Source organism: Rhodococcus sp. MSC1_016 (assembly GCF_023667485.2).
GTDB lineage: Bacteria > Actinomycetota > Actinomycetes > Mycobacteriales > Mycobacteriaceae > Rhodococcus_F > Rhodococcus_F oxybenzonivorans.
This window is the reverse complement of the sequence record NZ_JAMOZI020000001.1, coordinates 2,007,297-2,237,982: the sequence shown is the minus strand read 5'-3', so window position 1 is coordinate 2,237,982 and position 230,686 is coordinate 2,007,297. Positions and strand designations below refer to the sequence as shown.

Below are 230,686 nucleotides of genomic sequence, written 5' to 3'. Positions count from 1 at the left end.
TGTTCTACTTACCGGGGACGGTGTCTTCCCCAATCCGGACCGCCGCACGGTGTCGTTTCTACGCTCGTATCCCAACCGACTGCCACTCTCGGCCGCCGTGGTCAGGAGGATCGCCGACCAGCTGTCCCAGCTCGAATTCGACCGCATCATCGGCAATTTCGACAATTCCATCGACACCGATGGTCGGGCGGCGCTCGAGTACTCGGCCACCCGCCACTGTGCCTGGGTGAATGGCGAGTTCGACGACCTAACGTGACCGCCCCTCATGACGTCGGAGGTAATGGCCGCGACCACCCCGCCACCCTAGGCTGGCCTGCATGACGACCCTGGACGATCGGCATACTTCGCACGTCGGCATCCACTTGCGAACCTGGCGGGAACGCCGCCGGTTGAGTCAGCTGGAGCTGGCGAATCGGGCAGAGGTCTCGGCGCGGCACGTCAGCTTCATGGAGACCGGGCGATCCAAGCCGACGCGGGTGATGCTGCTGCGGCTGAGTGAGCATCTGGACATTCCCCTGCGCGAGCGGAACGAACTGCTGCTCGCGGGCGGATTCGCTCCGGAGTTCCCCGAGCACCGCCTGTCGGATGTGTCGATGGCGTCGATTGCGGACGCGATCGAGAAGATTCTCACCGCGCATTCGCCGTATCCGGCGGTGGTCGTGGACCGGCACTGGAACATGGTCGACGCCAATGACGCGGCGGCGATCTTGACGGACGGCTGTGCGTCGTCGTTGCTGGAACCGCCGGTCAACGTGCTGCGTCTCAGTCTCCATCCGGGCGGGATGGCGCCGCGCATCGTGGATCTAGCCCAGTGGCGCGGGCATCTTCTGCATCGGCTCGCACACCAGATCGCGGTGACCGGTGACGACCGGCTCCGGGACCTGCTCGACGAGTTGAGGGGCTACCCCGGCGGTATATCGGACGCCAATGACCCAGCCGGTTCCCTCGTCGTACCGCTCCGTATACGCCACCGCGGCGCCGAGCTGACCTTCCTCAGCACAACGACGATGTTCGGCACCCCACTCGACGTGACCGTGGCGGAACTCGCCATCGAATCGTTCTTTCCCGCTGACGCCACGACAGCGGCTACCCTGCGCAGTAGCGTGAGCAGCGACTGAGGAGGTACGTCCAATGGACTGGGCAGCAATAGGTGTGGGATTCGGTTACGTGGTGGTCGTGCTGACCATTCTCGTGGTGGTCGTGGGCGTCATCGCACTGTTCGTCTACTCGATCAAGTCGGATTACATCGTGCCGACCGACGAGAAAACGCGGTCGACGCGGCGGATCGAGCGAGCGCGGTAGTTGCGTCAACGGCACAGGCGGGTGGTTCCCTCGGCGAGGGAACCACCCGCCTGTCGCTGTTCGCGGGCACCGGCCGGTTCTCTGGATCGATTCCGTCCGAAGCAAGCCTTACTGAGACGCCCGTGGGCAAGACGACTACCGTTACACACGTCGCCTAGATTCGAGGAGCACGGAATGAGTATCCAGTCGGTTGAGTCACGCCGCCATCGCGTCGTGGTCATTGGATCCGGCTTCGGTGGTCTGTTCGGCACGCAGGCCCTCAAGAAGGCCGACGTCGACATCACCATGATTGCGCGCACCACTCACCACCTGTTCCAGCCCTTGCTGTACCAGGTGGCCACCGGCATTCTCTCCGTCGGCGACATCGCGCCCGCCACCCGGCTCGTGCTGCGTAAGCAGAAGAACGCTCGGGTGTTGCTCGGCGATGTCGAGTCGATCGACTTGGAAACGAAGACCATCACGTCCCGCTTCCTGGACCGGACCACCATCACTCCGTACGACAGCCTGATCGTGGCGGCGGGGGCAGGCCAGTCCTACTTCGGTAACGACCATTTCTCCGAGTTCGCGCCCGGAATGAAAACGATCGATGACGCGCTCGAGTTGCGCGGTCGCATCCTGGGCGCCTTCGAACAGGCGGAGCTGTCCCACGATCCGGAAGAACGCGCCCGGCTGCTCACGTTCGTGGTGGTGGGTGCGGGCCCGACGGGTGTCGAGTTGGCGGGGCAGATCGCCGAATTGTCACGCCGCACTCTGTCCGGCGCTTTCCGGAACATCGACCCGCGCGAGGCCCGAGTGATTCTCCTCGACGGCGCCGGGGACGTGCTGCCGGTGTATGGCGGCAAGTTGAGCCGCAAGGCAGCTGAGCAGCTCGAGAGGCTCGGCATCGAGATTCAGCTGGGCGCAATGGTCACGGACGTCGACGTCGACGGACTCGTGGTGAAGGACAAGGACGGAACCCAGCGGCGCATCGAGTCCCAGTGCAAGGTGTGGTCTGCCGGTGTGCAGGCAAGCCCGCTGGGCAAGCAGATCGCCGACCAGTCCGAGGCCGAGGTCGACCGGGCAGGCCGGTTGCTCGTGAACCCCGACCTGTCGGTGCCGGGTCACCCCGAGGTCTTCGTCATCGGCGACATGATGTCGCTGGACAAGCTGCCGGGGCTGGCACAGGTCGCCATGCAGGGCGGTAAGTACGCGGCCAAGCAGATCATCGCCGGCTTACACGGTCACAAGCCCGAGGATCGTCCGCCGTTCAAGTATTTCGACAAGGGCAGCATGGCCACGATCTCCCGGTTCAGCGCCGTCGCGAAGGTGGGCAAGCTCGAAATCAGCGGCTTCATCGGCTGGGTGGCCTGGCTGGCGATCCACCTGATGTATCTGGTCGGCTTCCGCAGCCGGTTGTCCACCCTGCTGTCGTGGACGGTGACGTTCCTCGGTCGTGGACGCGCACAGATGGCGTCCACCGAACAGTGGGTGTTCGCCCGCAATGCCATGGAACAGCTGGAACGCCACGAGCGCGAGAAGCAGGCTTCGATCGAACCGTCGACCGCTACAGGGCAGCGCAAGGCCGCGGGCTAGTTCCCGACCACAGCGAACACAGGCGGAGGGCACCGGGCTACTGGGTGCCCTCCGCCCGTTCGTGTCACTGAATAGTCCGCTGGTTCATCCACGGTGATGGTCTGGCCGAGCCGCCAGCTTCGGATGTCGTTCTGACTTCGGGCAGGATCGCCTCGAGCGCCGGGTAGCCGGTGATCCCGCGCGGAAGTGTCGACCCACTCCGCTGTACCGGATTAGACTCGCGGGTTGGAAGGTCATTTCTTCGGCATCCCACAGCACCCGGAGAGCGCCAGTATCGGGCTGGCGGACTAGTAGGCGCGCATGAATGACGCGAGAGTACTGGCACATCGGTACCGCTTGGACGCGGTGCTCGGCATCGGTGGAATGGGTCGCGTGTACCGCGCGTGGGACTCTGTTCTGGACCGTCCGGTGGCGGTCAAGGTGCTACGAACCGAACTTCTCGAAGAGGATCCCACGGGGAATTGCCTGGAGCGATTTCGTCGGGAAGCGCGAATTGTTGCCAGCTTCGACCACCCAGCGATCGTCCATGTGTACGACCTGGGTGAGGATATGCTCGGCGGCGAGCGAGCGCATTTCCTCGTCATGCAACTCGTTTCGGGGACGACCTTGCAGCAGCGTCACCGCACGGATGGCCCGCTTGCGCTGCCTCTCCTCGTCCACGTCATGGGTGACGTGCTGAGTGCGCTGCAGCACGCTCACGAACGTGGAGTTGTTCACCGAGATGTGAAGCCGGCGAACGTTATGCTCACTGATTCCGGAGCGGTGAAGGTGATGGACTTCGGGATTGCGCACCTGAGGGGTTGCAGTAACCTGCTGACGGGAACCGGCAACATTATCGGCACCGTCGCCTATCTGGCACCTGAGCAGGCTCGCGACAGCCGACTCGTCGATGCGCGCTCCGACGTGTACTCCGTCGGATGTATGTTGTATCACCTCCTCACCGACCGGCTGCCCTTCCCTGGTGATAACCCGTGGCAGATCCTCGCCTCGCAGCTGGAGCGTCGTTACGTTCCGGCTTCTGAGGTGAGACCGATGCTCGGCACCGTCTTCGACGACGTGCTGAAGCGGGCCCTTGCCCTCGAGCCAGACCATCGCTATTCCAGTGCCGCCGAAATGTGTGTGGAGCTGCTCGCCCTGAAACCCAGCCTCTCGGCCGAACCGGGCCAGTTCGCGTCCGACCGCACCTCGGCCACCGCATCCGCATCCGTGACGATGTTGTCGGGACCGGACGACACCGAAACGCAGGTTGCGAACCTGCCCAGCGAATTCCACTCCAGAGCGCCGGCTTCGGGACCCGTAGGTTTGCAGACCGGATCGTCGCCGGAAGTGCGCCATCCGTCCTTCGACAGCCTGGGGCCGCCACCGCTCACACCGGCATCTCCGCCGACGGATCAACCGTTGGTCGGCAGAACCGGGCCGAGCCGCCGGGAAGTCCTGGCCGGTTTGGGTGCAGGGGCAGTGCTTGTGGCCGGTGGGGCCGCGATCTGGTTGTTCACGTCCTCCTCGGACGGGCAGTCCTCTTCTCCCACGCTTTCCGGTCGACCCGGAGCGGTGCTGTGGACTGCTTCGGCTGGCACCGTGATCATCTTCTCGGCGCCGACCCTGGGTGCCGGCCTCGTCTACATAGGCGGCTACGACAACAACGTGTACGCGTTGGACGCAGCGACCGGGGTGGAGCGCTGGACAGCTGCCACCGGGGACCGGGTCAGGCCGTCGCCGGTCTTCGCCGACGGACTGGTCTATGTCGCGAGCTGGGACGGGAACGTCTACGCACTCGAGGCGAAGACGGGAGAAGAGCGCTGGAAGACCGCACCCGGCAACCCGGGCGACACGTTCCCGGTTTCACCGGTGGTGTCCGACGGGACGGTGTACTTCGGTGCTACCGACTGGTACGTCTACGGGCTCGACTCGGCCACCGGTGCGATGCGCTGGAAGACCCGCACCAACGGTGCCGCCGCCGCGGCCCCAGCGGTCGCCGATAGTGTGGTGTACCTCGGAACCGAGGGGTACGTGTACGCGCTGGATGCCCACACCGGCACGGCGCACTGGGCAAGCCAAGTGGGGGGCCAGGTCTGGTCGTCGCCGGCCGTTGGGGACGGACGCGTCTACCTCGGCAACGAGGACTTCGCGGTGTATGCGCTCGACGCCGGCTCCGGCGAAGTCCGCTGGAGGACCCTTACCGGCGGTCAGGTTCATTCGTCGCCGGCGGCAGCGGGGGGCCTGGTTTACGTCGGCAGCTACGACAAGAACGTGTATGCGCTCGACGCCGGCTCCGGCGAAGTCCGCTGGAAGACCCTTACCGGCGGTCAGGTTCATTCGTCACCGGCCGTGGCAGACGGCGTGGTGTACGTCGCCAGCTGGGACGGCTACCTCTATGCCCTTGGCGCGCAGGACGGCGCGGTACGGTGGAAAACTCCTATGGGCGGGCAGGTCTGGTCCTCGCCGACCGTCTCCGACAATCTGGTCTACCTCGGCAATGACAACGGGAAGGTATACGCCGTCGAGAGATGACCGCGGTTACCTCGGTACGTACTCCTCATGCCAAACGATCTCGCGGGTGGCGTAACTGACGTTGCCGAGCAGCGGCAGGTAACGTTCGTACCGCGTGCGATCGGCGAAGACCGCTGCGGGATTCGCGTTGTCCGCTATGTAAGTGTCTACGCTGCCTGGCGAATCGAGCACGATCGGTTTTGCCACGATAACCCGCGGGATCTGCTTGCCCTCGATCCAGTCGGCGGCGAATTGTCCCAGACCGTATCCCATCAGGTGCCACGGGAACGCAATGCTGGCGCGGTAGGGTCCGTCGTTCTTGACGAGTGCCAGCGCCTCCTTGTCGCCGTCGACACCGGAGAAGTACATGTCGTCGGCGAGCTTGCCGGACTGGTCCAATGCCCTGTAGGCGCCCACCACCAGGGTGTCACCACCGAGGATGATCCTGATGTCGGGCTGCTCCGCGATGACGGTGCTCATGATCGCGGCACCATTGGCGGTCGAGATGTCGGGCGCATCCACATCGCTGACCACGCTCAAGCCACTGCCTGCGCTCCGCAGGCCGTCCAGTACGCCGGCGTGCCTCAGCTGCAGCTGCGGTGAGGCGGAGTCCAGGTTGAAGTAGTGCACTTTCGCGTTCCCTTGGAGGCGCGCGGTCGCGAAATCCGCCGCGGCCTTGCCCTGCGTGAAACCGATGTCGTACTGGTTGGCGGCGACCTGGAGCGTGCTCGGCTGAGTGATGATGCCTTGCACGCAGACGCCTTGCCGCAAGGCGGCATCGAGGATGGGCCGTTGAATTACCGCGTTGAGCGGTTGGAATGCCAGTGCGCCGACGCCACGGGCAAGGAACGTTTCGAGCTGGCGGAGATTTTTCGTCGGGTCGTCGCCAGAGAAGGCGGTGAGGTATTGCAATCCCCGTTCCCCCGACGCGGCTTCCACTCCGGCGCCGAGGGCGAGGAAGAATTCTGCGGCCGCGGTGCTGGCCCAAGCGGCGCGCCGGGGTAGTCCAGTGGGCGGTCCGCTTGGCAACGAGGGATCGAATTGGCCGAGTTCCTCAGGCGGCGCAGGCGATGTTGGGCGGCCGGTCTCCGAATTGCCGTTCGTCGACGCACACGCCGCCGAGAGCGCGGCGCCGGCCATGCCAGACCCCGCCAGCGCCCCTAGTCTGAGCAGGTCACGGCGGCTCAGTCCGGGCAGGTGCCGCTTCGCGAACGGCATGGCTCGACGATAGCAAGCGAATCAGTTCGTGGCGATCGAGATGGCGTTGCCCGGTTGGCGGATGCGCGAGTTGTCGGCGGACCCCACCCGCACCGAGCCGACTAGTCGAGCTCGGTCACTTGCCCAGCGAGGCGGTGTCCGTGATGTTCGCCAATCGGACCTGACCCTTCGAGACCAGCCGATCGCTCTCATCGGTGATCCGGACCTCCCACAATTGCTGGGTGCGGCCGCGGTGGATCGGGCTGGCCTCGGCGGTCAGCGTGCCGTCGCGTGTGGCGCGGAGAAAGTCGGTGTTGTTGTTGACCCCCACCACGTGTCCCCGACCGCCCAGCCACATCATTCCGGCCGTGCTTGCCACCGATTCGACGACCGCGCAGTACACGCCGCCGTGCTGAATTCCGGCGGGCTGTTGCAGGTCCGGGGTGACCGTCCACTGGGCGCACACGCGATCCGGACCGAGTTCGGTGTACTCGAGACCGATCACGCCATCGAATCCCTTGCCCAATCGCTGAAGCATCGCGTCGGTGCCGATCTGACCGTCGCCGTTCGTGGCCTGCCGTTCGGGGGAACCCACCATCACACACTCCATTGGATCACTGGGCGCTGTCGCAGCGCATTCGTTTCTCCTGCCTACACGACGTCGGTGTGGGAGCGGGAAGCAGGTGGGCCGAAAACAGATCGGCGGGCCCCACACCCTTCGGTGTGAGGCCCGCCATGAGTGGACCGGGAGTCGCTGCAGCCCTCAGGACTCCGGTACGGTCCGGCAGTTCGGTTCGAAATGTTCGTGCTTGCCGACGTGGCCCCTTGACTATAGGCAAGGCTGCCCTAATTTCGCAACCGCTTCAGTGGATCCGTGTCAGCCGGGTCTTCCACCGGACCGGCGCACCGGCGGCCACGAAGGCGTCCAATATGCCCTGACCGCGGCGCTGAGCGGCCGACTCCCCCTCGCCTGCGAGGATCGGCACGTATGTCGAGGCGCCGAGTACTGCTTCCCCGACCAGACCCCAGAAGCGGGAGGCGTCGATCGGCGTGCACCGCGCGATCGCGTCGAAAATCGCGTGTAGCGATGTGAGGCACCGGTGAACGGTCCAGACCAGGAGTGCTCGTTCGCACGGCACTGTCACCGTGCCCCGCGTGCCGGCCCACGGATCGTCGGGTAGAACCCGCATCGTGTCGTCGGCGAGCCCCGCCCAATCGATGCCGCCGTCGCTGTCCATGTGAATCCACAGATTCTCGAGGCCCGGGTCCCAGGCGCGCCCTTCGAGGACGACGAGCGCGGTGACTCGCCCGACCACGGCGTGGATGAGCGAGGTGGCGACCTGCATCGCGGCGACGTCGGGGTCCGGAACGTCTTCGAGGGAGCGGGCCCACATACGCGGAACGCGGTCACCGTCCAGATCGTCTGCGAGCGACCACCACCGCCGTTTTCCCTCGTCGGCCATCGATGCGACGGCATACATGCGCGGATAGTCGGGATTCAGTGAGCGAAGGCGCGCGCAGGACGCGTCCAGAGCGGTCGCGGGGGCAGACAGGGTAGAAGTCACCGTGCACTCCAATCGGTCGGGGTGGAACCCTTCTCAACATAGGTGAGCCTAACCAAATTACAAGAGTTGCTTTCCTGTGATGTAGAGCACCCACTGCAGCGCGCCGGAAGTGGACATACCGCCCGGAGGAACATCAGAGATAGGGTTCCGTAACCTAAGTAGTTGAATCGGTGCAGATTCGGTTCCGGTGCACACACGTCAGGAGCTTTTCCCGCAGTGACGACGACGCGACAGTTCGGCAGCGACTTCCCGCACCTGCCGACCGACGAGGAGTACGGGAAGCGCGACATTCCGCGCGGTCCGGCTCCCCTGCCCCTGCGGGCACTCGCAGGATTCCTGGATGCGGTCGTGGTAGCCATTCCCCTGGTTCTCGGCTGGTACCTCGTCGATGCGCTCAGTGACAGCAACGGCGGCGGTCAGGCAGACCGGGTCGTCTTCGGTGGTGCAACCGTCGCAATTGCCGTCGGACTAGCGGTCTGGAACAAAGGGTTTCGGGAGGGCAACACCGGGCAGAGCTCGGGCAAGGGGTGGGTCGGTCTCGTGACCCGGGATGCGACGAGCCTCGGCGCGATCGGCCCGAAGCGCTCGTTGCGGCGCCTGGTTCAGCGGTCCGGTACCGAGGTGGTCCGCGACCGTACAGCGGACGACGAGGGATTCGTGGCCCGCGAGAAGGACGGGTCCGTCGCCGCGATCCGCCGCCGCCGGCTGATCGGACTGGGCGTCCTCGTGGTCTTGCTCGGGCTCGTGCTGCTCGCCAGCATCGCGGTCGGGGCGCGCCCCCTCTCGTTCACGGAGATCTTTTCCGCGCTGTTCGACGCGGACGGGTCCCAGGCAGACATCATCGTCCGTACGTTGCGTGGCCCCCGCACGATCCTCGGCCTCGTCGTCGGAATGGCACTGGGGGTTGCGGGTGCGCTGATCCAGGGTCACACCCGTAATCCCCTCGCGGACGCGGGCCTTCTCGGCCTCAACGCGGGCGCCGCGTTCCTGGTCGTCCTCTCGATGTACCTGTTCGGATTCAGCGCCCCGAGTGAGTACCTCTGGTTCGCCTTCGCCGGATCGTTCCTCGCGAGCGTGGTGGTGTTCGGCCTGTCATCGATCGGCAACGGAGCCGCCAGCCCGTTGAGCCTCGCCCTGGCCGGGGCCGCGGTCGCCTTCTTCCTGCAGGCGATGACCAACGCGATCATCATCGTCGACCAGGCCAGCCTCGACTCCTACCGGTTCTGGGTGGTCGGTTCCGTGGCCGGACGCGGATTCGATGTGCTCTGGCAGGTGCTGCCGTTCCTCGTGATCGGTCTGCTGCTGGCCCTCGCCAGCACCCCGGGCCTCAATGTGTTGAGCCTCGGCGAAGACGTGGCCCGCTCCCTCGGCACCAACATCGGCGCGAGCCGCGCCCTCGGCATCGTGGCGATCACCCTGCTGACCGGGGCAGCGACCGCCGCCTGCGGTCCGATCGCTTTCATCGGGCTCGTCGTTCCGCACGTGGCACGCGCGATCACCGGCCCCGACTACCGCTGGCTGGTGCCCTACGCGGGACTCCTCGGCGGCGTGATGCTGGTGACCGCGGACGTCATCGGACGTGTTGTCGTGCGCCCCGGCGAACTCCAGGTCGGGATCGTCCTGGCTGTCTTCGGAGCCCCATTCTTCATTGCGTTGGTGCGGCGCAGAAAGCTGGCAAGCCTGTGACCGTCGACGACCAGACCCGCCCCGATCCGGTCGCGCCGGCGAAGTCCCGGGTCCCGGCACGACCGCCTTTCCGGCTCGGTCCGCTTTCCCTCGTCCTGCGTCCCCTCGGCATCGCGGTGAACGTTGCGCTCCTCGCGACGCTGTTCCTCGTGCTGTGCCTGAACATCGGCCGCGGTGACTACCCGCTGTCCATTCCCGAGGTCACCACGGTGCTCTTCGGCGGCGGCACCAAGGCGCAGAGCTTCATCGTCATGGATTTACGACTGCCGCGGTCGCTGACCGGGGTGTTCATCGGCATGGCCCTCGGACTCGCCGGCGCGCTGACCCAGTCGATCGCCCGCAACGCGCTGGCCAGCCCCGACATTCTCGGGATCACCTCGGGTGCGAGTGCGGCCGCCGTCGCCCTCATCGTCCTCGGCGGAGGCGGCAGCTTCGTCGGGCTCCTCGCCACCCTCGGAATCCCTCTGGCCGCGTTGTGCGGTGCACTCCTGACCGCGCTGACCATCTATCTCCTGGCGTGGCGCGGCGGGGTCGAGGGCTACCGGCTGATCCTCATCGGAATCGGCATCAACGCCATGCTCATCGCCGTCACCGGGTGGCTTCTCATCTCCGCGGACATCAACGACGCCTCCCGCGCCCAGGTGTGGCTCAACGGGTCACTGAACGGTGCGTCGTGGAGTCAGGTGTGGCCGGTGATGGTCGCGGTCGTCCTCGTCGGCGGTTATGCGATCGGATCCTCGTTCACGATGGGTGCGCTGCGCCTCGGCGACGACAATGCCGTGTCGCTGGGCGTGCGACTGCAGTGGTCGCAGGCCCGGTTACTGCTCATGGCGGTGGCCCTCGCCGGAATCGCGACAGCGGCGGCAGGCCCGGTCGGGTTCGTCGCACTCGCCGCCCCGCAGGTGGCGCTGCGGTTGGTGCGGTCGGCCGGGCCACCCCTCATCGCGTCCGCGTTGACGGGTGCGGTGCTCGTGGTCGGCAGCGATGTGATCGCGCGGACGATCCTGCCGGTCGAGTTGCCGGTCGGTATCGTCACCTCGGCCCTCGGTGGGCCGTTCCTGCTCTACCTGTTGGTTCGCAACAATCGGAAGGTTTCGGCATGACCGTGCAGACCGACTCTCGGCTGAGTGCCGAGGACCTGAGCCTGGGATACGGCGACCGCATCATCGTCGAGAACCTGAATCTCGAGGTGAAGACCGGGGTGATCACCACCGTGATCGGCCCCAACGGGTGCGGAAAGTCCACCTTGCTGCGGGCGCTCGGCCGGCTCCTGAAACCTCGGTCCGGTTCGGTGGTCCTCGACGGCAAGGCGATCGGTTCGCTCCGCACCAAGGATGTCGCCCGCATCCTCGGGATGCTCCCCCAGGCGCCGATTGCGCCGGAGGGGCTCACCGTCGCCGACCTCGTGGCCCGCGGACGGCATCCGCATCAGTCGTGGATTCGGCAGTGGTCGTCCGACGACGAAGGCGAGGTCGCGGAGGCGCTTGCGTTGACCGGAGTCTCCGAACTGGCCGACCGCCCCGTCGACCAGCTGTCCGGTGGGCAACGCCAACGCGCCTGGATTTCCATGGCGTTGGCGCAGGGCACCGACATTCTGCTGCTCGACGAGCCCACCACCTACCTGGATCTGGCGCATTCGATCGAGGTGCTCGACTTGGTGGACCGGATGCACGAGGAGATGGGCCGCACCGTCGTAATGGTGCTGCACGACCTCAACCTGGCGATCCGCTACAGCGACCAGCTGATCGTGATGCGTGACGGCAAGGTCGTCGCCGCCGGCGCACCGAAGGACATCATCTCTGCCGAACTCCTCCTCGAGGTGTTCGGGCTCGAAGCGGCGGTGATCGGCGACCCCGTGTCCGACCGTCCGCTGGTGGTGCCGATCGGCACCCGCCACGTGTACGGCGCGGTGGGCGGCCCGGAGCGGGCGTAGTCAGCGCCCGGGTCGGCGACCACCGATCATGGTGCGCACCAAACGCACGCCCTGCCCCAGAGACACGGTGGGCAGGTATGCCCGTCCGACGGCGTTTCCGATGCTCGGCAAGGCGGCCGGGTCCGCGAAGGTCATGTGCATGGCCACGTAGCGGGGCTGGAACTTCGACTTGAATGCCAGAAGCGATCGGAACCCGTACACCGGTTCGAGGGTGCGCCCGAGGAGATCGAGCACGCTGTCCATGACGGTGGACAGACTCGACGATTCGGCCTGTTCCGCGGCGTCCGCGTCGCGGTCGGGTTGTTCGACCTTCGCGAGTGGCGCGCCGGACAGGCTGAGGAATTCGGCTCCTTCCACTTCGAGTTTCAGCGCGGCAGACGCGATGAGGAACTCCATTGCCGGCCGGAATCCCTCGGAGCGGCGGCGCATGAAGTCGAGGGTCCAGCCCACCACCTTCCCCTCCCGGTACACCGGCAGCCACGAGGTGACCCCGTGCACGGTGCGGTCGCTGTCGACGGCGATCAGGCAGCGCACCTCGGGGTCGTCGACCTCGTCGAGGCCGCCGAGGGTGAATCCCATTTCGGGCATCCCCTTGTCGGCCACCCATTCTTCGGATATCGCCGTGATTTGATCGGTGATCGACAACGGGGCGCTGGGGAAGCTGACCCATTCGGCGGTGATGCCCGACTTTTTCGCCTTGTTCAGGGCGGTGCGGATGTCCTGGAAGCGTTTGCCCGTGAAGGCGATGGTGCCGAGGTCGAGCACCGTCTCCTCCGCGACTTGGATGCCACTCCAGCCGAGGTCGTCGGTGACGGCGCGCACGGCGGAGGTCACCGAGTAGAAGCAGGGAATCCACCCGTTGGCGGAGGCGAATTCGGCGAACCCGGTGACGGTGTCCCGTAGCCGTTCCGGGGGGCCGACCGGATCCCCCGTGGTCAATGCGACCCCGGCGATGACGCGGTACGCGACGTAGCTGGTGTCGTCGGGGGCGAACCAGTAGTTGTTTCCCCGCCACGTGGTCATCCAGGACAACGGACTGCCGCTCCCCGACTTCAGCAGGGCCCGCGCGCGGGCGGCGGCGTCCGAGTCCGCACCGAGCGCCGGGCGCAGGAAGGTGGCCGCCACCAGTCCGCACGCCGTCAGCCAGAACACCACCCCGGTCCATTCGTACAGCAGGGTCGCGGGAACGTTGACCGGTAGCAGGCGGGGGTCGAGCCACTGCAGATAGACGGGTGGAATCAGGCGCTCCGGGAAATTGGCGAGCAGGGTGGTGGCGGAGGGCCGATGATCGAAACCGTTCCGGGCCCACAGGCCGCCGACGACGTAGAGGACGGCGAGCCCGACCGTCACCGCCGCCAGCGTGACAGCGAGGCGGCGGTAGGTTCCGGCGGGGGCGGTGACGTCGAAGAATCGCCGGGTGGCGAGGAGGACGATCAGGATCACCAACGGGGTCAGGAACGGCACCAGCGTTCGATACAGGTTGGGGTCCGCCAGCCCGTAGAACAGCGATTCCTCCTCGAACGAGCCGATGAACCGGACCGCGAAGTTGAGCAGGGACAGCACCAGCAGGACCACCTGCGCGACCACCGCCCCGACCCAGGCGAAGCGTCGGCCGCGCCGCAGTCCGTCGCTGAGGGTGAGCAAAAACAGCGACGGCATGAGACTGAGCAGTGTCGGCCCGACCCCGGACAGTCGCAGTTCCAGTAACCCGCGGCGGCATTCGGGGTCGGCGGCGTTCACCTCGCAGAGGTCGCGAACCTCGGTGGCGGTGTACGGAATTCCCCGGAACAGATCTCGCAGCACGGCCAGGGGTCCGACCGCTTCCGCCGAGAGCGCTGCGATCATCGGTCCGACGGCGCTGGCGGCCACCACGATGGCAACCAGGACCCGGCCCTCTCGCTGGGTGCCGGCGATCCGCTCGCCCCGCGCCGAGCGGCCGACGATCCAGGGTCCGGCGACCAGGCCCACGACAGCGGCGGCGAGCCGGACCACGTCCTGCAGGGATCCGCTGAACAGGGCCAACGTGATGGTGAAGGCGAGCACGCCGACCCGGATTCGACGGCGCCACAGGGTGCCCATGTCGGAACTCGCCACCATGGCCGCACCGATGATCCAGGTGCTGGGCCCGACCGCCATACCTACATGGAGCCGGAAACCCCAGTCCGCGTCCACAACCTTCGCGACGGCGGCGACCGCCAGCGCGAGCAGCCCACCGACCACTTGTGTCACCACGGCCGCCAGGGCGAACCGCGCCGAACCCATCCGGCGCTCCAATGGCGCCGCGGCCAGGAAGACGAGAACGGTGGTGGTCAGATACGCGAGGATGTCGTCGCCCCACAGCCCCGCCGACAGCAGAGTCCAGACCCATCCGTGCTCGAACGCCCGGATGCCGAGGGCCACGTGCTGCGACAACGCGTGGGAGGGTCCGCCGATCACACTCGAGGTCGCGAACGCCACCAGCCAGATCGCAACCAGGAGGGCGATGCTGACCGGTGCGCCGGCCACGCCGAAGCGCACCCATTCCGCTACCCGACCCGGTGCCCCGCTGACCTTCGCCGCCGCACTGTCCCCAGTGACTGCATTGCCGTCGATACTCATCCGCCAGGTCCCCACTCTCCCGCGATGTCGAGAACGAAAGCCCGCCCCGCGACACAGCCGCCGAAGTCGACGGCCGGTGGCCGTCCACCGACCGTAAACCACCTGTTCGCGCTATGACCATTACCACACGACTTCGCGCGGTTTTACTACTACTAGTAGTACGCATCCGCGTCGTTGTATCCGTAGAATCGGACCATGGCTGGACTCGGCGAACTCGAACGCGCAGTGATGGATCACCTGTGGTCCACTTCGGAACCGCAGACGGTGCGGCAGGTGCACGAAGCTCTGGCAGAGCGTCGCGAACTCGCCTACACCACCGTCATGACCGTGCTGCAGCGACTGGCGAAGAAACACCTCGTCATCCAGCAGCGCGATGATCGCGCCCACCGGTACCTGCCCGTGCATCAGCGCGAAGAACTGGTCGCCAGCCTCATGGTCGACGCCCTGCAGCAGGCCGACAAGTCCGGCAGCCGGGCCGCAGCCCTCGTGCACTTCGTCGGCCAGGTCGGTGCGGACGAGGCGGACGCTCTCCGGGAGGCACTGGCTGCGCTCGAAGCCAAGGAACGCTCCGGCGACGGCAACGAGACGGGAACCGTTCGCGCCGTCTGACGTTCGTCATGCATGATGAGTGGGACATGGACGCCACCACCGCGCTGGTATTCGGCATACTCGCCCTTCTTCTCGCAGGACCGGTTCCTGCGTTGCTCAGCCGTGCCCGGTGGCCGCACCGGGCTCCGCGGGCAGCGCTCGTGCTGTGGCAGGCGATCGCCCTCGCCGCCGTCCTGTCCGCCTTCAGTTCCGGCCTCGCGATAGCCAGCCAGCTCCTCGTGCCCGGTCCGGACGGACGGCCCACCACCGCGCCGGTGGAAGAGATCGACGCGCTCGGCCTTCCCCTCTGGCTGCTGTACGTGGTGGTGTTCGCCCTCACCCTGCTGGTCGGCGCCAAGCTGATGTTCGCGGTGGTTCAGGTGGGGTTCCGCACCCGGCGCCGACGTGCCCGGCACCGCATGCTCGTCGATCTGCTGGACCGATGTGACTCGACGTCCCCGCTGGCCCGTACACCTGACCTGAGAATCCTCGACGTCACCGAACCCATCGCGTACTGCCTGCCCGGCCTGCGTCAGCGGGTCGTGTTGAGCCAGGGCACGTTCGCCAATCTCGACGACGCCGAGATCACCGCGATCCTCACCCACGAACGTTCGCATCTGCGCGCCCGCCACGACCTGGTCCTCGAAGCGTTCACCGCGGTCAACGCCGCGTTTCCCACCGTGGTCCGCAGCAAGTCCGCCCTCGGCTCCGTGCAGTTGCTCGTCGAGATGCTCGCCGATGATTCGGCGGTGCGTGCCACCGGGCCGACAGCCCTCGCTCGTGCGCTCGTCGCCTGCTCCGGCTCCACGGCGCCGAAGGGCGCGATGGCTGCGGGCGGTCCGAGCACGCTGCTGAGGGTGCAGCGACTCGCCTCCTCCGAATCGGCCGTGCCGGTCGCCATCGCCGCCTACACGGCGTCGGTGGCCATCCTGGTGGTTCCGACGGTCGCGGTGGCCGTTCCCTGGCTCACCGAACTGGGCCGCCTGTTCTCGGCGGCGTAGTCACTCACGTCACAACTCCGCCGGTTCGGTATCCGGGCGCCCGTCCCGTACACTGGTTCACGGTCGCCACTGCGGCCCATCAACACTGAAACGGCACACAGCCCAATTCCCCGCACTTCCGCGAATGGATTGACCAGGTGACATGTGCCCTGGCTCGTCCCTTTGTGCGTGCTGCATGACAGCCCCGCTCCGCGACGCGCCCTAATGCCCGGAGAGGTATCCCGCGTGACCAACGCTGTGCAAATGACCGCTGTCCCAGTGACTGCTGTCCCCATGACGTCTGCAGAAGACGTCAGCTCTGTTTCCGAGGAGAACACCACCGAGACGGTGACGTTCGCCGAGATCGGCCTTCCCGAATCCCTGGTGCAGGCTCTCCTCCGGAATTCCATCGCCACCCCGTCGCCCATTCAGGCCCTGGCCGTTCCGGACGCGCTGGCAGGCAAGAACGTTCTCGGCCGTGCACAGACCGGATCGGGTAAGACGCTGGCCTTCGGCCTGCCCATGCTCACCCGTCTCGCCCGCCACGAAGACCGGCCGGCGCCCAAGCGTCCCCGCGCCCTGGTTCTCGTTCCCACCCGCGAACTCGCCTTTCAGGTCGTGGATTCCCTCAACTCGTACGCGGGTGCGCTCGGTCTGACCGTGCGCCCGGCGGTCGGCGGCACCCCGTTCACCAAGCAGGTCGACCAGCTGCGCCGTGGCGTCGACATCCTCGTCGCCACCCCCGGGCGCCTCGGTGATCACATGCGTCAGGGCACCTGCGTCCTCGACTCCATCGAGATCACCGCGCTCGACGAGGCCGACCAGATGGCGGACATGGGCTTCCTGCCCGAGGTGCGTTCCATCCTCGGTGAGACCCCGGCCGACGGTCAGCGGCTGCTGTTCTCGGCCACCCTCGACCGTGAGGTGCAGTCGCTGGTCCGGCAGTTCCTGCCCGACCACGTGCAGCACTCCACCGAGGACGGGCGCGCCAGCGTCGACACGATGGCGCACTACGTCCTCCTGGTGGACCGCGGTCAGAAAGACAATGTTCTGGCGGAAATCGGTGCGCGCGAAGGCCGCACCATCATGTTCGCCCGCACGAAGCTCGGCTGCGAGGGCATCACCGACCGGTTGCGTGCGGTCGGGATCGCCGCGGAGTCGCTGCACGGCGGCAAGGCGCAGAACCAGCGGACCCGCGTCCTCGAGCGTTTCAAGAACGGCCGCACCCCTGTGCTCGTCGCGACGGACGTTGCGGCGCGCGGTATCCACGTCGACGGTATCGACCTGGTTGTCCACGTCGATCCGCCTGCCGATCACAAGGATTACCTGCACCGTGCCGGGCGCACGGCCCGCGCCGGTGAGAAGGGCACGGTCGTCGCGATCGTGCTTCCGAATCAGAAGCGCACCTTCCGGAAGCTGACGGGGATGGCCGGGGTCGACGCCACGGCAGTGCCCGTCGCGCCCGGATCCGAGGTCCTCACCACCATCACCGGCGCGAAGGTCCCTACCGGGCAACCGGTGAAGGATCCCGCCTTCCGCAGTGACCGTGGTGGCGACCGCCGCTTCGGCGACCGCGGACCCCGCCGTGAAAGTGGGTTCGGCGGCCGAGACGGTGGCTACCGCGGAAACCGCAGCTCCTCCGAGGGACGCGGTGACCGCCCGTCCGGCGGCCGCAGCTTCGGTGACCGCCCGTCCGGTGGCCGCAGCTTCGACGACCGCGGACCCCGCCGGGACCAGTCGGACACCCGCTCCGGTGGTTACCGGGGCGACCGCCCCCAGCGCGACGGCGACAACCGTGGTGGCGACAACCGGAGCAGCGGCTACCGCGGTGACCGGGACAACCGCACGTTCGGCGACCGGGCCCCGCGCAGGGACTTCGGGGACAGTGCGCCGCGCCGCGAGTTCGGCGGCAGCAGCAGTGGCGCACCGCGCCGCGACTACGGCGACCGCGGCGAGAGCCATCGCGGCACCGGTGAGCGGAGCTTCGACCGCAGCGCACCCCGCCGCGACTTCGCGGACCGCGACAGCCGTGGTGGTGGATTCCGCCGGGACGATCGCCGTCCCGCGGCCTCACCGGACCGGCGTCCCGCCGCAACCGGTGGTGGTTTCCGTAGCCGCACCGACCGCCGCTCGTACGACGGTTTCGACGGACCCCGGCGCGAACAGCGCAGCTGAGCGGTGCGTGCAGGAGACAACTGAACATCGATATCGTTGACACGAGGCCGGCCCGCGCGAATGCGCGGGCCGGCCTTCGTATGTGTGTCTGGGACGGCTCATTCGTCATACGCCGATTTCACAACCGCCGAGCGAGAGGGAATGCTGTATTCATGACTATCACCAACGAGGGCGCCCGCGCCCAGATCGGCGTGACGGGACTGGCCGTCATGGGCTCGAACATCGCCCGCAACCTCGCCCGGCACGGGCACACCGTGGCTCTGCACAACCGCAGCATCGCCAAGACCGATGCGCTCATCGCGGAGCACGGCGGCGACGGCGACTTCGTCCGCACCGAAACGGTCGAGGAATTCGTGGCGGCGCTGCAGAAGCCGCGCCGCGTGCTGATCATGGTCAAGGCCGGCGACCCCACCGACGCGGTCATCGAGGAGCTCGCTGCGGCGATGGAGCCGGGTGACATCATCATCGACGGTGGCAACGCCCTGTACACGGACACCATTCGGCGGGAGGCGTCGCTGCGCGAGCGCGGCCTGCATTTCGTCGGCGCCGGCATCTCCGGCGGTGAAGAGGGGGCGCTGAACGGCCCGTCGATCATGCCGGGCGGCCCCAAGGAGTCGTACGAGGCTCTGGGACCGCTGCTCGAATCGATTGCCGCGCAGGTCGACGGGACCCCGTGCTGCACCCACATCGGCCCCGACGGCTCCGGGCACTTCGTGAAGATGGTCCACAACGGCATCGAGTACGCCGACATGCAGCTGATCGGTGAGGCGTACAACCTTTTCCGTGACGCACTCGGGTACGACGCCGACAAGATCGCCGAGGTGTTCACCGAGTGGAACTCCGGCGATCTCGAAAGCTATCTGGTCGAGATCACCGCCGAGGTGTTGAAGCAGAAGGACGCGAAGACGGGCAAGGCCCTCGTCGACGTGATCGTCGACGCCGCCGAGCAGAAGGGCACCGGCCGCTGGACCGTCAAGTCCGCTCTCGACCTCGGTGTGCCCGTCACCGGGATCGCCGAGGCCGTGTTCGCGCGCGCCTTGTCCGGCTCCCGGGAGCAGCGCAAGGCCGCCGTCGGTCTGGCGTCCGGTCAGCTCGCCGACAAGCCCGCCGATGCCGCTCAGTTCACCGAGGACATCCGCCAGGCGCTGTACGCGTCGAAGGTGGTGGCCTACGCGCAGGGCTTCGACCAGATCGCTGCGGGCAGCGCCGAATACGACTGGGACCTGCACCCCGCCGATCTGGCCACCATCTGGCGCGGCGGCTGCATCATCCGGGCACGTTTCCTCAACCGCATCAAGGACGCGTACGACGAGAACCCGGCGCTGCCCAGCCTGATCCTCGCGCCCTATTTCCGGGACGCCATCGAGACCGCCATCGACAGCTGGCGTCGGGTGGTGTCCACCGCGACCCTGCTCGGTATCCCGGTCCCGGCGTTCGCCTCGTCGCTGTCCTATTACGACGCCCTGCGCGCGGAGCGGTTGCCCGCGGCGCTGACGCAGGGGCAGCGTGACTTCTTCGGTGCCCACACCTACGAGCGGACCGACGCCGAAGGTAAGTTCCACACGCTGTGGAGCGGTGACCGCAGCGAAGTGCAGGCCTGACATTCCTCCGCCTCGGCCGTGACGCAGTGCGCTGACGTCCCGGTCGAGGCGTCGGGCGGGTCTTCTCGCAGGCGGTAGCCTTCTGGGCATGCCCGAACACGAGAACACCTCTGCACCGGTGGGTGAGACGTTCCTCGGGCTCGGTGTGCCCGCGGTCATGACCCATGCCCTCGACCGCAGCGGCATTCGCGCGCCGTTCCCCATCCAGGCTGCCACCATTCCCGACGCCCTCGCCGGCAAGGATGTGCTGGGCCGCGCCCCCACCGGGTCCGGCAAAACGCTCGCGTTCGGGTTGCCCATGCTGGTGCGCCTCGCGGGTGCGGCCAGTCGCCGCGGATTTCCCCGCGGGATCGTCCTCGTTCCCACCCGGGAACTGGCATTGCAGATCGAACGGGCGCTCGACGAACCGGCACTGTCGATGGGACTGCGGGTGGCAACGGTGGTCGGCGGCATCCCGATCAAGCGCCAGGTGGAGGTGTTGTCGCGGGGAGTCGATCTTCTGGTCGCGACACCCGGGCGCCTCGCCGACCATCTCGGTCAGGGTTCGGTCTCCCTCGACGACGTTGCCGTGGTGACGGTCGACGAGGCCGACCACATGGCCGAGATGGGTTTCCTCCCCCAGGTCGTGCGGATCCTGGACGAAACACCTCCGGGAGGGCAGCGACTTCTGTTCTCCGCCACCCTCGACGGTGAGGTGGACAGCCTCGTCCGGCGCTATCTGCGCGACCCGGTCACCCATTCGACGGCGCCCGCCTCGGCCGCGGTGACGACGATGGTCCATCACCTTCTCTACGTCGACCGGGACGACAAATATTCGGTGGTCGCACATATCGGTGCGCGGTCGGGGCGCACTCTGATGTTCGTGCGCACCAAGCACGGGGTGGACCGGGTGGCGAAGGAATTGCATGCCGCCGGCATCTCGGCGGGCGCCTTGCACGGCGGCAAGACCCAGAACCACCGCACCCACACCCTCGCATCGTTCGCGGACGGAACGACCCCGGTGCTGGTGGCCACGGATGTCGCGGCCCGCGGCATCCACGTCGACGACATCTCCCTGGTGGTCCACGTCGACCCGCCCGCCGAACCGAAGGCCTACCTGCACCGCGCCGGGCGGACCGCGCGGGCCGGTGAGGCCGGGGTGGTGGTCACCCTCGTGACGGAGGACGAACGCGCCGCCGTCGAGCAGATGACGCGCACGGCGGGGATCGACGTGGCGGGGGTGCAGGTGCGCCCCGGCGACCGGCTGTTGACCGAACTCACCGGCGCCCGCCGCCCCAGCGGTAAACCGGTGCCCGCACCGGACACTCGGGCACCCGCCCAGGACACCCCGAAGAAGGGTCGCCGGGCCGCCGATACCGGCGATCGCCCGTCCCGGCGCGGCCGCGTCGGTGAGGTGCCGGCCCGAGCCGGAAGTCGGCGTGGGCGCAATCCCGGACATGGCTCAACTCCGCACGGACACCGCAGTCGCGGAGCACACTGAGAGGCATGTCCCTGCCGCTCGCGTCGGTCCTGTGCGCATTGGTCGCGGCCCTGCTCTTCGCGTGTGCCTCGGTCGCGCAGCAGAGCGCCGCGTCCGCGGTCCCCGAGGATGCGGGCCTGATGACGTCGCTGGTGCGCAGCCCCCGGTGGTGGGCCGGTGTCGCCGGTGACGGTGGCGGCTACATCATGCAGGCCGTCGCCTTGGCGCTCGGGTCGGTGCTCGTCGTGCAACCTCTCCTCGTCACCGCCCTGCTGTTCGCGCTCCCCCTGTCGGCGAAATTCTCGGGCTACCGGCTCAACCGGACCACCTGGGTTCTGGCCGTCGCCCTGGCCGCCGCTCTCGCACTGTTTCTCGTCGTCGGTAATCCCACCGAGGGAAACATCGACGCCCCGTTCCGGGAATGGGTCATTCCCCTGGCGATCGTCGTGTCGGTGGTGGCCGTCGCCGCGGTCGCCGGGATGACGAAGATCGACCCGGGGTGGCGGGCCCTCCTCCTCGGCGCCGCCAGCGGCATCCTCTACGGTGTCGCGGTCGCGTTCACCAAGTATGTGGTGGAACTCGTTCCCCGCGGACTGTGGACGGTCCTGAGCAGCTGGCAGACGTGGTCACTGGTCGCCGCCGGACTCGTAGGGGTGTACCTGCAGCAACGCGCGTTCCAGGTGGGCCCGCTGTCGGCGTCCCTGCCGGCGCTGACCATCGCCGAACCCCTCGCGGCCGTCTTCCTCGGCATGACGGTCCTCGACGAACGCCTGCACGTCGACGGGCCCGGACTGATCGTGGTCGGGTGCGCGGTCGCGGTGATGCTGATCGCCACCATCGGGCTGTCCCGGTCGCAGGCGCAGCGCACGGCAGGCACCGCCGCAACTTCCCCGGTATCGTCGTGAGACGTGCAGTTTCTCGACGGGCAACGCCCTCCCTATGACCTGACGTACGACGACGTGTTCCTGGTGCCCAGCCGCACCGAGGTCACCTCCCGGTTCGACGTCGACCTGTCCACCTCGGACGGCACCGGGACCACCATTCCGATCGTCGTGGCCAACATGACCGCCGTCTCCGGCCGCCGCATGGCCGAAACGGTGGCGCGCCGGGGCGGTCTCGTCGTACTTCCGCAGGACCTTCCGATCCCGGCGGTCGCGGAAACCGTGTCGTTCGTGAAGAGCCGGCATCTGGTGGCGGACACCCCCGTCACCCTCGGTCCGGATGCCGCCGTGTCCGACGCCCTCGCGCTGCTTCCCAAACGGGCCCACGGCGCGGTCGTCGTCGTCGACACCAACCGGCCCGTCGGCGTGGTCACCGAGGCAGCCTGCTCGGACGTCGACCGATTCGCCCGACTGCGGTCCGTGGCGCTCACCGACTTCGTCACGGCCCCGGTCACCGCCACCCCGCGCGAGGTGTTCGAACTGCTCGAGGGCCGGCACGATTCGCTCGCCGTGATCGTCAACCCCGACGGCACCCTGGCCGGGGTCCTCACCCGCACCGGCACGATCCGGGCCGGCATCTACCAGCCCGCGGTCGACGAGGCCGGGCAGCTGCGCATCGCCGCCGCCGTCGGCGTCAACGGAGACGTCGCCGCGAAGGCCCGCGCGCTCGTCGACGCCGGCGCCGACCTCCTCGTCGTCGACACGGCGCACGGTCACCAGCAGAAAATGATCGACGCGCTCGGCGCCCTGAAGAAGGCCGACCTCGGTGTGCCGCTCGTGGCGGGCAACGTCGTCTCCGCGGCCGGAACCCGTGATCTGATCGACGCGGGCGCGGACATCGTCAAGGTCGGTGTCGGACCGGGCGCCATGTGCACCACCCGGATGATGACCGGGGTGGGCCGCCCCCAGTTCTCGGCCGTCGCGGAATGCGCCGCCCAGGCCCGGGCGCTGGGTGCACACGTCTGGGCGGACGGAGGCGTCCGTCACCCCCGTGACGTGGCGCTTGCGCTCGCCGCGGGCGCGTCGAACGTCATGATCGGGTCCTGGTTCGCCGGCACCTACGAGTCCCCCGGCGACCTGCACGTCGACCAGGCCGGCAACGCGTACAAGGAAAGCTTCGGGATGGCATCCAAGCGTGCTGTCGCCGCGCGCACCGCCACCGACACCGCCTTCGACCGCGCCCGGAAAGGACTGTTCGAGGAGGGTATCTCCAGTTCCCGGATGCGGTTGGACCCGGAACGCCCCGGAGTCGAGGACCTGATCGACCACATCTGCTCCGGGGTGCGCAGCACCTGCACCTACGCCGGCGCCCGCACCCTCGAGGAACTGCACGCCCAGGCGGTGCTCGGGGTGCAGTCGGCGGCCGGATTCGCCGAGGGCCGCCCCCTTCCGGCCGGTTGGTGACCGCAGCGACGTGAGGTGCCGGTGGATGTCCTGTTCCACGGAACCGGACATCCACCGGTATCATGGGTCGCTGAACCACACCAGTTCTCGGTGCCGGACTTCTCCGGACGCCGAGGCCGAACGGAAGGACTCCGGTGCCCGCGGCACCCACACACGCAGCAAGCGCTCCACCTGTCATTGCCTCAGCAGAATCAGATTCTGATTCCGCCGGTTCGGAGGGCTCCTCTAGCGAGCCGGGCGACAAACCCGGCGGCCTCCCCTCGCTTCCCTGGTGGCGATGACAGATGGACATCGCACTCAGCATTCTCGCGCTGCTCGGCTTCCTCGCCTTGACCGCAGGCACCGCACTGTTCGTCGCAGCGGAATTCTCCCTCACCGCACTCGAACGCAGCACCGTCGATTCGCAGGCCCGCGACGGTGACCGGCGTTCGAAGCAGGTCCAGCACGCCCACCGCACGCTGTCGTTCCAGTTGTCGGGCGCGCAGCTCGGCATCACGATCACCACACTCGTCACCGGCTACCTGTCGGAACCGGTCCTGGCCCGGTTCATCACCCCGGTGCTGTCCGCGGTCGGGTTCAGCGAATCCGCCGCCGCGGCAACGTCGTTGGTGATCGCCCTGGTCCTCGCCACCTCGTTCTCCATGGTGTTCGGGGAACTGGTCCCCAAGAACCTGGCCATCGCCCATCCCCTGCCCACGGCACGTGCGACGGCAGGCATGCAAGCGGCGTTTTCCCTGATCTTCAAGTGGGCGATCAACGGGCTCAACGGAACGGCCAACTGGCTGGTCCGGCGCCTCGGCATCGAGCCTGCAGAGGAATTGCGGTCGGCGCGGTCACCGCAGGAACTCGGTTCTCTGGTCCGCACCTCCGCCCAGCGCGGCGCCATCGACAAGGGAACAGCGTTGCTGGTCAACCGCTCCCTGCGATTCGGTGAACGCACCGCCGAGGAATTGATGACACCGCGGGTGAAAATCGAGTCGCTGGCCACCACCGACACTGTGGCCGATCTGATCGACACCGCCGCCCGCACCGGGTTCTCCCGATTCCCCGTCGTCGACGGCGACCTCGACGACTCCGTCGGGATCGTGCACATCAAGCATGCGTTCGCGGTGCCTGCCGGTCGTCGCCGCACCACCCGCCTCAACACCCTCGCGCAGAAGGTCCCGGTGGTGCCGTCGAGCCTCGACGGTGACGCCCTCATGGAGCGGATTCGTTCCGACGGAATGCAGGTGGCGCTGGTGGTCGACGAGTACGGCGGCACCGCGGGCATGGTCACCATGGAGGACCTGATCGAGGAAATCGTCGGTGACGTCCGCGACGAGCACGACGAACCGGAGATCGACGTCCAGCGCATCGGTGACGGCTGGTCGTGCTCCGGTCTGCTGCGTATCGACGAGGTGTCCGAGACCACCGGCTACACGGCACCGGAGGGCGAGTACGAAACCCTCGGCGGCCTGGTCCTCACCCATCTGGGCCGGATTCCGGTAGACGGCGACAAGGTGGAACTGCCCGTACCCGACACGGCGCTGTACCCCGATGGCCGGTGGATCGCGACGGTGACCCACATGGACGGACGGCGTATCGACCGGGTGCTGCTCACACCGGTTCCCGTGGAGACGGACGAGGAGGAGGCCGACGATGAGTGATCTTTTCGGGATGCTGCTCACCTTCGTGCTGCTCGCCGGCAACGCGTTTTTCGTCGGCGCCGAATTCGCCCTCATTTCCGCCCGCCGTGACCGCCTCGAGGCGCTCGAAGCGCAAGGAAAGAAACGTGCCCGGACGGTGATCCTGGCCGGCGAGAACCTGTCGCTGATGCTGGCGGCCGCCCAGCTCGGTATCACGATCTGCTCCATCCTGCTCGGCAAGGTCGCCGAACCGGCGATCGCGCACCTGCTCGAAGTGCCGCTCCATGCCGTCGGCCTGCCCGACGGATTGCTGCATCCGGTGGCGTTCACCGTCGCCCTCGCACTCGTCGTGGTGCTGCACATCCTGCTCGGGGAGATGGTGCCGAAGAACATCGCTCTCGCGGGACCTGAACGGTCCGCGATGCTGCTGGTGCCCGTGCATTTGATGTTCATCACTTTGGCCCGGCCGCTGATTTCCTTCTACAACCTGTGCGCCAACGCCACGCTGAGGTTGATGCGCGTCGAACCCAAGGACGAACTCGACGTCACCGTCTCGGCCGTGGAGTTGTCGGAAATGATCGGCGAGTCCCGCTCGGAGGGACTGATCGACGCGGAGGAGCACCGCCGGCTCACCCAGGCGCTCGAAACGACCGACCGCACGGTCAGCGAGGTGATGATTCCTCTCGACAAGGTCCGCACAGTGCCGCTGTCGGCGGGCGGCACCCGCCTCGGCGCCATCGAGGAAGCGGTGATCGAAACCGGGTACTCCCGCTACCCGGTCCGCGCCGACGACGGTTCCCTGTTCGGGTATTTGCACCTCAAGGACGTCCTCGACGACATCCTCGACGAGGACGCCGGCCCGGACACCGTGATCCCCCGCTCCGATATTCGTCCGCTGCCGCGCATGGCGACCACCACACCGCTCGCCGAGGCACTCGCGGGTCTGCGCCGGGCCAGTTCCCACCTCGGTGCGGCCGCGGACCCGTCGGGCCGGATCGTCGGGATCGTCGCACTCGAAGACCTCGTCGAGGAGTACGTGGGCACCGTGCGTGACGGCACCCACCGGGTGAACGGGATGAACCCGGGGCAGCGGACGAGTTGACCGTGCGGCCCCCCGACAACACGGTCACCGGAGGCCCGCTCGCGGTGCTGGCGTCCGGTGACTGGACGGCTCGACGGACCCGCCACCGCGATCGGGTGGCACGAATCGTCGAGCCGTATCAGGAACGCAAGGCGGCCGGAATCAGCCATCCGGTGCACGACTTCCTCTTCACTTACTACAGCTTGCGCCCCAACCAGCTGCGTCGATGGCACCCGGGTTACGGGACGGCGCTCACCGGTCCCGGGTCCGACGACTACCTCCGCTACACCGGCTACCGGTCGCAAACCGTCGACGGAGATTCTGTTGTCACCGTCGACCCCGCGGTGCTCGAGCATCGCCGAAGCACCGTCGAATTCGTGGCCGGTCTTCTCGAGGCCACGCAAGCCCGGACTCCACGCCTGAACTGCTTCGGCCTGCACGAATGGGCGATGGTGTACCGGGGCGGCGCCGAGGCGATCCGCCACCAGAGGGTGCCGCTGCGCCTCGGGTTCGACGGCACCGACGCGGTGGTCGAATCGATGCCTTTGCGCTGCACTCACTACGACGCGTTCCGGTTCTTCACCCCTGCGGCGGCGCCCCGCAACGAGTCCGCACTCGACCGGGACGGCCAGATCCGCCGCGAACAACCCGGCTGCCTGCACGCGGGCATGGATCTGTACAAGTGGGCGTACAAACTTGGGCCGCTCGTCGACTCGGACCTGGTGATGGACTGTTTCGAGCATGCACTCGCCGCACGCGAACTCGACATGCAGGCCAGCCCGTACGACTTGTCCGAGTACGGATACGCCCCTGTGCCCATCGAGACTCCCTCCGGGCGTGCAGAATACGTGCGACGGCAGCAGCACCTCGCGCAACGGGCCGCCCCGCTGCGCGCCGGCCTGCTCGAGCGGTGCCGTCAACTGCTGTCGTAGAGTTCGCCGTTCGAGGCTGAGGGGGTTCGGTGACGGGGTTTCGACGACTGCTGGCCGAGTACGAGCGCAATGTCGGCGTGCAGCCCGCCTCCCACCGCATCGAGTGCCCCGACTCGGGCGCCTTCCTCGCCGCTCGGCTTCCCGTCTTCGATTTGGCGGCGGGGTCGCTCGCGGCGGTCGCCACCGCCGTCGACAGGTTCCGGGTGTCCTGCGGGTGGGGTCCGCGGTCGTGGCGGCTCGACCCCGAGCGGATCGCAGCAGCATTCTCCAGCGACCGGCTGTTGCGGGTGGCGGGGGCACCGGTGTCCGGGTTCGCTGAGCTGTCCGGCTTCTTTGCTGTCTCCGACGGTTGGGTGCGTACCCACGCCAACTATCCGCACCACCGCCGCCGGCTTCTCGGGGCGATCGACCTCGCCGAGGATGCCGGCCGGGAGGCGGTGGCCGGCCGGCTCCGCGAATTCACCCCGGCCGAGGTCGAGGAACGGGCGTTCGCCGCGCAGGCCGTGGCGTCGGCCGTCCGCACGCAGGAAGAGTGGGCGGCCACCCCGCAGGGCGCGGCCGCGGCAGCGGGAGACCTGGTCCCCACCGTCGTTCATCCCGGTCATTCGCCGGGGTCGCGGCGGTCCGGGCAGGCCTCCGCGACGACACCCTTGAGCGGGATCACGGTTCTCGATCTGACCCGGGTAATCGCCGGCCCCGTCGCCACTCGCACGCTGGCGCTCCTGGGCGCCGAAGTCCTGCGCATCGACCCGCCGTTTCTCCCCGAAATCGCCGTACAGCATCTCGACACCGGGCAGGGTAAACGGTCGACGCTGCTCGATGTGACGTCGGTGGCGGGTCGCAGGCGGTGGGAGGAGCTTCTGGCCGACGCAGATGTGGTTGTCACCGGCTACCGTCCGGGCGCCCTCGACACCCTCCTCGATCGCGCACCCGCACGGGTGGTGCGGGGCAGGGTGAGTGCGTGGGGCCGCACCGGACCCTGGGCGGGTAGGCGGGGCTTCGACAGCATCGTCCAGGCCGCATCGGGTATCTCGCTCGTCGAGGGTGGGCACGCCCCCGGCGCGCTGCCCGCGCAGGCTCTCGATCACGCCAGCGGATACCTGCTCGCCGCCGGCATCGTCGACGCGCTGACCGCGCACCGATCCGACGGCTGCGGCCGGACCGTCGACGTCTCCCTCGCGCGCACTGGTGCGTGGTTGCTGAGTGCACCCGGCCGGTCCGCCGACCCGCCGGCCGCCGCCGTTCCCGGACCGAACTGCGTAGTGTCCCACGGAACTTCGGTTACCAGCCGCCCGGCACTGGCCGAGTACGACGACTACCCTTTCCCTGCCCGCCCGTGGGGCGAGGATCCAGCGGTGTGGGCAGCAACCACCTGACCGGTCCCGTGGAGACAGACCACGGTCCACGCGCACGGTCCTCGCCGTGCACTATGGACGCGTGAAGACACATCACTACTCCCTGGCTGTCACCTGGACGGGCAACCACCGCCCCACCGTCCGCGTCGCCGGATGAGCGGCCCCACGCAGCGCCTGATCGTCGACGTCGACACCGGCATCGACGATTCGCTGGCCCTTCTGTATCTGCTGGCCAGCCCGGAAGCGGAGATCCTCGGGATCGCCAGCACCGCCGGGAACGTGCCCGTCGAGCAGGTCGCAGCCAACAATCTGAACTGGCTCGGGCTGTGCCGGGCACCCGACATCGAGGTGGCCCTCGGTGCGCGGGTGCCGCTCGACTGCGCGTTGCGGACCACCGAGGACACGCACGGGCCGCAGGGCATCGGGTACGCCGTCCTCCCCGACTCCGGCCGGTCCCTGTCGGAGCGGGACGCGACCACGATGTGGGTCGAACTCGTCCGCGAGCATCCCGGTGAGGTCACCGGACTCGTCACCGGACCGCTGACCAATCTGGCGCTGGCGATCCGCGCGGAACCCGAACTTCCCCGACTGCTGCACCGACTGGTGGTGATGGGCGGCGCCTACAACCATCCGGGCAACACCACCCCCACCACCGAATGGAACGTCTCCGTCGACCCCGAGGCCGCCAAGGAGGTGTTCGACGCGTTCTCCGGGCTCCCGGAGGGACGGCGTCCCATCCTCTGCGGGCTCGACATCACCGAGACCATCGAAATGACACCGGACCATGTTCGCCGTCTCGCCGAAGCGGCGGGAAGTGTTCCCGCCGAAGTGATCTCACCGGAGGATGCACCGCACATTCGGTCACGCACCAGCAACCAGGTGATCCGTCATTTGTCGGACGCCATCCGGTTCTACATGGATTTTCACCGCAGCCACAACCAGGGCTTCATCGCACACATGCACGACCCGTTCGCTGCGGCGGTGGCGTTGAACCCGGATCTCGCCCGGACACGTCCGGCCACCGTCGACGTCGAACTCCAAGGAACGCTCACCAGGGGCACCACCGTCGCCGACTGGGTCGGCCACTGGAACCGGGAACCCAACGCCGACATCGCGGTGAGCACCGACCCCGCCACGTTCTTCGACGACCTCGTCGACCGGGTCGGCCGCTACGCGAAATCGGTCGGCTGACACCGACGGCCGCGTCTTCCCGACTCGCGACATCTCTGCCGCCAGAAAAGGGGGTGCGCGCCGGCCCGCGGGCGCGCAGACTGGTAACAGGAGGTCATCATGCGCTTACTCAATGGCCTGCTCGGCGTGGTGACGGGGATTCTCACGGCCCTGCTCGGCACAGTACTGGGAATCCTCGCGGCCGTAGTGTGGCTCGTCGGTGGGGTGCTCTGTGTGACGGTCATTCTGTTGCCGCTCGGAATCCCCGTTCTGAAGCTCGGCCGTCGACTGTTCACTCTTGCCGGGCAGCTGATGCATCTTCCCTGAGCGACCGCCGCCGCGACGCGGTGATTCTGCGACCGATGACGCCCTGACGAGGCGCGAAAAGGTACGCCAGGGCGAACGCTGCACCCTGGGACAGCACGACCATGCCGCCGCTGGCAGTGTCGAGGTGATAGCTCAGGTACAGCCCTGTGACGGCGCAGACCGCCGAGATCGCGGGTGCGATGATCAGCATGCGGTGAAAGCTGTCGGTGAGCAGGTAGGCCGTGGATCCGGGGATGATGAGCATGGCCACCACCAGAATCACACCCACCGCTTGCAGGGCCACCACAGCGGTGAGCGCGAGTAATCCCAGGAGCGCGGCCCCCAGCAGCCGGGGATTGAGACCGATGGCGTGGGCGTGGGTGCGGTCGAAGGCGTAGAGCGTGAAGTCGCGGCGTTTGACGATCAGAGCGATGAAGACGACGGCCCCGAGGATCGCGATCTGGATGAGATCGGAGCGGCTGACGCCCAGCAGGTTGCCGAAGATGATGTGGTTGAGGTCGGTTTGGCTCGGAGTTACCGAAACCAGGACCAGGCCGAGGGCGAACAAGGTGGAGAACACGATTCCGATCGCGGCGTCTTCCTTGACACGACTGGTGTCGCGGACCACCCCAATCAGTGCCACGGCAAGGAATCCGAAGATCACTGCGCCGAGGGCGAAGGGGGCGCCGACGATGTAGGCGAGGACGACGCCGGGCAGGACGGCGTGCGAGACGGCATCGCCCATCAGCGACCACCCGATCAGCACCAGCCAGCACGACAACACCGCGCACACCACCGACGCGATCAGGGTGGTGATCAGTGCGCGGACCATGAAGTCGTAACGCAGTGGGTCGACGAAGAAGTCGATCACGTTCATGGGGTGTCAGGTCCTTGTCATCACGTCGAGGCCGAAGGCCGACGCCAGGTTCGCCGGTTGCAGGACGAGCGTCGGGTCGCCGTGCGCGAGCACCGTGCGCATCAGCAGGATCGCCTCGTCCGCCAGCGCCGGCAGCGCGTGTAGGTCATGGGTGGAGACGAGGATGGCCGCACCTGCACCGGCGAGTTCCCGCAGCAACGTGGTGATGGTGGCTTCGGAGCGTTTGTCGACCCCGGCGAACGGTTCGTCCAACAGCAGGATCGTTGCCTCTTGGGCGATTCCCCGGGCCACGAAAGTGCGTTTCTTCTGGCCGCCGGACAATTGCCCGATCTGCCGGTCCGCCAAGTCGGTGAGTTCCACGCGTTCGAGGGCGTGGTCGACGGCCGAACGATCAGCCTTCCCGGGCCGCCGGGTCAGGCCCATGCGACCGTAGCGGCCGGTCATCACCACGTCTCGCACGGACAGTGGAAAGGCCCAGTCCACCTCCTCGCTCTGCGGAACATACCCCAGGACACCGGTTTTGCGCGCGGTGGCCGGGGCCTGGCCGTTGATGCGGACCGTGCCGGTATCGGGTTTGACCGTTCCCATGATCGTTTTGAACAGTGTGGATTTGCCGGAGCCGTTCATCCCGACCAGCCCGCACACCCGTCCTGCCTGCAGGGAGAGGGAGACCCGGTCGAGGGCGAGAACGTCACCGTAGTGGACGGTGACGTCCTGCACCTCGACGGCCGGCTGGGGAGTCACGGCCGTTGTCCGTTCAAAGCGGACGTGAGGGTCTCGGCGTCGTGCCGGATCAAATCAAGGTAGGTCGGCACGGGTCCGTCCTGCTCCGACAGCGAATCGACGTAGAGGGTTCCGCCGAAAGCGGCGTCGGTGGCTTCCACCACGCGTTGCATCGGCGCATCCGACACCGTCGACTCACAGAACACCGCGGGTACCCGGTTCTGCTTGACGAACTCGATCGTCGACGCGATCTGCTGGGGGGTGGCCTGCTGTTCGGCATTGACCGGCCAGATGTACTTCTCGGTCAACCCCGCATCCCGCGCAAGATACGAGAACGCTCCTTCGCACGTGACCAGCGCCCGTTCATTGACCGGCAACGCGCTCAACTCGGCGACCAATTCGTCCTGCACCTGCTGCAGTCGGGCCTTGTAGGCATCACCGTTGGTGCGATAGTCGCTCGCGTGTTCGGGATCGAGGTCGCTGAACGCGGTGACCATGTTGTCGACGTAGATCTGCACATTCAGGGGTGACATCCACGCGTGCGGATTCGGTTTGCCCGCGTAGGCATCTTCGCCGATGCCGATCGGCTCGACCCCGTCGCTGACGACCACATGCTCGACCTCCAGTCCCTCGACGAATTGGGCGAACCAGGCCTCCAGATTCATCCCGTTGTCGAGGATCAGGTCGGCCTCGGCCGCCTTCCTGATATCGCCCGGTGTCGGCTCGTAACCGTGAATTTCCGTGCCCGCTTTGGTGAGCGACTCCACCGTCAGGTGCTCCCCGCCGACGTTCTCCGCGATGTCGGCGAGAACAGTGAAGGTGGTCAGCACCACCGGTTTGCCGTCGGCGGGCCCGGCCGCACCCTCGGCGCACCCGGACAGCATCAGCGTCGCGGCGAGAGCTGTCAGTATCGCCGCGACCGTGGTTGCCCGTCGCCGCCTGCCCACCCCGAGGTCCGTTGTTTTCACAGTCGAATCATAATGTTCGGTCTTCCGAAACTACAAGTGTGGGTCATCCCGCCGCGGTAGGTACGCGGCTGAGCGCCGATCGTCACTGCGCCGAGCCGCGCACCGTGAGCGGTCCCGAGGTGTTGCACCTGACGTAGCGTGAGGTTCTACGGTGGCCTGCATGACCGCGAACGACCCGGAAACATCAGCTATCACGCAGGAACAGATCATTGCGGTGGCTCTCGAACTGCCTGGGGTCACGGTGGTGACGGCCAGTGAAGAGGGCGGCGCTCCGCCGAGTTCCTGGGGAGACACCTTCCTCTCATACAACCCTGATGGCGACCCGCCGGCGGAGCAGCGTTTCCCGTTCGCCACCATCGTGACGAACGACGTCGAGGGGTGGGACACCTCCTCGAACGTGAGCCGGCAGGGCGTATTTCGTCTCAATGTCTCGGTCGGCCGGGACCGCTTCCGCGAACTACTCGGCTTCTCACCGGCCGAACAGGCGCAGCGCAGCAGCGGCATCAACTACAGCGCACTGGACCGACTGCTCCCCCACCCGAACTACGCAGCCCAATCGTGGGTATCGATCCTGAACCCGGGAGTGGCGACGGCGCACTCCGTGCCGGGGTTACTTGCCCTCGCGCACGGACGAGCGAGGGCGCGACACTTCCGGCGAAGCGCACGATGAACGCCGTCTTCCCTCCGAGTTCGCGCACGCCCCGCTGCGACGGTGCATGATCGCGAGATGGACGGGTACACAGTCGGGCAACTGGCGGCGCTGTCGGGCATTTCCGTCCGTACCCTCCATCATTACGACAGCATCGGCCTGCTGAAGCCGCACGGGCGCAGTGCGGCCAACCACCGCGTGTACTCCCCCGACGACGTGCAGCGTTTGCGGCACATACTCTTCTATCGAGAGCTGGAGTTCGGGCTCGACGAGATCGCCGACATGCTGGCCGAGCCCTACGCCCGCGTCGACGATCACCTCCGCCGACAGCACCGCCTCCTGCGGCAGCGTCAGGCACGCACGGACGAATTGCTCGACGCCATCGAGAAGGAAATGCGCGCTCGCCACATGGGGGTGGCACTGTCCCCGGAAGAGCAGCTCGCCATTTTCAGCACCGACAGTTTCGGTGAACGACTACGCGAGGCCGAGCAGCGGTGGGCCGAGTCGAATCAGAACCAGGACCTACCGCGGCGAACCGCCGCCTATACCAAGGACGACTGGGTGGCGATCAAGGCAGACGCCGATGCCAACATCCAGGAATTCGTCGACGCGATAGCCGCGGGTGAGCCGGCCACCGGCGCAGTCGCGATGCAGGCGGCCGAAAACCACCGTGCCCACATCGCACGGTGGTTCTTCGACTGCACCCACCGACAGCACCGGGACGTGGCTGCTCTCTACCTCGCCGACCCGGCGGCGGCCGCGCACTGGAACGAGATGGCACCCGGGTTCGCGCAATACGTTCACGACGCGATAGTGGCGAACGCCGACCGCGCCGGCTGACGACCCGACGACCACAGGACTTCTCGGTTGCTCAGGAACCGTTGACCAGTAGGTCGAGGATCCACACCAACCACGGAATCCCACCTTCGATCGGCAACTCCCACATCGTCGACACCCCCTGCTCGCATCCACTGTCCGGACGTCGCCATTGTGCACGACTACGCGACATGTGCCCGCCAAAGCGCTCACAACCCGACTCGAACCGGCGTGTCGACGCACCGGAGGAGTTCGGCGGTCAGCCGGCGGCAGCGCCGAACCACTGGGGCAACTGACTGAGCAGCTCCTGCTGATCATCACCTACCCATGCCACGTGGCCGTCCGGCCGCAGCAGCACGGCGGGCACGTCGAGTTCCTCGCTGACATCGACGACGTGGTCGACCCGGTCGGCCCAGTCGGCCACCGAGAGCCGGCCCGTCTGGTCGAGCAGGAGTCCGCGGCCACCATGCATGAGCGCGTAGAGGCGCCCCCGCGTCAGCTGAATGTCCCGCAACCGCCGGCCGAGCAGTGGGTGCCCCTCCCCGAAGTCGTAGCGAACCCCGATCGCAGTGACCTTCTCGGTCAGGTACCGGTTCACGTCGTCGATGTCCATCAGTTCCGACAGCAACCGGCGCACGGCCCGCGGACCCGGCTCGGTGGACATCAGTTCCGACTGCACGCGGGTGTTGTTCAGCACGTCGGCGGCTACCGGGTGCCGTTCGCTGTGGTAGCTGTCCAGCAGCCCCTGCGGGGCCCAGCCGCCCACCTCGGCGGCCAGCTTCCAGCCCAGATTGAACGCGTCCTGGACGCCGAGGTTGAGACCCTGCCCGCCCAGCGGCGGGTGGACGTGCGCCGCGTCGCCGGCCAGCAGTACCCGGCCGACCCGATAGCGGTCGGCCAGCCGGGTGGCATCACCGAAGCGGGACAGCCACCGCGGTGAATGCACACCGAAGTCGGTGCCGGCGAACACGCGGAGCTGTTGCTTGAATTCCTCGAGGGTCGGCGGGACCGACCGGTCTTCGGCCACACCCGCGGCGGGCACGACGACGCGGTACACCCCGTCCCCGGTGGGACCGGCGCCGAAATTCTTGTGGGTCTTGCGGACCTCGCTGATCACGGCGTCCAGTGTCTCGGGCGGAGCGGTCACCTCCATTTCGCCCAGCAGCGACTCGACCCTCGTAGGTTCGCCGGGGAAGCCGACCCCGAGCAGCTTGCGCACCGTGCTGCGGCCGCCGTCGCAGCCGACGAGGTAGCGCGAGCGCAGCTGCGTGCCGTCGGCCAGCTCGATGGTCACCCCGTGGTCGTCCTGGCTCAACCTGACCAGTTCGCTGCCGCGGCGGATCGGGGTGCCGAGTTCCGTGGCGTGCTCGGTCAGCAGGCGTTCGGTGACGGGCTGCGGAATGCCCAGGACATACGGATGTGCGGTGTCGAGCCGGTCGGGTTGCGGCTTGGTGATGCCGGCGAAAAAGCCGCTGAGCGGATACTGCTTGCCGTGCGCGAGAAACCGTTCCAGCAGACCGCGCTGATCCATCACCTCGATGCTGCGCACGTGCAGGCCGAGCGACCGAACATGCCTGGTCGGCTCCTCGTCCTTCTCCAGCACGAGCGCGTGTACGCCCTGCAGCCGTAACTCGCAGGCCAGCATCAACCCGGTCGGTCCGCCCCCGGCAATGATGACGTCGAACATGACACTCCCCCCATTTCGCCACAGTGGTTTTCGAAGCCGGCCGCTCCGCTCGCGCACACGAGAGCGCACTTCGCAATTTCCGCAGGTTGCGGCTTCCGCAGGTTGCGGCTTCGACCGGAGATTCTGCAGCACTACCCGGGTCTTGCCGCAAGGCCCCCTGTGCGTTATATGTTGGAAGTGGCAAGGAGTGAACGACTCCTTGCCGTTCTCATGTGTACAGCCGGTGCGGATGCCGGACGTCGAGTCAGGTCATACGTCGGCGAGAAGCATGGTCACGAAACTGCGGGTGCTCGCCGTCTGGGGTCGTCCGGCGACCTGGACGAGTGAAATGGTGCGTTCGACCGTCGGCTGGAGCGGTATGTGGACGAGACCGGCGAACGAGATCATGGGAAGCACGAGTTCGGGTACCGCAGTGACACCGAGCCCGGCCGCCGCCAATCCCGCTACCGCGCCGATGTTCTGCGCCTGCATGACAGGTCCGAGTTCGATGCGTGCGTCCTCGACGGCCCGGCGGACGGGCGCCGCGATGCTGCTCTCGGGTCCGAACGCGATGAACGGCTGTCCGGCGAGATCCGACCACCGGAGTACTTGCCGATCGGCGAACGGATGTGTCGGCGCGACGGCGCAATAGAAGGAGTCGCTCGTCAGAACGTCCTGTTGCAGGCCGGGCAGAATTCCCGAGGTGGTGACCAGGGCGAGGTCGACCGTGCCCGAGTACACGGCGTCGAGAACCTCCTGACGTAGTCCGTCCCGGATCTGGAGGCGCACGTCGGGGTGCTGCTCGCGGAAGCTCACCACGTACGGAGGAAGGAACGTGGCCGCGAGCGAGGGCAGGCATGCCACCGTCACGATTCCGCGGTCACCGGTGACGAATCGTTCGATCTGCGTGAGCCCGTCGTCGAAGTCGTGGAGCATCCGCCGGGCGTGTTCGATGATCTCGTGCCCGTGCGTGGTCAGCTCGACACGGCGCGTGGTGCGTTCGAACAGTGTGATGTCGAGCCTGCGCTCGGCTTCGGCGACCGAGCGGCTCAGCGAGGACTGAGACACGTCGAGTGCGGAGGCCGCCGAGGTGAAGCTCGCGTAGTCGGCGATGGCGACGATGCTCCTCAGGTGAGAAATCCCGAGATTGATGCTCATGCGCATCAGTATGGCCGGTATTCAGGGCCTATTCATGATTTCCACTCATCAATAGATCAGGTATTGATATTTGACGCGCAAATGTGAGGGGCGCGACACTGAGACTCCATTTCGAAGGAGGTCACATGGTTGCCGCGCTCGGGTTCGCCACGATCGCTTGTTTCCTGGCGCTGGCGTTCAGCCGCCGGGTCTCGGTGCTGGTCGCACTGATCCTCGTTCCCGTCGCGTTCGCGATCGTGGGCGGATGGGCGCCCGACCTCGGGGAGATGGTGGGCGACGGTCTGCTGAAGGTCGCGCCCCTCGCCATCATGATCGCCTTCGCGGTCCTGTATTTCAGTCTGATGGTCGACGTGGGACTGTTCGACCCGGCGATCCGCCGGATCGTCCGCTGGGCGGGTGGCAATCCCACCAAGATCGCCGTCGGAACCGCGGTGCTGACCCTGCTCGTCGCGCTCGACGGCGACGGAACCTCGACCTTCCTGATCACCATCTCGGCGTTGCTGCCCATCTACCAGAAACTCGGCATGCGCCCGGTCGTCCTTACCGGCATCGTCTGCCTGGCTGCGGGACTGATGAACATGATTCCGTGGGGCGGCCCGACCGTCCGTGCGATGGCCGCACTCGACCTGACCAGCGCCGACATTTTCACGCCGGTCCTGCCCGCGATGGGCGCCGGGATTCTGTGGGTCCTGTTCGCCGCCTACATGATCGGCCGCACGGAACGTAAACGGCTCGGTGTCACCGAACTGGCGTTTCCCGGTGGCGGTGGTCCCGGCACGCCGCATATCGCCGATGCGCCGGTCCGTACCGGGCGCCAACGGGCGGTGATGGCGTTCAATACCGTGCTCACCCTCGTGCTGATAGTGATCCTGCTGTTCCAGCTCGTGCCGCTGGAGGTGGCATTCGCCATCGCATTCGCACTCGCGCTCGCCGTCAACCGCCCGAAGTGGGACGACCAGCAGGCCCTGTTCGCCAAGCACGGCGGCAACGTCACCATGGTGGTGGCGATGATCCTCGCGGCAGGCGTGCTCACCGGAATCCTCAACGGGACCGGGATGATCACCGCGATGGCGCAGACCTTCGTCTCCTGGATTCCGCAGTCCGCCGGTTCCCTGATCCCCGTCATCACCGCCGTCACGTCGATGCCGCTCAGCCTGGTCTTCACCCCGGACGCCTACTACTTCGGTGTCGTGCCGGTGCTCGCGGAAACCACCGCATCATTTGGAGGCGACCCCGCGGAGATCGGCCGCGCCGCCATCCTCGGCCAGATGACCACCGGATTCCCGCTTAGCCCGTTGACCGCCGCGACGTTCATCCTGATCGGACTGAGCAAGGTGGACCTCGGCAAGCACCAGCGGTTCATCTTCGGCTGGGCCTTCGGGACCACGATCGTGATGACCGTTGTAGCGCTACTCACCGGCGCCATCTCGCTGTAATCGTCCGCGCCGCCACACACCACACGTCGAACAAGCAAAAGGATTTTGAGACCGTGACACCATCGAGCACCCGCGGCAGCGCCTCGCGGAGCGTGCGACTCGGCGCCGGATCCGGGTTCTCCGGGGATCGCATCGACCCCGCCGAGAAACTCGCCCGGCACGCCGACCTCGACTACCTGATCTTCGAATGCCTCGGCGAACGCACCGTCGCCGCCGGAAACGCCCGCCGACTCGAGAACCCGGACGAAGGATACGATCCGCTCCTCGCCGCACGCATGCGCGCGGTTCTCCCGCACACGCTCGCGTCCGGAACCACGGTGATCACCAATGCCGGTGCCGCGAACCCTCTCGCCGCGGCCGAATTGGTCTCCGGCATCGCGTCCCGGTCCACCGACCGGCAGGTGCGCGTTGCTGCCATCACGGGCGACGCGGTGCTCGAGCAAGTGCTGCGCCACGACCCCGTCGTGTGGGAAACCGGGAAACGCCTGTCGGAGCACGACGAGGAACTCGTCTCCGCGAACGCGTACATCGGCGCGGAGGCCGTGATCCCCGCGCTCGAACTGGACGCCGACGTCGTCGTCACCGGGCGTCTGGCCGACCCCTCCCTCTACGTCGCCCCACTCGCCCACCACTTCGGATGGGACCTGGCCGACCACGAAACCATCGGCGCCGCAACCGCGATCGGGCATCTGCTCGAATGCGCCGGACAACTCACGGGCGGATACTACGCGGACCCCGTCACCAAACCGGTGAAGGGAATGGCCGATCTCGGCTTCCCGTTTGCCGACGTCCTCGCCGACGGATCGGCCACATTCGGCAAACTCGACGGATCCGGCGGGATACTCACCGAACGAACCTGCGCCGAGCAACTCCTGTACGAGGTGGGAGATCCCACGTCGTACCTCACCCCGGACGTCACCGCGGACTTCGGCAACGTGTCGTTCACCAGCGTCGGACCCGACCGGGTCGCCATCACCGGTGCAACGGGGCGCCCCCGCCCACAGCAGCTGAAGGTCACCCTCGGATTCCGTGGCGGCTGGCTCGGTGAGGGGCAGATCAGTTACGCGGGACCACGCGCCTACCCCCGTGCCCAGCTCGCCGCGGACATCGTCACCGAACGTCTCGTCGAGGTACACGGTTTCGCCGAGGGCGCCGTCTCCGTCGAATACATCGGCGCCGGTGCCGCTTTCCGCGGACTCGACACGGACACCGCTGCCCACGAAGTGCGCGTGCGGGTCGCCGCCCGCGCACGCACCCGGGACGAAGCCGACCTCGTCGGCTGGGAGGTGGAAAGCCTGTACACCAACGGACCGGCCGGCGGAGGCGGTGCGCGGCGCTCGTCGACCGAGGTGCTCGCGATCCGCTCGTGCACCCTCCCCCGCGACCTCGTGTCCACCCGGGTGCATCTCACGGAGGTTTCGACATGACCACGCCCGCAACTGTTCAGAAGATCGACACCCTCGCAGACGTCCGCGCCGGCGACAAGGGAGACACGCTCATCCTCGCCGTGCTGGCCAGGGACCGGGCCGCCTATCAGCTTCTCACGCAGAGACTGACGGAGGACGTCGTCGCCGCCCACTACGGTGAGCTGGTCACTGGACCGGCCCGGCGCACCTGCCAGCCGAACCTGATGGCGATGGTGTTCGAGTTGCCCGGCGTCCTCGGCGGCGGGGTCACGGGCTCACCCGCACTCGACGGACACGGCAAGACGCTGGGCTACCACCTGCTGAGCCTCGAAATCTGACGGGCTACACGGGATTCCGGTCCCGCGACGCCGACAGGGTGACGGCGAGCGCCCGCCGATCGAGTTTGCCGCGCGGGGTGCGCGGCAAGCTGTCGACCGCGAGTACCTGAACCGGCATGCTCGGGCTGGGTAACGTGGCGCGCAGATGCCGCCAGATCTCGCTGGAACTCGGCCCGCGGCCGTCGACCACGATCGCGGCGGCCGGTGCCTCGCCCATCCGGCTGTCGGGCACTCCGATGCACGCAGCCTCCGAGATCCCGGGAAGCGCGGTCAACGCCGCCTCGATCGCCGCGGGTTCCACATTGAGTCCCGCCCGGATCACCGTGTCGCTGTCGCGGCCGAACAACTGCAGGCTGTTGCCTGTCACGCGGCCGCGGTCCCCCACGGTCATCCACCCGTCGGCGGGGCCGTTCAGCACGCCGTCCTCGGTGAGGTAGCCGTCGAACAGCATGTCGCTGCGCACGTGAACGAGGCCCTCGCGAATTTCGGCGTCGACGCCGTCGAACAGTTCGCCTGCCGCATGCTCGTCGGCGGCGCCGAGACCCCGGTCGAAGGATACGAAGCTCAGTTCGGAGGCGCCGTAGAAGTGCACGAGCGATGCGTTGGGCAGCACCTCCTGCAATGCCTGACGCCCGGTGCGCGGCCACCGGGCCGCCGAGGACAGCACCTCGCGGACGCTGCCGACCGGACCGATCCCCGACCGCACCACATCCCACGCGATGGTGGGTACCGAGTACAGATGTGTCGCCGCGTCGCGCAGCGAGTGCGTGACCGGGCGCAGATCCACCGTCGCCCCGCGGGTGAGGCCGTGCAGCGCGCCGTACAGGAAATGGGTGTGGTCGAGGACTCCGGGCACCGCCACACGATCCCCGCGACCGATGTCGAAGGTCGCGTCCGAGCGGTCGAGGGTGGTGGCCCACGATCGCTGGTTGCGCACGAACAGTTTCGGCTCACCGGTGGTGCCGGACGTGATGCCGACCAGCAGTTCGGTGTCGGGACGCGCCCGGTCCGCGGCGCCGTCGGATTCGAGGCTCTCCGCCGTCTCGACGGTCCCGTCGAATCCCAGTCTCCGCAACCTGGCGTGCTGCTGCGACGCGGCCACCACGGCACCGGGTTTCGCGAGCTCGAGCACCCGCGTCAACTGCGCGGGCAGGAGGTGGCGGTGCAGCAGCACGACGCTGACTCCCGCGTGCATCGCCGCCGTCACCGCGACCAGCGACCCCACATCCGACGTCGGCAGCACCGCCACCCGGTTCATGCCGTCGAGCCCGGCGGCGGTGCGCGTGACCCGCGACCAGAACCGGCCGTAGTCGACGATCTCGCGTGCGGACACGACCGCTGTCGTCTCCGGGTTCTCGGCGGCCCGTCGAGCGACACGCTCGGCGAGCAGTTCAGTCATCGTCCACTCCCCGTGCGACGAGGGCGTCGCCCATCGCATCCGCGGTCCGGAGTGCACGCACCAGAACCGGTGTGGCCAGCGCCGTCATCGACCATTGCAACCCGCGTGCCTTCCGCGCCTGCGCCACCTCCTGCACGATCCCCGTCAGCAGCGGGATACACCGGATTGCCAACGCGAGCAGAAGCCCGATCCGGTCCGGGTCGACCCCGAACCTCCGCAACGGCCCGAGTGCGCGCGACACCGTGTCGAGCATGTCGGTGACCCGGGTGGTGAGCGTGACCAACGCGGCGAGCGCCACCGAGATCAACAGCACCCCGCACACGACGACCGCCCGCGCGGGCGACGTGATCAGCACCTGAAAGATGGCGATGATCACCAACATCCACACCACCGGACGCAACTGCGCCACGGCGACCCGCCACGGAATGGAGGCCACCGCGAACAGCAGGCCCACCACCAGGACGACGACACCGACCTCGAGCGGGGTGCGCACGAACACGGTGGCCGCGACGATCGACGCGATCAACAGCAGCAGTTTCAGCCCTGCGGGCATCTTGTGCAGGAGTGAGTCGCCCGGGCGGTACAGGCCGATCATTCGACCAACTGCCGGTACGCGGGAACGGCGTCGTCCGGACTGCCGTCGAACGCGACGAGACCGTCGTCGATGACGATGACGCGTTCGAAGCTCTCCAGCAACGCCAGTTGGTGGGTCACGACGATCACCTGCTGGTCCATCGAATCGAGTGCTTCGGAGACGACGCGCGCGTTCCGCAGATCCAGCAGCGTCGTCGGCTCGTCGGCGATGACCACCTCGGGCCTGCGGATGAGGACGGCACCGATGGCGAGCAGCTGCTTCTGGCCCCCGGACAGCAGGTGCGCCGGGTGGTCGGCGTGCTGGTCGAGCCGGAACCGCACCAGGATCTCCTCGACACGACCGGCGATCTCCTGTTTGCTCAGACCGGAGCGGCGCAGCGAGAACGCCAGGTCCTCGGACACCGTGGGCATGACGATCTGGGTGTCGGGGTCGGTGAACACGAACCCGACCTTGCGTCGCACCTGCGCGCCCTTTCTGGCGGCGTCGACACCGTCGACCGTGACGGTGCCGGAGGTGGGCTTCAGCAATCCGTTGATCATCCGCGCCAGCGTCGACTTGCCGGAACCGTTGGATCCGATGATGCCGACCCGGCGCTCGGAGAAACGCAGGTCGACGCCGCGTAGCACCGGACGGTCCCCGAAGGCGTGGGTCACCGAATCGAAGACGATCTCACTCACGACACACGCTCCACGAGCATCGCGATGCCCTGTCCGCCGCCGATGGCGCAGGCCGCGAGCCCGAGCGCGGGTCCGCCCTCGCGCAGCATCTGACTTGCCAAGCGCACCAACAAGATCGCACCCGACGCGCCCCACGGATGTCCCATGGCGATGGCGCCGCCCTGAGGGCAGATCACCGACTCGTCCAGGCCGAGTTCGTCCGACACCGCCAGCACCACCGACGCGAAGGCTTCGGTGATCTCGACGACGCCCAGATCCGCCACGTCGTATCCGGTTCTCTTCAGGAGTTTGCGGATCGCGGGAACCGGTCCGAGGCCGGGGAGCGCCGGGTCCGATCCCGCGACGGCGGAGCCGAGGATTCGCAGCGCAGGCAGTCCGGCGGCCAGCGACTCCGTCGTCACCGCCAGCACGGCGGCACCGTCCGAGATGCCGCAGGAGTTGCCCGCCGTGGCCGTTCCGCCGGCACCGAAACTGGGGCGCAGCCGCGCGAGCCTGGTCTCGGTCATGCCTGCGCGAATGCGCTGGTCCCGCACGATGTCACCGATCGGCACGATTTCCGACGAGAAGTCGGCGGCGGCCGCGAGCGTGTGCGACCGCGCCGCGTACGCGTCCTGCCGTTCACGGCTGATGCCGCGCACCCGCGCGAGATCGTCGGCGGCCGCTCCCATGTCGGGGTCGGGAAAGCCTTGCGGCGCAAAGGGAGCGCGGGTGTACCGCACCGGATCGGCGCCCACCACCGGCGGCCAGAACCGCCACGGCGCCGTGCTTGCCGATTCGACTCCTCCCGCCAGGATCAGCTCGTCGGCGCCGCTGCGCACACGGAGCGCTGCCTGCATCACCGCGTCGAGGCCGGAACCGCACTGCCGGTCGACGGTAACTCCGGGAACTTCCACACCCATCCCCGCCTGCAGCGCCGCGACCCGCGCCGGGTCACCGCCCGGTCCGAGGCAGTTGCCGAGGACGACATCGTCGGCCTCGGCATCGATGCCCGACTCCCGTAGCGATGTCAGAACCTCGCGCAGCACGGGGGCGGCCAGATCAGTGGTGGTCAGATCGGCGAACCCGTGCCCGGCATTGCCGATCGGCGTCCGACGCGGCGCCACCAGAACAGGGTCAGAGCTCATGCCAGCCAGTCTCTCACTCGGCCTCGGGCGACTTTGCCACTGGCGGTCCTCGGCATCGACTCGATCGGCACCCAGCGGCGGGGCAGCGCTTCCTTCGTCAGCGTGCGGCGCGCGCGGGAACGGATCTCCCCGATCTCCGCAGTGCCGTCGAGTTCTACCACGGCGGTGACGGTCTCGCCGAGCACCGAATGCGGCGATCCAACGACGGCGGCCGCGGCGACACCGTCGAGCGTCTCGAGGATGCGCTCGACATCCTCGGCGACCACCGTGGTGCCGCCGACGTTGATCGCGGATTCTCCCCGGCCGCGCACTGTCAGCTCACCGTTGTCGCCGAGTTCGGCCAGGTCACCGACGCCGAACCACTCCGGGACTCCGATCACGCTGTACGGCGACCGGATGTAGAGCAGACCGTCGCGGATGTCGGCGTCGACGCCGTCCAGCAGCCGGAGCGGTTCGGGCACCCGGCGCGCCGCAACAAGGGACAGTTCCGCGGCGCCGTAGTACTCGACGATGTCGATGCCGTCCGCCACCGCGCGGGCGCCGTCGTCCAGGGCGGTGCCGGCGACGATCGCCGTGCGGAGTTTGGGCGCCTTCCCGACCACGTCCCGCAGGACGGCGGGAACGGCGTGCACCACCGTCGCCCGGGATGGGTCGTCGGTGACGCACGCACCTCGCCAGAGTGCGTGCACTGCGCCGAACAGGTGCATCGTGGCGTGCAACGGGCCGGTGATCAGCACATGGTCGGTCGCGTCGATGCCGGTGATCGCCGTGAATGCCGGGAAGCTGTCGAACCAGGAGGCCGCGGTGCGCGCGAGCGGACGCGGCCTGCCGGTGGAGCCGGACGTCGCGACCAGCAGAAAAGCGGACGGTGGAATCACCAAGCGGTCCGGACGCGCCGTGGGGTCCTCGACGATCACCGCACTCCCCTGCCGCGCCGCCGCGCACACGCAAATCAGCGCATCCGGGACCGGGAGCGTCGACGCGTCATAGGCAGGCGTACCCGGGCCGTGCTCGAGGATCCATCGGTCGATGGCACGGTCGAGTTCGGCGTAGGTGTAGGTGCGGTCTTCGAAGTCGAGAGCTGGCTGATCGCCGGAGCCGCCGAGCTCGAAACTCACGTACGGATGAGGCCGGGGTACGCGCGATGCACGCTCTTGGCGACCACGGTCGCGACGACGACCTTGAGCAGGTCACCGGGGATGAACGCGAAGTTCGTGGTAATCGCGGCGCCGACACCCAGATCGGTGCGGAGCAGAAGTCCGACGGTGCCGAAGACGTAGATGACGACGATCCCACCGAGAGCATTGATTAGAAGGCCGAGCGCGATCGGATACTTCGGGAGGATCCGGGCGGTGAGCAGGCCGATGACCAGCGTCGCGGGAATCCAGCCGACGAGGTATCCGGCGCTGGGGCCCGCGAGTGCGGTCAGTCCGGTGCGGCCACCGGACAGCAGGGGCAGACCGATCAGGGTCAGTGCGATGAAGACCGCGACCGCGGCTGTGCCCTTGCGCGCGCCGAGCACCGCGCCGGCGAGGATGACACCGAGTGTCTGCAGTGTGATCGGCACTCCGCTGAAGCCGACCGTGATGGCGCCGGGCAGTCCCAGTGCCGCGATCAGCGCGGCGAACACCGCGATCTGCGCCATGTCGCGCGCTGAAATACCCACCCTCGACACCCGAGTACTTCCGACATCCGTCATGACGACTCCTCCAGCTGAACTTGAACGACGTTCAAGGTAGCAGGTCGACGCGGAGAACGATGCGGCCGGCTCCCCCGACCCGGATGCGGCGTCGCCCGGCGCATGCGTCGTCCACCGTCATCACAGACATGCGGCGCTGCCGGCTACCGCTTGGCGTAATCGGCGACGCCGGTCCAGTCGATGAACACGCAGGGCTCATCGCCGAGAATCCACGCGTCGTGACCTGGCGGGCAGACCATGAGATCGCCGGGGCCGAACTCCATGTCCTCGCCGTCGTCCATGACGATCTTCATGCGACCCGAGATGACGTAACCCATGTGAGCCGCTTGACAGCTGTCTGTCTTTGCTATCGGTTTGACGTGCTTGGACCACTGCCAGCCGGGCTGGAAGGTGGCCCTACCCACAGCGCCGGAAGGGACGTTGACGAGTTCGAGTTTGCCCTTGTCATCCTCGAAGGGGCGGGTTTCCTCGGGTGAATCGAGACTCTTACGGATGAGACCGGACATCATTGTCCTCCCACGTCGTTGTGGCGGCACCCGCGATGCGGCGGACCTTCGCCCTGGCAAACGCAGGGAACCATAGGTGAAGCGGATTCCTGGCACTTTCAATTCTGAGCGGCGATCCGGGTTCACCGCAATATCGAGCGACCGCGTCCGCCCGGATCAGCCCTCTCGCCTCCGCCTTCTCGCCTCGCCCAGGATGGGTGTCAGGGGGTCAACGGTACCGAGGTCTCGGCATCCGGTTCGCTCTCGTCGGTGGGAGTGGGTTCCGGTGTTTCCGGTGCTGCGGTCGGGTCGGGTTCGGGCTGTTGCGTGGTCGGATCGGGGGTGACCGGCGGCTCTGGATGCGCCGGCTTCGGGCCGAACGATGATGTTGGACCCGGCGGTGCCGCCGTGGTGCTGGTCGTGCTGTCGGAGTCATCTCGGTGGGCATCTGCAGGGGCAGCAAGGGCGGCGGGCACTACCGCGACCGGTGCGCGGACGATGACCGGGACGACCGCCGCGAATCCGTTCCGGCAGCACGGATTTCTCCACTGCGGCAGGAGGGGTTGATGCGTCGCGGGTCATGCGCCGGGGCGCCACGTGCGGTCGTGCGCTCGGGTGCGGCGCAACGCGGCCGGGCCACCGAGCGCCTCTTCAGCTAAGACGGTGGTCAGCCATTCCACCGTGGCCTGGTGTGCGGTGATCAGTCGGAACGCGAGATTTTCGATGTGTCTTTCCTGCCGGCGGCGGTGGCGAGGGCTTTGATGTAGCGGGCGCGGTCGAGGAGCTGGTGTTCGAGGGCCAGGTCACCGAGTAGCGCTTCGTCGAACGGTTGGGCCTGCTCGACCACCGTCTTCACCGCGGCGGCGGCACGTCCCAGGAACGGCCCGATCAGCTCGGGGATTCCGCCGAGGTCGCGGATCGCGGCGTCGATGGCCTCGGCCCGGCCGCGGGCGTTCTCGGCGTTCTCGAGAAGTTCCCGCCGGACTGCTTCGATTCTGGCCTGGGCGACCCGGGTCTCGGCGACCTGGATCTCGGTGTTAGTCAGATCCAGGATGGTGCGCAGCTGCGTCAGCAGTGTGGCGGTGTCGGATGTGCTCATACGTATTTACTCCTTCGACATGGACGGCATCGGTTCGGCGCAGGTGCACCGCCCCGTGACTACCCCGCCCTACCCTCCGGCAACCCGTCGCGCGTGTCGGATCGTTCGGCGCTGGTGCGGGTCAAGCCCGGAAACACGAGTGCGAAGCTACCGGCGCCTGTGACCGGTAGCCGTGGGTGCGACGGTAGCGGTGGGTGCGGGTGCTGGTCCGCTGTCGTGGGGCACGAGTGGTCCCCCGTGTACCGATGGGCCATCGCCCTCGGCGACGGACGCCTGGCCTTCGCCGACCCCGAGGACCTCACCCTCGATCCCGGCACACCGGCACACCGGCACACCGGCACACCGTAATCCGGGCCGCGTGCGACGTGCCGCTGACCAGCTGGCCACAGGCTATGCATCACTCTGGAGGGGAACGCCCGTCTTCGCATCGAGCGAGGGTGTCAACCAGACGGTGTCACTTCACGGTTTCTATCCCGATGAAGAAGAACGGCGTCTTGGTGGTCGCGTCTGGGCGGTTGTTACTGCGTGCCGCGGTAGGCCTCGGTGTGGCGAAAGCGGGTTCTGTGGGTGGTCGAGAGTCCTAACCCACGATCAGCAGCATCCCGACGGCCGCGACCACGAGAACAGAGCCAGTGATACAGACCGCAAACGCCCGTACCGCGACTCGGTGCCAGTCCCGAACACGGTCAACCACCTCGATGGTCAGCAGCGGGGGCTTCGAGTCTGAGGCCGCAACCTCGACCCCGTCCGGTCCGTGCCTGCGTCGAGAGATCGCATCCGCGGTGACCGCCGCAGCAAGAGACACAGCGACCACGAACAGCGTGGCCTCGAGGACCGCGATCACCCAAAACATGTTCATACCGAACTCGACCTTCCTCGTATTCGGGCACCCGTCACAGTCGGCGATTTCGCAGCCCCATCGGTCGGCCCACCATTCTTGCGGTTTGTTCCGTTTACCTGAGATATCGCTCGAGCAATGGAGTACCAGTATCCATCGACGGGAGGGTCTGAGGCCGACGGTCGACGACTTTGGGTTGCTTCGTTAAATTGATCAGTTGTCCAAATTCATTCCGCTCTTGCCCCCATTGATTTGGGCGTTTGTTCAGTACGCGGCTATTCCAATCCTCGGGCGACGCGCGCAATGTCTGGTGCACACGAGTTTCGGCGCCCCGGAACTCCGGGGGGCGCCGAAACGCTCGGGTACGCTCGATATCCCTGGTCAGCCCACGCCGATGTCGATCCCGAGCGCGATGCTCAGGAACTTGAGGAACGCGTCGATAGCCACACTGAAGTCGATTCCTGCAGAACCCATATTGGGTCACCTCTTTCTGTTGAACGTTGTTCTCTGTGGATCCCCAACCTATTGCGTCTATCGCCATCAGCAGTCCCGGACGTTTCACCTTTCGGCGAATACATTCGAAGTAATTTTCTTGAACACTCGCCCAAATTTACTGGACGTCCGACAAGCTGACGGCGAGCAAATACGCGGTTTCGGAAACAGTGAAGATGTGTTTTATCTCGTTTTTAGAGGGAAAGTCGAAATTGTCATGCGAGCGCGTGGGAACGTCCCGAGATGGAAACCTCGGGGTCGTTACTCGCTCGCCCCGGAGTCGGGGATGTGCGAGCCGAGGTGGGCACGATGAGGAAGATGGCAGTGCGGACGGCCGTGGCGTCGGCCGTGATTGCTCCGGTGATGGCATTCGGGGTGGTACCGCTACGGCGGTACCGACCCTAGGTGTGGGCGCGGCCGGTGAAGTGTCGGTGGTGGTGCCGGCCGGCGAGAGTTGGACCTGTTTCGGATTCGACTCGGCCTTCAATTTCAAGACCGGTGCGTTCGGAGCGGAAGGAGGGAAGCTCAGCGGTTTCGCGAGGGGCAATGCCACCGTGTTCTGTTTCGGTAATGCGGCGCCGTTCTTCTTCACCGGGAGCGTGATGGTCACGTAACCAGACCGCACTGTGCCGCACGTAGATGGCCGGCTTGGCGATTCCGGCCATCAACGAGATGAGTCCGGGCCAGCACCGACGAGGCAGTCTGCTCGATCTCTCCCCCTTGCGCGTGCCGTCGTCGAGGTGTCGTGCCCACGAGGTTCCTCGAGTAGGGTGCAGATACTGGTCATCATCACCCCGCCCAGTTGATGTCACGACGGTGCGAGGTCGCACAGGAGGCCGTCATGATCGAGGTTGAGGACAGCATCGTTATCGCGCGTCCGATCGACGAAGTGTTCACCTTTGTAGCGGACCAGACCAACGCACCCCGATGGCAAGAGGGCCTGTCGGAGGTCCGCCGAGTTACAGAAGGACCGCCGGGGGTGGGAACAAAACATGTTGTTGTCCGCAAATTCATGGGGCGGAAGCTCGAGCTGACGAACGAGTACGTCCACTATGAACCGAACACGAAGATCACCTTCACTGGGGCTTCGGGACCGAGTCGTTTCGAGGCGGAGTATCGGGTCGAGGCAACTGCCGAGGGAACCCGATTGACGTGTCACATGCAGATGGAGCAGAAAGGCCTCTTCAAACTCGGTGACCCGCTGGTCGCGGCCAGCCTCCGCCGAGAATTCGCCGCGAACCTCCACAAGCTCAGGGTCCTTCTCGAAACCACGGCAGATTAGCGCGCGAATGCCCGGACCCGCACGACAGACGCGATGATGCCCGCTCAGCGTTTGGCAAAAACGAATCACGAAGGAAGAGAGGGGCGTACGGCAGGATTGCTCAGCTCAGCTCGGCTCGTCAGCTGAGCGGTGGTGAACGACGACAGCCGAAAGCGCCCGTGTCCGGCCCGGGTGTCGAGGACATCGACCAAAGGCTGTCGCGGTCACGCTCAGTTGATCAACGAGCCGACTGAGCCGGTGGTCTTACCTGCGGCGGCGTTCCGTAGAACCCGTAAGTGGTCTGGTATGTGGTACCGAGCAGCTTGTTTGATGCGTCGTACACCTTGCAGGATTCTTCCCGGTTGTTGCCGACCTTCTTGGTAGCGTGAACGCCGAGCACCGCCCCACTGGCATATGCCCCGGGATGGGCGACGCATGTTTCCTGGAATGTTGCTGCCTGGGCGGCGGGCGCGTTCACGGCCATCGAGCCGACTGTCGCGGCGCTGGCGATCAGGGCGCTCGCCGCGACTCGACGCCAACGTGAGGAGGAGGGGTTGGCGGCGGTACGGACGGTGATGTTGGGGATCATGTGGTGGCTCCGTAGGTTCGGCGGCCATGTGGTCGCTGCAGCAAGCATGCGGCACACTCGGTAGCTGCGACAGGTACCCGAGGGTGACCGTCGCGCACCCTACGAAAAGCGTAGGAATGTCACCGCTGCGCCTGCTCGACTGTGGGCATTCACGCGAGCTCACGTAGGCGGGAGGCCGCCCAGTGATGGATCGGCGACATCGGCGTCGGCCCAGAACTCATACTGCCGTGCGGCCGGATCTATGGGACCAGGGAGTCGGCCGACACCTGACGGACCCGATCATGGGCCGATTCGAGGCGTGGAATACCCGTCATGTCGACCTCTTCACATGAGGGCGCATCGTTCGACGAGTTGTATGCCGTTGTCACAGTTAGTGTTTGCTCGTCACCGCCTGGGACGTCTTTCCGGGTGTGCCGTTGTCCGCGGGCGGCGGAAAGGCGGCGGCGAGTTGGTCTGCGTCATATAGGCGGCGTCGGCGACCACGAAGGATTTCCCACAGTTTGTCGACGAAGCGTGACGTCGACATGCCGAAGTGGTGGAATGTCTCGTCGGCGGGGGCTCCACCGTATGGCGCCCAGATTCGGGCGAAGCGGAGGATCTCTTCAACCTCCCGATCGAGCGGTGGTGGTGACGCTGAGCTGATCGGCCATCGACGATGGCTGCGCGTGCTGCGATTATGGCGATTGTCGGCCACCGTGTCGTGTGGCTGGTTGGGTGATGGGTGTGGTCGGGGGTGTGGGTTCACTGCGGTTCCTTCCTGGTCCGGTTTCGGGCTGTCTCTGCCCGACACGTTCTTCGGTGGTGTAGCCGCGTCACCGCCCTATCGGTGTGTGCGCAGCCAGACGGCGGTGTCCGGTGGCAGATAGCCGACATCGGCCAGGTCGGCGGAGGCGAGCAGGACGGTGGTGTCCGGATCGATTGCAAGCGGTTGTCGAGACAGGTTCACGACGCACCGAAACGACGGCCCGCGGTCGAAGGCGAGGACATCGGTGGGCATCGGTCGCCAGGCGAAGCAGTCGCCGCGTAGGGCGGGCAGTGTGCGTCGGAAGTGAAGTGCGGTGCGGTAGAGGGTGAGCATCGAGTCGGGGTCGTTGGATTCGGCGGCCACGGTCTTCGATTTCCAGATGTCGGGCTGCGGAAGCCACGGTTGGGTCCCGCTGTTGCAAAATCCGAAGGGTGGGAGGTCACCGTCCCACGGCAGCGGGACCCGGCATCCGTCGCGGCCGCGGATGGTGTGCCCGGAGCGTTCCCAGGTGGGGTCCTGCAGCAGCCCTTCGGGGAGATCGGTTACTTCCTCGAGGCCGAGTTCTTCGCCCTGGTAGAGGTAGGCGCCGCCGGGCAGGGAGAGCATGAGAAGTGCTGCGGCGCGGGCGCGTCGGGTGCCGAGAACGAGGTCGGAGTCGGTGCCGGCGATCAGGGTCATGGGCAAGGTGCTGGTGTCGGCGCGTCCGAATCGGGTGAGGTGGCGGGTCTCGTCGTGGCTCGACAGCACCCAGGTGGCGGGCGCGCCGACCTCGCGGAGCGCGTTGCGGCTGCGGTCGATGGCCTCGCGCAGCGCTGCCGGGTTCCAGCCCGCTCGGGGAAAGTCGAAGTTGAAGGCGGTGTGCAGTTCGTCCGGGCGCACGTAGCGGGCGAGGCGCTCGGGGCTGCGGACGATCGCTTCGGCGACGAACATGCGGTCGGGCCCGTATGTGTCGGCGATGATGCGGAATTCGCGCAGGATGCTGTGAAGTTCGTCGACGTCCCAGTGTGGGTTGTCGACCCATGTGCTGGATTCGAATCGGGCTCCGGGCGGGTGGCCCGCGTCCGGGAGTCCGGGGACCTTGGCCATGGCCGATACGGCGTCGATGCGCATGCCGTCGACGCCGCGGTCGAACCAGAACCGCAGGATGTCGGTGAATTCGGAGCGAACCTCAGGATTGGTCCAGTCGAGGTCGGGTTGTTGGGGTGCGAACAGGTGTAGATACCACTGGCCAGGTTGTCCGTTGGGTCTGGTGGTGCGGGTCCATGCCGGTCCGCCGAAGGCGCTGATCCAGTCGTTCGGAGGAAGTTCGCCCTCGTTGCCGCGCCCGTCGCGGAAGAAGTACCGGGCGCGCTCTCGGGAATAGGGAGCGGTGTGCAGGGCGTCCTGGAACCAGGGGTGCATGTCGGACGTGTGGTTGGCGGGAAGGTCGATGATGACGCGGAGTCCGGCGGCGTGGGCGGCGGCTACCAGGGTGTCGGCATCGTCGAGGGTGCCGAAGAGCGGGTCGATGTCGCGGAAGTCGGCGATGTCGTAGCCGCCGTCCGCCATCGGTGATCGGTACCAGGGGGTGATCCATACGGCGTCGACGCCGAGGTCGACGAGATAGGGCAAGCGGTTCTGGAGGCCTTTGATGTCTCCGATCCCGTCTCCGTTGGCGTCGGCGAAGCTGCGCAGGTACACCTGGTAGATGACGGCGTCGTGCCACCACTGACGTGCTGTGGGCATGGTTTCCCCTGAAGGTGTTTGTGGGAGTGGGCCTTCGAAATCCGGAGGTGGTCAGCCCTTCACGGCGCCGGCGATCATCGCCTTGACGAAGTGGCGCTGAAACAGCAGGAACACCACGACAGTTGGTGCCATGATCAGTAGCGATCCAGCGTTGAGGAGGACGACGTCGGTGGAGTATTGGCCGACGAAATTCTGCAGTGCGCCCGCCATGGTGCGTTTGCTGGGGTCGTCGATGAGGACGATGGCCTGGAGGAAGGTGTTCCAGGTCCACAGGAACAGCAGTAGGCACAGTGAGGCCAGCGCCGGGACGGCGAGCGGAATTTGGATGTGCCGGAAGGCCTGCCAGGGGCCCGCCCCGTCGAGGTCTGCGGCCTCGGTGAGCTCTTTCGGCATCGACAGGAAATGGGCACGCATCCAGAAGACGGCGAACGGCATGAACGTGCCGATCAGCACCAGGATGAGTCCGAGTCGGGTATTGAGCAGGTTCATCTCGCGCAGCTGGTAGTAGAGGGGAACGATCGTTGCTTCCTTCGGGAGGGTCAACCCGAGCAGCAGGAGCAGAAAGACGACGGTGCCGCCGGGGATCTTCAGCTGGCCGAGCGCGTAACCGGCCATGGCGGCGAACAGAGCTGCGACCGGGACCACGCCGGCGACGAGGATGATGCTCGAGACCAGAAGGGGGGTCACCTCGGCGACGCGCCAGGCGTCGAGGAAGTTGTGCCATTGCGGGTTGGCCGGCCACGACAGCCCGAGTGGGACGGTGCCCTGGGGCTGCAGTGCCGCCGTCAGCATGCTGAGCAGCGGCAGGATCGAGAAGATCATGGTGCCGAACAGCAGGACGAGTCCGGGTATGCGTTCACGAACGGAGGTTTTCATGATCATTTCTCTCTGAAGAATCGCTGGATCGGCAGGATCACCAGCAGAATCAGTCCGGTAAGGACGACGGCGAGTGCACTGGCGAGGCCGACCCGGGATTCGGTGAAACCGAGTTGGTAGACGAGGACACCGGGAACGGTGGTCGCGTAACCGGGTCCGCCCTGGGTGGACATGAACACGATGTCGAAGCTGGCGAGAGCGGCGATGATGGTGACGGTGACGCAGACGCCGATTTCGGCCCGGAGGGCGGGAACAGTGACGTATCGGAAGGTGCTGAAGAAGCCGGCGCCATCGATCCGGGCGGCTTCGTAGATCGAGATGTCGATTTTGCCGATGCCCGCCATGAGCAGGATGGTGCAGAAGCCGAGTCCCAGCCAGGTGCCGATGATCCCGACGGCGGGCAGTGCCCAGTCGAAGTCGCCGAGCCAGGAGCGGGTGAGTCCGCCCAGACCGACGGCGGAGAGCAGTTGGTTCACGGTGCCGTTGCTCGAGAACATCCACACCCAGGCAACGGCCGCGGCCGCGCCGGGGATGATCTGCGGCAGGAAAAGCATGGTGCGGGTGAGGGTTCCGAGGCCGCGGATGCGGATTTCCTGGAGCAGGGCGGCGACGAGAAGGCCGCCGATCACCGGGAGAACGGTGAAGAATGCGATAAGGAAGAACGCGTGCCCGATCGAGGACAGCAGTTGCGGGTCGGTGAGTACGCGGCGGTAGTTGCCCAGCCCTACCCAGCTGCCGACAGATATCCCATCCCAGTTGTAGAGGGAGTACCAGATGGTGGTCAGCAGCGGGCGGAGCACGAAGACGGTGTACACCGACGCGGCGGGCAGGACGAACAACCATCCGGTCAGTGCCCGTTTGGCGTGGGAGCTCCGCCTTGCCCGGGTTGCTGCACGGTGCGGGAACGCCCTGGCAGGGGCTGCCTGGGCGGTATGTGCTGTGGAGGTCATCTCAGGAGGTCCTGCTCGTAGGCGGATTGGACGGCGGCCATCATCTCGTCGGGCGTCGTTCGTCCGGCGACGAGCATCTGGACCTGCGGTAACCAGGTGCCAGACATGCCGTTGGTCGCGTTCTGGACGAACTGCACCTGACCGCCGGAGGCGACCAACCTGCTGAAGGCCACCTGGATCTGGGAACCCAGCGAGCCGGGTGCGGTGGCCGGGACGTCGCCGGTGCCGGACGGGGCGAAGCCGGCGTCGACCGCGACCTGCCGGCCGGCGTCGGAGCGGAGGAAGTTCAGGAAGGCCGCTGCGGCATTCTTGTCGTCCGACCCCGCGGGAATCGCGAAGTTCGACACCGGGTCGGACATGGCAAGGACGGGTGCCCCGGCAGGCGCGGGTGGGAGAGTGAAGCCAACGTTCTCGCCCATCTTCGTCTGCAGGGTCGCGGCATCCCAGTTCCCGGAGACGTAGAACAGTGCTTCGCCGGCGGCGAACCGTCCCGCGGCGGTGGTGGCGTCGGTGCCGTTGGTGTCGCTGGGGAAGTAGCCCTTCGCCGCCCAATCGGCCACGACCGCAGCCGCGTCCACCCCGGCGGGGGTGTCGAGGGTGGCGCCGGGAGCATTGAAGACCCAGTCGTTGACCGTGTCCTGACCGAGGGCGCTGTTCAGCATCATCTGCACCAGGAATGTGACCTGCGCGCTCTTGTTGCCGGCCATGACAGGGATCAGTCCGGCAGTCTTCGCCGACGCCAGAGCCTGCTCGAATTGCTCGACGGTGATCGGCGGTGAGGTCATTCCGATGCGGGTCGCGAGGTCCTTGTTGTAGTAGAGCCCCGTCAGAGTGAACCCGCTGGCCATCGTGTACTGCGGGCCGGTGCCGCGCACACCGTTCGCGCCGACGCGGTACATGGCCATCTGCTCCTCCGGTAGCTCGTTCCAGCCGTAGGCGTCGGCCCACGGATCGAGTTCGGTGAGCTGGTGGTTGGCCACCGCGGCGGGCAGCGCGATGATCCGCGCGATGTCCGGCGGATTCTCCGACGCGAGCACCCGCGGGGCGTTGACGGCCTGAACCTCGTCTGGGTCGTAGCGCGCCGTGATGGTCACGTTCGGATGGCGTTCGGTGAACGCCGCGATCATCGCATCATCGATCTTTTTCAAGCCTGCCCCGTCGTACAAGGTCAACTCGATCGGGTCGGTGCCGAGATCGATATTCACCGGTATCGGGTCGGTCGGTGCGGTCACGGTGTTGCCGCTGCCCGGCGGCGCGCACGCCACCACAGTCGGCAGTATCGCAGCGCCCGCGAGGGCGACGAACCTGCGCGCCCACCGGGGCCGGGTCGAGTGGTGTGAGTCCATAACTCCTCCGCATTGAGACGCGCATCACATTTCGGAAGCGCTTCCGCAGCATATGTCGGAAGCGCTTCCGAAATCAAGGTTGTTCGCGCTACCATCAGCCTTGTGTCCGAACGACCTGCACCTTTGAGCCTCAGTGACGTCGCCCGCGAAGCCGGGGTCTCGCTGACCACAGCCTCACGCGCCCTCAACGACTCCTATGGCGTCTCCGCGGCCACGAAGGCGAAAGTTCTCGCCACCGCCCGCCGCCTCGACTACGTCATCTCCCCGGACGCGGTGCGCCTGGCCGGTGGCCCGACGCGGCGGGTGGCGTTGGTCGTTCCCCATATCGAGCGCTGGTTTTTCGGCGAGATGGTCAATGGAATCGAGAGTGTGCTCGCATCAGCAAACTTCGACCTGCTGCTGTACCAGGTCGGCGGACCCGAGGATCGCCAGGACTTCTTCACCCGGTTGCCCGCTCGGCGGAAGGTCGACGCAGTAGTGGTGGTCGCGTTTCCAGTCGACCAACGCGAACGCGAACGGCTCGCACTGATGGGCGTCGGTATCGTCGCCGCCGGCGGCCAGAACGCCGACTACCCCTACGTCTGCATCGACGACAACCACGCCGGGCGGCTCGCCGTCGACCACCTCCTGGAGTTGGGCCACCGGCGGATCGCCATGATCGCCGCCCATGATCCCGATCAGCCTGGGTGGCCGGCACGTTCGGGTCGATCGGAGGCGTATGTCGACGCACTGACCGCCGCGGGCATCGCTGTGGACCACGCGCTCGTCCGCGACGTCGACTGGGGCGGCATCAACGCCGCAGAGGCGATGGCCGACATCCTCGAGGCCGCCCCGGAAGATCCCCCGACCGCCGTGTTCGCGCACAGCGACGAACTCGCCCTCGGAGCGATCCGAACGCTGCGCCGCCGGGGCCTGCGGATTCCCGAGGACGTCTCAGTCGTCGGAATCGATGACCATCCGCTCGCCGCACTCACCGACCTCACCACCGTGCACCAATCCGTCCGCGAACAGGGCGAGATCGCCGCCCGACTCGTCCTCGACACACTCGCTCCTACCCCAGACGGTGACGCCCCCACCGCCGTCACCGCACCGACCACACTCGTCGTCCGCGGCAGCACCGGACCCGCACCGGATCACGCTCGGTCACTCGCGGCTTCTTCCGACGACCCACACCCCGAACGTTCCGGTCGCCGCCCCGCGGTTCCCGCGCACCCCAAGGAGACATGATGCGACTCGCCCTTCCCGATCACTGGGTCTGGGACAGTTGGATGACCGACGACGGCACCGATTACCACCTGTTCTTTCTCCGCGCCTCACGCGCCCTCCAGGACCGCGAACGCCGCCACTACCGCGCGACCATCGGTCACGCGACGTCTCCGGACGGCGAGGCATGGACCCTCACCGCCGACGCGCTGGTGCCCTCCGATGCCCCGGCCTTCGATGACCTTGCCACCTGGACCGGCTCCGTCGTCCGCGGCGCGGACGGGCACTGGAGCATGTTCTACACCGGGGTGAGCCGGGCCGAGAACGGCCTCAAACAACGCATCGGCCGGGCGACCTCCACCGACCTGCTGAGCTGGACCAAGGACCCCGACCTCGTCCTCGAGGCCGACAGCCGCTGGTACGAACTCCTCGGCGAGGGCACCTGGCCGGACGAAGCGTGGCGCGATCCGTATGTCTTCGAACATGCCGGTCAGTGGCACATGCTGATCACCGCCCGGGCCGGTGTCGGCGATCCCGAGGGCCGCGCCGTCGTGGGCCACGCGACCAGCGACGACCTGAGCCACTGGCGCATCGAACCCCCACTCTCGACTCCAGCCGGGTTCGGCGAGATGGAAGTCCTGCAGGCGCACACCGTCAACGGGAAGCCGATCCTGCTGTTTTCCTGCGCACCCAAGAACACCAGCCTTCACGCGGGGCACGATGCGGGGACCTGGATCGCCGAGGGACAGTCCCTGCTCGGACCGTGGAAAGTCACCGACGCGACGAATGTCGATACCGCGGACCTGTACGCGGTGCAGATGCGGCGGACACGAAACGGCAACTGGATGACCTGGGGATTCGACAACACCGACGGGCCGCAATTCGGCACCATCACGTCCTCGCGCTACTCGCCGCACACCGACACAGAAAGCCCGACACCGGCGACCTGACACCACCCATACCCCACGCGCTACAGGCGCACCAACCCACCCCACTCACTCGGATCGTCCGGCACGTTCCTGCCGGTGGAGGGATTCATTTCTCATGGCAACAATTACCTATGACCGCGCGACCAGACTCTTCCCCGGGTCCGACGTCCCCGCGGTCGACCAACTCGACCTGCATATCGAGGACGGCGAGTTCCTTGTTCTCGTCGGCCCGTCCGGCTGCGGCAAGTCCACATCGCTGCGGATGCTCGCCGGCCTCGAGGAGGTCGACGGCGGCCGGATCCTGATCGGCGGCCGCGACGTCACGAATTCCGAACCCAAGGATCGCGACATCGCGATGGTCTTCCAGAACTACGCGCTCTACCCGCACATGAGCGTGGCGGAGAACATGGGTTTCGCCCTCAAACTCGCCGGCACAGACAAGTCCGAAATCCGCAGGCGCGTCGGGGAAGCCGCCGACATGCTCGACCTCCGCGACTATCTGGACCGCAAACCCAAGGCGCTGTCGGGTGGGCAGCGGCAGCGAGTTGCCATGGGGCGAGCCATCGTTCGCCAGCCACAGGTATTCCTCATGGACGAGCCGTTGTCCAACCTCGACGCCAAGCTGCGCGTACAGACCCGCACCCAGATCGCACAGTTGCAGCGGCGTCTCGGCACCACCACCGTCTACGTCACCCACGACCAGGTCGAGGCGATGACGATGGGTGACCGGGTCGCCGTGCTCAAGGGCGGCATCCTGCAGCAGTGCGCGAGCCCCCGCGAGTTGTACCGGCGCCCGGTGAACGTGTTCGTCGCCGGATTTATGGGCTCTCCCTCGATGAACCTGTTCACGCTACCCGTTACCGATGGGGGAATCAGCTTCGGCGATCAGCTCATTCAGGTGCCCAGGAACACGCTGGCGGCCGCAGGCCGCGAGGTGGTCCTCGGGATCCGACCCGAGCACATCGAACTCGCCAACTCCGGGCACGAAATCGAGATCGACGTAGTTGAAGAACTCGGCTCGGAAGCCTTCATCTTCGGACGCACTCGGGTGGGCCGACGGCACGAACCAATTGTGGCCCGAGTTGACTGGCGCAACCCCCCGGAGAAAGGCCAGGTCGTGCACGCCCGCATCGACGCCTCCCACGCCCACGTCTTCGCTACCACCCCCGACGGTGCACGGCTATCGCAATAACAGACGCCGCAACTGAGGGCTTCATGCCTCCTCGTCACACACGCCATCGACTACCTGAGCGGCACCGTGGGCGGCCCAGTATCGGACTCCCGCAGTGACCTTCGCTGACCAGTCGATCTCCCCGGCGGGCGGCCCCTGCCGCCCGCCGGGGCATCGGACCGAGGTGGAGTCTCACGACGCCGACTTCCCGAACTCGATAGGGATCGTCAACGACCGTTGGGTGGGACGGCGACGGGCCCAGGCCAGCCGGTGAAGGACGGTCTTTGCCAGACTGTCTTCATGAATGCTGTCTGGCCGATGGTGCATGCGGAGCGTGCAGCGCTGATCGATGACCTCACCGCCCTCACCGACGACCAATGGGCCCTGCCCTCGCTGTGCGGCGACTGGACCGTGCACGACGTCGCCGCACACCTCATCAACAACGCGAAGACCACCCGACTCGGCATCGTGCGCAACATGGTCCGAGCGCGTTTCGACTTCGATCGCCAGAACGCCCAGGGCGTCGAACGTGAACGCGGCGCCACACCCCAGCAGACGCTCGCCCGACTTCAGCAGGTAGCCAACTACACGTCGACGCCGCCGGCACCGCTCGACAGCAGACTGGTGGAAGAGGTCGTCCATGGCGAAGACATCCGACGGCCGCTGGGCATCAACCGTACGTATCCGTCGGAGGCGGTCGTCAGGTCGTTGCAGTACCAGGCGCGGACCCCGGTATCCCTGGGCGGTGCGAAACAACTCATTGCCCCCGTCCGATTGCGGGCCATCGACGCAGACGTGTCGATCGGTGATGGCCCAGAAGTCTGTGGCCCGGCACTCTCCCTGCTCTTGGCGATATCGGGGCGCAAGTCGGCGCTGGGTGACTTGGACGGACCCGGAGTACCTGCGCTGGAGTGATCACGCCCGTGGCGTCCCCAGCACCATTCCGCTTGCGGAACAACCCGTCCGCGCGCGCAAAGTCGGCCTGGTTGCCCCACTGATGGTTTCGGACCAATCCCTTTCTCAGTCAGAGCGTTTCGGCTGAACGACGGCTGCGGGTGCTCGTGGGCATTATCGTTGCTCGCGTGGGCAAGCTGATCTATTCGTTCCTGGCGTCGCTCGACGGCTACATCGCCGACCTGGCCGGCGCCTTCGATTGGGCCGTCCCCGACGAAGAAGTACTCGACTTCATCAATGTCGCCGAGCGGGAGGTAGGGACCTACCTCTACGGCCGCACTATGTACGAGATGATGACCGGCTGGGAGAACGATCCGGCAGTGGCCGCCCAGTCACCCATGAGCGCAGAGTTCGCCCAGATCTGGCAGGCGGCCGAGAAAGTCGTCTTCTCGCGTAGTCTCGATTCGGTTTCCACGACACGCACGCGGATCGAGCGCACCTTCGACCCGGGCTTGGTCCGGGACCTCAAGGCCAGTACGGCGCAGGACCTCAACGTGTCCGGCGCCACCCTTGCTGCCTCCGCATGGAAGGCACAGCTGATCGACGAGTGCCACCTGTACCTTGCGCCCATGCTGGTCGGGGGCGGTAAACGGATGTTCCCGGACGACATCCGACATTCGCTGGAACTGCTCGACGAACGCCGATTCGGCAACGGCATGGTCTTCCTCCGCTATGCCGTACAGACCTGAGTCAGCGCTGAGGGTTCCATGCCATGTGGTGACAAATTATGTCGAAGCCGTTGCGCAAGTACGATTTGTGAGCCGTATGCCGGGTGTGCCCGGTGTCCAGGTGCAGTTGGGGGCAGCCACGAAGGCCAGTTCGTAAAAGGAAAGGCGCTCCCCCGCCCACGCTCATCCGAGAATCGACCACCCCTTGCACATACAACCGATCAGTTGTATATTTCGGGTGTGTCAGAAACAGACGAGGACCAGGCCGATGCCCTGTTCCACGCGCTATCCGACCGAACGAGGCGCGACATCATGCGTCGCGTACTGGCCGGCGAGCATTCCGTCTCGGCACTCGCAGCGAAGTACGACATGAGCTTCGCTGCGGTACAAAAGCACGTCGCCGTCCTCGAGAAGTCCGGTTTACTCGTGAAACGCCGCAATGGCCGTGAACAACTCGCCAGGGGCGATGTCGAAGCAGTGCGCGCGGTGTCGTCCATGCTCGCCGAGCTGGAACAAGTCTGGCGTGGGCGGATCGCACGGATCGACGAACTGATCGCAACGCAACCTCAACGGAAGGAATGAACGATGCCTGTCACCAATGTCAGCCACGACATCGATGCATTGACCCTGACCATCACCGCCGAGTTCGCGGCGCCTCGGGAGCGAATCTGGCAGATCTATGCCGATCCTCGCCAGCTCGAGAAGATTTGGGGTCCGCCGACGTACCCGGCAACGGTGGTCGACCATGAGTTCACCCCGGGCGGTCGGGTCACCTACTACATGACCGGCCCCGAGGGCGACAAGCATGCGGGCTACTGGAACATCATCTCCATCGATGAGCCGACCGGCTTCAGCTTCACCGACGGATTCGCCGATGCGGATTTCAGCCCGATCGAATCGATGCCGGTGTCCACCAACGAGTTCTCCTTCCGTGAGGAGGACGGCAGCACCATCGCCACCTACGTGAGCACCTACGCAACTGCCGAAGGTCTCCAGCAGGTGCTCGACATGGGCGTGGTCGAGGGTGCTTCGCAGGCGATCGGCCAGATCGACGACCTCATCAAAAGTTGAGCTGCCTGGTCACCACAGTGGCCGATCTCGTCGCCTCGCGCGTGCGAGGCGACGAGCCGGCACGACGAGTTGCATCATTCAGGTTGCACGAACCTCAGATGCGGCGCATCACCGATACCACCTTGCCCAGGACGACTGCGTCGTCACCGTCAATCGCGGCATAGGCAGGATTGCGGGGCTCGAGGAAGACGTGGCCGTCGCGGCGCCGGAGCACCTTGACCGTGGCCTCGCCATCAATCATCGCGGCGACGATCTCGCCGGAGTGGGCTTCGTCCTGGCGGCGCACCACGACGACATCGCCATCGCAGATTGCGGCGTCGATCATCGATTCGCCGCGTACCCGCAATCCGAAGACGGTGCCGGAGCCGACGAGCTCGCGAGGGAGTGTCAGTGTCTCATCGGCGTGCTCTTCCGCGAGGATCGGTGCGCCGGCGGCGATGTCGCCGACCACCGGTACCGTCACATTGTTGTCGGACGAGCGACCCTGCTTCGCCTCGGTGAGGAACGGGCGCACGTCCAATTGCCGAGCCATGGCCGAACCCCGGCGAAGAAAGCCCCTCTCCTCGAGACTTTTCAGATGTTTGGACACCGACGACGTCGACCGCAGGCCCACCGCATCCCCGATCTGCCGGGTGCTCGGCGGGCATCCATATGCAGCCACCCAGTCCCGGATCGTTGCCAGGATCCGCTGCTGGCGGGGTGGCAGGGTGGAGGCGTCAAGGCCGCCGAACATGTCGAGATCGTCGTAATCGGTCACCGGAGAATGGTAGGGGGTGGCCACTGATCGCCGCGAAGGCCTCTACTTCTCTCCCCGATTGCTCCGGCCGCATTTCCACGCCGGACAGCAGCTAACGTGAACCAATGATCAGTGCCGCCGGACCGCCCGTTCGCGCGCAGAGTGACGTCAAGCCGAACAAGCCTCCCGGACCGATCCATCTGGCTTTGACCGCTGCCTCACTGCTGATTCTGGTGTGTATCTACTACGACTGGTGGCCCTCTCGCTACGGCACCTCGAGTTGGGCCGATCCGATGTTGTTCGGTGCAGCGGCGCTGCTGATCCTCGCCGTCCTAGCGTTGGTGTGGGCAGTGAAGACCTTGTATGTCATCGGCCAAGACCGGCGGTGGTCATGGTGGATCGCGGCTGCGCCGGCGGCCCTACTCGTCGCTGTCGCCACGGTGATGCTGGCACCACGGCCGTCATTCGACGACACCCGCGCAGAGTTCGAGCGGGTGGCGCTCGAGTTGCTGGCAGATCCGGAGCCGCTCCACAGCCACCTCGAGATCGGCCGGTTCGATATCCGCACCGCCATGTCGGGCGACGATGGCGTGGTCTACTTCATCGAGGACGGCGGACTCGGACTGACGGTGAGCAGCGGGTGGGCCTACAGCCCGCACGGTGTGCCCGCCGGGTTCGATGATTTCACTGCGACTCACCTAGGCGGGCCGTGGTACGAATTCATTTCAGTGTGGCGAACTTGACCGCCCATCCTGTCCCATCGTCTTCCGGCCTCGCGACGAAGATTCCCCGGCTGACCACTTCCCGACGTCTCCGGCAGGTAGCGTCCGAACGACGGTCACCGTGGCACCTGCCCGGCTTCGACAGCATCGGTGGCACACCACGACACCGGAGCGGTCACACTGGTCGCATGAGCATCACACGGTGTGTCGATGTGTCGGCTGCGCGCTGGCTCGAACGACGAGACGAGGAGTGGTCGCGGTTGGCGGCTCGGGGGCCGGTCGCCTTCGACAAGTACGCGCGCTTGCGGTTCATCCCGGACCCCAGCAATCCGGGGCAGAGGGAAGGCGATGCCCAACGCGATCCGGAGGGGCTGTCCGACAACGAGCAACTCGGCGTCGTGCTGGCCGACCTTGCCCCCTTCACCGGCACACCTGACAACTGCTATTTCTGCATCTGGGACGGGTGGCCGAGTTTCGCAGCCGCCGATGCGCTTCCCAAGATCTCGATTCCGAACCGCGACTACTTCCTGTTCCACGGAACCGTTGACGACTGCGCCGACTGGGATGCCCAGCTCGAGACACTGTTGCAGGACATCGGCGCACCCACACCCGCGTTCGTGTGGCCTGCCGATTTCGCATGGTGCGTGACCTGCGACATCGATCCTCACTTCGCGTCGATCGGTGCCGGCTCGGATGCCATCGATCGGCTCCTGGTCGACCCGCGGGTCGACCTCGTCATCGATGATCCCGACAGGGAACCCCCGTACTACTCCTGAATGGACCGCCGACCCTTTCAAGCATGCAGGGTGGGCCGGTAGATGAGCTCTTGGATGTTTCCGTCGAGCGTCCGGCTCTCGATCAGCTCGAGATCGAAGTCGGCCGCACCCTGAAAGATCGGGTCCAGCCCGGTCTGACCGGTAATGACGGGGAAGATCGTCACCTGGACGCGGTCGACCAAACCGGCGGCCATCAGCGCTCGGTTCATCGAGAGACTTCCGTGTGAGCGCAACGGCACCTCGGACTCCTCCTTGAGCAGGGCGACGACGTCGACGGCGTCACCGCTCACGAGGGTCGCGTCTGGCCAGTCGAGCCGTCCTTCCAGGGTGGTCGATACCACCGTTGCCGGCAGACTCCTCATCCGGGTGACCCAGGGATCACGAATCTCGGACTCCTCCGTGCTCGAAGCCAACATCTGCGCGAACGCGCGGTAAGTGTTGGCGCCGAATACCATCCGCTGCTCGGTGCCGTACAAGGCGAGGCGGTGGTCGAGCAGTTCGGGGCCTTGCTTGCCCCAGTAACCGGTCCAGTTGCCGCTGGCGGCGCCGAAGCCGTCGAGGCTGGAAAAGACGTCGAAGGTGTAGGTGGCGGTCATGATGCTCTCCTCGGGTGCGGTCGATCGGGTATGTGGATACAGACCAGAACTCTCGGCGAAACTCATCACGCGCTGTCCCGCGGGAAGTCCGAGCTTCGACGTTATTCCGTCCAGCCGACCGATGAATTCCCGTTCGTCTCGCAGTCTGCATTGGTGAAGGCTCCTTCCGCACCTGCGGGAGGCTCGAGACTGGTGACAAGGAGCGTGCACACCGTGGACCGAGAGAACGTCTGCGCCACCGTGGCCGTTGCCGCACCCGCCACCAGGTTGTTCGCGCTGCTGGCCGACCCGAGGACCCATGCTGCGATCGACGGCACCGGGTGGGTGCAGGACGCTGCCGACCAGGCGCCGCTCACCGAGGTGGGACAGATCTTTCGGATGGACATGTATCACCCCCACCACCCGAACGGTGACTACAGAGTGGCCAACCAGGTCCAGGTGCTCGACCCGCCACGGGCCATTGCCTGGCGGACCGGGCAGGAGAAGGAAGACGGTCAGCTGGAGTTCGGCGGCTGGGTCTGGCGTTACGACCTGGTGCCGCTCGGTCCGTCCGAGACCGAGGTCACGCTCACCTACGATTGGTCGGCGGTGCCGCAGTTCATCCGGGAGTACCTTCAATTCCCGCCGTTCGGTCCCGATCATCTCACCAACTCACTCCATCACCTGGCAGAGCTTGCGGCACCGACTCCCGACACCTAGGGGTTGCGGTAGTCCTGGCCGAGAATTGGGCGGATATGCCTGGGAGACGTTCGGAATACCGCGCGGTGCAGGTCGCGTCGTCAATCGTCCGTCGGACGAGGCGGAGCGCGGAAGCATGCTGTGCAATGCAGCGGAGCTGAGCGGTTCCATTGCCATTCGGGATATCGGCGTAGAAGGTAACTCGACTGTTCCAGCTGCTGGACCCTAGCGAGCACCCGACACCGCCCCGTAGAAGTTGATTGCAAAGGTGGACGAGGAGTCCCTCGGGGAGTTCGGCGTCTGCCAACGCAATCGGCACGACGTGCCGATCAGGGCAGGCGCGGGGCCGGTGGTGAACATCCCCTACGGCGGGCCGCGTCGCTCATCATGCCTGCTCCTCGAGAAACTGCTGCAGAGGCTGAAAATCGAGCCGCTGCTCGACGGAGTCCTCATTTGCTGGTGAATCCCGCATCAACGGGGAGCGTCACACCAGTGACATAACGTCCGGACTCGCCCACGAGATAGAGCACTGCCTCGGTGATGTCGGAGACGTCTACCATCCCGACGGGCATCGGATTCGACATGGTCGTACCCCGCTGAGGGTCGGCAGCCACCCACTCCATCATCTCAGCGTGCTCAACCATCGCAGTGTGCACACCCGTTGGGTGAACGGTGTTGACTCTGATCGAGTGGGGAGCCAGCCAAGCCGAGAAAGATCGCATCAAGCCAACGACACCATGCTTACTTGCCGTGTAGGCGCTTGCTGCACCGGACCCGTCGCCCCCACGTCCGATCAGCCCCTGGGCGGAGCTGGTGATGACGATCGCTCCCCCGTCGCCTCGGGTGATCATCATCGGCGCGACGATGCTGATCGTGTTCCAGACCCCCACCAGATTCGTTTCAATCGTGTCGAGGAATACTTGCTGAGGATCTGGCTCGGTCGCACGCTGGGGGGAGATGCCGGCATTTGCGAGAACGATGGATGGAACGCCAAATCTCGCCACACCCTCGTTGAGCGCGCTCTCCAGCACAGCCCGATCGCGGACGTCCGCAACGGTCGCGTAGATCTTTCCGCCAAGGGCTTCCACCAGATTCACGGTCTCACGGAGATCGTCCTCGGACGCCAATTCGTACGGTACAGAGGCTATTTGTCCGCAGATGTCGACCGCAATGATCGACGCGCCTTCGGCCGCGAGGCGCACCGCGTGGTTGCGTCCTTGGCCGCGGGCAGCTCCGGTGATGAATGCAACGTGACCTTCGAAACGTCCAGTTCTCATGATTCCTCTACTCGTGGGGGACCAGGATCCGACACTGACAACCGGCAAACCAAGGCAGGTTGCTTTCTTCGAATCCGTAACGTCTGGGTCGCTCTCAGCACTACCCCGGTTGAATCAGACAGGTACCAAGCAACCGCTTGGTGAATTCACACTACGAGGCTACAGGCAGAAGTCAAGATCTTGTTTGATCCGCCCCGTCACCGCACGTATCACAAGCGACCCGAAAGGAATCCCATTGTAGGCGGCAGTGTCCAGACTTCGTCGACCATGCCTAGCCGGCTCCGCTGTAGAGGACGCGCAAGCGCAGGCCGTCGCTCAGTTGCGGGCCCAGGAAATCCGCACCTGGTCAGATCTGGTCCTACAGGCGGTCTGAACACCGATTCGCCCGGCATCAGCGGGTGCGTCCTCGATTAATCTGTCGATGATCGCCGCACCGGTGCGTGCCGGTGTCGACCCGTGAAGCACCCAGCAAACTTGGAAATCCGGGACGGTGGTGCCGGGGACTGTCCGGTAATTGGTGGTTTGAGTCTGGCCGGGACACGCCGAGCTTTGCTTGGCGGGAAGCGGAATCATGAGGCGTCGGAAGCTCGATCTTCAGTCAGCTACCGGCCTGCAGTGGGCAACTTGATTGCCAGCGCAACCCGGAATGTCAATGCTACGCTGCAAACAAGCAAGCGTTTGGTCAGAAGGGTGGATCGTGCAGACAATTTTGATAACAGGGGCAAGCAGTGGGTTCGGGGCACATGTCGCCGCCAAGCTGGCGGCGCGTGGGTGGCGGGTGATCGCGTCGATGCGCGACACGACGAAAACGAAACAACTTGACGAGCTAATGGGAGGCGCCGGCACGAACACAGCACTCCTCGAGATTATTCGCCTGGATGTCGCCTGCGACGAGTCCCGCGCCTCGGCCGTGGACTACGTACGCGACTCGACTCCAGATGGCTTGACGGCCGTTCTCCATTGCGCGGGCTACACAACCGCAGGCTTCTTCGAACACCTCGCTCCGCAGACGATTCGAGATTTGTTGGAAGCCAACTTCATCGGTGCAGTCGACCTTACACAGAGACTCCTTCCAACGATGCGCTCACAGGGGCACGGAACCATCGCCGTTATCTCCTCGAACGCTGTTAACGTTGCCCATCCGATGTACTCCATCTATGCCGCAGCAAAGTGGGCGCTCGAGGGCTGGGCTGAAGCCATCGACATTGAACTGGCACCGTTCGGCCTCGACGTGAAGATTCTGCAGCCGGGCAATCACGACACCCCATTCGGGAGCAATGTACAGCCAGTGCTGCCGCATGACAGCCCATACGCGCCGTTAGCAGCGAAGGCCCTGCCAAGGATGACCAAACTCGGACATAGAGCTCGACCGACGGAGAAGGCTGCGGTTGAAATCTGCGACGCATTGGAATCGGATTCGCATCAACTGAGAATTCGACTCGGCAACGACGACAAAGTCATGGCAGCACTATCGCGTTGGGTGCCATACACTGTCAGGCGCCGTATCGTCGAGCGAATTACTGGAATCGATAGGATGACGCTATCTCCTGCCCGATGATTCTTTGGGGAGGCACCCTTTCCCAGGCGCCGGTTGAGCACCGTCTGTTCGCCGCGGCGCGCGCAGGCTTCCACGCGATATCGGTAGCACCGATGGATTTCGGGCCTCCGGACCGTATTCTGCAGCGGGCGGACTGCGTTGCGAAGTTAGCGAACAGACTCAACATATCTGTTGCCTGCATTGATCCGGTGACGTCGTGGCTACCGCTCCCCTTACAGGCGGGATCAATCCCCACAGCGAACCCGGCGCAACGGCGTTACGGGGATCTCTTCGGCCGGTATTCGGTGAGCGAATGCCTCAGACTGGCGGAAAGGCTGGGTTCGACAACAATCTCCGCCATCGAACCGTACGGAGTCGATTTCGGCCATCAGCTTGTCGTCGACTCGTTTGCCGCACTGTGCGAGAGTGCCGCTGACCGTGGCCTTACCATCCAGCTAGAGCCGATGCCATTCAGTTCGATCTTCGACCTCGCAACGGCGCACCGCATAGTCGCCGACTCCTCTGCAAAGAACGCAGGGATAGTGTTCGACACCTGGCACTTCGACCGTAGTGGAGGTACTCGAGACCAGCTGCGAACGCTGCCCCGGGGAATCGTCACATCGATACAGCTCAATGACGGTCGCAGGTCCGAAGCCGAGGACTTGTGGGAGGAGGCGTCGACGCAACGCCTGCTACCCGGTGAGGGGTCGTTTGGTATCGCAGAGTCGATCGATGCATTGGCCGGAAGGCTCGCTGATTCGCCTTTGATCGGTCCAGAAGTAATCTCTGCTGATCACCGTCTCTCGCCGGTCGACTACGTCGCACAGATCGCCTACGATGCATGCCTTCCGTACGCGCAGCGAGCGGGACTCGATATAGATCCGGTCTAGTCTGCCGCGAGGCAGCCTATGCGTGGGCAGAGCGGATCGCCGGAAATGTGCGATGCGTCGTCGGCAGGCCTGGGATTCGTCTGGCTACGACGCATGAGTCGGGCTCATGCAGATCGTCGAACCAGCGCGCCCGGTAGGGACCCGAGCGGCGCTGGAATGAAACATGTTCCCATTTGCGGGTTCCGATCAGGATCTGATGTGCGCGCGATCATCCCCGACCAAGGGCCCGAAGTTTCCGGGTCGTGCCGAACCGTCCGGGATGCTCGCGCGGGACAGGCCAGATCGGGTTCGAGCTGCCAGTGATGGTCGCGTAGCCACGCCTGGGCCTCGTCGAGCAGTGCGCCAGCCTCGGTGGGATGGTCGGACGCATCGAGCAGTGGCCCCTCCCAGTAGATGGTGCAGGCCAGGTCGGTCACGGGTCCGGTGGGATCGACCGACAACCAACGAACAGGTTCATCGCGCGTCGCCCGCCACCGAATTCAGCGTCGGGAAAAACACCACCTTCGGGATCGGCCCCCAGATCCGGGCGAACTCCAGCTACGCCGACCAACATCATCGGCAGCCAAGCCGATCACCAACCACCCAGCCCGCAGCCTGAACCGAGAAGTCACCCCCGACCAGCGGCTGCGCAAATCCGCCCGATTTTCGGCAGATACTACCGCGACCCCACCTCGGCATCTTCCGGCCGCCCCGTAAAGGTCGGCCGGCTGTCGATGGCAAGTTGCAGCGAATACCGGAATCGCTCCTGCATTGGACGGCGGAACAAGTGGCGTCGCACCGTGGCCGCGACGGTGACGGCGATGCGCAATGCGCTCGTCGTCCTGTGTTGGCCATTGCCGTAACACTATCTCCAACAGGCACTTTCCGTGTAGGACTTTGTCCGGTCTGTCACGATCCAGCGCGGTCCCGAGCTGTCGACGGGACGGACCAGTCGGTAGCAACATCTTCTGCTCTTCTCGGACGAAGTACAAGGGTTAGTTTCTTCATAGAACTCGTGTTACGGTCACAGAGTTGCGTGAAACAACTCAGGACGATGCGGAGCAGATTCTGATGGATACGACCACCGCTGGTGCTCACGCACGGCTTTCCCACGACCGAAATGAGTGTCCAGATGATCGATCGACCAGCCACTCGGAGTCTCCAGTGGCAGCCAACGAGAGAGGTAAAATAATGAGCGAGAAATCACGCGGGGGAAAGTTCTACGCGCTGAATTTGTTCGACGTGGCCGACGAGGAGAAGTACCTTTCGTACTTCAGCCGATTGCCCGAAGCGGCTCCGCCATATGGTGGTCGAATGGTGGCGCTCGGGCGCTTCCGCGACAACGTGGCCGGTGACCTCGCGCCGCGGCAGGTTCTGTTTCTCGTCGAATGGGAGTCCGAAGAGGCGTTCAACAGCTTCCGAGACGATCCCGCCTTGGCCGACTTTCATCCGCTGAGAGAGAGCTCGACGGCATCTTATATCTGGCAGACGTTCGATGGCCTCGACATGAGCGACCCCAACCTTCCGCTCGACGAAGTTCTGAGGGTCCTCGAGCCTTGAGTCTTCCAGTAGCGTGTGCGGGTTGAACATGCCAGGTCTGTAGATCGTCAAACAGTCGGGGTCGTCTTCCACGTTACCGAGCACCCGGGCGCCGAGTGTGACACCAAGTCCTGATCGGAGTGGTAGATGCCGGCGCCCGGTGTGCCGTGATCAGGTAGGGCGCTTATGCAGTGTCGGCTTTCTCGACCGCGTCACGAGTGAGATCAGTGAGTTTTCCGAAATTCTCGGCATTAGCCGGGTAGCCGGCCGAGGTCACGCCGATGACGTACTCGCCTGCGAGGGCGCCGTATCCGATGTGCGTTTCTTCACCCTGCGTGACGGTGCCGGCGAACGCCTTCTCCCCCACACCGGATGGTGTCGATAGCGCTACGAAACCCTGAACAACTTCGCTTTTGTCGATCGCTTGCTCGAATGCGGTCGATGCCGAGTCGGGGCTGGAATACTGATCGACCGACACGGTGACCCGCCTGCCGTCAGCGCCTTCGTAGATCACCATTCTCGTCGCCTCGGGGACACCGGCGGCACTGGCGTTCGCACTTGTCGTGGCCTGTCTATCTATCTCCGGGAAATACTTCTGAACGACTTCCAACCCGACCAGGACCTCCTGAGGCACGAGGTTCGTGGTGGAGGTCGTCGCGTCCTGCTGCGATTCCCCACCAGGCTCCGTGCGTTGTTGTCCACACCCGCCCGCCGTCAACGCTCCGATCACAACGATCGAGAGAATGGCGAGAGACGCGCGCCGACCGATGCGGCGCGGCCGGTATTTCTCCGTTGGTTGCGCCACGCCGGGAATAAGCATGACACCAAGTATCACCGCTCCCCCGTCCTCGGACCGCGATTCGTTGGACGAACGCTCAAATTCGGTGCCAATGCGATTGCGGTCGGAAGGTCTCTTTGGAAACCTCGAAGAACAGGTGTCGACCGAACAACGTGGAAGGTGACCTCCGATTCATGATGCTGGCGAATGCCTGTGAGCTCTATAGAGGCACAGGCCTCATCGGTCAGCCGGCGGCCGCTGTCACCAGCCTGGCCTTCGTGGTTGTCGGCGTCGCGGTTATCGCGCGCCGTCGGAACGGTGCGCCGACCGTGATCTACGGCCTGCTCGTCGTCGCCGTCGGTGCCGGGTCACTTGTTCAGCACGGACCCAACCCGTCGTGGCAGGCCTACGCACACGACTTGCCGATCGCAACTCTGCTCGCCTTCGTCGCCGCCGAGGCCGCGTCCGACAGGTTCGGCCGTCGGCTGTCGCCCGGGTGGTGGCTCGTTGTTCCGCTCGTGATGGTTCCCGCCGTGGCTGCCGGATCGACCGTATCCACGATCGTGCAGGCAATGCTCGCCGCGCTCGCTATAGGACTGAGCATGGAACGCGCGCGCGTCCATCCGCAGTTGAGGCGCGCGACGGTGGTCGCGGCACTACTTCTGGCGTCCGGCGCTCTGCTCGGCGCCATCGGTGACCGGACGTCGATCTGTCGGCCGAACAGTGTCGTTCAGGGCCACGCGCTGTGGCACGTTCTGGCCGCCGCCGGATTATGGCGACTCGCGTCCACGATCGGTGCATCCGCCGAAAAGGCGCCGAGGAGCCCGGAGCCGGATTCGCCGCCGACCAGTTCCGACGGCACCTTTCGTCGACCGACGACGTGACGGGCGTAGCCCCGCGAGTGGCAGAGGCGCCGCGGTGGATCAGGACTTGACGAAGACGGCGTTGACCACGACACGGGTGGCGAGGCGCGAGCCCTTCTTCGTGTAGGTCATGCCCCAGTTGCTGCGGTCGAGGTGTATTTCGGCGCTGACCGTCGCGGTGTCGTCGGTGGCGACAACCTCTGCGGACACGGTGAGCGGTCGAGTCTGCCCGTGAACGATCAGATCGCCGTCGAGATGTACGTGTCCCGGATCGGCGGGTCGCGCTGCTGCCGCGGTGAAGACAATGGTGGGGTACTTCTGGACATCGAAAAAGTCAGCGGAGCGCAGGTGCTCGTCGCGTTTACCGTTCTTGGTACTCAGCGAGGTGGCGTCGACGACCAGCCTTCCGGTGATACCTCCGTCGGCACCGACCGTTGCGGTGCCCTCGACCGCGTGGAAGCTGCCGGTGACCCCGAAGATCCACAATCCCTTCGTGTGGAAGGTGATCGAGGTCCGGGAAGGTTCCAGAGTCCAGGACCCGGCGAGCGTAGACAGTTGCGGGACGGACTCCATGGGCGATGTCATGTGTACCTCCGGTAGGTGATGATCGGTAGCCAGACACGGTTTCGAGAGAGCGCGGGGGCGTCACGACAAATCGGTCTCGGCTGGACTCCATCCCCAACGGAACCCTCGGCAAGCATGGTAGTTGCGGGGCCGGCTGTCTCGTGGAAGTTCTGGAGGTAGCCGCAACCGAGTGCCGACTGAGACCATTACGTGTGTCCTACGAGAGGAGACGAACGATGACAGCGTCCGATCCACAGGTCACCACCCGTGAGCAATGGCTCATCGCGCGGCGTGAGCTACTCGCACAGGAGAAGGAGCTGACCCGACACCGCGACCGGGTCAACGCCGCCCGACGCGCGCTACCCATGGTCGCGATCACCAAGAAGTATGTATTCGACGGTCCCCACGGCAAGGTCGAACTCGAGGACTTGTTCGACGGCCGCAGTCAACTCCTCATCTACCACTTCATGTTCGAACCCGACGCCGACGAGGGTTGCCCGTCCTGTTCGTTCACGATGGACAATGTGGGCGACCTCCGCCACCTGTACGCGCGGGACACCTCGTTCGCGGCCGTGTCACGCGCACCGCTGCTCGAGCTCGAGCGCTACCGGCAGCGGATGGGTTGGGCCCTCCCCTGGTACTCCTCGCACGGCAGCGACTTCAACTACGACTTCCACGTCACCCTCGACGCGGCGGTCGCACCGGTGGAATACAACTACAAGGATCAGGCCGAGCTGGAGCGGATGAACCCCGCCTGGAAGGGCTGGTCCGGCGACGAGCACGGTGTCAGCGCTTTCCTCCGCCACGGTGAGCGAATCTTCCACACCTATTCCGGCTACGCGCGCTCGACCGAAACGCTCCTCGGTACCTACCAGTGGCTCGACCTCACCGCCCGCGGCCGGCAGGAGGACTGGGAACAACAACCCCGCCGCGGCGACGACCCCGCCATGAGTTGGCTGCGCCGCCACGACGAATACGACGCAGACGTGATCGCAGGAGCGAAGAGCCCGGAGTGACCTGCCCGGTCATTCCTCGGAGGCGTCGGAACCGTCGAAGGCGTCGAGGATCTGGGCCGCGGCCAACGCCGCTGTCAGGGAACCGTCACGCACCTGTTGCTCGACCTGCCCGCGAATGTCCTTGACCCGCGGGTTGGATGCCAGTCGACGCAGCAGCTGATCGTGGACCATGGTCCACGTCCAGTCGACCTGCTGGCGACGACGGTTCTCCTCGAACCGTCCGGCCTCGGTGAGCACCTCACGGTGATGCTGGACGGTGTTCCAGAACTCCTCGAGCCCGATACCTTCGAGACCGCTCATCGTGATGACGGGCGGCTTCCAGATGGCGTCGTGGGGGTAGATCAGCCGCAGTGCACCCGCCAATTCGCGGGCAGCTCCCTTCGCTTCGCGTTCGTGCTTGCCGTCGGCCTTGTTGACGGCGACGAGGTCGGCGAGCTCGAGTACACCCTTCTTGATGCCCTGCAACTGGTCACCGGTCCGGGCGAGCGTGAGGAAACAGAAGCAGTCGACCATGTTCGCGACCGTCACCTCGGACTGCCCGACCCCGACCGTCTCGACCAGGATGACGTCGAATCCGGCTGCCTCGAGGAGCACGATGGTTTCGCGGGTCGCCTTCGCGACACCGCCGAGGGTGCCGGAGGTCGGCGACGGCCGGATGTAGGCGTCCTTCTCCACGGTCAGCCGCGCCATGCGTGTCTTGTCGCCGAGGATCGACCCGCCGGTGCGCGTCGACGACGGATCCACCGCGAGGACCGCCACCCGATGACCCTTCCCGATCAGGTACATGCCCAGTGCGTCGATGAACGTCGACTTGCCGACGCCGGGCACACCGGTGATACCCACCCGGTGCGCGTTGCCCGACTCCGGAAGCAGTTCGAGGAGCAGACGCTGCGCCGCCTCCCGGTGGTCGGTGCGTGTCGATTCGACCAGGGTGATGGCCTTCGCCAGGCCGGCGCGCTGATTGGCGCGCACGGCCTGGGCGAGGGCATCGATGTCGACTGGAGGGCGCCCCATGCTATTCCGGGGTACCCGTCAGGTCGTGCCCGAGCTGGGCGGCCAGCTTCTCGAGCAGACCGGTGGCCGCCTCGGCGATCACCGTGCCGGGCGGGAAGATCGCGGCGGCGCCCGCCTGGTAGAGCTCGTCGAAGTCGCCGGGCGGAATGACACCGCCGACCACGATCATGATGTCGGGACGCCCCACCGCCGCGAGCGCATCCCGCAGTGCAGGCACCAAGGTGAGGTGACCTGCAGCCAACGACGACACACCGACCACGTGGACGTCGTTGTCGGCCGCCTGGTTCGCGACCTCTTCCGGGGTCTGGAACAGCGGTCCGACGTCCACGTCGAAGCCGATGTCGGCGAAGGCGGTGGCGATCACCTTCTGTCCGCGGTCGTGCCCGTCCTGGCCCATCTTCGCGATGAGGACACGCGGGCGGCGGCCTTCCTCCTCGGCGAACTTCTCGACGAGTTCCGTTGCGTTACTGATGTTGTCCACCTTCCCGGCCTCGTCCCGGTACACCCCGCTGATGGTGCGGATCTCGGCCTGGTGACGTCCGAACACCGTCTCGAGTGCGTCGGAGATCTCGCCGACGGTGGCGTGCGCACGGGCAGCGTCGATGGCGAGCGCGAGCAGGTTGTTCTCCATGCCTCCCTCCGACGAGGCAGCGGCGCGGGTGAGCTCGGCGAGTGCCGCCTGCACCGCGACGGGGTCGCGTTCCTCACGCAGGCGTGCGAGCTTCTCGAGCTGTTCCTTGCGGACCCGCGAATTCTCGACCTTGAGGACCTCGATCTTCTGATCCTCTTCGGCCCGGTACTTGTTGACACCGATGACCGGCTGACGACCGGAATCGATGCGCGCCTGAGTGCGGGCGGCGGCCTCTTCGATGCGCAGCTTCGGGATGCCCTCGCTGATGGCCTGCGCCATGCCGCCGGCCTCCTCGACCTCGGCGATGTGCGCCCGGGCGCGGTTCGCCAGCTCGTGAGTGAGCCACTCGACGTAATGGGAGCCGCCCCACGGGTCGATCGGGCGGACCGTCCCCGATTCCTGCTGCAGCAACAACTGGGTGTTGCGGGCGATGCGGGCGGAGAAGTCCGTCGGCAGCGCCAGCGCCTCGTCGAGGGCGTTGGTGTGCAGAGACTGGGTGTGCCCCTGCGTGGCGGCCATGGCCTCGACGCAGGTGCGGGCCACATTGTTGTAGACGTCCTGGGCGGTGAGCGACCAGCCCGATGTCTGCGAATGTGTGCGCAGCGACAGCGATTTCGCCGACTTCGGCTCGAACTGGGCAACCAGTTCACTCCACAGGAGACGACCGGCCCGCAGCTTTGCGACCTCCATGAAGAAGTTCATGCCGATGGCCCAGAAGAACGACAACCGCGGCGCGAACTTGTCGATCTCCATGCCGGCGTCGAGGCCGGCGCGGAGGTACTCGACACCGTCGGCGAGCGTGTACGCCAACTCCAGATCGGCTGTGGCACCGGCTTCCTGGATGTGGTACCCGGAAATGGAGATGGAGTTGAACCGCGGCATCTTCGTGCTGGTGTACGCGAAGATGTCCGAGATGATGCGCATCGACGGCTTCGGCGGATAGATGTAGGTGTTGCGGACCATGAACTCTTTCAGAATGTCGTTCTGAATGGTTCCGGCCAGCTGTTCCGGAGCGACACCCTGCTCCTCCGCCGCCACCACATACAGGGCCAGGATCGGCAGAACGGCACCGTTCATGGTCATCGACACACTGACGCTGTCGAGGGGAATGTGGTCGAACAGCTGCCGCATGTCGAGGATCGAGTCGATGGCCACACCGGCCATGCCCACGTCACCGGCGACGCGCGGGTGGTCGGAGTCGTAGCCGCGGTGGGTGGCCAGGTCGAACGCCACCGACAGACCCTTCTGCCCCGCCGCAAGGTTGCGGCGGTAGAAGGCGTTGGACTCGGCGGCGGTCGAGAATCCGGCGTACTGACGGATGGTCCACGGCTGGTTGACGTACATGGTGGGGTACGGCCCACGCACGAACGGCGCGGCACCGGGGAAGCTGCCCACCGGGTAACCCTCGGACTCGGCCGCGTCGCGGTCGGCCTTGGTGTAGACCGGTTTGACGTCGATTCCCTCGGGGGTGGACCACACCACCTGTTCCGGGGTGTAGTGGTTCGCCGCCGCGGCGGCGGCGATCAATGCGTCCGTCTGTTCCGCGGTCGGTGCGGCCGGCTGCGGAAACTGAGGATCCTCCAGCGGCACGTCGGCGAAGCTGCCGATCGTATGCTTGACCTCGCGAGTAGTCACTTCTTGCTCCCTGTGTCGCCCGAGGTGTTCCCCGCGCTCTCGATGATGTCGAGCAGATCGGACAGGACCGAGACTGCATCGATGCGTGCTGTGACGAATCCGTCGGGGCGGGCAGCCCCGTCCACGTCGGCAACGACCTTCTCCGGACCCGCCAGGAGAACGGTGCCCACACCCGCAGCGCGCAGTTCCTCGACCGCGGCCGCGGCGTCGGCGGTGTACCGCTTGTCGGTACCGCAGATCACCGCGATACCGGCCCCGGACTGTGCCGCTGCGGCCGCGATGCTGCCGTCACCGACCGCGAGGGGTCCGGGATTGACGGCAGCGATGCCACCCGATGCCAGCAGGTTCGTGCTGAAGGTGGTGCGCACGTTGTGTTCGGCGACCGGTCCGAGCGGAGCCAGGAACGCGGTGGGCCGGACCCCGTGAACCGCCAGATAGGTGTCGGAGCGGTCGCGGAGCCTTTCGAAGGCGGCGGCGTACCGGGCCACCCGTCCGGCGTCAGCGGCACCGGGAGGCAGTGGCGCCTCCTCCAGATTCGGATACTCGTTGACCCCGGTGACCGCGGTCTTGCGGTGCGCGATGTCCGATTCGCGTTGCGCCCGCGTCGAGTTGATCCGCTCGGTGATCTGTCCGGCGCCCAGGCCCGCGAGATACCCGCCGGCCGACTCGATCTGCTGGAAGAATTCCCACGCCTTCTCCGCGATCCGCTGCGTGAGATCCTCGACGTACCACGATCCGGCGGCGGGATCGAGTACGCGGCCGAGGTGCGATTCCTCGAGCAGCAACAACTGGGTGTTGCGGGCGATCCGATCGGCGAAGGTCTGCGAGACCCCCAGCGCCCCCGCGGGCAGCGCGGCATCGAACGGCAACACCGTCACCGCGTCGGCACCGCCCACCCCGGCGCCGAACGCGGCGAGGGTCGTGCGGAGCATGTTCACCCACGGATCACGCTGCGACATCATCGCGGCGGACGTGACCGCATGCTGCGGCGCGCCGCCGAAGTCGGAGGCACCGCACACCTGGGCGATCCGGGCCCACACCAACCGGGCGGCGCGGAACTTGGCGATGGTCTGGAACTGGTCGTCGGTCGCCGCGAACCGGAAATCAATCTGGCCGAACGCTTTTCCGATCGGCAGCCCACTCGCGGTGAGCGCCCGCAGGTACTCGAGCCCGGCGGCGACGGACGCACCGAGCTCCTCCGAGTCGGAGGCACCCGCGTCGTGGAAGACGGTGCCGTCCACGGTGATCGCGCGCACCTGTTCCGGTCGGGTCGACGCCTCGGTGGCCAGTGCCACCGCGTCACCGAGATCGATATCCGTCACACCGGCGAAGGCGCTCGTCAGCGGCGCAGCACCGAGGTGGACGCGCACCGTGGTGCGATCGGTGACGCCGTCACCGGCCGACGCACGCGCGTCGAGCAGTGCGAACAATGCGCGGGCCGCGGCTGTCACCTCGGTTCCGGCGTCGAGGGTGAGCGGGGCGAGGTCGAGCAGCACGCCGTCGAGCGCCGTCTCCAGCGACCTGACGGGCAGCGTGTTCTCACCGACGGTGAGCCAGACCGCGCTGACCCCGTTCTCCAAGGCGTCGAGGATGGACCGGTTGACGTCCGCCGGATCGGCGCCCGCACCGAACCGGGCGCTGACGAGCCAGCCGGAGTTGACGTCCCGAGTGGCGTCGACGCCCCGAACGTAAGGGAACGCGCCGGGAAGCGGCTGCTCGGGACGCTCGTCCCGGGGGCTGTAGAGCGGCGCGACGGTGACACCGTCGTAGGTGGTGGTCTCGAGGAGCTTCTCGGGTTCCGGACCGAGGTCTGCCGCGTCGACTCGCCGCGATTTCGCGAGGACTCCCGCCACGGAGCGCTGCCAGTCGGTATATGCCCGCGCAGCTTCCTCGGTTTCTGAAGCTAATGACACGGTGTCCGCTTCCTCTCCCTGCATGGCCCTGATGAGCGATCGATCAATATGTTGTGTTGGTGTGATGCTAGCCGCAGACTCCGCTCTCCTATCGTGAGGATCACCACATGATGGATAACCTCAGGTCATGAGCATGACGCCGGAACCGTTCGGCGCCCGGGGCGCCGTGACTCAGCGGTTCTTCGGGCTGACCGTGCCCGTCAGGGGAAATCATTTTCCGCGGCGAACTACTCCATCGTAGGAGGATGGCCGCCGCCGCGCTGGCCCGAATTCTCGGCCCGCGGGCCGGGGTCGCGCCTGGGCGGCCGCGGTGTCCGGATGAGACGGTCTCCGCTACGACCGTGCTCTCGACGGTTTTCCTCGCACGACTCTTCGCGGTCCGGCCGGGTAGCCTGGTGCCCTGTGAAGAGACGCCTGGGGAACCGCAGGGTCGTCGGCGTCGCCGCACTGGCAATCGTGCTGGTGGTCGTCGCGGTGGTGGCACCCCATCCGTCCGTTCTGCAGATCCGGGAATGGGCGCAGTCGGTGGGCCCGGCCTTTCCGCTGGTCTTCTTCGTCGCGCATGCGCTGGTGACGATATTCCCGTTCCCCCGCACCGTGTTCACCTTGAGTGCCGGGTTGCTGTTCGGGGCCTGGCTCGGCATCGCGATCACCGTCGCGGCCGCAACGGTCAGCGCGGTGCTGGCTCTATATCTGGTCCGCGCCATCGGCCGGGACGTCGTGTGGCAACGCATCTCCAGCCCGACGATCCGGCGGGTGGACGAGCGGATCGCCCGACGGGGGTGGCTCGCCGTCGGCTCTCTCCGGCTGATCGCATTCGTCCCGTTCTCCGTGGTCAACTACTGCAGCGGCGTCTCCTCCATTCGGCTGCTCCCCTACGTGCTCGCCACGGTCGTGGGCATCCTCCCCGGAACGGTGGGGATCGTGGTTCTCGGGGACGCCCTGAGCGGTGAGACGAATCCAGCCCTCCTCCTGCTGTCCGGTGTGTGCGTCGTCGTCGGCATTCTCGGGTTGATCGTCGATTCTCGGCGGCCCGTCGATCGATCCGACGCCGAGGAGTTGCCGCTGACCGAGGGTGTGTCTATCCCTCGTCCTTGAACACAGGATGTCAAGTTCTGAGTCTTGACAGGAAAGTTTCCAGGTTCTAGCCTTGACGAATGTTCGTCCTCACCATCGATCAGCGCGGAAGTCGCCGTGACATCGACCGTGTCGGCGACCTGATCGCCGAACTCGGCGATCACCGCCTCGTCCGCCCGTTTCAGCGCACGGCCGGCGACGAGATGCAGGCGGTCGTGGCAGATCCCGCGACCGTGGTGGCTCTCGCCCTCGACCTCGTCGGTCGCGAACACTGGAGCATCGGCATCGGTGCCGGAGCCGTGGAAGAACCGCTCCCCGACGAGACGCGGGCCGGCCGAGGACCGGCGTTCGAACTCGCCCGCGTCGCCGTCGAGCGTGCGAAAAGTGCCCCGGGCCGGGTTGCGGTGGAGGGTTCCGACACCGACTTGTCCGCGGACGCCGACACCGCTCTCACCCTCGTCGCCGTTCTCCTCACCCGCCGTACAGACGAAGGCCGCGAAGCCGTCGCGCAGATGCGGCGCGGGCTCACCCAGACGGAGGCGGCCAAAAGCCTGGGCATCAGCAAGCAGGCCGTCTCGCAACGCCTCGCCACCGCGGGGTGGCAGGTCGAGACGGCAGGCCGCCGACTGGCCGAACGACTCCTACAGAAGGCGGATTCATGACGGCGGTCGCGCTCCTCGCCCTCGGCGTCGCGGCGCTGGCACCGTTGGTGCTTGCCACGCAGCGTGTTCCCCGCTGGGTGTCCCAGTGGGCGGCCCCACTCGTCGGGCTCGCCGCCCTCGCTACGGCCGCGGTCGCCGGCTCCGCCACCACACCGGTGAAGGGATTCGCACTGGGTGCGACGCTCGTGCTGTGTGCGGCGGCGGCCACCACCGGTGGGGCGCCGATGGTGCTCGCCGCCTTCCGGATCGCCCGGCGCCAGCCCGATTCCGGTGACGACCCCCGCCCCGAGGCGGGCCCGTTGCGAGGCGGCCGGGTGATCGGACTGCTCGAGCGTGCCGCCGTCGCCGCTGCGATCCTCGCCGGGTGGCCGGAGGGTATCGCCGTGGTCCTGGCTGTCAAGAGCTTGGCCCGCTACCCCGAACTGCGCGAACCACACGCCTCCGAGCAGTTCATCATCGGCACGTTCACCAGCGTGCTCTGGGCCATCGCCGTGTGCGGCGTCGGCCGGGCGCTCATCACCTAGCCCCGGTCCTCACCGAAAAATCCTGCGGCACAGAAAGATAAACCTCCCCGAGGCACTCCAATACCCGGTGACACTGCCCATCCCACGGTGATGCGCGACCAACCGGAGGTGGGGGTGATTCCACCCCTGGGGTTGATGGAATCCCCCGGCGATGCGGACGAGAGTAGGAATCGTCCACTTCGAGGGAGAAGATCAAGTGCATTCCGACTTCGTGTCACACGTTCGAGCCCAGGCCGCCACCTACGGTGAGGAACGCTCCTACACCTACCATCGCGAGGTCGGCCGCGAACTCGTCGAAGAGGTTCTCACCTACCGCCAGTTGGACCAGGATGCGCGGGCGATCGCGTCGTGGTTGTCGACGCGGCCCGAGGCCCACCGCCCGGTGATGCTGCTGTACGTCGACGGCATCGACTTCCTTCGCGCATTCCTCGGCTGCCTGTACGCCGGTGTCGTCGCCGTACCGGCCCCCGTGCCGCACGACGCCCGCAGCATGGCGCGGGTGGCCACGATGTTCGAGGACGCCGACGTCGGTCTGGTGCTCACCACGTCCGCGATCGAAGAACTGCTGACGGCGTGGATCGGCAACTCCGGACTCACCGGCACGGTCGCCGTCGCGTCGACCGACGCCGCCGAACTCGGCGACCCCGACGAGTGGCAGATGCCCGAACTGGACGGCGACACCCTCGCCTTGCTCCAGTACACCTCGGGATCCACCAGCGAGCCCAAGGGCGTGATGGTGACCCATGGGAACCTCCTGCACAACGCTGCGGCCATGGTCGAGGCCATGGCCGCAGCCATCAGGGACGGCGAGGCAGGCAGCGTTGTGGGCTGGCTTCCACACTTCCACGACATGGGGCTGATCGGCATGCTGCTGCTCCCCCTCTACGCCGGCAGCAACCTTGCGTTCATGTCGCCGATGACCTTCCTCAAGCGCCCGGTGCGCTGGTTGCAGTTGATCGATCGCTACCGCGCCGACATCACCGTCGGCCCGAACTTCGCGTACGACCTTCTCGCCCGACGGATCCCCGACGACCAGTTGACCGGCCTGGACCTCTCCTCGGTGCGGGTCGCTCTCAATGGGGCAGAACCGATCCGCCCCCGTACCCTCGAGGCCGTCCTCGACCGGCTCCGGCCCTACGGGTTCCGGGCGGACGCGTTCTTCCCGGCTTACGGAATGGCCGAGGTGACGTTGCTCGCCACCGCCGGAGCCGTGGGCAGCCCGCCGGTGTACCTCGACGTCGACCCGGCCGCACTCGAGCGCAACGAGCTCACTCCGATGGCCGGTGGCACTCGACTGGTGAGCAGCGGCCGCGCATTCGGTGTGGACATTCGCGTCGTCGATCCGGACACCACCGACGAGCTGCCCGAGGGCCGGGTCGGGGAACTGTGGATCCGCGGGGGCAGCGTCACCGCCGGCTATTGGAATCGGCCCGAGGACACCGAGGAGAAGTTCCACGCCACCACCCTGGGCGGGGACGGGCCATTCCTGCGCACCGGTGACCTCGGCGCTTCCGTCGGCGGTGAAATCTTTGTCACGGGCCGGCTCAAGGACCTGCTGATCGTCAACGGACGCAACCTGTACCCCCAGGACATCGAGGAGGCGGTGCGCGAACTGCATCCAGCCCTCACCGGATCGGCCGGAGTGGTGTTCTCCATGGACACCGGACGCCACGAGCGCCTACTGGTGATCCACGAGGTAAAGACCGGGTTGCTCGATCAGGGTCACGGAGAGAACGACACCGTGACGATCACGGACCTCGCCCGAAAGATCAAACTCTCCGTCGCCCGGGCCTTCGACGTGCCGGCGCCGAGCGTCGTCCTGGTCGACCGGCACGGGGTGCACCGCACCACCAGCGGAAAGGTTCAACGCCGATCGATGCGCGCGTCGTTCCTCGAGAACCGGGTGGATGCGGTGCTGCACGAAGAAATCGATCCGGCGGTCCAGGGCCTCCGCAGCCGAACCGCCACACCTGCACACGCCTGACCTCCACCCCGCCCCTCGCCGACAAGGAAACGTCCCCATGCCTGCTTTCGTGAACCCCACCCGCGACCTCACCCCGGCTATCGACTGGCTCACCCGAAGGGTGGCATTCTATACAGAGCAGCCGGTGCACAATGTCGACCCCGACATCCCGCTCGCCGAGCTGGGAATCGAATCGGTGTCTGCGGTGAGCCTGTGCGGCGAGATCGAAGACCAGTGGGAACTCGAACTGGACCCCACTGTGGTATTCGACTACCCCACCATCGCCGAGATGGCTGTCTTCATCGTCACCGAAGTCGAGGACCGGTACGAGAGGGCCGCATGACCGACATCGCCATCGTCGGCCTCGACTGCCGATTCCCGCAGGCAACGGACGCCGACGCGCTCTGGAGGCTGTTGATGGCCGGCGGCGACGGAATCGTCGACGTCCCCGAAGACCGATGGCACGCGAACGACTTCTACAACGAAGCGGGTGGGCCGGGCGCGATCAACAATCGTAGCGGCGGATTCCTCAGCGACGCAGACGCTTTCGATCACGAGTTCTTCGGCATCGCCCCCCGCGAGGCCCAGGCGATGGACCCGCAGCAACGCCTGCTCCTGCAGACGGCGTGGCGTGCCCTCGAGGACGCCACCCTGGATCCGCGGGGCCAAGCCGGTTCGAACACCGGCGTATTCGTCGGCGTGATGGCCAACGAGTGGAATCTGCAGATGAGCGACCTCTCGCGGATCACGCCGCAACTCGGAAGTGGCAACGGCTACTTCATGACCGCCAATCGAATCTCGTATCAATTGGACCTCGAGGGCCCGAGTATCGCCGTCGACACCGCGTGTTCGTCGTCCCTGGTCGCCGTCCACCTGGCCTGCGCGGCGCTGCGAGCCGGCGAGTGCGACCAAGCGCTCGCCGGCGGCGTCAATATCGCCCTCACTCCCGCCCTGAACGTCTTCTACACCCAGGCCGGGCTGTCGGCACCGGACGGACGATGCAAACCGTTCAGCGCCAAGGCGAACGGGATCGGCCGGGGTGAAGGTGCCGCAGTGCTCGTGCTGCGCCGCCTCGCGGACGCGCAGGCCGAGGGGTTGCCGATCTACGCGGTGATCAAGGCGAGCGCGGTCAACAACGACGGCCGCAGCAACGGAATCACCGCACCCAACCGGTGGGCCCAACAGCAGGTCATCGGCGAAACCTATCGGCGCGGCGGGGTGACGCCGGACCGCGTCGCGTTCGTCGAAGCGCACGGCACCGGAACCGTGCTCGGCGACATGATCGAGATCAAGGCACTCGGTCACCTCCACGGCGTTCCCCGCCCGCAGCCGTGCGCGATCGGATCGATCAAGGGCAACCTCGGTCATACGGAGGGTGCGGCCGGGGTGGCCGGGGTGATCAAAGCAGCGCTGGCCCTGCACCACCGCGTGGTACCGCCCACCCGCTGCGCGGAGGACGAGAACCCTCGACTTCGACTGGCCGACAACGGGCTCCGTCTCGCAAAGGAGCCCATGAGCCTGCCCGACGGCGACGTCTACGGTGCGGTCAGCAGCTTCGGGCTCGGCGGCACCAACGCCCACCTGCTCCTGGCCGCCGCGCCCGCCGACGAGGCCGTCCCGGTGGGCATCGGCGGCGGTGTACTCACCCTGGCGTCGAACAACAGCGAGGGCCTGCGACGCAACGCCGCCGTCCTCGCCGACCATCTCGCCAACCGCCCCGCTACCGAACTGGCCAGGGTGTGCTGGACCTCCAACCAGGTGAAAGCCTCCGGACGCCACCGCCTTGCGGTGCCCGTACAGAACCGCGACGAGGCCGTGTCCGCCCTGCGCAACCTTGCGACCGACCCCAGCCTGCTCGGGGTGTCGTCCGGAACCGCACGGCCGGTGAGCACCGGCTGGCTCTTCACCGGTCAGGGCGCACAGTACCCGGGAATGTCGCGTCAGCTGCACGAGCAGTCCGCGCCGTACCGACTCGCATTGGCGGACGTGGACGAGCAGATGGCACCACATCTGGGCCGATCGGTCCGCGCGCTGCTGCTCGACGCCGGCGGCGACGACATCCGTCGAACCGAGTTCGCGCAGCCCGCTCTCTTCGCCGTGGAGTACGCGCTGGCGCGAGTGCTCACCGAGATCGGCATCGAGCCCGCGTGGCTGGTCGGCCACAGCGTCGGCGAATACGCGGCCGCGGCGCTGGCCGGGGTATTCGACCTGGACGACGCGTGCCGCCTCATCACCGCCCGGGGGCGGCTCATGCAGCAGTTGCCGGAGGGTGGTGCGATGCTGGCCGTGCGCGCCGCCCGGGAGGAGGTCGCCGATCTCCTCGCCGGTGAACCGTCGGTCGCGCTGGCAGCGGTGAACGGGCCACGGGACCTTGTATTGTCCGGGTCGGCGGGCGCACTCGAGGCGATTCGAAAGTCTCTGGCCGGGAGGGGTTTCGCGGTCCGGCCTCTCGCCGTCTCCCACGCGTTCCACTCGCCGCTGATGAGGCCCGTGTCGGACGCCTTCGCCGAGGTCGCGGCCGGCTGCACCTACCGGCCACCGACCATCCCGATCTTCTCCACAATGCACGGACGGCTACTCGACGTGGACGAACCGATGGATGCCGCCTATTGGACCGACCACATCGAGGCGACCGTGCAGTTCGCGGACGCGGCGGCCGCCGCGGTGGCGTCCGAACCGACGCATCTGATCGAGGTGGGACCCGCACGGGTCCTGGCGCCGATACTCACCCGTGCTCATCCCGAACTCGCCGCGAAGTACCTCCTACCGTGCCCCGGCCCGGCGGCCACCGGTCACGAGCTCACCGACACCGTCGCTGCCCTGTACCGGGACGGTGTCGACCCGAACTGGGATGCGCTCTACGAACCGGGCGCGCGTGTGCGCCGACGACTGCCCGGTTACTCCTTCGCAACCACCGCCCGCTTCTGGACGTCGGTTTCCGCCACTGTCGGGGCGACCACAGCGACCGAGGCGGCCGACGCTCAACCGCCCACCACGCCGATTACCGACGCACCGAAAGCGGAGGACTCCACCATGGAGCACCTGATTGCACTGTTCCGGGAGCAGGCCGCCGTCCTCGCCGCCGTCGCTCATAACGGCGCCGGCATCTCGACGCCCGCATCGGCGACACCCCACGCCGACACCGCCACCCGCGAACGCGTTTCCGGAGAGATTGCCGAGGGAATCCGCGGCGAGGCGGCGCGTGTCAGCGGGTTCCCGGCCGGGTCGTTGCGGACCGCACACACCATCGTCGGCGACCTCGGATTCGACTCGATCATGGTCGCCGACCTCTTCAGCGGGCTGAGACGAACCTTCCCGGAACTCGTCATCGACCCGGAGTGGTTCTCGCCGTCGACGACCCTCGGCGACCTGATCGACCACGTGACCACGCGATTGCAACCCGCAACGTCGCCGGCCGCTGCCCCGACTCCCGAACCTGCGGTGGCATCGGCGGGCCCCGCAACCGCCCCCCGCATGGTCCGGCCCGAGTACCGCATCGCCGACTTCCCTGAGGTCAAGGCACTTTCCGAGCGCCTGACCATGACCGAAGGGTTCGGCGTCACCAACCCCTACTTCCTGATCAACGACGGGGTCACCCGCGACACCTCGATCATCGGCGGGAACGAAGTTCTCAACTTCTCGAGCTACAACTACCTCGGCATGTCCGGCCATCCCGCCGTGGTCGCCGCCGTACAGGACGCCGTCGCCCGCTACGGCAGCTCGTGCTCGGCCAGCCGGCTGCTCTCCGGTGACAAGCCGGTCCACCGCGAGCTCGAGACCGAACTCGCCGCACTACTCGGCACCGAGGACGCCATCGTCCTGGTCAGTGGGCACGCCACCAACGTGACCGTGATCGGGCACCTCGTCGGTCAAGGTGACCTCGTCATTCACGACAGCCTGGCGCACGACAGCATCCTGCAGGGCTGCACACTGTCCGGCGCCACACGCCGCCCGTTCCCCCACAACGACCACGACGCGCTCGACGCCCTGCTCACCGCGATCCGTCCGCAGTACCGGCGGGTCCTCATCCTCATCGAGGGCGTGTACAGCCAGGACGGCGATATCCCCGACCTTCCGGCCATGATCGCGGTGAAGAAGAAGCATCAGGCGCTGATGATGATCGACGAGGCGCACAGCATCGGGGTGCTCGGGGCAACCGGCGGCGGTGTCGGCGAACATTTCGGCGTCGACCGCGGTGATGTCGAGTTGTGGTCCGGCACCATGTCGAAAGCCTTGGCCGGCTGCGGCGGATACGTCGCCGGGAGTTCCGAGCTGATCCAGTTCCTCAAGTACACCACCCCCGGCTTCGTCTACAGCGTCGGCATGACACCTATGAACGCCGCGGCGTCGCTGGCAGCGATTCGTCAGATGCGCGCCCAGCCGGAGGTGCTCGACCTTCTGCGACACAATGCGCAGCTGTTCCTCTCGCTGGCCACCGAGGCCGGCATCGATACCGGTGACACGCGGGACACGCCTGTCATTCCCTGCATCGTCGGTGACTCGCTGAAAACACTGAAGTTGTCGAACAGGCTGCTGGAGCGCGGGATCAACGTGAACCCCATTCTCTATCCCGCCGTGCCCGAGGATTTGGCGCGGCTGAGATTCTTCGTCACCTCATGCCACTCCGAGGACCAGATCCGCTACACGGTGAAGACCCTGGCCGAAGAACTCGCTGCACTCCGGGACGGCGACTAGTGCCATGCGCAGCCGCTATCTCGACCGGCCCGGGGCCGACGCGGCACTACGCCTGTTCTGCTTCCATCACGCCGGTGGCGGGTCGTCGATGTACCGCCCCTGGCATCGTGCACTCCATCCCTACGCCTCGGTGTGGCCCGTGCAGCTGCCCGGGCGGGAGGACCGCGCCGGGGAAACTCGATTCGTCGACCTCGAGTCACTCCTCACCGACCTGGAGTCCGAACTCGACGACGCCCTGACGGTTCCGCATCTCTTCTTCGGACACAGCCTGGGCGCGCTCGTGGCCTATCGGCTGGCCTGCCGGCGTCGATCCCGGCATCGTCTTGTGCCCCGGGCCCTGCTGCTGTCGGGGTACGGGGCGCCGCACCTTCCCGCACCGTTCCCGCCGGTCGACAGCCTGGACGACACCACCTTGATCCAGTTCCTCCGCGATGTGGGTGGTGTGCCGCCCGAGTTCCTGGACTGGCCCGATTGGGTGCGGCACTGGCTTCCGGTGGTGCGCGACGATCTGCGCGTCTGTTGCAACTACGTCGACCCCGGTGACCCACCGCTCGCATGCCCGATGCATCTCTTCGGGGCGGACGCCGATCCGCTCGTCAACGAACACGACCTGCACGCATGGAACCGTCACACCACACAGCCGTGCGAGGTACAGATTCTCGCGGGCGACCACTTCTACCTCACGCAGTCCCCCGAACAGCTGTTCCGTCTGCTGCGGCCGTTACTGCGGCGCTACGCCCCGGTGACCGGCCGTGACGAAGCGGTAGCGTCGTGCTGAGGCGCCTCGCCACCCTCATCGTGTCCTTCCCGCGCCGCGTCCTGGCTGTCGCGGTGGCCCTCCTCGTACTGTCCGCAATTTTCGGGGCGGGGGTGTCCGAGCACCTGAAAGTGGGCGGTTTCGACGACCCGGGCTCCGAGTCTGCGCAAGCGGAGCGATTCCTCGAGGCGGAGTTCGGCACCGCGAGTCCGAATCTGGTGCTCCAGGTCACGGCGCGCAGCGGCGACGTGAACACCCCGGACGTCACCGCAGCGGCACAACAACTGCGGCGGTCGATCACAGCGGAACCGGACATCACCGAAGTGGCCTCCTACTGGGTGGCGAATTCCCCCGAGCTCCGCAGCAACGACGGACGCTCGGCCCTGTTGCTGCTGCACGTCGGAGGCAACCCGGAGCACGCGGCGCGGCGCACCCACACGCTCGTCGAGGCACTACCCTCCGACGACCCCTCGGTCGAGGTGGTGGCCGGCGGCAAACTGGGCCTCGCCGACGCCATCGAGCAGCAGGTCGCCGACGATCTCCTCCTGGCCGAATCGATCGCCGTTCCGGCAACACTCGTCCTCCTCGTGGTGGCGTTCGGCAGCGTGGTGGCCGCGCTCCTGCCGTTGACCCTGGGTGTCATCTCGATTCTCGTGACGATGGTGGTGCTCTTCGGCCTCGCCCAGATCACCGATGTCTCGGTGTACGCGCTCACCGTGGCCACCGCGTTCGGGCTGGGCCTGGCGATCGACTTCGGATTGCTCCTGGTCTCTCGGTTTCGTGAAGAACGAGCCGCCGGCAGCGATCCGCAGAAATCGGTCGTCGACACGGTGACGACGGCCGGGCGCACCATCGTGTTCAGCGCCGCGACAGTCATGGTCGCGATGACCGGAATGCTGGTGTTCCCCACCTACTTCCTGCGATCAGTCGGTCTGGCCGCGATGGCGGTGGTCGCCGTCGCGGCGTTGGGCGCCGTCGTGGTGTTACCCGCGCTGCTGGCTGTGCTCGGAACCCGGGTAGACCGGCTGACGGTGCTCCGACGAAAGAAGACACCGGCGTCCGACTCGCTGTTCTGGCGGCGAACCGCGGCTGCCGTCACCCGTAGACCGGTGCGAACAGCGCTTCCCGTCGTCGCACTCCTGCTGGTGCTGGGAATCCCGTTCCTCCACGCGCAGTATGCGACACCGGACGAGCGCGCCCTGCCCAGCGGGTCGGCGGCCCGCCAGGTCACCGTCGACATCCGAGAGAACTATTCCGCCGGCGGCGCCGACGCCGTGACGGTGACAACCCTTCAGGACGGAACGTCCCTCGAGCCACTCGCCCGGGAGATCTCCACCATGACCGACGTCGCCCGGGTAGACGGCGTATTCGGCCGCTACGAGGAGGGGAATCTCGTCCTCGGCCCGGGACCTGAGAGCGCTCGGTTCGCGGCGGGAGAGGCCGGTTTCCTGCTCGTGCAGCCCTCGGTCGGCGCACAGTCGGACGCCGCCCAGGACCTGGTCCGCGCGATCAGAGAGCTGCCCGCGGTAACCGGAGACCACCTTGCGGTAGGCGGACCCACCGCCACGCTCATCGACAGCCGCACCGCCATCATGGACCGGCTACCCCTGGCCATCGGTCTGATGGCGGTCGCGACTTTCGTGCTGTTGTTCTTGTTCACCGGAAGCGTCATCCTGCCGCTGAAGGCGTTGGTGCTCAACGTGTTCACCCTGTCGGCCGTCGTGGGTGCGATGGTGTGGGTGTTCCAGGACGGCCACCTCGCCTGGCTCACCGGCGCGACACCCGCCCCATTGAACATCGGCATGGTGGTGCTGTTGTGCTGCATCGCCTTCGCGCTGTCCGTGGACTATGAAATCTTCCTACTCAGCCGCATCAAGGAAGCCCACGACACCGGCGCGAATACCACCGAGGCGACCATCGAGGGACTCGGCCGCGTCGGTCGCATCGTCACCAGCGCGGCCGCACTGCTCACCGTGACGCTGCTGTCGTTCTCCACCGGTCTGACCTTCATGCAGATGTTCGGGATCGGCACCGCGCTCGCCATCATCGTGGATGCCACACTGATCCGCGGTGTCCTGGTACCGGCGTTCATGCAGATCGCCGGCGACCTGAACTGGTGGGCGCCGCGCCCGCTGCGGTGGGTGCATGCCCGCATCGGGCTGAGCGACACCCCGGGGTCCGGTCCGCCCGAGGTCACCGATCCTGCGGCGGCACCGGCGGCGGAAGCTGTCCCGGCGCCGCACTCGACCCGAGCGAATGTTCCTCGGCCCCACCAATCTTCGTGAGCGGACCGTCGACGGGCTGACGCGCCTCCACCTCTGCGGCGCGCACCGCCTGGGCAATGGCCGGGTCGGACTTGGTTTCGAACCACTCGGCGACCTCGTCGGAGTCGTCCTCCGGCTTCGGTAGATCCTCGTCCGCCGTGGACGGCTCGTACCGGAACACGCCGTCCTGGCCCTGAGCTCCGAGGGTCTTCGCGAATCCCTTGAGCGCGTCGCCGAAGTCGCTGGGCACCAACCACACCTTGTTCGCGTCGCCCTGCGCCATCTGCGGCAGCGTCTGCAGATACTGGTACGCCAGCAGCTCGGGGGTTGGTTTGCCCGCCTTGATCGCGGCGAACACCTTCTCGATGGCCTTCGCCTGACCCTGCGCCTGAAGGTATTTGGCCGCCCGTTCACCCTGGGCGCGCAAGATCCGGGACTGCCGCTCCCCCTCGGCGGTGAGGATCGACGCCTGCTTGGCGCCCTCCGCGGCGAGGATGCGGGACTGCTTGTCGCCCTCGGCGGTCTTGATGGCCGACTCGCGGTGTCCCTCGGCGGTCAGAATGGTGGCCCGCTTCTCGCGGTCAGCCTTCATCTGCTTTTCCATCGACTCCTGAATCGAGGGTGGCGGATCGATACTCTTGAGCTCGACTCGGGCCACCCGAAGCCCCCATCGGCCGGTGGCCTCGTCGAGCACACCCCGTAGCTGCCCGTTGATCGAGTCCCGCGACGTCAGCGTCTCTTCCAGAGTCATGCCACCGACGACGTTGCGGAGCGTGGTGGTGGTCAACTGCTCGACACCGACGATGTAGTTGCTGATCTCGTACACCGCGGCCTGCGGGTTGGTGACCTGGAAGTACACCACCGTGTCGATGGACAGGGTCAGGTTGTCCTGGGTGATCACCGGCTGCGGCGGGAACGACACCACGCGCTCGCGCAGATCCACCTTGGCCCGGATGCGGTCCGCGAACGGGATGAGGAACGTCAGCTGTCCCGACACCGTCCTCGAATACCGGCCGAGCCGCTCGATCACTGCGGCCTCGGCCTGCGGCACCAGTGCCACCGATTTGGCCACCACCAGGGCGACGAACAATACGAGCACGACCAACACGATGAGTGCTGCCATCTACGGTCCCCTCCACACGACGGCGGTAGCGCCGTCTATTTGCATCACCGTCACGGTCGTTCCCGGTGGATATACCTCGGTGCTGTCGAGCGGCCGCGCAGTCCACACGTCACCGCCGAGCTTGATCTGTCCCGCGTGCTCCGCGACTTCCTCGAGAACCAGCGCCTGTTTTCCGGTGAGCGCCTCGATCCCCATCGGCGTCGACGGCGGGGTCGCGAACTTACGCAACAACACCGGCCGCACTCCGAGGATCAGCACGAGAGACAGAACGCCGAACAACACCGCATCGACCCACACCGGGAAGTCGGTGACTGCGGTGACCCCCGCCGTGGCGAGAGCACCCCCGGCCAGCATGAGGAGGAAGAAGTCCCCCGTCAATGCTTCCGCTGCAGCGAGCAGGACACCCGCTACCAGCCAAATCAATGCAGCCACAACACCATCTAACCAGAACCCGGGTGTGAGGCGGTGACGAAGTCGACCAGCTGTTCGACCGCCCCGATCAGCGGGGCTTCGAGGTCACGGAAACTGTCGACCGCCGAATAGACCCGACGCCAGCCGTCGCGCGGCGTGCCCCAGCCCAGCTCGCGGCACACCCCGGTCTTCCAGTCCTCACCGCGCGGGATCTTCGGCCATGCCTCGATCCCGACCGCGCTGGGGCGCACCGCCTCCCACACGTCGATGAAGGGATGCCCCGTCACGAGCACATTCGGGCCGAGTCCCTTCGTCAGCTGTGTTTCCTTCGACCCGGTCACCAGATGGTCGACCAGAACGCCGACACGCCGGCCGGGCCCGGGCCGGAACTCTGCCAGCCGTTCCGCGAGATTGTCCAAGCCCTCGAGATGCTCGACGACGACACCCTCGACGCGCAGGTCGTGGCCCCACACCCGCTCGACGAGTGCCGCGTCGTGGACGCCCTCCACCCAGATCCGGCTGGCCAGCGCGGTGCGGGCCCGCAGCCCTTCGACTTTGGTCGATCCCGATGCGGACCTCGTTCGCGCGGGCCCGGCCGGTTTCGCCGCGGGCCGCACCAACGTGACCGGCTTCCCGTCGATCAGGAAGGCGGCTTCGCGCATCGCGAACAACCGGGTACGCCGCGCTCCGTCCTCCAGCCGGACGAAGTCACCGTCGTAGGTTCGCTCGAACCCCACCACCGCCCCGCAGAACCCGGTGCCCGCGTCCTCGACCACCAGATCGCGTTCGGCGGCCACCGTGGGCGTCACCGGCTTCCTGGTCCGCGGGTGTCCGGAAAAGATGTCGCCGTATCTGTCGCCTCCGCTCACGGGCGCTGACGCTATGCCAGAGGTGCCGTTACACACACCCCGCCACGCCGACATATGCTCGTTTATCGTGACTTCACCCAGCGCCACTCTCACCGTGTGGGCCAGTGCCTGGCTCGCCGGGAACAGTGCACCCGACGACGTCATCGACGCACTGCATGCGTGGGCGCCGATGCATCTGGTCTGCGCGGGTGACCATGTGACGGCCGGCCGCACCGGCCTGCCCTGGCCCGACCCGCAGGACCGGGGTGCCGCGGCGTTGTTGCAGACGATCCGCCGCGCCGTCTCCGAGCCGGACACCGAGATCCGGCTCGTTCTACCCGGCCCGGGCGACGTGCGCGGCATTCCCGCGGGAACCACCTTCGCGGCCGCAGCGGTCAGTGCCGGCGAAGGCATCCTCATCGGGCCCCAGGGCCGTCCCGGGACGGGTCTGGTACCCCACGTGGAAGGACCCGACGTGCTGCGCTGGACCGTCTCCTGCCTCGAACAGCTCCCCGTCGACGCTCATCACACCGGTCTCGGCGAGGCCGAGTTCACCATGCGGGAAACGGTGCGCGACGCCGCGGCAGCGCTCGAAACCCTGCACATGCTCGATTCCGGCTTCGGCGCCGACCCGCGTGCCCTCATCGCGGATGCGTTGGCCGAGTCGGCGCTGCACCGGTACCCGGCCACCATCCCGGCCCGCGCCCTCCGAATCCTGGACTCCGCGGATCAGGTGGCCGCCATCCTCACCGTCGCCGAGCAGATGGCGCCGGCCCGGACCGTCACCGCATCGGCCGCAGCCTCCCTCGAGGACCTGCTTCGCCCACTGCGTTCCGCCGTGCGTTCGGCCCGAACCGCCGCAATCAATGCGTGTGCGCGGGACGCCCGGCCGGCCTGACCATGGCCTTGCAGCAGTCGGCAGCACAGGACCTGCCGTCGGAAGTGGAACCGAGGAGCGGTTCGGTACCGAGACGCCGGGCCTGTCTACCGTCGAGGTGCTCGCCCATCAGCTCCAGCACGAGTTCAGCGAAACGAGGATCCGTACCCGGAGTGGCCGCGCGCACGAAGTCGATACCCACGTCGGCCGCCCTTTCGCGGGCCTCGGTGTCGAGGTCCCACACGACCTCGAGATGGTCCGAGACGAAACCCACGGGGCAATTGATGACCGAACGCACTTCCTGGGCGGCCAGAGCCTCGAGGTGATCACAAATATCCGGCTCGAGCCACGGCACCTGGGGTGGGCCGGACCGGGACTGCCACACCAGGTCGAAGTCGCCGAAGCCGGCGGCGTGCGCGATCAGGCGCGCCGCCTCGGCCACCTGCCTGCTGTACAGATTGCCGCCCTCATCGGGAGGGCCGGCGTTGGCATCCGCGGCGGCAGGTACCGAATGCGCCGTGAAGACCAGACGGGCGCCGGCGCGGGTTTCGGCCGGAAGCTGCGTGGTCGCCTCCCGCACTGCATCGGCGAACGCGTCGATCAGGAGGGGATGGTCATAGTACTGGCGCAGTTTCACCAAGTGAGGTGCCGCGTCCCCGAAGGCGGCGCGCGCCCGCGCGATGTCCTCGTGATACTGACGGCAACCCGAATACCCGCCCCACGCGGACGTGGGAAACACCAATGCCGACCGGACACCGTCCGCAGCCATCTGCGCCACCGTGTCCTCGACCATCGGATGCCAGTTGCGGTTCCCGAAATAGACGGGCAGATCGACACCGGCTTCGGACAGCGCCGCCTCGACCCGGGCGATGATGTCGCGATTGAGCGCGTTGATCGGCGACACACCGCCGAAGTGAAGGTAGTGCTCGGCCACCGCGTCTAGCCGCTCCGGTGGCACTCCCCTTCCCCGGGTCACATTCTCGAGAAAGGGGCGCACGTCCTCAGGCTTCTCGGGACCGCCGAACGACAACACGAGAAGGGCATCGAACTGTGTTTCCCGTTTCTGGACCATGGTGCCAATCCTGCGCGCTGCCGTCGGTGACCCTTACTGCGGGTCCTGTTATCCGGCCATCGCGTGGGCGCCGCCGTCGACGTAGATGATCGACGCCGTGGTGCCGGGCAGCCAGTCGGACAGGACGGTGCACACGGTCTTCGCGACCGGCTCCGGATCGTCGACGTTCCAGCCGATCGGCGCCCGCTCGGACCAGGCGGTGTTCAGCTTGTTCATCTCTTCGGCCGGTCCGGTGGCGGTGCCGGCGATCGCCTTGGCGGCGAGCGTCTTGATCGGTCCTGCGGCGACCAGGTTGGAGCGAATCCCGCGCTCGCCCACCTCCTTGGCCACATAGCGGTTGACCGACTCGAGCGTCGCCTTCGCCACACCCATCCAGTTGTAGAACGGCACGGCGCGCGCCGGGTCGAAATCCATGCCGACGATCGAAGCGCCGTCGTTCAGCACAGGAAGCAGCGCCTTCGCCACCGACGCGTACGAGTAGGCGGACACCTCGAATGCGACCCCGACGTCCGACCATGGTGCATCGAAGAACGGGCTGCCCAGGCAGGACCGCGGCGCAAAGGCGATGGAGTGCACCACACCGTCGATGCCCTCCGGGGCGAGTTCGCGAACCCGGTCGGCGAGCGACTCGAGGTGAGCGGGGTCCTGCACGTTCAGTTCGACGGCCGGCGGCACCGGCTGCGGCAGGCGTTGCGCGATGCGGTCGATCAACCGGAGACGGTCGAACCCGGTGATGATCACCTTCGCGCCCTGCTCCTGCGCCACCTTCGCCACGTGAAAGGCGATGGACGCGTCGGTGATGATGCCGGTGACGAGAATGGTCTTACCTTCGAGCAATCCGCCCATGAGGTGTCCTCCTGTAGGAAAAGTCCGGGAAGTGAAGTGGGTGGGTCAGTGACCCATGCCCAGGCCGCCGTCGACGGGGATGACCGCGCCGGACACGTAGGCCGAATCGTCGGACGCCAGGAAGCTGACCACCGCGGCCACGTCCTCCGGCTGGCCGACGCGCTGCAGCGGGATGGCCTGCACGGCCATGTCCCGGTACTTGTCCTCCATCGCTGCCGTCATGTCGGTGTCGATGAACCCCGGGGCGACCACATTTGCGGTGATCGATCGAGAACCCAACTCGCGGGTGAGGGACCGCGCGATGCCGACCACACCGGCCTTGGAGGCCGCATAGTTCACCTGGCCGGGTCCGCCCGCGAGACCGACGACGGAACCCAGGAACACGAAACGGCCCCAACGCGCCCGCAGCATCGACCGGGTAGCCCGCTTGGCGACCCGGAACGCGCCGGTGAGGTTGGCGTCCACGACGCTCGTGAACTGCTCCTCCGACATCCGCATGATGAGGGTGTCGTCCGTGATCCCCGCGTTCGCGACCAGTACCTCTACCGGACCCTGATGCTCTTCCACTTCCTTGAAGGCGCGATCGATCGACTCGGCGTCGGTGACGTCGCACTGAACGGCGAAGAGCCCGTCGGGCGCACCCGAACCGCGGTGAGTGACGGCGACCTTGTGGCCGTCCGCCGCGAGACGCTGCGCGACGGCGAGACCGATCCCGCGGTTACCGCCGGTGACCAGCACCGAGCGAGGAGAGGACACCGTCCTTACCGACGAGTCAGTAGATTCTGGGTTAGACATGGGGAACAACCTATCTGTTCGAAATCGCTGGAAGAAAACGCCGGTCCGAATGGAACGTCAGGGCAGGCGTTGACGCAGAACAAGTGCAAGGATCAGCCCGGCGGTCGCCGACAGGACCCCGAGCACCAGCCAGGGCCGGCTGGCATCGCCGCGGGTGGTCTCGAATCCGATCTGTTCCTCGAGGGTGTCGTAGACGTCACGCAACTCCTCGAGGCTGGACGCGGTGAAGAAACTTCCCCCGGACAGGGAAGCGATCTCCCGCAGAGATGGGTCGTCGACCGGCACCGGAATCCGCTCGTCCTCGATCTCGACCTTGCCGTAGCTGGTCCCGAAGGAGATGGTCGAAATCGGCACGTCCTTCTCCTTGGCCTGACGCGCCGCAGTGAATCCGCCGCGGGGATCGTCCGGATTCTCGGGCACCGTCTGCTTACCGTCCGACAGCAGCACGATGCGGGCCGGCGGGGCCTGATCGCTGCCGCCGAGCACCGCTGCCAACGTCTCGATCGACTGCAGCGACGTGAAGATCGCCTCCCCCGTCGCGGTGCGCTCACTCAACTGCAGATTGTCGATGGCAACCTTTGTCGCTTCCCGATTGGTCGTCGGCGAGACGAGCACCGACGCCGTACCCGCGAAGGCGACGAGACCCAGGTTGATGCCCGGGGTCAGGCCGTCGGCGAACGACTTCGCCGCATCCTGGGCGGCGGCCAACCGGGTCGGTTCCACATCGGTTGCCTTCATCGAGAGCGAGACGTCGATGACGAGAATCACGGTGGCCCGGTTACGCGGAACCCGTTTGTCCTCGGTGGGTCCGGCGAGCGCGACGCTGAAGAACACCAGCGCCAGCACCATCAGCAACGCCGGAACGTGGCGAATGCGGCCCGGTCTGGACGGCGCCACCTTCTCGAGCAACGCGAAGTTCGTGAACCGCAGGGTGTGCTTGTGCCGTTGCCGCTGCACCCACACGTACCCGGCCACCAACGCAGCCACGACGAGGAGGAAAAGCAGCCACCAGGGCGAGGTGAATTGAGAAAGGCTCACCGGCGAGCCCTCTGCGTCGTCGCGGTTCCGAAACTGTGCTTACGCGCCGAGACGAACCGGACGACGTCCGCGATCCAGTCCCGGTCCGTCCGCAGACTGAGCACCGGTGCGCCGCAACGTCGCAACGATTGCTGCACCTGCAGGCGATGTTCTTCCGCGGCCCGCGCGAAATCGGCGCGCAGCTGCGGTGTGATCGAGAATTCGCGGGTCCGTCCGGACTCCGGATCGTGCAGCACTACATCCCCTATGTCGGGTAGTTCCAGATCTCGCGGATCGAGCACCTCCACGCCGAGGACGTCATGGCGACCCGAGATTGCCCGCAGTGACCGTTCCCAGTCGATCGGCCCCAGAAAGTCGCTGATGACGACGGCGAGGCCCCGGCGCCGCTGAGGCCGGCGCAGCGACTCCACCGCGCTCTGCAAGTCGCCCCGGACACCGTCCGGGGCGTGCGGGGTGGTCGCGATCTGCCGCAACATGGCCTGGGCGTGAATGCGGCCACCGCGTGCAGGGATGCGGGTGGTCTGTGCACCGGTGGCCACGATGGCACCGACCCGGTTGCCCCCACCACTGGTCAAGTGGGTGACAGCCGCAGCAGCGGCCACGGCGAGGTCCCGTTTCTCGCACCCGGCCGTGCCGAAGTCGAGGCTCGAGGACAGGTCGATCACCATCCACGTCTCGAGTTCGCGGTCGGCCACCGACTGGCGAACATGCGGATGCGTGGTCCGTGCGGTGACCGACCAGTCCATCTGGCGGACGTCGTCGCCGGGCTGGTATTCGCGGGCATCACCCGGCTCGGAGCCCGGCCCGGGAATCAGACCGAGATGATCCCCGTGCAGTACCCCGTCGAGGCGTCGACGAACGGTGAGCTCCAAGGTTCGCAGCGCGGCGGACAGTTTCGGGTCGCGCAGCTCGCCGGAACGAAAGGACGGCGGTGGGCCGGCGCTCTGCGCGCCGGCAGTACGCGCACTCACCGTGGCTGGCTCATTGCCGTCGGTCCGGGCACCGACGCAACCGGACCGGGTCCGGGATGCCCGGCCGGAGCGACCTGCGCGGTGGGCTGAGCGGCGATCTGCGGGAGCCCCACGGTCTGCAGAACCCGTGAGATGACGTCGTCCGGGGACACCTCGTCAGCCAGGGCGTCGTAGGACAGAACGAGGCGGTGACGCAGCACGTCCGGAATGACCTCCAGAACGTCCTGCGGCACGACGTAGTCACGCCCCCGCAGAAGTGCCAGTGCGCGCGCCGACGAGATGATGCCGAGAGTGGCACGGGGCGACGCTCCGTACGCGATCCAGCCGTCGACATCGGCGAGGCCGAACTGTGCCGGGGTACGGGTGGCCGCGATTACCCGGACGACGTAGTCGACGAGCGCATGATGCACGAACACACCACTGGCCACCTTCTGCAGACGGACCAATTCCTCGGGATCGAGTACCTGTTGCGGCTCCGGCGCCGCGACACCCATGCGGTAGACGATTTCGCGTTCCTCCTCCACCGAGGGGTAGTCGACGAGAATCTTGAACAGGAACCGGTCGCGCTGCGCCTCCGGCAGCGGATAGACACCCTCGTTCTCGATCGGGTTCTGGGTGGCCATCACCAGGAAGGGGTCCGGCATGTGGTACCGCTTGCCACCGATCGAAACGTGCCGCTCCGCCATGACCTCGAGAAGGGCCGACTGCACCTTCGCAGGCGCCCGGTTGATCTCGTCGGCGAGTACGAAATTGGCGACGACCGGACCGAGTTCGGTGTCGAATTCCTCCCGGCCCTGCCGGTAGATGCGCGTACCGATGAGGTCGGTGGGCACGAGGTCGGGCGTGAACTGGACGCGCGAGAAGGAACCGCCGACCACCTTCGCGAACGTCTCGACGGCGAGCGTCTTCGCGACGCCCGGCACACCTTCGAGGAGCACATGCCCCTTGGCGAGCAGACCGACGAGGATTCGCTCCACCAGCCGGTCCTGACCCACGATCACCCGCTTGACCTCGTAAATCGCGCGTTCCAACGTCTGAACGTCCGCGGCGAGGCTGGGCGCGACGGCGTTTGCCGCAGTCTTCGGGGCGGCGTTCTGCACGGATGCACTCGCCGCGCCGGGAGCGGTCTGGGGGCCCGACCCATTGGCCGTGCCACCATTCTTCACTCCGTCCGGCGACGCTTTCGCGAGCGTCTCCTTCCGGGCTGCGCCCTCCGATACCGCATCATCACGTGAGGTCACCAAGAATCCACCGCTTTCACCTAGATCGTTCCGCCCGTTCACGTACTTGCTCAACTATTCCAGGTGCAAGCAACCCCCGCCGCAACCAAGCACGATCCGCACTGCGAACTACTTCGTCGACACCATGGCTTACGAGACCATACGCACAGCGTAGGGGGTCATGCCATCCCACCGCACGGGCGAAATTCGGACGGTGGATCCGGACTGCGGAGCCTCGAGCATCTCGTTGTCACCGAGGTACAGGGCTACGTGCTGACTGGCGTTGGGGCCGTAGAAGATCATGTCGCCGCGCTGCATCTCCTCCGAGGGCACTTGTTCACCGGCCGTGTACTGATACCCCGTGTAGTGCGGCAAAGAAATTCCGATGCCGGCGAAGGCGTAGATCATCAGACCCGAGCAGTCGAAACCCACCTTGTTGAAATCGCCGTAACTGTCGGCGACACCCCCGTCGCGAATGCCTTTCGTCGGCCCGTTCTCGTCACCGCCGCCCCACGCGTACTCGACACCGATCTGGGAAAGCCCCCGGTCGATCACCGTCTCGATTGCGGCGCTGCCGGTAAGGCCGGAGCCACTGGTTGACGACTCGCTGTCGGACTCGTCAGTCGTGGTCTCTTCGTCGTACTCGCCGGTCGACGTCTCGTCGTCGGCGGAGTAGTCCTCGCCTTCCTCGGTCGAGTCCTCCTCGATGGCGGTATGCGCCCGCTGACCGGCGGCGAGGGCCGCTGCGCGTTCGCGCGCCGCTTCGTTGGCCGCCACCCGGGCGGCGGCCTGCGCGGCCGCCTCACGGGCCGCCGCGGCGACAGCTGCCCTCTGAGCTTCCTCGGCCCGCCGCTGCTCGTCCCACGCCGCGTAGGCCTCACGCTGGCCTTGCAGTCCCGTGACGTTGCCGCGAGCCGCTTCCAGCTGGGCCTGCGCGGATGCTCGTTCGCTTTCGATCTGCGCCTTCTTGGCTGCCTGATCTTGCAAGGCCGCCCGGGCGATGGCGATGGCCTGCTCGGCGAGTGACTTCTTCGTCTCGGCCTGCTTGGCTGCGACATCCGCCTGCTGCTTCGCCTCGCGGGCCGAGGAGTCCCTGTTCGCCTGCTCCGTCCGCGCCCTCTGCAGTCCTTCGAGTACGGCGTTCTGGCTCGCCGCCAGAAGCTTCAACACCTGTGCACGGTCCAGGACGTCGCCGGGCCCCTTCGCCCCGAGATAGGTCGAGATCGACGAGACGTTGGTGCCCTGGGTGTAGCTCGACCGTGCGTACTTGTCGAAGTCCTTCTGGGCGAGCTCGATCTGCGCGCCCGCGTCGCGCAGTGCCTGCTGTGACGCCCCGACGACCCGCGCCGCAAGGTCGGCGGCACCACGCGCGTTCTGCAAATCCACGAGAGCGCGATTGACGTCTTCCCGTTTGATCGCCACCTCGTTGTCGAGCTGGGCGAGTTGCTGGTCGGCAGAAGCCACCCGGTTGATGAGATCGCTCACCTGCCCGACGCCCGCGGCTACTCGAGCGCCGGCCTGGGCGAGGTCGGAATCGGACGGATTGGGCGGCGGAGGAGGAACAGCGGCCGCCAAGCCCGGAGTGCTTCCCACCAGCGCCGCGACGATGCCCAGCCCGATGAGGAGGCGTACAGCTCGATGTCGCCTGCGGGAGAAGCCACGGTGCCCCAGTCCACCTCGTGCTTGTCGCTTCACAACTCTCTCCCTCGGTTCTGCACCGAACACGCAACCGCGCTCCACGCGAAGTGGCGCGCCGCGCCGTGCTCGTTGGGGGGAAGGAGATCCGGCAAGCCACATCGTTTCCGTGACTCGGACGACACCGATCGACACGAAAATTGCCGTCACCAATGACGTCAATGCACCGCCTGCGACACTTCTTCCCCAAGAGCGCCAAATGCACCGTACGACACTTGCGGACTCTATGGAAACTTTAGTCACAAATAACACATGGGTAATTTGACCAGCGGAAATGTGGAAAGAACACGATCGGGGGCTGCTGTCTGCCATCGGTGCAGGCAGAGACGATCGAGGCCGAAGCGGATCGAATGCGCCGCCGCGAACAGGTGAATCTATGCGTCGGTCACGGGTTCGGATGCTCTACAGGTGCGGACGTCGACGCGGCGGCGCCACTTCCGTCCCGCGGCGCCGAGTCCGGCGAGACGCGTCGGCGTGACTTCGCATAGAACGTCGCTGCCGCGGCGACAGCGACAACGGCCATGATCAGTGCCGTCATCAGCGCCCACGGGGGTCCCGGCGCGACGATCTCGTCCACGAACTGATCGGCCGCCACCACCGAGTCGCTGGTATAGGTGCGGTCCTGTCCTGATTCGAGCAAGACCCGGCTGATCGAGTCGCTGTACGTTCCGACCCAGCTAGGACTCAGAACGAGAACGGTGCCGCCTTCTTCCTGACCGACCTCGGTCGCGAGGTCGCGTAGTTGCGAGACGCGTTCCGGATCCGCGTCCAGAACCACGATGCTCAGCTCGATGCCGTGATCGGCGGCACGATCGACGACAGCGACGAGATCGCTCACTTCGTCGGCCGGCGCCGAGACACCGTCATCGGACACATCGGTGACCACGTCCGCCACATCGAGGTCTTCCGGAAGATCCGCTGACAACGGCAGAGCCGTCGGAGCGGGAAATGCGGCACTGGAGGGAAGCACGGTGGCGACTGGGGCAGACATCTCTCATCCGGGTTTGCTGTAGGAACGTGGAGCCTCGCGTGAACACTACGTGAGGACAGGGCGATGTTTCGTTCCATCCGGCTGCACGGCTCGGCGGTGTCTGCTGAGATCGGGAGGTGACGGGAGTTTTCCCGCCCCGAATTCTCACAGGACAAGCGTACTGTTAGACTATCGGAGGTACCGCGGTATCAGCCGAGTCCGTTCATCGCTAGCACCACAGCGCGCCCGGATCAGCCTGCCCGCAGTGCCTCCAGCCGTCGACACAGCCCCGTCGGCGGCGACCCTCATAGACGAGTGGAGCTGACGTGAGCACGAGTATTGATTCGTTCGGCGCCAAAGGCACCCTCGAGGTCGGTGAGAACTCCTACGAGATCTTCCGCCTCTCGGCCGTGCCCGGTACCGAAAAACTTCCCTATGCACTGAAGGTTCTCGCCGAGAACCTGCTTCGTACCGAAGACGGCGCGAACATCACCGCCGACCACATCCGCGCCATCGCGAGCTGGGACCCGTCGGCTGAGCCGAACGTCGAGATCCAGTTCACGCCTGCCCGCGTGATCATGCAGGACTTCACCGGCGTCCCCTGCATCGTGGACCTCGCCACCATGCGCGAAGCGGTCACCGCACTCGGCGGCGACCCCGACAAGGTGAACCCCCTTGCGCCCGCCGAGATGGTCATCGACCACTCGGTCATCATCGACGTCGCAGGCCGCGCCGACGCCTTCGAGCGCAACGTCGACATCGAATACCAGCGCAATGGTGAGCGCTACCAGTTCCTGCGCTGGGGTCAGGGCGCATTCGACGACTTCAAGGTCGTCCCCCCGGGAACGGGCATCGTCCACCAGGTCAACATCGAGCACCTGGCACGCACCGTCATGGTCCGGAACGGCCAGGCGTACCCCGACACCTGCGTCGGCACCGACTCGCACACCACCATGGTCAACGGCCTGGGCGTGCTGGGCTGGGGCGTCGGCGGCATCGAGGCCGAGGCGGCCATGCTGGGCCAGCCCGTGTCCATGCTGATCCCGCGCGTCGTCGGCTTCAAGCTGACCGGTGAGATCAAGCCGGGCGTCACCGCCACCGACGTGGTTCTCACGGTCACCGACATGCTGCGCAAGCACGGCGTCGTCGGCAAGTTCGTCGAGTTCTACGGCAAGGGTGTGGCCGAGGTTCCCCTCGCCAACCGCGCAACTCTGGGCAACATGAGCCCGGAGTTCGGTTCCACCGCCGCGATCTTCCCGATCGACGCCGAGACCGTCAGCTACCTCCGTCTCACCGGCCGCACCGACGAGCAGCTCGCGCTCGTCGAGGCTTACGCCAAGGAACAGGGCCTGTGGCACGACGCCGACCGTGAGCCCGAGTACTCCGAGTACCTCGAACTCGACCTCGGTGACGTCGTCCCGTCCATCGCCGGCCCGAAGCGCCCGCAGGACCGGATCCTGTTGTCGGAGTCGAAGACCGCGTTCCGCAAGGACATCCACAACTACGTGGAAGAGAACTACCCCACGGGCCACTCGCAGCTCGACGAGGCCGTCGAGGAGTCGTTCCCCGCGAGCGACCCCGCCGCCCTGTCGTTTGCCGACGACGGTGCCGTCGACGTGCAATCCGCAGCCAACGGGTCCCAGGGACGTCCGAGCAAGCCGATCAAGGTCGTCTCCGAGGAGAAGGGCGAATTCGTCCTCGACCACGGTGCCGTCGTGATCGCCTCGATCACCTCGTGCACCAACACCTCCAACCCGTCGGTCATGCTCGGTGCGGCACTGCTCGCCCGCAACGCCGTCGAGAAGGGGCTGTCCGCCAAGCCTTGGGTCAAGACGTCCATGGCCCCCGGTTCGCAGGTCGTCACCGACTACTACAACAAGTCGGGCCTGTGGCCGTACCTCGAGAAGCTCGGCTTCTTCCTGGTCGGCTACGGCTGCGCCACCTGCATCGGTAACTCCGGACCGCTCGACGAGCAGATCTCGCAGGCCATCCAGGACAACGACCTGACGGCGACAGCCGTGCTGTCCGGTAACCGCAACTTCGAGGGACGCATCTCCCCCGACGTGAAGATGAACTACCTCGCGTCTCCCCCGCTGGTCATCGCCTACGCGCTGGCAGGCACCATGGACTTCGACTTCGAGCACGACGCCCTCGGTCAGGACACCGACGGCAACGACGTGTTCCTGAAGGACATCTGGCCCTCCCCGCAGGAGATCCAGGAGACGATCAACTCCTCGATCAGCCAGGAGATGTACGTCAAGGGTTACGCCGACGTCTTCAAGGGCGACGAGCGCTGGCGTGGTCTGCCTACCCCCGAAGGCAAGACCTTCGAGTGGGCCGAGGATTCCACCTACGTGCGGAAGCCACCGTACTTCGACGGAATGCCGAAGGAGCCGACCCCGGTCAGCGACATCAAGGGCGCCCGCGTCCTTGCGCTCCTGGGCGACTCGGTCACCACGGACCACATCTCCCCTGCCGGCAACATCAAGGCGGGAACGCCGGCGTCGCAGTACCTCGACGCGAACGGCATCGACCGTAAGGACTACAACTCCTACGGTTCGCGTCGCGGCAACCACGAGGTCATGATCCGCGGAACGTTCGCGAACATCCGTCTGCGCAACCAGCTCCTCGACGACGTCTCCGGTGGCTACACCCGCGACTTCACCCAAGACGGTGGACCGCAGGCCTTCATCTACGACGCGTCGCAGAACTACCAGGCCGCGGGTATCCCACTCGTCGTCCTGGGCGGCAAGGAGTACGGCTCCGGATCGTCACGTGACTGGGCGGCCAAGGGCACCAGCCTCCTCGGCGTCAAGGCCGTCATCACCGAGTCGTTCGAGCGCATCCACCGCTCCAACCTCATCGGCATGGGCGTCGTTCCGCTGCAGTTCCCGGCCGGCGAGTCCGCCGCGTCGCTGAAGCTGAACGGCACCGAGGTCTTCGACATCGAAGGCGTCGAGAAGCTCAACGAGGGTGTCACGCCGAAGACCGTCAAGGTCACGGCAACCCGTGAGAACGGCGAAAAGGTCGTCTTCGACGCTGTCGTTCGTATCGACACCCCCGGTGAGGCCGACTACTACCGCAACGGCGGCATCCTGCAGTACGTGCTCCGCAACATGATCAAGAGCTGAGGCGCACTAGGCGCTCCGCGCCTGTGAGCACTTTCGGCCCAGACAGGCACAAAGCGCTCACGACCACCGATAGTCGACCGTCTTGCCGACGGAGTGGTCGTGAGCGCTTTGCGCACGACGTGAGTAACCTCGCCCACGGCCGAAAGTGCTCACAGGCACCCAAACGAAGGAAGGGTGCCTGTGCCCAAGGTCAGTGAAGACCATCTCGCGGCACGGCGCAGTCAGATTCTCGACGGCGCCCGCCGATGCTTTGCGGAATACGGTTACGACGGTGCCACGGTCCGCAGGCTCGAAGAAGTGACCGGCCTGTCGCGCGGAGCGATCTTCCACCACTTCAAGGACAAGGACGGATTGTTCCTCGCGCTCGCACACGAGGACGCAACGAGGATGGCCGACGTCGTCGCGCAAGAGGGCCTCGTTCAGGTCATGCGCGACATGCTCGCTCAACCCGACCAGTTCGACTGGCTCGGCACCCGGCTCGAGATCGCCCGCCGCCTGCGCAACGACGCCGATTTCCGCCGAAGTTGGTCACAGCGCTCAGCTGAACTGACCGAGGCGACGATGGCGCGCCTCGCACGGCAGAAGTCGGCCGGACGTCTGCGTGACGACGTGCCCACCGACGTCCTGATCGGATATCTGGATCTCGTTCTCGACGGACTGGTCGCACGAATCGCGTCGGGACAGGCAGGCGACAATCTCTCCGCCGTCCTCGACCTCGTCGAGGAATCGGTCCGGCGCCGGGACTGAACCCCAGGAGCCCTCAGGTCGGGCGGCGGTGCGCTCCACCCCTCCCCCGAAGCTCTACATGCGACTCGGCGAGCATGTTCCGTACAAACCCGTACGAACGTCCCATCTCCCGGGCGAGCGAGCGAATACTCGCACCGGCCTGGTACCGATCCTTCAACTCCGCCTGCAGATCGGCGCGGGGCGACCCCGTGATGCGAGCACTCTTGGCGAAAACACCGATGTCAGCCATGAATTCCTCCAGTCGACGAGCGACGGTGGTGGCTTCCACGGTAGAACGTCGCCGCGACGGGATCAACGCACGTCAGGCGAGCTGGATCAGTTCCAGATACTCCTGAGACCAGTGGTCTTCGGTGCCATCCGGTAGCAGGATGACCCGTTCCGGGTCGAGCGCCTCCGCCGCACCCGGGTCGTGTGTCACCAGCACCACAGCGCCCGTATAGCTGCGGAGCGCATCCAGAACCTGCTCGCGCGACACCGGATCGAGGTTGTTGGTGGGCTCGTCGAGCAGCAGCACATTGGCCGACGACGACACCAGACCCGCCAACGCGAGACGGGTCTTCTCACCACCGGACAACGTGCCTGCGGGCTGCTCGAGCTGCGGACCGGTGAACATGAACGCCCCGAGCAGCGAACGCAGCTCCTGCTCCCCCGTGTCGGGCGCCGCGTGGCGGATGTTCTCCCACACCGAGGCATTGTCGTCGAGTGTGTCGTGCTCCTGCGCGAAATACCCGATCTTCAACCCGTGCCCGGGGACGAGCCCGCCGGCGTCCGGTGTCTCGACGCCACCCAGAATGCGCAGCAACGTGGTCTTACCGGCACCGTTCAGGCCCAGGACCACCACGCGGGAGCCCCGGTCGATCGCGAGATCCACTCCGGTGAAAATCTCGAGGGAACCGTAGACCTTGGTCAGGTTCTCCGCCATCAACGGCGTCTTCCCGCAGGCAGCGGGTTCGGGGAACCGAATGCGAGCAACCTTGTCGGAAACCCGTTCGGCATCGAGCTCGGACATCATCTTGTCGGCGCGTTTCGCCATGTTCTGCGCAGCAACGGCCTTCGTGGCCTTCGCGCCCAGCTTCGCGGCCTGAGCGCGCAGGGCACCGGCCTTCTTCTCGGCATTGGCCCGCTCACGGCGCCGACGCTGCTCGTCCGTGGCCCGCGCGTCGAGATACTTCTTCCAGGTCATGTTGTAGACGTCTGCCTCACCGCGCACGGCGTCGAGGAACCACACCCGGTTGACGACGTCGTTGAGCAGTTCGACATCGTGGCTGATCACGATCAGTCCACCCTCGTGGCTCTGCAGGAACCCGCGCAGCCACGTGATGGAATCGGCGTCGAGGTGGTTGGTCGGCTCGTCGAGCAGAAGCGTCGTGTCCGACCGTCCGCCGCTGCCGTCCGAGGCCGCGAACAGAATCCTGGCCAACTCGACACGGCGGCGCTGCCCGCCCGACAGGGTGTGCAGCTGCTGGCCGAGGATGCGGTCGGCGAGACCGAGACTGTTGCAGATACGCGCCGCTTCACTCTCCGCTTCGTATCCGCCCAGCGCGGAGAACCGCTCCTCGAGATTCCCGTACTTGCGCACGGCTTTATCCCGTTCGGCGTCGTCGACCACTTCGGCCATCAGAATCTGCTGCTTCTCCATGTCACGCAGCAACGCATCGAGGCCCCGCGCCGACAGAACGCGATCTTTCGCAAGAACGTCGAGATCGCCCTCCTTCGGATCCTGCGGGAGGTAACCGAGGTCGCCGGTCCGGACGACGGAACCGGCGTAGGGTTCGCCCTCCCCGGCGAGGATGCGAAGCGTCGTCGTCTTTCCGGCACCGTTACGGCCGACCAGACCGATCCGGTCGCCGGGCTGCACCCGCAAGGCCGGCCCGGGCGCAGACAGCAACGTCCGCACTCCGGCTCGAACTTCCAGGTCGGTAGCGGTGATCAACAAGACTCCTAGGAAAAGCTCACATTTCGATGAGAAATACGCGCACAGAACGCACGAACCCCCGATTTTACCTCGAGGTTCTACCCAGCTAGAACACGCGTACCAGTGATTCCGCTAACGTTCGCCCATGGCTACGGACACAGGAGTGAACTCCTCGGTGGATCTACACGGACTCACCGCCCTCGTGACGGGCGCGAGCCGGGGAATCGGCAAGGCGATCGCGGCAGAGCTGCTCGCCAGCGTCGCGGGCATTCGTTCCACCGGCGTAATCGCTGCGTATGGCGCGTCCAAGGCTGCGCTCATCCGGCTCACCGAAGAACTCGCGTGGCAACTCGGGCCCGGTATCCGCGTCAACGCCGTGGCGCCGGGAATCGTCAAAACGCAGTTCGCCACCGCGCTCGTCGCCGCCGGCGAAGAGCAGGTATCCGCCGGCTATCCGATGAAGCGGCTCGGCACACCCGAAGACGTCGCGGCCCTCGTAGCATTTCTCGTCTCACCTGCCGCAGCCTGGATCACCGGTGAAACCGTCCGCGTCGACGGCGGTCTCCTCGCTACCGGCTCGATGTAGCCCATCAGATCGGTGCCGGTGCATCTCCCCCACGACGTCAGCATTCCGTAGGGCCGCACGGCGTAGGCCGATCGCAGTCCCCACATCTCCGAGTGCAGATCGACTCTGCCCGCGCGGGCAGACCTGGGCGGCTGTCTTGTGCCGATGTTGGCGGTAGTACGTCGAGTCGGAAACGGGGTTCTGAGGGTGATGACGATGCTTCAGGAATAACGGACCATGAATTAAATTCGGGATATTCCGGTGTTCCGTCCCGTTCCGAGTCGTATCGTGGATCCCACGGAGTTACCTCCGCGGGAATGCCTTCTTGCGCTCGCCGTGCCGACGCCCGGGAAGCGCAAAGGGCCGGCTATCGCGGCGGCGCGACTACTGCACTGCCGACTCCCCTACCCCGCCGGCAGTGCAGCGCGTGGGGCGTTCGGCCTCCCCCATTTCAGGTTCGGCACCGGCAGTGGCCTTTCGGACCGGTGATGTACGTGGGGTGCAGTGATGCTGGAAGGGGGTCACTACTGCCCCGCATCTACACCGCACAACTACCCGAATTCGGAAAATACTGCAGTTCCGTCCTGGCCGGACTCGGAAGCACCTCTACCGCGGTGTTCGTGAAAAGCTGGTCATCGTGGCAGCTGCATCACATCCGCCGAACTGGGACGTCGCGATCGTCGGGCTCGGCCCTGCCGGCCGCGCACTCGCCCACCGGGCCGCACTCCGTGGCCTCGCCGTGGTGGCGATCGACCCCCACCCCCGGCGTAGTTGGACCGCGACCTACGGCGCGTGGAAGGACGAGCTCCCCCACTGGTTGCCGGAAGCAGCGATCGCTACCCGGACCCAGCTCCCGACGGCATGGACTACACGCCGACAGTCGATAAGTCGCACCTATTGTGTCTTGAACACACCAATGCTGCAGTCAATACTGTCAGACGGAACAGCGACCGTAATCGCAGGTAGAGCCGTCGACCTCTCCCCCACTGCCGTGTTCCTCGGTGACGGGACGACCGTGACAGCGCGCGTCGTGGTGGACGCGCGCGGCACCGGAGACAGCCCCGACCTGGCCCAGCAGACCGCGTACGGCGTTGTAGTCGACATGGGCACGGCCGCCGGCGCTCTGGACGGCGAGCACGCCCTGTTCATGGACTGGCGCACCGACAACGGCACCTCGTCGTCAGATTCGCCGTCCTTTCTCTACGCCGTGCCGCTGTCCGCCGATCGGTTCCTCCTCGAGGAAACATGTCTCGTCGGTCGTCCGGCTCTGCCGATGTCGGAGCTCGCGACAAGGCTCCACCGGCGGCTGCGACACCGCGGAGTTTCCGTTCCGTCACGCTCCGACGTGGAACGCGTCCGGTTCGCGGTCGAACCGCCCCACGACGCCAGCCGTACGGCGGGATCGGGGCAGGTGCGTTTCGGCGCCCGCGCAGGCTTGATGCATCCGGGCACCGGTTACAGCGTTGCCGCGTCCCTCAGTTGCGCGGACGCCCTGACCCGCGACCTCGTGGAGGGCACTTCGGATCGGCTGTGGCCCTGGAGGGCACGAACCGTGGCCTCGCTGCGGTCGATCGGGCTACGCGCACTCCTCCAGCTCAACCCGGAATCGGTACCGGAATTCTTCGAGCATTTTTTCGATCTTCCCGCGCATGTGCAGGCTGCCTATCTGTCCGACCGTGCACATCCGGCCGCGACGTTGTCGGCCATGCGACGCATGTTCCTCGCTTCGTCCGCGGATATTCGCGGTGCAATGCTGCGCTCGGCGCTTCACCGGGAAGTTCGATGAAGTGTCGCGCGAAGTCTGAAAGGGGACCATTATGGAACGCATGCGGTCGATATGGAAGGGCTCGATAGCGTTCGGTCTCGTCAACGTGCCGGTCAAGGTGTATTCGGCAACCGAGGATCACGACATCAAGTTTCACCAGGTCCATGCCAAGGACGGCGGGCGGATCAAATACAACCGGGTGTGCACTGAATGCGGCAATGTCGTTCAGTACGCCGATATCGACAAGGCCTACGATTCCGACGACGGTGTCCGAGTAGTCCTCACGGACGACGATTTCGGGAAGCTTCCTGCCGCCGAGAAACACGAAATTCCGGTTTTGCAATTCGTGCCCACCGACCAGATAGATCCCATTCTGTTCGAGAAGAGCTACTATCTCGAACCGGATTCCAGCTCACCGAAGGCGTACGTGCTGCTGGCGACCGCGCTCTCCGAAAGCGACCGTACGGCGCTCGTGCACTTCACGCTGCGTCAACGCACTCGTCTGGCGGCGATGCGCTCACGGGACGGCGTCCTGGTCATTCAGACGCTGCTGTGGCCCGACGAAGTACGTGAAGCGTCCTTTCCGTCGCTCGACAACGTCGACAAGCCGAAGGCGAAAGAACTGGCGATGGCGGAAACGCTGGTCGACAGCATGGCCGAGGATTTCGATCCCACCGAGTTCACCGACGACTACCAGGTTCAGCTACGGGAACTGCTGGACGAGATGATCAACTCGGGTGGCAAGAAAGTCATTCCCGTCGCGGAAACCGAGAAGGCCGGTGAAGACGCCGAGGTGGTCGACCTGGTAGCAGCGCTACAACGCAGTGTCGACGCCGCCGGCAAGAAAGCGGCTCCCGCGAAGAAAAAGCCTGCCAAGAAAGCCCCTGCGAAGACCGCCGCCAAGAAGACCGCGTCGAAGTCCACTGCCTCGGAACGCAAGCGCGCTTGAACGGGCACACACATGCAGGGCCCGGCGAGATCTTCCGCCGGGCCCTGCATGTGTGTGGCGGTACCGTCAGACGGTGAAGCCAAGAGCGCGTAGTTGCTCGCGCCCGTCCTCCGTGATCTTGTCCGGACCCCACGGCGGCAGCCACACCCAGTTGATCCGCAAGTCGTTGCACAAGCCGCTGCGCACCAGTGCGCCACGCGCCTGATCCTCGATGACGTCGGTCAGCGGGCACGCCGCCGAGGTGAGGGTCATGTCGAGAATGACCACGTCCTCGTCTTCGGTGATGCCGTAGACGAGTCCCAGATCGACGACGTTGATGCCGAGCTCCGGATCGACCACGTCGCGCATCGCTTCCTCGAGTTCCTCGAGCCGCTCGGGGGCGGGAACCACCCCTGCGGTGGAGGTGTTCTCGGCCTGGTCGGCAGTCGGCTGCTCCGTTCCGGCAGCGACATCCGTTTCCGGGGTCTGCGTCTCGCTCATGATGCCTGTCCTCCGATTCGAGCTGGTTCGCCGTCTTCTGTCGCGACCGAATCCTGGTCGGCCACAATCTGAACAACGGCGTCCTTGAATGCCATCCATCCCAGCAGCGCGCATTTGACGCGGGCCGGGTACTTCGAGACGCCGACGAAGGCGATGCCGTCACCGAGTACGTCCTCGTCTCCCTCGACGGTACCGCGACTGCCGACCATCTCGCTGAACGCCGCGACCGTCTGCAACGCCCGGTCCACCGGCATTCCCACGACCTGATCGGTGAGAACGGAGGTGGATGCCTGGCTGATGGAACAACCCTGGCCGTCGTAGGACACGTCGGCGACCGTGCCGTCGTCGGTCACGTGCACCCGCAGGGTCACTTCGTCGCCGCACGTGGGGTTTACGTGGTGCACCTCCGCACCGAACGGCTCCCGCAGGCCGCGACCGTGTGGATGCTTGTAATGGTCCAGGATCACTTCCTGGTACATCTGTTCCATTCTCACGCGGGCGCCTCCCCGAAGAAGTCCTGCGCTCGACGGATCGCAGTAGCCAGCGCCGCGACCTCGTCGAGTGTGTTGTACAGGGCGAACGACGCCCGGGCGGTGGCCGCGACTCCGAACCTCCGGTGCAGTGGCCACGCGCAATGGTGTCCGACGCGGATGGCCACGCCCTCGTCGTCGAGAATCTGACCGAGGTCGTGTGCGTGGATCCCGTCGACCACGAATGAGACGGCGCCACCCCGGTCCGCTGGCGAGGTCGGACCGATGATCCGTACTCCGTCGATGGCTCCGAGAGCCTCGAGCGTGGCTTCGACGAGCGTGTGCTCGTGCGCCGCGACGGCGTCCATCCCGATGTCCTCGAGGTAGCGCACCGCTGCGCCGAGACCGACTACCTGCGACGTCATGGGCACGCCAGCCTCGAACCGCTGCGGCGGTGGCGCGTATGTCGTGCGCTCCATGGTGACGGTCTCGATCATCGATCCGCCGGTGATGAACGGCGGCATCGCGTTGAGCAACTCGCGCCTGCCGTAGAGAACGCCCACCCCGGAAGGCCCGAGCATCTTGTGACCGGAGAACGCCGCGTAGTCGACACCGAGCCCGTGAAAGTCGACAGCCATGTGCGGCACAGACTGGCATGCGTCCAGCACGACGAGAGCGCCGACGGCGCGGGCACGCCGGACCAGCTCCTCGACCGGCGCGACTGCTCCCGTGACATTCGACTGGTGCGTGAACGCGATGACCTTGACTGCGTCAGTCAACTCGAGGGAGTCCAGATCGATCCGGCCGTCGTCGGTGACTCCGTACCAGCGCAGCGTGGCGCCCGTGCGCCGGGCAAGTTCCTGCCACGGCACAAGGTTCGCGTGGTGTTCGAGTTCGGTGATCACGATCTCGTCGCCCGGTCCGACGTGCCGATCGAAACGGTCGTCACCGAGCACGTGCGTGACGAGGTTCAGCGACTCCGTCGCGTTCTTGGTGAACACCAATTCGTCGCTGTCTGCACCGACGAAAGCCGCGATGGCCGCACGCGCGTTCTCGTAGGCATCGGTGGCCTCCTCCGCGAGTTGGTGCGCGCCGCGGTGCACCGCCGCATTACAGGTCGTCAGAAACTCCCTCTCGGCGTCGAGCACCTGAGTCGGGCGCTGCGATGTCGCGCCCGAATCGAGGTACACCAGCGGCTTTCCGTCGCGCACCGTTCGAGCCAGGATCGGGAAATCCTCCCGGATTCTGGTGACGTCGAACACGCTCACCGAGGTGGTCATCTGCGTTTATGCTCCTTGCGTTGCGGCAGCCTGGGTGAAGCGCTCGTAGCCGTTGGCCTCGAGCTCGTCGGCCAGTTCCGGCCCGCCCGACTCGACGACACGTCCGCCGACGAACACGTGCACGTACTCGGGCTTGATGTACCGCAGAATGCGGGTGTAGTGCGTGATGAGCAGGATTCCGCCGTGGTCGCGCTCCTTGTATCGGTTGACTCCCTCGGAGACGACACGCAGAGCGTCCACGTCGAGGCCGGAGTCGGTCTCGTCGAGAATCGCGATCTTCGGCTTCAGGAGACCGAGCTGCAGAATCTCGTGGCGCTTCTTCTCGCCACCCGAGAACCCTTCGTTGACGCTGCGCTCCCCGAAGGACGGGTCGATGTCGAGCTCGGTGAGAGCCTCCTTGACTTCCTTCACCCAGTGGCGCAGCTTCGGCGCCTCGCCGCGCACGGCGGTGGCCGCGGTGCGAAGGAAGTTGGACATCGACACACCGGGAACCTCGACCGGGTACTGCATTGCGAGGAACAGGCCGGCACGGGCACGCTCGTCGACGGTCATCTCGAGGACGTTCTCACCGTTGAGGGTGATCGACCCGGAGGTCACCTGGTACTTGGGGTGCCCGGCGATGGCGTAGGACAGCGTCGACTTGCCGGAGCCGTTGGGCCCCATGATCGCGTGGGTCTCGCCGGAGCGCACCGTCAGGTTGACGCCCTTGAGGATGTTGATGGGTTCCGCGTTCTCGTCGGTGTTCGCAACGTCGACGTGGAGGTCCTTGATTTCCAGGACGGAGATTTCGGGGGAAGCGTCAGGGGTAGACATGGGAATCCTTCGAAGAAATGGGCAGTAGTGGTCGAGCCGCGTCAGACGCCGACAGCGGCGAGTTCGGCCTCGACGGCGGCTTCGAGACGCTCGCGGATCTCGGCGACGGCGATCTTGTTGATGATTTCGTGGAAGAACCCACGCACGACGAGTCGCCTCGCCTGGTCTTCCGGGATACCCCGCGCGCGGAGGTAGAACAGCTGCTCGTCGTCGAATCGACCGGTGGCACTCGCGTGCCCGGCACCGACGATCTCGCCGGTCTCGATCTCGAGGTTCGGGACCGAGTCGGCTCGAGCTCCGTCGGTGAGGACGAGGTTGCGGTTCAGCTCGAACGTGTCCGTACCCTCGGCAGCTGCTCGGATCAGCACGTCGCCGATCCACACGGTGTGCGCGTCGGGCTTGCCCGAGTTCGGGTCGCCCTGCAGCGCACCCTTGTACACCACATTCGACTTGCAGTGGGGCTGTGAATGATCCACCAGCAGGCGCTGCTCGAAGTGCTGTCCGGCATCGGCGAAGTACAGGCCGAGCAGTTCGGCGTCGCCACCGGGACCGTCGTACTTGACGGTTGCGGACAGTCGCACCAGGTCTCCACCGAGGCTGACCGCGTTGTGCCGCAGCACCGCATCGCGCCCGAGGCGCGCGTGGTGCGCTGCCACGTGGACGGCGTCGTCGGCCCAGTCCTGCACGGCGACAACGGTGAGGCGGGCGCTGTCGCCGAGAATGAACTCCACATTCTCCGCGAAGGTTCCGCTGCCCCGTTGGTCGAGCACGACAGTGGCCTTGGCGAACGCCTCGAGCCGGATCTGCAGGTGGCCGAACGCCACGTTGCCTTCACCGGGACCCGTGACCGTGATGTTGATCGTCTCGGGAACCTCGACCTCACGGCCGACGGTCACGACGGTGGCCGACTCGAATCCCGAGTACGCCTGCGCGGCCACACGGTCGGCGGGCACGCCTGCCTTGCCGAGCCGGGAATCGTCTCGGCCGACGGTCTCGACCTGCACCGTGTCCGGACCCGCGACATCAACGGTGACGGCACCGTTCGCTACGGCCGTTCCGTCGTGCAACCCGCGCAGGCGACGCAGCGGAGTGAATCGCCAGACCTCGTCGCGACCCCCCGGAACTTCGAAGGCTTTGACGTCGAAGGAGGTGAAAACCTCACCCTTGTTGACGATCGGCGAGCCGGTCGCGGTTCGCTCTATCCGCGGATTCTCTCCCGCGACAGCGCCTTCGACGCCAAGCTTCTCAACACCGGTTTCTGGCGTGGTCACTAACCCACCGCCCCTTCCATCTGCAGTTCGATCAGGCGGTTCAGTTCCAGGGCGTACTCCATCGGGAGCTCCTTGGCGATCGGCTCGACGAAGCCGCGCACCACGGTGGCCATGGCCTCGTCCTCGGTCAGCCCGCGGCTCATGAGGTAGAACAGTTGGTCGTCACTCACCTTGGAGACGGTCGCCTCGTGGCCCATCGTCACGTCGTCCTCGCGGATGTCGACGTAGGGGTAGGTGTCGCTACGGCTGATCTGATCGACCAGCAGCGCGTCACACTTGACGGTCGACTTGGACCCGTACGCTCCCTTGTTGACCTGAACGAGTCCGCGGTAGGACGCACGTCCACCGCCGCGAGCCACCGATTTGCTGATGATGGTGGACGACGTGTGCGGCGCGAGGTGGAGCATCTTCGCACCGGTGTCCTGGTGCTGTCCCTCTCCCGCGAATGCCACGGAGAGAACCTCGCCACGAGCGTGCTCGCCCATCATCCACACGGCCGGGTACTTCATCGTGACCTTGGAGCCGATGTTGCCGTCGACCCATTCCATGGATCCGCCGGCCTCCACCTTGGTGCGCTTTGTCACCAAGTTGTAGACGTTGTTCGACCAGTTCTGGATGGTCGTGTAGCGGCAGTGGCCGCCCTTCTTCACGATGATCTCGACCACGGCGGAGTGCAGAGAATCCGACTTGTAGATCGGCGCAGTGCAACCCTCGACATAGTGCACCGACGCACCTTCGTCGACGATGATCAGTGTTCGCTCGAACTGGCCCATGTTCTCCGTGTTGATACGGAAATACGCCTGAAGCGGGATGTCCACGTGCACGCCCGGCGGCACATAGATGAACGATCCACCCGACCAGACGGCCGTGTTCAGGGCGGAGAACTTGTTGTCACCGGCGGGAATGACCGTGCCGAAGTACTCACGGAAGAGCTCGGGGTGCTGCTTCAATCCGGTGTCGGTGTCGAGGAAGATGACACCCTGCGACTCGAGGTCTTCACGGATCGAGTGGTACACCACCTCGGACTCGTACTGTGCTGCGACACCTGCCACGAGGCGCTGCTTCTCGGCCTCGGGGATGCCCAGCTTGTCGTACGTGTTCTTGATGTCCTCGGGCAGGTCTTCCCAGCTCTCGGCCTGCTTCTCGCTCGAGCGCACGAAGTACTTGATGTTGTCGAAGTGGATGCCCTCGAGGTTGGAACCCCAGTTCGGCATCGGCTTCTTGTCGAAGGTCTTCAGCGCGCGCAGGCGGACGTCCAGCATCCAGTCGGGCTCGCTCTTCTTCGCGGAGATGTCGCGCACGACGTCCTCGGACAGACCGCGCTTGGCGCTGGCACCTGCCGCGTCCGAATCGGACCAGCCGTACCCGTAATGCCCGAGCGAGGCGATGGTCTCTTCCTGCGTGAGCGGTTCGGCATTTGCCGACGCAGCGGATGTCACCTGGTCTGATGTGACGGTCATGCGAGCTCCTTCCGGAGTCTTGTTACGTGACCGGCGAGGGCTGGTCGCCGGGGATCGGTGGCTATGGGGTGTATCGGCGGCACTATTTCGGCCCCGCCGGCGGTACGAGTGGAACGTGCGTGGTGCAGGCGCAATCACCGTTCGCGATGGTGGCGAGCCGCTGAACGTGCGTGCCCAGTAATTGCGCGAACGCTTCCTGCTCGGCGTCGCACAATTCGGGGAACTCCTCGGCGACATGCGAGACCGGGCAGTGGTGCTGGCAGATCTGGACACCGTTTCCGACCGGGCGCGTGGACGCCGCGAATCCGGCGCTCGTGAACGCATCCGCAATGGCATCGGCGGTCTGTTCGAGATCCTCGGGGGTCTGAGCGGAGGCGGGCTCGACCTCACCGACGATTGCCTGGACGCGGCGCCGGGCGAAGTCGGTGATCGCAGCGTCTCCACCAACTTCGCGCAGTTGACGCATCGCTGCACCGGCAAGATCGTCATAGGCGTGGCCGAGGCGCCCGCGACCCTTGGCGGTGATCTGGAAGTATTTGGCGGGGCGTCCGCGACCACGATGGCGCGCCGCACCTGCGGACGCTTCCCGGGCCTCGCCCGACTCCAGCAGCGCGTCGAGGTGGCGACGTACACCCGCGGCACTGAGACCGAGCCGAGTGCCGATCTCCGACGCCGTGATGGGCCCATCCTCGAGCAAGAGTTTCACCACGGCCGCCCTGGTGTGACCTTCGTGGCCGGCGGCGACGGGAGATGCAGTGCCGGCCGGCAACGCAGAGGAACGCGCCTGAACAGCGCTTTCCTTGCTCACTCGGGTGGTCGCATCCGTTTTCACAACACCAGTGTGACGGAATTCCGATCGCAGGTCTACTAAGGGTGCCCTGCCTTACACCTGTGATTATGTACCCGTTCCCGGCGGGAATACTGGCCGGACGAACTGTGTTCGAACCACCGCTACGCTTCCTGTGTGCCGCAGATCCCCGAGAACCCGGACTCGTCCCGCGTCCAGCCGATCCGCGCGGCTCGCGTGGCTCTCCGACACTCCACCGCATTCGGACGCCGGGCACTGGGAATCGACGGCCGGTCGCCGCGTCCGTCCGTCGCGGCCGTTCTCCACGGTGACGAGGTGGAAACCGCCGGACTCAACGCGCAGGAGACCGCGCAGCTGCGCGGAATCCGCAGATTCGGCGCCACCGGGGCCGTGTTGATGGCGGTGGGTGCGCTCGGCGCCGGCGCCCAACCGGTGTTGCAGAACCCTGTGCAAGGGCTGCGATTCATCGGCCTTCCGGCGAGAATCCCGAGTGTCGCACTGACACTGACCATGACCGGAACCGTGATGATCGTCCTCGCGTGGCTGCTGCTGGGGCGATTCGCGATCGGCAACCTGCAGTCGGGTCCGGTCCGGCGGTTGAACCGCTCGCAACTCGATCGCACCCTGCTCTTGTGGGTGATTCCACTGTCCGTGGCGCCCCCGATGTTCAGCAAGGACGTCTACTCCTACCTCGCGCAGAGTGAGATTGCGTCACGGGGGCTCGATCCGTATGCCATCGGTCCGGCGGGCGCACTCGGCGTCGACCACGTCCTCACCCGGACCGTTCCCACCATCTGGCGCGACACCCCCGCACCGTACGGTCCCCTGTTCCTCTGGATGGGCCGGGGAATCAGTGCTCTGACCGATGACAACATCGTCGCCGGCATCTTCCTGCACCGGCTGCTCGCACTGGCCGGCGTAGCGATGATCGTGTGGGCACTGCCGCGGCTGGCGCGGCGCTGCGGCGTCGCCGAGGTGAGCGCGTTGTGGCTGGGCGCCGCCAACCCACTCCTGCTGTTCCACCTCGTCGCCGGCATCCACAACGAGGCCTTGATGCTCGGTTTGATGCTCGCCGGCATCGAACTCGCGCTGCGGTCCATCGAACACGCCGGACCGATTCGTGGCCGATCGCTACTACTGCTGCTGTCGGGAGCGGCGCTCATCGCCCTGTCGTCGACGATCAAAATCCCGTCCCTGCTGGCACTGGGCTTCGTCGGGATGGCGTTGGCGCGGCGCTGGGGTGCGAACCTGCGAGCGGTACTCACCGCGGCAGCCCTGCTCGGCGGCGTCGCACTCGTCGTCACACTCGCCATCAGCACATCCAGCGGGCTCGGGATCGGGTGGGTCCACACGCTCGGGACGGCGAATGCGGTTCGCAGCTGGATGTCGATCCCCACCCTTCTCGGCCTGGGCACCGGACTCGCCGGAGTCCTCCTCGGCCTCGGCGACCACACGACCGCGGTGTTGAGTCTCACTCGGCCGATCGCGTCGGTAGTGGCCGCGTTCATCACGCTCCGGATGCTGGTTGCCGTCCTCATGGGACGCATTCACCCGGTCGGCGCGCTCGGTGTGTCGCTCGGGGCGGTGGTACTGCTGTTCCCGGTGGTCCAGCCCTGGTATCTCCTGTGGGCAGTTCTCCCGCTCGCGGCGTGGGCGACGGCACCGGCCTTCCGGGTGCCTGCCATTGCGTTCTCCTCGGTGGTCAGCGTCATCCTGATGCCCAACGGCGGCGAGTACCAGCCGTTCGTCATCGTCCAGGCGGCCATCGCGACCGTGTTCACGGCGGGAACTCTGATCGTCATCACGCGCAACCGGCTGCCCTGGCGTGTCGGGCCGGAACCTGTCCGCGCCGTCGCTGACACACTCCGACAGCCCGCCGCAGGCGCGGACGCCGAAAGCCGGGGCACCGGCCGGGTCACACCAGGCCAAGGCTTACGCTGATTCCCCGTGACCTCGCGAACGCCCGGATCGGCGCAACCCGCTGTACGCCTGGAAGGCGTGGTGAAGACCTTCGACGGCGTGCGGGCAGTGAACAACCTCGATCTGCTCGTCGAACAGGCGCAGGTCGTTGCGTTGCTGGGTCCGAACGGGGCAGGCAAGACCACTACGGTCGAGATGTGTGAGGGCTTCGTCCGGCCTGACAGTGGACGCGTCCAGGTACTCGGCCTCGACCCGATCGCCGACGCGGGGCAGGTTCGCGCACGGATCGGCGTGATGCTGCAAGGTGGCGGCGCCTACCCGGGGTCGCGGGCCGGGGAGATGCTCGACCTCGTCGCCGCTTACTCCGCGGATCCGCTCGACCCCGACTGGCTGTTGCGCAGCCTGGGTCTCGAGGATTCCCGTCGTACCCCGTACCGCCGGTTGTCGGGTGGGCAGCAGCAACGGTTGTCGTTGGCGTGTGCCCTGGTCGGTCGCCCCGAACTGGTATTCCTCGACGAACCGACCGCCGGGCTCGACGCCCAGGCGAGGCTGATGGTGTGGGAACTCATCGACGCCCTGCGCCGCGATGGAGTCGGTGTGCTGTTGACGACGCACGTCATGGACGAAGCCGAAGAACTCGCGGATCAACTCGTCATCATCGACCACGGGTCAGTCGTGGCGGCCGGCACGCCCAGCGAGGTGACGAGCCGCGGCGCCGAGGGTCAGCTCCGCCTTACCGCGCCGGCCGGCCTCGATCTCGCCCGGCTCACACTTCCGGACACGTTCCGTGTCTTCGAGTCCACACCCGGGACCTACCTTGTGGAGGGTCCGATCGATCCGGCGGTGGTGGCCGCGGTCGCCTCCTGGTGCGCTGATCTCGGCGCATTGATCCATGACATCCGGGTCGACCAGCGCAGTCTCGAAGACGTGTTCCTCGAACTGACCGGCCGGGAACTGAGGGGATGACCATGAACGTCAGCGACCGTCTGACGGACAACCGATTCGCGCCGGGCACTTTTTCCCCCGATCCGCGTCCCAGCGCGGCCGCAGTCATGCTTCGAGCACAAACCGCTCTCGAACTGAAACTTCTGCTGCGCAACGGCGAACAGCTTCTGCTGACGATGTTCATTCCGATCACCCTGCTGGTCGGTCTGTGTCTGTTGCCTATCGGTGATCTCGGAGCGACCCGGGTCGACAAGGTGGTCCCGGCTGTGATGATGGTGGCCGTCATGTCCACCGCCTTCACAGGCCAGGCAATCGCCGTCGGCTTCGACCGCCGCTACGGCGCCCTCAAGCGGTTGGGCGCCACTCCCCTTCCGACCTGGGGAATCATCGCGGGAAAAAGCGCCGCGGTCGTCCTCGTCGTGGCACTGCAGTCGGTTCTGCTGGGTGCGATCGGCGCCGCCCTCGGATGGCGGCCGAGCGTGTGGGGTCTGGCACTCGGGGCGGTGGTCATCGCGCTGGGGACGGTGACCTTCGCCGCCATGGGGCTACTCCTGGGCGGAACGCTGCGGGCCGAGATCGTTCTGGCCTTGGCGAACATTCTGTGGTTCATCATGGTCGGCGTGGGAAGCGTCGTCTTCGTCACCGGTGAGCTCTCCGTGTTCCTTCACACAGGCGCCAGGCTGATCCCGTCCGGCGCTCTGGCCCTGGCGTTGGACGCCGCGCTCAGGGGAGCGATCGACGGAATCAGCGTCATCGTTCTCCTGGTATGGGGCGTCGCCGCCGGGGTTCTCGCGGCGAGGACGTTTCGGTTCACATGAGGATGTTCGCGCGCCGAATCTCAGGTCGGGCCCGTTCCGCTGCCACAGTTCTCGTGGTGCTGGGTGCGCTGCTGGCCTGTGTCGCTCCGCCCGCCGGTTCCGCACCTCACTGGGGGCCGCCGGCCCCACCGAATCCGTATCTGGGCCCCGCAGGCACCTCGACCATGCACGGTGACGCCGGTTCCACCGACGTCACCCCGCTTCCAGGCCCCGGCACCGGTCGGCATTCGCTCTCCGCGTATCCGCTGGTATCGGCCTGCCCGACCTTGCTCCAGGGGTCCGATCGGCTCGTCGTCGCACTCTGCACCGCAGTGGCCGGGCAGGTTCCCACCGTTCACCTCATCGACCCGGCGGCCCCGGCTGCACCATTCGGTCGCTCGCTCGCTCGATTCGAACTCGCGAAAGGCAGTCTCCTCGGCGGCGTCTACGCGTATCTCGACAACGACAACCGCCTGGTCGTGGTCGACGGTAACCGGCAACTCCTACGACTCGGCCACTCGAGGGACGCCGGCGGCGCCTGGCGGCTGACCGTTGATTCCCGGGTCGACCTGTCCGGCAGCGTCCCCCCGGGCGACAACGTGACCGGCCTGACGCCCGACTGGAACGGCAACGTGTGGTTCGCCACCGGAGGCGGAGTGGTCGGTGCGGTGGACCGCGCAGGCATCGCCCATGCTCGCGCCCTTCCCGCCGGCGAGGAGGTACAGAACAGCATTTCCAGCTCACCCGCCGGAACCGCCTTGGCCAGCACACACGCGCTGTACCAATGGTCCTTCCGGGACGGTGACCTTCACCTCGACTGGCGGCGCGACTACGACCGAGGCGGCTCCCGCAACCCGGGTCAGCTGAGCTGGGGTACCGGTTCCACTCCCACCTACTTCGGGCCGTCCACCGGCAGCGATTTCGTCGCGATCGTGGACAACGCCCAGCCCCGCGCGCAGCTGCGCGTGTTCCACACCGAGTCCGGCGACGAGGTGTGCACCATGCCCGTGCTGGCCGATCCCGGCGGAAGCGAGAACTCTCCTGTCGGTGTCGGCAACTCGGTGTACGTGGCCGGAACCTACGGTTACCCGTATCCGGTGGTTCCCGACGGTGCCGGTCCGGCCGAACCCGCGAGTGCACCCTTCACCGGGGGTATGGCCCGAATCGACATCGATCCCATCGGTTGTCACGAGGTATGGAGCAACGACGTCCGCAGCGCTGCGGTCCCCCGCCTCTCGACCGGCGACGGTCACCTGTACACGGTGAGCCGTGATGGCCCTGCGGTCACCACACCGCTGGACGGCTTCTCCTTCGCCGTGATCGATCCCGCCGACGGGTCGCTCGAGCACACCAGTCCACTGCCGGGCACAGCCGTCAACGACACCCTCCAGATGTCCGGTCTCGTCACCGACACCGGCGATTTCTGGCAGGGCACCGTGACCGGCATACTGCGGATACGCGCGGAGTAGTTGGCCGTCACCGGAGATGCCGCGCGAAAGCGGACGCGGACGAATCGAGTTCTCGACCCCAGCCCAACGACAGCGTGTAGTTGATCGCCCTCTACCATCGACATCGTGCTATCTCGCGGGTTTCTGAGCCTGGTCGACCGACTCCCACTTCCGTCGCTCGCCGTGCAGCGTGTCATCGCCTTCGCGGTGATCCTCACGCAGGGTGGAATCGCCGTCACCGGCGCCGTAGTACGGGTGACGGCCTCAGGCCTCGGTTGCCCCACCTGGCCGCAGTGCTTTCCGGGAAGTTTCGTCCCGGTCGGGCATGGTGAGGTCGCGGTGCTCCATCAGGCCGTCGAATTCGGCAACCGGATGCTCACCTTCGTCGTCGTGGTCGCCGCCGCACTGATCGTCCTGGCAGTGACTCGCGCACGCCGCCGCAAGGAGGTGCTTGTCTACGCCTGGCTCATGCCGCTCGGCACGGTGGTGCAAGCCGTCATCGGAGGCGTGACCGTCTTGACCGGCCTTCTCTGGTGGACGGTCGCAGTGCATCTCCTCGCCTCCATGGCGATGGTTTGGGTGGCCACCGTAATGTATGCCAAAATCTCCGAACCCGACGACGGCCACGTCATCGCCGTGATTCCCGCGCCGCTGAGGTGGCTCACGGCACTGTCCGGTGTCGCGCTGGCCGGAGTGCTGGTCGCCGGAACCCTCGTCACCGGGGCCGGCCCGCACGCTGGCGACAAGAGCCTGGATCGCGTCGTTCCCCGCCTCGAGGTCGAGATCGTCACCCTCGTACACCTGCACTCGCAGTTGCTGGTCGGCTACCTGGCCCTGCTGGTCGGCCTGTGCTTCGGCCTCTATGCCGTGGGGGCCGACCGCACGGTGAAGGTCCGACTGCAGGTCCTGCTCGCCCTCGTGGTGGCGCAGGCACTGATCGGAGCCGTGCAGTTCTTCACGGACGTTCCCGCCGCCCTCGTCGCCTTCCATGTGGCCGGGGCTGGGCTGTGCACCGCAGCCACGGCCGCGGTGTGGGCTGCGGGACGCACAAGGGAGCACGTTCCGCAGCCCGCGACCGCAAGGGTCTAACGTTCGTTACGCGCCTTGGGGAATCGTGTCTGCCGCGCAACCCAGCCGGCCATCTTCTGGAAGTGCCCCTTCCGGGGAGTCACGATGCTGGTGAGGGACCGGTCCCATTCGCCGATCGTCACGTTGTCGACAGCGGCGACCACTGCGTTGGCGGTTGCCAGATCGTTCACCAACTGATCGCCGAGGATGCCGTCGGCTCCGACGAGCGTAATCCGGACACTGGCGAGACCGACCGGCTGGATCACGGCGCTGGCGGAACCACCGTGCTCGCTGACGAACTTCTTGATTGCATCGACCGTGTGGGACGGCAGTGAAGGCGCCGCGCCGGCTGACGCCTCTTCGGCGTGGGTATCGGTACTCATGCCCTGAGAATACTGGGCGGTAGCCGCCACCTGCCCGTCAGGTTCCGGGCGGGTCGCACGTGTAGAACAGAAACCATGCGCGCAATACAGGTTTCACGTCTCGGTGGTCCCGACGTCCTCGAACCGGCCGACGTCCCCGAACCTCGGATCGGGCCCTCGGATCTCCTCGTTCGCACCGAAGCGATCGGCATCAACTACATCGACACCTACTTCCGGTCCGGCCTCTACCCGCGCACGCTCCCCTACGTTCCCGGTGACGAAGGCTCGGGTGTGGTGGAGTCGGTGGGCACCGAGGTGACGGACTTCGAGCCCGGAGACAGGGTGGCCTGGTGCACCGCTCCCGGTAGTTACGCCGAAAAGGTGCGGGTTCCGGCCGCAGCAGCGATCGCCGTCCCCGACGTCGTGCCGGCATCGCAGGCCGCGTCCGCGTTGTTGCAGGGCATGACAGCGCACTACCTGGCGTACTCCACCTACCCCATCCGCGAAGGGGACACCGTGCTGGTGCATGCCGGAGCAGGTGGTGTCGGCCTGCTGCTGACCCAGCTCGCGACCCGTCTCGGGGCGCGCGTCATCACTACGGTGTCCTCGGATACGAAGGAAGAGCTTTCCCGGAGCGCGGGCGCGCAGGAAGTACTGCGATACGACGAGGACATCGCCGCCCGGGTGCGGGAGCTGACCGGCGGTGAGGGCGTCGCGGCCGCCTACGACGGCGTCGGCGCCTCGACATTCGAGGCGAGCCTGGCTTCGGTCCGCATCCGGGGCACGCTCGCCCTGTTCGGTGCCGCGAGCGGTCCGGTGCCGCCGTTCGACCCGCAACGGCTCAATCCGGCAGGCTCGCTGTTCCTGACCCGCCCGACACTGGCGCATCACATCCGCGACCGCGCGGAATTGGTGTGGCGAGCGGGCGACGTCTTCGCGGGTGTGGCGGACGGCGCGCTGACAGTGCGCGTCGGCGCCGAATACCCGCTCGAGCGAGCGGCAGATGCACACCGCGATCTGGAGGGACGGGCGACGACGGGGTCGATCGTGCTTCGGCCCTGACCGGGACGGATCAGGTGAACAAGCTGCTGACGGTCGGCAGCCCGAGAACGGAGTCGACAGCCAGACCGACGAAGACGACGGCCAGGTAGTTGTTGGACTGCAGGAAGAGCCGGAGCGGCTTCACGGCCGCTCCGCCTCGCACGCTGCGATACAGCTGGTGCGCCATCAGAAGGAACCAGGCGCCGGCGACGAGGGTGACGGCCGCGTAGACGACCCCCGCTGCGGGTACCAGCGCAAGGGACGTAACGACCATTGCCCAGCTGTACAGCAGGATTTGTTTGGTGACGTGCTCCTCGGTCGCGATGACCGGGAGCATGGGCACGCCCGCCGCCTTGTAATCCTCCTTGTAGCGCATCGCGAGCGCCCAGGTGTGCGGCGGCGTCCAGAAGAAGATGACGAGGAACAGGACGAGTGGTTCCCAGTCGAGCGAGCCGGTGACGGCCGACCAGCCGACCATGACGGGCATGCAGCCGGCCGCGCCGCCCCACACGACGTTCTGCCAGGTCCGACGCTTGAGCACCATCGTGTAGATCAGCACGTAGAACGCGATGGTGAGAACGACCAGGCACCCGGAGAGGAGATTGGCCCGCCACCACAACCACAGGAACGACGCGAGACCGAGGGTCATGCCGAACACGAAGGCGTGCGACGTGGGCACAGCTTCGCGCGCCAGCGGGCGGCGGGCCGTGCGTTTCATGACCTTGTCGATGTCGGCGTCGACCACGCAGTTGAGTGCATTCGCGCTCGCCGCGCCCATCCAGCCGCCGAACAGTGTGCTCAGGATGAGCAGGATGTCGACGTTGCCGCGGTCCGCGAGGAGGATCGCGGGAATGGTGGCCACGAGGAGGAGCTCGATGACCCGCGGTTTGGTGAGCGCGATATAGGCCAGGACCTTGCCCGTGGCGCGGCCGATCACCGTGCGAGTGTTGGTCACGCGGGGGGCGGCGCTGGGGCTACCGAAGCCGTGTCCGCTCGGCTGATGCCCTGTCCGCACGTTCTCTCCTCGCACCACGCGTAATTCCACATCTGATAGCCGGTGTCTGCCCGCACGCCGCCCAAGGACAGCCGGGGTCTACTACAACCGATGGTAGACCGCCCCAATGCACGAACCGAATCGACCCGGATAGGACTGCACACTAGGCTGGGGTGGCACAAGAGGCTCACGCATCCTCAGGCTCCACGTTCACCCATGTCAGGAGACTTCTGCCCGTGTCGATCACAGACGACATCCACGTCCTCACGCAACCGGTTCACCCAGCAGACTGGACCGAACTGGACACCAAGGCCGTCGACACCATCCGCGTACTCGCCGCGGACGCGGTGCAGAAGGTGGGTAACGGCCACCCAGGCACGGCCATGAGCCTCGCACCCCTCGCTTACACGCTCTTCCAGCGCGTCATGCGCCACGACCCCACCGACGCCGACTGGATCGGCCGCGATCGTTTCGTCCTCTCCTGTGGGCATTCGAGCCTGACGCTCTACATCCAGCTCTACCTCGCCGGCTACGGCCTCGAACTCGACGACCTGAAGCAGCTGCGCACGTGGGGCTCGAAGACCCCGGGACACCCCGAGCACGGTCACACCCGCGGCGTGGAGATCACCACCGGTCCACTCGGTCAGGGTCTGGCCTCTGCCGTCGGCATGGCGATGGCGGCTCGCCGCGAACGTGGCCTGTTCGACCCGGAGCCCGCACCCGGTGAGAGCCCGTTCGATCACCACATCTACGTCATCGCCTCCGACGGTGACATCGAAGAAGGTGTGACCTCCGAGGCGTCGTCGATCGCCGGCGTGCAGCAGCTGGGCAACCTCACCCTGATTTACGACGACAACAAGATCTCCATCGAGGACGACACCGCGATCGCCTTGTCCGAGGACACCGCCGCCCGCTACGAGGCGTACGGCTGGCACGTCCAGGTCGTCGAGGGCGGCGAGAACGTCGTCGCGATCGAGGAAGCGCTCCAGAAGGCTCGCGACGTCCTCGACCGCCCGTCACTGATCCTGCTGCGCACCATCATCGGCTACCCGGCGCCCACCAAGATGAACACGGGTGCCGCGCACGGTGCGGCGCTCGGCGCCGACGAGGTTGCCGCAGTGAAGACGGCACTCGGCTTCGACCCCGACAAGACGTTCGAGGTCACCGACGAGGTCATCGCGCACACCCGCAAGGTCGTCGAGCGCGGCGCCCAGGCGCACAAGGAATGGCAGGCCGGCTTCGACGAGTGGGCTGTGCGCGCCCCCGAGGGCAAGAAGCTCCTCGACCGCCTCACCGGTCGCGACCTGCCCGCCGGCTGGGCCGACGTACTTCCGACCTGGGAGCCGGACCCCAAGGGTGTCGCCACCCGCAAGGCGTCCGCAGCGGTCCTGAACGCTGTCGGACCGGTGCTCCCGGAACTCTGGGGCGGTTCCGCCGACCTCGCCGAGAGCAACAACACCACCATCAAGGGCTCCGACTCGTTCGGCCCCGCCTCCATCTCCACGTCGATGTGGAACGCCGACCCCTACGGCCGGACCCTGCACTTCGGTGTCCGCGAGCACGCCATGGGGTCGATTCTCAACGGCATCGCCCTGCACGGGCCCACCCGCCCCTACGGCGGCACCTTCCTGGTGTTCAGCGACTACATGCGTCCCGCCGTGCGGCTTGCGGCGATCATGAAGACCCCGGTCACCTACGTCTGGACTCACGACTCCATCGGTCTCGGCGAAGACGGCCCGACCCACCAGCCGATCGAGCACCTCGCCGCGCTGCGCGCCATCCCGGGCCTGAATGTGGTGCGCCCCGGTGATGCCAACGAAACCGCCCACGCCTGGCGGGCCGTCCTCGAGAAGGGTGCCGACGAGGCAACCCGCGCGCCCTCCGGCCTGGCCTTGACTCGCCAGGATCTGCCCGTCCTCGAAGGAACCAGCTACGAGGGAGTTTCCCGTGGTGGCTACGTCCTCGCCGATGCCTCCTCCGGTGTTCCCGAGGTCATCCTGATCGGCACCGGTTCCGAACTCCAGATCGCCGTGGCCGCCCGCGAGACCCTCGAGGTCGAGGGCATTCCCACGCGGGTGGTGTCGATGCCGTGCGTCGAGTGGTTCGACGCCCAGGACGAGGCCTACCGGGACGGTGTGCTGCCTCCGACCGTCAAGGCCCGCGTCGCAGTCGAGGCCGGCATCGCGATGCCGTGGTACCGCTTCGTCGGCTCGGATGGCGAAATCGTCTCGATCGAGCACTTCGGCGCCTCTGCCGACTACAAGACCTTGTTCCGCGAGTTCGGTTTCACCGACGAAGCCGTCACCGCGGCCGCACAGCGCTCGCTCTCCCGAGTGAAGGGATAAAAAAACGTCATGACTCAGAATCCGAATCTTCAGAAGCTCTCCGAGGCCGGGGTCTCCGTGTGGCTGGACGACCTCTCGCGAGACCGCATCGAGTCCGGCAACCTGGCCGAACTCGTCGCCACCAAGAGTGTCGTCGGCGTCACCACCAACCCGTCCATCTTCCAGGCCGCGCTGAGCAAGGGCCACGTCTACGACGCGCAGGTCAACGAGCTGGCCGAGCGCGGCGCCGATGTCGAAGCCACCATCCGCACGGTCACCACCGACGACGTGCGCTCCGCCTGCGACATCCTCGCCCCGCAGTACGAAGCGAGCCACGGAGTCGACGGCCGGGTCTCCATCGAGGTGGATCCGCGGCTGGCACACGACGCCGACAAGACCGTCGCGCAGGCGGTGGAGCTGTGGAAGATCGTCGACCGGCCCAACGTGTTCATCAAGATCCCGGCCACCGAGGCCGGCATCCCCGCCATCGCGAAGGTCATCGGCGAAGGCATCAGCGTCAACGTCACCCTGATCTTCTCGGTCGAGCGGTACGAACTCGTCATGGGCGCCTACCTCGACGGGCTCGAGGCGGCCAAGGCAGCAGGACACGACCTTTCCCGCATCCACTCGGTCGCGTCGTTCTTCGTCTCCCGCGTCGACACCGAGATCGACAAGCGACTCGAGGCGATCGGTACGCCGGAGGCACTCGAACTCCGCGGCAAGGCGGCGCTCGCCAACGCACGACTGGCGTACGCGGCCTACCAGCAGGTGTTCGAGGTCCAGCCGCGGTTCCAGGGGCTCCTGGGCGACGGCGCGCGGCCCCAGCGTCCGCTGTGGGCGTCGACGGGTGTCAAGAACCCCGACTACTCCGACACCCTGTACGTCACCGAGCTGGTGGCACCGAACACGGTGAACACCATGCCCGAGAAGACGCTCGACGCCGTCGCCGACCACGGTGACATCACCGGTGACACGGTGTCCGGCACCGCAGCCCAGTCGCAGGAGGTCTTCGACAAGATCGCCGCTGTCGGCGTCGACTTGACCGACGTCTTCCTCGTCCTCGAGAACGAGGGTGTCGACAAGTTCGAGGTGTCGTGGAACGAGCTGCTCGAGGCCACGGCGGAGCAGCTCCGTACAGCAGGGCAGAAGAGCTGATTCGTGAGGGTGCCCGCAGCGTCAGACGATTGGGTCAATCCGCTCCGCGACGGTAGGGACAAGCGCCTACCGCGCATCGCCGGGCCGTGTGCGCTGGTGATCTTCGGTGTCACCGGCGACCTCGCACGGCGCAAGCTGATGCCGGCCGTCTACGACTTGGCCAATCGTGGTCTCCTCCCCCCCGGCTTCGCCCTCGTCGGGTTCGCCCGGAGGGACTGGGACGACCAGGATTTCGGCAAGGTCGTGCACGACGCGGTGCGCGAGCATTCGCGCACCCCGTTCCGGGAAGATGTGTGGGATCGGCTGTCGGAGGGCCTGCGGTTCGTGCAAGGCTCCTTCGACGACCCGGCATCGTTCTCGCAACTTGCGTCCACCCTCGACACGCTCGACCGCGAACGTGGGTCCGGCGGCAATCACGGGTTCTACCTCGCGATTCCGCCGGCCGCGTTCCCGGTGGTTCTCAAACAGTTGTCGGAAGCCGGGCTCGCCCAGTCCGACGACGGCCAGTGGAAACGAGTGGTCATCGAGAAGCCGTTCGGCCACGATCTCGACAGCGCTCGCGAGCTCAACGCGGTCGTGAACCAGGTCTTCCCCGAGGACACCGTCTTCCGGATCGATCACTACCTGGGCAAGGAAACCGTTCAGAACATCCTGGCACTGCGATTCGCCAACCAATTGTTCGATCCGATCTGGAACGCCCACTATGTGGACCACGTCCAGATCACGATGGCCGAGGACATCGGTCTCGGTGGACGGGCCGGCTACTACGACGGAATCGGGGCGGCGCGCGACGTCATCCAGAACCATCTCCTTCAACTCCTCGCCTTCACCGCGATGGAGGAGCCGATCAGTTTCGAACCGTCCGAACTGCAGGCGGAGAAGATCAAGGTTCTCTCAGCAACCCGGCTCGCGGAGCCGCTCGACGAAACCACCGCCCGCGGCCAGTACGCCGGCGGCTGGCAGGGCGGGCTTCCGGTGGTCGGTCTGCTGGAGGAGGAGGGCTTCGCTACCGACTCCACTACCGAGACCTTCGCCGCGATCACGCTCGAGGTCGATACCCGGCGGTGGGCGGGAGTGCCCTTCTATCTGCGAACCGGAAAGCGACTGGGCAGGCGGGTCACCGAGATCGCCGTCGTGTTCAAGCGTGCACCGCACCTCCCGTTCGACCAGACGATGACGGAGGAACTCGGCCAGAATGCTCTCGTCATCCGGGTGCAGCCGGACGAGGGTGTGACCATGAGATTCGGGTCCAAGGTTCCAGGCTCGAGCATGGAAGTCCGGGACGTCAACATGGACTTCAGCTACGGGCAGGCATTCACCGAGTCGTCTCCGGAAGCGTACGAACGTCTCATTCTCGACATGTTGCTCGGTGAGCCGTCGCTCTTCCCCGTCAATGCGGAGGTCGAGCTGTCGTGGGAGATCCTCGATCCGGTACTCGCGCACTGGGCCGCGGAGGGCAAACCGGAACCCTACGAGGCCGGAACGTGGGGCCCACACTCGGCGGACGAGATGATGCGCCGCACCGGCCGCGAATGGAGAAGGCCGTAGATGATCATCGACATTCCCTCGACTACCACCGGCCAGGTCAACAAGAAGCTGGTCGAGCTACGTAAGACCGGCGGTGCTGTCACGCTCGGCCGCGTGCTCACCCTCGTGGTGTGCACGCGCGACAGCGACAACTCCGAGGACATCATCGATGCAGCCAACGAGGCGAGCCGGGAACATCCCTGCCGTGTGATCGTCGTGGCCGACGGTAAGCGGGAAGCGGCGCCGCGGTTGGACGCGCAGATCCGTGTCGGTGGCGACGCCGGCGCATCCGAGGTCGTCGTGCTCCGACTCTTCGGCGAATTGGCCGACCACGAAAGCAGCGTGGTGGTCCCCTTCCTCCTGCCGGACACACCTGTGGTCGTCTGGTGGCCCGAGATCGCTCCGGCCGTTCCTGCACAGGACCCCGTGGGCAGGCTTGCGATCCGCCGCATCACCGACGCCACAGGCCGCGACGATCCGACGGCGGAAATCAAGGGCCGGCTCACGTCGTACACGTCCGGTGACTCAGATCTCGCGTGGAGTCGCATCACGTACTGGCGCGCGCTGCTCGCGTCCGCGGTCGATCAGCCGCCGCACTCGGCGATCACCTCCGCGGTGGTGTCGGGTCTGGTGGACGAACCCGCTGTCGATCTGATCGCCGGGTGGCTGGCGAGCCGGGTCGACATGCCGGTGAGTCGCAGGACCGGACCGCTGTTCGTGGAATTGAGCTTTGCCGACGGCGGATCGCTGACCATCAGTCGTCCTCAAACGGGAACGACCGCAACACTGTCGCGGACCGGGAAACCGGACGCGCTGGTGGCCCTGGGCCGACGGGAAACGCGTGACTGCCTGGCGGAGGAACTGCGCCGACTCGATGCCGACGAGGTCTACGAAGCCGCATTATCCGGCCTGACGAAGGTGACGTATGAGTGACATTCACGTAGAGGTCCATCCCGACACGGACACGCTGGTGGCTGCGGCCGCCCGGCGTTTCGTCGACACGGTCGTCGCCGCCCAGAAATCTCGTGGGTCGGCGTCGGTGGTTCTGACCGGTGGCGGTACCGGGATCGGGATGCTCGAGCAGGTGCGGAAGAATCCCGGTGACATCGACTGGCGTGAACTCGACATCTATTGGGGCGACGAACGATTTCTGCCCACCGGTGATCCGGAACGCAACGACGTGCAGGCGCGGGCCGCGCTCCTCGACCACGTCGATGTCGACCCCGACCGGGTCCACACGATGCCCGTGTCCGACGGTATCTACACCGACGACCCGGAGGCCGCTGCGGTCGCCTACGCGCAGGTGTTGGGCGCGCACGCCGACGGCAAGCAGGTTCCGGTGTTCGATGTCCATCTCCTCGGCATGGGCGGCGAGGGTCACGTCAACTCCCTCTTCCCCGACACCGACGCGGTACGTGAAGAACACCGATTCGTCGTTGCGGTGACGGACTCCCCCAAGCCGCCGCCCGTCCGCATCACCCTTACCCTTCCCGCTGTGCGACACGCCGACGAGGTCTGGCTGGTCGTCTCCGGGGAAGCCAAGGCCGAGGCGGTGGCCGCCGCCGTCGCGGGCGCACCCCCGGTGGAGATACCGGCCTCCGGCGCGCGGGGACTGACCGCCACACGTTGGCTGCTCGATTCTTCGGCCGCATCCCGACTGCCGAGCTGATCCATTCACAGGTGGGGGTCCTCGTCGTCCTCGGCCGGCAACGTCGCCGAGGGACGAGGGCCCTTCTCCGCCTCGATCCGCGTCACGTGGCATGCGGTACTGATCCGGCCGCCGCGGTGCGCGCTCGATCGGCCCGTCCCCCTCTGTCCGAAGCCCCCTCGCCAGTGCTGAGGTTCCCCCGCGCAGCGCCCCATCCTGTAACCCCATTCCGCCTCGAGAGGGTCACGGTCTGTCCCGTTTCGACCCCTTTCCCCGTTTGACGCAGTGGGCCGACAATCGGTTCCCCCGGACCGAAAGTCGCGTGGCGGCGTCGGTGCAGGACAGCTAACCGCTGTTGCGCAGCGCGGTGGCCAGCCCGTTCATCGTGAGCTGGATACCGCGGCGGGTCTGGTCGCTGTCGTCGCCGGCACGGTATCGGCGCAACAACTCCACCTGAAGGTGGTTCAGTGGTTCGAGGTACGGGAAGCGATTGTGCACCGACCGTTCGAGCCCCGGGTTGTCGGCGAACAACGTGTCGTTTCGGGTGATCGTCTTGTACATCCGGATGGTGCGTTCGTGCTCCTCGGTGATCATCCCGAACACCCGTTGTCGCAGCCCCTCGTCGGGAACCAACTCCGAATAGCGTGCCGCCAGACCCATGTCGGATTTGGACATCACCATCGCCAGGTTGGACAGGACCGTGCGGAAGAAGGGCCACGTGTCATAGAGCCGTGACAGGGTGGCAACCTTCTCGGGGTCGCCGGCGGTCCACTGCTCGAACGCGGAGCCGGTGCCGTACCACCCTGGCAGCATCACCCGCGACTGGCTCCAGGACAGCACCCAGGGGATCGCGCGCAGGTCGGCGATCGACGTCGTCTGCTTCCGGGACGCGGGCCGGCTGCCGATGTTGAGTGCCCCGATCTCCGCGACGGGCGTCGACATCTCGAAGTACTGAACGAATCCTGGTGTGTCATGGACGAGTTCGCTGTACGCACGGCGCGCGAGTGCGGCGAGTTCGTCGAGGACGCGATAGGCGGGTTCGGCGGCGGCGCCGAGTCCCTCCACGTCGAGCAGGGTGGCCTCGAGGGTTGCCGCGAGAAGGGTTTCGAGGTTGCGTTGCGCGAGGCGGGGTTCCGCGTACTTGGCGGCGATCACCTCGCCCTGCTCGGTGATGCGCAGCGAGCCTGCGACGGCTCCCGGCGGTTGCGCGAGGATCGCCTCGTAGCTGGGTCCGCCGCCACGCCCGACGGTGCCACCGCGACCGTGGAAGAGGCGCAATCGTATTCCCGTTTTCCGGGCCGCCTCCACCAGGTCGAGCTCGGCCCGGTACAGCGCCCAGTTCGCAGCGAGATACCCGCCGTCCTTGTTGGAGTCGGAGTATCCAAGCATCACTTCCTGCGAGTCGCCCCTCGACGCCACGAGGGCCCGGTAGAGCGGAATCGCGAGGGTCGCCTCGAGCGTGGATGCGCCGTGCTGGAGGTCCTCGATCGTCTCGAAGAGCGGCACGATCCCCACCGGACACGACGGGTTCTCCCCCGGCCCGGGATCGAACAGCCCCACTTCCTTGAGCAGGATCGCCGCCTCGAGCATGTCGCTGACCGAGGTACACATACTGATGATGTAGTTGGGCACCGCTCCGGACCCGAGCGTCCGCACCGCCTCGGCCCCGGCTTCGAGGATGGCGAGCTCCTTGGTGGTCAGTTCGCTGAACTCCGCCTTCGCTGCCGTCAGTGGCCGCCTCGTGGATAGCTCCGCGGTGAGCAACTCGACCCGTTCGTCCTCGGACAGCGACGTGTAGTCGGGATGCACCCCCGCCCAGGCGAGTAGCTCGGCGACCACCGTTTCGTGCACCTCCGAGTTCTGGCGCATGTCGAGGCCCGAGAGATGGAACCCGAACACGTCCACCGATTCGCGGAGGCGGGCGAGGCCGTCGTCGGCGATCGTGCCGTCGCCACCGCGCCGAAGGGACTCGTCGACCACATCGAGTTCGTGGAGCATTTCCCGCGGTGAGTCGTAGGGCGCGAGCCCGAGGTCGAGGGCGTACGCGGGCATCTCCCCGAGGATACGGAGCGCGGTGGCGGTCAGGCGGCCGCGGATCCCGCGGACCGCACGCCGGTACGGCTCGTCGGCACGGAACGGTGAGTCGTCCTGCGAGGCCGCTGCCAGAAGATCGAGGCCGGGAGTGACCGTTACCAGGCGGGCAGACATCGACAGTTCCCGTTCGAGCGTCGCCAGTTCGCACAGATGATGCTCGACGGCGGTTGCGGCGGCGCGGCTCGTCGCCTGCCTTACGACGTCCGCGGTGACGTTGGGATTGCCGTCCCGGTCGCCACCGATCCACGACCCCGGCCGGAGAATAGGTTCCCGCCCGAGATCGGTGTCGGGCCATCGGACTTGGAGGGCGTTGCGGAGTTCGGCATTGATCGCGGGCACGACCTCGAAGAGCGCGGCGTCGTAGTAACGCAGCCCGACTTCGATCTCGTCCTGAATACGCAAGCGGGACAGCCGGATCAGTGCGGTCTGCCACAGGGTAAGGATTTGGCGCCGAAGCCGCACATCGACGTCGGCGATCTCCGACTCGGTGAGCGCGGTCCGCTCCCGGAACCGCATCAACTCAGTGATCCGCGTCTGGGTGTCGAACACCGTCCGTCGACGCGTTTCGGTGGGGTGGGCAGTGATCACCGGTGAGACGAGCGCCCCACGTAGGGCTGTCGCGACCACTTCTCGGTCGAGGTCGGCGGCATCGAGCTTCGCGAACGTGGCCGCGAGAGTGCTGTCGGGAGCTGGTTCGCCCGCTGCCACGTGCACGGCCCGGCGGCGTTCCCGGTGAATGTCCTCGGCGAGATTTGCCAGAAGAGCGAAATGGCTGAAGGCGCGGATGACGGGGATGGTGTCCCCGGTGGCGACGTGCGTGAACATGTCGGCCAGTTCGGCGCGGTCGATTTCCGAACGCCGAACACGGAACGATTCGACCCGGGCCTTCTCCACGAGATCGAAGATGTCGTCGCCGGCCTGTTCGCGGACGATCTGACCGAGAATGCCGCCGAGCAGCCGAATGTCTTCGCGGAGTGGTTCGGTGGCTTCACGGGGGGTTTCGGTCATGCACCCAGTATCAACTGCCACTGCGGGGTCCGCATGATGAAACTGCGGGGTCCGCATGATGAAACTGCGGGGTCCGCATGATGAAACGCGGGGTCCGCGTGGGGAAGGTTGATCAGCCGAACTTGATCTCCAGGCCGATGCCGATGATCGAGATCAACCAGATCAGACCGGTGAAGACGGTGAGGCGGTCGAGGTTCTTCTCGACCACGGTGGAACCGGACAGGCTCGACTGGACGCCGCCGCCGAAGAGGCTGGACAACCCGCCGCCCTTACCGCGGTGCAGGAGCACCAACAGAATCAGCAGCAAGCTGGTGGCAACCAGCAAGATATCCAGGAACAGTTCCATGTCTGTCTACGTCCACCCATCGAGTAGCAACAACTACGACCTCGTACACCCTACAGGCGCTCCGCGCTCGTGCGCCTTTCTGGTAGCGGTGGCTACCAGAAAGGCGCACGAGCGCCGGAGGCGCCTCAGGGCAGGGGGCCGCCGGCAGCGATCGCCGACAGCGTCGCGAACTCGTCGGCCTTGAGTGAAGCGCCGCCCACGAGGGCGCCGTCCACGTCGGACTGCCCGACGATCTCGCCGACGTTCTTGGCGTTGACGCTTCCGCCGTAGAGCACACGGACCGTGGAGGCCACCGCAGGGGTGGCCAGTTCGCCGAGGGCGGCACGGACCGCAGCACACACTTCCTGCGCGTCCGATGCACTGGCGACCCGGCCGGTGCCGATGGCCCACACCGGCTCGTATGCAATGACGACCTTGGCGACGTCTTCGGCGGACAGCCCGGCGAGCGAACCCCGCAACTGTTCGACGTTGTACGCCACGTGCTCGCCGGCCTCACGAATGTTGAGACCCTCACCGATGCAGACGATCGGGGTGAGCCCGTTCTTCAGTGCTGCCTTGGTCTTGGCCAGCACGGTGTCGTTGTCCTCACCGTGCAGGGTCCGACGCTCGGAGTGTCCGACGACGACGAACGTGCACCCCAGCTTGGCCAGCATGGAACCGCTGATCTCGCCGGTGAAGGCACCCGAGTCGTGCGCCGACAGGTCCTGCGCCCCGTAGGTGAGCAGGAGCTTGTCACCCTCGACGAGGGTTTGGACACTGCGGATGTCGGTGAACGGTGGGAGCACCGTCACGTCGACCTTGTCGAAATACTTGTCCGGCAGCGAGAAGGCAATCTTCTGAACCAGCGCGATCGCCTCGAAATGGTTCAGATTCATCTTCCAGTTGCCGGCGATCAGCGGCTTGCGCGCCATCAGCCCTCCAGAACCGAGATGCCGGGCAGGTCCTTGCCCTCGAGGTATTCGAGGGAGGCTCCACCACCAGTCGAGATATGCGAGAAGCCGTCCTCGGGGAGATCCAGCTGACGCACCGCGGCCGCGGAGTCGCCGCCACCGACGACGCTGAAGGCGCCCTTGCCGGTGGCCTCGATGATGGCCTCGGCAACACCCTTGGTGCCCGCCGAGAACTTCTCGAACTCGAACACACCCATCGGGCCGTTCCAGAACACCGTCTTCGCGCTGGTGAGGATCGCCGCGAATCGGCGCACCGACTGCGGTCCGATGTCGAGGCCCATCCAGCCGTCCGGGATCTCGAGTACCGACACGGTCTTGGACTCGGCATCCGCCGAGAAGGAGTCCGCGATCACCACGTCCTGCGGGATGTGAATGACATCGGCGTACCGGTCGAGTAGCCCCTTGCAGGTCTCGATCATCGACTCCTCGCACAGCGAGTTTCCCACCGAGACGCCTTGCGCGGCCAGGAACGTGTAGAACATGCCGCCACCGATGACGAGGGTGTCGACCTTGGGGGCCAGTGCCTCGATCACCGCGAGCTTGTCCGACACCTTCGACCCGCCGAGTACCACCGCGTAGGGCCGTTCGGCGTCCTGGGTCAGCTTGCCGAGCACCTCGACCTCCGCGGCGACGAGTGTGCCCGCGTAATGCGGAAGCAACTTGGCCACGTCGTAGACGGACGCCTGCGCGCGATGGACGACACCGAAGCCGTCGGAGACGAAAGCACCGTCGTCTCCGACAAGCTCGACGAGCGCCTCGGCGAGCTTGGTGCGCTCCGCCTCGTCCTTGCTCGTCTCGCGCGCGTCGAAGCGGATGTTCTCGAGCAGGAGCACGTCGCCGTCGGTGAGACCCTCGGAGCGGGCCAGAGCGTCCTGGCCGACGACGTCCCCGGCGAGCTGGACGTTGCGGCCGAGTACCTCCGCCAGCTTCACTGCCACGGGTGCGAGCGAGAACTTGGGATCGGGTGTGCCGTCGGGACGGCCCAGGTGGGCGGTGACGATGACCTTGGCCCCGGCTTCCGCCAACGCCTTCAACGTGGGGGCGGACGCGATGATGCGGCCGGGATCGGTGATCTTGTCACCGTCGAGCGGAACGTTGAGGTCGGAGCGCACCAGCACGGTGCGACCCTCCACCCCAGCGTTCAGCAGATCCTGGAGAGTCTGAACTGCCACTGTTATTTGACCTTTGCTCAGAGAGACTTGGCGACGAGACCGATGAGGTCGGCCAGGCGGTTGGAGTAGCCCCACTCGTTGTCGTACCAGGACACGACCTTCGCCTGATCCTCGATGACCTTGGTGAGTCCCGAATCGAAGATGGAGGAGTGCGGATCGGTGACGATGTCGGAGGACACGATCGGCGCGTCGGTGTACTTGAGGATGCCCTTGAGCGGTCCCTCGGCCGCAGCCTTCATCGCGGCGTTGATGTCCTCGACGCTCGCCGACTTCTTCAGGTTTGCGGTGAGGTCGGTGACCGAACCCGTGGGGATCGGCACGCGCAGCGCGTAGCCGTCCAGCTTGCCGAGGAGCTGCGGAAGCACGAGGCCGATCGCCTTGGCCGCACCGGTACCGGTGGGAACCACGTTGAGAGCGGCGGCGCGGGCCCGACGCAGGTCGCTGTGCGGGCCGTCCTGCAGGTTCTGGTCCTGGGTGTAGGCGTGAACCGTGGTCATGAGCCCCTTGACGATGCCGAACTCGTCGTCGAGCACCTTGGCGATGGGCCCGAGGCAGTTGGTGGTGCACGAGGCGTTGGAGATGATGTTCTGGCTGCCGTCGTACTTGTCGTCGTTGACGCCCATCACGATGGTGATGTCCTCGCCCTTGGCCGGGGCGGAGATGATGACCTTCTTGGCGCCCGCGTCGAGGTGACCCTTCGCCTTCGCGGCGTCGGTGAAGATACCGGTGGACTCGACGACGACGTCGACGCCCAGGTCACCCCACGGAAGTGCCGCGGGGCCTTCCTTGATCGCGAGAGCCTTGATCTTCTGGCTTCCGACCACGATCGTGTCTTCGCCCTCGAGCGAGACGTCGTGCGGAAGACGGCCCAGGATGGAGTCGTACTTCAGGAGATGCGCGAGCGTTGCGTTGTCCGTGAGGTCGTTGACCGCCACAATCTCGATGTCGGTGGTTCCGAGCGCCTTCTGCGCATCCACCGCCCTGAAGAAGTTACGCCCGATACGGCCGAAACCGTTTACGCCTACCCGGACAGTCACAATCTGCTCCTTTGCGCATGATTCTGGTGTACAGCTCTGCTGCCCCGCACCACTCGAATCCACGTGTGCATGGCCGGGCGCGAGGGTCCATCGGTCGATGTGTTTCTTACCCTAGTGCTCAGGATCGCCCGGCGCGCACTCCACCCACGCCCAGCACAGTCCCGCACTCGGGCATGCGGGCCGGACAGCTACGCGTCGTCGAGAAGGTCTGCGGTGACGGCCGACTCGGTGTCGGGGATCCCGGTTTCCTTGGCTTTGCGGTCCGCCATGGACAAAAGACGCCGAATCCGCCCTGCGACAGCGTCCTTCGTCATCGGCGGGTCGGCGAGCTGGCCGAGCTCTTCCAGCGACGCCTGACGGTGCTCGACGCGCAGATGCCCGGCCGCCGCCAGGTGGTCCGGCACCTCGTCGCCCAAAATCTGGAGTGCCCGCTCGACGCGGGCTGCGGCTGCCACTGCCGCACGGGCGGAGCGCCGCAGGTTCGCGTCGTCGAAGTTGGCCAGCCGGTTGGCGGTGGCCCGAACCTCACGGCGCATCCGGCGTTCTTCCCACACGAGGCGGGTGTCCTGCGCCCCCATCCGCGTGAGCAGAGCCCCGATGGCCTCGCCGTCGCGAATGACGACACGGTCGGTGCCGCGGACTTCTCGTGCTTTCGCCGAGATCCCGAGCCGGCGAGCAGCGCCGACGAGTGCGAGCGCGGCCTCCGGACCGGGGCAGCTGACTTCGAGTGCCGAGGATCGTCCCGGTTCGGTGAGCGAGCCGTGCGCGAGGAACGCACCTCGCCACGCCGCCTCGGCATCGGCGACACTGCCGCCGACGACCTGGGCCGGTAGACCGCGCACCGGACGTCCCCGCAGGTCGAGGAGCCCGGTTTGACGGGCGAGGGCCTCACCCTCCTTCGCGACACGCACGATGTACCGCGACGACTTCCGGAGTCCCCCGGCGCTGAGGACATGGACGTCGGCGCTGTAGGTGAACAGGTCGAAAATTTCCCGGCGCAGTCGCCGAGCCGTGGAACCGAGGTCGACCTCGGCCTCCACCACCACACGGCCACCGACGATGTGCAATCCCCCGGCGAACCGCAGCAGCGACGAAACCTCGGCCTTCCGGCAACTCACATGAGTGACGACGAGACGACTGAGTTCGTCTTTGACCTCTGCTGTCATTGCCACGAAGCGCTCTCCCTTTCCTCTGGTGTCTCGGCCACAACGCTCCCCCGAGACCCCGGGTCGGGGCCGCTCCAGAGCTGTTCGAGAACGGACGCAAGTTTGCCTGCATGGTGCGTGTGGGTGCCGTGTTCCGACACGTCGGCGTAGACGACGCGGGCCCGGAACTGCTCCGCGGCGCGGTCGAGGTGCTCGCGTTCCCGGCCCGGGGGGACGGACGCGGAATCGACGACCACGAAGTCGACGGTGAGCCCTGGTGCGTGCCGGGACAGCACGTGTAAGTGCCGTTCCGTGGAGAAACCTGCGGTCTCACCGGGCTCCGGTGCGAGGTTGAGCACCAGCACCTTCCGGGCGACGGTCGCGATCAGGGTGTCGAGAAGTTCGGGTACCAGGACGTGCGGAATGACACTGGAAAACCACGATCCCGGACCGAGGACCACCATGTCGGCGGCCTCGATCGCTCGCACCGCGTCGGGACATGCCGGTGGGTTCGCGGGCAGCAACCGAACGCGCCGCACCTTGCCCGGGGTGGTCGCGACCGCGACCTGCCCGCGGATGCAGCGGCTGACTCGCGGGTCGGCCTCGAGGCCTTGCACGTCGGCTTCGATATCGAGTGCGATCGGCGACATCGGCAGCACCCGGCCGTCGATGCGGAGCAACCGGGCGAGTTCGTCCAAAGCGGCAACGGGGTCGCCGAGGACTTCGGTCAGGCCGGCCAGCATGAGATTTCCCACCGAATGCCCGGCCAGAGCGCCGATACCCCCGAACCGGTGCTGGATGGTGTCCGTCCAGTCCTGCACGTCCGGGTCGTCCGCAGCGAGCGCCGCCAGCGCCATCCGAAGATCTCCGGGCGGGATGACGCCCAGTTCCGCGCGCAGGCGACCCGACGAACCCCCGTCGTCCGCGACGGTGACGACGGCAGTGACGTTCCGGCTGAGCCGGCGCGCCGCACTCAGCGTGGCGAAAAGCCCATGACCTCCACCGAGCGCGACCACTGCGGGGTAGGCGTGCTCCGCCGTCATTCGCGCCCCAGATCACGGTGAACGACACGCACGCCGAGACCGGAGTCGTTTCCGAGCCGGCCTGCCAAGGCCTCGGACATCGCGACACTGCGATGCTTACCGCCGGTGCAACCCACCGCGATGGTCATGTAGCGCTTCCCCTCCCGACGATATCCCGCGATCGTCAGATCCAGCAGATGGTGATAGGTGGTCAGATAGTCGTCCGCGCCGTCCTGCGACAACACGTAGTCCCGCACGTCCGAGCTCTGCCCCGTGTGCGGGCGCAGTTCGGGGATCCAGTGCGGATTGGGAAGAAACCGGACGTCGCAGACCAAGTCCGCGTCCATCGGAAGACCGTACTTGAAACCGAACGACTGAACCGTCACCTGCATCGTGCGGTGCTCGGCGTCCCCGAAGGCGTCCTCGATCTTCTGCCTCAGCTGGTGCGCGGCGAGGGACGAGGTGTCGATCACCAGATCCGCGGCGGCCTTGACCTTGGCGAGTTGGTCGCGCTCGGCGGCGATGCCCTCGGACAGGGTGCCCTGGGCGCCGCCCCCGGACAGCGGATGACTTCGCCGCACCTGCTCGAAGCGGCGCACCAACACCTCGTCGGACGCATCGAGGTACAGCACCCGGGTGTGCACCGGCTTGCACTCCAGCTCGGTGAGAACCCAGCCGAGGTCTCCGGTGAACAGCCTGCTGCGCACGTCGATGACCACCGCGAGGCGTTCGAGTCGCGAATCGGATTCCAGACTCAGATCCACCATGCGGGAGATCAGTTCCGGTGGCAGATTGTCGGCGACGTACCACCCGAGGTCTTCGAGAACCTTCGCGGCGGTTTGCAGTCCCGCCCCCGAAAGCCCGGTGACGAGAAGGAAGTCCATCGGCCGAACCGTGGGTGGACGGTCGCTCTGCGCGTGCTGATCGTTCACTCGACACCTGTCCGTTGCGAAGCGTGTAGCCCTACTGTGTCGCGCTGTGCCGGCGGCTCCTGCTCTGCGGCCAGGTCCTGCTGTGCTGCCAAGTCGTGCCGGATGTCTGCGCCGTTCTCTTCTGTGCTGCCGGTTCCATTGCGATCGGGTTCATCATCCCCCACTCCCGCCACCGCCGCAGACGGTTCCCCGGCCCCGAGGGCGCTGAGGACGGCCTTCGCCGTGGTCGTGCCGATCCCGGGCACCGCCGTGATCTCCTCGACAGTGGCCTGCTTGAGGCGGGCGACGGAGCCGAAATGGGTGACCAGCGCCTTGCGGCGGGTATCGCCGAGACCGCGTACGGAGTCGAGTGCCGATGCCGTCATCCGCCGCGAGCGCTTGCTGCGGTGGAAGGTGATGGCGAACCGGTGCGCTTCGTCCCGCACCCGCTGCAGGAGGTACAGGGACTCACTGGTCCGGGGCAGGATCACCGGATCCTCCTCCCCGGGTACCCAGACCTCTTCGAGTCGCTTGGCCAGCCCGATCACCGCGACATCGGTGATCCCGAGTTCTTCGAGAACGGCGGATGCGGCCGCCACCTGCGGCGCACCCCCGTCCACCACGAAAAGGTTCGGCGGGTACGCAAACCGTCGCGGACGCCCGGTCTGAGGGTCGATCGCCGCCTCGGGTGCGAGATCGCCGCCTTCGGAGCCTTCCCCCGCCGCCTCGGCCTCCGCCCTCAGCACACCGACGTCGCGGTTGTGCCGCAGGAAACGCCTGCGGGTGACCTCGGCGATACTCGCGACGTCGTCGGAGCGGCCGTCACCGGCGGCCTCCTTGATCGCGTAGTGGCGGTAGTCGGACTTGCGGGGCAAGCCGTCCTCGAAGACGACGAGTGATGCCACGACGTCCGTGCCCTGCACGTGGCTGATGTCGACACACTCGATGCGCAGGGGCGCGGAATCCAGATCGAGAGCCTCCTGGATGCCCTGCAGTGCAGCCGACCGGGAGGTGAAGTCACCAGCGCGTCGCAGCTTGTGTTGCGCCAGCGCCTCCTGCGCATTGCGCTGCACCGTCTCGGCGAGGGCCTTCTTGTCGCCGCGCTGCGGCACTCGCACCCGGACTCCTGATCCACGCAACCCGCTCAGCCACTCCTGCACCTGCTCGGTGTCGTGTGGCAGTACCGGGACGAGCACCTCTCGCGGGACGCCGTTGCTTTCGCTCTCGCCGTCGGCGCCGCCCGCCAGCGCCGCCTGCTCGCCGTAGAACTGAGTGAGGAACTGCTCGACGAGAAGCGGTAGGTCCGAGCCCGCCTCGGAATCGACCGTTGCCCAGTCGATGACGTCTCCGGCTTTCTCGACCACCCAGCCGCGCTGCCCGCGGACCCGGCCACCGCGCACGTGGAACACCTGGACCGCCGCTTCGAGTTCGTCGGTCGCGAAGGCGACGAGGTCGGCATCGGTGCCGTCGCCGAGCACCACCGCCTGCTTCTCGAGTGCCCGCCGTAGCGCGCCGACGTCGTCACGCAGCCGCGCCGCCAACTCGAAGTCCAGCTCTTCGGACGCCTTCTGCATGCGTGCCTCGAGCTCGCGGACCAGCTTGTCGGTGCGGCCGGACAGGAAGTCGCAGAAGTCCTCCACGATCTGTCGGTGTTCCGCCGCCGACACGCGCCCCACACAAGGCGCCGAGCACTTGTCGATATAGCCGAGCAGACAGGGCCTGCCGATCTGGTTGTGCCGCTTGAACACTCCGGCCGAACATGTCCGGGCCGGGAACACGCGCAGCAGCAGATCCAGGGTCTCGCGGATAGCCCAGGCGTGGGAGTAGGGACCGAAATACCGCACCCCTTTACGACGGGGACCGCGGTAGACGAACAACCGCGGGAACTCCTCGTTCAACGTGACCGCGAGCACCGGGTAGGTCTTGTCGTCGCGGTACCGGACGTTGAACCGCGGATCGAACTCCTTGATCCAGTTGTATTCGAGCTGGAGTGCCTCCACCTCGGTGCTCACCACGGTCCACTCGACGCTGCCCGCCGTGGTGACCATCTGACGGGTACGCGGATGCAGCGTCGTGACGTCGGCGAAATAGGAGTTCAACCGCGAACGAAGACTCTTCGCCTTCCCCACGTAGATGACCCGGCCGTGCGGATCGCGGAACTTGTATACCCCCGGCGCCACCGGAATCGTTCCGGTCGCGGGGCGATATGTCGAAGGATCGGGCACCCCTCCACGTTAGTCGGCGCCACCGACCAACCCCGCATCCGCGACGGCCGGAACAGGCCGGCCCGTCAGGACGGTGCGTACTCCGACACGAGGTCACGGAAGCGGTGCACGGCGTCCACCGCGTAGTCGCGGTCGTTCGACTGGATCGCCATCACGGGAACGTATTCGTCGTCGGGGAGTTCTATCCGCGCCCATGCCGCGCCGTCGGGAAACGAGAGTCCCTCGTACAGGTCCCAATCGACGATCCGTTCGCCCAGGACGTTGCGGACAGCGATGCCGCGGGGGCCGACGCGCAACCGCGGACGTGTGAGCAGAAGCACCGCCCCGGCGAGCAGACACCCGATGCCGACGAAGGCCACCTGATCCGCGAGCCGGAAGTAGACGCCCGTCGAATCACCGCGCAGGAGAATGGCGAACGTCACGTGTAGGACGACCATGAGAATCGCCACGCCGATCGCGTACCGACTCGACTTGCGTGGTCGCGAGACGAACTGCCACTCGGTTTCCGAAGAGGTCATGCGAGCGCATCTTCCGTTCGTTCCCGGCGCAGGCGCGCCAGGGTGACCGCAGTGTCGAGCGCCGCAGCGCACGCCTGCCCGCCCTTGTCCTCCACCGCACCGGGCAGGCCGCTCCGGTCGATCGCCTGCTGTTCGGTATCGGTGGTGAGAACACCGTTGCCGACGGGAGTGCTCTCGTCGAGGGACACCCTCGTCAGGCCGGCGGTCACCGCGTCGCAGACGTACTCGAAGTGCGGGGTTCCGCCGCGGATCACGACACCGAGGGCTACCACGGCGTCATGAGTGCGGGCCAGTTCCTGGGCTACCACCGGCAGTTCGATCGCACCGGCCACGCGCACGAGGGTGACTTTCTTCACCTTCGCGTCCGCGGCGACCCGCTGGGCACCGGCAATCAGCGCCTCCGAGATCTCCGCGTGCCAGCTTCCCGCCACGATCGCCAGCTCGAGGTCCTGAGCCTCACCGAGTTGCAGGTCGGGCAGACCTTCACCACTCACAGCAGCTCTCCCGCTTCGAAGTCGTCGAGCCCGATCAGGTCGTGCCCCATCCGGTCGCGCTTGGTGCGCAAGTACGTCAGGTTCTCGGCGTTCGCGCGCAGCGGCATCGAGACACGCTCGGTGATCTGGAGCCCATAACCGTCGAGACCGACCCGCTTGGCCGGATTGTTCGTAAGCAGCCGCATCGACGAGATGCCGAGATCGACCAGGATCTGCGCACCGATCCCATAGTCGCGGGCATCTGCCGGCAGACCCAGCTCGAGATTGGCGTCGACGGTGTCCGACCCGGCGTCCTGCAACTGGTAGGCCTGCAGCTTGTGCATCAGTCCGATGCCGCGACCTTCGTGCCCCCGCATGTAGAGCACCACGCCGCGACCTTCCTGCGCCACCATGTCCAGCGCGGCGTCGAGCTGGGGACCGCAGTCGCAGCGCAGCGACCCGAACACGTCACCGGTGAGGCACTCCGAGTGCACCCGCACCAGGACGTCGCTGCCGTCACCGTCGGGACCCGGCAGGTCGCCGCGGACGAGCGCGACGTGCTCGACGTCGTCGTAGATGCTCCGGTATCCGACGGCGGTGAACTCGCCGTGCCGGGTGGGGATCCGTGCGGCCGCGACGCGTTCGACGTGCTTTTCGTGCTTGCGACGCCAGGCGATGAGATCGGCGATGGAGATCAGCGCGAGATTGTGGTCGTCGGCGAAGACCCGCAACTCGTCGGTCTGGGCCATGTGGCCCTCGTCCTTCTGGCTGACGATCTCGCAGATCACGCCCGCAGGCCGGAGGTCGGCCATCCGGGCCAGGTCGACGGCGGCCTCGGTGTGGCCGGGGCGGCGCAGCACCCCGCCCTCCTTGGCGCGCAGCGGCACGACGTGGCCGGGACGGGTGAAGTCCTGGGCTCCGCTGGACGGGTCGGCGAGCAACCGCATAGTGGCGGCGCGGTCGGATGCGGAGATCCCGGTTCCGATGCCCTCACGGGCGTCGACGGTCACCGTGTACGCCGTGCCGTGCTTGTCCTGATTGGTGGCGTACATCGGGGGCAGACCCAGCCGGTCGCAGTCCGCACCGTCGAGGGGCACACACAGGTAGCCGGAGGTGTATCGAACCATGAAGGCAACCAACTCGGGGGTGGCCTTCTCCGCCGCGAAGATGAGGTCTCCCTCGTTCTCCCGGTCTTCGTCGTCGACGACGACGACAGCCTTGCCTGCGGCGATATCCGCAACGGCGCGCTCGATACTGTCGAACCTGGTCACGTGCTCGGTCTCCAAAGTCTTGACTTACGCATCTTCGAATACAGCAATCGCATCCGTCGGATGCTTCTCAACAGTACGACTCAGCGGCCGGCGGCTTGCAGGCGCTCCACATACTTGGCGATCACGTCGACCTCCAGATTGACGGGTGTGCCGACCGGCGCCGCTCCCAGTGTGGTCAGGTTCAGCGTGGTGGGGATCAGCGAGATTTCGAAATACTCGTCGCCGCGCTCCCCGCCGAGCGCCGACACGGTCAGCGATACCCCGTCGACCGTGATCGATCCCTTCTCCACTACATACTTCGAGATCGCGTCGGGCAGAGCGATCCGCACCACTTCCCAGTTGTCGGACGGGTTCCGGCTGATGATGTGACCGGTACCGTCGACGTGCCCCTGAACGAGGTGACCGCCGAGCCTGCTGTTCAGCGCTGCCGCCCGCTCGAGGTTGACCCGGCTCCCGACATCGATCTTCTGCAGACTCGACCGGTTCAAGGTCTCCTGCATGACGTCGGCCGTGAACGACCCGTCGGCGAGCACTTCGACGACGGTGAGGCACACACCGTTCACGGCAATCGAGTCTCCGTGCGACGCATCGGAAGTGACCACCGGACCGCGGACGGTAAACCGTGCGGCGTCGGCCAGCTCTTCCTTGGCGACGACCTCACCCAATTCTTCGACGATTCCGGTGAACACGGTGGCTACTCCTCGTTTTCAGGGCTGACAGTGATATTCAGGGCTTGCTGGACAGGGCGGGGTGCTCCGACAGTGCCGGAATCAAACTCAACAACAAATCGGGGCCGATTGTTTCGACGGACTCGTGGTGGAACCGCAGTGCGCCGTCGATCGTGGACACCCCCGCCTCCGACACCGCGGGCCTGCCGGCACCGAGTACCAGCGGAGCGAGGTAGGCCTGGATCCGGTCGACCCGGCCTGCGGCAAGGAAGGCACCCGCCAACCGGGGCCCACCTTCGAGCAGAACGTCGGTGTACTCGGCGAGGGCGGCGACGACGTCGTTCACATCGTGGGTGCGGAGCAGCAGCGTGGGCGCCGAGTCGTCGAGAACCCGAGCACGCGCCGGAAGCTCGGTCCGGCCCACGACCACGCGCAGCGGTTGGTGGGCCGCGAGGGACCCGTCGGGCAGCCGAGCAGTCAGCCGGGGGTCGTCGGCGAGCACGGTCCCCGTGCCGACCACGATCGCGTCGAGCTTCGCGCGGTCGGCGTGGACCCGCGCCCGGGCGTCGGGACCGGTGATCCACTTGCTGGTTCCATCAGCTGCGGCACTACGGCCATCGAGGGTCGCCGCGTATTTCCAGGTGATGTGCGGACGGCCGGTGCGTTGCCGGTGCAGCCAGGCCCGGAGCGGCCCGCGCTCGACTTCCTGGGCGCGCAGTCCGGAGGCGACGGCGACGCCGGCGGCCGCGAGAGTTTCGGCGCCACCGGCCGCCTCGGGGTTGGGATCAGCCACCGCATAGTGGACGGCCACGACCCCGGCCTCGATCAGCGCGGTGGAGCAGGGCCCCGTGCGGCCGTGGTGGTTACACGGTTCCAGAGTGACCACGACCGTGCCTCCGCGCGCCGCGTCACCCGCCTCCCGCAACGCCACGACCTCGGCGTGGGGACCGCCCGGGGGCTGGGTCATTCCCACCCCGGCGATACGCCCGCCGGCGTCGAGCACGACAGCACCGACCGCGGGATTGGGGCTGGTGAAACCACGGGCCGACTCCGCGGCGCCGATGGCGATCAGCATCGCGGCGTCGAGGTCTGCGGCGGAATTCTCGTGGGGCACGTTCACGGCGCGGCTGGGCCGTTACCGCGAGATGCTCAGGTGCGGAGAGGCTTTGGCCGCACTGGCTCGGAGCGCCTGCACCGCTTCGGCGGGATCGGAGGCGCCGTACACGGCGGACCCGGCGACGAAGCAGTCGACTCCCGCCTCGGCGGCGGCCTCGACGGTGTCGGCGTTGATGCCGCCGTCGATCTCCACGATCAGCGTCAGCTCACCCGAGTCGACCAGACGGCGTACTGCCTTCGCCTTGGACAACACCTCCGGGATGAAGGACTGTCCGCCGAATCCGGGCTCCACGCTCATGACGAGAAGCGTGTCGAAATCCTTCAAGATTTCCAGGTAGGGCTCGATCGGCGTTCCCGGCTTCACACTGAGTCCTGCTTTAGCGCCGGCCGCCCGAATGTCGCGGGCCACCGACCGCGGGTCGTCGGTGGCTTCGGCGTGGAAGGTCACGTTGTGTGCGCCGGCTTCGGCGTAGGGCGGTGCCCAGCGTCCCGGGTCGTCGATCATGAGGTGGCAGTCGAGCGGAATGTCCGTCGCCGCGAGCAGGCTCTTCACCACGGGAAGACCGAGCGTGAGGTTCGGGACGAAATGCGCGTCCATCACGTCGACATGAAGCCAGTCGGCACCGGCGACCGCGGTCGCCTCCTCGGCGAGACGAGCGAAATCTGCAGACAGGATGGACGGTGCGATCATCGGGGTTGCCACGCGCCGGAGTTTAGTCGCACGCGGAAATGTCGCGGACCACGCGGTCGGACCACGCGAGAAACGTCGTCGCCCGCCGTCACGATTCCGCCATACTGGGGCCATGGCGACCTGGGCGGACGTGGTGGACATCGGGAGGTCATTGCCCGCAGTGGAGGAAAGCACGTCCTACCGGACCCCGGCGCTGAAAGTGGCCGGCAAGCTGATCGCGAGACACCGCACGGAGTCGGACGGCGGGCTCATGGTGGTGTGCGGTCTCGACGAGAAGGCCGCTCTCCTCGAGGAGGGAAACGCTTTCTACACCACCCCCCACTACGACGGGTACGGCGCGATTCTGGTCCGTCTCGACGAGGTCGGCCTCGACCAACTCACGGAGCTTCTGCAGGATGCTTGGCGGATCAAGGCCTCTGCTCGGCTCCGCAAGCAGGTCGACCGTCCCTGATCGCCGAGTCCGGGGGGGATCGTAGGGCGTGGTGCGACGCCGGCGCGAAACCCGGTACGCAGACTCAGACCCCCAGCTTGAGACCCGCTCCCGCGTCGACGCGGAGCTGCTGTCCGGTGACGAACCGCGACTCGTCGGACGAGAGGTATACCACCGCGTGGGAAATATCCTCGGGCTCCACCCACGGCGTCGGCATCGCCTGCATGAAGGGGAACGTCACCTTCGCGTCTTCGGCCGTCGGGTTCTCGAGGTCGGGCCGGAACGTGCGGAACATCGGCGGGCTCTGGAGCATGTCCGTGTTGCAGTTGGTGGGATGGATGGCGTTGACGCGAATGGACTTCGGGCCCAGGGTGAGCGCCAGCGAATGCGTGTAGGTCTGCAGCATCTTCTTGGCCAGACCGTATCCGTCTCCGCCCGGCCCCTGGAGTGCCTGCTGACCGTTGAGGCCGGTCTGGGGGACGAGGCCGGCGACCGAACCGGTGGCGATGATCGACGCGCCACCGCCGAGATGCGGCAGAGCGACGTGGATGGTGTTGACCACACCCACGAAGTCGACGTCGAATGCGTCCACGAATCCTTCGACCGGCACATCGTTGCCGAGTGGGGCGATACCCGCGTTGGCGACCACCACGTCGAGCCGCCCGAGTCTGGCGACGGCGGCGTCGAGTTCCCGTTTCAGCGCCGCGCGATCACGCACGTCGACCTTCGCCGTGACCACGCGACGTCCCGCCTTCTCGACGAGCTTCCCGGTCTCTTCCAGATCGGCCGGCGTCGCGAGGGGATACCCGTTCGATGCAATGTCCTCGCAGAGGTCGAAAGCGATGATGTCGGCGCCCTCGTCGGCGAGGTGGACGGCATGACTGCGCCCCTGCCCCCGTGCTGCGCCGGTGATCAGAACTACTTTCCCCGCTACCCGATTCATCGTGAGTCCTCCACTCGCTTGTGACAGACGACCTTCGTCGCGAGAAAAGTAGAACACGTTTTAGCACAAATGGGAACAGGTTCTAGTTATCTGAACGAGCGTCCGATCACGGTCACTCCATCGGCTTCCGCAGCGCAGCGAGAAACATTGCGTCGGTGCCGTGACGGTGCGGCCACAGTTGCACACTCGTACCGTCACCGAGTCCCGGAACGCCCGGGACCAGTGCCCTCGTGTCGAGCGCTGTCACGCCATAGCGACGTACCGCATCCGCCACCACCGCCACTGTCTCCGACAGGTGCGGAGAACACGTCGAATACACGACGACACCACCCGGGCGCACCAACCCCAGCGCCGAGGCGAGCAGTTCCCGCTGCAATTTCGCCAGACCGGCCACATCGGACGGCTGCCGACGCCAGCGTGCCTCGGGGCGGCGCCGCAGGGCACCGAGACCGGTGCACGGCGCGTCGACCAGGATTCGGTCGTAACCACCGGCAAGCCCGGGATCGCGCCCGTCCGCGACATGCACGTCGACCGGGAGTTCCCGCGTCGTCTTACGAATGAGGTCGGCGCGGTGCGCCACCGGCTCCACCGCATCGAGTCGCCCGCCCTCGATACCTGCGAGTGCGCCGAGAAGCGCGGCTTTACCACCAGGTCCGGCACAGAGATCGAGCCAGCGCCCGCCGTCCGATCCCTCGAGTGGGGCCAGGGCGAGTGCCCGGGCCACCAGCTGACTGCCCTCGTCCTGCACACCGGCCAGACCCTCGCGCACAGCGTCGAGCTGACCCGGGTCGCCACCGTCGAGATACACCGCATACGGCGAGTACCGGCCGATCTCTCCCCCGGTGACCAGAGCCAATTCTTCCGCCGAGATCTCACCCGGACGCGCGACGAGGTGAACGGCCGGACGGGAATCGTCGGCGATCAGGGCATCCCCGAGTTCGCCGGCGTCGGGCCCCAGCGCGTCCGCGAACACCTGCGCGATCCAGGCCGGGTGCGCATGCTCGAAGGCCAGCCGCCCGATCGGGTCGGACGGCGCCAACCGCTCCACCCACTCCGCTTCCGACCGCTCCGACACCCTGCGCAACACGGCGTTGACGAACCCGGCCTTGCCCGGACCCGCCTCTGCGCGTACGAGGTCGACGGAGGTGGCGACGGCGGCGTGCGGGGCCACCCGCGTACGGAGAAGCTGGTAGGCGCCCAGTTGGAGCACATCCAGCAGAGGGCCGTCGACCTCCTCGATCGGGCGGCCCGCACAGTCCGCGATGACCGCGTCCAGCAGTCCCCGCGCTCGCGCCGCACCGTAGGCCAATTCCGTGGCCAGCGCGGCGTCCCGGCCGTCGAGTCGCCGTTCCCGCAGCAGTCCGGGGAGGACCAGGTTCGCGTAGGCGTCCCGTTCACGCACTGCCCGCAACACGTCACGCGCAGCGAGCCGAGGCTGGTCCAGACCCGCTTGGGCGGCGTCGGGCCGACGTGCCTGGCGCGGCCGATTGTTGCTCGCGCCTGTTCCTGCCCTCTTGCCGCGTGCGGGTCTTCTCGAGTCGCTCACTGTGCCCGTACCTTCGCGTCGAGTCGTGCGCCCCGCGCCCAGTCGAGAGCGGACATCTGTTTTTTTCCTTGAGGTTGGATCCGGTCCAGCCGGACTGCCACCGTGGAGGTTCCGACGAGGAATTCGCTCTTGGTCACGGAGATTTCTCCGGGCTCGAGCCTGTCGTCGGTGAGGGTGAGCGGGCCGACCTTGACGCGCACGTCCCCGATCGTCGTCCATGCTCCCGGTGCGGGTGTCACCGAGCGGACATGCCGATCGATCACCACAGCTGTTCTGTCCCAACGGATTCGGGCTTTCTCCACGGTCACCTTGGGTGCATACGAGACGCCGTCCCCCGGCTGCGGAACCGCGGTGATCGTGCCGTCTGCCAATCCGTCGAGAACGGATTCGAGGAGAACCGCCCCGCTGTCGGCCAATCGGCCGAGAAGGTCACCCGCGGTATCGGTACCGCGGATTCGCTCGGTCACGATCCCGTACACCGGGCCCGTATCCATTCCAGCCTCGAGCCGGAAGGCGCTGGCGCCCGTCATGTCGTCGCCGGAAGCGATTGCCGCCTGCACCGGCGCCGCACCCCGCCAGGCGGGCAGCAGCGAGAAGTGCAGGTTGACCCAGCCGAGGGCCGGAACGTCCAGCGCCTTCTGCGGAAGCAACGCACCGTAGGCGACGACGGGAGCACACTCGGGTGCCAGGTCGGTCAGTCGTGCGAGGAACTCCGGATCGGAGGGTCGCTCGGGCGTGAGCACCTCGATACCGTGCGCGTCCGCAAGGGCACCGATCGGCGATCGGACTACCTTCCGCCCTCGCCCGGCCACCGCGTCCGGCCGCGTGATCACGGCGACCACCTCGTGACGGGCGGAACGGATGAGTCGCTCGAGAGACGGCACAGCGGGTTCGGGTGTACCGGCGAAGACTAGGCGCACGTCGGCGACCCACACAGCTGACGACGGACCGCGGTGCGGGCCGAAACGATACTCACGAAAAAAGCTCCCCTTGGGTCGACGGTGTGACGACCAGTCTAGGGAGTCGTGCGCCTCACGATGACACTGCGATGCGCAACCACGACAAACCGGCGGGCTCCAGGAAAATGTCGCGGCACGATGTCGAAATCGCGAGCGCAGCTCCGTCCCAGGGTTGAAATACGGCCACAATGGGCCCTACACCACACCGAGGAGAAGACGATGGCCAAGTACCTGCTGCTCAAGCACTACCGAGGCGCACCGGCACCGGTCAACGACGTACCGATGGATCAGTGGACGCCAGAGGAGGTTTCGGCCCACATGCAGTACATGGAGAACTTTGCCGCTCGGATCGAAAGCACCGGCGAATACGTCGACAGTCAGGCACTGTCACCGGAAGGCACGTTCGTCCGGTACGACGGCGAGGGGCGTCCGCCGGTGACCGACGGCCCGTTCGCGGAGACCAAGGACCTGATCGCGGGCTGGATGGTGATCGACGTCGAGACCCGCGAGCGGGCGCTCGAACTCGCCGGTGAATTGTCTGCAGCTCCGGGCGCGGGCGGGAAGCCGATCCACGAGTGGCTCGAGGTGCGCCCGTTCCTGACCGAGCCGCCCACAATCACGGAGTGACCGAGGTGGACGCGGTCGTGCTGCGGACCCTCACCCCCACGGTGATCGGGATCCTCGTCCGCCGCGGAGCCGACTTCGCGGCGGCCGAGGACGCCGTGCAGGACGCTCTGGTGGAAGCGGTGCGCGTGTGGCGGGCCGATCCGCCGCGAGATCCCCAGGGCTGGCTGATCACCGTCGCCTGGCGCAAGTTCCTCGACGCCACCCGCACCGATACCTCCCGGCGCCGACGCGAGGCGCTCGTCGAGGTGGAGCCCGTACCGGGCCCGGCACCGTCGGTCGACGACACACTCCAGCTGTACTTCCTGTGCGCGCATCCTTCCCTGGCACCGGCGTCGGCCGTCGCGCTCACGTTGCGCGCGGTCGGCGGCCTGACCACGCGTCAGATCGCGCAGGCTTACCTCGTACCCGAGGCGACGATGGCCCAGCGGATCACGCGGGCCAAGCGGACCATCTCGAAAGTCCGGTTCGACCAGCCCGGTGACGTCGCCACGGTGCTGCGTGTGCTCTACCTCGTCTTCAACGAGGGTTACTCCGGCGATGTCGACCTCGCCGCGGAGGCGATCCGGCTCACCCGCCAACTGGCGGCCGAGGTCAGGCACGAGGAGGTGGCGGGCCTGCTCGCGCTGATGCTGCTCCACCACGCCCGACGCCTGGCACGGACCGCCGCCGACGGTAGCCTCGTGCCTCTCGCCGATCAGGACCGCAGTCTGTGGGACACCCGCCTGATCGCCGAGGGCATCGACGTGCTGCAGGCAGCCCTCGCCCGCGACCGATTGGGCGAGTTTCAGGCCCAGGCCGCCATCGCCGCGCTCCACGCCGATGCCCGGACCGCCGAGGAGACCGACTGGGTGCAGATCGTCGAGTGGTACGACGAACTGGTGCGCCTCACCGACAGCCCGGTAGCGCGCCTCAATCGGGCTGTCGCAGTCGGCGAGGCCGACGGTCCGCGGGCCGGCCTGGCTGCCCTCGCGGAGATCGACCCCGCCCTGCCCCGGTACGCCGCCGTCGCGGCATACCTCCACGAGCGGGACGGTGACACCGTGACCGCTGCACGGCTCTACGCCGACGCTGCCCGATCGGCGTCCAGCCTCGCCGAACGCGACCACCTCACGCGACAGGCGGCACGCCTCAACGCGCAAAAGCGCCGGTGATCCCCGGCGACAGGCCCCACTCGCGTCTGGGATTTCAGAAGTTACTGTCGACGACTACCTGGGGAATGTCCGCGCCGATCGGAACGAACTCGCATCGCGCAATCGGAATGGCGTTGGGGTCCAGAGCCGTTCGTATGAGATCCAACGCGAACGGATCGTACGGTGCCCGGAAATGCCCCGACCCGTCCTGCGGACACAGGTCCTGGATGACGAGGTTCACCGCCCCGTCGCCGTGCAGCGCCATGTTGGAATACGGCTGGATCATTTCGTCGTAGCGCGAACTGACGGTGGTGTAGGAGACACCGGGAACCGTGTCGCCGCCGGCATTCAGTTCGGTCATGAACGGTGAACCCTGCATCTGCTGACCGACCGCCACAGAGGTGAGCTCGGTGACCACGTCCGGCCCACCGGGGAGCGCCTGGAACATCGGGGCGAGCCCGAACATCACACCGCCGTAACTGGGGGACGCGAGCCCTACCCACTGGTCGACGAAGCGCGCACCACCGAGCTTGTTCACGTAGTACCGGCTGACATTCGCTCCTTGCGAGTATCCGACCACGTCGACTTTTTCCGCACCCGTCGACTCGCGGACCTGGGCGACGAATCGGCCGAATTCTCCGGCGCTGTCGACGATGTCTTCGGTGCCGTGCGTGTCGGCGCCGGGTTTGCCGCCGTAATTGAGGGCGAAGACGCAGTATCCGTCCGCCGCGAGCAAGGGGGACAACGCCGCCCAGTCGGTGTAGGCGCTGGCGTCGGTGCCATGCGCGAGAACGACGGGCTCGGGATGCTCGGGCGCGGGCGTACAGGAGAAATCGTTCGATCCGGCGGGAGCGCTGCCCGGATGCGCTTTCGCGTACGCGGCGGCCGCGCTGCGCGCGCTCTGCGGGACCCCGACACCCGCGGGCACTTCGAGTCTCGACGCCGGAACGTCTTCGGCCTGGGCTGTGGTCAGCCCGGCGGAAGACAGCAAGGCAACACAAGCAGCGACCGTGACAACACCTCGAAGGTTCATGATCTCTCCCCGACACCGCGGCTATTCCCTGTGAACTTTCCCAGAGTGTGCCCGTGGTGTCGCGACGAGAGTGGGACCCTGCGCGCGGTGTGTCGCTAGGAGTCGGCGCTCTTCGTGTCGCCGGAGTCCTGTTCGTCCTCCGCGAGAAGCCGGTACAACGCACGCCGGGTTTCGGTGAGAATTTCTCCGGCGCGCCGGATCTGGTCCTCATTCCCTACAGCGGCGACCTGCCCTGCCGCGCCCATGAGCTGCCCGATCAGGCCGCGCAGGTCTTCCGCCGGCCGGCCGACACTCTCGCGGACGTCGTCCCAGGGGGTGCCGAGCTCAGCGGTGTTCGCCTCGACGAACGTCTTCCCTTCCTCGGTCAGTCGAGCGGTCTTGCGTCCCGCGACCTTCTCGATGAGAACGAGCCCCTCGTCCTCGAGCTGAGACAGTGCGGGGTAGATCGATCCGGGGCTGGGCTTCCACACCCCACCACTGCGGTCGACGATCTGCTGGATGAGCTCGTACCCGTGCATCGGTTCCTCCGCGAGCAGCAGGAGGATCGCCGAGCGGACATCACCGCGTCGCCCCCTGCCACCGCGGCCCCGGCCTCGGCCGAACGCCATACCCGGACCGAATCCGGGATCTCCGTCCGGACCGAACGGCCCGCGACGGTGCCCGTGACGGTGCGGGCCCTCCGGGCGGCCCGTCCGCTGGTGCGCGAATCGGTCCCTGTGGGAACCGCGGTGTCCGAAACGAAAGTTCTGCATGTCAGCCTCCTCAGGCTTATCGATGATGCATCATCGATATATCGTCAAAAACGCTCGCGCAACCATCGGGGATGAGTTCATTGGGCATCAGCCGATGTGGATGGGGTCGATCTGGACTCGCACCGGATGCGATTCCCGCCGGGCACTGCGGACCGCTTGAGCGGCAGACAGCGCCTCTGCCAATGGTTTTCCCTCACCACGGGGTACGCGCACCAGCATCCGCTCGATATCGGCCGGCTCCGGCGATTCACCGGCGACAGGCAATCGGGCCCCCGCCGGCAGTTCCACAGGGCCCAACAATTCCGCGTTATCGGGGAGTTCGGCCAGGTCCAGGAGCTCCGAGACAGCCTTTGCGCTGCCGTCGACGGCCGCCAGATGAATCGCCGGCGGAAACCCGACTTCTGCCCGTTCTTCGTACTGCGCGCGCGCGTGACCGACCGGATCCCAGCGGACCAGTGCTTGTACCGTCGGAATACCCGAATCGGCTACGACGACAACCTGGCCACCGTCACCGAACGGCTTCACGAGGGCCGAAGCCGTCATCCAGCGCCGCAGGGTCTCCTCAGCCGCTCGCAGATCCGGACGTCCGAGCAACGCCCAGCCGTCCAGGAGCAGTGCGGCGCCGTATCCGCCGGTCATCACCGGTTCGGCGCCGACGGTGGAGACCACCAGCGCCGGCCCCTGCTCGACGACGTCGATGACATCGCTTCCCCCGGACATCCGGACCGGTACACCGGGAAACGCTCGCCCGAGTTCCTCCGCCGTCCGGCCCGCTCCTACCACCACGGCCCGCAGCGCTCGGGCGCCGCAGGCGTGACAGCGGTGCGCGGCGTCCGCGACTCCGCACCATCGGCATGCCGGTGTGCCCGCCCCGTCCGGACCGGCGGCCGACGGAAGCGCCAAGGGCCCGTTGCACCGTCTGCAGCGGGCAGGAGCGCGGCATTTGCCGCACGCGAGACTCGGGACATACCCCCGGCGGGGCACCTGGACCAGCACTCCCCTGCCTGCACCGAGCGCCTCGCGTGCCGCGGCGAAGGCAATGGCAGGCAGGCGGGCAGCGCGGGCTCCCGGGTCTCTGGCGAGCGCGTGATCGCTGTCAGCGAGGGCGGTGATCTTGGGGGCGCGGGCCCGGACCACGTCGCGGGACGCGACCAGGTCGTGTGCCCATCCGGAGTCGACGAGGGCCTGCCCCTCGGCGGTGCGGGCATGCCCCGCCACCACCATTGCGCTTCCGCCGGCGTACGCCCGTAGGAGCGCCACCTCGCGAGCGTGGGGGTAGGGCGCCCGCGGCTCGGAGTGACTGTCGTCGCCGTCGTCCCAGATGACGATCAGACCTGTCCGAGGCGTCGGCGCGAACACGGAACTTCGGGTGCCCACGACTACTTTGGCGGTCCCGCGCAGGGCGGCAAGCCAACGCCGGTACCGCAGCGCGGGGCCGAGACCCGCGGCGAGACCGACGACCCGGCTACTGCCCAGCAGGGACTCCACGGCCGCAACCACCCGATCCAGATCGCGCTGATCGGGCACCACGATGACCGTGCTGGTGTCGGCACCGGCGGCGATTGCCGACAGTTCGGCCAGTCGTGCCGGCCAATCTTCGCCGGGCAGCGCCTGCCAGACGGCCCGCGGACTCCGCTGCTCCGCAAGGGCGGTCAGGAACGCCTCACCGTGAACGTACTGGGCCCACGCTTCTCGGTCGACGGCGTGTTCCGGTGTCGGTGCGGATTCCGGCGCGGCCTCGGCTTCTGCCCGGGCATGCCGGGGCGGGATGGCCAGGCGCAGCACATCCGCTCGGGTACCCGCGTACCGAGCGGCAACGAGTTCCACGAGCCGGGTGATCTCCGGAGTGAGTACTCGCTCCGGGGAGATCACCCGTTCGAGCCAGCCGAAGCGTCCCTGGTGATCGCTGGTCGCCGTCCGGGAAACCACGAAACCGTCCACGAGACGCCCCGCAAATCGGATGCGCACGCGCACACCCGGCTGTGCCTGCTCGTCGAGCTCGCGAGGAACGAGGTAGTCGAACTCACGGTCGAGGTGCGGGAGCGGCAGCATCGGCAGCACCCGCGCCACCGGATCGACCTCCGCCGCAAGCTTGGCTGACGTCACAGCCTGCCCTCCACCGGGAGGGCGCCCGCAGCAGGGCGGCTACCGATCAGAGACCTGCAGCTGCGCGCAGCTTCTCCGCCCGGTCGACGCTCTCCCAGGGAAGATCGATGTCGGTACGGCCGAAGTGCCCGTACGCGGCGGTCTGTGCGTAGATAGGGCGCAGCAGGTCGAGGTCGCGGATGATGGCGCCCGGACGCAGGTCGAAGGTTTCGGTGATCGCCTGTTGGATCCGCACCGGATCGGTCTTCTCGGTTCCGAACGTCTCCACGAACAGCCCGACGGGCGCAGCCTTGCCGATCGCGTACGCCACCTGAACCTCGATGCGATCCGCGAGACCTGCCGCGACCGCATTCTTGGCGACCCAGCGCATGGCGTAGGCGGCCGACCGGTCCACCTTCGACGGGTCCTTGCCGGAGAACGCGCCACCACCGTGACGGGCCATTCCGCCATAGGTGTCGACGATGATCTTCCGCCCGGTCAGCCCGGCATCACCCATCGGGCCACCGAGGACGAACTTGCCCGTCGGATTGACGAGAAGTCGAATGTTCGACGTGTCGAGCTCCGGCATCCGGAGGTCGGCGAGCACCGATCCGAGAACCTTCTCCCGCAGATCCGGTGTGAGGAGGTTGTCGAGATCGATGTCGGCAGCGTGCTGCGTAGAGATGACAACGGTGTCGAGGCGGACGGGCTTGTCCCCGTCGTACTCGATGGTGACCTGCGTCTTTCCGTCCGGCCGCAGGTACGGCAGGACGCCGGACTTACGGACCTCGGTGAGGCGACGTGAGAGCCGATGAGCCAGCGCGATCGGCAGCGGCATCAGTTCCGGGGTGTCCGTGGTGGCGAACCCGAACATCAGTCCCTGGTCGCCGGCCCCCTGCCGGTCGATGTCGTCGTCGGTCAGGCCACCGGTCCGGGCTTCGTGTGAATGGTCGACGCCCTGCGCGATCTCCGGGGACTGCGCACCGATCGCCACGTTGACGCCGCAGGAGTTGCCGTCGAAACCCTTCGCCGAGGAGTCGTACCCGATCTCGAGCACGGTGTCGCGCACGATCTTGGGGATGTCGGCGTAGGCGGTGGTGGTCACCTCTCCGGCGACGTGGACCTGTCCTGTGGTAACCAGGGTCTCGACTGCGACCCGGGCGCGCGGATCGTCCGTGAGGAGGGCGTCGAGGATGGAGTCGCTGATCGCATCACAAATCTTGTCCGGGTGCCCCTCGGTCACAGACTCACTGGTGAATAGCCGACTACCGGACTGGCTCACAGAATTCCCTCTCGACAGTTGTCTTCTGGACAGCGCTTGGAAACAGCTTAGCTATGTACCATCGCGAACGACCCTAGCGGCACCCCGGTATGAGTGACACCTTTACGCTCACCGAAACAACCGAGGATTTGTCCTCAGCCGGTCCGGAACAGGTGCTCGACGGCATCGAGCACCCGGCTCGCCATCAGTGCCTTCGAGCCGTGCTCGAGGGCGGACTCCGAACCGTCCGCGCCGAGTAGCCATCCGTCGTTGTGGTCGACCTCGAAGGCTTTGCCCTCCCCGACGGCGTTGACGACCAGGAGGTCGCATCCCTTCCGGGCGAGCTTCGCGCGCGCATAGGTGAGGACGTCTCCGTCCGCGTCACCGGTCTCGGCGGCGAAACCGACGATCACGGTGGCCGACGGAATCTCGCCTTCGGCCCGGGACTGCACCAGACCGGCCAGAATGTCCTCGTTCTTGGTCAGTGCGATGGAGTCGGGTTCTCCGGCGCCCTTCTTGATCTTGCTGGCCACCGTGGTGGACGGCCGAAAGTCGGCGACCGCGGCCGCCATCACGACCGCATCGAACTCGGGTGCGTGTTTGGCGACGGCAGCACGCATGTCCTCGGCCGTGCGCACGTGAACGACGTCGACGGCGGCCGGATCAGCGAGGCCTGCGGTGTATCCGGACACCAGCGTGACGTCGGCGCCGCGCTGCACCGCGAGGCGGGCGATGGCATAGCCCTGCTTCCCGGAGCTGCGATTGCCGAGGAAACGGACCGGATCGAGCGGTTCCCGGGTGCCACCGGCCGAGACGAGGATCCGACGCCCTTCGAGATCGCGCGGCAACGCGTCGGGCCGCTCGAGGAGCAGCGAGGCGAGTCCGACGATCTCGTCCGGTTCGGGCAATCGGCCGGCGCCGGTGTCCTTGCCTGTCAGGCGACCGGATGCCGGCTCGATCACCGTGGCCCCACGCAGGCGAAGGGTTGCCACATTGGACACCGTGGCGGGATGCTCCCACATCTCGGTGTGCATCGCGGGCGCGAACACCACCGGACATCGTGCGGTGAGCAACGTCGCGGTGAGCAGGTCGTCGGCCCGCCCGGCGACGGCACGGGCCATCAGATCCGCGGTGGCAGGCGCGATGACCACGAGGTCCGCTTCCTGCCCCAGGCGGACGTGCGGCACCTGCGGAACGTCGGCGAATACTCCGGTGTGCACCGGATTGCCGGACAGCGCCTCGAACGTCGCCCGGCCCACGAACTCGAGGGCGGACTCCGTCGGGATGACGCGCACGTGGTGGCCGCTCTCGGTGAACGCGCGGATGATCGCGCAGCTCTTGTACGCCGCGATACCGCCGCCGACACCGACGACGATTCGCTTACGTGCGACTGCGGAGGGGGCAGTTTCGGAGAGACCCGTCGCGAGCCCGGGGCTCGCCGCCTTGTCGGGCACGGCAGTTCCTCCGCTCACTCGCCTTCGGTGTGCTCGAGCAGATCGGAGTGGATCTCACGCAGCGCGATGGACAAGGGCTTTTCCTGCAGGCCCGGCTCCACCAGGGGGCCGACGTACTCGAGGATGCCGTCACCGAGCTGGTTGTAGTAATCGTTGATCTGACGGGCACGCTTGGCCGAGTAGATGACCAGCGCGTACTTCGACGAGGTGCGTGCGAGCAGCTCGTCGATCGGAGGATTCGTGATTCCGAGCGGTGTGTCATAGGCAGGCAGGGCGCCATGGCTGGGGGTTGCGGACGCGACTGCGGGGGTGCTGCTCACTCGGTATCTCCTGAAATAGTTCTGGCTAGTGGATGTGAGAACTAGTGGTCTACCCGGACTGTTCCCGGGGTCCAACCAACAAGGATACCAACTCGTCGCACGATCGGCTGACATCCTCGTTGACGATGACCTCGTCGAACTCGTCCTGAGCCTCGAGCTCGACCTTCGCGGTGGCGAGACGACGCTCCACCACTTCCGGCGATTCGGTGCCCCGGCCGGTCAAGCGCTCGACCAGTGCTTCCCAACTGGGCGGGGCCATGAAGACCAGAAGCGCCTCCGGCATCGCAGCCCGCACTGCCCGGGCGCCGGCGAGATCGACCTCGACCAGCACCGGTTTTCCCTGCTCGATGGCGCGGCGGACCGGTTCGGCGGGGGTCCCCGACAGCTGGAGGCCACCGTGGATCTCCGCCCACTCGAGCAGCTCGCCCGACTCGATCATCCGCTGGAATTCGTCGCGAGAGGTGAAGCGGTAATCCTTGCCGTCCACCTCGCCCGGGCGTGGGTTGCGTGTCGTCGCGGACACGCTGAAGACGAGCTCCGGCAGCCGTTCCCGCAACAATCTCACCACGCTGGACTTACCGACAGCCGAGGGGCCGGCCAGGACAACCAGCCGACCCCTCCGCACTGCGGTCTTTCTTTCTGACACTCGAGCGTCAGCTACCACTGTCGTGCTCAGGCCTCGAAGTCGAACCTGGCGAGCAGGGCCTTACGCTGCCGATCGCCGAGGCCACGGAGGCGACGGGTCGGAGCGATCTCCAGCTCGGTCATGATCTCCTGCGCCTTGACCTTGCCCACCTTGGGCAGTGCCTCGAGCAGCGCCGACACCTTCATCTTGCCCAAGATCTCGTCGTCCTCGGCGTCCTTGAGAACCTGCTTGAGGTCGGTGCCGCCACGCTTCAGGCGCTCCTTGAGCTCAGCCCTGGCTTTACGGGCAGCAGCTGCCTTCTCCAAAGCAGCAGCGCGCTGCTCATCAGTCAACTGGGGAAGGGCCACGGTTCCTCCGTCTCGTCGTTGGCAAATAGTCCAAACCACTGGATAACCAGCAGCGATAGCGACCGTACTCACGCCCGGCGCCGATTGCGAACCCACCCCCCGAGGTCAAAGCCGGATTCCGGTGGGCTATGAGAGTGCGGACTCAACCTCGTCACGAACCTTCACAGCGGCCGCACGCAGGGCCGTCACCGACGGACCCTCACGGAGAATACCGCGAGAACTGTTCGGCAGCAGCAACTTCCGGGAATCGGGAAAAATGTCCGCAAGGTCACGTGCTGTGGCACCCTGGGCACCCAGTCCCGGCGCCAGAATTGGTCCAGAAAATTCTGACAAATTCAGACCGTGTCCGCGTGTCGCACCGACTACCAGCCCGACCAGGTCGGATTCTGCCGCATTGTGCTCGGTCGCCGCATTCACCACGGACTGCGCCACCGACACGCCCCCGGCAACGTCAGCACGCTGCAACTCCCCGCCCTCGGGATTCGAGGTGCGAGCAAGCACGAACAGCCCGCGGCCCTGCTCCGCCGCCAGCGAGAGGGCCGGTTCGAGCGCACCGAACCCAAGATAGGGCGAGACCGTCACCGCATCGGAAGACAGCGCCGAGTCCGGGCCGAGCCACGACTGCGCGTAGGCGGCCATCGTCGACCCGATGTCACCGCGTTTGGCATCCGCGACGACGAGCGTCCCGGCCTCCCGGAGGACACAGATGGTGCGTTCGAGCACCGCGTACCCGGCCGAGCCGTACGCTTCGAAGAACGCCACCTGGGGCTTCACGACGGCCACCTCACCGACGAAGGCCTCCACGCAGATCTCGGCGAAGGCCTCGAGCCCCTCCGCATCGACCGGAAGGTCCCACGCCTCGAGCAACCCCGGGTGCGGGTCGATGCCGACGCACAGGCGGCCGCGGTGCTCGACCGCGGCCCTCAGCCGAGCACCCCACGCCTGGTCGTGGTGCCGATCCGTCACGAGGTGAGCGAACCCGTGTCGGAACCCTCGAACGGGGCCGGTGAGCGCAGCCGGGCATGCAACGCCTGCAGCGACTGAACGCCGATGTCGCCGCGGATCGCGGCCTCGATGCCCTGGACCGCAGCGGACGCGCCCTGCACGGTGGTGACGCAGGGGATGTTCACGCCGACGGCCGCGCTGCGGATCTCGTACCCGTCCACCCGGGGACCGGAGTTGCCGTACGGGGTGTTGATCACCATGTCGACCTCACCGTCACGGATCTGGTCGACGATGGTGCGGGCGCCCTCCTCGAGGGGCTCGCCGGAGTGCTTGTGCACGTCCTCGCAGACGATGCCGTTGCGGCGAAGGACTGCCGCGGTGCCCTCTGTTGCGAGGATCCGGAAACCCAGGTCGGCCAGCCGCTTGACCGGGAAGATCAGCGACCGCTTGTCCTTGTTCGCGACCGACACGAACACCGACCCGGAGATGGGGAGTGACCCGTACGCAGCTGTCTGACTCTTGGCGAACGCGGTGCCGAAGTCGGCGTCGATACCCATGACTTCGCCCGTCGACTTCATCTCGGGACTCAGCAGTGTGTCCACCCCGGTGCCGTCGGCGCGCCGGAACCGGTTGAACGGGAGAACGGCCTCCTTGACGGCGACGGGTGCGTCCGCCGGGGTGAAACCACCGTCACCGGTGGCCGGAAGGAGTCCGGTTTTCCGCAACTCCGCGATGGTCTCGCCGAGCATGACGCGGGCGCAGGCCTTGGCCAGTTGTACGGCCGTGGCCTTCGACACGAACGGCACGGTCCGGCTGGCACGGGGGTTGGCTTCGAGGACGTACAGGATGTCGTCCTTGAGGGCGTACTGCACGTTGAGCAGCCCCTTGACGCCGATACCCTTCGCGAGCGCCTCCGTCGAACGGCGGACGTTCTCGAGGTCGGCGCGCCCGAGGGTGATCGGGGGCAGGGCGCACGCCGAGTCGCCGGAGTGAATACCGGCTTCCTCGATGTGTTCCATCACTCCCCCGATGTACACCTCGTTCCCGTCGCAGAGCGCGTCGACGTCGATCTCGATGGCGTCTTCCAGGAACCGGTCGACCAGTACGGGCCGGTCGTCGGAGATCTCGGTGGCGCGGGAGATGTAGCTCTCGAGGGAGGCCTCGTCGTAGACGATTTCCATGCCTCGGCCACCGAGCACGTACGACGGTCGCACGAGCACCGGGTATCCGATGCCGGCGGCGATGTCGCGAGCACCGGCGAACGTGGTCGCCGTTCCGAACTTGGGCGCCGGCAATCCCGCCTCTACCAATACCTTGCCGAACTCGCCACGGTCCTCGGCGAGGTCGATGGCCTCGGGGCTGGTCCCCACGATGGGCACTCCTGCGGCTTTCAGCCGTTTCGCCAGACCCAGCGGTGTCTGTCCGCCGAGCTGCACGATCACGCCGGCGACGGTGCCGGACAGCGACTCCGCCCGGTACACCTCGAGCACGTCCTCGAACGTGAGCGGCTCGAAGTACAGCCGGTCGGCGGTGTCGTAGTCGGTGGAGACGGTCTCCGGGTTGCAGTTGACCATCACCGTCTCGTAACCGGCCTCGGACAACGTCAGGGCCGCGTGGACACAGGAATAGTCGAACTCGATGCCCTGACCGATGCGGTTGGGGCCCGAACCGAGGATGAGGACCTTCGGATGCTCCGTCTGCGAAGCCACCTCCGACTCGGCCTCCGGATCGAGTTCGTAGGTGGAGTAGTGGTACGGCGTCTTCGCCTCGAATTCGGCTGCACAGGTATCCACGGTCTTGTAGACGGGGTGGATGTTCCACTGCTCGCGCAGAGCCCGAACGGAATCTTCGTCACCCAGCTCGGGGCGAAGCGCCGCAACCTGCCGGTCGGAGAACCCGTGGTGCTTGGCGCGCCGCAGCACGCGCTCGTCCACCTCCTCGACCTCGCGCAGCTCGCTACCGAGCTCGTGGATCTGCAACATCTGGTCGAGGAACCAGGGATCGATTCCCGTGGCGTCGAACAGCTGCTCGAGGGTGGCACCCAGACTCATGGCCTTCTCGATGCCGTACAGCCTGCCCTCGTGCGGCACTGCGAGCTCGGCGAGCAGCGTGTCCAGGTTCTCGGTGGCCACCTGCGGCCCGGTCCAGAATCCGGTCTGCTTGGTCTCCAGCGAGCGCATGACCTTCCCGAGCGCCTCGGTGAAGTTGCGGCCGATCGACATGGCCTCACCGACCGACTTCATCGTGGTCGTGAGAGTCGCGTCGGCACCGGGGAACTTCTCGAACGCGAAGCGGGGAGCCTTCACCACCACGTAGTCGAGCGTGGGTTCGAAGCACGCCGGAGTTTCCTTGGTGATGTCGTTGACGATCTCGTCGAGGGTGTAGCCGATGGCGAGCTTCGCCGCGATCTTCGCGATCGGGAAGCCCGTCGCCTTGGACGCCAGCGCACTCGACCGCGACACCCGCGGATTCATCTCGATGACGACGAGGCGGCCGTCGGCCGGGTCCATCGCGAACTGAATGTTGCAACCACCGGTGTCGACGCCGACCTCACGCAGGATGTCGATCGACAGGTCGCGCATCGCCTGGTACTCGCGGTCGGTGAGAGTCATCGCGGGAGCGACGGTCACCGAGTCACCGGTGTGCACGCCGACGGGATCGACGTTCTCGATGGAGCAGACGATGACCACGTTGTCGCGGCCGTCGCGCATCAGCTCGAGTTCGTATTCCTTCCACCCGAGAATCGATTCCTCGATGAGCACGTTGGCGGTGGGCGACGCAGCCAGTCCGCCACCGGCGATGCGGGCGAGGTCCTCGTCGTCGTACGCCATGCCGGACCCCAAGCCACCCATGGTGAACGACGGCCGGACCACCACGGGGAAACCGAGTTCGGCCACCGTATCGCGGACCTCGTCCATCGTGTAGCAGACCCGGGACCGGGCCGACTCGCCACCGACCTTGGCGACGATGTCCTTGAATTTCTGGCGGTCCTCGCCGCGCTGGATCGCTTCGAAGTCGGCGCCGATCAGTTCGACGTCGTACTTCTCGAGGATCCCCTGCTCGTGCAGGGCCACTGCGGTGTTGAGCGCGGTCTGACCACCGAGGGTCGCGAGAACGGCGTCGATGGGGTGACCGTTCGCGGCCTCGAGGGCGATGACCTTCTCGACGAACTCCGCCGTGATCGGCTCCACGTAGGTGGAGTCGGCGAACTCGGGGTCCGTCATGATGGTGGCCGGGTTCGAGTTGACGAGGCTGACCCGCAGGCCCTCTTCGCGCAGCACCCGGCACGCCTGCGTACCGGAATAGTCGAACTCGCAGGCTTGGCCGATGACGATCGGGCCGGAGCCGATCACCAGGATGTGGGAGAGATCTGAACGGCGTGGCATTACTTCTTGACTCCCTCGAGCAGGCTGGTGAATCGGTCGAACAGGTAAGCAGCATCGTGTGGGCCGGCGGCGGCCTCAGGGTGATACTGCACCGAGAAGGCCGAGCCGTCGAGCAGACGGACTCCTTCGACGGCGCCGTCGTTGGCGCAGGTGTGGCTGATCACCGCCCTGCCGAAGGGCGTGTCGAATTCCTGCCCGGCCTCCCCCTCGAGCGCGAACCCGTGATTCTGTGCGGTGATCGCGATGCGTCCGGTTTCGTGTTCGATCACCGGGACATTGATTCCGCGGTGACCGAATTTCATCTTGTAGGTGCCGAGGCCCAGCGCGCGGCCCAGGATCTGATTGCCGAAGCAGATACCGAACAGGGGCAGGCCCTGCCCGATTACTTCCTTCGTGAGATGTACGGCGCCGTCAGCGGTGGCCGGGTCGCCCGGACCGTTCGAGAGGAACACGCCGTCGGCCTTCAGGTCGAGGATCTGCTCGAGCGTCGCATCGGACGGCAGAACGTGTACGCGGATACCCCGCTCGGCGAACATGCGCGGGGTGTTGGTCTTGATACCCAAGTCGATTGCGGCGACCGTGAAGCGGGCCTCTCCCCCGGTCGGCTCGACGACATACCCGCTGGTGGTGCTCACCTCACCCGCGAGATCGGCGCCGAGCATCGACGGCTGGCTCTTCACGCGCTCCAGCAACACCTCCGGCTCGGCGAGCGCATCTCCGGAGAACACTCCGGCCCGCATCGACCCCCGGGTGCGCAGGTGGCGCACGAGGGCGCGGGTGTCGATGCCGGCGATCCCCACGACACCCTGCTTCACCAGTTCGTCCTGTAGCGACCCGGTCGCGCGCCAGCTCGAGGTGCGGCGCGCAGGATCGCGGACCACGTAACCGGCGACCCAGATCTTCGCTTCCGCACTGCTGCCGGTGGGACCGACGGACTCGGCGTCTTCGTCGTTCCAGCCGGTGTTGCCGATCTGGGGCGCCGTGGCCACCACGATCTGGCGGTGATAGCTGGGGTCGGTCAGTGTCTCCTGGTAGCCGGTCATGCCGGTGCTGAAGACGGCCTCGCCCAGTGTCTGCCCGACGGCACCGAACGTGGTGCCGCGAAAGATCCGGCCGTCCTCGAGGACCAGTACTGCCGAGTCGGTGTCATAGCCGCTCATGCGTTCTCTCCGTTCTGCTCGACCTCGCCAGAGCTCGCCGCATTCGCTGAATCTTCACTGTCTGTGGTGCCGCCCGACTCGCCCGAGTTGACCCAGGCGGGGTAGACGGACTTGTCGTCGCTGCGGAATCCGGTGTCGATCTCGGTGCCGGACGGCAGTGCCCATCGGATCACCAGGAGTCCGTCCTTGCTCATGACCTTGCCGGCGAGGCCACGCTCCGTGCGCACCGCACGAATCGCGTCCTGCGGGATCCAGATCGCCGAGGCGCCGTCCCTTTCGAGCAGGATGCCGGAGTGGTACCGCGAGATTTCACCGGTGGCCCGGAACCCGAGGTCCCCGACCGCAATTCGGTCCTGCCAGCTGGGTGCAAGCGTGCTGCCGACGTAGAGTCCGGTGGCCGGCGCGATCGTCTGCGCACCGAGGTGGGCGGGAACGGACGGCAGCTGACCGATGCGGTCGGCCTGCCGACGGGCCCGGCCACGCCACCCGACGTACATGAGGTAGATCGCCAGCGCCCAGAAGGCGGCCAGCCCGACGATCCAGAGGATTCTCTCCATCACTGCCCTCCGCCGCTGTGTACGGGAGTGCGGACGTCACCATTCCGCGCGGTGATCCGGCCCCGGAGGATGGTGGTGGTGACCCGCGCCGGCAGCGTCATCGACTCGTACGGCGTGTTGGACGCCACGCTGGCGAGTGCGGGCCCGTGCACAGTCCATTCGGCATCCGGATCGACCAGCACCAGGTTGGCCGGTTCACCGACGGCGATGGGCCGCCCCTGGTCGTCGAGTCCGACGATCTCTGCGGGACGTTCGCTCATCACGCGGGCCACCCCACGCCAGTCGAGCAGGCCCGGCCGGACCATGGTCATCGCGACGATCGACAGCGCCGTCTCCAGACCCAGCATGCCGGGACGGGCCGCGGCGAACTCGCAGCACTTGTCCTGCTCGGCGTGCGGGGCGTGATCGGTGGCGACGCAGTCGATGACTCCCTCGGCGAGACCGGCGCGCAACGCCGCGACATCACTGGCTTCGCGCAGCGGCGGGTTCACCTTGTTGACGGCGTCGTACGTTTCGAGACGTGAGTCGTCGAGAAGCAAATGGTGCGGCGTCACCTCGGCAGTGATCGAAATGCCCTGCCCTCGCGCCCATTTCACCAACTCGACCGTTCCGGCGGTGGAGGCGTGGCAAATGTGGACACGGGCGCCGGCATCGCGGGCGAGCAGCGCATCACGGGCGACGATCGATTCCTCGGCTGCACGAGGCCAGCCGGCCAGGCCCAGCCGGGCCGCGGTCGGGCCTTCGTGGGCGACGGCACCGACGGTCAGCCGGGGTTCTTCCGCGTGCTGGGCGATGAGCACACCGAGTGAGCTCGAGTACTCGAGGGCGCGGCGCATGAGCAGTGGGTCGTAGACGCAATGACCGTCGTCCGAGAACATCCGGACCCGGCCGGATCCTGCGGCCATCGTCGCCATCTCGGCGAGTTGCTTCCCCTCGAGCCCGACGGTGACGGCCCCGACCGGATGCACGTCGACGAGCCCGACTTCCTGCCCGCGGCGCCACACGTGGTCGGTGACGACCACCGAGTCGGCGACGGGGCTGGTGTTGGCCATGGCGAACACTGCCGTGTACCCACCGAGCGCAGCCGCAGCCGAACCGGAATCGATGGTTTCGGTGTCTTCGCGGCCCGGCTCACGCAAATGTGTGTGCAAATCGACGAATCCGGGCAGCAGAATCTGGCCGGCCGCATCGAGGACCTCGGTTTCTGCAGCAGCGGACTTCGCGGCGTCCGCGCCGAGGGCAGCGACGAGTCCGTCGTCGAGCAGCACATCCGTGGGTTCGCCCTCGCCGTACAGCAACGCGTTCTTGATGAGCACTGTCTCTCCTGTTTCTGTCGAGTTGCTCATCCGGCAACTTCCTCGGCACCGACCAGCAGTCGGAACAGCACGGCCATACGCATGTGCACTCCGTTGGTGACCTGTTGCAGCACAGCGGCTCTCGGGGAGTCCGCGACTGCGGAGGCGATTTCCATACCGCGCAGCATCGGACCCGGGTGCAGCACGACGGCATGCTCCGGGAGCAGAGCGAGGCGCTTCTCGGACAGTCCGTAATTGATCGAGTACTCACGCTGGGATGGGAAGAATCCCCCGTTCATCCGTTCCGCCTGCACGCGCAGCATCAGGACCGCATCGAGCCCCGGGAGTTCGGCGTCGAACGAGTGGGCCACCGTGACCGGCCAGGACGAGGCACCGACCGGAAGCAGCGTGGGCGGTGCCACGAGAACGACCTCGGCACCGAGCATCGACAGCAGCAGCGCGTTGGACCTGGCCACCCGGCTGTGCAGGATGTCGCCCACGATGGCGATGCGCTTGCCCTCGATGTCCCCGAGTCGCTGCCGCAGCGTCAGTGCGTCGAGCAGTGCCTGGGTGGGATGCTCATGGGTGCCGTCCCCCGCGTTGATGATCGCCGGTCCGCCGTCGTCCTGGCCGGCCGTCCACGAGGCGATCTGGTGAGCGGCGCCCGAAGCCGGATGGCGCACGATCAGCGCGTCGGCGCCCGCGGCACGCAACGTCATCGCCGTATCACGCAGCGATTCGCCCTTCGAGACCGACGAGCTCGAGGCGCTGACATTGATCACATCCGCGCTCATCCACTTGCCCGCGACCTCAAAGGACACCCGGGTCCGTGTCGAGTTCTCGAAGAACACGGTCATGACGGTCCGGCCGCGCAGGGTAGGCAGCTTGTGAACCTCGCGCCCGAGGAGGGCCTGTTCGAAGCGCTCCGCCTCGTCGAGAAGCTCGACCGCCGATCCTCGGGTCAGGTCCGCAATCGACAACAGGTGCTTCACTTAGCTCTTTCCCCCGGAGATCATGACCGCGTCACGGCCGTCGTGTTCGCCCAGGAGAACCTTGACGTCCTCGGTTCGGGCGGTCGGCACGTTCTTCCCCACGTAGTCGGCGCGCAATGGCAGCTCCCGATGGCCGCGGTCGACGAGGACCGCGAGCTGAACAGCGCGTGGCCGTCCCAGATCACGCAGGGCGTCGAGAGCCGATCGGACGGTGCGACCCGAAAACAGCACGTCGTCGACCAGCACCACCAGCGCGTTGTCGACACCGCCGTCGGGGACGGAGGTCCGCTCGAGGGGGCGGTGCGGCTTGGTGCGCAGGTCGTCGCGGTAGAGGGTGATGTCGAGTGAACCGACCGGCGGACGCACACCCGAAAATTCTTCGATCTTCGCAGCAAGACGCGCCGCGAGGGTCGTACCGCGGGTGGGTATCCCGATGAGGACGACGCGAGGCGCTTCACCGTCGGCGGCGTCGATCGCGGTCTTCTCGATGATTTGATGCGCGATACGCGCAATCGTGCGGCCTACATCCGCGGCGGACAACAACTCACGCGCGGGCTCGACTACCGGTGACGACTTCGGTGTTGCTTCTGCCGGTTCCTCGGCAGGGCGGGACCCTTCGGGCACGCGCATACAACGACCTCCTTCTCCGCCTCACTGGACGGATCGTTAAAGGATGCCTGACGCGGCCAGCTTAGCAGCGCGCCGAGTTGCGCCAGGCCGGGGCCCCGGCCTCCGGTTCCCGCCCGCCGCTCGGCCTGAGGGACGCCGCGGGACCGGAGTGAGGCAGATCAACCTACGAACGCGGAACGTCCGGCTCGTCGCTTCCTGGTTCGACACGCCGGGAGGTGGCCGCGGCAGCCGACCGCACCTGCGGGGCAACCAGCACCACCTGGCCGAGGACGCCGTTGACGAATCCCGGCGAGTCGTCGGTGGAAAGCTGTTTGGCCAGTTCCACCGCTTCGTCCACCGCCACGACCGGCGGGACATCGGTGGCATGGAACAGCTCCCACACGGCGATCCGCAGAATCGCCCGGTCCACCGCCGGCAGCCGCTCGAGCGTCCAGTCCTGCAGGTGCGAGGAGATCACCGCATCGATCCGGTCGAGGTTTTCGGCCACGCCGGTGACCACGGTGACGGTGTACGGAGCGACGGGCGCAACGGACTCGTCCTTGCCGGACATGTCCGCCCGCTCGGTCGCGAGATCGACCGGGTCGAGGTCGCGCGCTTCCGCTTCGAAGAGGAAGTCGACGGCGCGCTTACGGGCCTTGTGCCGTGCGCCGAGCTTCTTATGGGTACCGGACACTCAGGAATTCACACGCCCGAGGTAGTTGCCGTCGCGGGAGTCGACCTTCAACTTGTCGCCGGTGTTGATGAACAGCGGCACCTGAATTTCGGCACCGGTCTCGAGGGTGGCGGGCTTGGTGCCACCGGTGGAGCGGTCGCCCTGCAGACCCGGATCGGTGTGCTTGACCTCGAGCTCCACCGTGACGGGCAGCTCGACGAACAGCGGGACGTCCTCGTGCACGGCAACCTGGACCGCCATGTTTTCGAGCATGAAGCGTGCACCGTCGCCGACCGTCGCCTCGTTGATCGAGATCTGGTCGTAGGTGTCACCGTCCATGAAGATGTAGTCGCTGCCGTCGTGGTAGAGGTACGTCATGTCGCGTCGGTCGACGGTGGCAGTCTCGACCTTGACGCCGGCGTTGAAGGTCTTGTCGACGACCTTGCCCGACAGCACGTTCTTCAGCTTGGTTCGCACGAATGCGGGGCCCTTGCCCGGCTTGACGTGCTGGAACTCGATAATCGTCCACAGCTGGCCCTCGATCTGCAGGACCAGGCCGTTCTTGAAATCACTAGTGGAAGCCACTTGCTTCGCGTCTCCTCGATAAGGTCGAAACCGTCTACACGACAGTCAGGTCTTTGGTGGTGAGGGTGAGTAGCTCCGGACCCTGCTCCCGGACCACGAGCGTGTCCTCGATCCGCACGCCTCCGCGCCCGGAGAAATACACGCCCGGCTCGACGGTCACCGCCGCACCGTCCAGAAGTGTACCGGTGCCCAGCTTGCCGATTCCGGGTGCTTCGTGGATTTGCAGGCCGACGCCGTGCCCGAGCCCGTGCAGGAACAGCTCTCCGTAGCCCGCTTCCTCGATCACGCTGCGGGCTGCCGCGTCGACGGCGGTGACCTCGGCGCCCGGCCGCAGGGCGGCACATCCGGCCGCCTGCGAGCGAGCGACCAGGGCGTACACCTCGCGCTGCCACTCGGCTGCCTGTTCGAGGATGTACGTGCGCGTCATATCCGAGTGGTAGCCACCGACCTCGGCCCCGAAATCCAGTTTGACGAAGTCGCCGCGCTGCAGCACCGCCGAAGTGGGACGGTGGTGGGGAATTGCCGAATGGGCACCCGCCGCGACGATCGTCTCGAACGAAATGCCGTCGGCACCGTGATCGAGCATCAAAGCCTCGAGCTCGCGCCCCACCTCTTTCTCAGTGCGTCCCGGCCGGAGTCCGCCACGCTCGAGAAGGTCGGCGAGCGCGGCGTCGGCGGCAGTGCACGCCGCCCGGAGCAACGCCACTTCGTAGTCGTCCTTCACCATGCGCAGCTCCTCCACCAGCCCGGGAACCGGTTCCAGGCGCGTATCGGGGGCGAGCAGCGACCACGCGGCGAACTCGTCCACCGTGACGACATGACTTTCGAAGGCGAGCGACGACGCCGTCCGGCGGGCGACCGACTCGACGAGGTGGGCGGCGCTGGCGCGGGCGATTTCGGCCCGGAGGTCGGGTACCTGTTCGGCCACCTGGGTGAGGTAGCGCCCGTCCGTGCAGATCACCGTGCGTTTCTCGGCGCCGTCGGCGTCCGCCGCGTCGACGAGCACTGCGGCATTGGACCCGGTGAAGCCGGTGAGGTACCGCACGTTCACCAGGTCCGTCACGAGAAGTGCGTCGAGATCGCGGGCGGCGAGCGCCGCGCGCAGTGCCGCGCGCCGCGAACCATGATCAGCAGGCATGTCAGCAAACGTACCGGCATTGCCACCCGCCCCGCTGACGAGGGACACGACCCGCGCGACGGCGCCGAGATCGACCACCATCGGCGGTGAGAACAGGTTGCAGACAGCGCGTCTGTGGGTTAGACCACACGCCGGAAAACCTTCTCGTTACGCTGTGCCCATGAATGCGTGGGTGGTACGCGGCCTCGGGATGGCCCTGATACATATTTTGGTTCGTGTGTTGCTCGGTGCGGCAATCACACAGTGGCCCCTCCAAGGTTCGATCCTGAGGTGGGTGGCTCTGCTGGTCGTGGTGTTGGTGGCGTTGATCTGGGCGGGTATCGACGGCATCCGGGACCGGCATCGCAACCCGGACCCCGACCAGGGTGCCGACCTCACCATGCTGTGGCTGAAGGCAGCGTTGCTCGGCGGCATCGTTGCGGGGGTCGGCAGCTGGCTGGCCGATCTGTTGCCCTCCCTCAACGTCACGCAGAACTCGTTCTTCTTCGAAATCACCTCCGGTGCCGCCTTCACTGTCCTGCTCATCTTCGTTCCGGCCATGCTGGCCGTCTTCCTGGGCCGTTTCTTTGCCGGGCGTGACGCCAAGAAGGCATCGCAGGGGCGTGGCGGCGACCGAGATGCCCGGCGGGGTGCCGGATCGGCGGCAGGCGCAGCAGCGGGAGGTACGGCAGCCGCTGCTGTCGCCGACGACAACGGCTATGGGCAGCACTATCCGGACGGGACGTACGACCAGACCGGTTACGCCGATCCCGATGCCGACACTGCGGTTTTCGAACCGGTACACAACTACCGCCAGGACACCTCGGACCTCGATGCCGGCGAGGGGCAGGACACCACCTGGCAGGAACCCGTCGACCTCGGCAAGCGCAACCCCGAAGAGCCGAAACGCGGCGAGTAACCGCACGGGTCGGTCTGGTCCGAAGACGCCGCCGCGGCGGAGGTGAGCAGGGTGCTCGCCTCCGCCGCGGCGTGTCTCGGCATCAGAGAAGTGTCGTGTTCCTGGGTCAGAGAAGGACCGCGCCGCCGGCGGTCTCCTCGCGTGCGACGGCCGAGTACGCCGCGACGAGCAAGGATGGGTCCGGGCCCTCCAGACGTCCGGGCTTTGCCAGTCCGTCGAGAACCACGAACCGCAGCACGCCGGCGCGATTCTTCTTGTCGGTCTGCATTCCCTCGACCAGCTGACCGAACGCGTCCGCGTCGTACGTCGTGGGGAGCCCGACCAGTTCGAGGATCCGGCGGTGCCGATCGGCGGTCTCGTCGTCGAGCCGGCCGGCCAGACGGCCGAGCTCGGCCGCGAACACCAGTCCGACCGACACCGCGGCGCCGTGACGCCAGCGGTAGCGCTCGCGCCGCTCGATCGCATGACCCAGCGTGTGCCCGTAGTTGAGAATTTCCCGCAAATCGGATTCGCGGAGATCGGCCGCCACAACCTTGGCCTTCACCTCCACCGAACGCTTGATCAGTTCCGGCAGCACGGACCCGGTCGGGTCGAGCGCCGCCTCGGGATCACTCTCGATGAGGTCGAGGATCACGGGGTCGGCGATGAATCCGGTCTTGATGACCTCCGCCATCCCGGCGACGATCTCGTTGCGGGGCACGGTCTCCAGTGTCACGAGGTCGATGAGCACGGCCGACGGCTCGTGGAACGAACCGACAAGGTTCTTGCCCGCCTCGGTGTTGATTCCTGTCTTTCCGCCGACCGCGGCGTCGACCATGGCGAGCAAGGTCGTCGGCACATGGACCACCCGCACTCCGCGCATCCAGGTGGCTGCGACGAATCCGGCGAGGTCGGTGGCCGCGCCGCCGCCCAGGGAGACGACGGCGTCACTGCGGGTGAGTCCGATCCGGCCGAGCACCTCCCAGCAAAAGCCGGCCACGGCCAGATCTTTGCCGTCCTCGGCGTCCGGAATTTCGATCCGGTGAGCGTCGATGCCCTTCTCTGCGAGTGCCGCCCGCACTGCCTCCGCCGTTTCGGCCAGCGGCGGCTGATGGAAGATCGCCACCGTCCTGGTTCCGGCGAGCTCGTCCACCAGCTCACCGAGCAGACCACGCCCGATGATCACCGGGTAAGGGTGTGCCGTCTGCACCTGTACACGTACCGGTTCGGTCACCGTCTGCTCCGCTCCGTCTCGTCCGATGTTCTCGGATCACCTGTTCCGCCGGGGTCGCACCTCATCCGGCAAGTTTCGCGACCAACTGCTGCACCACCCGCGCAGGGCTACGTCCGTCCGTCCGTATCCGAATGGACGCCACCTCGCGGTACAACGGCCGACGTCTGCGCATCAACTCGGCGTACTTTTCGCGGGGGTCGCCACCGGCGAGCAGGGGACGTGCAGTGCTCGTTCCTGTCCGTTTCAGGCCCTCACCCACGCTGATCTCCAGATAGATCACCGTGTGGCCCTTCAGGAGTGCCCGAGTGCGCTCGGACAGTATCGAGCCGCCTCCGAGCGAGACGATACCCTCGGAACTCTCGATCGCCTTGCGGACGATCTCCTCCTCGAGGGCACGGAATGCGGGCTCGCCGTCTTCGACGAAGATCTCCGCGATGGTGCGCCCCGCTTCCTCCTCGACCGCCGCATCGGTGTCGAAGAGCGGCAGGTCGAGGGCCTGCGCAAGACGTCGGCCGATGGTCGACTTGCCCGCTCCCGGGGGGCCGACGAGCACAGCTTTCGGTGCCACGGCCCGTCACCGCCTCGTTTCGACGGCGGACGGGGCGGTCATCGCGCGAGCCGCGCAGCGACACCGGAGGCGTAACGCTCGAAGTTTGCGGCCGTCTCGGCAATGGAGTCGCCGCCGAACTTCTCGAGTGCAGCCTGGGCCACAACCAGTGCGACCATGGCCTCCGCCACGACGCCTGCGGCGGGCACGGCGCACACGTCGGAGCGCTGATGAATCGCGACGGCTTCTTCACCCGTCGACATGTCGACGGTGGAAAGGGCGCGGGGAACGGTCGAGATCGGCTTCATCGCGGCGCGCACACGCAGTGCCTCACCGTTGGTCATGCCGCCTTCGAGCCCGCCGGCGCGATTGGTGGATCGCAGAATGCCATCGGGACCCGGGCGCATCTCGTCGTGTGCCTGGCTGCCGCGGCGGCGGGCTGTCTCGAAACCGTCGCCGACCTCGACACCCTTGATCGCCTGAATGCCCATGAGCGCCGATGCGAGGCGGGCGTCGAGACGATCCGCGCCACTGATGAACGAGCCGAGACCCACGGGGAGCCCATGCACGACCACCTCGACGACCCCGCCGAGGGTGTCGCCGTCGCGCTTGGCCGCCTCGATCTCGGCGATCATCGATTCCTCGGCTGCCTTGTCGAACGCGCGCACTGGGCTGGCATCGATCGCCGCGATGTCGAACGCCGTCGGCTCCACACCGACGTACGGATCGGACGCACCGATGGAAATGACGTGTGAGAGCACCTCGACGCCGAATACCTGGCGGAGGAAGTTGCGGGCGAAGGTCGCAGCCGCGACGCGCGCCGCGGTTTCACGCGCGCTCGCCCGTTCGAGAACGGGACGGGCGTCGTCGAAACCGTACTTGAGCATGCCGGAGTAATCGGCGTGCCCGGGTCGCGGTCGAGTGAGGGGTGCGTTCCGCGCCTGATCGGCGAGCAGATCGGGATCCACCGGATCGGCAGACATGATGGTTTCCCACTTGGGCCACTCGGTGTTGCCCACCTCGACCGCGATGGGCCCGCCGAGCGTCCGACCGTGGCGCACACCTCCGACGATGGTGACCTTGTCGGCCTCGAACTTCATGCGTGCGCCGCGCCCGTAACCGAGACGCCGTCGCGCGAGTTGAGTCGAGATGTCCTGGGACGTCACTTCGACGCCCGCAACCATTCCCTCGAGCATCGCAACGAGGGCGGGACCATGGGATTCTCCGGCAGTTATCCAGCGCAGCACGACCAATATCCTTCCACGTCGCCGCGACCCGCAGTGACGGTGGTCCTCCCAACCCGGCGCGGACCGAAGACGGCGCTCACGGAAGGTGCGTGGCCAGCAGCGCGAGGACGGTCGCAGCGCACATGGCCGGCCCGTGGGGAACACTCGTCGGAGAAGCCGCGTCCGACCCCCGGCGCGAAGGGCGCGACCGTGCCCTGACCAGTGCGACGCACCCCGCAGCGGCCGTGAACGCCGGTGCCAGGAAGGCGGCCCACACCCACGCTCCTCCCCCACCCAGTGCGGCCAGCGCGCCAACACCCAGCGCGAGCTTGACATCGCCCGCCCCCAGCGATCCGGGCGCGCAGAGATACAGAAGGAGATACGCCGCCGCGAGAAGTACGCCCCCGATCACTGCGGCCGGCGCCTGACCGGAAATACCAGCAAGGACGACGACCACCGCGAATCCGGGCAGAGTCAGGATGTTCGGCAATCTGCGCGCACACCAGTCCGTGGCGGCGAGGCTGACGCACCACCATCCCAGCAGGACGGCGACAGGAACCAACGCGGGTTCCGGTTCCCGGCCCGAGGATCCGCACCACACCGCGACCGCCACGCCCGCAGCGCACGAACTTTCACACCATCCGGGTCGCACGGCCGCGTCGCCGACGAACCTCTTCGCCGTACGCCGCGCGCACCATCCTGCGCCTGCGCCGGCGAGTACGCCGACCGAGATAAGCAACCACATGGACACAGCGTGACCGGCGCACGGGAAGCCTCGTCGACGACGACCTGCAGAAATCCCCTGGCCTGTGGAGAAACCGGGGCCTGTGGACAACTAGCCCAATGCGGCCGCCATGGCCTCTCTCGGCGCAGGCCGGCCGGTAAACTGCTCCACTTGCCCGAAGGCCTGGTGGAGGAGCATCGACAACCCACCGACGACCGTTCCACCGGCAGCTTCTACTGCTGCGGCCAACGGTGTCGGCCAGGGGTCGTAGATCGCGTCCAGCACGAACGGCGCCTGTCCGAGGACATCCGCACAGTCGATGATTGCGGCGGACGGCACGGTGCTGACGAGGGCGGCCGCTCCGGCGCACCGCGCGGCAAGTTCGCGGCTGTCGAAGCCGAGGAGTCGAACCTCGAGACCGATCGCCTCGGCACATGCCAGCGCGCCCGCGGCCCGACCCTCGTTCCGGGCCACCACGGTGACGCTCTTCACACCCATGTCGGCGAGTGCCACCAGCGCCGGCCTCGCCGTCCCGCCCGCGCCCACGACCACGGCGTCGGCTCCGGCAATCGTGCCGATCCCGCCCGCGGTCAAAGCACCCCGGACGCCGTCCACATCGGTGCAGTCCGCACGCCATCCGCCCTCGATGCGAACCAGCGTGTTGGCGGAGCCGATCGTCACCGCGCGCTCGGTCCGCTCGGTGGCGAAGTCGAGCGCCGCAATCTTGCCCGGCATCGTGACCGACAGGCCCACCCATTCCGGGCCGAGACCGGACACGAGACCCGGAAGACGTTCCCCGTCACACTCGATGCGCTCGTAGGTCCAGTCGGTCAGTCCGAGCGCCCGATACGCCGCGAGATGCAGCTGCGGAGACCGGGAGTGGGCGATCGGGCTTCCCAGGACAGCAGCCTTGCGTGCCGACCTCACGTCACCGTCCACTGTCGAGGATCCCGTTGTTCAGCGCCTGGTCGATGTTGGACAAGTGCTCCTCATAACTCTTGGTGAACAGCGTCGTCCCCTTCGCGTCCACGGTCACGAAATAGATCCAGTCCCCCGGCTCCGGGGATTCGACGGCCTGCAGGGCCGCGATACTCGGCGACGAGATCGGGGTGGCCGGCAAGCCGGGGCTGGCGTAGGTATTCCACGGGGTGACCGTCGCCCGATCCGCATCGGTGGTGGCCAATTCCGTCGTGTCGAGCGCGTAGTTGACCGTCGAGTCGAACTGCAGCGCCTGGTTGACCGCCAGCCGGTTCAAGATGACGCGCGCCACCTTCGCGAAGTCTTCGGGCATCGCCTCCCGCTCCACCAGCGACGCGGCGATGAGCATCCGGTAGGGGGTTAGGCCCACCACGTTTCCCGCGGTGAGGATGCCCGTCTCCTCGTAGCTCGCCGCGCTCTCGGTCACGAGCTTCCGTAGGATCTCGGCAGCACCGGCCGTCGGATCGAAATCCCAGCTGCCGGCGGCGATGAGACCCTCGAGCTGCCGGTCCCGGTCGGGTACGCCGGCAACGGCATCTCTAGCCCAGTCCGGTACCCCGAGTGCGCCGATGTCGCCCGCACCGGCGATGTTCAGTTCGTCGTAACTGATGCACCGTTCCTGCCCGGCCTCGCCCAGGCAGCTTGCCTCCGAGATGAGGGTGTAGATCCCCTTCTTCACTGCACCCGTCTGCACGTCGGTGGTGTCGTGGAGCTGACGGCCCTCCGAAATGATCATCTGGCCCACACGCGACGCCGGATCGACGAGTTCTCGGACGGCGTCCACGGCAGGGATCTGTGTCGAGAGACTGTAGAAACCGGGCTGCACCGAATTCATCGCAGTGTTCTGGACCGCGGCGTTGAAGAAGGCCGATCCGCTGGCCACCACGTCTCGCTCGGCCAGCGTGGACGCGATCTCCTCCGCGGTGTCCCCCGCATGGACCTGGACCACGACTTCGGGTCCGCCCGGACCTGTGTAGTCGGCCGGGGCGTCCGGGCCACCGAAAAAGAGCTTGCCGCCGACGAAGACCATTCCCGCCAAGACGACCAGTACGACTGCGGCCGCCAGCGCTCCGAGGATCTTGCCCCTGCGTGCCCGGCCGCGGGACTTCTGCTCGCGTCGCGCGTGCACGCGCGACGGCGGGGCGGGACGCTCAACGGGAATGACGGCGATGACCTGGGTTTCGGCCTCGTCGAATGCGGCGTCGGCTCTCTCGTACGGTGCGTCATGTCGCCCCTCGACGGAGACATGGTCATCGACCGGCAGGCTGTCGTACTCGCGTTCGTGAACTTCGCGCTCGTCATACGCCGCCTCGCCATACGCCGCCTCGCCATACGCCGCCTCGCCATACGCCTCCTGGTCATACGCGGACCGGTCGTACGTGTGCTCGTGGGCGGGCTCGTCGAGGGGGTCCTCACGGTAGCGATGCACGGGCTCGTGGTGCGCAGCTTCCGAGTGGGCCGCATCCTGGCGCGCGAGGTAGTCGGGACCGGGCTGGTGGTGGCCGTACACACGATCATCGAGCGCGGAATCGTCGTAGCCGGTGCGGTGGTGACCGAGTTCGGCCGCTTCCGCCTGGTCCGGAAAATCAGAGCGCTCGGGAATGGACTCGTACTCGTACTCGTACTCGACCGGTTCGTCTTCGTCGAGATAGCGGTGTCGCCGCGGTTCACGGGGAGGATAGTCGAAACCAGGCTGTTCCCCTGCCGGCCGCCGATGATTGCTCACTGGCCCGCCTCCGGTTGCTGCCTGTCCCCGACTGAATCCCCTGCATTCACCGACCTGCTCCGCTCGTCCAACCACCCCTGCAAGATCGCCACCGCCGCGGCCTGGTCGATCACCGTACGCTGGCTTCTCGCACTGACACCGCTCTCGCGAAGCGCCCGCGTGGCGGTGACGGTGGTCAGACGCTCGTCCGCCATCCGCACCGGGATCGGATCCACCGCCCTTCGCAATCGCTTCGCGAACACAGTAGCGATCGAGGCGGCCTTGCCTCGTTCGCCCCGCAAGGTCTGCGGCAGACCGACGATAACCTCCACGGCCTCGTATTCCTCGACTATGTCGGCAATGCGCCGGATATCCGGCGCGTCGGGGCCGCGTTCCTTCGACCGGGGAACCGTTTCGACCGGGGTGGCGAGAACCCCGTCGGGGTCGCTCGAGGCGACTCCGATCCGGACGCTCCCCACGTCGATACCGATGCGCCGACCGCGCCCAGGGTCGTCGACGCCCGGTCGATCCGGACCGCCCTGTTCCGCGCGATGCACCGCTACTTGTTCCCTACCTTGTCCGCCACGGCCCCTCGGACCGCATCGAGGGCCGCCGCGATGCCGGTGGTGTCCGAGCCGGACCCCTGGGCCATGTCCGCCTTGCCGCCGCCGCGACCCCCGATCAGGGGGCCGAACTCCTTCACGAGGTCACCGGCCGCGACCCCGAGTTCCTGCGCCGCCTTGTTGACGGCGACAACGAACGGAACCTTGCCGTCGGCATCACCGAACAGGGCGACCACAGCCGGCTGCGTGCCGAACCGTCCGCGAATGTCGGTGACGAGACTCCGGAGGTCGTTGCCACCGACACCGGCGGGAGCCGAGTCCGCCACCAGCAGCACCGGTCCCACGCGCTGAGCCTTGTCGAGGTATGTGCCTGCGGAGGCCAGAACTGCTTGTGCCCGAGCCTGTTCGAGCTCCTTCTCTGCAACGCGAAGCCGTTCGACCAAGGCCTCGACACGGGCAGGCACCTCTTCGGAGGGCACCTTCAGCGAGGACGACAGTCCGGCGAGCAGCGCCCGTTCCTTGGCCAGGTAACGGTACGAGTCCAGCCCGACGTAGGCCTCCACACGCCGCACACCCGAGCCGACGGACTGCTCACCGAGGAGGGTCACGTTGCCGATCTGCGCCGAGGTTCCCACGTGTGTTCCGCCACACAGCTCCATGGAGAACGGTCCACCGATCTCCACGACACGTACCTCGTCGCCGTAGTTCTCGCCGAACAAGGCCATGGCGCCCATGGCCTTTGCCTTGTCGAGGTCGGTGACGAACGTGTTGACCGCGTAGTCGGCGGCCACGGCCTCGTTCGCCACGACCTCGATGTCCTGCTTCTGCGACTCGGTGAGCGCACCCTGCCACGAGAAGTCGAACCGCAGATATCCGGGCTTGTTCAACGAACCGGCCTGAACGGCGTTGGGCCCCAGGACCTGTCGGAGGGCGGCGTGGACCATGTGCGTACCGGAGTGACCCTGGGTGGCACCCTTACGCCACCCGGCATCGACCTGCGCCAGAACGACGTCGCCTTCGGTGATCTCGCCTTCTTGAACGGTGACCTTGTGTACCCACAGCTTTTTCGCGATTTTCTGGACGTCGTTGACCTTCACGCGCAGTCCCGGCCCGGTCAACGCGCCCAGGTCTGCGATCTGGCCGCCCGCTTCCGCGTACAGCGGGCTGCGGTCGAGAATGACCTCGACGTCCTGGCCGGTGGCGGCGACGGGAACGCGCTGCCCGTTGGAGATCAGGGCGAGGACACGAGCCTCGGACACCAGTTCGTGGAAACCGGTGAACTCGGTGGGACCGCGGTCGAGAAGTTCCTTGTAAACGGTCAGGTCGGCGTGCGCGTGCTTGCGTGCCTGGGCGTCGTCCTTGGCACGCTGACGCTGCTCCGCCATCAGCGTGCGGAATCCGTCTTCGTCGACCGACAATCCGGCCTCGGCCGCCATCTCGAGGGTGAGGTCGATGGGGAAGCCGTAGGTGTCGTGCAGCGCGAAGGCTTGATCGCCGCCGATGACCGACTTCCCGGAGGCCTTCACGGACTCGGCGGCACCCTCGAACAACTTGGACCCCGAGGTGAGGGTCTTGAGGAACGCCGTCTCCTCACCGACCGCGACCGTCTCGATGCGGCCGAAGTCGCTGTCGAGAACCGGGTAGGAGGGGGCCATCGTGTCGCGTACGACGGTGATGAAGTCACGCATGCTCGGCTTGTCGGCGCCGAGCAGCTTCGCCGAACGCACGATACGCCGCAGCAGTCGGCGCAGCACGTACCCGCGTCCGTCGTTGCCCGGATTCACACCGTCCGCGATGAGCATGGCCGCCGTACGCGCGTGATCGGCGATCACCCGGAACCGGACGTCGTCGTCGTGATTGACGCCGTACCTGCGGCCCGACAACTCCTCGGCCTTCGCGATCACCGGGCGGACGAGGTCGGTTTCATACACGTTGTCGACGCCCTGCAGCAGGAACGCGACGCGCTCGACTCCCATGCCGGTGTCGATGTTCTGCTTCGGCAGCGGGCCGAGGATCTCGAAATTGTCCTTGCTGATGCCGAGTCCGCGCTCGTTCTGCATGAACACGAGATTCCAGATCTCGATGTAGCGGTCTTCGTCGGCCTCCGGGCCGCCTTCCTTGCCGAACTCGGGGCCGCGGTCGTAGTAGATCTCCGAGCAGGGCCCGCACGGCCCGGGGATGCCCATGGACCAGTAGTTGTCGGCCATGCCTCGGCGCTGGATCCGCGCCTCGGGAACGCCGACCTCGTCGCGCCAGATGTCGCGGGCCTCGTCGTCGTCGAGGTAGACGGTGACCCAGATCCGCTCGGGATCGAATCCGTAGCCGCCGTCGTCGACACTGCCGGTCAGCAACGCCCAGGCATGCTTGATTGCTTCCCGCTTGAAGTAGTCACCGAAGGAGAAGTTTCCGGCCATCTGGAAGAACGTGTTGTGCCGGGTCGTGATGCCCACGTTTTCGATGTCGAGGGTGCGCACACATTTCTGCACACTGGTCGCCGTCGAGTACGGCGGGGTCTGCTGGCCCAGGAAGAACGGCACGAACTGGACCATTCCCGCGTTGACGAACAGCAGGTTCGGATCGTCGAGAATCAGCGAGGCGCTGGCTACCTCGGTGTGGCCTGCCTTGACGAAATGGTCGAGGAAGCGCCGGCGAATCTCGTGGGTCTGCACGTCAGTGATCCTTATTGTCTGTCTCGAGGGCAACTGCGGGGTGCTGTCCTGCCGGGCACACGGGAGCCCGGCAGTTCGGCAACAATCAGCTTAACCGGCCACCCGGACGGGTCTTGCCACGGACGATGGCACGCAACTTGTCGACCCGGGCCGCAATGTCGCGCTCACCACCGTGCGTGGTGGGCTGGTAGTAGTCGACGCCGACCAGTTCGTCCGGCGGATATTGCTGTGGCAGCACGCCGTCCGGATGGTCGTGGGGATAGCGATATCCGACGGCGTTGCCGAGTTTCGCCGCACCCGCGTAGTGCCCGTCGCGCAGATGCGGGGGCACCAGGCCTGCGTTGCCCGCGGCGACGTCGGCCATCGCTGCTCCGAGCGCAGCGATCACCGCCCCCGACTTCGGTGCGGTGGCGAGGTGGATGGTCGCCTGGGCGAGCGCAAGGCGGGCCTCGGGCATGCCGATCAGCTGCACGGCCTGGGCGGCCGCGGTGGCGGTCTGCAGTGCGGTCGGATCGGCCATCCCGATGTCTTCACTCGCGTGGACCACGAGTCGACGCGCGATGAAGCGCGGGTCTTCACCCGCGGTCAGCATCCGCGCGAGGTAATGCAGTGCGGCATCGACGTCGGAGCCACGGATCGATTTGATGAAGGCACTGATGACGTCGTAGTGCTGGTCACCGTCACGGTCGTAGCGGACCGCCGCCTTGTCGACGCTGGCCTCTACCGTGGCGAGGTCGAGCAGAATCGGCCGATCCGCATCGCCCGCCTGGTCGAGGGCAGCCCCTGCGGCCGCCTCGAGCGCCGTCAGCGCTCGACGCGCATCGCCCGCCGCCAACCGGACCAGATGATCCAAGGCATCGCCCGCGATCTCGATCTCACCGCCGAAGCCACGCTCGTCAGTGCGCGCCCGCTCGAGGAGTTCCTCGATGTCGCCGGGCGTCAACGACTGCAGTTGCAGCACCAACGACCGGGACAGCAGCGGTGACACGACCGAGAAGGACGGGTTTTCGGTGGTCGCGGCAACGAGGAGCACGATCCGGTTCTCCACCGCGGCGAGCAGGGCGTCCTGTTGGGTTTTCGAGAACCGGTGTACCTCGTCGATGAACAACACCGTCTGTTCCCCCGCGAGGAGGCGCCGCCGCGCGAGTTCGATGACGCCGCGCACTTCCTTCACACCCGCGGACAGCGCGGACAACGCCTCGAATCGGCGGCCCGTCGCCCCCGAGATGAGTGAGGCCAAGGTTGTCTTCCCGGTACCAGGAGGGCCGTACAGCAGCACCGACGCTGCTCCGGAACCCTCGACCAGACGCCGTAGCGGCGCTCCGGGCCCCAGGAGGTGCTGCTGTCCGACCACCTCGCCGAGAGTGCGCGGGCGCATCCGCACCGCGAGTGGTGCGTGAGGGTTGACAGCCACGTGTCCGGGACCGGATTTCGGCGCGGGTTCCACCTCGGGCCGCACGGTCTCGAACAGTCCGGCCGACTCGTCCTCGCCCAACTCCGAACCGAAAAGATCGCTCACAAGTTCGACGCTACTCGGAAGGCGTCGCGGAAACCCACTCCGGTCTGCCGGTCGGCGTCACCCGACAGACAAACCTCGAAGCTTGTCGGCCACGAGGCGGGCATGGTGGGCGACCACCGTGTTCCCGGCGTGGTCGGCGCTCCGGGCCAACCTGTCCCAGCGCTGCGTCAGGGCTTCGGACCGCGGAACCGACAGGTGATGCTCGCGCACGGCGGCGATGCGACTGTGATTCTCCGGAAGGAACAGATATGTGCTGACCCACACCCAGATGAGCTGCGCTTCGACCATGCGGGTGGCCAGCACGTTGTCGTCGGCGAGCGCGGGCCACATCCCCACGACCTCGGCGCGCCAAGCCTCGATCATGGCCTGCGTCCGCTCGTCGGACAGTTCCACGGTGCAGAGGCATCCTGGGAAGGACACCAGTGCATACGCGATGTCGAGCATCGCGTCGCGGAAGCCACCCCACTCGTAGTCCAGGAAACGAACACCCTCGTCGTTGACCATGATGTTGTCCGGGCACAGGTCCGAGGGGCTGAACGCCCGGAATCGGCCACTGTCGAACAGCTTCGCGGCGCGCGCCACCTGCGCCGTCATGTCCGCGGACACGTCGACCCCCAGGATCCGGGACAGAAGGCGGGGCACCTCCGGAACCGCGCGGTGAACCTGCTCGGCGACGGTGTCGTCGCAGTGCGCCACCTCGGCGCGGCGAAGAAGGGCGGTGAAGTCCTCTTCCCGTCCCACCGTGGCCGCGTGCATCCGGCCCAGCGCCTGTGCCATGGCCATCAGCGTGTTGGTGACCGTATCGGCGTCGGAATGCTCGAGCAGGGCACTGATCGGCGAGGCATCACCGAGGTCGCTGAGAACGAGGAGTCGCGCCTCGAGGTCGGAGGCGAGCAGTTCGGCGCCCGGCCTGCTGTCGGTCGCCAGTGCAGTGGCGAACTGATACGACACGGCTTCACGGAGGAACGCGCTGCTGCTGTCACCCGACAGGTCGTCGGGATCGACCGTCCGTGAGCCGGACACACCGACGTCCTCACGCAGTTGTTTGATCACCAACGTCCGCGGAAGGGAGAACGGATTCTCGGCCACGCGGACGCGGAGCACGATGGTACGACCACTACCGCCGAGGTCGACGGGGTCTACCAGTGTCACGGGTGCCCCGGTACGACGCGTGAGCAGCTTCTCGGCTGCGGCAACTACCTCGGAAACGGGGTCGGCCAGTATTGCAGTCATCGCGGTCCAACTTACCTGCTAGTGACACGGATCATCGAGTCCTCCGCCGGAAGCCTCGGTGAATTTCAGCATTTCGGCTGATCGGGCGCGAGCGGATGGAGGGGTGCCACGTCAACCGACACCGCAATGGTGCTGTTTCGTGCCTCTGTGTATATGACTCCGCGCAGCGGCGGCACATCCGCGTAGTCCCGGCCCCACGCCACCACGGTGTAGCGCTCGTCGACGAGTTGATCATTGGTCGGGTCGAAAGCCAGCCAGCGGTCGCCGGGCATCCACACCGCGGCCCACGCGTGGGTGGCGTCGACCCCGATCAGTCTTTCCTGGCCGGGCGGCGGCTGCGTTTCCAGATATCCCGACACGTACCTGGCGGCGAGCCCGTGTGAGCGCAGGCAGGCGATCGCGAGCCGAGCGAAATCCTGGCAGACCCCGGACCTCTTCTCGAGCACCTCGGTGACCCGGGTGGACACGGACGTCGACCCCGATCTGTACTGGAAGTCGCGGTGGATGCGGCTCGTGAGGTCGAGGACGGCGTCGAGGAGCGGACGTTCCGGCGGAAAGCTCACGGCCGCGTAGTCGCGCACGCCGTCACTGATCTCGGCCGGCTGCACGTCCAGCACGAAGTCCTGGGCCAGCGCCCCGTCCGTCCCCACCGGCCGGGACAGCTCCCACCGCGAGTTCGCGGGTGCACTGACGAGCCGGTGTGGTTCCGGCCCGTACACCTCTACTTCGGACTCGGCGGTGACGATCAGCTCCTCGTGCGCTGCGCTCACCTGGAAGTAGAGGTCGCGATTGCCGTATACGTCTACACCCACCGACCGATCGGCGGGCGCGGGCGAAATGTCGACGGCCGATCGGACACAGCGCTGATCCTCGGTGTCACGCGGAAGCAGGTAGCAGCGGCCGTAGGACGAGGACACCGGCTCCGAATAGGTGTAGGTAGTGCGGTGGGTGATCCGGTATCGCCGGAGTACGGGGCGCTCGCTGGTCGAATCAGCCGGGGTCGGGGGGTCGATCATGCGGGAACTTCGCCCCCGACCGTCCACGAGGCCGTGCTACCCCACAGCGGTTGCATACCGCCGGGCAACGACAACGGCCCCTTCGACATGACTTCGGACAACCGGCCGAGAAGTCCGTCGATCTCGGTGGTCAGTTCGCCCACTTCGGTGCGTACTCCGGTGTCGTCGATGCGCTCGAGCCGGGCAGGGTCGACCCGGCGAACGGTGTTGAGCATGTCCTCGGCGAGCCGCTCCGCCGGCGAGGATCCGGAGGCGTCGGGTAGGGCCGCCAGGTCGGTCCGCAGCGCCTCGAGCTGGAAGACGAGCGAGCGGGGGTTGCCGATGTCGAACAGCAGCAACTCGGCCACCGCGGCAGGGCGGATACTTCGATTCCGCCGGCGGTACACGACCGAACTCTCGGTGGCGATCAGAAGTGATTCGATCAACGCTCGTTCGGTCGCGGGATCCCGCTTCCGCCCCATGGTGGACGCCACCAGGGTGGTGAGGGTCGAGGCCCGTTCGATCCGCTTGCCGATGTCCATGATGTGCCAGCCGGTGTCGCGGACCAACGATTCCGCTGAGACACCGGACAGCGCTAGCATGCCGCCGAGCACTGCGGATTGCGCCTCGAAAAGCCGGGAGCCATCGTCGATCGACTCGTCGGAGACCTCACCGAGAGCGCGTTCCACCGTGCTCAGCACGGCCCAGATGTCGTTCGACAACTGGCCGCGTACCGCCCGCGCGGCCTGCTCCACGTCCCGAACGGCTCGAGCGAGTGATCCGTCGCGGTCGGGATCGACGGTGAGAGACCGTAGTTCCGCCCGCACTTGCTGGAGATCCGGGGTGTGAACGGGGCCCGCAGTTCCGTCGGGAACGTTCGCCGACCGTGTCGGCGCGCCCCCTCCCCCCGGTGCATTTCCCTGCTCCGCGACGGTGAGGACGGCGTCGAGCAGAATGGGAAGACACCCGGCACCCGGCAGCCACGGGCGGAGCCGATAGTCGCGGTACTTCTCCCCCACGGCGATCATCAGCCGTGCCGAACCCTCGGCCCGCTCCGCGCATCGCCCTATCGAGAAGAGTTCGGACAGCGCGCGGGGCGAGGCCAGCAGATCGGACGAGGTTGCTGCGTAGGTGGGCAGCGACTCGACGTCACGGGCGGCGCCCTCACCGGTATCTGCCGGGCCGAGCCGCGGCGCGAAGCGCACCCAGACGTCCTTGGCTCCCGCATGCCGACGATCCCCGCCCGCGGCACCCGGAATCAGGGTCGTTCCCAGGCCGCCGGACATGGGTACGAAGCCCACCCGTTGAGCTACGGAGAACAACCGGACGCCGACGGGCGAGAGGTTGACCTCTCCCCCGGCGCCGGCCGACGGCGCATACGACGAGTCGGGGATGATCTGCCCCACCCAGTTGCCGGGATCCGCGCGTACCTGTTCGAGAAACTCCGTGCGCCGGGCGTCATCGAGTGCGGAGGGGACGACGGGCGGCCCGCCGCGGACGGCGCGGAGCACCATCGATGAAACGTTGGCCAGGATGTGCGTGAGTTCGGAGCGGTCACCTCCCCAGAACGTCGGCACGGACGGCAACAACAGATCCTCGTCGAGCAGTCGCCGCGAGAGTACCGGCAGCAGGCGGGTGAGTGCCGGATTCTCCAGGACTCCGCTGCCGAGGGTGTTCACAACGGTTACTGCTCCCCGACGCAGCACCTCGACGAGGCCGACGACGCCGGACCGGGAGCCGGGGCGCAGATCGAGGGGGTCGGCGAGTTCGGCGTCGACCCGCCGGATGATGACGTCGACCTGTTCCAACCGGCCCAGTGACCGCATCCAGATGCGGCCGTCACGGACCACCAGGTCGGCGCTCTCCACGAGCGGGAACCCGAGGACGGTCGCCAGGTAGGCCTGGTCGAACGCGGCACCCGACCTGGTGTGCGGACTGAGCACGACCACGAGCGGGTCTTCCGAACCGGCGGGCGCGGCGTCGATTGCCGCGAGCCGCATCGACTGGGCGAACGAGGACAACGGCCGGGGGCCCACGGTCTCGTAGATGCCCGGAACCGCCCGGGCGATCACTCGGCGGTTCGCCATCGCGTAGCCGGCCCCGCCCGGAGACTGGGTGTGGTCGCGAACAGCGTGGAAATTGCCGTCCGTGCCGCGGCCGACGTCGAGAGCGTGGAAGAACAACTGGTGCCGACCCGGGATCGACATCCCGTGCGCAGGCCGAAGATATCCGGGATGACCGAACACGAGGCGGGCGGGCACGGCACCACTCCGCAGGAGCGTCATCGGCCCGTACAGGTCGGCGAGGACGGCATCGAGAAGCCGGGAACGCTGGAGGAGTCCCGCTTCGAGGTGCTCCCATTCGTCGGCCGCGAGGAGAAGCGGTATCGCGTCGATCTCCCACCGAGACGGTCCGGTGGCAAGGTCCGATCCGTCGAGGGGGTTGTAGGTGATGCCGTGGTTGTCCACGAGGAGCCGGATGCGGGACTGCAGCCGGCGCACGGAGCCGCTGTCCGCGCCGAGGAGGCCGTCACCCAACTCGGACCACGGCGCACGGACCTTCCCGTCGGCGTCGAACAGTTCGTCGTATTCCGGGCCGCGGTGCGGCGCCGCGGTCACCGAAGTCTCCGGACTTGCTGGACGCGTTCTTTCCGTGCCTCGGCGAGCAGGCGATCGGCGCCGTTGCCGGCTCGCAACCGCAGCGCGAGGACCAGCACCCCGGCCACCACGATTCCGACCATGTTGATGCCCAGTTGAAGTGCGGACAGTGCGGCGATGCGCCACTCGCCGACCGTTACGGCGACGACGGCGAAACCCGCCGCCGGCACGGTGGTGACCGAGATGAAGACACCGACGAGTGCCGCGGACTTCGCGGACACGAGCGCGAGCATCCCGGCTGCCCCCGCGAGGACGGCGACCACCAGCGACAGGGGTCCGACCTTGTAGATGTAGTCGACCTGATCCTGGGCGTCGAGGCTGTCGAGAGCCATCCACCCGATCCGTTCCATCACCAGCGTGGCAACCAAGGTGGCAGCCATGGCGAAGGGAAAGCCGAGGAGCAGCGCGAACAAGGAGCGTCGTGCGAGACCGAGTTTGCGCCGTGCCAGAGCCACGGCGAGTGCTGCCAACGGACCGAACTCCGGTCCCACCACCATGGCACCGACGATCGTGATCGGTGAGTCGGTCACAACTCCTACCGACGCGAGCAGACACGCGATCGTCAAGAAAGCAAGGAACGTTCCGTTGAGGGTCGACTCCTCGCGGGTGCGGCTGACAAGTTCCTCCCACACGACGCTGTCGGCCGGATCGCCGGGAGCCGCCTTCTCCGCCTTGCGTGCGGCCGTGGACAGGACCGTCTCGACCGGTCCCAAGGTGATCGCGCCCATGTGCTGGATGTCCAGCGCTTCGAGCGCGTCGATCAACTCGTTGGCCGCCTCGCGGGCCACATCTGCTTGGACCACGTCACCGGCCGGGTCGATCGCCGCACTGCGCAGGACCACCACGTGGGTGGCCCCGGGCTCCGCGGCGAGCACACCGAGAACGTCGTCGGTGTGCTCGGCGGGGCAGATCACCCGTAGATGCAGCATGACGTCCCCCTGCTGTCCGCGTCCGTCCCCGTCGATCGATCTACGTGCCGGCGACCGCGTCCTTCGCCACCGGCGCTGCGCCGGCCTGTGCGCCGGCGCCGCCCTTCGGCTCCGGCTTGGCGTCCACACCCGACTCCTTGCGCTGCTGCGCGGTGATCGGGGCGGGAGCCTCTGTCAGGGGATCGACGCCGCCGCCCGACTTCGGGAATGCGATCACCTCACGGATCGAGTCGACTCCGGCGAGCAGGGCCGTGATGCGGTCCCAGCCGAACGCGATGCCACCGTGCGGCGGTGCACCGAACGCGAACGCGTCGAGGAGGAAGCCGAACTTTTCCTCGGCTTCCTCGTGCGAGATTCCCATCACCTTGAACACTCGTTCCTGAATGTCCTTGCGGTGAATACGGATACTGCCGCCGCCGATCTCGTTTCCGTTGCAGACGATGTCGTATGCGTACGCGAGTGCCGAACCGGGGTCGGTGTCGAACGTGTCGATCGATTCGGGCTTCGGCGAGGTGAAGGCGTGGTGTACCGCCGTCCACGCGCTGTAGCCGAGTGCGACGTCGCCGCTGGCGGTGGCGTCGGCGGTCGGCTCGAACAGCGGCGCGTCCACGACCCACACGAAGGCCCAGGCGTCGGGGTCGATCAGGTTCTGCTTGCGGGCGATCTCTCCCCGCGCCGCGCCGAGTAGCGCACGCATCGGCTTGGTGGCTCCCGCTGCGAAGAAGATGCAGTCTCCGGGCTTCGCGCCGACGTGGTCGCAGAGCCCGGCGCGTTCGGTGTCGGTGAGGTTCTTCGCGACCGGACCGGTGAGGGCGCCGTCCTCGCCGACGAGCACGTACGCGAGCCCCTTGGCGCCGCGCTGCTTCGCCCACTCCTGCCATCCGTCGAGCTGACGCCGGGGCTGGGCGGCACCACCGGGCATGACCACGGCGCCCACGTACTCCGCCTGGAACACCCGGAAGGTGGTGTCCTTGAAGAACTCCATGCATTCGACGAGCTCGATGCCGAAACGCAGGTCCGGCTTGTCCGAACCGAACCGCCGCATCGCCTCGGCGTACGTCATCCGTGCGATCGGGGTCTTGATCTCGTGGCCGACGAGCTTCCACAGTGCGGTCAGGACTTCCTCGGCGAGCAGGATCACGTCGTCCTGGTTGACGAAGCTCATCTCGATGTCGAGCTGGGTGAACTCCGGCTGGCGGTCCGCGCGGAAGTCCTCGTCGCGGTAGCACCGCGCGATCTGGTAGTACCGCTCGATGCCACCGACCATCAGCAGCTGCTTGAACAGCTGCGGGCTCTGCGGCAGGGCGTAGAAGCTACCCGGCTGTAGTCGGGCGGGGACGAGAAAGTCGCGTGCACCTTCCGGCGTCGACCGCGTCAGCGTGGGCGTCTCGACCTCGACGAACTCGTGGTGTGCGAGAACGGAGCGGGCAGCGGCATTGACCTTCGAGCGCAGCCGGATGGCGTGGCCCGGGCCCTCCCGGCGCAGGTCGAGGTAGCGGTACTTCAGGCGCGCTTCTTCTCCGGCCTGGTCGTCGAGCTGGAACGGTAGCGGCGCGCTTTCGTTGAGAACCTCGAGGTCGGTGACGTTGACCTCGATGGCCCCGGTGGGAATCTCGAAGTTCTGGTTGCCCTCGGGCCGGACCTCGACGATGCCGGTGACCTTCACGCAGTATTCCGCGCGCAGTCGATGCGCCTGGTCGGCAGCAGCTCCCTCACGGAACACCACCTGCGACACGCCCGAGGCATCACGCAGGTCGATGAAGATCACCCCGCCGTGATCACGACGCCTGGCGACCCAACCGGTGAGGGTAACGGTCTGCTGGGCGTGCTCGGCTCGCAATGAACCGGCGAGATGTGTGCGCAGCACGGGATTCCTTTCGAAACGTGGGGCAAGCTACTTCGTTGGCTGCGATCCTACGGAGACACTGTGCGTGAGCGGAAACTCATACCCGCTTCACGTGCAATGCTCGAGCTATCTGTACCGCGACACTCGGAGAGAAAGCGACGACACATGACCTTCAACGAGGGCGCCCGCATGGACTCCGGCCGGGTCTCGGTCGGGGGTGGCGGCGGAGGAGGTGGCCTCGGCGGCAAGTTCGCGATGGGCGGCGGAGCCGGGGGTCTGATCGTGCTTGTTCTCGCTCTGCTGCTCGGCGGCGACCCCGGATCCCTGCTCGGTGGACTGAGCGGTGCCACCGACCCTTCCACCCAGAGTCCCGGTGCCGGCCTCGAAGGTTGTGAGACGGGTGCGGACGCCAACCGCGACGTCGATTGCCGGGTGGTGTTCACGGTCGGCAGTCTCGACTCCGTGTGGGGGCAGGAACTCGGTGCACAAACCGGAACCGACTACATCCCGCCCGAGGTGGTGCTGTTCTCCGGCGCGGTGAACACCGGGTGCGGAAACGCCACCAGCGAGGTCGGCCCGTTCTACTGCCCGGCAGACTCGACAGCGTACTTCGACACCAGCTTCTTCCAGCTCCTCGTCGATCGCTTCGGGTCGAGTGCCGGACCCCTCGCTCAGGAATACGTCGTGGCGCACGAGGTGGGACACCATATTCAGAATCAGCTGGGCGACATCGGCCGGGCGCAGACCGATCCGCGCGGAGCCGACTCGGCCGCGGTCCGCACCGAACTGCAGGCCGATTGCTACGCCGGCGTGTGGGCCCACTACGCCGACACACTTCCGGGGCCCGACGGCGGACCGCCGTTTCTGAACACCCTCACCGACACCGACATCCAGGACGCGCTGTCCGCGGCCTCGTCGGTGGGTGACGACCGGATCCAGCAGTCCGCGGGCGGCCGGGTCAATCCCGAAGGTTGGACGCACGGCTCCTCCGAGCAACGACAGAAATGGTTCGTCACCGGGTACCGGACCGGCCAGGTCGACGCCTGCGACACCTACTCCGCCCGCGATCTGAACAGCCCACCCGCCCTGCGCTGATACTCCTGGCGGCTCGCGTTTCCCGCGCAGGGGAACCTGGGCTCGCTACGCGAAAGGAGAGGCCGTGTCATTCACGGACCAAGAGATCGCCTACCTCCGCTCACAACCCGTCGCACGGTTCTCCACCGTCTGCCCCGACGGGCAGCCCGACGTGGTTCCGCTTGCGTTCGAGTACGACGGGACATACTTCTGGATCGGCGGTTCCGGGCCGGCCGTGACCCAGACGCGTAAGTTCCGCAACCTCCGCGCCGGCAACGTCAAGGTCGCCTTGGTGGTCGACGACCTCGAGTCGATCGAACCGTTCATCGCCCGATGCATTCGGGTTTACGGTATCGCGGAGCAGCCGATCGAGCGGGTGGGCATCGTCGGCCCGGGCATGTATGCCCGCATTACGCCGACGATCTCCTGGAGCTGGAACATGGGCGGTGAACCCGTCGGGACCGAATGGTATGAACCGAGACGCACGGTTCACCTGCCGCCCGACGAGGACCCCGAGGGAATTGCGATCAGAACAGAGTGAGAGTCGGTCCGGTACTGCCGGCTCGTACGAGTTCGCGGCGCTCGGCCTCTTCCCGACCTGCCGCTCCGGCGTCACGATGTTGCGCACGACCGGCCAGACCGTGACGCTCGACGAGCGGGTCGACGCGCGCCTTCAGCCACGACTTGTACTCGGCCGGCACGTAGGCGGATCGACCGTACAACTGCCGGTACTGCCGAATCAGTGCGGGATGTTCGGTGGAGAGCCAGTTCATGAACCAGCCCTTGGTACTCCCCCGCAGGTGCATCGGCAGCACGGTGACTTTCGACGCTCCTGCCTGCGCGATGGCCTCGAGTAAACCGTCGAGGTGCCGTGCCGAGTCCGTCAGGAACGGGATGACCGGAGCGACCATCACATTGCACGTCATGCCCGCATCCGTGATTGCCCGGATCAGATCGAGGCGCGCCCTGGGCGACGGAGTGCCGGGTTCGATCGACTTCTGAAGGTCGACGTCATGGATGGCCAGCGACACGCCGATACTCACCGCGACCTGCTGTGCAGCCAGTGTCAGGAGCGGAAGGTCGCGCCGCAGAAGCGTTCCCTTCGTCAGGATCGAGAATGGTGTGGCCGACTCGGTCAGTGCCCGGATGATTCCCGGCATGAGTCGGTACCGGCCCTCGGCCCGCTGATACGGGTCAGTGTTGGTACCCAACGCCACGTGCTCCTGCTTCCACGACTTACGGCTCAGTTCCTTTCGAAGCACCGCCGCGACATTCGTCTTCACCACGATCTGACTGTCGAAATCCCGGCCGGCATCGAGGTCGAGGTACTCGTGGGTGGGCCGGGCAAAGCAGTAACGACACGAATGCGAACACCCTCGAAAAGCGTTGACCGTGTACCGGAACGGGAGCTGGGACTCCTCGGGCGTCTTGTTGAGCGCACTCTTGCAGAGCACTTCGTGAAAGGTGATGCCCTCGAACTCGGGCGTCTGCACGCTGCGCACCAGACCTGCCCGCTCGAGCCCGGGCAACGCGCCGTCGTCCGCATCGAGCGCCTGCCCATCCCACCTCATGAGTACATGCGAACATGTGTTCTAACGGGTGTCAAGTGCAACCGGCGCGACAAGGGCGAAGCCGGCGTCAGGTAGCGCGTGAAGATGTTCCACTCGGGGTACTCGCGGGAGCGTCGACCGCCGACCACACCCCTTGCGAGGTAACCATGTCCACCGACGCGATTGTCCTCCTGCGCAACGACCACAAGGCAATCCGAAAACTCTTCCGCGAGTTCCGTAGCGCCGGCCCCGACGCCGAAGCGGAGAAGGGCCGGATCGTCGACCAGATCATCGAGGCACTGACCGTGCACACCTACCTCGAGAACGAGTGCATGTACCCGGAGGTACGCAAACTCGCCCCCGACCTCGAGGACGACATCTTGGAGTCGTTCGAGGAGCACCACGTCGCCGACGTTCTCGTAACGGAGCTGGCGGCCATGAAGCCCGACAACGAACGATTCGACGCGAAGGCCACCGTCCTCATCGAGAATGTCGAGCACCACATCGAGGAAGAGGAGCAGGAGTGGTTCCCGAAGGTGCGGGAAGAGCTGGGGCGTAAGCAACTTCAGGAAATGGGTGCGCGACTGCTGGAATTGAAGGAAAAGGCACCCCATTCGCCTGCACAACCGTCGGCGTTGAAGAAGACGGTGGACGCCGTCATCAAGTGATGCGCACGGTGGACCTGAAGTGATGGGTAGACCTCCGGCGACTCCACGAGCGTCCTCTCGCGGTGACCCGCTGGACGTCTGCCGGGTAGCGCGCGGACAGCACCTTCCTGTAGAACTGATCCGGATGCCGATTTGTGACGTAAACCACACCTGAACGTTACCGAACAAACCGGCTACCGGAAACCGAAGTCACCCCGCCCGGAGACACCGCAGTGGCAGTGCGGATCCGCCGTTCGGGAAGGAAGGACACCCCGCATGCTGCTGCCGATGTCGCCGACCGATTCACTGTTCCTGCTCGGCGAGTCGCGGGAGCATCCGATGCATGTGGGCGGCCTGGCGGTGTTCACACCCCCGGACGGCGCCGACGCCGCAGACATGCGGGCGATGTTCGACACGGCCACGGCCTCCACCGAAGTCGCTCCGCTGTTCCGCAAACGCGCCCGACGCTCGATGACCACCCTGGGACAGTGGGGCTGGGTCACCGACACGGAGTTGGACCTGAACCATCACGTGCACCGCCACGCCCTCCCCCGCCCGGGCGGCATGCCCGAACTGCTGGCGTTGTCGTCTCGGTTGCATGCGGGTCTGCTCGACCGCAACCGCCCACTGTGGGAGATGCACCTGATCGAGGGCCTCGCCGACGGGCGCTACGCGGTCTACACGAAAATCCACCACGCGCTTGCCGACGGCGCCTCCGCCATGAATCTGCTGCGCCGCAGCATGAGTGAAGATCCCGACCGACGAGGAATGCCGACCCCCTGGCAGCCGATGCCCACCGCGAGCGGTCGTGTCACACCGCCACCGGGAACGGCGGCGCCACACCTGCCCGGAGTTGCAGAGGTGCTGGGCCTGTCGAGACTGGCGTTGCACGGCGCCCGAGAAGTCGCAGGTCTGGCGCCGGCGCTGGCAGGCACCATGGACCGGGCCCTGCACGCCCGGGGCGGGCCGCTCTCGATGCGCGCACCGCACACCGTGTTCAACGTTCCGATCGGCGGGGCGCGCCAGTTCGGCGCCCGATCGTGGCCGCTCGAACGGATCAGGTTGCTGGCCAAGCACGCCGACGCCACCGTCAACGACATCGTCCTGGCGATGTCCGCCGGAGCCGTGCGCACCTACCTCGACGACCTGGGCGCCCTGCCGGACGAACCGCTCATCGCGATGGTCCCGGTTTCCCTACGCGCCGATGACGGCGAATCCCACCAGGGTGGCAATCGGGTGGGAGTCCTGATGTGCAACCTCGCCACCCACCTTCCCGAACACGGAGCGAGACTCGCCACGATTCGGACCTGCATGAGCGAAGGGAAGCAGGCACTGCGCGCGATGAGCCCGGCCCAGGCGTTGGCGATGAGCGCCCTCGGAGCAGCCCCCCTGGGCCTCGAGATGCTGGCCGGCCGGCGGGGACCACTGCGACCTCCGTTCAACCTCGTCATTTCCAACGTCGCCGGGCCCGCCAGCCCGCTGTATTGGAACGGCGCCCGCCTCGATTCCCTGTACCCTCTGTCGATCCCGGTGACCGGACAGGCACTGAACATCACTGTCACCAGTAGCGACGACCATCTCGTGTTCGGATTGACCGGATGCCGCTCCGCCGTCCCGAATCTGCGCCCGATGCTCGATCATCTCGACACCGAACTCGACGCCCTCGAGCAGGCCGTCGGCCTGTAGCCGCCTCGACGGCGGTCGCACGCCTTTGCGAAGTTCTCGATCACCGACGCGCAGTGTGGCTCGCGGTTTCGAGTTCGGTCAGGGAGGTGTCGAGGTAGCCGATGATCCGGTGCAAGTGGGGAACCGCGGTGCGATCGCCTACGACACCGACGTGTAACTCCCCGGATCGGCTGGTGAGGGTGATGCTCAACGCCTGTCCGCGAGCGAGGGCCGGTACCGGGTAGACCGCGTCGAGGCGAGCTCCGTTCCAGAATCGTGGGCGGGTCGGACCCGGTGTGTAGGAGATGGTCACGTTGAAAGGCGGCGGGATCTCCTCGAGCACCCGCCGGACCGGTTCCAGCATGATCGGACTCAACGTCAGCGCGCTCACCAACTGACACTGTGAGCGACCGAGGGCGGCGACGACCCTGCTGGTATGGACGACGGAGTCGGCAATCCGCGCCAATCGCGCGAGGGGATCGGCTTCGTCGGTGGCCAGCGACACCACCATTGCCCCGACTCCACGGCCCGCGGCCCCGATGGTAGGGCCCTCACCGAAGTCGAGTGGGACCGGCAGCATTGCGGTCAACGGCGCCTCGGGGAGGGCGTACTGCTCGAGCAGATACTCGCGGAGGGCGCCCGCGCACATCGCCAACACCACCACCTCCAGCGGTGCGCCGGTGCAGGTGGCGAGCCGCCGCAGCGGCTTCAGTGGCCAGGACCGGGTCGCTACCTTGCGGGCGCGACCAGTCGGTGCGTTGAAGATCGTCGGCGGTGACTGCAGCGGCAACGTCAGACGTTCTTCGGTCAGCCCGCGGTAGCCCGTCCGCATCAATGTGGGGAGAATGGCCGCGCACTGCCATGTCAGTTCCACACCGGACCGCAGTGTCACCCGCGGGTCGAGGGAGAGATGCCGCGCTGGGGCCGCGACCGACGGACTCCACGGCGCCGGGCAGTCCCGGATGCCCGGGTCGATCGAGAGCGTGCGGTGCAGTAGCCGTAGCCCGGATGCGCCGTCGGTCAAAGACAGATGGAACTTCGTGTACACCGCGGTGCGCCCGTCGGTAAGTCCTTCGATGACGTGCATTTCCCACATCGGGTGCTGCGGATCGAGCGGCATCGAGTGCATCTGGGACACCAGCGAAAGTAGGTCGGCCATGGTTCCTTCGCCAGGAACTGCGGTGTGCCGCACGTGATAGTCGAGATCGACCTCCTCGTCGACGCGCCACCACGGATACCCGTGCATCAAGCGGACCGGGCGTTTGCGGAAAAGTTCCGAGATCTCGGCGTGAGCGCGGAGACTCCCGACCATATCGGCGGCGTGCGCGCCGGGCACGGTGCCGCTGGGTGGTTCGAAGAGCGTCAGGGTGGCCACGTGCATCGGGTGTGAAGGGGACTCGAACAACACGAACATCGCCTCGGTCATCCCCATCGGCGCCAGTCCGCCGAACGCAGTTCGCACACCGCACCTCCCGGCTCTGTGGTCCCAGCACAGCACACTCCGCTCGCGAAGACTGCGTTTCCCGCAGAGACGAGGCACTGCGACCGGTCGGATGGCACCAGCGATCCTCGGCGCCGGCCACGGGCAAGTACGCATATCGGTTGCCGCGGGCCGATGAATAATCCCTTCTTCTATCCGACCGAGTAGACCGTGTGCCGACGCATTCGATCGAGCGTCCAGTAAATAAAATGGGCATTTGTCCAAAAGTATCTGGGCATTTGTTCAATACGAAACAAAGATTTCTTTCCCGCCCGGTGAAACGTTGCGGAAAATCTGGTCGATATTCGAGTTAAGCGTGGATCAACTGATCCCGTGGAATACAACAGAGGTGAGGAGTGACTTCAGATGGGTTCTGCAGGTATCGACTTCAGTGTCGCCTTCGACGCTTTCTTGAAGTGGTTGAGCGTCACATTCGGCGGCGGCATCGGCATCGGCTGACAGCGCCGGGCATATCCGAAGAACGACAGCAGCTCGACTCACCACACCAGTGGTAGCCGAGCCGCTGCCATGGTCGGCCCGACCCGCCGGTCCGCCTCTCTCGTGATCGCCGGCCTGTTCGAGCGCCGGCCCTCTCGAGCACCGGCCCTTTCGCGCGAATTGGGCATTGCGGTGCATGGGCACACGCGCGTATATTGAGAAGTGCGGATCGAGATAGTAATCGGCAACGGTGAAAGACTCGTGAAGCAGAGATCCGGCCGAGAATGTGAGAGCATTCCCGGCCGAACCCCTGTCTGGGGTATTCCTCGCCACGTCTAGCTACAGTTGTCGCCGCCACCTCCGAGTACGCCGAGCGCACAGACGCCGCGCAGGCCGCTTCCCTCGAGGAGAATCGGGTCGAGATGGCGTCCCTCCGGCCGAAGGGGTCAGGCGGCCGGAGGGACTGGCTGTCGCGGGTTCGCCGTCCGAGGTCGCGCGGCAGCACAGACATCGGATACCCGCATTCGCCTCAGTTACTCCTCGGGCCCAGACGCCGCGTTCCTCTCACGCTCTGCTGGTGTTCAGTGAGGACTCGGGCCGTCATCTGGGGTCGCGTGAATTCACCAGTTCGTGGTGCGCCACTACGCCGGCGGTGGCATATTCCTGACCATGCCGAAGTACAAGGTGACTCTTCGTGACGGAAGCTCGAGCGACAGAACCTTCGAATCAGACTTTCAGGCGATCAACGAGACCCATAGGCCGACCGAATCCGTGGCAAGCATCGTCCGGATCGACCGTTACGACGACGATGGGGATCCCCGCGGCGTGTGGTCGGCGGCGCCCACTCGCCAGACACGACGCGATTGACGCTCGGCCCTGGAAGGAGCTGATAACCGCCTCCTTTCTTTCGTCGGCGGGAGTTGGACAACCGACTTCAACAGACACTTATTTCTACCAAGGGTCGTGCGATTCGCGGTTGCCGGTTTTCGGAAATGGGAAACGCTCACCAACGGGCAACCGCATCGAGCACAATGGCTACCGGACGAAGCACGATGGGTTGCCAGAGGTCGTTACCGCAACCGCGAACAGCCTTTTCCCACTACGGAATAGCTTCTGAGCCAGAGGAGCAGACCCAATGCCCGTTCCACAGCACAAATTGCTGCAATCCGTCCAGGATCGCACCATCGAGCTGCGGAGGTGGTTGGACGCCGACCACAACAGCGCGGCCCTCACGGCATATCTGCGCGATGAACCGGTCGACGACCGGTGGCTTGCCACCTATCTCCGGCTCCAACACGACCTCCTCCGAGCGGTCGGCCACGCGCACGAGCCGGAGGCGTCCCGGAAGAGGGCCGACCAGCATCGACACCGACGCAGTGGTGCCGCCACATCCTCACCACGCCGAGGGCGATGAGCGAGAGGACGAGCGGATCAGTGCCTGATACCGTCTCGACCGCTGTACCAACACTTTCCGGACGGCACGTCGGTCAAGCGTCGATCGTCGACTCCCGAGCACTCGGCCGCTCGTCCACCAGACCCGTCGGCGTCGTGTGAGTGTCGCCCGAGTGCAGAAGCCGGATTCGACCGTGAGTCACCGCGATATCCGCCCGCGAGTCGATGGCCCTGAGTAGCATCTAGATCATCTCGCTCGAATCCCTTTCGGAGGCCGACGTGCGTGGACTGGGTATCGATCTCGGAACTGCCAATACTGTCGTCGGCACACCGGAAGAGGGTGTCGTCCTGAACGAGCCGTCCTTCATGCTCGTTCGCACCAAGGAACCACACCGCGCCCTCGCCATCGGCCACGATGCTCGCAGCCTCGTCGGCCGCACTCCCATCGGCATCACGCAGGTGCGTCCGATGCACAACGGGGTGATCGTCGACTTGGAAACCGCCCGCACCTTCGTCAGTGCCGTCATCAAACGGGCATCCCCACACAGGCCGTACGGCGTGCGACCGAAGGGTGTCATCGCGGTCCCCGCGGGCGCCACACCCCTCGAACGCCGTGCTCTGCTGGAGGTCGGGCACGAGGCTGGCCTACGGAAGGTCGGTTTGATACCGGAACCTGTCGCGGGAGCACTCGGCTGCGGTATCAACCCGCTCGAGCCGCGCGCCCACCTCGTTGTGGATATCGGCGGTGGCACTTCGGAAGTCACGGCGATTTGTTTCGGTGGCATTCTCTCGCATCGCAGTTGCCGGCTGGCCGGGGACGAACTCACGCACGCGCTCTACCAATACCTACGGGCCGAGCACAACATCATCGTCGGTGAACTCACGGCCGAACGAGCGAAGGTGGGCGCGCCCGACACCGAGGACGGACAGTCACTCGTCGTGGAAGGCCGTGACGCCGTGACCGGCCGCGCACGTCTGGTCACGCTCGAAACCGAGGAAGTAGTCGATGCCCTACGCCCGACTATGTCGGGGATCGTTCAGACGCTGACCGAATGCCTGGAGGACCTTCCTGCCCAGGCGATCGGCGACGTGATGGCGGAAGGTGTGCTCGCCATCGGCGGTGGGTCGATGCTGCGTGGTGTGTCGGAGATGCTGGAGCAGGCCTTCGGATTCCCGGTGAAGACGGCCGAGCGGCCGCTCACCTGCGTCGCCGAAGGCGCTACGGCGTGCTTGGAGCACCCCGAGGTCGTGGCCGCGTACAGCAATTGATCACCGAATCGGCAGCACGCCGGGCGGCCGTGGGAAGTAGTGCTCGAGGATTTTCTTGACGACGGGCCCGGAGGTCGCGGACCCGAAACCACCGCCACGAACCAGCACCGACACCACGATCTGGGGAGCGTCGAAGGGTGCGACCGCGGAAAACCAGGCGTTGAGACCTTCGCCGGGCGCCGACGGATCCTCGGCCGTGCCCGTCTTTGCACCCGCCGGCACCGGCAGTTCCGCAAGCTGTCCGGCCGTGCCGGCCGCCGCGGATGCCCGCATCCCGGCCCGCACCGGGTCGAGTCTGTCCGCGAAGGGCAATCGCACAGGTTCCGCTGTCGGGATAGGGACGACGTCCGGCCCGTACCCTGCTGCGAGCTGGGGGGTGACCATCGCACCCGTCGCAATCCCCGACGTCCAGCGCGCCACCTGTATCGGGGTGGCATTGACGGTGCCTTGGCCGATTCCCATCAGAAGCGTAGATCCGGGATACCAAGTGGCGCCGATACTTCCGACATTGGCCGGGGTTCCGAGGAAGCCCTCGGCCTCACCGGGAAGGTCGATCCCCGATCGCCGGCCGACACCGAGTTGGTCGGCCACTGCGGCGATGTTCTCGGGACCGAGGAGTTCGCCGAGCTTGTAGAAGTAGACGTTGTCCGACCACTGGATGGCCTGGAGCAGATTGTGGGGGCCCATCGGTTGCCAGTTCCGAAAGGTATGGCCGCCGTACGTATAGGCGGCACCGGTTTCGATCACGGTCTCCGGCGCCAGGACCGGGTGCTGCGTATTCGCTGCGGCGACGACGATTTTGAATGTCGAACCGGGCGGCACCGCGGTCTGGGTCACGTTGTTCAGCAACGGGCTCGGGCCCGGGGTCTGGGCCTGAGCCGCCAGGGCAACGAGGTCGGCCGGGGGGCCGTAGACGTTGTTGTCGAATCCGGGAACGCTGGCCATCGCCAGCACTGCCCCGTTGCGCGCATCCATCACGATGGCAGCGCCGAGGTCGCCCCTGCTCTTACGCATCGCCTCGGTGAGCGCATCCGTAGCAAGGTTCTGCACGCCGACGTCGAGGTGCAACCGCAGGTCATGCCCTCGTACAGGGTCTACTCGCTCCCCGGTGGCGACGGGATGCCCGGAGGGATCCACGTAGACGCACTGCTTGCCGTCGCTGCCGCGCAGCAGGGCATCGTACTGCTTCTCGAGTCCCGCCTTGCCGACCCGCGATCCGAGGGCAAGGTGCGGCCAGCGTTCCATGTCGTGCTCGTCGGCCACCCCGACGTGTCCGAGGACGGAGGCGAGCACCGCGCCGTACGGATAGTGCCGGCGACCGGAAGGCACCACGAGAACCCCGGGCAGACGAGCGTCCACAACGCGCCGAGCGACTTCGGGGGCGACGGTCCCCACGACGACGTCCTGTTCGCCCTCGCCACGTTCCCGCACGACACTCGTCACCTCCTCGGGCGAGATACCGAGCAGTGAGGCGAGGCGGCGGCGGGAACCGGCGTCGTTCTCGTCGAACATCCGGGCGACCACCGCTACGGCATACTCCGCGACGTTCACTGCGAGGGGAACACCATTGCGATCGACGACGAGACCGCGCTCGGCCGGCAGGCGGATACAGCGCATCATCTGCTGGTCGCTCATCGCACGTAGGTCCGCGCCTCGGTCGTGCTGCAGCTGCCAGGTGAACAAGGACATCGCGACGAGCAGCGCAGTGACGGTCACTGCGCCGACGGACAGCCCTCTCGGCCGGCGGCGGCGTCGCGGCTCCGGCGCCCAGAGCGGTCGTGCTACACCGTCTCTACGCACGGCGAGCACCAGTCCGACGGCCACGAAGCCGACGATCGCCGCAGTGCCTCCGTAGCTGAACAGCGGAATCGGCATGCCGTTGTGCGGCAGCAAGGAGAGACTCGCACCGATCGACACGAGTGCGTGGATCCCGAACAGTCCACCGACGCCCGCTGCGACGAGTGCTGCTTCCCTCGTCCGTGCCGTTCTGGCTGCGAGTGCAGCCCGCCACACGATGACCGAACTCGCCACCACGACAGCGATTCCGGCGATCAAGCCCCATCCGTACACCAGGCTCGCGAACGCCAGGTCGTGTTCCGATTCGGGAAGGTATTCGGCACGCACCTCGAAGAGCGGGTCACGCGAAAGGCCCCACAACCCGCCGCTACCGATCGCGATGTTCGCCTGCATTTCGGCCCACCCCGCCCCGCTCGGGTCGGCATTGCTCGACAGGAACACATGGACGCGTTCGAGCTGATACGGCCGGAGAAAGAGCACGGCGAGTGGCAACGAGGCGATGCCCAGCATGAACAACGGCAACAACGGCAACAACGGAACCCGCGCCAGGACGAGCATGAATCCCGCGGTCACCACGAGGACGACGGCAGTCGACAGGTCGGGCTGCAGTGCGACCAGCGCCACGGGGATTCCCACGACCGCCAGCGTCGCAACGAATCGGCCGAGTGTGAACCCCGCAGCAAGCAACCCCGCCGACACCAGAACCACAGCCAGCTTGGCCAGTTCGGACGGTTGAATGGTGAATATGCCGAAGTCGAGCCAGCGCTGGGCGCCTTTGGTCGCGACCCCGGCGAGTGGGACGGCAGCCAGCATCGCGGTGGTGACAGTGAATATCGCCCAGCCGAATGCTCGCAGGTCACCCATCCGCAGGCGAGAGACGACGCGCATCAATCCGAGTCCGGCTGCAGCGAAGAGGGCATGGCGAACGGCGTGCGAGGTCATCCCCGTCGACGTCAGATTGAGCAGTCCGAGCACCACGAGGACGACAGCTGCCGTGACGATCCAGGGATCCGATTCCCGCTTGTCTTCCTGCATGTCTCACCGCTCCCCGATGCTCAGCAGGATGCGTTCTCGGCAGGCATCAGCACCGGCTCCGAGGCGGCTGTCGCGGGGAAACTCGTGACCGCAGCGACGGCGAGGGCAGTGCTGGGGGGCAGATCTGTCCGGCCGATGCCGTATACCTGTTGCGCGCCGGGTGGGACGTGCAGCGACACCTCGTTGCCCGTCCGCACCTCGCCCGAGCATCGGTCGTACACATTCAGCTTCCAGACCACGGTGCCTTCATTCGGGGCCGAGTCGAAATGAACGTCGACCCTGATGTCGCACGCACGTCCCGACGTGCATTCTCCGTTGGCGAGTGTGGCGGTAACCAAGGTGATGATCCCCGCACTGGCGGGCGCCCCGACCTCCACCGATATCGGTTCCGCACGCTGTCCCCCCGGTGCCGGTGCACCCGGATCGCCCGTGGGTTCGGGTGGCGGCGGCGATACCGGGGCGATCTGATTCTGGCCCGACGGATTCACCGGATTCAGAACGGCATCCCAGCCGCGACGCAATTCCGACCACACCCGCGGTGCCGTCCACAGCGCTCCGGCGAGCACCACGATCGCGATGAGACCCAGCGCACCACGGCGACGCGAGAGCCGTCTTTTTCTGCGGTGCCACGGACTTCGAACCGGTGGAAACCAGTCGCCGGTGGCAAGTGATGCCCCGGCAACCCCCGGCCGGCGGCCGCGAGGGGTCCGTTCCTCCCCCGCCTCACGGCCGTCCGATAGTTGGCGCCCCAGCGTGGCGGAGACCAGCGCGCCGAGTTGTCGCCGCGTCCTCTCTTCGGCGGCCGGGTCGATGTCAGGTGCGATTGCACGACGAACTCGTTGCATCACATCGTCGAGATCTCTTGCTTCTGTGATTGATTCGTGTATCCGGTCAACCAGTGCGGACCCGCGGCAGTTCGCCGCGATGCTTCCCAACAGGTCGGCCATCGCATCGCTGATCTCGCGCCAGGACGCCGCACGCCCGGTGAACTCGATCGTGAGCTCTCCTTCTTCGAACACTGTGACGGCATCGTCTCGGAACAGGATCGGTAGGCGGCCTCGGCTGCGCGCCAGCTCGAGCTGGTCGAGCGCATCGGTGATGAGCCACGACGCCTGCGCCGGGGTCAACGCCGCAATCGCGAGCAGCCTTCGGAGTGAGACGCCGGTACCACGTGCGTCCTCACCTTGTCGTTCAGGAGGTACGGACCCGACCACGACGGGCTCGCCTCTCCCCGCGAGGAGCCCTGACACCACTTCGATCATCGCGCACCCCGAAACGCTATGCCTCCCGCACGGGTTGGAACAGAACCGGGCGGGCGGCGGACCTTGAGCTGGGCTTACTCGCTGTCGAACTCCCATATGCCTGTGAGAGTCAATTTAACTCTCATCCGCGCTCCCGGAACACCGATCCGCACTCCCGGCACATCCCGTTACTCATCCGAGATACACGGCGACAAGCACCTCGGCCCATCGCCTGGCCGTACTGCCATACGTGAACCGATCGCGGGTCAGCTTTGCCTCTCCTTCAAGAGATTCCGAATCTGTGCGAGATCCCGGACGAGGAGAAGCCGAAGGCGTGAACTGACGCCTGATACGAAAGCGCCTCTGATACCGAAGGTCTGGACGAGCGACCAAGTCGAAAGTGACCTCCTCCGCTCGATGCCGCATTGCGCTTCAGTGTGGTTTCGCGGAAACACCCGGTTCGGCACCCACGGTCATTGGCGGGTTACCCCTGCTGCCTTCTCTCGATATCACTCGGCACCGGTGCATCCGTGGGAACATCTCAACTGGTCGAGACGAGACCGAGGGCGATCAGAGGAGGGGTGCGTCGTATGGAGTTGATTCCGCCCGGACGCGCGGTGGCGCTGGTAACGATTGCCGTCGCCTCCGTGCTGTTGCTTGCGGGATCAGGGAGTCGCGACGTGGACTCGTCGTCACCGAGCGCGTCGGCGGTGGTGGCGAGCGGGGCGGCCCCAGAGGTCGGCACCTCGGGCCAACCGCCGGCAGCCGTGGAGCGCGACACGAGCGGTGTCAACCGGGAGCAGTATGCCGGCGGCGACTCGAGTGGCGCGTACGGCTTCGTCACCCCGTCAGGAAAATGGCTCTGCGCGATCACCCCGGCGAACGGGATGGTCGCGTGCGCGTCTCACACGCCGGGGACGCCTCCAGGAGTTCCCGGCCCGTTACAAATCCCCGTCCAGGCCCCCGCGCCCTCCGCCGAGGCAAACATCGTCGCCATCGAAGCCGCGAAGGGACCGAGTTTCCAGACCGCGAACCAGCCACTCTTCCCGGGAAACCCCAACGTCCTCCCCTACGGGTCGACCTTGTCTGCCGACGGCTTCACCTGCAATGTGCAGTTCTCGGGCGTCTCGTGCAGAGAGGACGCAACGAATCAGGGATTCACCATCTCGACCGGCGGTTACAAGTTCGAGTTCACCCCGATACCGGGCACCCCCGACGCCGGCCCACCGCAGATCACGCCTACCGAGCCGACCGCACCTCCTCTCCCCCAGTTGGAAGGCGGATCGAATCAGTGTGGCCGCGTCGTCTACCCGCCGACAGGCGAACCCGCAACGGTCGTCATCGTAAAGGGAACGATCCGCTGCGACGCTGCTCACGCCATGCTCAACAGGTACTTCACCGCCCCCGACGCAACGGACGCGGTGTACGACGTCGACGGATGGAAATGCCGAACAAAGGGAGACCCACACTCCGCGGCGACTGGATACAGCATCACGTGCACGGATTCCGGCGGGAACATCGTGGTTGCACAGCCCTAGAACCGACTTTCCGCAGGTCGAAGGGGTAGACGGGGCGGAGGGGACGACACGGACTCCGCTGCCTGCGGCCCCCGGGAAGGTACCGGGAGACGAAAAATAGGTATACCCACGGGCCATCCGGCCGATGTGGCGTAGCCGCACCCGGTGGCAGTCTGTGACTTGTCACACACACGCGTAACCCGGCGGCTTCCGGAACCGCGTCGATTGCAGGAGAGGTCCCGCACCATGAAGGCAGAACCGCTTACCTGCGGTGACTATGTCACCGCGACGTTCGCTCGCGACTTCGTCGCGGAGGGATTCGACTATGACACCGTCGAGCGAATCCATTCCGGCGACCTCGACGAATGGACGTTCGCACTCGCCCAATCGGGGCTGTTCACCAACCGCGTGGTCGCGCACGCCCGGCAGGCGTGGCAGGACGATCCGCGATCCCTTCTCGACAGCCTCTTGGCCGACGCGGACGAGATGACCGTCAAGCGGTACGACGTCGTCTGGCAAGCCCTGACCCGGACCGCCCAGTTCGGCACTTCCGGGGTCGCCGCCGAATACGCGTGATCGACTTCCTGCCCACCGAACAGTCCACATCGCCCACTGAACAGACCACAGCGAAGAACGAGAACCATGACCGTCAACACCTACCCCACCGCCGAGACGATCCGATTGGGCGTACGCGGTCACGAATGCCGTTACTGCGGCCAAACCGTCAGCGCGGACGGCAACCGCTTCCGGCATACCGCGACGGGGCAGTACCGGTGCGAACCGGCAAAGCGGGCGTCGTACGAGAAGTCGCTGTCCGACAGTCTTATTCGAAGCTGAATTCGACCTTCTCCGGACCGGCCGGCATCACAATTCCTCTGACACCGATCGACCCTTCGCTGCGATGAGTACCACCGAGACGACTACCGTGACCACCACCAGGTAGGCGGCCCACATCAGGAGGAAGGGTTGCAGCCATCCCTTGTCGGTCGTCTGCCCCCGTTCTCCCACGCAGTACAGGGTGAAATTGGTGGACCGACCGTCCCCGGTGGAATAGGTATCCGACACGACGACCGCGTCGTGTCCGGGCTGTTCGCAGAACACAGGCGCAAGGTAGACGGCTTGTCCCGGCCAGATCAGCGAAGAGATCAGGGTGAGGAAGCCGACGCTCACCGTAATGCCGATTCCCCACAACAGGAGCGGCTTGGCCGCAAAGCGCTTCCGAGGTTGTGGATCTACACCCGATTCCACCGGCTCGGTCATAGCGGATGCACCCCGACCACCACTCCGTCGGCATCGAACACGACCACCGACCGCGACCGCGGCGACTCGACCATCGCTGTCGGCGAAATTCCGCCGGCCCTGGTCACCGAGATGCCGACTACCTGACCGCCCTCGAGACCGCTGTGGGACAGGGCTTCGTCTACCAGATGCTCGACTCGACCCAATGCCGGAACGTCGTCGAGGGTGAAGGCGCGGGCATCCAGGTCTTCCAGCGCAGAGACCACCACTGGACTGGGCTCACTTACATTCTCACCATCGAAGGTGTACTGGTCGAGCTGATCGGGATTCGCCGGATCGCGGACGGTGACAGCCAACTGCTCGACCGGCGCGATGTCCAGATTTGTCACCTGCACTTCTGCGACGCCGTAGCGAACCGCGAGCGCTGCTAAACCGTCGCCGACGAGGGCCGAGGTCATACCCCCGCCCCGGGATCGCATATCCGCGTCGAATTCAGCACGGTCGACAGCTCCGATACATGCCGTGGCACCGAAGACCACAGCCACCCCCATCGATGACCACACCGACACACGCAACACTGGCGAACGCAGCAGCGGCCGGGTCTTCATTGCACGAGACTATCCACGTCACGGACTTCTCAGGTGGTCCGGCGCGCGGTCAGGTGTCGGATGTTCTTTCCACCGAGATCCTCATAGTGGCTCTGCATCGAGTCGATCAGCACTGCGAACACGCGGTGGGCAGCAGCCAGGTCGGCATCGGAGACGTCCCGTAGGGCACGCGCCGTGCGCTGTCCGAGTGGGGCGAAGAACTCGCGGGCTACTTCCAGCCCGTGGTCGTCGTAACGCAGGATGACTTTCCGGCGGTCCGAAGGGTCTGCCTCCCGCCGAATATGCCCTGACGTCAGCATGCGCTCCACCAGATAGGTCACCGCCGCCGACGACAGCCCGAGCAGGCTCCCCAGTTCTCCGGCGGTCAACGGCGTGCCATTGGTGTCGGCGACCATGACGTGCATCAGCGCCTGGAAGTCGTTGGGGCTGAGATCGTGCAGCGCACCGAAAGTGCGTCCGATCTGCTCCGACGCCACGGTCATCGCGCGGACATCTGCCGAAATGTCTGCTTCCAGTCTCGCTCTCGCGTCGGGACGAGCACTGTCCGGCATGTCGTCTGTCATCTCTAGGCCCTCTCAGCGGTCGGCCGACAGCCTATCCCCTCCGATCCTCTCAGTTGCTTAACTATTCAGTTTCTGAAATATTCTGAGGGTGAACACCGATGGGCATGCACCGACAGAACACCGTTCTCTCGCTATCTGGGATCGACTCGCCTCCGCCGTGACCGGACAGCGGTCGTGGGCAGTGGCCCTCACCGTCCTTGTCTTGGCCGGCGCTTTCATGGCGTTCGTCGGTGGCAACAACTCCGCGGGACAGTCACCGACCTCCCTGCCCGCGTCTGCGGAATCGGCCGAGGTGGACGGCCTCCTCGCCGACTTTCCCGAATCGGGGGTGACACCGGCGATTCTCGTCGGCAGTCGTGCCGACGGCGGCGTGTTGACCGACGCGGACCTCGCGGCATTCGACGCGGCCCGGAACCGGATGCTCCGTGTCGACCGCACCCTCGAACCGAGCCCAGGACCGGCACTCATCCCGTCACCGGACGGCAGAGCGGTGATCGGACAGGTTCCCGCCGATTCGGAACTCTCAGGTTTCGCGTTGAACGATCGCGTCGCCGAACTGCGGGCGGCGGCCACCGACTCGCTACCTCCGGGGCTTCTGGCGCAGGTGACAGGAGGTCCGGCATTCGGCGCTGATATCGCCGACTCGTTCTCGGGCGCAAATGTCACGTTGCTCGCGGTCACTGCGCTTGTCGTCGCGGTCCTGCTGATCGTCACCTACCGCTCACCGATCCTCTGGCTCGTGCCACTCGCCGTGGTCGGCTTCGCCGATCGGGTTGCGTCGACCGTCGGTACTGCCGTGGCCGAACTGACCGGGCTGACCTTCGACGGGTCGACGTCCGGCATCACGAGCGTGCTGGTCTTCGGTGCCGGAACGAACTACGCGCTACTCCTCATCTCCCGCTACCGGGAGGAACTCCGCGCGGAGCCGGACCACCGGGTCGCCTTGCGCCACGCCGTGCGCCGGGCCGGACCGGCGATCGTCGCGTCCAATGTCACTGTGGTACTTGCCCTACTGACCCTGCTGTTGGCGACCATTCCCAGTACCCGCAGCCTGGGTGTGCTCGCGGCCGCCGGCCTCCTGGTAGCGCTCACCTTCGTGCTGCTGGTCCTCCCGCCCGCTCTCGCACTCAGCGGAAAGCGACTGTTCTGGCCGTTCGTGCCCCGTGTGGGCGACCCGGACAGCACCACGCACGGCGCCTGGTTCCGGGTTGCCTCCGCGGTAGCACGACACCCGCGACGCACCGCAATTGCGTCGATTATGGCGCTCGGGGTCTGTGCGGCGGGGTTGATCGGCACCCACGTCGGGCTGTCCCAAACCGAACAGTTCCGGGTCGCAGCGGAATCGGTCGACGGCCTGGACACTCTCGCTGCTCATTTTCCGTCCGGACTCTCCGACCCCACCACCGTGGTCGCCCGCACGCAAGCGACCGACGCCGTACAGCGGGTTCTCGCCGAGACCGAAGGGGTCGTCTCGGTGAGCGAGGCCGGCCGATCGAACACCGGTCTGACGCGATGGGCCGTCGTACTCGACGCACCACCTGCAACGGAGGAGGCCTTCGCAACCATCGACATCATCAGGGCAGCCTTGACCGACATCGACGGTGCGGAAGCGCTCGTCGGTGGCAGCGACGCCCAGTCGCTGGACAAGCGGGACGCCGCCCTCCGGGACCAGGTGATCGTCATTCCGGCGATCCTTCTCGTGGTCCTGGCCGTGCTCGTAGTGCTCCTGCGGGCCGTGGTCGCACCGCTGGTCCTCGTCGGGACGACGGTACTCAGCGCGGTCGCGGCGCTCGGGCTGGGCAACTGGGTGAGCACGCGCATCTTCGGGTTCCCCGCGCTCGACGACACCGTTCCCCTGTTCGCGTTCCTGTTCCTCGTGGCACTCGGCGTCGACTACAGCATCTTCCTCGTCACCCGGGCCCGGGAGGAAACACCGGGGCGGGGCACGCGGGCCGCGATCGTGCGGGCTGTTGCCGCGACCGGCGGCGTCATCACCAGTGCCGGAATAGTACTCGCCGCCGTGTTCGCCGTCCTCGGCGTGCTGCCCCTGATCACACTGACCCAGCTGGGCATCGTCGTCGGCCTCGGCATCCTCCTCGACACGTTCGTGGTGCGAACACTCGTCATCCCGGCGCTGTTCACGCTCGTCGGGGACGCGGTGTGGTGGCCGAACCGCCAGCCCACCTCGACGCTCGACTCACCCGGCGAAGCAAGGAGCGCGGTTCCGTCAGAAATCTGAGCGTTCGCAGACCGGTCAGGAATCGAGAAGCGTCTCATCTCGGGCCGCATTAACGTCACTCACATGAACATCACCATTCACTCGGCCTTCCTTCCGCACACCGACCACGAGGCCTCGCTGGCCTTCTACCGCGACATCCTCGGGTTCGAAGTCCGCAAAGACGTGGGTTACAACGGGATGCACTGGATCACCGTGGGACACCCGGACCAGCCCGGCACCTCCCTCGTTCTGCACCCACCGGCGGCCGATCCCGGGATCACCGACGAGGAGCGCCGCACCATCACCGAGATGATGGCCAAGGGGACCTACGCCATCCTCACATTGGCCACCCCCGACCTGGACGCAACCTTCGCCCAGCTCGCGGCAAGCGACACCGAGATCGTCCAGGAACCGATCGACCAGCCGTACGGCATCCGTGACTGCGCCGTCCGCGATCCCGCAGGAAACCTCATCCGCATCAACGAGATCAAGGAGGAGCGCTGACATGATCACCATCAATAGTCTCACCCTCGACACTCCCGAGCCCACCGCCGCGAAGGCCTTCCACACCGCACTCGGCGTCGATGCCCACATCACTGCCCGGGACGCGGATGCACCGACCACCGGATTCCGCGGTTTCACTCTCTCACTCGTCGTGTCCCAACCGAACATCGTCGACGCCTACATCGAGGCCGCCCTCGACAACGGCGGCGCCACGATCACACCGGCCAAGAAGAGCCTCTGGGGGTACGGCGGCGTCGTACAGGGCCCCGACGGCGCCCTGTGGAAAGTCGCGACGTCGTCGAAGAAGAACAAGGGACCGGCCACCCGGCACTTCGAGGACCTCGTGCTGCTCCTCGGAGTCGGAGATGTCAAAGCCGGCAAGCAGTTCTACCTCGACCACGGTCTGGAGGTGACGAGAAGCTTCGGACGCAAGTACGTCGAGTTCGCCACCGGCCCGAAGGTCAAGCTCGCGCTCTACGGGCGCCGCGCCCTCGCGAAGGACGCGGGCGTCTCCCCCGACGGCACCGGCGCACATCGAATCGTCATCCGCAGCGACGCCGGCAGCTTCACCGATCCGGACGGTTTCTCCTGGGAAACCGACTGAGTCGACACGCTTTCGAGGGCAGGACCCGCCGCAGCGGCACATCACCACCGCTGGCGGGCCTGTGAAAGAAGATGATCCCTCCGACGCGTCCGGTGCGGGGAGTCAACGCCCCCGCACCACTTCGAGCGCCGCGGCCTCGATGGTGTCTTCGGACAGCAGGACCTCGAGTGCGGCGTCGCCGAGGGGGATGAAGCTGTTCTCGCTCGCAACCCGGGCGAGGCGGCCGGTGAAGCCTTGGTCCACCAATGCCATGACGACGCCCTCCCCCACACCACCCGCCGCCCGGGTTTCGTCGACGACGAGGACTCGGCCGGTGGCATTCGCCTCGCGGACGATGTCCAGCACCGGCAGCGGCGCGAGCCACCGCATGTCCACCACCCGGGCCGAGATATCGGCTCGTTCGAGGCGACGCGCCACTCGGAGGCTCATGTGCACCCCGTTACCGAAGGTGACGATGGTCAGGTCCGTTCCCTTGCCATAGGTGCGCGCCCGCCCGATCTGTACGAAATTCTCGGCGCCCTTCAGTGGATCCGGGTAGGGGGTGAGCCACTGCTCGTCGCCGTCCTCGTGCAAATCCCTGGTGTGGTACAGGGCAATCGGTTCCAAGTACACGCACACCGCACCGGCGCTGTGGGCGGCCGCAACACAGGTGCGCATCATGGCCGCGGCGTCGTCGGGCCTGGCCGGGGAGGCAATGATTATGCCGGGGATATCACGTAACGCTGCGACGGCATTGTCGTTGTGGAAGTGCCCCCCGAATCCCTTCTGGTACCCGTAACCGGCGATACGCACCACCATGGGGTTGCGGTATTGACGATCGGAGAAGAATTGCAGGGTCGCGCCTTCACCGCGGATCTGGTCGGCGGCGTTGTGCAGGTACGCGAGGTACTGGATCTCCGGGATCGGCAGCAGCCCGGAGACTCCCGCGCCGAGTGCGAGCCCGAGAATAGCCTGTTCGTCGAGGAGGGTGTCGAAGACGCGGGCAACCCCGACTTTCTTCATCAGCCCGCGCGTGACCCCGTAGACGCCACCCTTCCGGGCGACGTCCTCGCCGAAGACCAGCGACTCCGGGTACTCGATGAGCACGTCGAGCAGGGCACGGTTGATCGACGAGGCCAAGGTCAGTGGACCCTCTTCTTCGGGTAGCGGGCCGCCGAAGATGTGGGCGCGGCGCGCGGCTTGGGTCCGTTGCGGTTCGGCCGCCATCGCTTCGTCGAGGCCCTCCCTCAGTGGTCGCATCACCGCGGCGGGACTATCGAGTTGGGGTAGCTCGCTCACGTGCCGTGCGAGTCCGATGACTTCTGCGCGCTTCTTCTCGTAGAGCGCAAGCACCTCCTTCGGGCTGAGATGCCCGCGCTCGATCAGCAGTTGTGCAGTGCACAGCACCGGATCTCGGTCGAAGTCTGCGGTGATCTCGCCGGTGGTGCGGTAGGCGGCTTCGACGTCGGATCCGGCGTGGCCCATCAGTCTCACCGTGCGCAGATGCAGGAACGCCGGACGCCTGTTCCTGCGGACCCAGTCGGCGGCACGCTGCGCGGTGGCGTAGGCCATCGGCAAATCCGATCCATCGACGGCGAAGTACTCGAGCCCGTCACGATTCCCGAAGTTGGCGCCGATCCACCCTGCCGGGGTCTTGGTGCTGATCCCGATGCCATTGTCTTCGCAGACCAACAGCAGCGGAATGGGAAGGCCCTGAAACGCCGAGTAGAGAGCGGTGTTGATGGCGCCGATCGCGGTCGAGTGGTTGGCCGAGGCATCGCCGAAACTGCACACTACGATCGCATCGTCGGGCCAGGGTGAGGGGACGCGTAGCTTGGCGGCGCGCGCGAGGGAAAAGGCAACGCCGACCGCCCGCGGCAGATGAGATGCGATCGTCGAGGTCTGGGGGATGATATTGAGGTCGTGGCGACCGAACACCTTGTGCCGGCCACCCGACATCGGTTCCTCGGCGGCGGCGACGACGCCGAGGAGCACATCGCGCAGCGGGTCGCTGCCCCGCACTTGCCGGGCGCGTTCGAGGAAGAACGCACCGGAGCGGTAGTGCAACAACGCCGGATCGGTCAGACGGAGGGCGCGGGCCACGACGGCGTTTCCCTCGTGCCCGGATGAGCCGATCGTGTAGAAGCCCTTACCTTTCGAGCGTAACCAGCGCGCCGCGAGATCGAGATGACGGCTGCCCAATTGCGAATCGAACAAGTCCAGAATGTCCTGCACGGACAGCCTCGACTGCGCCTCCACGGCTCCGTCGCGATCACGTACCCCCATCGGTACCGCGCCGACCATCTCGTTGATGGTGGTGGTGAAGTAGTCATCGATCTGTTCGGCCATGTATCCGGCTCCTGACAGGCAGGTCATCCTCGTCCGCGGGGCGGTCTGACGGGACGTGTGTCCCCTCACCAGGGTATGCATGTCACGGGCGCCTTCATGCGTCATTGTCGATGATCCGCGCATGCACCACTCACTACGCGCCCGTGCCTCGCTCCAGATCCGGCCTTGTCCGCCGCGGACAAAACCTGGCGCGAACTCGAGCCTCGCGGAATATTTCGGAGCACCGTCCCCGCGCATAGTGTCGTGAATCACACGGCAATGAAGGGATCGAAACAGTGTCCGACATCGGCTATTTCACCTGGGACCTCGCGCCCACACACGGCGACGCACCGTGCCTGCGCGACGACCACAGCGACCTCACGTACCGGCAGTTCGCCGATCGGGTGGATGCGTTCGCGGCGCAACTGAGCGAACGCGGGGTCCGCGAGGGTGACGTCGTCGCGGTGATGCTGCCGAACCGGGTGGAGCTGCTCGTCGTCCTCATGGCGGCGTGGCGGCTGGGTGCGGCCGCCACACCGGTCAACCCCACCTTCACCGCCGCCGAAGCGGAGTACCAGATCACCGATGCCGACGCCGCGCTGGTCGTGAACGAGGGACCGGACGCTCCGAGCGCCGGTCGCCCGTCGATTGCGGTCGACGAGATGCACACCTCCCTGCCTTCGGGGCCCGCCCGGGACTTCCGCCCGGCCGGCAGCGACGTCGCGCTACTGATCTACACGTCGGGGTCGACGGGAAGACCCAAGGGCGTCATGCTCACGCACGACAACCTGCAGTTCATGAGTTCGTCGCTTGCCGAGCATCTTTCGCTCACCGCCGATGACCACTGTCTGCTCATCCTGCCGCTGTTTCACGTCAACGCGATCTGTGTCAGCTTCCTCGCACCGATGCTGGCCGGAGGGCAACTGAGTGTCACCGGCCGGTTCTCCCCGGCCCGGTTCTTCGACGACGTGGCCCGGCTGCGGCCGACATACTTCTCCGCAGTCCCGACAATCTACGCACTGCTCGTCTCCCAACCCGATGAGGTTGTCACCGACACGTCGTCGTTGCGGTTCGGGGTCTGCGGAGCCGCGCCGATCTCCAAGGAATTGCTCGAACGCGCTGAACAGCGCTTCGGCCTGGTGATCGTCGAAGGGTACGGGCTCACCGAGGGCACCTGCGCGTCGGCGTGCAACCCACCCGGCGGCGTCCGCAAACTCGGCACAGTCGGGCCCGCACTGCCCGGGCAGACCCTCGCGATCATGGACGAGTCCGGCGTCCTGCTCCCACCGGGAGCCGTCGGCGAAATCGTCATCCGCGGCGCCAACGTGATGCACGGCTACCTGAGGCGTCCCGACGAGACACACCGGACCGTTGTCGACGGCTGGCTCCACACGGGCGACGTCGGTCGACTCGACGAGGACGGCTACCTCACCCTCGTCGACCGGATCAAGGACATGATCATCCGGGGCGGCGAGAACATCTACCCCAAGGAGATCGAGAACGCACTCGCCACCCACGACAGCGTCCTCGAGGCGGCCGTGGTCGGCGCACCTCACGAGGTGTATGGCGAGGTACCCGTGGCCTACGTGGTCCCCTATCCCGACAGCCCCGTGACCGACGGACAGCTCACCGACCACCTCCGTGAGCGGCTCACGAAAGTCAAACTGCCCGTGGCTATACATGTCGTCGACGCCTTGCCCCGCAACCCCGTAGGCAAAATCGACAAACCCGGACTGCGCAGCCGGCACCGGCTGTCCACCACTGCTCGCGGCTGAGCAACCCGCTCTCACCGACACCACAGCACACGTCGCAACTCGGGCCACACCCGAGGCGATGCCCCCTACCCCCGCCCGCCCTATCCAGGAGACTTCCGATGGGATTCACAACCGGGAACTTTCCCGAAGTAGACCCCGCAACATTCCTCGACCGTCCCTTCTTCGACCGCATGCGCGCCATGTCGACGCACTGGGTCGACTACGGCTTCGGCACCCCGAAGATGGTGCACACCATCTACATTCTGAAACTGCTGGTCCTTTACATCGGTGCCGGACTGTCCATCGCGACATTCACCTCCGGCTACAACGTGCTCGACATCGGCGCGTGGTGGAACGCGCCGATCGTGTACCAGAAGCTCATACTGTGGACGCTGCTGATCGAAACCATCGGCCTGGGCGGTTCCTGGGGGCCACTCGCCGGCCACTTCAAGCCGATGATGGGCGGCGCTCTGTTCTGGCTGCGGCCGGGCACCATCCGCCTCCCACCCTGGCCTGGGAAGGTGCCCCTGACAGCCGGCGACTCTCGCACCGTCTTCGACGTTGTCGTCTACGTCGCGATTTTGGTCGACATCGTCCTCGCACTCGGGCTCGCCGGTGTCCACACACCGTCCATCGACGCGGCGCTGCCCGGCAATCACGGCCTGGTGAACCCCACGCTCTTGCTGCCGCTGATCGCGCTGCTCGTCGTGATCGGGTTGCGTGACAAGGTCATCTTCATCGCCGCCCGCGGCGAGCAGTATTTCCCGGCCGTCGTCTTCTTCGGTGTTCTTCCGTTCATCGACATGATCGTCGCGCTCAAGCTGCTCATCGTGTCGGTGTGGGTCGGCGCCGGCATGTCGAAGCTGGGCCACCACTTCTCGATGGTGGTGCCCCCGATGCTGTCCAACACACCCTGGTTGCCGTCGAAGACGATCAAGCGCGCCCATTACCGCAGCTTCCCGAACGACCTGCGGCCGTCCATCGTCGCCGGCGGTGTCGCCCACGTCCTGGGCACCGTCGTCGAGGTAGTGACGCCACTGGTGTTGCTGTTCACCACCAATGGAACCGTTACCCTGCTCGCTGTTGCGCTGATGGTCGCATTCCACCTGTTCATCCTGTCGACGTTCCCGCTCGCAGTGCCCCTCGAATGGAACCTGCTGTTCGCTTACGCGGCAGTCTTCCTGTTCCTCGGATTCCCCAACGCCGCCGGTTACGGGCTTGGCGACTTCTCCTCACCGCTACTGCTCGCCGCGATCATCGCCGCGCTGGTGTTCTTCCCGATCCTCGGCAATCTGCGCCCCGACCTCGTCTCGTTCCTGCCCTCGATGCGGCAGTACGCCGGCAACTGGGCCTCGGCCACCTGGGCGTTCGCGCCGGGCGCGGAAGACAAGCTCGACCAGTTCATCAAGCGCCCCAGCCAGAACACCCGGACTCAGCTACTCGCGACGTACCCGCCCGAGGTCGCCGACGTCGTGATGCACCAACTGCTGGGCTGGCGGTCGATGCACAGCCAGGGCCGCGCTCTGCTGTCGCTGATGAGTCGCCATCTCGGCGACGACATCGACACTTACTCGCTGCGCGAGGCCGAGTTCAGCTGTAACTCGCTGGTGGCCTTCAACTTCGGTGACGGGCACCTCCACAACGAGCATCTCATCGCGGCCATTCAGCGGCGCTGCAACTTCGCGCCCGGCGAGTTCCTGATCGCGTGGATCGAATCGCAGCCCATCCACAAGGGCATCCAAGAGTACAAGGTGATCGACGCCGCCCTCGGCGTCATCGAACGCGGAACCTACAAGGTGTCCGACGCCATCGCCGAGCAACCGTGGCTGCCGAACGGTCCCATCCCGTTCGACGTACAGTGGACGTTGGACATCGACGCCGACCGGGCACTCACCGATCCCGGAACCGTGCCGGAACCGGGAATGCGCAGCAGGCAAGCTGATTCGCCGTATCACGATGACGCAGGCACAGGAGTGCGGCAGTGAGCACAGCGGTCGTGGTCGGCAGCGGGCCCAACGGGCTCGCTGCCGCGGTCCACCTCGCCCGGCACGGCGTCGAGGTCCAGGTCCTCGAGGCGGCCGACACCATCGGCGGCGGGACCCGTTCGAGCGAACTCACCCTTCCGGGGCTTCTGCACGACGAGTGCTCCGCGTTCCACCCCATGGGAGCGGGGTCGCCGTACTTGCAGACGCTCGACCTCGAACGCTACGGCCTGAGCTGGAAGTGGGCCGACGTCGACTGCGCGCATCCGCTCGACAGCGGGGAAGCAGGCCTTCTGCACCGCTCCGTCGACGAAACAGCCGCCGGCCTCGGGGCCGACGGGCCTCGCTGGCAGCGGATGTTCGGAAACCTTGCCGACGGGTTCGACGATCTCGCCGCCGACCTCATGCGTCCGATCGTGAACATTCCACGTCATCCGCTGAAGCTGGCGAGCTTCGGGCCCCGGGCGCTGCTGCCGGCCGGCATTACTGCCCGGTGGTGGCGCACCGAGAAGGGCCGGGCACTGTTCGGGGGTGTGGCCGCGCACGCGTACTACCGGCTCGACCGTCCAGCGACGTCCGCAGTCGGCCTGATGATCATCGCCGCAGGCCACCGCTACGGATGGCCGGTTGCCGAAGGGGGATCGCAGTCGATCACCAGCGCTCTGGCGGCCGTGCTCACCGACTGGGGCGGGAAGATTGCCACAGGTGTCCGGGTCGACAGTATCGCCGACATTCCTCCCGCGGACGTCGTCCTGCTCGACCTGTCACCGTCCGCCGCACTGAGCATCTTCGGCGAGCAGATTCCACAGAGAGTCGCGCGTGCGTATCGCCGGTTCCGGCACGGACCGGCGGCATTCAAGGTCGACTACGCCGTCGAGGGCGGGGTGCCCTGGCGCGACCCCGACTGCGGCCGCGCCGGAACCGTGCATCTCGGTGGCACATTCGCGGAAATCGCGGCCGCCGAAAAGGATGTCTCATCCGGCAGGATGCCACAGCGGCCGTTCGTCCTCGTGGGGCAGCAGTATCTCGCCGACGCCGGCCGATCGAAAGGGAATCTGCACCCGCTGTATGCGTACGCACATGTGCCGCACGGGTACACGGGCGATGCGACGTCGGCGATCACCGCGCAGATCGAACGGTTCGCCCCCGGCTTCCGCGACCGTGTCGTCGCGACAGTGAGCAGTGGGCCTGCACAGCTTGCCCAGTCGAACGCCAACTATGTCGGCGGTGACATCATCGGCGGGGCCAACACCGAGACCCAGGTGGTACTCCGGCCGCGCATCGCCCTCGACCCCTACAGCATCGGCGTACCGGGAACCTACTTGTGCTCGGCGTCAACGCCGCCGGGCGCCGGCGCCCATGGAATGAGCGGATACAACGCCGCCCAATCCGCACTGCGTTACCTGCGCAGACACGGCGACGATGTGCTGTAGCAGTCCCACCGCTTGCTCCGGACGCACGCGGCGGAATGAGACGATTCGGCCGTCATGAGCACGCATCGACCGCAAAGATCCTGCGGTGCCGATGCGCACGGCCCACGACACTCACGAAGAGGAACCGACACACCATGCTGAATCGTCTCTACGCAGCGCTTCTCACGGCGGCCGGACTGTCCTGCGATGGCTACATCACCCTCGACGAGGCCGTGAGCAATTCTGGCCACCCACGGCGGACAGGCATAGACTCGCCGACCGGGACGCAACCGGAGGTCGATACGCCCTCGAAGTGAAGCGGGACCAGCTGCCCCTGGCATCACTGCCCACCCACGTGCCCGCCCTTCGCCTGATCCGGTGTCAGGACGGCCGGTCCCAACCATTGGCACACGAGCAAGGCGAGTTCGACGGACAGGCGGTCCCGAGTGAAATCCTCCCCCCGCTCCTCCGCGGCGCGCTTCACCCGATACTTCACCGAGTTGTAGTGCAAGTCGAGAACTTTCGCGGCCGCAACATTGCTGAGATTGTTCGCGAGGTAGACCTGCACGGTCTCGCGCAGGCGGGCCGCGTTCTCATTGTCCGCAGCCAGGCCGCGCAAGACGCTCTGTACCCACGTCCGGGTAGCCGCGGGGTCCTCGGTGAGCATCGCGACGGTCGACACTCCTGGTTCGTCGTATGCGATTGCGACGGGGGCATTTTTTCCCGCAGCGATGGCAAGCGCTCGTGCGCGTTGGGCGCGAGCGTGGGACTGCCTGAATCCTTCTGGACCGGAGGTTATTCCACCGACGGCCACAGCTAGTTCCGAATGACGATCGAGAAGGAATTCGCGCAGCTCGATGTAATCTCGCCGGGCAGCCGAGCGGGTACCGAGGGGCACCCATACCCATCCGGTGACGCGGTCCGCCGCTACGAACAGTGGATCGGTCACTGCCCCCATGAACCCGGAGAAGTCGTGTGCAGCCGATTCGATCTTGGCCAGCATGTCTCCTGCACCGGCATCGGGGGCCCAAATGATCGCCGCCAGGTGATTTTGATTCAAGACGTAGTTGAGGGCAGCGCTGGCCCCTGCATCCGGATGTTCGTTGCCCGCCAATATTTCCTGAACACGGACAGCACGCACGCTACTCTGGTGGGCCAACCACCGTTCCCGTTCACGCTCGTAGACTGCGACCACCTGCTGCGACACCCTGTCGATGTACACCGACATCACGGTGATGATGCGCTCGAGCACCGGAACGCCCAGTTCCGGCTCAACCGCTTCCCCACCCAACTCGTCGAAGACCAACTTGAGGAGATTGGTCTGTCCGAGTCGATATGCGCGTACGAGCGCATTGACCGGAACCCCCTGTTGAGCAAGACGTCTCGCGTACTCCATCGCCGCGGCCGGCGCCTCCAAATTCTCCGGCGCAATGTTGTGCTGCAGCGTGTGAAAGATGGTGTCGAGGTTTCCTTCGACACTCGCCCCGAGCAGTTCGAGCAACTGTCGATCGGCACGCAAGTCGGGTATCTCGGTGTACAACACGTCGGTGATGTCTGCCGTCAGCGACACCAACCGCTGGTTGAGCGAGCTTGCGATTCTTGCGACCAACAGCGCGGTGCGCTCGTCGTGTGAAGCCATGCGAAGACAATAGAGCAGTTGCCTCCCACGCATGACGATTCGCCTCGAAAGCCATTGCCAGCGTCCCCACCTGGACCTTTCTATCCACCCGGAAGTTACGGCCCTCACCCGTCCGACACGAGTTTGTCCGATGAGAACAAACCCCGCCACATTCTTGATTCTTCGCGGACGTGGTCATCCTCACAGGACTTCCCTATCGTGAAGACGGCTCGGCCGCAGGGCCAACGATGAAGGGATCACGATGAACGACAAGAGCTTCCGTGGGAGAACCGCCGTCATGTCCGGAGGAAGTCGCGGCATCGGACTTGCTATCGCAAGGGCGATCGCGAGCCGCGGCGGAAACATCGTCCTGCTCGCCAAGACCGATACCCCTGACCCCCGACTACCCGGAACGATTCACACCGCCGTCGCGGAACTGGCCGAGTTGGGCGGACACGCTGTCCCGGTAGTGGGCGACGTCCGCAACGCCGACGATATCGCCCGAGTCGTCGATTCTGCCCGCGACAACTTCGGCGGCATCGACATCGTCGTCAACAATGCGAGCGTGCTGGACATCTCGAAGACCGAGGCGCTGCCCCTGAAGCGGTTCGATTTGATGCAACAGGTCAACGTGCGCGGCACTTTCGCGCTGACCCAGGCGTGTCTTCCGTACCTGCGGAAATCTTCGAACCCACACGTACTGACGCTCTCACCGCCGCTCAACATGTCGAAATACTGGCTGGGCGCCCACCCCGGCTACATGCTGGCCAAGTATGGGATGACGCTGGCCGCGTTGGGTATCGCGGCTGAACACGCGGATATGCCCTTCTCGAGCAACTGCCTGTGGCCGCAGACCATGATCGCGACAGCAGCGGTCGGGAACCTACTCGGCGGATCCGACAGCCTGCGACACTCACGCTCCCCCGACATCATGGCCGACGCTGCAATCGAACTACTCGGCCGTCCCGCGGGCACCGACAACGGTCGCACAGTCCTCGACGTCGAAGTGCTCACCGAAGCCGGTGTCACCGACTTCACGACGTATGGCGGAAACACTCCCCTGACCATCGACATCTTCGTCGACGAACCCGGGTTCTCCGATAGCTCGGAGGCGTTCGACCGCACCGGCCAGGCGGGCCCGCGGACCAGCAGTGTCGGATGAGCTCGGCTCTTTCGTGCCAAGACGATCGACGTCGAGGTCGTGTTCACCAGCGACATCCCTGAACACGGATCCGCACCGCAAGTCACCGATGCCGAGGGCACCGATGCCGTCTGTTGTCGATGTCGTCCTGGGTGGTGGAGCCGACCTACGAGATCTGAATCCGACGGATGGGCGATGGTCGATCTCGCTTTGCGGTGCTGCCGCTACGGCGGTCCGCCCGGCGACGACATACTCGTCGAGTTCGGTGTGACGCCGACAGTATTTGTCTCGCTCCCCCGCGCGGTCTAGTCGTGCGTCCGCTCCACGACCCAGGCCGCGACCTGTGTCCGAGAGGTGAAGCCAAGTTTGGCCAGGATGTGCTCCACGTGCCGTTGTGCGGTGCGGGGTGAGATCACGAGACGGTCGGCGATGGCCTGATTGGTCAGGCCTTCGGCGACCAGATCGGCGACTTGACGTTCCCTCTTGGTCAGTCGCGTCGACGCCTCGGTGGCTGATGTGGAGGTGTCGGCCTGCTGCTCGTGGAGGGCATAGGCGATTGCCGCGTCGAAGCCGAGTTGTTCACCCTTGCGGTGGGCAGCACTGAATGCCTTGTCCCCGAGTTCCTGACGGGCCTTCTCTGCATATTCCTCGTGGTAGAGGACCAGACTGGTATGTATCACCGCGGTACTGCCGATCGACTGCGCCAGCCCGTCCGCGGCTCCCATCAACGTTGCAGCCCGGAGTGCGTCGCGACGTTCGAAGCTGATCCAGGCCAGCGCCTCGAGGGAGGCTGCAGCGACGCGCGGACTGCGTACCTGTTTGGTCAGCTTCAGTGATTGTTCGATAAGGCGGACCGACCGACTGGCATCACCTCGCTTCCACACGGCAATTCCCAGGGCCCACAGCGAATGCGATCGATACATCGTCTCGCCGTGCGCTTCCGTGATCGCGAGGGCACGTTCATGGCACTCGATCGCCTGGTCCATCCGGCCTGACAGTCCATGCGCCAGACCTAACGGGTACAGGATGGCTACTTGGAGCGTTCGATTCCCGCGCGCGCTGAACTCGGCGAGGGCGCTGTCCAGTTGCGAGCACGCTCGCGCCAGATCACCGCTGTAGAGGGCCAGCATTCCGTCGGCGCAGTTGACGTAGGCGCGCAGGAGGGGATCACTCGTGTCGGCGATGAGAGTCCGCGCCTGATCGACGAGCGCTGCCGCGGCCTCGAGGTCGCCTTGAGCGAATGCCATCACGCTGCCGCCGTAGATCGCCTTGATCGAATCCAAGGTGGATGGGCCGCTGCGGCGGGCGAGTAGCTGCTCATGCCACCGGCGCCCCTCGTTGTAAAGACCCTGGGAGCTCCAGAACAGGAACAGTGCCGCGGCGATGCGCAGGCCGGCGGTAGGGTCGTCGTCGACGCCGAGGGCCTCCCGCAGATTCGCGTGTTCCCGTTTCAGCCGGGCGATCCACTCCAGTTGGCGGGCACTGATCCACTCGGCCTCCGCGTTCAGCGCCAACGCCTCGTACCAGTCCCGGTGCCTCCGCCGCAAAGCGAGGGCCTCATCGGTCTGCTCGAGTTTCTCGTAGCCGTATTCGCGGAGCGTCTCGAGCAGCCGGAGCCGTACCACCGACCCGTACTCCTCGCGGATCAGGATCGACTTCTCCACCAAGGAGGACAGCGTGCCCAGCAACTCGTCAGGGTCGAGACCCTCGCCGCACACGTCCTCCGCCGCATCGAGTTCGAAGCTTCCCGCGAACACCGACACCCTCCCCCACACGAGTTGTTCACGCGCGGTGCACAGTTCGAAACTCCAATCTATACACAAACGCATAGTCTGTTGCCGCGTCGGCGCACCCCGGCTACCGCGGGTCAACAGGGTGTAGCGGTCGGTGAGCCGCTCGAGTATCTGCTCGGACGACATCGCCCGCAACCGCGCCGCCGCCAACTCGATCGGCAACGGCAACCCGTCGAGCCGGCGACAGATCCCCGCCACCGTCGCTGCGTTCCCTTCGGTAAGCGCGAAACCCGGAACCGCGGCAGCGGCGCGTTCTACGAACAACGTGACCGCGTCGTATTTCGGCAACCCCCGCCGGGAGTCCCGACGCCCGGGATCCGGAACGCCCAGCGGGGGAACCCGCAGCACCGCCTCCCCACCGATCCCAAGGGGTTCACGGCTGGTGGGCAGCATCCGCAACCGCGGGCACACACGCACCAGGTGGGCGGCAAGTTCGGCGACCGCATCCACCACCTGCTCACAATTGTCGAGAACCAACAGCAGTTCCTGTGCCGCCATGTGCTCCAGGAGAACCTCACGCAACGGCCGTGCCAAATGGTCCCGTACCCCGACGGCGGCAGCCACCGCATCGACCAGCGACGACACGTCACGCAGCTCACCCAACTCGACCAGGCGCACACCGTCGGCGTACTCGCGCTGCACACTCGCCGCGATCCGCATCGCCAGCCGCGTTTTGCCGACCCCCCCGATCCCGGTCAACGTCACCAACCGGGACCCGGCCAGCAGGTTCTTCGCCTCGGTCAGCTCGTGTCGACGGCCGACGAATCTCGTCAGCTCCAGAGGGAGACTTCCCGTCGCGCCCAACGTGGAGGAAGGCTGCGACAATCGTCCACCGCGCGAGTTCGGTTGCTCCCGCGCATCGGGTTCCACGCGGAGCGCCATCTCGTCGACCGGAAACCCGTGGTCGCGTTGCAGGGTTCGTAGTTCCTCGCCGAAGTCGGCGGCGGTGGCCGGGCGCGCACCGGGCTCGCGGGACATAACCCGGGCAATCACCGCGGACACATCCTCGGGGATCCCACGCTCACGCAGGTCGGGCACCTCCTGCGTGGCGATCCGCAAAAACTGCGCGACCACCTGCTCACCGCTGCGACGCTCGAACGCAGCATGCCCGGTCAGCGCACTGAACAGGGTGGCACCGAGCCCGTAGATATCCGCGGCCGGGCTCGGCGGATCACCCCCGAGCACCTCCGGCGCGGTATACGCCGGCGACCCGGTCACCGCACCGGTGGCCGTCTCGAAACCACCGGAGATGTGCGCGATACCGAAATCCGCCAACTCCGGCTCGCCGTACTCGGAAAGCAGAATGTTCCCGGGTTTGACGTCCCGATGCAGGATGCCGAGCCGGTGCGCCGACTCCACCGCACCGGCCATCTTCACCCCAACCCGAAGAACCTGATCCAGCGGCAGCGGACCGCCCGTCCGGACCCGGGCCTCCAGCGAATCCTGCGGGTGATACGGCATCACGATGTAGGAAAGGCCACTGTCGGTGGCACCGACCTGCAGAACGTTGAGAATGTTCGGGTGCCCGGTCAGCCGTCCCATTGCCCGCTGCTCCCGAAAGAAGCGGGAGCGGTTCTCGTCGTCGAGTTCGACGGTGAGCACCTTCACCGCCACCGTGCGATCCAGCTGCGCCTGGGTGCAGCGGTAGACCACGCCGAAACCGCCGCGCCCGATCTCCTGGACATCGCCGAATTTAGCTCCACCGAGTTCGGCGGCCGGGGGCGGCGGGTACCGCTGAGTGTCGAGCGGATCACCTTCACCCATCGGCGGTCTACTCACCCCGTCGGCTTATCAATGACGCGCACTGGCTCCTACGGCACGACCAGCGCGTATACAACCGTGGACTCACCTCTCGATGGTGTCCTTTCGAGGATATCGCTCACGGTTATCGGTGCGGGTGATCCCGGCCGCACACGTGTGAGCCTCGACATTTAGTCAACTAGATTGATCAATGTGGTTGTACGCTTTGCTCATGATCACCGAACAGGCCACCGCGCAAGTCCTGCGGGAAGCGCTGCGCCCGATCTGGCGACAGCTCACCGCAGGCAGGTCGATCTCGGTCGGCAAGATAGGTGTGCTCGCCTACCTGTCGAAGTACGGACGAACCTCTGCCTCGACACTCGCCACGGCCGAGAAGATCAGCCCACAGGCAATCGCCACGGCCGTGCGCGAACTCGAGAGTCTCGGCCTGGTTGCACGGACGCCTGACGAGCAGGATCGGCGCAGGATCTGGATCGAGCTCACCGATGCCGGTGGCGAGAGGCTGGCGCGAGAGCGGTCACAAGGCTTGGAGTGGCTCGAACACGCCATCGCGGAACGGCTGACGGACGAGGAAAAGGAGACCCTCGACTCCGTCATCCCGATTCTGCGCAAGTTGGTGGACGATGCCCCCGTCGACTGAGTCCACAACGGGTCCCCGGTTACTGCCGGCGCTGGCGTATGCCGCCCTGACGACCGCGGTCGTCAGTTCACTCGGCATGCTGCTGGTGCCCACCATCTCCCACGACATGCACGTCGAGGTGAGCACCGGCCAATGGATGCTCACCGTCAACCTCCTCGTCGGGGCGGTCGCAACACCGATCATGGGACGGTTGAGCGACGGGCCCCACAAAAAGCGCCTGCTCCTGTTCTCCCTGACCACGATCCTCGTCGGTTCGATCGTCGCGGCCACGGCTCCCAACTTCACCGTCTTCCTGATCGGCCGCGCGTTGCAGGGACTCACCTACGGGATCGTTCCGGTGACGATCGCTCTGGCCCGCCGCTATCTTCCCGAAAACCAGGCCCGGCTCGGCATCTCCAGCCTGTCGGTAACGGTCACGACAGGCCTGGGACTCGGATACCCCCTGACCGGCATCCTCGCCGACCTTCTCGGGTTCCGTTTCGCCTTC

The 230,686-nt window shown here is 66.5% G+C and carries 205 protein-coding genes and 2 pseudogenes (2 of these 207 only partly in view); 92 read left to right on the top strand and 115 right to left on the bottom strand.

Annotated features, from left to right (window positions below; genetic code table 11):
* From L1080_RS10435 to L1080_RS10415, 5 genes are all read left to right on the top strand, one after another.
* Positions 1 to 256 carry the 3' portion of an MBL fold metallo-hydrolase gene (locus L1080_RS10435; RefSeq protein ID WP_250767988.1) on the top strand. The gene continues 569 nt to the left of window position 1, outside the view, so only the last 256 of its 825 coding nucleotides appear in the window; its start codon lies off the left edge, out of view; it ends in the stop codon at positions 254 to 256.
* A gap of 61 nt (positions 257 to 317) precedes the next feature.
* Complete coding sequence (locus L1080_RS10430; RefSeq protein ID WP_250767986.1) at positions 318 to 1,118, top strand: helix-turn-helix domain-containing protein; 801 nt, start codon at positions 318 to 320, stop codon at positions 1,116 to 1,118.
* A 13-nt stretch (positions 1,119 to 1,131) separates the two neighbouring features.
* The gene (locus L1080_RS10425; RefSeq protein WP_250767983.1) at positions 1,132 to 1,302 is read left to right on the top strand and encodes an adenylate cyclase; all 171 of its coding nucleotides are present in this window, start codon (positions 1,132 to 1,134) and stop codon (positions 1,300 to 1,302) included.
* Positions 1,303 to 1,476: 174 nt separating this feature from the next.
* On the top strand, positions 1,477 to 2,874 hold the full coding sequence (locus L1080_RS10420) for an NAD(P)/FAD-dependent oxidoreductase (RefSeq protein ID WP_159922470.1): 1,398 nt from the start codon (positions 1,477 to 1,479) through the stop codon (positions 2,872 to 2,874).
* A 300-nt stretch (positions 2,875 to 3,174) separates the two neighbouring features.
* Positions 3,175 to 5,385, top strand: a complete 2,211-nt coding sequence (locus tag L1080_RS10415; RefSeq protein ID WP_308202114.1) for an outer membrane protein assembly factor BamB family protein — start codon at positions 3,175 to 3,177, stop codon at positions 5,383 to 5,385.
* 6 nt (positions 5,386 to 5,391) lie between these two features.
* Here the strand turns inward: L1080_RS10415 and L1080_RS10410 are convergent, their stop codons facing one another.
* The 3 genes from L1080_RS10410 to L1080_RS10400 form a co-directional block, all read right to left on the bottom strand.
* Positions 5,392 to 6,582: a sugar ABC transporter substrate-binding protein gene (locus tag L1080_RS10410; RefSeq protein ID WP_250767980.1), complete on the bottom strand. Its 1,191-nt coding sequence runs from the start codon at positions 6,580 to 6,582 to the stop codon at positions 5,392 to 5,394.
* Positions 6,583 to 6,697: 115 nt separating this feature from the next.
* Positions 6,698 to 7,159, bottom strand: coding sequence for a PaaI family thioesterase (locus L1080_RS10405; protein WP_159922476.1), 462 nt, complete (start codon positions 7,157 to 7,159; stop codon positions 6,698 to 6,700).
* 265 nt (positions 7,160 to 7,424) lie between these two features.
* Entirely contained in the window at positions 7,425 to 8,138 is a 714-nt protein-coding gene (locus L1080_RS10400; RefSeq protein ID WP_159922478.1) for a hypothetical protein, read from the bottom strand.
* A gap of 204 nt (positions 8,139 to 8,342) precedes the next feature.
* Between L1080_RS10400 and L1080_RS10395 the strand changes: the two genes are divergently transcribed.
* The 3 genes from L1080_RS10395 to L1080_RS10385 are packed head-to-tail and all read left to right on the top strand — an operon-like array spanning position 8,343 to position 11,745.
* Positions 8,343 to 9,812: a FecCD family ABC transporter permease gene (locus tag L1080_RS10395; RefSeq protein WP_159922480.1), complete on the top strand. Its 1,470-nt coding sequence runs from the start codon at positions 8,343 to 8,345 to the stop codon at positions 9,810 to 9,812.
* Positions 9,809 to 10,915 carry a FecCD family ABC transporter permease gene (locus L1080_RS10390; protein WP_159922482.1) on the top strand — a complete coding sequence of 369 codons (1,107 nt, stop codon included), beginning with the start codon at positions 9,809 to 9,811 and terminating at the stop codon, positions 10,913 to 10,915. The genes L1080_RS10395 and L1080_RS10390 overlap by 4 nt, the downstream gene beginning before the upstream one ends.
* Entirely contained in the window at positions 10,912 to 11,745 is an 834-nt protein-coding gene (locus L1080_RS10385; protein WP_109330083.1) for an ABC transporter ATP-binding protein, read from the top strand. The genes L1080_RS10390 and L1080_RS10385 overlap by 4 nt, the downstream gene beginning before the upstream one ends.
* Here the strand turns inward: L1080_RS10385 and L1080_RS10380 are convergent, their stop codons facing one another.
* The gene (locus tag L1080_RS10380; protein WP_250767976.1) at positions 11,746 to 14,343 is read right to left on the bottom strand and encodes a bifunctional lysylphosphatidylglycerol flippase/synthetase MprF; all 2,598 of its coding nucleotides are present in this window, start codon (positions 14,341 to 14,343) and stop codon (positions 11,746 to 11,748) included.
* A gap of 195 nt (positions 14,344 to 14,538) precedes the next feature.
* Here L1080_RS10380 and L1080_RS10375 point away from each other — a divergent pair, with 195 nt between their 5' ends.
* The 13 genes from L1080_RS10375 to L1080_RS10315 all read left to right on the top strand — a co-directional run bounded on the left by L1080_RS10375 (position 14,539) and on the right by L1080_RS10315 (position 29,981).
* Entirely contained in the window at positions 14,539 to 14,952 is a 414-nt protein-coding gene (locus L1080_RS10375) for a BlaI/MecI/CopY family transcriptional regulator (RefSeq protein ID WP_109330087.1), read from the top strand.
* Positions 14,953 to 14,978: 26 nt separating this feature from the next.
* A complete protein-coding gene (locus L1080_RS10370) occupies positions 14,979 to 15,932 on the top strand; it encodes a M56 family metallopeptidase (RefSeq protein ID WP_250767973.1) in 954 nt (317 codons plus the stop codon).
* A 273-nt stretch (positions 15,933 to 16,205) separates the two neighbouring features.
* The gene (locus tag L1080_RS10365; protein ID WP_250767970.1) at positions 16,206 to 18,086 is read left to right on the top strand and encodes a DEAD/DEAH box helicase; all 1,881 of its coding nucleotides are present in this window, start codon (positions 16,206 to 16,208) and stop codon (positions 18,084 to 18,086) included.
* Positions 18,087 to 18,238: 152 nt separating this feature from the next.
* Entirely contained in the window at positions 18,239 to 19,687 is a 1,449-nt protein-coding gene (gene gndA, locus L1080_RS10360; RefSeq protein ID WP_159922488.1) for an NADP-dependent phosphogluconate dehydrogenase, read from the top strand.
* Positions 19,688 to 19,775: 88 nt separating this feature from the next.
* Positions 19,776 to 21,167: a DEAD/DEAH box helicase gene (locus L1080_RS10355; RefSeq protein ID WP_159922490.1), complete on the top strand. Its 1,392-nt coding sequence runs from the start codon at positions 19,776 to 19,778 to the stop codon at positions 21,165 to 21,167.
* Between the two features lie 5 nt (positions 21,168 to 21,172).
* Positions 21,173 to 22,051, top strand: coding sequence for a DMT family transporter (locus L1080_RS10350; protein ID WP_250767953.1), 879 nt, complete (start codon positions 21,173 to 21,175; stop codon positions 22,049 to 22,051).
* A 3-nt stretch (positions 22,052 to 22,054) separates the two neighbouring features.
* Positions 22,055 to 23,491, top strand: coding sequence for a GMP reductase (guaB1, locus tag L1080_RS10345; RefSeq protein ID WP_159922494.1), 1,437 nt, complete (start codon positions 22,055 to 22,057; stop codon positions 23,489 to 23,491).
* Positions 23,492 to 23,775: 284 nt separating this feature from the next.
* Entirely contained in the window at positions 23,776 to 25,137 is a 1,362-nt protein-coding gene (locus L1080_RS10340; RefSeq protein WP_159922496.1) for a hemolysin family protein, read from the top strand.
* The gene (locus L1080_RS10335) at positions 25,130 to 26,218 is read left to right on the top strand and encodes a hemolysin family protein (RefSeq protein WP_109330098.1); all 1,089 of its coding nucleotides are present in this window, start codon (positions 25,130 to 25,132) and stop codon (positions 26,216 to 26,218) included. The genes L1080_RS10340 and L1080_RS10335 overlap by 8 nt, the downstream gene beginning before the upstream one ends.
* 2 nt (positions 26,219 to 26,220) lie before the next feature.
* Positions 26,221 to 27,129: a 3-methyladenine DNA glycosylase gene (locus tag L1080_RS10330; RefSeq protein WP_250773200.1), complete on the top strand. Its 909-nt coding sequence runs from the start codon at positions 26,221 to 26,223 to the stop codon at positions 27,127 to 27,129.
* Positions 27,130 to 27,206: 77 nt separating this feature from the next.
* The gene (locus L1080_RS10325) at positions 27,207 to 28,505 is read left to right on the top strand and encodes a CoA transferase (protein WP_250773478.1); all 1,299 of its coding nucleotides are present in this window, start codon (positions 27,207 to 27,209) and stop codon (positions 28,503 to 28,505) included.
* A gap of 132 nt (positions 28,506 to 28,637) precedes the next feature.
* Positions 28,638 to 29,675 (top strand): nucleoside hydrolase, encoded by a 1,038-nt coding sequence (locus L1080_RS10320; RefSeq protein WP_250773202.1) that lies wholly within the window; start codon positions 28,638 to 28,640, stop codon positions 29,673 to 29,675.
* Positions 29,676 to 29,774: 99 nt separating this feature from the next.
* Positions 29,775 to 29,981 (top strand): hypothetical protein, encoded by a 207-nt coding sequence (locus tag L1080_RS10315; protein WP_109330106.1) that lies wholly within the window; start codon positions 29,775 to 29,777, stop codon positions 29,979 to 29,981.
* Here the strand turns inward: L1080_RS10315 and L1080_RS10310 are convergent.
* The 3 genes from L1080_RS10310 to L1080_RS10300 are packed head-to-tail and all read right to left on the bottom strand — an operon-like array spanning position 29,947 to position 32,444.
* Positions 29,947 to 30,837 (bottom strand): metal ABC transporter permease, encoded by an 891-nt coding sequence (locus L1080_RS10310; RefSeq protein WP_250773204.1) that lies wholly within the window; start codon positions 30,835 to 30,837, stop codon positions 29,947 to 29,949. The genes L1080_RS10315 and L1080_RS10310 overlap by 35 nt on opposite strands.
* A gap of 6 nt (positions 30,838 to 30,843) precedes the next feature.
* Positions 30,844 to 31,581, bottom strand: coding sequence for a metal ABC transporter ATP-binding protein (locus L1080_RS10305; RefSeq protein WP_159922503.1), 738 nt, complete (start codon positions 31,579 to 31,581; stop codon positions 30,844 to 30,846).
* On the bottom strand, positions 31,578 to 32,444 hold the full coding sequence (locus L1080_RS10300) for a metal ABC transporter substrate-binding protein (RefSeq protein ID WP_250773480.1): 867 nt from the start codon (positions 32,442 to 32,444) through the stop codon (positions 31,578 to 31,580). The genes L1080_RS10305 and L1080_RS10300 overlap by 4 nt, the downstream gene beginning before the upstream one ends.
* A 244-nt stretch (positions 32,445 to 32,688) precedes the next feature.
* Here L1080_RS10300 and L1080_RS10295 point away from each other — a divergent pair, with 244 nt between their 5' ends.
* Together L1080_RS10295 and L1080_RS10290 are read left to right on the top strand one after the other, a co-directional pair.
* A complete protein-coding gene (locus tag L1080_RS10295) occupies positions 32,689 to 33,198 on the top strand; it encodes a DUF6194 family protein (RefSeq protein WP_250773206.1) in 510 nt (169 codons plus the stop codon).
* Between the two features lie 57 nt (positions 33,199 to 33,255).
* Positions 33,256 to 34,017 (top strand): MerR family transcriptional regulator, encoded by a 762-nt coding sequence (locus L1080_RS10290; protein WP_250773216.1) that lies wholly within the window; start codon positions 33,256 to 33,258, stop codon positions 34,015 to 34,017.
* Positions 34,018 to 34,048: 31 nt separating this feature from the next.
* On the opposite strand, the gene L1080_RS10285 is transcribed toward L1080_RS10290, so the two are convergent.
* The 3 genes from L1080_RS10285 to L1080_RS10275 all read right to left on the bottom strand — a co-directional run bounded on the left by L1080_RS10285 (position 34,049) and on the right by L1080_RS10275 (position 36,823).
* Positions 34,049 to 34,186 (bottom strand): hypothetical protein, encoded by a 138-nt coding sequence (locus L1080_RS10285; RefSeq protein ID WP_201453384.1) that lies wholly within the window; start codon positions 34,184 to 34,186, stop codon positions 34,049 to 34,051.
* Positions 34,187 to 34,252: 66 nt separating this feature from the next.
* The gene (gene rox, locus L1080_RS10280; protein WP_250773218.1) at positions 34,253 to 35,680 is read right to left on the bottom strand and encodes a rifampin monooxygenase; all 1,428 of its coding nucleotides are present in this window, start codon (positions 35,678 to 35,680) and stop codon (positions 34,253 to 34,255) included.
* Positions 35,681 to 35,929: 249 nt separating this feature from the next.
* Positions 35,930 to 36,823, bottom strand: coding sequence for a LysR family transcriptional regulator (locus tag L1080_RS10275; RefSeq protein ID WP_308202171.1), 894 nt, complete (start codon positions 36,821 to 36,823; stop codon positions 35,930 to 35,932).
* Positions 36,824 to 36,942: 119 nt separating this feature from the next.
* Here L1080_RS10275 and L1080_RS10270 point away from each other — a divergent pair, with 119 nt between their 5' ends.
* The 3 genes from L1080_RS10270 to L1080_RS10260 are packed head-to-tail and all read left to right on the top strand — an operon-like array spanning position 36,943 to position 39,997.
* Entirely contained in the window at positions 36,943 to 38,253 is a 1,311-nt protein-coding gene (locus L1080_RS10270; RefSeq protein WP_250773223.1) for a CitMHS family transporter, read from the top strand.
* 53 nt (positions 38,254 to 38,306) lie between these two features.
* The gene (locus tag L1080_RS10265; RefSeq protein WP_250773225.1) at positions 38,307 to 39,680 is read left to right on the top strand and encodes an acyclic terpene utilization AtuA family protein; all 1,374 of its coding nucleotides are present in this window, start codon (positions 38,307 to 38,309) and stop codon (positions 39,678 to 39,680) included.
* Positions 39,677 to 39,997 carry an AtuA-related protein gene (locus L1080_RS10260; RefSeq protein WP_250773227.1) on the top strand — a complete coding sequence of 107 codons (321 nt, stop codon included), beginning with the start codon at positions 39,677 to 39,679 and terminating at the stop codon, positions 39,995 to 39,997. Before L1080_RS10265 ends, L1080_RS10260 begins: the two co-directional genes overlap by 4 nt.
* 4 nt (positions 39,998 to 40,001) lie before the next feature.
* Here L1080_RS10260 and L1080_RS10255 read toward each other — a convergent pair whose 3' ends face one another.
* The 8 genes and pseudogenes from L1080_RS10255 to L1080_RS10220 form a co-directional block, all read right to left on the bottom strand.
* Entirely contained in the window at positions 40,002 to 41,396 is a 1,395-nt protein-coding gene (locus L1080_RS10255) for an AMP-binding protein (RefSeq protein WP_250773229.1), read from the bottom strand.
* A complete protein-coding gene (locus L1080_RS10250) occupies positions 41,389 to 41,991 on the bottom strand; it encodes an energy-coupling factor transporter transmembrane component T family protein (RefSeq protein ID WP_159922521.1) in 603 nt (200 codons plus the stop codon). Before L1080_RS10250 ends, L1080_RS10255 begins: the two co-directional genes overlap by 8 nt.
* The gene (locus tag L1080_RS10245) at positions 41,988 to 42,668 is read right to left on the bottom strand and encodes an energy-coupling factor ABC transporter ATP-binding protein (protein WP_208961530.1); all 681 of its coding nucleotides are present in this window, start codon (positions 42,666 to 42,668) and stop codon (positions 41,988 to 41,990) included. The genes L1080_RS10250 and L1080_RS10245 overlap by 4 nt, the downstream gene beginning before the upstream one ends.
* Entirely contained in the window at positions 42,665 to 43,792 is a 1,128-nt protein-coding gene (locus L1080_RS10240) for a thiolase family protein (RefSeq protein WP_250773231.1), read from the bottom strand. The genes L1080_RS10245 and L1080_RS10240 overlap by 4 nt, the downstream gene beginning before the upstream one ends.
* Positions 43,789 to 44,910, bottom strand: coding sequence for a class I adenylate-forming enzyme family protein (locus L1080_RS10235; RefSeq protein WP_250773233.1), 1,122 nt, complete (start codon positions 44,908 to 44,910; stop codon positions 43,789 to 43,791). The genes L1080_RS10240 and L1080_RS10235 overlap by 4 nt, the downstream gene beginning before the upstream one ends.
* A complete protein-coding gene (locus L1080_RS10230) occupies positions 44,907 to 45,491 on the bottom strand; it encodes a biotin transporter BioY (RefSeq protein WP_250773235.1) in 585 nt (194 codons plus the stop codon). The genes L1080_RS10235 and L1080_RS10230 overlap by 4 nt, the downstream gene beginning before the upstream one ends.
* A gap of 143 nt (positions 45,492 to 45,634) precedes the next feature.
* The gene (locus L1080_RS10225; RefSeq protein ID WP_109335112.1) at positions 45,635 to 45,997 is read right to left on the bottom strand and encodes a cupin domain-containing protein; all 363 of its coding nucleotides are present in this window, start codon (positions 45,995 to 45,997) and stop codon (positions 45,635 to 45,637) included.
* Positions 45,998 to 46,590: 593 nt separating this feature from the next.
* Positions 46,591 to 47,075 (bottom strand): annotated as a pseudogene (locus L1080_RS10220) (ferritin-like domain-containing protein); the annotation flags it as partial.
* Positions 47,076 to 47,291: 216 nt separating this feature from the next.
* Between L1080_RS10220 and L1080_RS10215 the strand changes: the two are divergent.
* Positions 47,292 to 47,423, top strand: coding sequence for a hypothetical protein (locus L1080_RS10215; RefSeq protein ID WP_284708379.1), 132 nt, complete (start codon positions 47,292 to 47,294; stop codon positions 47,421 to 47,423).
* A gap of 232 nt (positions 47,424 to 47,655) precedes the next feature.
* On the opposite strand, the gene L1080_RS10210 is transcribed toward L1080_RS10215, so the two are convergent.
* Entirely contained in the window at positions 47,656 to 47,934 is a 279-nt protein-coding gene (locus L1080_RS10210; protein ID WP_159922531.1) for a hypothetical protein, read from the bottom strand.
* Between the two features lie 789 nt (positions 47,935 to 48,723).
* Between L1080_RS10210 and L1080_RS10205 the strand changes: the two are divergent.
* Both L1080_RS10205 and L1080_RS10200 read left to right on the top strand, forming a co-directional pair.
* Positions 48,724 to 49,019: pseudogene (locus L1080_RS10205) on the top strand (hypothetical protein).
* Positions 49,020 to 49,246: 227 nt separating this feature from the next.
* On the top strand, positions 49,247 to 49,687 hold the full coding sequence (locus tag L1080_RS10200) for an SRPBCC family protein (RefSeq protein ID WP_250773237.1): 441 nt from the start codon (positions 49,247 to 49,249) through the stop codon (positions 49,685 to 49,687).
* A 217-nt stretch (positions 49,688 to 49,904) separates the two neighbouring features.
* Here L1080_RS10200 and L1080_RS10195 read toward each other — a convergent pair whose 3' ends face one another.
* The 6 genes from L1080_RS10195 to L1080_RS10170 all read right to left on the bottom strand — a co-directional run bounded on the left by L1080_RS10195 (position 49,905) and on the right by L1080_RS10170 (position 55,897).
* On the bottom strand, positions 49,905 to 50,255 hold the full coding sequence (locus L1080_RS10195) for a hypothetical protein (RefSeq protein ID WP_250773240.1): 351 nt from the start codon (positions 50,253 to 50,255) through the stop codon (positions 49,905 to 49,907).
* A 370-nt stretch (positions 50,256 to 50,625) separates the two neighbouring features.
* Positions 50,626 to 50,781 (bottom strand): hypothetical protein, encoded by a 156-nt coding sequence (locus tag L1080_RS10190; RefSeq protein ID WP_250773243.1) that lies wholly within the window; start codon positions 50,779 to 50,781, stop codon positions 50,626 to 50,628.
* A gap of 294 nt (positions 50,782 to 51,075) precedes the next feature.
* The gene (locus L1080_RS10185; protein ID WP_250773245.1) at positions 51,076 to 52,725 is read right to left on the bottom strand and encodes a glycoside hydrolase family 13 protein; all 1,650 of its coding nucleotides are present in this window, start codon (positions 52,723 to 52,725) and stop codon (positions 51,076 to 51,078) included.
* A gap of 51 nt (positions 52,726 to 52,776) precedes the next feature.
* On the bottom strand, positions 52,777 to 53,601 hold the full coding sequence (locus L1080_RS10180) for a carbohydrate ABC transporter permease (protein ID WP_109335115.1): 825 nt from the start codon (positions 53,599 to 53,601) through the stop codon (positions 52,777 to 52,779).
* A gap of 2 nt (positions 53,602 to 53,603) precedes the next feature.
* Positions 53,604 to 54,551, bottom strand: coding sequence for a carbohydrate ABC transporter permease (locus L1080_RS10175; RefSeq protein WP_250773248.1), 948 nt, complete (start codon positions 54,549 to 54,551; stop codon positions 53,604 to 53,606).
* Positions 54,548 to 55,897, bottom strand: coding sequence for an ABC transporter substrate-binding protein (locus L1080_RS10170; RefSeq protein ID WP_250773251.1), 1,350 nt, complete (start codon positions 55,895 to 55,897; stop codon positions 54,548 to 54,550). The genes L1080_RS10175 and L1080_RS10170 overlap by 4 nt, the downstream gene beginning before the upstream one ends.
* A 102-nt stretch (positions 55,898 to 55,999) precedes the next feature.
* Here L1080_RS10170 and L1080_RS10165 point away from each other — a divergent pair, with 102 nt between their 5' ends.
* The 7 genes from L1080_RS10165 to L1080_RS10135 all read left to right on the top strand — a co-directional run bounded on the left by L1080_RS10165 (position 56,000) and on the right by L1080_RS10135 (position 61,893).
* Positions 56,000 to 57,124, top strand: coding sequence for a LacI family DNA-binding transcriptional regulator (locus L1080_RS10165; protein WP_250773253.1), 1,125 nt, complete (start codon positions 56,000 to 56,002; stop codon positions 57,122 to 57,124).
* Entirely contained in the window at positions 57,121 to 58,050 is a 930-nt protein-coding gene (locus L1080_RS10160) for a glycoside hydrolase family protein (RefSeq protein ID WP_250773255.1), read from the top strand. Before L1080_RS10165 ends, L1080_RS10160 begins: the two co-directional genes overlap by 4 nt.
* A 94-nt stretch (positions 58,051 to 58,144) precedes the next feature.
* Positions 58,145 to 59,221 carry an ABC transporter ATP-binding protein gene (locus L1080_RS10155; protein ID WP_250773266.1) on the top strand — a complete coding sequence of 359 codons (1,077 nt, stop codon included), beginning with the start codon at positions 58,145 to 58,147 and terminating at the stop codon, positions 59,219 to 59,221.
* Between the two features lie 279 nt (positions 59,222 to 59,500).
* Positions 59,501 to 60,115 carry a maleylpyruvate isomerase family mycothiol-dependent enzyme gene (locus tag L1080_RS10150; RefSeq protein ID WP_159922549.1) on the top strand — a complete coding sequence of 205 codons (615 nt, stop codon included), beginning with the start codon at positions 59,501 to 59,503 and terminating at the stop codon, positions 60,113 to 60,115.
* A gap of 167 nt (positions 60,116 to 60,282) precedes the next feature.
* Positions 60,283 to 60,843 (top strand): dihydrofolate reductase family protein, encoded by a 561-nt coding sequence (locus L1080_RS10145; protein ID WP_159922551.1) that lies wholly within the window; start codon positions 60,283 to 60,285, stop codon positions 60,841 to 60,843.
* Between the two features lie 219 nt (positions 60,844 to 61,062).
* Positions 61,063 to 61,404, top strand: a complete 342-nt coding sequence (locus L1080_RS10140; RefSeq protein WP_250773276.1) for an ArsR/SmtB family transcription factor — start codon at positions 61,063 to 61,065, stop codon at positions 61,402 to 61,404.
* Between the two features lie 3 nt (positions 61,405 to 61,407).
* Positions 61,408 to 61,893 (top strand): SRPBCC family protein, encoded by a 486-nt coding sequence (locus L1080_RS10135; protein ID WP_250773278.1) that lies wholly within the window; start codon positions 61,408 to 61,410, stop codon positions 61,891 to 61,893.
* Between the two features lie 94 nt (positions 61,894 to 61,987).
* On the opposite strand, the gene lexA is transcribed toward L1080_RS10135, so the two are convergent.
* Entirely contained in the window at positions 61,988 to 62,626 is a 639-nt protein-coding gene (lexA, locus tag L1080_RS10130) for a transcriptional repressor LexA (RefSeq protein ID WP_250773482.1), read from the bottom strand.
* A 128-nt stretch (positions 62,627 to 62,754) separates the two neighbouring features.
* Here lexA and L1080_RS10125 point away from each other — a divergent pair, with 128 nt between their 5' ends.
* Together L1080_RS10125 and L1080_RS10120 are read left to right on the top strand one after the other, a co-directional pair.
* The gene (locus L1080_RS10125; protein WP_250773281.1) at positions 62,755 to 63,372 is read left to right on the top strand and encodes a DUF1109 domain-containing protein; all 618 of its coding nucleotides are present in this window, start codon (positions 62,755 to 62,757) and stop codon (positions 63,370 to 63,372) included.
* A 167-nt stretch (positions 63,373 to 63,539) separates the two neighbouring features.
* Positions 63,540 to 64,127 (top strand): hypothetical protein, encoded by a 588-nt coding sequence (locus L1080_RS10120; protein ID WP_250773283.1) that lies wholly within the window; start codon positions 63,540 to 63,542, stop codon positions 64,125 to 64,127.
* Positions 64,128 to 64,144: 17 nt separating this feature from the next.
* Here the strand turns inward: L1080_RS10120 and L1080_RS10115 are convergent, their stop codons facing one another.
* Entirely contained in the window at positions 64,145 to 64,723 is a 579-nt protein-coding gene (locus tag L1080_RS10115) for a dihydrofolate reductase family protein (protein WP_250773285.1), read from the bottom strand.
* Positions 64,724 to 64,927: 204 nt separating this feature from the next.
* On the opposite strand from L1080_RS10115, the gene L1080_RS10110 reads away from it, so the two are divergent.
* The gene (locus tag L1080_RS10110; RefSeq protein ID WP_374434494.1) at positions 64,928 to 65,422 is read left to right on the top strand and encodes an SRPBCC domain-containing protein; all 495 of its coding nucleotides are present in this window, start codon (positions 64,928 to 64,930) and stop codon (positions 65,420 to 65,422) included.
* Positions 65,423 to 65,669: 247 nt separating this feature from the next.
* Positions 65,670 to 65,864, top strand: coding sequence for a hypothetical protein (locus tag L1080_RS10105; protein WP_250773290.1), 195 nt, complete (start codon positions 65,670 to 65,672; stop codon positions 65,862 to 65,864).
* Here L1080_RS10105 and L1080_RS10100 read toward each other — a convergent pair.
* Complete coding sequence (locus tag L1080_RS10100) at positions 65,851 to 66,678, bottom strand: mycofactocin-coupled SDR family oxidoreductase (protein ID WP_250773292.1); 828 nt, start codon at positions 66,676 to 66,678, stop codon at positions 65,851 to 65,853. The two genes, L1080_RS10105 and L1080_RS10100, sit on opposite strands and share 14 nt — an antisense overlap.
* Positions 66,679 to 67,375: 697 nt before the next feature.
* Here L1080_RS10100 and L1080_RS10095 point away from each other — a divergent pair.
* From L1080_RS10095 to L1080_RS10085, 3 genes are all read left to right on the top strand, one after another.
* Positions 67,376 to 68,236 carry an SDR family NAD(P)-dependent oxidoreductase gene (locus L1080_RS10095; protein ID WP_250773294.1) on the top strand — a complete coding sequence of 287 codons (861 nt, stop codon included), beginning with the start codon at positions 67,376 to 67,378 and terminating at the stop codon, positions 68,234 to 68,236.
* The gene (locus L1080_RS10090; protein ID WP_284708313.1) at positions 68,233 to 69,105 is read left to right on the top strand and encodes a sugar phosphate isomerase/epimerase family protein; all 873 of its coding nucleotides are present in this window, start codon (positions 68,233 to 68,235) and stop codon (positions 69,103 to 69,105) included. Before L1080_RS10095 ends, L1080_RS10090 begins: the two co-directional genes overlap by 4 nt.
* Before the next feature lie 1,170 nt (positions 69,106 to 70,275).
* Complete coding sequence (locus L1080_RS10085; RefSeq protein WP_250773297.1) at positions 70,276 to 70,644, top strand: DUF1330 domain-containing protein; 369 nt, start codon at positions 70,276 to 70,278, stop codon at positions 70,642 to 70,644.
* Between the two features lie 163 nt (positions 70,645 to 70,807).
* Here L1080_RS10085 and L1080_RS10080 read toward each other — a convergent pair whose 3' ends face one another.
* Complete coding sequence (locus tag L1080_RS10080) at positions 70,808 to 71,443, bottom strand: hypothetical protein (RefSeq protein WP_284708314.1); 636 nt, start codon at positions 71,441 to 71,443, stop codon at positions 70,808 to 70,810.
* Between the two features lie 152 nt (positions 71,444 to 71,595).
* Between L1080_RS10080 and L1080_RS10075 the strand changes: the two genes are divergently transcribed.
* Positions 71,596 to 72,285 (top strand): hypothetical protein, encoded by a 690-nt coding sequence (locus tag L1080_RS10075; RefSeq protein WP_250773299.1) that lies wholly within the window; start codon positions 71,596 to 71,598, stop codon positions 72,283 to 72,285.
* A 39-nt stretch (positions 72,286 to 72,324) separates the two neighbouring features.
* Here the strand turns inward: L1080_RS10075 and L1080_RS10070 are convergent, their stop codons facing one another.
* Positions 72,325 to 72,849, bottom strand: a complete 525-nt coding sequence (locus tag L1080_RS10070) for a YceI family protein (protein ID WP_250773302.1) — start codon at positions 72,847 to 72,849, stop codon at positions 72,325 to 72,327.
* A gap of 215 nt (positions 72,850 to 73,064) precedes the next feature.
* Between L1080_RS10070 and L1080_RS10065 the strand changes: the two genes are divergently transcribed.
* Complete coding sequence (locus L1080_RS10065; protein ID WP_250773304.1) at positions 73,065 to 73,844, top strand: DUF899 domain-containing protein; 780 nt, start codon at positions 73,065 to 73,067, stop codon at positions 73,842 to 73,844.
* A gap of 9 nt (positions 73,845 to 73,853) precedes the next feature.
* On the opposite strand, the gene meaB is transcribed toward L1080_RS10065, so the two are convergent.
* Genes meaB through mutA form a run of 3 tightly spaced genes read right to left on the bottom strand, consistent with a single transcriptional unit; the run spans position 73,854 to position 79,037 of the window.
* A complete protein-coding gene (gene meaB / locus L1080_RS10060; protein WP_250773306.1) occupies positions 73,854 to 74,858 on the bottom strand; it encodes a methylmalonyl Co-A mutase-associated GTPase MeaB in 1,005 nt (334 codons plus the stop codon).
* Position 74,859: 1 nt separating this feature from the next.
* The gene (gene scpA, locus L1080_RS10055; RefSeq protein ID WP_109330158.1) at positions 74,860 to 77,124 is read right to left on the bottom strand and encodes a methylmalonyl-CoA mutase; all 2,265 of its coding nucleotides are present in this window, start codon (positions 77,122 to 77,124) and stop codon (positions 74,860 to 74,862) included.
* Positions 77,121 to 79,037 (bottom strand): methylmalonyl-CoA mutase small subunit, encoded by a 1,917-nt coding sequence (gene mutA / locus L1080_RS10050; RefSeq protein WP_159922578.1) that lies wholly within the window; start codon positions 79,035 to 79,037, stop codon positions 77,121 to 77,123. Before mutA ends, scpA begins: the two co-directional genes overlap by 4 nt.
* 402 nt (positions 79,038 to 79,439) lie before the next feature.
* Here mutA and L1080_RS10045 point away from each other — a divergent pair, with 402 nt between their 5' ends.
* The 8 genes from L1080_RS10045 to L1080_RS10010 all read left to right on the top strand — a co-directional run bounded on the left by L1080_RS10045 (position 79,440) and on the right by L1080_RS10010 (position 91,000).
* Complete coding sequence (locus tag L1080_RS10045; RefSeq protein ID WP_236603153.1) at positions 79,440 to 80,135, top strand: TVP38/TMEM64 family protein; 696 nt, start codon at positions 79,440 to 79,442, stop codon at positions 80,133 to 80,135.
* Between the two features lie 59 nt (positions 80,136 to 80,194).
* Positions 80,195 to 80,776, top strand: a complete 582-nt coding sequence (locus L1080_RS10040; protein WP_250773314.1) for a hypothetical protein — start codon at positions 80,195 to 80,197, stop codon at positions 80,774 to 80,776.
* The gene (locus L1080_RS10035) at positions 80,773 to 81,300 is read left to right on the top strand and encodes a hypothetical protein (RefSeq protein ID WP_250773316.1); all 528 of its coding nucleotides are present in this window, start codon (positions 80,773 to 80,775) and stop codon (positions 81,298 to 81,300) included. Before L1080_RS10040 ends, L1080_RS10035 begins: the two co-directional genes overlap by 4 nt.
* 196 nt (positions 81,301 to 81,496) lie before the next feature.
* Entirely contained in the window at positions 81,497 to 83,284 is a 1,788-nt protein-coding gene (locus L1080_RS10030) for a fatty acyl-AMP ligase (protein WP_459030784.1), read from the top strand.
* A gap of 37 nt (positions 83,285 to 83,321) precedes the next feature.
* Positions 83,322 to 83,606, top strand: a complete 285-nt coding sequence (locus tag L1080_RS10025; RefSeq protein ID WP_250773320.1) for an acyl carrier protein — start codon at positions 83,322 to 83,324, stop codon at positions 83,604 to 83,606.
* Positions 83,603 to 87,958 carry a type I polyketide synthase gene (locus L1080_RS10020; protein ID WP_250773330.1) on the top strand — a complete coding sequence of 1,452 codons (4,356 nt, stop codon included), beginning with the start codon at positions 83,603 to 83,605 and terminating at the stop codon, positions 87,956 to 87,958. The genes L1080_RS10025 and L1080_RS10020 overlap by 4 nt, the downstream gene beginning before the upstream one ends.
* A 4-nt stretch (positions 87,959 to 87,962) precedes the next feature.
* Entirely contained in the window at positions 87,963 to 88,736 is a 774-nt protein-coding gene (locus tag L1080_RS10015; RefSeq protein WP_159922592.1) for a thioesterase II family protein, read from the top strand.
* Positions 88,730 to 91,000 (top strand): MMPL family transporter, encoded by a 2,271-nt coding sequence (locus L1080_RS10010; RefSeq protein WP_159922594.1) that lies wholly within the window; start codon positions 88,730 to 88,732, stop codon positions 90,998 to 91,000. Before L1080_RS10015 ends, L1080_RS10010 begins: the two co-directional genes overlap by 7 nt.
* Here the strand turns inward: L1080_RS10010 and L1080_RS10005 are convergent.
* The 3 genes from L1080_RS10005 to L1080_RS09995 are packed head-to-tail and all read right to left on the bottom strand — an operon-like array spanning position 90,909 to position 93,382.
* Positions 90,909 to 92,102, bottom strand: coding sequence for an SPFH domain-containing protein (locus tag L1080_RS10005; protein ID WP_159922596.1), 1,194 nt, complete (start codon positions 92,100 to 92,102; stop codon positions 90,909 to 90,911). The genes L1080_RS10010 and L1080_RS10005 overlap by 92 nt on opposite strands.
* Positions 92,103 to 92,534, bottom strand: coding sequence for an NfeD family protein (locus L1080_RS10000; RefSeq protein WP_159922598.1), 432 nt, complete (start codon positions 92,532 to 92,534; stop codon positions 92,103 to 92,105).
* Positions 92,535 to 92,542: 8 nt separating this feature from the next.
* Positions 92,543 to 93,382 (bottom strand): DUF3097 domain-containing protein, encoded by an 840-nt coding sequence (locus tag L1080_RS09995; RefSeq protein WP_159922600.1) that lies wholly within the window; start codon positions 93,380 to 93,382, stop codon positions 92,543 to 92,545.
* A 67-nt stretch (positions 93,383 to 93,449) separates the two neighbouring features.
* Here L1080_RS09995 and L1080_RS09990 point away from each other — a divergent pair, with 67 nt between their 5' ends.
* Entirely contained in the window at positions 93,450 to 94,259 is an 810-nt protein-coding gene (locus L1080_RS09990; protein WP_159922602.1) for a hypothetical protein, read from the top strand.
* On the opposite strand, the gene L1080_RS09985 is transcribed toward L1080_RS09990, so the two are convergent.
* The 8 genes from L1080_RS09985 to L1080_RS09950 all read right to left on the bottom strand — a co-directional run bounded on the left by L1080_RS09985 (position 94,225) and on the right by L1080_RS09950 (position 102,866).
* Entirely contained in the window at positions 94,225 to 95,310 is a 1,086-nt protein-coding gene (locus tag L1080_RS09985) for a ferrochelatase (protein ID WP_159922604.1), read from the bottom strand. The two genes, L1080_RS09990 and L1080_RS09985, sit on opposite strands and share 35 nt — an antisense overlap.
* 48 nt (positions 95,311 to 95,358) lie before the next feature.
* Complete coding sequence (gene inhA, locus L1080_RS09980; protein ID WP_109330181.1) at positions 95,359 to 96,156, bottom strand: NADH-dependent enoyl-ACP reductase InhA; 798 nt, start codon at positions 96,154 to 96,156, stop codon at positions 95,359 to 95,361.
* A gap of 45 nt (positions 96,157 to 96,201) precedes the next feature.
* On the bottom strand, positions 96,202 to 96,951 hold the full coding sequence (gene fabG1, locus L1080_RS09975) for a 3-oxoacyl-ACP reductase FabG1 (protein WP_109330183.1): 750 nt from the start codon (positions 96,949 to 96,951) through the stop codon (positions 96,202 to 96,204).
* A gap of 57 nt (positions 96,952 to 97,008) precedes the next feature.
* A complete protein-coding gene (locus L1080_RS09970) occupies positions 97,009 to 97,989 on the bottom strand; it encodes a VWA domain-containing protein (protein ID WP_159922606.1) in 981 nt (326 codons plus the stop codon).
* Positions 97,986 to 98,960, bottom strand: a complete 975-nt coding sequence (locus tag L1080_RS09965) for a DUF58 domain-containing protein (protein WP_159922608.1) — start codon at positions 98,958 to 98,960, stop codon at positions 97,986 to 97,988. The genes L1080_RS09970 and L1080_RS09965 overlap by 4 nt, the downstream gene beginning before the upstream one ends.
* A complete protein-coding gene (gene moxR1, locus L1080_RS09960) occupies positions 98,957 to 100,126 on the bottom strand; it encodes a chaperone MoxR1 (protein ID WP_159927236.1) in 1,170 nt (389 codons plus the stop codon). Before moxR1 ends, L1080_RS09965 begins: the two co-directional genes overlap by 4 nt.
* A gap of 204 nt (positions 100,127 to 100,330) precedes the next feature.
* Positions 100,331 to 101,851: an NlpC/P60 family protein gene (locus L1080_RS09955; protein WP_250773486.1), complete on the bottom strand. Its 1,521-nt coding sequence runs from the start codon at positions 101,849 to 101,851 to the stop codon at positions 100,331 to 100,333.
* A 409-nt stretch (positions 101,852 to 102,260) separates the two neighbouring features.
* Positions 102,261 to 102,866: an Rv1476 family membrane protein gene (locus L1080_RS09950; RefSeq protein WP_250773333.1), complete on the bottom strand. Its 606-nt coding sequence runs from the start codon at positions 102,864 to 102,866 to the stop codon at positions 102,261 to 102,263.
* 305 nt (positions 102,867 to 103,171) lie between these two features.
* Here L1080_RS09950 and acnA point away from each other — a divergent pair, with 305 nt between their 5' ends.
* Positions 103,172 to 105,976, top strand: a complete 2,805-nt coding sequence (gene acnA / locus L1080_RS09945; RefSeq protein WP_159922613.1) for an aconitate hydratase AcnA — start codon at positions 103,172 to 103,174, stop codon at positions 105,974 to 105,976.
* Between the two features lie 180 nt (positions 105,977 to 106,156).
* Positions 106,157 to 106,723, top strand: a complete 567-nt coding sequence (locus L1080_RS09940) for a TetR/AcrR family transcriptional regulator (RefSeq protein WP_109330192.1) — start codon at positions 106,157 to 106,159, stop codon at positions 106,721 to 106,723.
* Positions 106,724 to 106,736: 13 nt separating this feature from the next.
* Here L1080_RS09940 and L1080_RS09935 read toward each other — a convergent pair whose 3' ends face one another.
* Both L1080_RS09935 and L1080_RS09930 read right to left on the bottom strand, forming a co-directional pair.
* Positions 106,737 to 106,952, bottom strand: a complete 216-nt coding sequence (locus L1080_RS09935; RefSeq protein ID WP_109335127.1) for a helix-turn-helix domain-containing protein — start codon at positions 106,950 to 106,952, stop codon at positions 106,737 to 106,739.
* A gap of 72 nt (positions 106,953 to 107,024) precedes the next feature.
* A complete protein-coding gene (locus tag L1080_RS09930) occupies positions 107,025 to 108,656 on the bottom strand; it encodes an ABC-F family ATP-binding cassette domain-containing protein (RefSeq protein ID WP_109335128.1) in 1,632 nt (543 codons plus the stop codon).
* A 127-nt stretch (positions 108,657 to 108,783) separates the two neighbouring features.
* On the opposite strand from L1080_RS09930, the gene L1080_RS09925 reads away from it, so the two are divergent.
* From L1080_RS09925 to ku, 3 genes are all read left to right on the top strand, one after another.
* Complete coding sequence (locus L1080_RS09925) at positions 108,784 to 109,224, top strand: SDR family oxidoreductase (RefSeq protein ID WP_374434513.1); 441 nt, start codon at positions 108,784 to 108,786, stop codon at positions 109,222 to 109,224.
* Between the two features lie 616 nt (positions 109,225 to 109,840).
* Positions 109,841 to 110,989 carry a lycopene cyclase family protein gene (locus L1080_RS09920; protein WP_250773342.1) on the top strand — a complete coding sequence of 383 codons (1,149 nt, stop codon included), beginning with the start codon at positions 109,841 to 109,843 and terminating at the stop codon, positions 110,987 to 110,989.
* A 40-nt stretch (positions 110,990 to 111,029) separates the two neighbouring features.
* Complete coding sequence (gene ku / locus L1080_RS09915; RefSeq protein ID WP_459030775.1) at positions 111,030 to 111,917, top strand: non-homologous end joining protein Ku; 888 nt, start codon at positions 111,030 to 111,032, stop codon at positions 111,915 to 111,917.
* 66 nt (positions 111,918 to 111,983) lie between these two features.
* On the opposite strand, the gene L1080_RS09910 is transcribed toward ku, so the two are convergent.
* The 7 genes from L1080_RS09910 to L1080_RS09880 all read right to left on the bottom strand — a co-directional run bounded on the left by L1080_RS09910 (position 111,984) and on the right by L1080_RS09880 (position 118,523).
* Positions 111,984 to 112,397, bottom strand: coding sequence for a metal-sulfur cluster assembly factor (locus tag L1080_RS09910; RefSeq protein ID WP_250773346.1), 414 nt, complete (start codon positions 112,395 to 112,397; stop codon positions 111,984 to 111,986).
* A complete protein-coding gene (gene sufU / locus L1080_RS09905) occupies positions 112,394 to 112,891 on the bottom strand; it encodes a Fe-S cluster assembly sulfur transfer protein SufU (protein ID WP_159922623.1) in 498 nt (165 codons plus the stop codon). The genes L1080_RS09910 and sufU overlap by 4 nt, the downstream gene beginning before the upstream one ends.
* Positions 112,888 to 114,147 (bottom strand): cysteine desulfurase, encoded by a 1,260-nt coding sequence (locus L1080_RS09900; protein WP_250773348.1) that lies wholly within the window; start codon positions 114,145 to 114,147, stop codon positions 112,888 to 112,890. Before L1080_RS09900 ends, sufU begins: the two co-directional genes overlap by 4 nt.
* Positions 114,148 to 114,153: 6 nt before the next feature.
* On the bottom strand, positions 114,154 to 114,960 hold the full coding sequence (gene sufC, locus L1080_RS09895; RefSeq protein WP_159922627.1) for a Fe-S cluster assembly ATPase SufC: 807 nt from the start codon (positions 114,958 to 114,960) through the stop codon (positions 114,154 to 114,156).
* Between the two features lie 41 nt (positions 114,961 to 115,001).
* A complete protein-coding gene (gene sufD, locus L1080_RS09890) occupies positions 115,002 to 116,231 on the bottom strand; it encodes a Fe-S cluster assembly protein SufD (protein ID WP_159922629.1) in 1,230 nt (409 codons plus the stop codon).
* On the bottom strand, positions 116,231 to 117,691 hold the full coding sequence (gene sufB, locus L1080_RS09885; protein ID WP_159922631.1) for a Fe-S cluster assembly protein SufB: 1,461 nt from the start codon (positions 117,689 to 117,691) through the stop codon (positions 116,231 to 116,233). Before sufB ends, sufD begins: the two co-directional genes overlap by 1 nt.
* An 82-nt stretch (positions 117,692 to 117,773) precedes the next feature.
* Entirely contained in the window at positions 117,774 to 118,523 is a 750-nt protein-coding gene (locus L1080_RS09880) for a helix-turn-helix transcriptional regulator (RefSeq protein ID WP_308202173.1), read from the bottom strand.
* A 132-nt stretch (positions 118,524 to 118,655) separates the two neighbouring features.
* On the opposite strand from L1080_RS09880, the gene mptB reads away from it, so the two are divergent.
* The 5 genes from mptB to L1080_RS09855 all read left to right on the top strand — a co-directional run bounded on the left by mptB (position 118,656) and on the right by L1080_RS09855 (position 124,698).
* Positions 118,656 to 120,440, top strand: a complete 1,785-nt coding sequence (mptB, locus tag L1080_RS09875; RefSeq protein WP_159922633.1) for a polyprenol phosphomannose-dependent alpha 1,6 mannosyltransferase MptB — start codon at positions 118,656 to 118,658, stop codon at positions 120,438 to 120,440.
* Between the two features lie 6 nt (positions 120,441 to 120,446).
* Positions 120,447 to 121,385 carry an ABC transporter ATP-binding protein gene (locus tag L1080_RS09870; RefSeq protein ID WP_250773350.1) on the top strand — a complete coding sequence of 313 codons (939 nt, stop codon included), beginning with the start codon at positions 120,447 to 120,449 and terminating at the stop codon, positions 121,383 to 121,385.
* Positions 121,382 to 122,182 carry an ABC transporter permease gene (locus L1080_RS09865; protein ID WP_250773352.1) on the top strand — a complete coding sequence of 267 codons (801 nt, stop codon included), beginning with the start codon at positions 121,382 to 121,384 and terminating at the stop codon, positions 122,180 to 122,182. The genes L1080_RS09870 and L1080_RS09865 overlap by 4 nt, the downstream gene beginning before the upstream one ends.
* A gap of 2 nt (positions 122,183 to 122,184) precedes the next feature.
* Positions 122,185 to 123,630, top strand: a complete 1,446-nt coding sequence (locus tag L1080_RS09860) for a hypothetical protein (RefSeq protein ID WP_250773490.1) — start codon at positions 122,185 to 122,187, stop codon at positions 123,628 to 123,630.
* 105 nt (positions 123,631 to 123,735) lie between these two features.
* Positions 123,736 to 124,698, top strand: a complete 963-nt coding sequence (locus tag L1080_RS09855) for a COX15/CtaA family protein (RefSeq protein ID WP_250773354.1) — start codon at positions 123,736 to 123,738, stop codon at positions 124,696 to 124,698.
* On the opposite strand, the gene L1080_RS09850 is transcribed toward L1080_RS09855, so the two are convergent.
* Complete coding sequence (locus tag L1080_RS09850) at positions 124,695 to 125,060, bottom strand: hypothetical protein (protein WP_109330218.1); 366 nt, start codon at positions 125,058 to 125,060, stop codon at positions 124,695 to 124,697. The genes L1080_RS09855 and L1080_RS09850 overlap by 4 nt on opposite strands.
* A gap of 75 nt (positions 125,061 to 125,135) precedes the next feature.
* Here L1080_RS09850 and L1080_RS09845 point away from each other — a divergent pair, with 75 nt between their 5' ends.
* Positions 125,136 to 126,101, top strand: a complete 966-nt coding sequence (locus L1080_RS09845; protein ID WP_250773356.1) for a quinone oxidoreductase family protein — start codon at positions 125,136 to 125,138, stop codon at positions 126,099 to 126,101.
* Between the two features lie 10 nt (positions 126,102 to 126,111).
* Here L1080_RS09845 and L1080_RS09840 read toward each other — a convergent pair whose 3' ends face one another.
* Entirely contained in the window at positions 126,112 to 127,095 is a 984-nt protein-coding gene (locus L1080_RS09840; RefSeq protein WP_213571985.1) for a heme o synthase, read from the bottom strand.
* 215 nt (positions 127,096 to 127,310) lie between these two features.
* Here L1080_RS09840 and tkt point away from each other — a divergent pair, with 215 nt between their 5' ends.
* The 5 genes from tkt to pgl are packed head-to-tail and all read left to right on the top strand — an operon-like array spanning position 127,311 to position 133,749.
* On the top strand, positions 127,311 to 129,419 hold the full coding sequence (tkt, locus tag L1080_RS09835; protein ID WP_250773358.1) for a transketolase: 2,109 nt from the start codon (positions 127,311 to 127,313) through the stop codon (positions 129,417 to 129,419).
* Positions 129,420 to 129,428: 9 nt separating this feature from the next.
* Positions 129,429 to 130,553, top strand: a complete 1,125-nt coding sequence (gene tal / locus L1080_RS09830; protein ID WP_250773360.1) for a transaldolase — start codon at positions 129,429 to 129,431, stop codon at positions 130,551 to 130,553.
* A gap of 3 nt (positions 130,554 to 130,556) precedes the next feature.
* Entirely contained in the window at positions 130,557 to 132,101 is a 1,545-nt protein-coding gene (zwf, locus tag L1080_RS09825; protein WP_159922647.1) for a glucose-6-phosphate dehydrogenase, read from the top strand.
* Positions 132,102 to 133,013, top strand: a complete 912-nt coding sequence (gene opcA / locus L1080_RS09820; protein ID WP_250773363.1) for a glucose-6-phosphate dehydrogenase assembly protein OpcA — start codon at positions 132,102 to 132,104, stop codon at positions 133,011 to 133,013.
* Positions 133,006 to 133,749 (top strand): 6-phosphogluconolactonase, encoded by a 744-nt coding sequence (gene pgl / locus L1080_RS09815; protein ID WP_250773374.1) that lies wholly within the window; start codon positions 133,006 to 133,008, stop codon positions 133,747 to 133,749. Before opcA ends, pgl begins: the two co-directional genes overlap by 8 nt.
* A 324-nt stretch (positions 133,750 to 134,073) precedes the next feature.
* Here pgl and ppc read toward each other — a convergent pair whose 3' ends face one another.
* The 15 genes from ppc to rpe form a co-directional block, all read right to left on the bottom strand.
* Positions 134,074 to 136,830, bottom strand: coding sequence for a phosphoenolpyruvate carboxylase (ppc, locus tag L1080_RS09810; protein WP_250773376.1), 2,757 nt, complete (start codon positions 136,828 to 136,830; stop codon positions 134,074 to 134,076).
* Positions 136,831 to 136,942: 112 nt separating this feature from the next.
* Positions 136,943 to 137,176 (bottom strand): preprotein translocase subunit SecG, encoded by a 234-nt coding sequence (gene secG / locus L1080_RS09805; protein ID WP_109330234.1) that lies wholly within the window; start codon positions 137,174 to 137,176, stop codon positions 136,943 to 136,945.
* 125 nt (positions 137,177 to 137,301) lie between these two features.
* Entirely contained in the window at positions 137,302 to 138,087 is a 786-nt protein-coding gene (gene tpiA / locus L1080_RS09800; RefSeq protein WP_250773378.1) for a triose-phosphate isomerase, read from the bottom strand.
* Positions 138,087 to 139,298, bottom strand: coding sequence for a phosphoglycerate kinase (locus L1080_RS09795; RefSeq protein ID WP_250773380.1), 1,212 nt, complete (start codon positions 139,296 to 139,298; stop codon positions 138,087 to 138,089). Before L1080_RS09795 ends, tpiA begins: the two co-directional genes overlap by 1 nt.
* A 17-nt stretch (positions 139,299 to 139,315) precedes the next feature.
* Positions 139,316 to 140,335 carry a type I glyceraldehyde-3-phosphate dehydrogenase gene (gap, locus tag L1080_RS09790; RefSeq protein WP_109330240.1) on the bottom strand — a complete coding sequence of 340 codons (1,020 nt, stop codon included), beginning with the start codon at positions 140,333 to 140,335 and terminating at the stop codon, positions 139,316 to 139,318.
* Between the two features lie 188 nt (positions 140,336 to 140,523).
* Positions 140,524 to 141,501, bottom strand: coding sequence for a DNA-binding protein WhiA (gene whiA, locus L1080_RS09785; protein ID WP_201453625.1), 978 nt, complete (start codon positions 141,499 to 141,501; stop codon positions 140,524 to 140,526).
* Positions 141,498 to 142,523: a gluconeogenesis factor YvcK family protein gene (locus tag L1080_RS09780; protein ID WP_159922657.1), complete on the bottom strand. Its 1,026-nt coding sequence runs from the start codon at positions 142,521 to 142,523 to the stop codon at positions 141,498 to 141,500. The genes whiA and L1080_RS09780 overlap by 4 nt, the downstream gene beginning before the upstream one ends.
* Positions 142,520 to 143,386 carry an RNase adapter RapZ gene (gene rapZ / locus L1080_RS09775; protein WP_250773492.1) on the bottom strand — a complete coding sequence of 289 codons (867 nt, stop codon included), beginning with the start codon at positions 143,384 to 143,386 and terminating at the stop codon, positions 142,520 to 142,522. The genes L1080_RS09780 and rapZ overlap by 4 nt, the downstream gene beginning before the upstream one ends.
* 44 nt (positions 143,387 to 143,430) lie before the next feature.
* Positions 143,431 to 145,638, bottom strand: coding sequence for an excinuclease ABC subunit UvrC (gene uvrC / locus L1080_RS09770; protein WP_250773382.1), 2,208 nt, complete (start codon positions 145,636 to 145,638; stop codon positions 143,431 to 143,433).
* A gap of 65 nt (positions 145,639 to 145,703) precedes the next feature.
* Positions 145,704 to 146,156: a PH domain-containing protein gene (locus L1080_RS09765; protein ID WP_109330248.1), complete on the bottom strand. Its 453-nt coding sequence runs from the start codon at positions 146,154 to 146,156 to the stop codon at positions 145,704 to 145,706.
* Entirely contained in the window at positions 146,153 to 146,650 is a 498-nt protein-coding gene (gene ribH, locus L1080_RS09760; RefSeq protein ID WP_213571976.1) for a 6,7-dimethyl-8-ribityllumazine synthase, read from the bottom strand. Before ribH ends, L1080_RS09765 begins: the two co-directional genes overlap by 4 nt.
* Positions 146,647 to 147,900, bottom strand: coding sequence for a bifunctional 3,4-dihydroxy-2-butanone-4-phosphate synthase/GTP cyclohydrolase II (locus tag L1080_RS09755; protein WP_109335132.1), 1,254 nt, complete (start codon positions 147,898 to 147,900; stop codon positions 146,647 to 146,649). The genes ribH and L1080_RS09755 overlap by 4 nt, the downstream gene beginning before the upstream one ends.
* An 80-nt stretch (positions 147,901 to 147,980) precedes the next feature.
* The gene (locus tag L1080_RS09750) at positions 147,981 to 148,589 is read right to left on the bottom strand and encodes a riboflavin synthase (protein WP_159922663.1); all 609 of its coding nucleotides are present in this window, start codon (positions 148,587 to 148,589) and stop codon (positions 147,981 to 147,983) included.
* Between the two features lie 37 nt (positions 148,590 to 148,626).
* On the bottom strand, positions 148,627 to 149,682 hold the full coding sequence (gene ribD / locus L1080_RS09745) for a bifunctional diaminohydroxyphosphoribosylaminopyrimidine deaminase/5-amino-6-(5-phosphoribosylamino)uracil reductase RibD (RefSeq protein ID WP_250773494.1): 1,056 nt from the start codon (positions 149,680 to 149,682) through the stop codon (positions 148,627 to 148,629).
* 21 nt (positions 149,683 to 149,703) lie between these two features.
* Positions 149,704 to 150,387, bottom strand: coding sequence for a ribulose-phosphate 3-epimerase (gene rpe, locus L1080_RS09740; protein WP_109335134.1), 684 nt, complete (start codon positions 150,385 to 150,387; stop codon positions 149,704 to 149,706).
* A 100-nt stretch (positions 150,388 to 150,487) separates the two neighbouring features.
* Between rpe and L1080_RS09735 the strand changes: the two genes are divergently transcribed.
* A complete protein-coding gene (locus L1080_RS09735) occupies positions 150,488 to 150,826 on the top strand; it encodes an MmcQ/YjbR family DNA-binding protein (RefSeq protein ID WP_159922665.1) in 339 nt (112 codons plus the stop codon).
* A gap of 64 nt (positions 150,827 to 150,890) precedes the next feature.
* On the opposite strand, the gene L1080_RS09730 is transcribed toward L1080_RS09735, so the two are convergent.
* The 3 genes from L1080_RS09730 to fmt form a co-directional block, all read right to left on the bottom strand.
* Entirely contained in the window at positions 150,891 to 151,748 is an 858-nt protein-coding gene (locus L1080_RS09730; protein WP_159922667.1) for a mycofactocin-coupled SDR family oxidoreductase, read from the bottom strand.
* Positions 151,749 to 151,860: 112 nt separating this feature from the next.
* Positions 151,861 to 153,294: an RsmB/NOP family class I SAM-dependent RNA methyltransferase gene (locus tag L1080_RS09725; RefSeq protein WP_250773384.1), complete on the bottom strand. Its 1,434-nt coding sequence runs from the start codon at positions 153,292 to 153,294 to the stop codon at positions 151,861 to 151,863.
* Entirely contained in the window at positions 153,291 to 154,214 is a 924-nt protein-coding gene (gene fmt, locus L1080_RS09720; RefSeq protein WP_250773386.1) for a methionyl-tRNA formyltransferase, read from the bottom strand. The genes L1080_RS09725 and fmt overlap by 4 nt, the downstream gene beginning before the upstream one ends.
* Positions 154,215 to 154,472: 258 nt before the next feature.
* Between fmt and L1080_RS09715 the strand changes: the two genes are divergently transcribed.
* Positions 154,473 to 154,880, top strand: coding sequence for a YciI family protein (locus L1080_RS09715; protein WP_109330259.1), 408 nt, complete (start codon positions 154,473 to 154,475; stop codon positions 154,878 to 154,880).
* 5 nt (positions 154,881 to 154,885) lie between these two features.
* On the top strand, positions 154,886 to 156,031 hold the full coding sequence (locus L1080_RS09710; RefSeq protein WP_250773497.1) for an RNA polymerase sigma factor: 1,146 nt from the start codon (positions 154,886 to 154,888) through the stop codon (positions 156,029 to 156,031).
* Between the two features lie 34 nt (positions 156,032 to 156,065).
* On the opposite strand, the gene L1080_RS09705 is transcribed toward L1080_RS09710, so the two are convergent.
* From L1080_RS09705 to L1080_RS09620, 18 genes are all read right to left on the bottom strand, one after another.
* Positions 156,066 to 157,043: an esterase/lipase family protein gene (locus tag L1080_RS09705; protein WP_250773388.1), complete on the bottom strand. Its 978-nt coding sequence runs from the start codon at positions 157,041 to 157,043 to the stop codon at positions 156,066 to 156,068.
* Positions 157,044 to 157,138: 95 nt separating this feature from the next.
* Positions 157,139 to 157,795, bottom strand: coding sequence for a PadR family transcriptional regulator (locus L1080_RS09700; protein ID WP_159922677.1), 657 nt, complete (start codon positions 157,793 to 157,795; stop codon positions 157,139 to 157,141).
* 87 nt (positions 157,796 to 157,882) lie between these two features.
* Positions 157,883 to 159,847 (bottom strand): primosomal protein N', encoded by a 1,965-nt coding sequence (locus L1080_RS09695; protein ID WP_284708363.1) that lies wholly within the window; start codon positions 159,845 to 159,847, stop codon positions 157,883 to 157,885.
* A gap of 100 nt (positions 159,848 to 159,947) precedes the next feature.
* On the bottom strand, positions 159,948 to 161,162 hold the full coding sequence (gene metK, locus L1080_RS09690; protein ID WP_109330265.1) for a methionine adenosyltransferase: 1,215 nt from the start codon (positions 161,160 to 161,162) through the stop codon (positions 159,948 to 159,950).
* Between the two features lie 134 nt (positions 161,163 to 161,296).
* Positions 161,297 to 162,595, bottom strand: a complete 1,299-nt coding sequence (coaBC, locus tag L1080_RS09685) for a bifunctional phosphopantothenoylcysteine decarboxylase/phosphopantothenate--cysteine ligase CoaBC (protein WP_250773506.1) — start codon at positions 162,593 to 162,595, stop codon at positions 161,297 to 161,299.
* 14 nt (positions 162,596 to 162,609) lie between these two features.
* On the bottom strand, positions 162,610 to 162,915 hold the full coding sequence (rpoZ, locus tag L1080_RS09680) for a DNA-directed RNA polymerase subunit omega (RefSeq protein ID WP_109330269.1): 306 nt from the start codon (positions 162,913 to 162,915) through the stop codon (positions 162,610 to 162,612).
* A 49-nt stretch (positions 162,916 to 162,964) separates the two neighbouring features.
* Complete coding sequence (gmk, locus tag L1080_RS09675; protein WP_250773390.1) at positions 162,965 to 163,579, bottom strand: guanylate kinase; 615 nt, start codon at positions 163,577 to 163,579, stop codon at positions 162,965 to 162,967.
* An 8-nt stretch (positions 163,580 to 163,587) separates the two neighbouring features.
* Positions 163,588 to 163,908, bottom strand: coding sequence for an integration host factor, actinobacterial type (gene mihF / locus L1080_RS09670; RefSeq protein WP_005262298.1), 321 nt, complete (start codon positions 163,906 to 163,908; stop codon positions 163,588 to 163,590).
* A gap of 126 nt (positions 163,909 to 164,034) precedes the next feature.
* Positions 164,035 to 164,874: an orotidine-5'-phosphate decarboxylase gene (pyrF, locus tag L1080_RS09665; protein WP_250773392.1), complete on the bottom strand. Its 840-nt coding sequence runs from the start codon at positions 164,872 to 164,874 to the stop codon at positions 164,035 to 164,037.
* Entirely contained in the window at positions 164,871 to 168,239 is a 3,369-nt protein-coding gene (gene carB, locus L1080_RS09660; protein WP_250773400.1) for a carbamoyl-phosphate synthase large subunit, read from the bottom strand. Before carB ends, pyrF begins: the two co-directional genes overlap by 4 nt.
* Positions 168,239 to 169,399: a glutamine-hydrolyzing carbamoyl-phosphate synthase small subunit gene (gene carA / locus L1080_RS09655; protein WP_250773402.1), complete on the bottom strand. Its 1,161-nt coding sequence runs from the start codon at positions 169,397 to 169,399 to the stop codon at positions 168,239 to 168,241. The genes carB and carA overlap by 1 nt, the downstream gene beginning before the upstream one ends.
* Complete coding sequence (locus tag L1080_RS09650; RefSeq protein WP_159922685.1) at positions 169,396 to 169,956, bottom strand: PH-like domain-containing protein; 561 nt, start codon at positions 169,954 to 169,956, stop codon at positions 169,396 to 169,398. Before L1080_RS09650 ends, carA begins: the two co-directional genes overlap by 4 nt.
* The gene (locus tag L1080_RS09645; RefSeq protein ID WP_250773412.1) at positions 169,956 to 171,302 is read right to left on the bottom strand and encodes a dihydroorotase; all 1,347 of its coding nucleotides are present in this window, start codon (positions 171,300 to 171,302) and stop codon (positions 169,956 to 169,958) included. Before L1080_RS09645 ends, L1080_RS09650 begins: the two co-directional genes overlap by 1 nt.
* A complete protein-coding gene (locus L1080_RS09640; RefSeq protein WP_159922689.1) occupies positions 171,299 to 172,243 on the bottom strand; it encodes an aspartate carbamoyltransferase catalytic subunit in 945 nt (314 codons plus the stop codon). Before L1080_RS09640 ends, L1080_RS09645 begins: the two co-directional genes overlap by 4 nt.
* Entirely contained in the window at positions 172,244 to 172,873 is a 630-nt protein-coding gene (gene pyrR, locus L1080_RS09635; protein WP_250773415.1) for a bifunctional pyr operon transcriptional regulator/uracil phosphoribosyltransferase PyrR, read from the bottom strand. It lies immediately after the preceding gene.
* A 163-nt stretch (positions 172,874 to 173,036) separates the two neighbouring features.
* Positions 173,037 to 173,546, bottom strand: coding sequence for a transcription antitermination factor NusB (gene nusB / locus L1080_RS09630; protein WP_250773416.1), 510 nt, complete (start codon positions 173,544 to 173,546; stop codon positions 173,037 to 173,039).
* On the bottom strand, positions 173,547 to 174,110 hold the full coding sequence (efp, locus tag L1080_RS09625; RefSeq protein WP_109330289.1) for an elongation factor P: 564 nt from the start codon (positions 174,108 to 174,110) through the stop codon (positions 173,547 to 173,549).
* A gap of 34 nt (positions 174,111 to 174,144) precedes the next feature.
* Positions 174,145 to 175,248, bottom strand: coding sequence for an aminopeptidase P family protein (locus L1080_RS09620; RefSeq protein WP_250773417.1), 1,104 nt, complete (start codon positions 175,246 to 175,248; stop codon positions 174,145 to 174,147).
* A 160-nt stretch (positions 175,249 to 175,408) separates the two neighbouring features.
* On the opposite strand from L1080_RS09620, the gene L1080_RS09615 reads away from it, so the two are divergent.
* Positions 175,409 to 176,146, top strand: coding sequence for a B-4DMT family transporter (locus tag L1080_RS09615; RefSeq protein WP_250773418.1), 738 nt, complete (start codon positions 175,409 to 175,411; stop codon positions 176,144 to 176,146).
* A gap of 106 nt (positions 176,147 to 176,252) precedes the next feature.
* Here L1080_RS09615 and aroB read toward each other — a convergent pair whose 3' ends face one another.
* From aroB to aspS, 14 genes are all read right to left on the bottom strand, one after another.
* Positions 176,253 to 177,359, bottom strand: a complete 1,107-nt coding sequence (aroB, locus tag L1080_RS09610; protein WP_109330293.1) for a 3-dehydroquinate synthase — start codon at positions 177,357 to 177,359, stop codon at positions 176,253 to 176,255.
* 61 nt (positions 177,360 to 177,420) lie between these two features.
* Positions 177,421 to 177,927, bottom strand: a complete 507-nt coding sequence (locus L1080_RS09605) for a shikimate kinase (protein ID WP_159922701.1) — start codon at positions 177,925 to 177,927, stop codon at positions 177,421 to 177,423.
* A gap of 38 nt (positions 177,928 to 177,965) precedes the next feature.
* On the bottom strand, positions 177,966 to 179,153 hold the full coding sequence (gene aroC / locus L1080_RS09600) for a chorismate synthase (protein WP_109330297.1): 1,188 nt from the start codon (positions 179,151 to 179,153) through the stop codon (positions 177,966 to 177,968).
* A 76-nt stretch (positions 179,154 to 179,229) separates the two neighbouring features.
* On the bottom strand, positions 179,230 to 179,877 hold the full coding sequence (locus L1080_RS09595) for a prepilin peptidase (protein ID WP_250773421.1): 648 nt from the start codon (positions 179,875 to 179,877) through the stop codon (positions 179,230 to 179,232).
* A gap of 90 nt (positions 179,878 to 179,967) precedes the next feature.
* Positions 179,968 to 180,783 carry a shikimate dehydrogenase gene (locus L1080_RS09590; RefSeq protein WP_374434552.1) on the bottom strand — a complete coding sequence of 272 codons (816 nt, stop codon included), beginning with the start codon at positions 180,781 to 180,783 and terminating at the stop codon, positions 179,968 to 179,970.
* Position 180,784: 1 nt separating this feature from the next.
* Entirely contained in the window at positions 180,785 to 182,560 is a 1,776-nt protein-coding gene (locus L1080_RS09585) for an endolytic transglycosylase MltG (RefSeq protein WP_250773423.1), read from the bottom strand.
* On the bottom strand, positions 182,557 to 183,096 hold the full coding sequence (gene ruvX / locus L1080_RS09580) for a Holliday junction resolvase RuvX (protein WP_109330305.1): 540 nt from the start codon (positions 183,094 to 183,096) through the stop codon (positions 182,557 to 182,559). The genes L1080_RS09585 and ruvX overlap by 4 nt, the downstream gene beginning before the upstream one ends.
* A gap of 2 nt (positions 183,097 to 183,098) precedes the next feature.
* Positions 183,099 to 185,771 carry an alanine--tRNA ligase gene (gene alaS, locus L1080_RS09575; RefSeq protein ID WP_250773425.1) on the bottom strand — a complete coding sequence of 891 codons (2,673 nt, stop codon included), beginning with the start codon at positions 185,769 to 185,771 and terminating at the stop codon, positions 183,099 to 183,101.
* Between the two features lie 85 nt (positions 185,772 to 185,856).
* Complete coding sequence (locus L1080_RS09570) at positions 185,857 to 187,290, bottom strand: replication-associated recombination protein A (RefSeq protein WP_159922711.1); 1,434 nt, start codon at positions 187,288 to 187,290, stop codon at positions 185,857 to 185,859.
* A gap of 57 nt (positions 187,291 to 187,347) precedes the next feature.
* The gene (locus L1080_RS09565) at positions 187,348 to 188,523 is read right to left on the bottom strand and encodes a phosphotransferase family protein (RefSeq protein ID WP_159922713.1); all 1,176 of its coding nucleotides are present in this window, start codon (positions 188,521 to 188,523) and stop codon (positions 187,348 to 187,350) included.
* A gap of 65 nt (positions 188,524 to 188,588) precedes the next feature.
* The gene (locus L1080_RS09560; protein WP_250773428.1) at positions 188,589 to 189,539 is read right to left on the bottom strand and encodes a transglutaminase family protein; all 951 of its coding nucleotides are present in this window, start codon (positions 189,537 to 189,539) and stop codon (positions 188,589 to 188,591) included.
* Entirely contained in the window at positions 189,536 to 192,136 is a 2,601-nt protein-coding gene (locus L1080_RS09555; RefSeq protein WP_250773430.1) for a circularly permuted type 2 ATP-grasp protein, read from the bottom strand. The genes L1080_RS09560 and L1080_RS09555 overlap by 4 nt, the downstream gene beginning before the upstream one ends.
* Positions 192,133 to 193,104: a DUF389 domain-containing protein gene (locus tag L1080_RS09550; RefSeq protein ID WP_250773432.1), complete on the bottom strand. Its 972-nt coding sequence runs from the start codon at positions 193,102 to 193,104 to the stop codon at positions 192,133 to 192,135. The genes L1080_RS09555 and L1080_RS09550 overlap by 4 nt, the downstream gene beginning before the upstream one ends.
* 40 nt (positions 193,105 to 193,144) lie before the next feature.
* The gene (aspS, locus tag L1080_RS09545; protein ID WP_250773434.1) at positions 193,145 to 194,971 is read right to left on the bottom strand and encodes an aspartate--tRNA ligase; all 1,827 of its coding nucleotides are present in this window, start codon (positions 194,969 to 194,971) and stop codon (positions 193,145 to 193,147) included.
* A gap of 144 nt (positions 194,972 to 195,115) precedes the next feature.
* Between aspS and ypfJ the strand changes: the two genes are divergently transcribed.
* Both ypfJ and L1080_RS09535 read left to right on the top strand, forming a co-directional pair.
* Entirely contained in the window at positions 195,116 to 196,045 is a 930-nt protein-coding gene (gene ypfJ / locus L1080_RS09540) for a KPN_02809 family neutral zinc metallopeptidase (RefSeq protein ID WP_250773436.1), read from the top strand.
* A 64-nt stretch (positions 196,046 to 196,109) separates the two neighbouring features.
* Positions 196,110 to 196,565, top strand: coding sequence for a PPOX class F420-dependent oxidoreductase (locus L1080_RS09535; RefSeq protein ID WP_250773445.1), 456 nt, complete (start codon positions 196,110 to 196,112; stop codon positions 196,563 to 196,565).
* On the opposite strand, the gene L1080_RS09530 is transcribed toward L1080_RS09535, so the two are convergent.
* On the bottom strand, positions 196,552 to 197,595 hold the full coding sequence (locus tag L1080_RS09530; protein WP_159922723.1) for an Rv2578c family radical SAM protein: 1,044 nt from the start codon (positions 197,593 to 197,595) through the stop codon (positions 196,552 to 196,554). The two genes, L1080_RS09535 and L1080_RS09530, sit on opposite strands and share 14 nt — an antisense overlap.
* A gap of 146 nt (positions 197,596 to 197,741) precedes the next feature.
* On the opposite strand from L1080_RS09530, the gene L1080_RS09525 reads away from it, so the two are divergent.
* Both L1080_RS09525 and L1080_RS09520 read left to right on the top strand, forming a co-directional pair.
* Complete coding sequence (locus tag L1080_RS09525; RefSeq protein ID WP_159922725.1) at positions 197,742 to 198,242, top strand: hemerythrin domain-containing protein; 501 nt, start codon at positions 197,742 to 197,744, stop codon at positions 198,240 to 198,242.
* A 255-nt stretch (positions 198,243 to 198,497) separates the two neighbouring features.
* Positions 198,498 to 199,907, top strand: coding sequence for a WS/DGAT/MGAT family O-acyltransferase (locus L1080_RS09520; protein ID WP_250773447.1), 1,410 nt, complete (start codon positions 198,498 to 198,500; stop codon positions 199,905 to 199,907).
* A gap of 40 nt (positions 199,908 to 199,947) precedes the next feature.
* On the opposite strand, the gene L1080_RS09515 is transcribed toward L1080_RS09520, so the two are convergent.
* Positions 199,948 to 201,318 (bottom strand): wax ester/triacylglycerol synthase family O-acyltransferase, encoded by a 1,371-nt coding sequence (locus L1080_RS09515; protein ID WP_250773508.1) that lies wholly within the window; start codon positions 201,316 to 201,318, stop codon positions 199,948 to 199,950.
* A gap of 1,621 nt (positions 201,319 to 202,939) precedes the next feature.
* Between L1080_RS09515 and L1080_RS09510 the strand changes: the two genes are divergently transcribed.
* Together L1080_RS09510 and mreB are read left to right on the top strand one after the other, a co-directional pair.
* Complete coding sequence (locus tag L1080_RS09510; RefSeq protein WP_236603156.1) at positions 202,940 to 203,218, top strand: hypothetical protein; 279 nt, start codon at positions 202,940 to 202,942, stop codon at positions 203,216 to 203,218.
* Between the two features lie 257 nt (positions 203,219 to 203,475).
* Positions 203,476 to 204,465 (top strand): rod shape-determining protein, encoded by a 990-nt coding sequence (gene mreB / locus L1080_RS09505; protein ID WP_109330329.1) that lies wholly within the window; start codon positions 203,476 to 203,478, stop codon positions 204,463 to 204,465.
* Here the strand turns inward: mreB and L1080_RS09500 are convergent, their stop codons facing one another.
* Positions 204,466 to 207,297, bottom strand: coding sequence for an FtsW/RodA/SpoVE family cell cycle protein (locus L1080_RS09500; protein WP_159922729.1), 2,832 nt, complete (start codon positions 207,295 to 207,297; stop codon positions 204,466 to 204,468).
* Positions 207,298 to 207,317: 20 nt separating this feature from the next.
* A complete protein-coding gene (locus tag L1080_RS09495; protein ID WP_250773449.1) occupies positions 207,318 to 208,559 on the bottom strand; it encodes a hypothetical protein in 1,242 nt (413 codons plus the stop codon).
* A 569-nt stretch (positions 208,560 to 209,128) separates the two neighbouring features.
* On the opposite strand from L1080_RS09495, the gene L1080_RS09490 reads away from it, so the two are divergent.
* From L1080_RS09490 to L1080_RS09480, 3 genes are all read left to right on the top strand, one after another.
* Positions 209,129 to 210,076: a hypothetical protein gene (locus L1080_RS09490; protein WP_250773451.1), complete on the top strand. Its 948-nt coding sequence runs from the start codon at positions 209,129 to 209,131 to the stop codon at positions 210,074 to 210,076.
* A 225-nt stretch (positions 210,077 to 210,301) separates the two neighbouring features.
* A complete protein-coding gene (locus L1080_RS09485; protein WP_109330336.1) occupies positions 210,302 to 210,631 on the top strand; it encodes a hypothetical protein in 330 nt (109 codons plus the stop codon).
* 66 nt (positions 210,632 to 210,697) lie between these two features.
* Positions 210,698 to 210,892: a hypothetical protein gene (locus L1080_RS09480; protein ID WP_159922735.1), complete on the top strand. Its 195-nt coding sequence runs from the start codon at positions 210,698 to 210,700 to the stop codon at positions 210,890 to 210,892.
* Between the two features lie 27 nt (positions 210,893 to 210,919).
* Here the strand turns inward: L1080_RS09480 and L1080_RS09475 are convergent, their stop codons facing one another.
* From L1080_RS09475 to L1080_RS09465, 3 genes are read right to left on the bottom strand one after another with little or no spacing between them, the layout of a single operon-like run.
* The gene (locus tag L1080_RS09475; RefSeq protein WP_250773453.1) at positions 210,920 to 211,315 is read right to left on the bottom strand and encodes a hypothetical protein; all 396 of its coding nucleotides are present in this window, start codon (positions 211,313 to 211,315) and stop codon (positions 210,920 to 210,922) included.
* Positions 211,312 to 211,902, bottom strand: a complete 591-nt coding sequence (locus L1080_RS09470; protein WP_250773456.1) for a hypothetical protein — start codon at positions 211,900 to 211,902, stop codon at positions 211,312 to 211,314. The genes L1080_RS09475 and L1080_RS09470 overlap by 4 nt, the downstream gene beginning before the upstream one ends.
* Before the next feature lie 29 nt (positions 211,903 to 211,931).
* A complete protein-coding gene (locus L1080_RS09465) occupies positions 211,932 to 212,465 on the bottom strand; it encodes a MarR family winged helix-turn-helix transcriptional regulator (RefSeq protein ID WP_250773467.1) in 534 nt (177 codons plus the stop codon).
* 217 nt (positions 212,466 to 212,682) lie between these two features.
* Here L1080_RS09465 and L1080_RS09460 point away from each other — a divergent pair, with 217 nt between their 5' ends.
* From L1080_RS09460 to L1080_RS09450, 3 genes are all read left to right on the top strand, one after another.
* On the top strand, positions 212,683 to 214,704 hold the full coding sequence (locus L1080_RS09460; protein WP_284708377.1) for an MMPL family transporter: 2,022 nt from the start codon (positions 212,683 to 212,685) through the stop codon (positions 214,702 to 214,704).
* Positions 214,705 to 214,767: 63 nt separating this feature from the next.
* A complete protein-coding gene (locus L1080_RS09455; protein WP_159922739.1) occupies positions 214,768 to 215,187 on the top strand; it encodes a VOC family protein in 420 nt (139 codons plus the stop codon).
* A gap of 4 nt (positions 215,188 to 215,191) precedes the next feature.
* Positions 215,192 to 215,791 (top strand): VOC family protein, encoded by a 600-nt coding sequence (locus tag L1080_RS09450; protein WP_250773512.1) that lies wholly within the window; start codon positions 215,192 to 215,194, stop codon positions 215,789 to 215,791.
* Between the two features lie 102 nt (positions 215,792 to 215,893).
* On the opposite strand, the gene L1080_RS09445 is transcribed toward L1080_RS09450, so the two are convergent.
* A complete protein-coding gene (locus L1080_RS09445; protein WP_374434579.1) occupies positions 215,894 to 218,074 on the bottom strand; it encodes a thiamine pyrophosphate-dependent enzyme in 2,181 nt (726 codons plus the stop codon).
* A gap of 320 nt (positions 218,075 to 218,394) precedes the next feature.
* On the opposite strand from L1080_RS09445, the gene L1080_RS09440 reads away from it, so the two are divergent.
* The 3 genes from L1080_RS09440 to L1080_RS09430 all read left to right on the top strand — a co-directional run bounded on the left by L1080_RS09440 (position 218,395) and on the right by L1080_RS09430 (position 223,267).
* Positions 218,395 to 219,873: a class I adenylate-forming enzyme family protein gene (locus L1080_RS09440; protein WP_250773471.1), complete on the top strand. Its 1,479-nt coding sequence runs from the start codon at positions 218,395 to 218,397 to the stop codon at positions 219,871 to 219,873.
* Positions 219,874 to 219,971: 98 nt separating this feature from the next.
* Positions 219,972 to 221,837 carry a DUF3556 domain-containing protein gene (locus L1080_RS09435; protein ID WP_250773473.1) on the top strand — a complete coding sequence of 622 codons (1,866 nt, stop codon included), beginning with the start codon at positions 219,972 to 219,974 and terminating at the stop codon, positions 221,835 to 221,837.
* Complete coding sequence (locus L1080_RS09430; RefSeq protein ID WP_459030745.1) at positions 221,834 to 223,267, top strand: phytoene desaturase family protein; 1,434 nt, start codon at positions 221,834 to 221,836, stop codon at positions 223,265 to 223,267. Before L1080_RS09435 ends, L1080_RS09430 begins: the two co-directional genes overlap by 4 nt.
* Before the next feature lie 319 nt (positions 223,268 to 223,586).
* Here L1080_RS09430 and L1080_RS09425 read toward each other — a convergent pair whose 3' ends face one another.
* Entirely contained in the window at positions 223,587 to 224,885 is a 1,299-nt protein-coding gene (locus L1080_RS09425) for a PucR family transcriptional regulator (RefSeq protein ID WP_250763334.1), read from the bottom strand.
* Positions 224,886 to 225,126: 241 nt separating this feature from the next.
* On the opposite strand from L1080_RS09425, the gene L1080_RS09420 reads away from it, so the two are divergent.
* Positions 225,127 to 226,026, top strand: coding sequence for an SDR family oxidoreductase (locus tag L1080_RS09420; RefSeq protein ID WP_250763336.1), 900 nt, complete (start codon positions 225,127 to 225,129; stop codon positions 226,024 to 226,026).
* A gap of 284 nt (positions 226,027 to 226,310) precedes the next feature.
* On the opposite strand, the gene L1080_RS09415 is transcribed toward L1080_RS09420, so the two are convergent.
* Complete coding sequence (locus L1080_RS09415; protein WP_250763338.1) at positions 226,311 to 229,562, bottom strand: protein kinase domain-containing protein; 3,252 nt, start codon at positions 229,560 to 229,562, stop codon at positions 226,311 to 226,313.
* 208 nt (positions 229,563 to 229,770) lie between these two features.
* On the opposite strand from L1080_RS09415, the gene L1080_RS09410 reads away from it, so the two are divergent.
* Together L1080_RS09410 and L1080_RS09405 are read left to right on the top strand one after the other, a co-directional pair.
* Positions 229,771 to 230,199, top strand: coding sequence for a MarR family winged helix-turn-helix transcriptional regulator (locus L1080_RS09410; protein WP_250763340.1), 429 nt, complete (start codon positions 229,771 to 229,773; stop codon positions 230,197 to 230,199).
* Positions 230,183 to 230,686, top strand: partial view of an MFS transporter gene (locus L1080_RS09405; RefSeq protein ID WP_250763342.1) — the start only. Its footprint extends 933 nt past the window's final position; only the first 504 of its 1,437 coding nucleotides appear in the window; the start codon lies at positions 230,183 to 230,185; the stop codon falls past the right edge of the window. Before L1080_RS09410 ends, L1080_RS09405 begins: the two co-directional genes overlap by 17 nt.

Coding starts and splice junctions, on each gene's coding strand:
- L1080_RS09435 (WP_250773473.1), top strand. CDS start 219,972: ATGGGATTCACAACCGGGAACTTTCCCGAAGTAGACCCCGCAACATTC.
- sufB (WP_159922631.1), bottom strand. CDS start 117,691: ATGACCGTCACATCAGACCAGGTGACATCCGCTGCGTCGGCAAATGCC.
- lexA (WP_250773482.1), bottom strand. CDS start 62,626: ATGTTCGGCGGCCTTGACGCCTCCACCCTGCCACCCCGCCAGCAGCGG.
- L1080_RS10085 (WP_250773297.1), top strand. CDS start 70,276: ATGAGCGAGAAATCACGCGGGGGAAAGTTCTACGCGCTGAATTTGTTC.
- L1080_RS10225 (WP_109335112.1), bottom strand. CDS start 45,997: ATGTCCGGTCTCATCCGTAAGAGTCTCGATTCACCCGAGGAAACCCGC.
- L1080_RS10320 (WP_250773202.1), top strand. CDS start 28,638: ATGAGCGGCCCCACGCAGCGCCTGATCGTCGACGTCGACACCGGCATC.
- carA (WP_250773402.1), bottom strand. CDS start 169,399: ATGAGCGGCTATGACACCGACTCGGCAGTACTGGTCCTCGAGGACGGC.
- L1080_RS10275 (WP_308202171.1), bottom strand. CDS start 36,823: ATGCGCATGAGCATCAATCTCGGGATTTCTCACCTGAGGAGCATCGTC.
- rox (WP_250773218.1), bottom strand. CDS start 35,680: ATGTTCGACGTCATCATTGCCGGGGGCGGACCGACCGGGTTGATGCTG.
- L1080_RS09525 (WP_159922725.1), top strand. CDS start 197,742: ATGTCCACCGACGCGATTGTCCTCCTGCGCAACGACCACAAGGCAATC.
- L1080_RS10310 (WP_250773204.1), bottom strand. CDS start 30,837: ATGAACGTGATCGACTTCTTCGTCGACCCACTGCGTTACGACTTCATG.
- L1080_RS10420 (WP_159922470.1), top strand. CDS start 1,477: ATGAGTATCCAGTCGGTTGAGTCACGCCGCCATCGCGTCGTGGTCATT.
- L1080_RS10185 (WP_250773245.1), bottom strand. CDS start 52,725: ATGCCCACAGCACGTCAGTGGTGGCACGACGCCGTCATCTACCAGGTG.
- L1080_RS09455 (WP_159922739.1), top strand. CDS start 214,768: ATGAACATCACCATTCACTCGGCCTTCCTTCCGCACACCGACCACGAG.
- L1080_RS09470 (WP_250773456.1), bottom strand. CDS start 211,902: ATGAAGACCCGGCCGCTGCTGCGTTCGCCAGTGTTGCGTGTGTCGGTG.
- L1080_RS09645 (WP_250773412.1), bottom strand. CDS start 171,302: ATGAGCAACTCGACAGAAACAGGAGAGACAGTGCTCATCAAGAACGCG.
- L1080_RS10415 (WP_308202114.1), top strand. CDS start 3,175: ATGAATGACGCGAGAGTACTGGCACATCGGTACCGCTTGGACGCGGTG.
- L1080_RS10020 (WP_250773330.1), top strand. CDS start 83,603: ATGACCGACATCGCCATCGTCGGCCTCGACTGCCGATTCCCGCAGGCA.
- pgl (WP_250773374.1), top strand. CDS start 133,006: ATGAGTGACATTCACGTAGAGGTCCATCCCGACACGGACACGCTGGTG.
- L1080_RS09485 (WP_109330336.1), top strand. CDS start 210,302: ATGAAGGCAGAACCGCTTACCTGCGGTGACTATGTCACCGCGACGTTC.
- opcA (WP_250773363.1), top strand. CDS start 132,102: ATGATCATCGACATTCCCTCGACTACCACCGGCCAGGTCAACAAGAAG.
- L1080_RS09500 (WP_159922729.1), bottom strand. CDS start 207,297: ATGCAGGAAGACAAGCGGGAATCGGATCCCTGGATCGTCACGGCAGCT.
- L1080_RS10015 (WP_159922592.1), top strand. CDS start 87,963: ATGCGCAGCCGCTATCTCGACCGGCCCGGGGCCGACGCGGCACTACGC.
- L1080_RS09425 (WP_250763334.1), bottom strand. CDS start 224,885: ATGGCTTCACACGACGAGCGCACCGCGCTGTTGGTCGCAAGAATCGCA.
- L1080_RS10365 (WP_250767970.1), top strand. CDS start 16,206: ATGACGTCTGCAGAAGACGTCAGCTCTGTTTCCGAGGAGAACACCACC.
- L1080_RS09615 (WP_250773418.1), top strand. CDS start 175,409: ATGAATGCGTGGGTGGTACGCGGCCTCGGGATGGCCCTGATACATATT.
- L1080_RS09935 (WP_109335127.1), bottom strand. CDS start 106,952: ATGGCTGACATCGGTGTTTTCGCCAAGAGTGCTCGCATCACGGGGTCG.
- L1080_RS10300 (WP_250773480.1), bottom strand. CDS start 32,444: ATGCTGTCCGGGTGCGCCGAGGGTGCGGCCGGGCCCGCCGACGGCAAA.
- L1080_RS10240 (WP_250773231.1), bottom strand. CDS start 43,792: ATGAGCTCTGACCCTGTTCTGGTGGCGCCGCGTCGGACGCCGATCGGC.
- L1080_RS10080 (WP_284708314.1), bottom strand. CDS start 71,443: ATGCTTATTCCCGGCGTGGCGCAACCAACGGAGAAATACCGGCCGCGC.
- L1080_RS10355 (WP_159922490.1), top strand. CDS start 19,776: ATGCCCGAACACGAGAACACCTCTGCACCGGTGGGTGAGACGTTCCTC.
- L1080_RS10115 (WP_250773285.1), bottom strand. CDS start 64,723: ATGACCGCCACCTACACCTTCGACGTCTTTTCCAGCCTCGACGGCTTC.
- L1080_RS10370 (WP_250767973.1), top strand. CDS start 14,979: ATGGACGCCACCACCGCGCTGGTATTCGGCATACTCGCCCTTCTTCTC.
- L1080_RS09910 (WP_250773346.1), bottom strand. CDS start 112,397: ATGAGCGAGACGCAGACCCCGGAAACGGATGTCGCTGCCGGAACGGAG.
- L1080_RS10410 (WP_250767980.1), bottom strand. CDS start 6,582: ATGCCGTTCGCGAAGCGGCACCTGCCCGGACTGAGCCGCCGTGACCTG.
- L1080_RS10335 (WP_109330098.1), top strand. CDS start 25,130: ATGAGTGATCTTTTCGGGATGCTGCTCACCTTCGTGCTGCTCGCCGGC.
- pyrR (WP_250773415.1), bottom strand. CDS start 172,873: ATGCGCGTGCCCGAAGGGTCCCGCCCTGCCGAGGAACCGGCAGAAGCA.
- L1080_RS10380 (WP_250767976.1), bottom strand. CDS start 14,343: ATGAGTATCGACGGCAATGCAGTCACTGGGGACAGTGCGGCGGCGAAG.
- L1080_RS09730 (WP_159922667.1), bottom strand. CDS start 151,748: ATGAATCGGGTAGCGGGGAAAGTAGTTCTGATCACCGGCGCAGCACGG.
- L1080_RS09550 (WP_250773432.1), bottom strand. CDS start 193,104: ATGCTGCATCTACGGGTGATCTGCCCCGCCGAGCACACCGACGACGTT.
- L1080_RS09530 (WP_159922723.1), bottom strand. CDS start 197,595: ATGAGGTGGGATGGGCAGGCGCTCGATGCGGACGACGGCGCGTTGCCC.
- L1080_RS09410 (WP_250763340.1), top strand. CDS start 229,771: ATGATCACCGAACAGGCCACCGCGCAAGTCCTGCGGGAAGCGCTGCGC.
- fabG1 (WP_109330183.1), bottom strand. CDS start 96,951: ATGTCTAACCCAGAATCTACTGACTCGTCGGTAAGGACGGTGTCCTCT.
- L1080_RS10200 (WP_250773237.1), top strand. CDS start 49,247: ATGATCGAGGTTGAGGACAGCATCGTTATCGCGCGTCCGATCGACGAA.
- L1080_RS09865 (WP_250773352.1), top strand. CDS start 121,382: ATGACCATGAACGTCAGCGACCGTCTGACGGACAACCGATTCGCGCCG.
- L1080_RS10260 (WP_250773227.1), top strand. CDS start 39,677: ATGACCACGCCCGCAACTGTTCAGAAGATCGACACCCTCGCAGACGTC.
- secG (WP_109330234.1), bottom strand. CDS start 137,176: ATGGAACTGTTCCTGGATATCTTGCTGGTTGCCACCAGCTTGCTGCTG.
- L1080_RS10175 (WP_250773248.1), bottom strand. CDS start 54,551: ATGACCTCCACAGCACATACCGCCCAGGCAGCCCCTGCCAGGGCGTTC.
- L1080_RS09985 (WP_159922604.1), bottom strand. CDS start 95,310: ATGGTCCAGAAACGGGAAACACAGTTCGATGCCCTTCTCGTGTTGTCG.
- L1080_RS10070 (WP_250773302.1), bottom strand. CDS start 72,849: ATGACATCGCCCATGGAGTCCGTCCCGCAACTGTCTACGCTCGCCGGG.
- L1080_RS10405 (WP_159922476.1), bottom strand. CDS start 7,159: ATGGTGGGTTCCCCCGAACGGCAGGCCACGAACGGCGACGGTCAGATC.
- L1080_RS09475 (WP_250773453.1), bottom strand. CDS start 211,315: ATGACCGAGCCGGTGGAATCGGGTGTAGATCCACAACCTCGGAAGCGC.
- L1080_RS10295 (WP_250773206.1), top strand. CDS start 32,689: ATGACCGCGAACGACCCGGAAACATCAGCTATCACGCAGGAACAGATC.
- L1080_RS10005 (WP_159922596.1), bottom strand. CDS start 92,102: ATGGCAGCACTCATCGTGTTGGTCGTGCTCGTATTGTTCGTCGCCCTG.
- L1080_RS09780 (WP_159922657.1), bottom strand. CDS start 142,523: ATGACGGCGGAGCACGCCTACCCCGCAGTGGTCGCGCTCGGTGGAGGT.
- L1080_RS10210 (WP_159922531.1), bottom strand. CDS start 47,934: ATGAACATGTTTTGGGTGATCGCGGTCCTCGAGGCCACGCTGTTCGTG.
- tal (WP_250773360.1), top strand. CDS start 129,429: ATGACTCAGAATCCGAATCTTCAGAAGCTCTCCGAGGCCGGGGTCTCC.
- L1080_RS09900 (WP_250773348.1), bottom strand. CDS start 114,147: ATGACCACCTCGGTGAGCGTGTTCGACGTCACCAGAATCCGGGAGGAT.
- L1080_RS10040 (WP_250773314.1), top strand. CDS start 80,195: ATGTTCGTCCTCACCATCGATCAGCGCGGAAGTCGCCGTGACATCGAC.
- L1080_RS09595 (WP_250773421.1), bottom strand. CDS start 179,877: ATGTGGTTGCTTATCTCGGTCGGCGTACTCGCCGGCGCAGGCGCAGGA.
- L1080_RS10255 (WP_250773229.1), bottom strand. CDS start 41,396: ATGACTGAACTGCTCGCCGAGCGTGTCGCTCGACGGGCCGCCGAGAAC.
- L1080_RS10155 (WP_250773266.1), top strand. CDS start 58,145: ATGGCAACAATTACCTATGACCGCGCGACCAGACTCTTCCCCGGGTCC.
- L1080_RS09515 (WP_250773508.1), bottom strand. CDS start 201,318: ATGGGGATGACCGAGGCGATGTTCGTGTTGTTCGAGTCCCCTTCACAC.
- L1080_RS09700 (WP_159922677.1), bottom strand. CDS start 157,795: ATGCAGAACTTTCGTTTCGGACACCGCGGTTCCCACAGGGACCGATTC.
- L1080_RS10340 (WP_159922496.1), top strand. CDS start 23,776: ATGGACATCGCACTCAGCATTCTCGCGCTGCTCGGCTTCCTCGCCTTG.
- L1080_RS09565 (WP_159922713.1), bottom strand. CDS start 188,523: ATGACTGCAATACTGGCCGACCCCGTTTCCGAGGTAGTTGCCGCAGCC.
- L1080_RS10285 (WP_201453384.1), bottom strand. CDS start 34,186: ATGTCGCGTAGTCGTGCACAATGGCGACGTCCGGACAGTGGATGCGAG.
- L1080_RS10385 (WP_109330083.1), top strand. CDS start 10,912: ATGACCGTGCAGACCGACTCTCGGCTGAGTGCCGAGGACCTGAGCCTG.
- meaB (WP_250773306.1), bottom strand. CDS start 74,858: ATGGGGCGCCCTCCAGTCGACATCGATGCCCTCGCCCAGGCCGTGCGC.
- L1080_RS10195 (WP_250773240.1), bottom strand. CDS start 50,255: ATGATCCCCAACATCACCGTCCGTACCGCCGCCAACCCCTCCTCCTCA.
- L1080_RS10290 (WP_250773216.1), top strand. CDS start 33,256: ATGGACGGGTACACAGTCGGGCAACTGGCGGCGCTGTCGGGCATTTCC.
- L1080_RS09495 (WP_250773449.1), bottom strand. CDS start 208,559: ATGATCGAAGTGGTGTCAGGGCTCCTCGCGGGGAGAGGCGAGCCCGTC.
- L1080_RS10270 (WP_250773223.1), top strand. CDS start 36,943: ATGGTTGCCGCGCTCGGGTTCGCCACGATCGCTTGTTTCCTGGCGCTG.
- gndA (WP_159922488.1), top strand. CDS start 18,239: ATGACTATCACCAACGAGGGCGCCCGCGCCCAGATCGGCGTGACGGGA.
- L1080_RS09510 (WP_236603156.1), top strand. CDS start 202,940: ATGCCCGTTCCACAGCACAAATTGCTGCAATCCGTCCAGGATCGCACC.
- L1080_RS09445 (WP_374434579.1), bottom strand. CDS start 218,074: ATGGTCGGCGCGGTACCGATGGGGGTACGTGATCGCGACGGAGCCGTG.
- L1080_RS10375 (WP_109330087.1), top strand. CDS start 14,539: ATGGCTGGACTCGGCGAACTCGAACGCGCAGTGATGGATCACCTGTGG.
- inhA (WP_109330181.1), bottom strand. CDS start 96,156: ATGGGCGGATTGCTCGAAGGTAAGACCATTCTCGTCACCGGCATCATC.
- L1080_RS10250 (WP_159922521.1), bottom strand. CDS start 41,991: ATGATCGGCCTGTACCGCCCGGGCGACTCACTCCTGCACAAGATGCCC.
- L1080_RS09560 (WP_250773428.1), bottom strand. CDS start 189,539: ATGATCGACCCCCCGACCCCGGCTGATTCGACCAGCGAGCGCCCCGTA.
- L1080_RS10180 (WP_109335115.1), bottom strand. CDS start 53,601: ATGAAAACCTCCGTTCGTGAACGCATACCCGGACTCGTCCTGCTGTTC.
- L1080_RS10170 (WP_250773251.1), bottom strand. CDS start 55,897: ATGGACTCACACCACTCGACCCGGCCCCGGTGGGCGCGCAGGTTCGTC.
- L1080_RS10350 (WP_250767953.1), top strand. CDS start 21,173: ATGTCCCTGCCGCTCGCGTCGGTCCTGTGCGCATTGGTCGCGGCCCTG.
- whiA (WP_201453625.1), bottom strand. CDS start 141,501: ATGACAGCAGAGGTCAAAGACGAACTCAGTCGTCTCGTCGTCACTCAT.
- L1080_RS09765 (WP_109330248.1), bottom strand. CDS start 146,156: ATGACCTCTTCGGAAACCGAGTGGCAGTTCGTCTCGCGACCACGCAAG.
- L1080_RS09845 (WP_250773356.1), top strand. CDS start 125,136: ATGCGCGCAATACAGGTTTCACGTCTCGGTGGTCCCGACGTCCTCGAA.
- L1080_RS10120 (WP_250773283.1), top strand. CDS start 63,540: ATGAGCATCACACGGTGTGTCGATGTGTCGGCTGCGCGCTGGCTCGAA.
- L1080_RS09490 (WP_250773451.1), top strand. CDS start 209,129: ATGGAGTTGATTCCGCCCGGACGCGCGGTGGCGCTGGTAACGATTGCC.
- L1080_RS09520 (WP_250773447.1), top strand. CDS start 198,498: ATGCTGCTGCCGATGTCGCCGACCGATTCACTGTTCCTGCTCGGCGAG.
- L1080_RS10315 (WP_109330106.1), top strand. CDS start 29,775: ATGCGCTTACTCAATGGCCTGCTCGGCGTGGTGACGGGGATTCTCACG.
- L1080_RS10025 (WP_250773320.1), top strand. CDS start 83,322: ATGCCTGCTTTCGTGAACCCCACCCGCGACCTCACCCCGGCTATCGAC.
- L1080_RS09735 (WP_159922665.1), top strand. CDS start 150,488: ATGGCGACCTGGGCGGACGTGGTGGACATCGGGAGGTCATTGCCCGCA.
- L1080_RS09460 (WP_284708377.1), top strand. CDS start 212,683: ATGGCGTTCGTCGGTGGCAACAACTCCGCGGGACAGTCACCGACCTCC.
- L1080_RS10090 (WP_284708313.1), top strand. CDS start 68,233: ATGATTCTTTGGGGAGGCACCCTTTCCCAGGCGCCGGTTGAGCACCGT.
- L1080_RS10100 (WP_250773292.1), bottom strand. CDS start 66,678: ATGAGAACTGGACGTTTCGAAGGTCACGTTGCATTCATCACCGGAGCT.
- L1080_RS09925 (WP_374434513.1), top strand. CDS start 108,784: ATGGCTACGGACACAGGAGTGAACTCCTCGGTGGATCTACACGGACTC.
- L1080_RS10075 (WP_250773299.1), top strand. CDS start 71,596: ATGATGCTGGCGAATGCCTGTGAGCTCTATAGAGGCACAGGCCTCATC.
- tpiA (WP_250773378.1), bottom strand. CDS start 138,087: ATGGCGCGCAAGCCGCTGATCGCCGGCAACTGGAAGATGAATCTGAAC.
- L1080_RS10160 (WP_250773255.1), top strand. CDS start 57,121: ATGATGCGACTCGCCCTTCCCGATCACTGGGTCTGGGACAGTTGGATG.
- L1080_RS09480 (WP_159922735.1), top strand. CDS start 210,698: ATGACCGTCAACACCTACCCCACCGCCGAGACGATCCGATTGGGCGTA.
- ypfJ (WP_250773436.1), top strand. CDS start 195,116: ATGACCTTCAACGAGGGCGCCCGCATGGACTCCGGCCGGGTCTCGGTC.
- L1080_RS09420 (WP_250763336.1), top strand. CDS start 225,127: ATGAACGACAAGAGCTTCCGTGGGAGAACCGCCGTCATGTCCGGAGGA.
- L1080_RS09705 (WP_250773388.1), bottom strand. CDS start 157,043: ATGAACCTTCGAGGTGTTGTCACGGTCGCTGCTTGTGTTGCCTTGCTG.
- L1080_RS10125 (WP_250773281.1), top strand. CDS start 62,755: ATGATCAGTGCCGCCGGACCGCCCGTTCGCGCGCAGAGTGACGTCAAG.
- L1080_RS10425 (WP_250767983.1), top strand. CDS start 1,132: ATGGACTGGGCAGCAATAGGTGTGGGATTCGGTTACGTGGTGGTCGTG.
- L1080_RS09465 (WP_250773467.1), bottom strand. CDS start 212,465: ATGACAGACGACATGCCGGACAGTGCTCGTCCCGACGCGAGAGCGAGA.
- carB (WP_250773400.1), bottom strand. CDS start 168,239: ATGCCACGCCGTTCAGATCTCTCCCACATCCTGGTGATCGGCTCCGGC.
- L1080_RS09650 (WP_159922685.1), bottom strand. CDS start 169,956: ATGGAGAGAATCCTCTGGATCGTCGGGCTGGCCGCCTTCTGGGCGCTG.
- L1080_RS09950 (WP_250773333.1), bottom strand. CDS start 102,866: ATGTCTGCCCCAGTCGCCACCGTGCTTCCCTCCAGTGCCGCATTTCCC.
- L1080_RS10065 (WP_250773304.1), top strand. CDS start 73,065: ATGACAGCGTCCGATCCACAGGTCACCACCCGTGAGCAATGGCTCATC.
- L1080_RS10150 (WP_159922549.1), top strand. CDS start 59,501: ATGAATGCTGTCTGGCCGATGGTGCATGCGGAGCGTGCAGCGCTGATC.
- L1080_RS10230 (WP_250773235.1), bottom strand. CDS start 45,491: ATGACGGATGTCGGAAGTACTCGGGTGTCGAGGGTGGGTATTTCAGCG.
- L1080_RS10035 (WP_250773316.1), top strand. CDS start 80,773: ATGACGGCGGTCGCGCTCCTCGCCCTCGGCGTCGCGGCGCTGGCACCG.
- L1080_RS09695 (WP_284708363.1), bottom strand. CDS start 159,847: ATGCTGCCGCTCCCGCACCTCGACCGTGAGTTCGACTACCTCGTTCCT.
- L1080_RS09715 (WP_109330259.1), top strand. CDS start 154,473: ATGGCCAAGTACCTGCTGCTCAAGCACTACCGAGGCGCACCGGCACCG.
- ppc (WP_250773376.1), bottom strand. CDS start 136,830: ATGACCGAAACCCCCCGTGAAGCCACCGAACCACTCCGCGAAGACATT.
- L1080_RS09415 (WP_250763338.1), bottom strand. CDS start 229,562: ATGGGTGAAGGTGATCCGCTCGACACTCAGCGGTACCCGCCGCCCCCG.
- L1080_RS09620 (WP_250773417.1), bottom strand. CDS start 175,248: ATGCCTGCTGATCATGGTTCGCGGCGCGCGGCACTGCGCGCGGCGCTC.
- L1080_RS10135 (WP_250773278.1), top strand. CDS start 61,408: ATGCCTGTCACCAATGTCAGCCACGACATCGATGCATTGACCCTGACC.
- L1080_RS09850 (WP_109330218.1), bottom strand. CDS start 125,060: ATGAGTACCGATACCCACGCCGAAGAGGCGTCAGCCGGCGCGGCGCCT.
- ku (WP_459030775.1), top strand. CDS start 111,030: ATGCGGTCGATATGGAAGGGCTCGATAGCGTTCGGTCTCGTCAACGTG.
- rapZ (WP_250773492.1), bottom strand. CDS start 143,386: ATGGACTTCCTTCTCGTCACCGGGCTTTCGGGGGCGGGACTGCAAACC.
- L1080_RS10190 (WP_250773243.1), bottom strand. CDS start 50,781: ATGTCGACGTCACGCTTCGTCGACAAACTGTGGGAAATCCTTCGTGGT.
- L1080_RS10430 (WP_250767986.1), top strand. CDS start 318: ATGACGACCCTGGACGATCGGCATACTTCGCACGTCGGCATCCACTTG.
- sufC (WP_159922627.1), bottom strand. CDS start 114,960: ATGTCTACCCCTGACGCTTCCCCCGAAATCTCCGTCCTGGAAATCAAG.
- L1080_RS09860 (WP_250773490.1), top strand. CDS start 122,185: ATGTTCGCGCGCCGAATCTCAGGTCGGGCCCGTTCCGCTGCCACAGTT.